Annotated in this window: 187 protein-coding genes, 2 rRNA genes, 1 pseudogene and 3 riboswitches (1 of these 193 only partly in view); of the genes and pseudogenes, 132 read left to right on the top strand and 58 right to left on the bottom strand. The window is 36.7% G+C overall.

Annotation, left to right across the window (positions count from 1 at the left end):
- Nucleotides 1–91, top strand: a 23S ribosomal RNA gene (locus BM260_RS07690); the annotation flags it as partial.
- Nucleotides 92–209: 118 nt separating this feature from the next.
- A 5S ribosomal RNA gene (gene rrf / locus BM260_RS07685) occupies nt 210–325 on the top strand.
- 208 nt (nt 326–533) lie between these two features.
- Here the strand turns inward: rrf and BM260_RS07680 are convergent.
- On the bottom strand, nt 534–1,091 hold the full coding sequence (locus BM260_RS07680; RefSeq protein ID WP_093536700.1) for a GNAT family N-acetyltransferase: 558 nt from the start codon (nt 1,089–1,091) through the stop codon (nt 534–536).
- A 373-nt stretch (nt 1,092–1,464) separates the two neighbouring features.
- Between BM260_RS07680 and BM260_RS07675 the strand changes: the two genes are divergently transcribed.
- The 4 genes from BM260_RS07675 (at nt 1,465) to BM260_RS07660 (ending at nt 5,952) form a co-directional block, all read left to right on the top strand.
- Nucleotides 1,465–2,139 carry a response regulator transcription factor gene (locus tag BM260_RS07675; RefSeq protein ID WP_093536698.1) on the top strand — a complete coding sequence of 225 codons (675 nt, stop codon included), beginning with the start codon at nt 1,465–1,467 and terminating at the stop codon, nt 2,137–2,139.
- Complete coding sequence (locus BM260_RS07670) at nt 2,136–3,515, top strand: sensor histidine kinase (RefSeq protein ID WP_245762665.1); 1,380 nt, start codon at nt 2,136–2,138, stop codon at nt 3,513–3,515. The genes BM260_RS07675 and BM260_RS07670 overlap by 4 nt, the downstream gene beginning before the upstream one ends.
- 74 nt (nt 3,516–3,589) lie before the next feature.
- Nucleotides 3,590–5,560 (top strand): MMPL family transporter, encoded by a 1,971-nt coding sequence (locus BM260_RS07665; protein WP_093536696.1) that lies wholly within the window; start codon nt 3,590–3,592, stop codon nt 5,558–5,560.
- 2 nt (nt 5,561–5,562) lie between these two features.
- Nucleotides 5,563–5,952, top strand: coding sequence for a hypothetical protein (locus BM260_RS07660; RefSeq protein WP_093536694.1), 390 nt, complete (start codon nt 5,563–5,565; stop codon nt 5,950–5,952).
- A 14-nt stretch (nt 5,953–5,966) separates the two neighbouring features.
- Here the strand turns inward: BM260_RS07660 and BM260_RS07655 are convergent, their stop codons facing one another.
- Together BM260_RS07655 and BM260_RS07650 are read right to left on the bottom strand one after the other, a co-directional pair.
- Nucleotides 5,967–6,869, bottom strand: coding sequence for an EamA family transporter (locus BM260_RS07655; RefSeq protein WP_093536692.1), 903 nt, complete (start codon nt 6,867–6,869; stop codon nt 5,967–5,969).
- A 13-nt stretch (nt 6,870–6,882) separates the two neighbouring features.
- Nucleotides 6,883–7,455, bottom strand: a complete 573-nt coding sequence (locus tag BM260_RS07650; RefSeq protein ID WP_093536690.1) for a GNAT family N-acetyltransferase — start codon at nt 7,453–7,455, stop codon at nt 6,883–6,885.
- Nucleotides 7,456–7,609: 154 nt separating this feature from the next.
- Between BM260_RS07650 and BM260_RS07645 the strand changes: the two genes are divergently transcribed.
- The 7 genes from BM260_RS07645 (at nt 7,610) to BM260_RS07615 (ending at nt 12,251) form a co-directional block, all read left to right on the top strand.
- Nucleotides 7,610–7,807, top strand: coding sequence for a PLD nuclease N-terminal domain-containing protein (locus BM260_RS07645; protein WP_093536688.1), 198 nt, complete (start codon nt 7,610–7,612; stop codon nt 7,805–7,807).
- A complete protein-coding gene (locus BM260_RS07640; protein ID WP_093536686.1) occupies nt 7,804–8,709 on the top strand; it encodes an ABC transporter ATP-binding protein in 906 nt (301 codons plus the stop codon). Before BM260_RS07645 ends, BM260_RS07640 begins: the two co-directional genes overlap by 4 nt.
- Nucleotides 8,702–9,484, top strand: a complete 783-nt coding sequence (locus BM260_RS07635) for an ABC transporter permease (RefSeq protein ID WP_093536684.1) — start codon at nt 8,702–8,704, stop codon at nt 9,482–9,484. Before BM260_RS07640 ends, BM260_RS07635 begins: the two co-directional genes overlap by 8 nt.
- Before the next feature lie 17 nt (nt 9,485–9,501).
- Nucleotides 9,502–10,206 carry a CBS domain-containing protein gene (locus tag BM260_RS07630; protein ID WP_093536682.1) on the top strand — a complete coding sequence of 235 codons (705 nt, stop codon included), beginning with the start codon at nt 9,502–9,504 and terminating at the stop codon, nt 10,204–10,206.
- Between the two features lie 88 nt (nt 10,207–10,294).
- Complete coding sequence (locus tag BM260_RS07625; protein ID WP_245762664.1) at nt 10,295–10,570, top strand: hypothetical protein; 276 nt, start codon at nt 10,295–10,297, stop codon at nt 10,568–10,570.
- Nucleotides 10,571–10,816: 246 nt separating this feature from the next.
- On the top strand, nt 10,817–11,443 hold the full coding sequence (locus BM260_RS07620) for an NAD(P)-dependent oxidoreductase (protein ID WP_093536680.1): 627 nt from the start codon (nt 10,817–10,819) through the stop codon (nt 11,441–11,443).
- A gap of 10 nt (nt 11,444–11,453) precedes the next feature.
- Nucleotides 11,454–12,251 (top strand): metallophosphoesterase, encoded by a 798-nt coding sequence (locus BM260_RS07615; protein ID WP_093536678.1) that lies wholly within the window; start codon nt 11,454–11,456, stop codon nt 12,249–12,251.
- A 45-nt stretch (nt 12,252–12,296) separates the two neighbouring features.
- Here BM260_RS07615 and BM260_RS07610 read toward each other — a convergent pair whose 3' ends face one another.
- From BM260_RS07610 to putP, 5 genes are all read right to left on the bottom strand, one after another.
- Nucleotides 12,297–12,488 carry a CsbD family protein gene (locus BM260_RS07610; RefSeq protein WP_093536676.1) on the bottom strand — a complete coding sequence of 64 codons (192 nt, stop codon included), beginning with the start codon at nt 12,486–12,488 and terminating at the stop codon, nt 12,297–12,299.
- A 219-nt stretch (nt 12,489–12,707) separates the two neighbouring features.
- Nucleotides 12,708–13,307 carry a response regulator transcription factor gene (locus BM260_RS07605; protein WP_093536674.1) on the bottom strand — a complete coding sequence of 200 codons (600 nt, stop codon included), beginning with the start codon at nt 13,305–13,307 and terminating at the stop codon, nt 12,708–12,710.
- 2 nt (nt 13,308–13,309) lie between these two features.
- Nucleotides 13,310–14,440, bottom strand: coding sequence for an ATP-binding protein (locus BM260_RS07600; RefSeq protein ID WP_093536672.1), 1,131 nt, complete (start codon nt 14,438–14,440; stop codon nt 13,310–13,312).
- A gap of 89 nt (nt 14,441–14,529) precedes the next feature.
- Entirely contained in the window at nt 14,530–15,582 is a 1,053-nt protein-coding gene (locus tag BM260_RS07595) for a fatty acid desaturase (protein ID WP_093536670.1), read from the bottom strand.
- Between the two features lie 307 nt (nt 15,583–15,889).
- Nucleotides 15,890–17,380: a sodium/proline symporter PutP gene (gene putP, locus BM260_RS07590; RefSeq protein WP_093536668.1), complete on the bottom strand. Its 1,491-nt coding sequence runs from the start codon at nt 17,378–17,380 to the stop codon at nt 15,890–15,892.
- Nucleotides 17,381–17,513: 133 nt separating this feature from the next.
- Between putP and BM260_RS07585 the strand changes: the two genes are divergently transcribed.
- Together BM260_RS07585 and BM260_RS07580 are read left to right on the top strand one after the other, a co-directional pair.
- Entirely contained in the window at nt 17,514–18,677 is a 1,164-nt protein-coding gene (locus BM260_RS07585) for an exonuclease SbcCD subunit D (protein WP_093536666.1), read from the top strand.
- The gene (locus BM260_RS07580; protein WP_093536664.1) at nt 18,674–21,754 is read left to right on the top strand and encodes an AAA family ATPase; all 3,081 of its coding nucleotides are present in this window, start codon (nt 18,674–18,676) and stop codon (nt 21,752–21,754) included. The genes BM260_RS07585 and BM260_RS07580 overlap by 4 nt, the downstream gene beginning before the upstream one ends.
- Before the next feature lie 408 nt (nt 21,755–22,162).
- Here the strand turns inward: BM260_RS07580 and BM260_RS07575 are convergent, their stop codons facing one another.
- A complete protein-coding gene (locus BM260_RS07575; protein WP_245762663.1) occupies nt 22,163–23,464 on the bottom strand; it encodes a M48 family metallopeptidase in 1,302 nt (433 codons plus the stop codon).
- 150 nt (nt 23,465–23,614) lie between these two features.
- Here BM260_RS07575 and BM260_RS07570 point away from each other — a divergent pair, with 150 nt between their 5' ends.
- The 4 genes from BM260_RS07570 to BM260_RS07555 all read left to right on the top strand — a co-directional run bounded on the left by BM260_RS07570 (nt 23,615) and on the right by BM260_RS07555 (nt 26,908).
- Entirely contained in the window at nt 23,615–24,436 is an 822-nt protein-coding gene (locus BM260_RS07570) for an ABC transporter permease (RefSeq protein ID WP_093536662.1), read from the top strand.
- Between the two features lie 4 nt (nt 24,437–24,440).
- Nucleotides 24,441–25,220 (top strand): ABC transporter ATP-binding protein, encoded by a 780-nt coding sequence (locus tag BM260_RS07565; RefSeq protein WP_093536660.1) that lies wholly within the window; start codon nt 24,441–24,443, stop codon nt 25,218–25,220.
- 11 nt (nt 25,221–25,231) lie between these two features.
- Nucleotides 25,232–26,317 carry an ABC transporter substrate-binding protein gene (locus BM260_RS07560; protein WP_093536658.1) on the top strand — a complete coding sequence of 362 codons (1,086 nt, stop codon included), beginning with the start codon at nt 25,232–25,234 and terminating at the stop codon, nt 26,315–26,317.
- A gap of 138 nt (nt 26,318–26,455) precedes the next feature.
- On the top strand, nt 26,456–26,908 hold the full coding sequence (locus BM260_RS07555) for a YaiI/YqxD family protein (protein ID WP_093536656.1): 453 nt from the start codon (nt 26,456–26,458) through the stop codon (nt 26,906–26,908).
- Between the two features lie 4 nt (nt 26,909–26,912).
- Here BM260_RS07555 and BM260_RS07550 read toward each other — a convergent pair whose 3' ends face one another.
- Nucleotides 26,913–27,764, bottom strand: coding sequence for a glycerophosphodiester phosphodiesterase family protein (locus tag BM260_RS07550; RefSeq protein WP_093536654.1), 852 nt, complete (start codon nt 27,762–27,764; stop codon nt 26,913–26,915).
- Nucleotides 27,765–27,952: 188 nt separating this feature from the next.
- On the opposite strand from BM260_RS07550, the gene BM260_RS07545 reads away from it, so the two are divergent.
- The 4 genes from BM260_RS07545 to BM260_RS07530 are packed head-to-tail and all read left to right on the top strand — an operon-like array spanning nt 27,953 to nt 32,205.
- Nucleotides 27,953–29,083, top strand: a complete 1,131-nt coding sequence (locus BM260_RS07545) for an ABC transporter ATP-binding protein (protein WP_093536652.1) — start codon at nt 27,953–27,955, stop codon at nt 29,081–29,083.
- Nucleotides 29,080–29,991, top strand: a complete 912-nt coding sequence (locus tag BM260_RS07540) for a carbohydrate ABC transporter permease (protein WP_093536650.1) — start codon at nt 29,080–29,082, stop codon at nt 29,989–29,991. Before BM260_RS07545 ends, BM260_RS07540 begins: the two co-directional genes overlap by 4 nt.
- A complete protein-coding gene (locus BM260_RS07535; RefSeq protein WP_093536648.1) occupies nt 29,988–30,800 on the top strand; it encodes a carbohydrate ABC transporter permease in 813 nt (270 codons plus the stop codon). The genes BM260_RS07540 and BM260_RS07535 overlap by 4 nt, the downstream gene beginning before the upstream one ends.
- Nucleotides 30,801–30,837: 37 nt before the next feature.
- Nucleotides 30,838–32,205, top strand: a complete 1,368-nt coding sequence (locus BM260_RS07530) for an ABC transporter substrate-binding protein (RefSeq protein WP_093536646.1) — start codon at nt 30,838–30,840, stop codon at nt 32,203–32,205.
- A gap of 150 nt (nt 32,206–32,355) precedes the next feature.
- Here BM260_RS07530 and BM260_RS07525 read toward each other — a convergent pair whose 3' ends face one another.
- Nucleotides 32,356–33,123: a hypothetical protein gene (locus BM260_RS07525; RefSeq protein WP_407691706.1), complete on the bottom strand. Its 768-nt coding sequence runs from the start codon at nt 33,121–33,123 to the stop codon at nt 32,356–32,358.
- 299 nt (nt 33,124–33,422) lie between these two features.
- Between BM260_RS07525 and trhO the strand changes: the two genes are divergently transcribed.
- Complete coding sequence (trhO, locus tag BM260_RS07520; protein ID WP_093536642.1) at nt 33,423–34,370, top strand: oxygen-dependent tRNA uridine(34) hydroxylase TrhO; 948 nt, start codon at nt 33,423–33,425, stop codon at nt 34,368–34,370.
- Between the two features lie 89 nt (nt 34,371–34,459).
- On the opposite strand, the gene BM260_RS18395 is transcribed toward trhO, so the two are convergent.
- A complete protein-coding gene (locus tag BM260_RS18395) occupies nt 34,460–34,636 on the bottom strand; it encodes a hypothetical protein (protein ID WP_175496230.1) in 177 nt (58 codons plus the stop codon).
- Nucleotides 34,637–34,891: 255 nt separating this feature from the next.
- Between BM260_RS18395 and BM260_RS07515 the strand changes: the two genes are divergently transcribed.
- From BM260_RS07515 to BM260_RS07500, 4 genes are all read left to right on the top strand, one after another.
- Nucleotides 34,892–35,338 (top strand): GNAT family N-acetyltransferase, encoded by a 447-nt coding sequence (locus BM260_RS07515; protein WP_093536640.1) that lies wholly within the window; start codon nt 34,892–34,894, stop codon nt 35,336–35,338.
- Nucleotides 35,339–35,353: 15 nt separating this feature from the next.
- The gene (locus tag BM260_RS07510) at nt 35,354–36,655 is read left to right on the top strand and encodes a D-serine ammonia-lyase (RefSeq protein ID WP_093536638.1); all 1,302 of its coding nucleotides are present in this window, start codon (nt 35,354–35,356) and stop codon (nt 36,653–36,655) included.
- Between the two features lie 117 nt (nt 36,656–36,772).
- Nucleotides 36,773–37,162, top strand: coding sequence for a GntR family transcriptional regulator (locus BM260_RS07505; RefSeq protein WP_093536636.1), 390 nt, complete (start codon nt 36,773–36,775; stop codon nt 37,160–37,162).
- Nucleotides 37,159–38,265, top strand: a complete 1,107-nt coding sequence (locus BM260_RS07500) for a DUF1648 domain-containing protein (RefSeq protein ID WP_093536634.1) — start codon at nt 37,159–37,161, stop codon at nt 38,263–38,265. Before BM260_RS07505 ends, BM260_RS07500 begins: the two co-directional genes overlap by 4 nt.
- A gap of 93 nt (nt 38,266–38,358) precedes the next feature.
- Here BM260_RS07500 and BM260_RS07495 read toward each other — a convergent pair whose 3' ends face one another.
- Nucleotides 38,359–38,799, bottom strand: coding sequence for a peptidylprolyl isomerase (locus BM260_RS07495; protein WP_093536632.1), 441 nt, complete (start codon nt 38,797–38,799; stop codon nt 38,359–38,361).
- Nucleotides 38,800–39,085: 286 nt separating this feature from the next.
- On the opposite strand from BM260_RS07495, the gene BM260_RS07490 reads away from it, so the two are divergent.
- The 4 genes from BM260_RS07490 (at nt 39,086) to nhaC (ending at nt 44,350) form a co-directional block, all read left to right on the top strand.
- On the top strand, nt 39,086–41,311 hold the full coding sequence (locus BM260_RS07490; protein WP_093536630.1) for an S-layer homology domain-containing protein: 2,226 nt from the start codon (nt 39,086–39,088) through the stop codon (nt 41,309–41,311).
- 185 nt (nt 41,312–41,496) lie between these two features.
- Nucleotides 41,497–41,691 carry a YwbE family protein gene (locus BM260_RS07485; protein WP_093536628.1) on the top strand — a complete coding sequence of 65 codons (195 nt, stop codon included), beginning with the start codon at nt 41,497–41,499 and terminating at the stop codon, nt 41,689–41,691.
- A gap of 29 nt (nt 41,692–41,720) precedes the next feature.
- Nucleotides 41,721–42,818, top strand: a complete 1,098-nt coding sequence (locus BM260_RS07480) for an amidohydrolase (protein ID WP_093536626.1) — start codon at nt 41,721–41,723, stop codon at nt 42,816–42,818.
- 128 nt (nt 42,819–42,946) lie between these two features.
- The gene (gene nhaC, locus BM260_RS07475; protein WP_093536762.1) at nt 42,947–44,350 is read left to right on the top strand and encodes a Na+/H+ antiporter NhaC; all 1,404 of its coding nucleotides are present in this window, start codon (nt 42,947–42,949) and stop codon (nt 44,348–44,350) included.
- A 289-nt stretch (nt 44,351–44,639) separates the two neighbouring features.
- Here the strand turns inward: nhaC and BM260_RS07470 are convergent, their stop codons facing one another.
- On the bottom strand, nt 44,640–45,887 hold the full coding sequence (locus tag BM260_RS07470; protein WP_093536624.1) for a hypothetical protein: 1,248 nt from the start codon (nt 45,885–45,887) through the stop codon (nt 44,640–44,642).
- Between the two features lie 89 nt (nt 45,888–45,976).
- On the opposite strand from BM260_RS07470, the gene BM260_RS07465 reads away from it, so the two are divergent.
- From BM260_RS07465 to BM260_RS07425, 9 genes are all read left to right on the top strand, one after another.
- On the top strand, nt 45,977–47,089 hold the full coding sequence (locus tag BM260_RS07465; RefSeq protein WP_093536622.1) for a mandelate racemase/muconate lactonizing enzyme family protein: 1,113 nt from the start codon (nt 45,977–45,979) through the stop codon (nt 47,087–47,089).
- 14 nt (nt 47,090–47,103) lie between these two features.
- Nucleotides 47,104–47,793, top strand: a complete 690-nt coding sequence (locus BM260_RS07460) for a GNAT family N-acetyltransferase (protein WP_093536620.1) — start codon at nt 47,104–47,106, stop codon at nt 47,791–47,793.
- A gap of 195 nt (nt 47,794–47,988) precedes the next feature.
- The gene (locus BM260_RS07455) at nt 47,989–49,215 is read left to right on the top strand and encodes an MFS transporter (protein ID WP_093536618.1); all 1,227 of its coding nucleotides are present in this window, start codon (nt 47,989–47,991) and stop codon (nt 49,213–49,215) included.
- A gap of 103 nt (nt 49,216–49,318) precedes the next feature.
- Nucleotides 49,319–50,977, top strand: coding sequence for a hypothetical protein (locus tag BM260_RS07450; RefSeq protein ID WP_093536616.1), 1,659 nt, complete (start codon nt 49,319–49,321; stop codon nt 50,975–50,977).
- Nucleotides 50,978–51,049: 72 nt separating this feature from the next.
- Complete coding sequence (locus BM260_RS07445) at nt 51,050–51,889, top strand: MerR family transcriptional regulator (protein WP_175496229.1); 840 nt, start codon at nt 51,050–51,052, stop codon at nt 51,887–51,889.
- A gap of 66 nt (nt 51,890–51,955) precedes the next feature.
- Nucleotides 51,956–53,143 carry an MFS transporter gene (locus BM260_RS07440; protein ID WP_093536612.1) on the top strand — a complete coding sequence of 396 codons (1,188 nt, stop codon included), beginning with the start codon at nt 51,956–51,958 and terminating at the stop codon, nt 53,141–53,143.
- 120 nt (nt 53,144–53,263) lie between these two features.
- The gene (locus BM260_RS07435; protein ID WP_093536610.1) at nt 53,264–54,085 is read left to right on the top strand and encodes a squalene/phytoene synthase family protein; all 822 of its coding nucleotides are present in this window, start codon (nt 53,264–53,266) and stop codon (nt 54,083–54,085) included.
- A gap of 75 nt (nt 54,086–54,160) precedes the next feature.
- A complete protein-coding gene (locus BM260_RS07430) occupies nt 54,161–54,667 on the top strand; it encodes a ferritin (RefSeq protein ID WP_093536608.1) in 507 nt (168 codons plus the stop codon).
- 162 nt (nt 54,668–54,829) lie between these two features.
- Nucleotides 54,830–55,255: a GatB/YqeY domain-containing protein gene (locus BM260_RS07425; RefSeq protein ID WP_093536606.1), complete on the top strand. Its 426-nt coding sequence runs from the start codon at nt 54,830–54,832 to the stop codon at nt 55,253–55,255.
- A gap of 150 nt (nt 55,256–55,405) precedes the next feature.
- Here BM260_RS07425 and BM260_RS07420 read toward each other — a convergent pair whose 3' ends face one another.
- The gene (locus BM260_RS07420; RefSeq protein ID WP_093536604.1) at nt 55,406–56,599 is read right to left on the bottom strand and encodes a class I SAM-dependent rRNA methyltransferase; all 1,194 of its coding nucleotides are present in this window, start codon (nt 56,597–56,599) and stop codon (nt 55,406–55,408) included.
- 110 nt (nt 56,600–56,709) lie between these two features.
- Here BM260_RS07420 and BM260_RS07415 point away from each other — a divergent pair, with 110 nt between their 5' ends.
- A complete protein-coding gene (locus BM260_RS07415; RefSeq protein ID WP_093536602.1) occupies nt 56,710–56,943 on the top strand; it encodes a hypothetical protein in 234 nt (77 codons plus the stop codon).
- A gap of 37 nt (nt 56,944–56,980) precedes the next feature.
- Nucleotides 56,981–58,747: a DNA helicase RecQ gene (recQ, locus tag BM260_RS07410; RefSeq protein ID WP_093536600.1), complete on the top strand. Its 1,767-nt coding sequence runs from the start codon at nt 56,981–56,983 to the stop codon at nt 58,745–58,747.
- On the opposite strand, the gene BM260_RS07405 is transcribed toward recQ, so the two are convergent.
- Nucleotides 58,732–58,953, bottom strand: coding sequence for a DUF2187 family protein (locus BM260_RS07405; RefSeq protein WP_093536598.1), 222 nt, complete (start codon nt 58,951–58,953; stop codon nt 58,732–58,734). The genes recQ and BM260_RS07405 overlap by 16 nt on opposite strands.
- A 202-nt stretch (nt 58,954–59,155) precedes the next feature.
- On the opposite strand from BM260_RS07405, the gene BM260_RS07400 reads away from it, so the two are divergent.
- Together BM260_RS07400 and BM260_RS07395 are read left to right on the top strand one after the other, a co-directional pair.
- Nucleotides 59,156–59,455: a cupin domain-containing protein gene (locus BM260_RS07400; RefSeq protein ID WP_093536596.1), complete on the top strand. Its 300-nt coding sequence runs from the start codon at nt 59,156–59,158 to the stop codon at nt 59,453–59,455.
- A 16-nt stretch (nt 59,456–59,471) separates the two neighbouring features.
- The gene (locus BM260_RS07395) at nt 59,472–60,908 is read left to right on the top strand and encodes a DEAD/DEAH box helicase (protein WP_407691705.1); all 1,437 of its coding nucleotides are present in this window, start codon (nt 59,472–59,474) and stop codon (nt 60,906–60,908) included.
- Between the two features lie 238 nt (nt 60,909–61,146).
- Here BM260_RS07395 and BM260_RS07390 read toward each other — a convergent pair whose 3' ends face one another.
- Nucleotides 61,147–61,587, bottom strand: coding sequence for an NUDIX hydrolase (locus BM260_RS07390; protein WP_093536592.1), 441 nt, complete (start codon nt 61,585–61,587; stop codon nt 61,147–61,149).
- A gap of 136 nt (nt 61,588–61,723) precedes the next feature.
- Here BM260_RS07390 and BM260_RS07385 point away from each other — a divergent pair, with 136 nt between their 5' ends.
- The 4 genes from BM260_RS07385 (at nt 61,724) to BM260_RS07370 (ending at nt 64,458) form a co-directional block, all read left to right on the top strand.
- A complete protein-coding gene (locus BM260_RS07385) occupies nt 61,724–62,803 on the top strand; it encodes an AI-2E family transporter (RefSeq protein ID WP_093536590.1) in 1,080 nt (359 codons plus the stop codon).
- Nucleotides 62,804–62,816: 13 nt separating this feature from the next.
- A complete protein-coding gene (locus tag BM260_RS07380) occupies nt 62,817–63,281 on the top strand; it encodes a PH domain-containing protein (protein ID WP_093536588.1) in 465 nt (154 codons plus the stop codon).
- A 92-nt stretch (nt 63,282–63,373) separates the two neighbouring features.
- Nucleotides 63,374–63,760: a DnaJ family domain-containing protein gene (locus BM260_RS07375; protein WP_093536586.1), complete on the top strand. Its 387-nt coding sequence runs from the start codon at nt 63,374–63,376 to the stop codon at nt 63,758–63,760.
- Nucleotides 63,761–63,918: 158 nt separating this feature from the next.
- Nucleotides 63,919–64,458: a biotin transporter BioY gene (locus tag BM260_RS07370; RefSeq protein WP_093536584.1), complete on the top strand. Its 540-nt coding sequence runs from the start codon at nt 63,919–63,921 to the stop codon at nt 64,456–64,458.
- Between the two features lie 69 nt (nt 64,459–64,527).
- Here BM260_RS07370 and BM260_RS07365 read toward each other — a convergent pair whose 3' ends face one another.
- From BM260_RS07365 to BM260_RS07355, 3 genes are all read right to left on the bottom strand, one after another.
- Nucleotides 64,528–64,737, bottom strand: a complete 210-nt coding sequence (locus BM260_RS07365; protein WP_093536582.1) for a hypothetical protein — start codon at nt 64,735–64,737, stop codon at nt 64,528–64,530.
- Nucleotides 64,730–65,041, bottom strand: coding sequence for a DUF3243 domain-containing protein (locus BM260_RS07360; RefSeq protein WP_093536580.1), 312 nt, complete (start codon nt 65,039–65,041; stop codon nt 64,730–64,732). The genes BM260_RS07365 and BM260_RS07360 overlap by 8 nt, the downstream gene beginning before the upstream one ends.
- A gap of 80 nt (nt 65,042–65,121) precedes the next feature.
- Nucleotides 65,122–65,814 (bottom strand): hypothetical protein, encoded by a 693-nt coding sequence (locus BM260_RS07355; RefSeq protein ID WP_245762662.1) that lies wholly within the window; start codon nt 65,812–65,814, stop codon nt 65,122–65,124.
- 426 nt (nt 65,815–66,240) lie between these two features.
- On the opposite strand from BM260_RS07355, the gene BM260_RS07350 reads away from it, so the two are divergent.
- A complete protein-coding gene (locus BM260_RS07350) occupies nt 66,241–67,437 on the top strand; it encodes an NAD(P)-dependent malic enzyme (protein ID WP_093536576.1) in 1,197 nt (398 codons plus the stop codon).
- A gap of 202 nt (nt 67,438–67,639) precedes the next feature.
- On the top strand, nt 67,640–69,796 hold the full coding sequence (locus tag BM260_RS07345; protein ID WP_093536574.1) for a YhgE/Pip family protein: 2,157 nt from the start codon (nt 67,640–67,642) through the stop codon (nt 69,794–69,796).
- A gap of 113 nt (nt 69,797–69,909) precedes the next feature.
- Here the strand turns inward: BM260_RS07345 and BM260_RS07340 are convergent, their stop codons facing one another.
- The 4 genes from BM260_RS07340 to BM260_RS07325 all read right to left on the bottom strand — a co-directional run bounded on the left by BM260_RS07340 (nt 69,910) and on the right by BM260_RS07325 (nt 73,714).
- On the bottom strand, nt 69,910–70,869 hold the full coding sequence (locus BM260_RS07340) for a DMT family transporter (RefSeq protein ID WP_093536572.1): 960 nt from the start codon (nt 70,867–70,869) through the stop codon (nt 69,910–69,912).
- Between the two features lie 12 nt (nt 70,870–70,881).
- Nucleotides 70,882–72,108, bottom strand: coding sequence for a peptidase T (gene pepT, locus BM260_RS07335; RefSeq protein WP_093536570.1), 1,227 nt, complete (start codon nt 72,106–72,108; stop codon nt 70,882–70,884).
- A 36-nt stretch (nt 72,109–72,144) separates the two neighbouring features.
- Nucleotides 72,145–72,792: a lysoplasmalogenase gene (locus tag BM260_RS07330; RefSeq protein ID WP_093536568.1), complete on the bottom strand. Its 648-nt coding sequence runs from the start codon at nt 72,790–72,792 to the stop codon at nt 72,145–72,147.
- 163 nt (nt 72,793–72,955) lie between these two features.
- A complete protein-coding gene (locus tag BM260_RS07325) occupies nt 72,956–73,714 on the bottom strand; it encodes an SDR family oxidoreductase (RefSeq protein WP_093536566.1) in 759 nt (252 codons plus the stop codon).
- A gap of 144 nt (nt 73,715–73,858) precedes the next feature.
- Between BM260_RS07325 and BM260_RS07320 the strand changes: the two genes are divergently transcribed.
- Nucleotides 73,859–74,437, top strand: coding sequence for a TetR/AcrR family transcriptional regulator (locus BM260_RS07320; RefSeq protein ID WP_093536564.1), 579 nt, complete (start codon nt 73,859–73,861; stop codon nt 74,435–74,437).
- Nucleotides 74,438–74,586: 149 nt separating this feature from the next.
- On the opposite strand, the gene BM260_RS07315 is transcribed toward BM260_RS07320, so the two are convergent.
- The 4 genes and pseudogenes from BM260_RS07315 to BM260_RS07300 form a co-directional block, all read right to left on the bottom strand.
- Nucleotides 74,587–75,189 (bottom strand): NADPH-dependent FMN reductase, encoded by a 603-nt coding sequence (locus BM260_RS07315; RefSeq protein ID WP_093536562.1) that lies wholly within the window; start codon nt 75,187–75,189, stop codon nt 74,587–74,589.
- Nucleotides 75,190–75,206: 17 nt separating this feature from the next.
- On the bottom strand, nt 75,207–75,608 hold the full coding sequence (locus tag BM260_RS07310; RefSeq protein ID WP_093536560.1) for a DoxX family protein: 402 nt from the start codon (nt 75,606–75,608) through the stop codon (nt 75,207–75,209).
- A 195-nt stretch (nt 75,609–75,803) separates the two neighbouring features.
- Nucleotides 75,804–76,215: pseudogene (locus tag BM260_RS07305) on the bottom strand (RDD family protein).
- Between the two features lie 24 nt (nt 76,216–76,239).
- Nucleotides 76,240–77,937, bottom strand: a complete 1,698-nt coding sequence (locus tag BM260_RS07300) for a M3 family oligoendopeptidase (protein WP_093536558.1) — start codon at nt 77,935–77,937, stop codon at nt 76,240–76,242.
- Between the two features lie 159 nt (nt 77,938–78,096).
- Between BM260_RS07300 and BM260_RS07295 the strand changes: the two genes are divergently transcribed.
- Nucleotides 78,097–78,852: a DUF2087 domain-containing protein gene (locus BM260_RS07295; RefSeq protein WP_093536556.1), complete on the top strand. Its 756-nt coding sequence runs from the start codon at nt 78,097–78,099 to the stop codon at nt 78,850–78,852.
- 19 nt (nt 78,853–78,871) lie between these two features.
- Complete coding sequence (locus tag BM260_RS07290) at nt 78,872–79,216, top strand: GIY-YIG nuclease family protein (protein WP_093536554.1); 345 nt, start codon at nt 78,872–78,874, stop codon at nt 79,214–79,216.
- Between the two features lie 81 nt (nt 79,217–79,297).
- On the opposite strand, the gene BM260_RS07285 is transcribed toward BM260_RS07290, so the two are convergent.
- Together BM260_RS07285 and BM260_RS07280 are read right to left on the bottom strand one after the other, a co-directional pair.
- Nucleotides 79,298–79,885, bottom strand: coding sequence for a YdcF family protein (locus BM260_RS07285; RefSeq protein ID WP_245762661.1), 588 nt, complete (start codon nt 79,883–79,885; stop codon nt 79,298–79,300).
- A 14-nt stretch (nt 79,886–79,899) separates the two neighbouring features.
- The gene (locus tag BM260_RS07280; RefSeq protein WP_093536552.1) at nt 79,900–80,541 is read right to left on the bottom strand and encodes a glycerol-3-phosphate acyltransferase; all 642 of its coding nucleotides are present in this window, start codon (nt 80,539–80,541) and stop codon (nt 79,900–79,902) included.
- A 157-nt stretch (nt 80,542–80,698) separates the two neighbouring features.
- Nucleotides 80,699–80,813, top strand: a riboswitch (SAM riboswitch).
- 112 nt (nt 80,814–80,925) lie between these two features.
- On the opposite strand from BM260_RS07280, the gene BM260_RS07275 reads away from it, so the two are divergent.
- Entirely contained in the window at nt 80,926–82,218 is a 1,293-nt protein-coding gene (locus BM260_RS07275) for an O-acetylhomoserine aminocarboxypropyltransferase/cysteine synthase family protein (RefSeq protein ID WP_093536550.1), read from the top strand.
- Between the two features lie 130 nt (nt 82,219–82,348).
- Nucleotides 82,349–83,335, top strand: a complete 987-nt coding sequence (locus BM260_RS07270) for a homoserine dehydrogenase (protein WP_093536548.1) — start codon at nt 82,349–82,351, stop codon at nt 83,333–83,335.
- Nucleotides 83,336–83,616: 281 nt separating this feature from the next.
- Here the strand turns inward: BM260_RS07270 and BM260_RS07265 are convergent, their stop codons facing one another.
- A complete protein-coding gene (locus tag BM260_RS07265; protein WP_093536546.1) occupies nt 83,617–83,847 on the bottom strand; it encodes an excisionase family DNA-binding protein in 231 nt (76 codons plus the stop codon).
- Between the two features lie 100 nt (nt 83,848–83,947).
- Here BM260_RS07265 and BM260_RS07260 point away from each other — a divergent pair, with 100 nt between their 5' ends.
- Nucleotides 83,948–84,844 carry a DMT family transporter gene (locus tag BM260_RS07260; protein ID WP_093536544.1) on the top strand — a complete coding sequence of 299 codons (897 nt, stop codon included), beginning with the start codon at nt 83,948–83,950 and terminating at the stop codon, nt 84,842–84,844.
- Nucleotides 84,845–84,908: 64 nt separating this feature from the next.
- Here the strand turns inward: BM260_RS07260 and BM260_RS07255 are convergent, their stop codons facing one another.
- Complete coding sequence (locus BM260_RS07255) at nt 84,909–85,565, bottom strand: LytTR family DNA-binding domain-containing protein (protein ID WP_245762660.1); 657 nt, start codon at nt 85,563–85,565, stop codon at nt 84,909–84,911.
- Between the two features lie 204 nt (nt 85,566–85,769).
- Here BM260_RS07255 and aceA point away from each other — a divergent pair, with 204 nt between their 5' ends.
- The 4 genes from aceA to BM260_RS07240 all read left to right on the top strand — a co-directional run bounded on the left by aceA (nt 85,770) and on the right by BM260_RS07240 (nt 89,310).
- Nucleotides 85,770–87,053: an isocitrate lyase gene (gene aceA, locus BM260_RS07250; RefSeq protein ID WP_093536542.1), complete on the top strand. Its 1,284-nt coding sequence runs from the start codon at nt 85,770–85,772 to the stop codon at nt 87,051–87,053.
- Between the two features lie 31 nt (nt 87,054–87,084).
- On the top strand, nt 87,085–88,683 hold the full coding sequence (gene aceB, locus BM260_RS07245; protein WP_093536540.1) for a malate synthase A: 1,599 nt from the start codon (nt 87,085–87,087) through the stop codon (nt 88,681–88,683).
- A gap of 30 nt (nt 88,684–88,713) precedes the next feature.
- A complete protein-coding gene (locus tag BM260_RS18180; protein ID WP_139219905.1) occupies nt 88,714–88,836 on the top strand; it encodes a protein YhfH in 123 nt (40 codons plus the stop codon).
- A gap of 180 nt (nt 88,837–89,016) precedes the next feature.
- The gene (locus tag BM260_RS07240; RefSeq protein ID WP_093536538.1) at nt 89,017–89,310 is read left to right on the top strand and encodes an RNA polymerase alpha subunit C-terminal domain-containing protein; all 294 of its coding nucleotides are present in this window, start codon (nt 89,017–89,019) and stop codon (nt 89,308–89,310) included.
- A 59-nt stretch (nt 89,311–89,369) separates the two neighbouring features.
- Here BM260_RS07240 and BM260_RS07235 read toward each other — a convergent pair whose 3' ends face one another.
- The 3 genes from BM260_RS07235 to BM260_RS07225 form a co-directional block, all read right to left on the bottom strand.
- Nucleotides 89,370–90,053, bottom strand: a complete 684-nt coding sequence (locus BM260_RS07235) for a BsuPI-related putative proteinase inhibitor (protein WP_093536536.1) — start codon at nt 90,051–90,053, stop codon at nt 89,370–89,372.
- A gap of 114 nt (nt 90,054–90,167) precedes the next feature.
- Nucleotides 90,168–90,518: an ASCH domain-containing protein gene (locus BM260_RS07230; RefSeq protein WP_093536534.1), complete on the bottom strand. Its 351-nt coding sequence runs from the start codon at nt 90,516–90,518 to the stop codon at nt 90,168–90,170.
- 183 nt (nt 90,519–90,701) lie between these two features.
- Nucleotides 90,702–91,166 carry a BsuPI-related putative proteinase inhibitor gene (locus tag BM260_RS07225; RefSeq protein WP_175496228.1) on the bottom strand — a complete coding sequence of 155 codons (465 nt, stop codon included), beginning with the start codon at nt 91,164–91,166 and terminating at the stop codon, nt 90,702–90,704.
- Between the two features lie 190 nt (nt 91,167–91,356).
- On the opposite strand from BM260_RS07225, the gene BM260_RS07220 reads away from it, so the two are divergent.
- Together BM260_RS07220 and BM260_RS07215 are read left to right on the top strand one after the other, a co-directional pair.
- Entirely contained in the window at nt 91,357–92,049 is a 693-nt protein-coding gene (locus BM260_RS07220; RefSeq protein WP_093536530.1) for a response regulator transcription factor, read from the top strand.
- A 141-nt stretch (nt 92,050–92,190) separates the two neighbouring features.
- Complete coding sequence (locus BM260_RS07215) at nt 92,191–94,305, top strand: sensor histidine kinase (protein ID WP_093536528.1); 2,115 nt, start codon at nt 92,191–92,193, stop codon at nt 94,303–94,305.
- A gap of 181 nt (nt 94,306–94,486) precedes the next feature.
- Here the strand turns inward: BM260_RS07215 and BM260_RS07210 are convergent, their stop codons facing one another.
- Entirely contained in the window at nt 94,487–95,194 is a 708-nt protein-coding gene (locus BM260_RS07210) for a nuclease-related domain-containing protein (RefSeq protein WP_093536526.1), read from the bottom strand.
- A gap of 300 nt (nt 95,195–95,494) precedes the next feature.
- Between BM260_RS07210 and BM260_RS07205 the strand changes: the two genes are divergently transcribed.
- The 3 genes from BM260_RS07205 to BM260_RS07195 are packed head-to-tail and all read left to right on the top strand — an operon-like array spanning nt 95,495 to nt 97,001.
- Nucleotides 95,495–95,959, top strand: a complete 465-nt coding sequence (locus BM260_RS07205; protein ID WP_093536525.1) for a DinB family protein — start codon at nt 95,495–95,497, stop codon at nt 95,957–95,959.
- Nucleotides 95,960–95,961: 2 nt separating this feature from the next.
- Nucleotides 95,962–96,462 (top strand): AAA family ATPase, encoded by a 501-nt coding sequence (locus BM260_RS07200; RefSeq protein ID WP_093536523.1) that lies wholly within the window; start codon nt 95,962–95,964, stop codon nt 96,460–96,462.
- Between the two features lie 29 nt (nt 96,463–96,491).
- Nucleotides 96,492–97,001, top strand: coding sequence for a GNAT family N-acetyltransferase (locus BM260_RS07195; protein ID WP_093536756.1), 510 nt, complete (start codon nt 96,492–96,494; stop codon nt 96,999–97,001).
- 106 nt (nt 97,002–97,107) lie between these two features.
- Here BM260_RS07195 and BM260_RS07190 read toward each other — a convergent pair whose 3' ends face one another.
- From BM260_RS07190 to BM260_RS07165, 6 genes are all read right to left on the bottom strand, one after another.
- Nucleotides 97,108–97,395: a hypothetical protein gene (locus BM260_RS07190; RefSeq protein ID WP_093536521.1), complete on the bottom strand. Its 288-nt coding sequence runs from the start codon at nt 97,393–97,395 to the stop codon at nt 97,108–97,110.
- 87 nt (nt 97,396–97,482) lie between these two features.
- On the bottom strand, nt 97,483–98,124 hold the full coding sequence (locus tag BM260_RS07185; protein WP_093536519.1) for a response regulator transcription factor: 642 nt from the start codon (nt 98,122–98,124) through the stop codon (nt 97,483–97,485).
- Entirely contained in the window at nt 98,099–99,187 is a 1,089-nt protein-coding gene (locus BM260_RS07180; protein ID WP_093536517.1) for a sensor histidine kinase, read from the bottom strand. The genes BM260_RS07185 and BM260_RS07180 overlap by 26 nt, the downstream gene beginning before the upstream one ends.
- Nucleotides 99,184–99,885, bottom strand: coding sequence for a cell wall-active antibiotics response protein LiaF (gene liaF / locus BM260_RS07175; protein WP_093536515.1), 702 nt, complete (start codon nt 99,883–99,885; stop codon nt 99,184–99,186). Before liaF ends, BM260_RS07180 begins: the two co-directional genes overlap by 4 nt.
- Before the next feature lie 252 nt (nt 99,886–100,137).
- Nucleotides 100,138–100,776, bottom strand: coding sequence for a PspA/IM30 family protein (locus BM260_RS07170; protein ID WP_093536513.1), 639 nt, complete (start codon nt 100,774–100,776; stop codon nt 100,138–100,140).
- 13 nt (nt 100,777–100,789) lie between these two features.
- On the bottom strand, nt 100,790–101,146 hold the full coding sequence (locus tag BM260_RS07165; protein WP_093536511.1) for a lmo0954 family membrane protein: 357 nt from the start codon (nt 101,144–101,146) through the stop codon (nt 100,790–100,792).
- Nucleotides 101,147–101,350: 204 nt separating this feature from the next.
- Between BM260_RS07165 and BM260_RS07160 the strand changes: the two genes are divergently transcribed.
- From BM260_RS07160 to BM260_RS07130, 7 genes are all read left to right on the top strand, one after another.
- Nucleotides 101,351–102,439, top strand: a complete 1,089-nt coding sequence (locus tag BM260_RS07160; protein ID WP_093536509.1) for a metallophosphoesterase — start codon at nt 101,351–101,353, stop codon at nt 102,437–102,439.
- A complete protein-coding gene (locus BM260_RS07155) occupies nt 102,439–103,041 on the top strand; it encodes a DedA family protein (protein WP_093536507.1) in 603 nt (200 codons plus the stop codon). Before BM260_RS07160 ends, BM260_RS07155 begins: the two co-directional genes overlap by 1 nt.
- A gap of 9 nt (nt 103,042–103,050) precedes the next feature.
- Nucleotides 103,051–103,878 (top strand): undecaprenyl-diphosphate phosphatase, encoded by an 828-nt coding sequence (locus BM260_RS07150; RefSeq protein ID WP_093536505.1) that lies wholly within the window; start codon nt 103,051–103,053, stop codon nt 103,876–103,878.
- A gap of 330 nt (nt 103,879–104,208) precedes the next feature.
- Nucleotides 104,209–104,646 (top strand): general stress protein, encoded by a 438-nt coding sequence (locus tag BM260_RS07145; RefSeq protein ID WP_093536503.1) that lies wholly within the window; start codon nt 104,209–104,211, stop codon nt 104,644–104,646.
- A gap of 176 nt (nt 104,647–104,822) precedes the next feature.
- Nucleotides 104,823–105,000: riboswitch (cobalamin riboswitch) on the top strand.
- A 192-nt stretch (nt 105,001–105,192) separates the two neighbouring features.
- Complete coding sequence (locus BM260_RS07140; protein WP_093536500.1) at nt 105,193–107,418, top strand: ribonucleoside-diphosphate reductase subunit alpha; 2,226 nt, start codon at nt 105,193–105,195, stop codon at nt 107,416–107,418.
- A complete protein-coding gene (locus BM260_RS07135; RefSeq protein WP_175496227.1) occupies nt 107,418–107,861 on the top strand; it encodes a flavodoxin in 444 nt (147 codons plus the stop codon). Before BM260_RS07140 ends, BM260_RS07135 begins: the two co-directional genes overlap by 1 nt.
- A complete protein-coding gene (locus tag BM260_RS07130) occupies nt 107,833–108,864 on the top strand; it encodes a ribonucleotide-diphosphate reductase subunit beta (protein ID WP_093536496.1) in 1,032 nt (343 codons plus the stop codon). Before BM260_RS07135 ends, BM260_RS07130 begins: the two co-directional genes overlap by 29 nt.
- 132 nt (nt 108,865–108,996) lie before the next feature.
- On the opposite strand, the gene BM260_RS07125 is transcribed toward BM260_RS07130, so the two are convergent.
- From BM260_RS07125 to BM260_RS07095, 7 genes are all read right to left on the bottom strand, one after another.
- Nucleotides 108,997–109,485, bottom strand: a complete 489-nt coding sequence (locus tag BM260_RS07125) for a pyridoxamine 5'-phosphate oxidase family protein (protein WP_093536494.1) — start codon at nt 109,483–109,485, stop codon at nt 108,997–108,999.
- A 156-nt stretch (nt 109,486–109,641) separates the two neighbouring features.
- Nucleotides 109,642–110,013, bottom strand: a complete 372-nt coding sequence (locus tag BM260_RS07120) for a VOC family protein (RefSeq protein ID WP_093536492.1) — start codon at nt 110,011–110,013, stop codon at nt 109,642–109,644.
- A gap of 86 nt (nt 110,014–110,099) precedes the next feature.
- The gene (locus BM260_RS07115) at nt 110,100–110,603 is read right to left on the bottom strand and encodes a DUF1697 domain-containing protein (RefSeq protein WP_093536490.1); all 504 of its coding nucleotides are present in this window, start codon (nt 110,601–110,603) and stop codon (nt 110,100–110,102) included.
- 42 nt (nt 110,604–110,645) lie between these two features.
- A complete protein-coding gene (locus tag BM260_RS07110) occupies nt 110,646–111,380 on the bottom strand; it encodes an energy-coupling factor transporter transmembrane component T family protein (protein WP_093536488.1) in 735 nt (244 codons plus the stop codon).
- Between the two features lies 1 nt (nt 111,381).
- Nucleotides 111,382–112,758, bottom strand: coding sequence for an ABC transporter ATP-binding protein (locus BM260_RS07105; protein ID WP_093536486.1), 1,377 nt, complete (start codon nt 112,756–112,758; stop codon nt 111,382–111,384).
- Nucleotides 112,745–113,326, bottom strand: coding sequence for an ECF transporter S component (locus BM260_RS07100; protein WP_093536484.1), 582 nt, complete (start codon nt 113,324–113,326; stop codon nt 112,745–112,747). Before BM260_RS07100 ends, BM260_RS07105 begins: the two co-directional genes overlap by 14 nt.
- Before the next feature lies 1 nt (nt 113,327).
- Complete coding sequence (locus tag BM260_RS07095; RefSeq protein WP_093536482.1) at nt 113,328–113,909, bottom strand: YkoF family thiamine/hydroxymethylpyrimidine-binding protein; 582 nt, start codon at nt 113,907–113,909, stop codon at nt 113,328–113,330.
- A gap of 81 nt (nt 113,910–113,990) precedes the next feature.
- A riboswitch (TPP riboswitch) is annotated at nt 113,991–114,097 on the bottom strand.
- A 264-nt stretch (nt 114,098–114,361) separates the two neighbouring features.
- Between BM260_RS07095 and BM260_RS07090 the strand changes: the two genes are divergently transcribed.
- The 27 genes from BM260_RS07090 to BM260_RS06960 all read left to right on the top strand — a co-directional run bounded on the left by BM260_RS07090 (nt 114,362) and on the right by BM260_RS06960 (nt 145,344).
- Nucleotides 114,362–115,321, top strand: coding sequence for a 2-hydroxyacid dehydrogenase (locus tag BM260_RS07090; RefSeq protein ID WP_093536480.1), 960 nt, complete (start codon nt 114,362–114,364; stop codon nt 115,319–115,321).
- A gap of 145 nt (nt 115,322–115,466) precedes the next feature.
- A complete protein-coding gene (locus BM260_RS07085; protein ID WP_093536478.1) occupies nt 115,467–116,381 on the top strand; it encodes a LysR family transcriptional regulator in 915 nt (304 codons plus the stop codon).
- 228 nt (nt 116,382–116,609) lie between these two features.
- Complete coding sequence (locus BM260_RS07080; protein WP_245762659.1) at nt 116,610–118,274, top strand: ABC transporter substrate-binding protein; 1,665 nt, start codon at nt 116,610–116,612, stop codon at nt 118,272–118,274.
- 15 nt (nt 118,275–118,289) lie between these two features.
- On the top strand, nt 118,290–119,303 hold the full coding sequence (locus tag BM260_RS07075; protein ID WP_093536476.1) for an ABC transporter permease: 1,014 nt from the start codon (nt 118,290–118,292) through the stop codon (nt 119,301–119,303).
- Nucleotides 119,296–120,987 (top strand): dipeptide/oligopeptide/nickel ABC transporter permease/ATP-binding protein, encoded by a 1,692-nt coding sequence (locus BM260_RS07070; RefSeq protein ID WP_217646097.1) that lies wholly within the window; start codon nt 119,296–119,298, stop codon nt 120,985–120,987. The genes BM260_RS07075 and BM260_RS07070 overlap by 8 nt, the downstream gene beginning before the upstream one ends.
- Nucleotides 120,984–121,781 carry an ABC transporter ATP-binding protein gene (locus BM260_RS07065; protein ID WP_245762658.1) on the top strand — a complete coding sequence of 266 codons (798 nt, stop codon included), beginning with the start codon at nt 120,984–120,986 and terminating at the stop codon, nt 121,779–121,781. The genes BM260_RS07070 and BM260_RS07065 overlap by 4 nt, the downstream gene beginning before the upstream one ends.
- Nucleotides 121,781–122,410 carry a phosphate starvation-inducible protein PhoH gene (locus BM260_RS07060; RefSeq protein ID WP_093536472.1) on the top strand — a complete coding sequence of 210 codons (630 nt, stop codon included), beginning with the start codon at nt 121,781–121,783 and terminating at the stop codon, nt 122,408–122,410. The genes BM260_RS07065 and BM260_RS07060 overlap by 1 nt, the downstream gene beginning before the upstream one ends.
- A complete protein-coding gene (locus BM260_RS07055; RefSeq protein WP_093536750.1) occupies nt 122,410–123,018 on the top strand; it encodes a hypothetical protein in 609 nt (202 codons plus the stop codon). The genes BM260_RS07060 and BM260_RS07055 overlap by 1 nt, the downstream gene beginning before the upstream one ends.
- A 100-nt stretch (nt 123,019–123,118) precedes the next feature.
- Nucleotides 123,119–123,643: a hypothetical protein gene (locus BM260_RS07050; RefSeq protein ID WP_093536470.1), complete on the top strand. Its 525-nt coding sequence runs from the start codon at nt 123,119–123,121 to the stop codon at nt 123,641–123,643.
- 427 nt (nt 123,644–124,070) lie between these two features.
- The gene (locus tag BM260_RS07045) at nt 124,071–125,066 is read left to right on the top strand and encodes an ABC transporter substrate-binding protein (protein WP_093536468.1); all 996 of its coding nucleotides are present in this window, start codon (nt 124,071–124,073) and stop codon (nt 125,064–125,066) included.
- Between the two features lie 76 nt (nt 125,067–125,142).
- A complete protein-coding gene (locus tag BM260_RS07040; protein ID WP_093536466.1) occupies nt 125,143–126,003 on the top strand; it encodes an ABC transporter permease in 861 nt (286 codons plus the stop codon).
- A complete protein-coding gene (locus tag BM260_RS07035; RefSeq protein WP_093536464.1) occupies nt 126,000–127,211 on the top strand; it encodes a quaternary amine ABC transporter ATP-binding protein in 1,212 nt (403 codons plus the stop codon). Before BM260_RS07040 ends, BM260_RS07035 begins: the two co-directional genes overlap by 4 nt.
- Before the next feature lie 227 nt (nt 127,212–127,438).
- Nucleotides 127,439–129,415, top strand: coding sequence for a bifunctional diguanylate cyclase/phosphodiesterase (locus BM260_RS07030; protein WP_093536462.1), 1,977 nt, complete (start codon nt 127,439–127,441; stop codon nt 129,413–129,415).
- Between the two features lie 97 nt (nt 129,416–129,512).
- Nucleotides 129,513–130,433: a DUF2971 domain-containing protein gene (locus BM260_RS07025; RefSeq protein ID WP_093536460.1), complete on the top strand. Its 921-nt coding sequence runs from the start codon at nt 129,513–129,515 to the stop codon at nt 130,431–130,433.
- Between the two features lie 143 nt (nt 130,434–130,576).
- Complete coding sequence (locus BM260_RS07020; RefSeq protein WP_093536458.1) at nt 130,577–131,341, top strand: sporulation protein; 765 nt, start codon at nt 130,577–130,579, stop codon at nt 131,339–131,341.
- A 205-nt stretch (nt 131,342–131,546) separates the two neighbouring features.
- Nucleotides 131,547–131,768 carry a YrdB family protein gene (locus BM260_RS07015; protein WP_093536456.1) on the top strand — a complete coding sequence of 74 codons (222 nt, stop codon included), beginning with the start codon at nt 131,547–131,549 and terminating at the stop codon, nt 131,766–131,768.
- A gap of 119 nt (nt 131,769–131,887) precedes the next feature.
- Nucleotides 131,888–132,115, top strand: coding sequence for a hypothetical protein (locus BM260_RS07010; protein WP_175496226.1), 228 nt, complete (start codon nt 131,888–131,890; stop codon nt 132,113–132,115).
- A 95-nt stretch (nt 132,116–132,210) separates the two neighbouring features.
- Complete coding sequence (locus tag BM260_RS07005) at nt 132,211–133,908, top strand: glycoside hydrolase family 13 protein (RefSeq protein ID WP_093536452.1); 1,698 nt, start codon at nt 132,211–132,213, stop codon at nt 133,906–133,908.
- Nucleotides 133,905–134,801: an ROK family protein gene (locus tag BM260_RS07000; protein WP_093536450.1), complete on the top strand. Its 897-nt coding sequence runs from the start codon at nt 133,905–133,907 to the stop codon at nt 134,799–134,801. The genes BM260_RS07005 and BM260_RS07000 overlap by 4 nt, the downstream gene beginning before the upstream one ends.
- A 392-nt stretch (nt 134,802–135,193) precedes the next feature.
- Entirely contained in the window at nt 135,194–136,492 is a 1,299-nt protein-coding gene (locus BM260_RS06995; protein WP_093536448.1) for an ABC transporter substrate-binding protein, read from the top strand.
- Nucleotides 136,493–136,614: 122 nt separating this feature from the next.
- Nucleotides 136,615–137,475: a carbohydrate ABC transporter permease gene (locus BM260_RS06990; RefSeq protein WP_093536446.1), complete on the top strand. Its 861-nt coding sequence runs from the start codon at nt 136,615–136,617 to the stop codon at nt 137,473–137,475.
- Nucleotides 137,475–138,290: a carbohydrate ABC transporter permease gene (locus BM260_RS06985; protein WP_093536444.1), complete on the top strand. Its 816-nt coding sequence runs from the start codon at nt 137,475–137,477 to the stop codon at nt 138,288–138,290. Before BM260_RS06990 ends, BM260_RS06985 begins: the two co-directional genes overlap by 1 nt.
- Nucleotides 138,291–138,313: 23 nt before the next feature.
- A complete protein-coding gene (locus tag BM260_RS06980; RefSeq protein WP_093536442.1) occupies nt 138,314–139,336 on the top strand; it encodes a LacI family DNA-binding transcriptional regulator in 1,023 nt (340 codons plus the stop codon).
- Between the two features lie 26 nt (nt 139,337–139,362).
- Nucleotides 139,363–141,024: a glycoside hydrolase family 13 protein gene (locus BM260_RS06975; RefSeq protein ID WP_093536440.1), complete on the top strand. Its 1,662-nt coding sequence runs from the start codon at nt 139,363–139,365 to the stop codon at nt 141,022–141,024.
- Between the two features lie 258 nt (nt 141,025–141,282).
- A complete protein-coding gene (locus BM260_RS06970) occupies nt 141,283–142,488 on the top strand; it encodes an ATP-grasp domain-containing protein (RefSeq protein WP_175496225.1) in 1,206 nt (401 codons plus the stop codon).
- A 70-nt stretch (nt 142,489–142,558) separates the two neighbouring features.
- Nucleotides 142,559–143,002: a CotY/CotZ family spore coat protein gene (locus BM260_RS06965; RefSeq protein WP_245762657.1), complete on the top strand. Its 444-nt coding sequence runs from the start codon at nt 142,559–142,561 to the stop codon at nt 143,000–143,002.
- A 173-nt stretch (nt 143,003–143,175) separates the two neighbouring features.
- Nucleotides 143,176–145,344, top strand: a complete 2,169-nt coding sequence (locus BM260_RS06960; protein ID WP_093536436.1) for a YheC/YheD family protein — start codon at nt 143,176–143,178, stop codon at nt 145,342–145,344.
- Nucleotides 145,345–146,035: 691 nt separating this feature from the next.
- On the opposite strand, the gene BM260_RS06955 is transcribed toward BM260_RS06960, so the two are convergent.
- Nucleotides 146,036–147,262 carry an ATP-grasp domain-containing protein gene (locus BM260_RS06955; RefSeq protein WP_407691704.1) on the bottom strand — a complete coding sequence of 409 codons (1,227 nt, stop codon included), beginning with the start codon at nt 147,260–147,262 and terminating at the stop codon, nt 146,036–146,038.
- A 149-nt stretch (nt 147,263–147,411) separates the two neighbouring features.
- Here BM260_RS06955 and BM260_RS06950 point away from each other — a divergent pair, with 149 nt between their 5' ends.
- The 5 genes from BM260_RS06950 (at nt 147,412) to BM260_RS06930 (ending at nt 153,230) form a co-directional block, all read left to right on the top strand.
- Complete coding sequence (locus BM260_RS06950; protein ID WP_093536432.1) at nt 147,412–148,794, top strand: Mur ligase family protein; 1,383 nt, start codon at nt 147,412–147,414, stop codon at nt 148,792–148,794.
- A 115-nt stretch (nt 148,795–148,909) separates the two neighbouring features.
- Nucleotides 148,910–149,350, top strand: coding sequence for a hypothetical protein (locus BM260_RS06945; protein WP_093536430.1), 441 nt, complete (start codon nt 148,910–148,912; stop codon nt 149,348–149,350).
- Between the two features lie 372 nt (nt 149,351–149,722).
- A complete protein-coding gene (locus BM260_RS06940; RefSeq protein ID WP_175496224.1) occupies nt 149,723–151,015 on the top strand; it encodes a YheC/YheD family protein in 1,293 nt (430 codons plus the stop codon).
- A gap of 14 nt (nt 151,016–151,029) precedes the next feature.
- Complete coding sequence (locus BM260_RS06935; RefSeq protein WP_175496223.1) at nt 151,030–151,803, top strand: YheC/YheD family protein; 774 nt, start codon at nt 151,030–151,032, stop codon at nt 151,801–151,803.
- A 35-nt stretch (nt 151,804–151,838) separates the two neighbouring features.
- Nucleotides 151,839–153,230, top strand: coding sequence for a UDP-N-acetylmuramoyl-tripeptide--D-alanyl-D-alanine ligase (locus BM260_RS06930; RefSeq protein WP_093536424.1), 1,392 nt, complete (start codon nt 151,839–151,841; stop codon nt 153,228–153,230).
- Between the two features lie 337 nt (nt 153,231–153,567).
- On the opposite strand, the gene BM260_RS06925 is transcribed toward BM260_RS06930, so the two are convergent.
- The 3 genes from BM260_RS06925 to BM260_RS06915 form a co-directional block, all read right to left on the bottom strand.
- Complete coding sequence (locus BM260_RS06925; protein ID WP_093536422.1) at nt 153,568–154,935, bottom strand: C40 family peptidase; 1,368 nt, start codon at nt 154,933–154,935, stop codon at nt 153,568–153,570.
- A 216-nt stretch (nt 154,936–155,151) separates the two neighbouring features.
- On the bottom strand, nt 155,152–156,432 hold the full coding sequence (locus BM260_RS06920) for a glucose-6-phosphate isomerase (protein WP_093536420.1): 1,281 nt from the start codon (nt 156,430–156,432) through the stop codon (nt 155,152–155,154).
- Between the two features lie 170 nt (nt 156,433–156,602).
- The gene (locus BM260_RS06915; RefSeq protein ID WP_093536418.1) at nt 156,603–157,076 is read right to left on the bottom strand and encodes a general stress protein; all 474 of its coding nucleotides are present in this window, start codon (nt 157,074–157,076) and stop codon (nt 156,603–156,605) included.
- 194 nt (nt 157,077–157,270) lie between these two features.
- On the opposite strand from BM260_RS06915, the gene BM260_RS06910 reads away from it, so the two are divergent.
- From BM260_RS06910 to BM260_RS06890, 5 genes are all read left to right on the top strand, one after another.
- Nucleotides 157,271–157,690, top strand: coding sequence for a MerR family transcriptional regulator (locus BM260_RS06910; RefSeq protein ID WP_093536416.1), 420 nt, complete (start codon nt 157,271–157,273; stop codon nt 157,688–157,690).
- 35 nt (nt 157,691–157,725) lie between these two features.
- Nucleotides 157,726–159,027 carry a hemolysin family protein gene (locus BM260_RS06905; protein ID WP_093536414.1) on the top strand — a complete coding sequence of 434 codons (1,302 nt, stop codon included), beginning with the start codon at nt 157,726–157,728 and terminating at the stop codon, nt 159,025–159,027.
- A 190-nt stretch (nt 159,028–159,217) separates the two neighbouring features.
- Nucleotides 159,218–162,352, top strand: coding sequence for an SNF2 helicase associated domain-containing protein (locus BM260_RS06900; protein ID WP_407691703.1), 3,135 nt, complete (start codon nt 159,218–159,220; stop codon nt 162,350–162,352).
- 566 nt (nt 162,353–162,918) lie between these two features.
- Nucleotides 162,919–164,103 (top strand): ParM/StbA family protein, encoded by a 1,185-nt coding sequence (locus BM260_RS06895; RefSeq protein ID WP_093536410.1) that lies wholly within the window; start codon nt 162,919–162,921, stop codon nt 164,101–164,103.
- Between the two features lie 9 nt (nt 164,104–164,112).
- Complete coding sequence (locus tag BM260_RS06890) at nt 164,113–164,730, top strand: hypothetical protein (protein ID WP_093536408.1); 618 nt, start codon at nt 164,113–164,115, stop codon at nt 164,728–164,730.
- 81 nt (nt 164,731–164,811) lie between these two features.
- On the opposite strand, the gene BM260_RS06885 is transcribed toward BM260_RS06890, so the two are convergent.
- Nucleotides 164,812–165,672 (bottom strand): YsnF/AvaK domain-containing protein, encoded by an 861-nt coding sequence (locus BM260_RS06885; protein ID WP_093536406.1) that lies wholly within the window; start codon nt 165,670–165,672, stop codon nt 164,812–164,814.
- Nucleotides 165,673–165,997: 325 nt separating this feature from the next.
- Entirely contained in the window at nt 165,998–166,546 is a 549-nt protein-coding gene (locus tag BM260_RS06880) for a GbsR/MarR family transcriptional regulator (RefSeq protein WP_093536404.1), read from the bottom strand.
- Between the two features lie 213 nt (nt 166,547–166,759).
- Here BM260_RS06880 and BM260_RS06875 point away from each other — a divergent pair, with 213 nt between their 5' ends.
- The 10 genes from BM260_RS06875 (at nt 166,760) to BM260_RS06830 (ending at nt 177,518) form a co-directional block, all read left to right on the top strand.
- Nucleotides 166,760–168,013, top strand: coding sequence for a quaternary amine ABC transporter ATP-binding protein (locus tag BM260_RS06875; RefSeq protein ID WP_093536402.1), 1,254 nt, complete (start codon nt 166,760–166,762; stop codon nt 168,011–168,013).
- Between the two features lies 1 nt (nt 168,014).
- Nucleotides 168,015–168,872, top strand: a complete 858-nt coding sequence (locus BM260_RS06870; protein WP_093536400.1) for an ABC transporter permease — start codon at nt 168,015–168,017, stop codon at nt 168,870–168,872.
- Nucleotides 168,869–169,771: a glycine betaine ABC transporter substrate-binding protein gene (locus tag BM260_RS06865; RefSeq protein ID WP_093536398.1), complete on the top strand. Its 903-nt coding sequence runs from the start codon at nt 168,869–168,871 to the stop codon at nt 169,769–169,771. Before BM260_RS06870 ends, BM260_RS06865 begins: the two co-directional genes overlap by 4 nt.
- Nucleotides 169,772–170,086: 315 nt before the next feature.
- On the top strand, nt 170,087–172,135 hold the full coding sequence (locus BM260_RS06860; protein WP_175496222.1) for a BglG family transcription antiterminator: 2,049 nt from the start codon (nt 170,087–170,089) through the stop codon (nt 172,133–172,135).
- Between the two features lie 55 nt (nt 172,136–172,190).
- Entirely contained in the window at nt 172,191–172,466 is a 276-nt protein-coding gene (locus BM260_RS06855) for a PTS sugar transporter subunit IIB (protein ID WP_093536394.1), read from the top strand.
- A 1-nt stretch (nt 172,467) separates the two neighbouring features.
- A complete protein-coding gene (locus tag BM260_RS06850; protein ID WP_093536392.1) occupies nt 172,468–173,730 on the top strand; it encodes a PTS ascorbate transporter subunit IIC in 1,263 nt (420 codons plus the stop codon).
- A 322-nt stretch (nt 173,731–174,052) separates the two neighbouring features.
- On the top strand, nt 174,053–174,835 hold the full coding sequence (locus BM260_RS06845) for a transporter substrate-binding domain-containing protein (RefSeq protein ID WP_093536390.1): 783 nt from the start codon (nt 174,053–174,055) through the stop codon (nt 174,833–174,835).
- 39 nt (nt 174,836–174,874) lie between these two features.
- Entirely contained in the window at nt 174,875–176,029 is a 1,155-nt protein-coding gene (locus BM260_RS06840; protein ID WP_093536388.1) for a saccharopine dehydrogenase family protein, read from the top strand.
- A 42-nt stretch (nt 176,030–176,071) separates the two neighbouring features.
- Entirely contained in the window at nt 176,072–176,728 is a 657-nt protein-coding gene (locus BM260_RS06835) for an amino acid ABC transporter permease (RefSeq protein ID WP_093536386.1), read from the top strand.
- A gap of 40 nt (nt 176,729–176,768) precedes the next feature.
- Nucleotides 176,769–177,518, top strand: a complete 750-nt coding sequence (locus tag BM260_RS06830) for an amino acid ABC transporter ATP-binding protein (RefSeq protein ID WP_093536384.1) — start codon at nt 176,769–176,771, stop codon at nt 177,516–177,518.
- Nucleotides 177,519–177,579: 61 nt separating this feature from the next.
- Here the strand turns inward: BM260_RS06830 and BM260_RS06825 are convergent, their stop codons facing one another.
- The gene (locus tag BM260_RS06825; RefSeq protein WP_093536382.1) at nt 177,580–178,377 is read right to left on the bottom strand and encodes a hypothetical protein; all 798 of its coding nucleotides are present in this window, start codon (nt 178,375–178,377) and stop codon (nt 177,580–177,582) included.
- 177 nt (nt 178,378–178,554) lie between these two features.
- Nucleotides 178,555–179,790: a mechanosensitive ion channel family protein gene (locus tag BM260_RS06820; RefSeq protein WP_093536380.1), complete on the bottom strand. Its 1,236-nt coding sequence runs from the start codon at nt 179,788–179,790 to the stop codon at nt 178,555–178,557.
- A gap of 516 nt (nt 179,791–180,306) precedes the next feature.
- Here BM260_RS06820 and BM260_RS06815 point away from each other — a divergent pair.
- Both BM260_RS06815 and BM260_RS06810 read left to right on the top strand, forming a co-directional pair.
- Nucleotides 180,307–180,651, top strand: a complete 345-nt coding sequence (locus tag BM260_RS06815; protein ID WP_093536378.1) for a hypothetical protein — start codon at nt 180,307–180,309, stop codon at nt 180,649–180,651.
- A 458-nt stretch (nt 180,652–181,109) separates the two neighbouring features.
- Nucleotides 181,110–184,001: a family 10 glycosylhydrolase gene (locus tag BM260_RS06810; protein ID WP_093536376.1), complete on the top strand. Its 2,892-nt coding sequence runs from the start codon at nt 181,110–181,112 to the stop codon at nt 183,999–184,001.
- 235 nt (nt 184,002–184,236) lie between these two features.
- Here BM260_RS06810 and BM260_RS18775 read toward each other — a convergent pair whose 3' ends face one another.
- Nucleotides 184,237–184,365, bottom strand: coding sequence for a hypothetical protein (locus BM260_RS18775; protein WP_281249742.1), 129 nt, complete (start codon nt 184,363–184,365; stop codon nt 184,237–184,239).
- A gap of 249 nt (nt 184,366–184,614) precedes the next feature.
- Between BM260_RS18775 and BM260_RS06805 the strand changes: the two genes are divergently transcribed.
- From BM260_RS06805 to BM260_RS06760, 10 genes are all read left to right on the top strand, one after another.
- On the top strand, nt 184,615–185,472 hold the full coding sequence (locus BM260_RS06805) for a MurR/RpiR family transcriptional regulator (RefSeq protein WP_093536374.1): 858 nt from the start codon (nt 184,615–184,617) through the stop codon (nt 185,470–185,472).
- 27 nt (nt 185,473–185,499) lie between these two features.
- Entirely contained in the window at nt 185,500–186,096 is a 597-nt protein-coding gene (locus BM260_RS06800; RefSeq protein WP_093536372.1) for a DUF624 domain-containing protein, read from the top strand.
- A 163-nt stretch (nt 186,097–186,259) separates the two neighbouring features.
- Nucleotides 186,260–187,537 (top strand): ABC transporter substrate-binding protein, encoded by a 1,278-nt coding sequence (locus BM260_RS06795; protein ID WP_245762656.1) that lies wholly within the window; start codon nt 186,260–186,262, stop codon nt 187,535–187,537.
- A gap of 60 nt (nt 187,538–187,597) precedes the next feature.
- Nucleotides 187,598–188,497, top strand: a complete 900-nt coding sequence (locus tag BM260_RS06790; RefSeq protein ID WP_093536368.1) for a carbohydrate ABC transporter permease — start codon at nt 187,598–187,600, stop codon at nt 188,495–188,497.
- 13 nt (nt 188,498–188,510) lie between these two features.
- Nucleotides 188,511–189,344, top strand: a complete 834-nt coding sequence (locus BM260_RS06785; RefSeq protein ID WP_245762655.1) for a carbohydrate ABC transporter permease — start codon at nt 188,511–188,513, stop codon at nt 189,342–189,344.
- 42 nt (nt 189,345–189,386) lie between these two features.
- On the top strand, nt 189,387–190,943 hold the full coding sequence (locus tag BM260_RS06780) for a DUF4127 family protein (RefSeq protein ID WP_093536364.1): 1,557 nt from the start codon (nt 189,387–189,389) through the stop codon (nt 190,941–190,943).
- Between the two features lie 71 nt (nt 190,944–191,014).
- Nucleotides 191,015–192,592: an FAD-dependent oxidoreductase gene (locus BM260_RS06775; protein ID WP_093536362.1), complete on the top strand. Its 1,578-nt coding sequence runs from the start codon at nt 191,015–191,017 to the stop codon at nt 192,590–192,592.
- 14 nt (nt 192,593–192,606) lie between these two features.
- The gene (locus tag BM260_RS06770; protein WP_093536360.1) at nt 192,607–193,776 is read left to right on the top strand and encodes an alpha amylase family protein; all 1,170 of its coding nucleotides are present in this window, start codon (nt 192,607–192,609) and stop codon (nt 193,774–193,776) included.
- A 41-nt stretch (nt 193,777–193,817) separates the two neighbouring features.
- The gene (locus tag BM260_RS06765; RefSeq protein ID WP_093536358.1) at nt 193,818–194,510 is read left to right on the top strand and encodes an N-acetylmannosamine-6-phosphate 2-epimerase; all 693 of its coding nucleotides are present in this window, start codon (nt 193,818–193,820) and stop codon (nt 194,508–194,510) included.
- Between the two features lie 22 nt (nt 194,511–194,532).
- Nucleotides 194,533–195,064, top strand: partial view of an ROK family protein gene (locus BM260_RS06760; RefSeq protein WP_093536356.1) — the 5' portion only. It continues 350 nt past the right edge of the window; only the first 532 of its 882 coding nucleotides appear in the window; its start codon is at nt 194,533–194,535; its stop codon lies beyond the right edge, outside the window.

Genomic DNA, 195,064 nt, shown 5'->3' with positions numbered 1-195,064 from the left:
TCCCTCAAAGACGATGAGGTAGATAGGTTCGGGGTGGAAGCGTGGCGACACGTGCAGCTGACGAATACTAATCGATCGAGGACTTAACCAAATTTGTTTAACGTAACAATGTCGTTTATCCAGTTTTGAAAGAATAAAAAAAATATAACAATAGCTTGAATTATTTTCTAGTTGTGTTATACTAAGTATTGTCTTTCAAGTTAATATGGTCTAGTGATGATGGCGAAGAGGTCACACCCGTTCCCATACCGAACACGGAAGTTAAGCTCTTCAGCGCCGATGGTAGTTGGGGGTTTCCCCCTGTGAGAGTAGGACGTCGCTGGGCACTAAAAGAAGTCGTTACCGATTAAAATCGGTAACGACTTCTTTTTACATATTTATGATTTAGTGTGTTTTCAAATTCTTTAACAATAGAATGAATTTTTATCTTAGCTAGTGTTCATGGAATATGTGGGAACCAATACTGTTTGTAATAAAAATGCACACCAAGTGAGTTAGCAATATATCTACATTCTGGAATTTCAGCGAGATCATTAAAACTCTTCTTTTAAGATAGAGTACATTTTTAAATCTCGATGTTCTCCTTTCACAAATATACCTTTTCTAATTATTCCTTCAAGAGTCATTCCTGCTTTTTCCATTACTCGTGCTGAAGCAATATTTTCTACATCACACCTTGCTTGAACACGAACCAAATCCATTTCTTCAAAGCCAAACTTTACTAATTCCTTTGCTACTTCAGTAGTTAGGCCTTTTCCCCAATAGTCTTTAGAAATAACATATCCGATTTCAGCAATTTTATGATTTGGTTGCCACCAAACAAAATCAATAGTTCCGATAAATTTTCCGTTTTCCTTATATTCGATTCCCCACGGTGACACCTGCTTATTTTCATATTTATTCAATACAAATTCAACAAAACCTTTTGTATCCGCTATTGTTTCATGAGTATTCCAAGTTACATACTTAGATACTTCTTCATCTGAACCGTACAAATACATATCTTCAATATCTTCTTCTGTGACTTTTCTAAGAATAAGACGTTCTGTTTCAAGGATAGGTAAATCACTATATATTTTCTCAATGTTCATTTAATCCCCTCCATTAATTATAGTCAGAAGTAAAGTAGTAGGTATCATCATCCCATTCTACTATAAAAATCCTTTGCCTTACACATACCCGCAAAAAGTTATCAGCAGTCAGTTCCTCTATAGAAGAAATCTGCCGTCTATCTGCTTTTGTAGCCCGGGAAATGGAGGTTAAGCTTTGTCTCCAATAATAGCCGGGGTCTCTCTTGTCAGAGTAGGGTACGATGGGCAGTAAAAAGCAATCGTTACTAAGCAAAATGGTAACGGCTTTTACGTCTATTTTAAAGTACTTCTATATTTTCCCTACTAACTACTTGCTGTATTACAATTAAACAGACACAATACGTAGTAACTACATTTATATAGGAGGGTTAAAGTGGCAGTAATATTAGCAGTAGACGATGATATTCATACACTTGAACTAATTTCGATTTATTTATCTCAATCTGGGTACCGTGTTATTAAAGCTGTAAATGGAACAGAGGGATTACATATGTTGGAACGTCAACTTCCAGATCTCGCAATAATTGACGTCATGATGCCTGTTATGGATGGCCTTCAACTAACCAGGTTAATACGAGAACAATACAATATTCCTGTATTGCTTTTAACAGCAAAAGGAAAACTAGAAGATAAAGAAAAAGGATATATTGCTGGGTCAGATGATTATTTAGTAAAACCTTTTGAACCTAAGGAATTGTTATTTCGTATCCGCGCTATTTTAAGAAGGTATGATAAAACAAGCGATGTGAACATCCGCTTTGGTAATATGTTAATCAATCGTAAAAGCTTTGAAGTACTAGTGGGAGAGGAAATTTTAGTTTTACCATTAAAAGAGTTTGAGTTGCTATCTAAGTTGGCTTCTAAACCAAACCAGGTGTTTACTCGAGATCAGTTAATAGAAACAGTATGGGGGATTGATTTTGAAGGAGATGAACAAACATTAAGTGTTCATATAAAAAGGGTAAGAGAGCGACTAACTAAACTAGAAACGTCTGTACAGATTACTACTATCCGTGGCGTGGGTTATAAGTTGGAAGAGTCTATATGATGAAAACTTTATATAGTAAGTTCGTGTGGATGACCCTGTTGATAATGATCGCTAGTGGAACGTTGGGATTTATGGTAGTAAATACGTATTACCACCACAATCTTAAGGAGAAAAATGATGAAAAAAATGTATTAGTTGCAAGATCAATTGTTGAAAGTATTAATATGTCTAATAGTGAGCTGGATCCTCTTCTCCACTCATTAGGCAATACGGGATATCAGTTATACGTCGTAGGCGAAAATGGGTTTAAAAGAGCTTACGGGGGTGAATTTCGAGTTCAGAAGATTGATCAGACAATTGTTGAAAGTGTTTTAAGTGGGGAAACTTATCATGGTATGAGAGAGTTTCCTAAAGAAACTTTTATAACAGGTTATTTTTCAAATGAATTAACTAATACGGTTGGTGTCTCGTTTACCTACGGAGGGGAAAATTATGCTTTATTTCAACGACCGAATATTAAATTCTTATTCAATGAAATTCATCTGTTATTAGGTGGATTAGTGGCGATAATGATTATTTTAAGTGTGATAGCGATGTTGGTAGTGGCTAAAATAATGGTTGTGCCGTTAACTAAATTGACGATAGCAACAAATAAAATAGCTAATGAAGATTTCCAAGCAGAGTTACCGGTATATCAGCGAGATGAAATAGGACAACTAGCAGATAGCGTTCGAAATATGGCCAAGCAACTGGATGCAACTGATCGGTACAAAAAGGAATTCATCTCCAGAGTATCCCATGACTTTCAAACACCACTTTTGAATATACAAGGATATGCTCATTTATTAAAAGAGGGAGATCTAAACCCGATTGATCATTTAAAGTACGTTACAATTATTCAACAAGAATCCAAGCGGCTCTCAAATGTTATGAAGCAGCTACTAGTTCTTACTTCATTTGATCAAGCTCACAGCCGTACAAAAAAAGAATTCTTTTCACTAGATATTCAGTTAAAACAAGTCATTCAAAAATTTAGGTGGCTACTGGATGAAAAAGAGATATCTATTAATATAAAGTTAAGACCTGTAATTATATACGGTGATAGTGAAATGCTTGAGTATGTTTGGGAAAATATTATTTCTAATGCTATAAAGTATAATCACTCTCCGGGGGAAATACATATTGCTTTAGAAGAAAGAGAAGAATTTGTAACTGTCACTGTTCAGGACACGGGAAGTGGGAGTAAGCATACTAAATATAACCAATGGACTGAAAGATTTTATAGAGAGGATGAGGCTCGTTCTACTCAGATTGAGGGAAGTGGACTAGGGCTAGCGATTGTTCAGGAAGTTATACAATCACATGAAGGTATTCTTTCTTTTGAAAGTGTTGTACCTCATGGAACCAAAGTAATTATCCAATTAAACAAGCTGTAATTATCTGTTCATCTTCCGTTCACTTTCAACTTGTATAGTACCTCTTATAAGGAAATACAATAGGAGGTACAGTTATGAAAAATAAACGGAACTGGCTAGTTATTATAGTTAGTTGGCTTATAGTGTTAGGATTACTTTCGTTCTTCGCTCCTTCCAGTAAAGAAGTAGCAAGTACATCAAAAAATAGTGGACTTCCAGAAACTTCTTTGTCGATTCAAGCAGATAAAGTTATAAAAGAAAATTTTTCTAGTAATGAAGGAATACCTCTAATCATTGTTTTCGAGAAATACAAGGCTAATACTGAGGAAGAAATCCAAAGTGTATTAGAATTAATGGAACAAAATTACACAAGTATAACGAAGTTTTCTAAAATTCCTTTGGAGCAAAGAGGTTCTTTTGTGTCTGAAGATAAAAAAACATTCTTTGTGCCTTTAATCTTAGAAGGAGAATTAGAAAGCAAAGAGATTCATAAAAAAGTAGAAGAAATAAAGAGTAATGTATCTCACATTATCCCATCTGATTTTAATATTTATTTTACTGGACCGGCTGGAATCGCAAGCGATACAATTGAGCTATTTTCAGAAGCAGATGTAGTTTTACTCCTAGCTACAGTAGCGATTATTTTTATCCTGCTAATTATTATTTATCGTTCATTCATCCTGGCTATTATCCCTTTAATTGGAGCAGGGATAGTGTATGGAGTAGTGGATAGAATTATTGGTCTTACTGGTAAGTTCACATCTATTACGATTGAAAGCCAGGCACTGTCAATTATGATGATCTTGTTGTTTGCCGTGATAACCGATTATTCCTTATTGCTATATGCGAGATATAAAGAAGAACAGGACATGAAGGTAGCACTTGCTAAGACAAGAGAAACCATTCTTTTCAGTGGTGGTACTATTTTAGCGGGAGTTGCAACACTTGCTTTTGCCATATATGAACCATATCGAAATTTTGCACCAGTGTTTGCGATTGCCGTAGTTATTATGCTAATCGCTGGACTAACATTATTGCCGGCTTTGTTTGCAGTAGTAAAAATGCCGAAAAAGAAAGAAAAAACAACGAAGATTTGGATAAATGCTGGAAATGTTAGCACGAAAAAACCATGGAAAGTAGCAGTGCCGATTTTGTTACTGCTAGGGATTGGGGCATGGCATGCAACAACAATCATCTATTCATACGATTTGTTGGCTTCTTTCCCAGTAGAGTTATCTTCCAGAGAAGGTTTTACAAAACTTGGGGATGCATTTTCAGAAGGAGAAATAGCACCAACAACGATTCTTGTAAAATCAAAGGATGAGAAAGTGATTGCAGATATTCGGGAGAAAATAGAAGATAGACCACTTGTAAGTCAGATACGGCCATCGACTTCAGAAAGTGACTTATACACACAGTTTTCTATCATATTAAAAGCAAATCCTTACAGCCAGGAAGCTTTGAATGAAGTGGAAAAGATAAGAAGTGAATTAGAAGACCAACAGGTTTTAGTAAGTGGAGAGACAGTGAAACACGTCGATATCCGGAATATTAACAATAGAGATACATTACTCGTAATGGGATTGATGACGGTATTGATCGGATTAATGCTTGCTTTCCAAACTAGATCAATTCGGGCATCATTGTTGATGATGTTTTCCATTTTATTGTCATTCGGAGCAGCTTTGGGATTCTCTACATGGATTTTTGATCTCTTCCTCGGATATTCATCTTTTAGTTATCGAATCCCACTTTACACATTTGTGTTTTTAGTAGCACTAGGTGTAGATTACTCGATTATGTTGATGAGTAGGTTGAAAGAAGAACGCAAACAGTTTGACGAACCTGATGCAATTGCGAAAGCGGTAGAAAAAACAGGTGGTGTTATTTCTTCGGCAGGATTAATACTCGCGGCTACATTTGCTGTTTTAATATCGCAGCCAGTTATGGAGCTTAAACTATTTGGTTTCGCTGTCGCAGTTGGGGTATTGTTGGATACGTTTATCGTTCGACCGTTATTATTACCTGCGTTATTAACAATTACAACGAAAAATAGGGGGAAATGAATATGCAAAAAAGATGGGGTATACGACTAGTTCGAGCAGGAGCATTATTTGGATTATTGGGAGCGTATCTTGGTTCTCATATGGCAGGTGCGGGATCATATGCACTTCGTCCAATTCATGCCCATATATTATTGGTAGGATGGTTATCATTGTTTGTGTATGGACTATTTTATAAATTATACAAAGTGAAGTTTCCTAAGCTTGTTGCGTTTCACGGGTGGTCAGCTATAATTGGGGCAATTGGTTTAACGGCAGGAATGTACCTACAGTTCATCCAACCGTTCAATATAAACGAAACGTTTGCATTAGTTGCGTATATTATTGGTGGATCTACTTTATTGCTGAGCTTTGCAGTCTTTGTACTCGTGACTTTTACAATTGAAATAGAATAAAAAAAAGCTGGAGGTTATATATTAACCTTCAGCTTTTTGTTTTTTCGATTATCGGCATATGATGGAATACACATTCCCAATAAAATGATCACTATTCCTGCTACTTGTAATATAGAAAGAGCTTCACTTAACACAATAACTGATACGATAACAGCAACTGGCAACTCCATTGCACTTAATATGGAAGAAACCGCACCGCCAACTTTAGGAACTGCAATTACAAAGAAGTAAATTGGGATGATGATACCCATTAATCCAAGAGCTAGTCCATAAAACAATAGTGGTTCTGTAAACAGTTTTCCATTCCACATAATTTCCGGGCTTTGGAAGATGGCAATCATAATCATTGCGATAAAAGAGACGAATAATAGACGAGTTGTTGTATTCATACCTTCTACTTGCTTTGTGTTGACATTCATATTTAAGGAAAAAGAAACGGCAGCAGCTAAACCATAAACCCAGCCTCTCCAGTCAATTCCACTTAAGTCGACATCTAGTATTCCTGCAGCTAGAATAGTTCCTATAAATAAGATAATAAGAGAAATAGTTTCTGCTCTAGATGGAAGTCTTTTTCTAATAATACAATCGATTAGTGTTCCAATCCATGTAAATTGGAAAAGCATAACAACTGCAAGAGAGGCAGGTAAGTATATGAGAGACATCCCGTACACAATTCCTGTTGTAGCGGTAAACACACCTGCCAATAAAATAATCTTAAAGCCTCCATTTAAACGAGGCAGTTTTCGTTGTGTTAACAGATATATTAATAATGCTAAAAGAAATCCAACGATATATTGACTAGAAATTGCTTCTGAAGCCGTATAGCCATCTCCAATTGCTAGTTTAACCATAGTTGATAATGTCCCGTAACTGCTTGCAGCAAACACAACCATTAGGGGGTAAATCCATAATTTCATAAAAAATTCTCCTTTAATTTGCAACTACTGTTTTCACCATATGATGAAAAGGCTCACCAATAATTGTCCAAGGACATAGGGTAACAAATCCTAGACGATTATACAAGCGAATTGCTGCATCTTTCTCCATCTCCACATTCAAGGCTAGCTTGCCGCCACCTGAACTTTTAACTAAATGTTCAGCATAACTCAATAACTTCGTGCCTATGCCATGACCACGGTAGGCTGGATTAACTACAACCGTGTCTATATACCATTCTCCCGGGGCAGTTTCCGGATCTATAGTGACAGCAGCACCTTTTTTGTTAGAAAGATAAGCTTCTAAATTTGCATCAAGGCTAATTGCCTGTTCCGAATTATAAAATACCAGTACTCCCGCGACATGACCATTCAGTTCTGCAATATACGTATTTAAATAAGAATGTCGATTATCAGTCCGTGTAAATAGGTGTATAAATTCTTTGGTAATGGCTACTTCTTCTGTTTCACCAGTCATCTGCATAGAGATGTCTCCAATAGCCTCCATGATAAGAGGAATAGCCTCAGCTGCGTCTTCTTTGTAAGCTTTTCTGATTAATATTTCCATTTAATGTTCACCTTCCAACTCGTAATTATACCATAAGTTGTCTAAATAGACTTGTTGACAACTTAGGATTATAAATAATAGGAAAATTTAAAAAATAAATGAAACTTTTCTGTTCTATATATAGTAGAATAGAAAGAGAAAAGGAGGAATAGCAATGGACTTGAATTCAATACCTTGGAACCTCATCTTACCTGTTCTAGTAATTCAATTATTATTAGTAGTGGTCGCATTAATCGATCTAGTACGTGTCAAGAGCACCAATGGACCAAAGTGGATGTGGGCACTTATCATTGTTTTTATTAATATTATTGGTCCTGTTGTGTATTTTATATTGGGGAGGCGAAATGATTGAAAACATTTCTACATGTACAGGCACTAACAAAGGAATATGGCAAAGAAAAAGCGGTAAATCAAGTTACTTTTTCATTATATAAAAATACTGCAACGGCTTTGATTGGTCCTAATGGTGCTGGGAAAACAACCACTCTGTCTATACTAGCGGGGTTATTAAAACAGACTAGCGGATCGGTAGTTATTGATGGAGACATACAAGGAGATATTAGAAGTGAAATTGGCTTCTTGCCTCAGTATCCTCAGTTCTATTCGTGGTTAACAGCACTTGAATTTATCGAGATGGTAGCGAAGTTAAGTGGAATAGATGGGAAAATGATTAAATCTCAGTCAGTTAGAACATTAGATTTTGTTGGTCTAGCAGATGCTAAAAACAAGAAAGTAGGAACATTTTCTGGGGGCATGAAGCAACGACTTGGGTTAGCGCAAGCAATCGTTCACAAACCTGGTTTGCTTTTGCTAGATGAACCTGTATCTGCATTAGATCCGATGGGTAGACGTGAAGTTTTGAATTTACTGAAAGAACTACAAGAACATACGACTATTTTATATTCAACTCATATTTTAAATGACGCCGAAGAAATGACCGACCAGTTATTGTTCTTAAGGAAAGGCGAATTAGTTGAGCAAGGATCCTTAAAGGAAGTGCGAGACAAATACGCAAATCCCCAGTATAGAATCTTATTTGCTGATACGGAAGAAGCAGCAAAATTTGTCGAAATTAGCCCATGGCCTGCTAGACAGGAAAATGAGGTTGCCTTTGTCCATCTGGAAGATAAGAAGCCGATAATGAATGAAGTATTACAGGTACTTGCTAATAGCAATTTACGCTTATCGAAGGTTGAGCGAGCATCGGCTAGTTTAGAAGAAATCTTTTTGCAGGTGGTGAATAAACATGAGTAACTTCTCAATACTATTTCAAAAAGAGTGGCGTGAAAATGTACGGAATTTCAAAATTTTATGGATACCGCTTGTATTTATCCTGTTTGGTATTTCTGAACCTTTGACTTACTATTATTTGCCACAAATTTTAAATACAGTAGGGAATATGCCAAGTGATATGGTGTTTCAGCTTCCCGAGTACACCCCAGAACAAATTGTTATGTCAACTGTAGGGCAATATCAGTTTATCGGAATGTTAATCATAGCATTTGGGTTTGCCGGTATCATTGCTAGGGAGCGCAAAAACGGAACAGCAACAATGTTATATGTAAGACCAATTTCTTATAACGCATACGTGTTTAGTAAGTTAGCTATTATGGGCATCTTAATAGTAGGAAGCGCATGTATAGGTCTGTTGGCAAATCTCTATTACACCTATATTTTATATGGAGCAGTAGAGACGGCAGCATTTATTGGGTTCTTAGGAACATACAGTATTTGGTTGTTGTTTGCCATTAGTATTGTTATTTGTAGCAGTGCAGCTTTTTCTACAGGAGTTGCTTCTGTTACATCAATTTTCTTTCTCATAATTGTACCGTTAGTAGATGGTCTCTTAGGTACTTACTGGACTATTTCACCATGGAAGTTACCAATGTATGCGGGACAAATATTAAGTAGCAGTATAGACAATACACCTTATATTTGGAGTTTGATTGTAACATTGGTGATAATTGTACTATTAATCGTCGGAGCAGCTTTTATAACAAAAAGAAATGTATCAAAGGCAAAAATATAAAAATGAGGTGATTTAAGATGGTGGCTCGTAACTCTGATAAATTTATTGTATCCTACAACCGAATAGACCAATTGATGAAAGATCTTCTTGGTACGAATGAACATATGGCATTTTTTAGATTAATTGATTTTGCTAAAAAGAAAAACGCCATTATCAGACGGTATGAGGCAGATTTACGAGAATTTGGTGATTTAAGAAATGCCATTATACACCATCGTACCTCATTGGAATACGCTATTGCTGAACCTCATGATGACGTTGTAAAAAAAATGGAGGAAATTGAAGGGGCATTAGCTAAGCCAATTACAGTAGCTCAAATGTTCCAGACAAATGTGACGATCTTTCAAGAGACCGATTCACTTAGCTATGCCCTAAAAGTAATCAAAGATAAAAAGTACAATCAATTCCCAGTATATAAGGGAAATACTTTTAAAGGTTTAATCACCCCTGTAGGCATAACTAAGTGGATGGCAAGTAAAGTGGATTCAGATTCCTTCTCAAGAAAGAGAACAATGTTATCAGAAATACTGGCACATGAAAGCAATAGAGATAATCACCGATTTATACAATCGAAAGCATCTGTTTTTGAGGCAGTAGATATATTTAAATCTTCTGTTACACGTGGGAGGCGCTTAGAAGCACTGCTCATAACAGAAGATGGAAAAGCAAGCAATAAATTGATCGGGATTATTACTCCAATGAGTCTACTGAAAATAGAATAATTCTTAAAAAAGTAGTCTTTTTCTAGGGCTATGTCATAATAATAAAGTAGGCACTAAAGTATGTGAAAGTCGAAAAAGGGGGGATTTGGTGGATTCTTTAGAGAAAGTGCAAGAACAGCGATATGATAATTTTGAAAAGACTAGTAATGAGATGACAGTTGGGGATTGGTTAATTACCATGCTTATACTCATTATTCCAATTGTTAATATTGTTATGCTGTTCATTTGGGGTTTTGGAAATCCAGACCCAAGACGTAACTACGCACGAGCTTCACTAATCTGGATGGCAATCTGTATTGTATTAATGCTTATTTTTTATGGAGTAGTATTTGCATTTATTTTTTCTTCTTTTAATAGTTATTGAGTATTTCCTGGGAAATAGCATAGTTCGACACGACCGAGTATTCCTTTGTAAAAGAAGGAATACTCTTTTTGATGTTATAATAAAGAAAAGCGAAAGCGCCTATGGAAGCCCTGACTAGCACTGGAAGGATTTCATATAAAGGCGTTCTTTGCCTTTATATACTGAAGAAGTAACTTGAGAAGTTTAGTACTAGACGGAAACTAACTAAAAACATAAGATTAGTTCTTTTTAAGGGAGATGAAATAGATGAAAGTAGCACTCTTTGGAGCCACTGGACGTGTGGGACATGCTATTCTAACGTTATTATTAGAACAGGGTATAGAAGTTACTGCAATGGTAAGAAACCCTGAAAAGATGCAACCTCATGCTAAATTATCCGTCCTACAAGGCGACGCAAAAAATAGTGCAGATATTGTAAAAGCTACGCTAGGAGTAAATGCAATTATAAGTGCACTTGGAACCGACAAAACAAGTGTATTAACAGAGTTCACCTCACACATAGTTCCCATTATGCACCAACAGCAGCTAAAGCGGATTATTACAATTGGTACTGCGGGAATATTGAATAGTAGAGCAGAACCGGGATTGCTCCGTTATCAATCATCTGAATCTAAGCGTAAATCGATAACGGCTGCCCAAGAACACCATAAAGTTTTCAATATATTAAAAGATACTGCACTCGACTGGACAATTGTTTGTCCAACCTATTTACCGACTGGAGCTTCTACAGATGATTACATTGTAATGAGAGATTACCTGCCAGAGGGTGCTGTGCAAACTACCACTGGAGATACTGCCTTATTCACTGTAAAAGAGCTAATGAAAAATGAACATTTGGGTTACAGAGTAGGTATAAAGAGTCCACGATACTAGGAGAAAATAAATGAAGAAACTGTTAATGTTAATCGTAGTGGTTATTACTTTATTGTACATAAGTAATAGTAGGATTCAAACTACCGAAATTATTGTAGAATCAGATAAAGTTCCTATGAGTTATGATGGAGTGAAAATCCTGCAGATTTCTGACTTACATGATGCAACCTTTGGAGAAAATCAGGAGAACTTAGTGGAAAAGATAAAGAAAACAAAAGCAGAACTTATTTTTATCACAGGAGATCTAGTTGATAGTAACCGATATAATTTGGACCAAAGTTTAGAATTAGTAAGGCAGATTATAGATTTTGCTCCCATTTATTACGTAACGGGAAACCACGAAATCGCTACCAATGACACCGAGAACATAAATAATTCCTTAACTGAACTTGGCGTAAATGTACTGTCTAATGAAGAACAAATAATAGAACATAAAGGGGAAGACATTCGAATTATTGGTATCGAAGATCCTCTAAATGGAGTTTTAGTGAGCGAGGCTTTAAGTCAATTTGCGGATAATGATTTATTTACTCTCGTACTTTCCCATCGACCTGAGACTTTTCAAGATTATGTAGAGAACAAAATGGATGTTGTTTTTACTGGACATGCACATGGTGGGCAGTTTCGACTTCCAGGACTTGGGGGACTAGTGGCACCAGGACAAGGCTTTTTCCCAACATACACTGCTGGAATGTATACCGAGAACAGTACGCATATGATTGTGAGTAGGGGATTGGGTAATAGTGCAATTCCGTTTAGAATATTCAATTCACCTGAGATCGTCGTTGTGACATTAAAAAGTATCTAAAAAGAAAAGACCGCTGACTAATTTACTTAGCCAGCGGTCTTGCTTTTATAAGTGTTTATCTTTACGGTCGAAGCGGTCTTTTAGTTCTCCTACTTCTTGTTGAACTTCACCTTTTAACTTATCCACTTTACCTTCTGCTTGTAATTTATGATCGTTGGTTGCATTTCCAACTTGGTCTTTTGCTTCACCTTTTGTTTTGTTTACGGCACCTTTAACTTTGTCAGATAATCCACTCATGTAAATTCCTCCTTCAGTTTTTATACTCTACTATTTAAATACCCTGGTGGAGAAGTTTTAAACTTACTCTACTATCTTAAACTCTTGCAGCATAGCATAAAATCTTGTGCCATGGCCTTCCGCTGCTTCTAAAAAATATTTCTACCCCTGCGAGTTCTCAAAAAGTTTAGTCCATAACAAAAAAAGCTTAAAGCAGTGTGCTTTAAGCTTGTACGATTACTATTTAAACCATCCTTTTTCTTTAAATCTAGAAATGGCCTCAATTCGATTTCCAACGTCTAGTTTATCTAAAATAACGGAGATATAATTGCGGACAGTGCCCGTTGTGATAAATAGTTCGCCGGCAATTTCTTTTGTGTTTTTTCCATTTGCGATTAACTCGAGAACCTGGCTTTCACGTTCTGTAAGAGGATTTTCTTCTTCGTAAGCCATATCCACAAGCTCAGGAGCGTATATTCGACGACCATCCATAATTACACGAATAGAATTTGCTAGCTCTTCACTTGGACTATCCTTTAATAGGTACCCATTTACTCCTGCTTTGCGTGCACGCTCAAAATATCCAGCCCTTGCAAAGGTGGTCAAAATGATTACCTTACAATCATTTTCTTTTAGTTCTTCTGCGGCATCCAGTCCAGTTTTAATAGGCATCTCAATATCCATAATACAAACATCTGGTTGCAATTGTTCAATCAGTTTTAATACTTCTTCACCATTATTGGCCTTACCTACAACTTCCATATCCTCTTCCAAATCGAGTAGTGAACCAAGAGCTCCTAGCACCATTCGTTGATCTTCTGCAATGACAATTCGTATCATGTCTATTCCTCCTGACTGGGTTGCTGTATAACATTGGGTACCCGTATATTCAGTGTAGTTCCATTTTTCGAATGAATATCTAAGGTTCCATTTACAAATTCAAGTCTTTCTTTCATGCCACGTAGGCCATGCCCCTTAGACCAATTTACCTTCTCTCCCATACCTTGGCCGTTATCATACACTTTTAGTAGAGTTTCTTTCGCTGATTGTTTGATAGAAATAGAGCAAGTAGATGCGCTACTATGTTTCACTACATTATTTACTGCTTCTTTTAAACACATACTAAGTACATTTTCTACAAGCAATGGAGTATTTACTAATTTAGGTGTACCAGTTACCGTACACTCTATCTGTGCAGCTTTTAGTATTTGGTTGATCCGGAAAAGTTCATCTTCAAGTTTAGTTCCGCGCATATTTGTAACCAATTCTCGAACCTCTTTTAAGACAGAACGCGCGGTTTGGTTGATATCCAATATTTCTATTTTAGCGGCTTGTGGATTTTTTTCGATCAATCGACCCGCTAAATCACTTTTAAGTCCGATCAGCGAGAGCTTTTGTCCAAGCGTATCATGCAAATCTCTCGCGATTCTTTCTCTTTCTTCAATAATAATATACTGGGAAATCTTTATTTGTGCTTCTTCTAGTTGGTCCTCTAATGCTTCTCGTTGGTTTCGAGTATATGTATTGAAGGGCAACAAAATAACACCTATCAAACAAATGATAAGAAACGGCATATGGGATAGAAATAACTCAGTTTGGGTAAAAAATCCGATAATAACGGCTGCAATTGTAGCAACTAGATGAATACTATAAATAACAAAGAAGCTAAATCTTCTCTTTATATTCCCGATTAAAAAGGACAAGAAAATAGAGAAGTATATATAACCGTATAGGTAGGTCATCCAAACACTGATGGAAATTTGTAGTGCAACGGAGAGATATAGTAACCAACCTTTAGTAGAAAAGGATGAACGATAGGCAATGAAAAATAGTAAGGTTAGTGCTAAACCAATAACAATCTCTAAAGGAGTTGTAGATCTAAATATAAAAAAGAATGGAAAAATGCAAAAAACAATCCAAGCATAAATACTTAGCCAAGGATATTTGGGGAATATTTGATACCATTTGGACATGTATTTCACCTTCTTACCTATGTATAGTTATATTCATTATAATGCAAAAACCATTCCTAGGTAATTCTGGGAATGGTTTTTGCAGAATTTTACTTACTTTCAAATGTTGAGTTTTTTGAGTTCAACTTCGTATTTTGCTTAGTATTATTTAATAAATGTTTTATCTCTTTAAAGTTAACAAAACTTTTATTATCCTCATCGAATAGTCGGAAGTGGATAGACTCCAAACTCTTACGTAAGTTAATCGTAGTAGCTTGGTGTAAAGGTGGTGTAGAGTCATGCGCTTTTTCTAAGTTATAGTTAGGAACACGTGGACTTAGATGATGCACATGATGGAATCCGATATTTCCAGTTACCCATTGTAAAACACGTGGCAACTTGTAATAAGAGCTTCCTTCTATAGCTGCTTTTACATAATCCCATTCTGACTCATCTTCAAAATAAGAATCTTCAAATTGATGCTGAACATAAAATAACCAAATTCCTAATGAACCAGCTACGAAAAGTATTGTTCCTTGGATAATCGCAAATGCTTGCCATCCAATTAACCAAATCATTAACGCATAAATAGCAACTACAGATATATTGATTAAATACGTATTGTTGCGTTCTTTTCCGCGGGCACCTTTACGGTTTATACGATTGCTTACTAAGAAAAGTAGCGCTGGTCCTAAACCGAACATTACGATCGGGTTTCTATATAAACGATAGGAAAGTCTTTTCATTGGTGTTGCTTCTATATATTCATCAACGGTCATCATCCAAATATCGCCGACACCGCGTTTGTCTAGGTTTCCACTAGTAGCATGATGGATATTATGTTCGCGTTTCCATTTTTCATAGGCAAAAAGCGTAATGATTCCGGTGATTGTTCCAGTAATATCATTGGCTTTTTTATTTTTAAAGAAAGAACCATGTGTACAATCATGAAAGATGATGAATACTCGAACGACAAACCCTGCTGCGATAACAGACAAAGCAACGGTTAGCCAAACGGACACATCTAAACTTATATAAGCTAAAAACCATAAGATGAAAAATGGTGGGATAGTGTTGATTAGTTGAATAATACTCTTATTTAACTCTGAGTTTTCAAAGGGTTTTACGTTTTTACGTAATGCGAGTGTTTTTTCTCTGCTCATTTTATTCCTCCTAGTAAGAACTATTACCTTAATAATAAGGAAAATCACAAATTAGTAGTAGGCATAAACGTCAAGTCATAAGTATGACAAGTGTCATATAGGACATATAGGTTATACCAACATAAAAGAGTGAATAGTCCTTTATAATAAGAGCAAAAGCAGCACCTCCATGAAGAGATGCTGCTTGCATAATCATATAATTATCCTTACCCAGTTATTAAATAACCTTTGAATAACAAAACGTATTCATAGAAATACTTTGTGTAAGAAATTTTTACAAATCCGTGTTATTACTGGATTTTTAATGTTATTTTTCTTTACTTTCCTTCAACAAACGTAATGTTTCATCGAATTCTTTTTCGATTTCAGCATTCGGTTTGTATGTCATTAAGCTGACTACAACTGCCACGATCAATGCAAGAACGAAACCAGGGACGATTTCATATAGTGCTCCTGAAAGTGTATCATTTGTACCCCAGAATACTACAACGACAGCCCCGACAATCATACTTGCTAATGCACCAGTGGAAGTAATTTTTCTCCAGTAAAGTGTTAGCAAGATAACCGGACCAAATGCTGCACCGAAGCCTGCCCACGCAAATGCAACAAGACCTAAGATTGTTTCATTTTGTTCCCAAGCAAGGATTGCAGCAGCGACGGAAACTACTAATACAGCGATACGACCATAGTTTACATATGTTCTGTCGGATGCATCTGTTTTAATAATGGCTTTGTATAAATCCTCTATTAAAGCTGAAGAAGTAACGATTAATTGAGATGAGATTGTACTCATAATAGCTGCTAAAACTGCTGCTAATACTAAACCAGCGATAAACGGATGGAAAACAACTTGTCCTAGTACGATGAATACTGCCTCAGGACTTGAAAGTGAAACATCCGGATTTTGTTGGAAATATGCAACACCAACAAGTGCAGTAGTAATTGCGCCTAGAAGACTCAGAATCATCCAACCGATACCAATTCTGCGAGCTTGTTTAGTTTCTTTAACAGAACTAATAGCCATAAAGCGAACGATAATATGTGGCTGTCCAAAGTAACCAAGGCCCCAAGCTATAGAGGAAATGATACCTGCAGCTGTTGTTCCAGCGATAAGACTTAAGTGCGTAGGATTCACAGCTTTAATAGACTCCACTGTTTCACCAATTCCACCAGTCATAAATACACCAAAGATTGGTACACATATTAAAGCAAGGAACATAAGTAATCCTTGAAGGAAATCTGTATAACTAACAGCAAGGAACCCTCCAAATAATGTATAAGCTACAACTACTGCTGATACGACTAAAAGTCCTGTATGATAGTCTAAACCGAATGAGCTTTCAAAGAAAACTCCTCCTGCTACCATTCCAGAGGATACATAGAACGTGAAAAATAGTAAAATGATTAAACCGGATGCAACACGTAATAATCGAGATGATTGCTTTAAACGGCTTTCTAAATAACTAGGAATTGTAATAGAATTGCTTGATACTTCTGTGTATACACGAAGTCTCGGTGCTACGTATAGCCAGTTTAAATATGCACCAATTGTAAGACCGATGGCAATCCAAGCTTCACCCATTCCTGATAAATAAATTGCGCCTGGTAAACCCATAAGTAACCAACCAGACATATCTGCAGCCCCAGCACTAAGTGCGGTAACAGCGGGACCTAGTGAGCGTCCACCGAGCATATAATCCGTTAAATTGGTAGTTTTTCTATAAGAGTACCACCCAATTGCGAGCATTGCGATCATATAAATTATAATGGCCGCGAGTTGATAAGTTTCTGCTGACATGATAAATCCTCCTCCCTTTTTTCATCATAACATGGAGGTAAACGAGGTGCATCAAAAATTTTTCAATATCCATAATTTCCTATGACTTTAGAATTATCAAATAAACGAATAATAATAGAAGGAGTGAATTAAATTGAAATTTTTTCACACAGCAGACTGGCATCTGGGTAAATTGGTTCAAGGGATATATATGACAGAGGATCAACGATTTGTATTAGAACAATTTCTCCAAGCAATTGATATAGAAAAGCCAGATGCAGTAATTATTGCAGGAGACTTGTACGATCGAGCAGTACCACCAACGGAAGCGGTACACTTATTGGATGAATTGTTTGCAGAGATTGTGTTGAAACGCAATACCCCATTATTAACTATTGCAGGAAACCATGATAGCCCTAGTCGACTAAACTTTGGTAGCCAGCTTATGAAAGAAACGGGTTTACATATTGTGGGACAATTAAGTCGGAACATGCAATCTATAGTTTTAAACGATACTTATGGAGAGGTGCATTTCCACCTTGTGCCATACGCGGATCCTTCCCAAGTCCGATATCTAATGGAAGATGAGACAATAATTACACATAACCAAGCTATGAAAAAAATAATAGAATTAATAGAAGAGAAGATGGACAAAACAAAAAGGCATGTATTTGTAGGACATGCCTTTGTTACCCCACATGGTCAAGAACAGGAAAATACAAGTGATTCCGAACGTCCTTTAGCTATAGGTGGAGCAGAATATGTAAATGCAAGTCTATTCCAACCGTTTCATTACACGGCTCTAGGGCATTTACATCAAGCCCACTATGTTTTAAACGAAACAATCCGCTATTCAGGTTCACCACTAAAATATTCTATTTCGGAGGAGCACCATAAAAAGGGCTTTTTCATCGTGGAGATGGATGCAGAAGGTAAAACGACTGTAGAAAAAAGATTACTTGCACCAACTCGAGATATGAGAACGGTTGAGGGTTTTTTGCAGGATATATTAAAGCAACCTGTTAGTGAAGATTATGTGTTCGTGAAATTACTAGATGATACGCCAGTTTTATCTCCGATGGAACAAATCCGGACCGTTTATCCTAATGCCATGCACGTCGAAAGAAAAGCGTTTAAAATAATTAGTTTGTCAGAAGAACCAGAAGTTGGACGGACGAAAAAGGATGAATATACACTGTTCCGTTCGTTTTACTCCGAAGTAAGTGGTAAAGAAGCATCGGTAGAGACCGGGGAAATATTTAAAGAAGTATTAACTGTATTAGCACGAGAAGAACGGGAAGGGGGAAAATCCAATTGAAACCGATTCAACTGAAAATGAGTGCGTTTGGTCCTTATAAATTCACAGAAACAATTGACTTTACTGAACTAAAAGGAAATCGGCTATTTGTTATTTCCGGAGCAACAGGAGCAGGGAAAACAACTATATTTGATGGGATTTGTTTTGCGCTTTACGGTTCAGGAAGCGGGGAGGATCGTCGCGATACGAAAACGATGCGTAGTGATTTCGCAACAGATGATACACATACTTCTGTTGAGTTAGTCTTCGAGATACATAATAGACGTTACCGCATATTGCGACAATTAGGTCACGTGAAAAAAGGCAATAAAGGTGCAACGGGTGAACGATATGAATTTTTTGAGATACAAGCTACTGGAGAAGTACCTGTTGTAGAACGACAGATTGTATCGGAGATCAACAAAAAGGTAGAAGAAATCATCGGGTTGACTTTAGATCAGTTCAGTCAAATTGTCATGCTCCCACAGGGAGAGTTTCGAAAGCTATTGACCTCTACTACAGAAAACAAAGAAGCTATTTTACGAAAGATTTTTAAAACAGAGCCCTACAAAATGATTCATGAAAAACTCAAAGAGAAAAAGATAATTGCAGAGGCAGAACTTAGAAAAGAACAATTGACACAGGATAATTTTACAGAAAAAATTATTGCTTCCTTTCCACTACGTGAATCTAACCTTTTTACATTAATAAATGAAGCTAATTTTAACACCTTTCAATTAGTAGAGGCATTAAAAGAAGAGACTAGCTTTTACAAAGAGAAAATTATACAAGACGAACGTAAATGTGAAGAAGCATATGAGCTTCATATGAACAAACAGAAGGTCTATCATGAAACCAAAGCTATCAATAATCGCTTTATCGAGTTGGAAGTAAAGGAACAACAGCTTAAAGCCTTAAAAGAGCGTGAAAATGAGTTCTTAGAAAAGCAGCAACAGTTAGATTCTGCGGAGCGTGCAAGTATTATAGAGCCAATTGAAGCTTATTTCAATGAGCTTGAGCTAGAGGTTAGAGGAAAGCGGACTTTATTGGAGAAAGCGCAGAAAGAAAATATGATTGCAGAGGATAATTTGAAACAAACAGAAATTATCTTTACAACCGAATCGAATAATAAAGAAGCACGCCAAAAAAGTGTGGAAATGGTTATCTACTTAAACAGTCTATTACCTATATTTGAAGAGTTGGAGATTAAGAGGAAAGAGTTGTTATTACTTGAAAAAGGTAGTTTAGAGGCAGAACAAAAGCTTTCGACAATAGCTGCTAATCTCCAAAAACATAAGAACTTGTTAAAAGAACAGAAGTTAGAAATAGAGAAGCTAGAAGAACTACTAGAACCTTTAGACAGTAAGGTGCAACAGCTTACTTTGCTTCAAGCACAGCATAACAAACTGCAAGAATATAAAGTCGTTGACCAGGAACTGCATATGCTGACCACAGCGGAAGCGAAGCAACAGGACAAATTTGAACAATGTAAAGAAACGTATGAGGATATTGAACAACAGTGGTTAGGAAATCAGGCAAGTTTAATTGCATCTAAACTAGTAGAGGGCGAGCCATGTCCAGTATGTGGTAGCAAAGAGCATTCCACATTGCATATTGATATAGGTGAAAGTTTTGTTGATGAAGGTGAGCTCCGAATGGCGAAGGCTGCGTTAAATAAGGAAGAATCGACTTTATTGACCTTTAGAGCGAAAAAAGAAACAGCAGAAGCTCAAATACAAAAAGTGCTCGTTCAGTTGAAGGAACATGAAGTAGAGGCTGAATTGGTCGAGCAAGTAGAAACCAATCTGCTCGATTTGCAAAGAGAGGTACAGCAACTTCGCTTAAAAAAAGAACTGCTATTTTCTTTAAAACAACCTTATAAAGAGTCCATAGCCAAAGTTGAAAATCTAGAACAGAGTAACTTAGAGGTGGAAGTATTCTACAGGGAACAGTCAAGCCAAGTGAAGCAAGCAAGAGCGGTATATGAGTCGAAGCTTTCCACAATACCTGGTCATATACCGACTTTACAAAATCTACAAACAGAAATTACTTTTGCAACAAAGCAAAAAGAACAATTAGCCCTTGCATGGGAAAATGTACAAAATAGGATGCAGTCTTCCCATGATGCGTGTACCACAGCCCGCTTAGCACTAGAGCATACCTCTAAATCATTACAAGAAGCGGAAGTAAAACGCGAAAAAGCTTTAACCCAATTTAGAGAATCCTTGAGCAAAGCAACGTTTGAAACTTTAGAAGAGTATTTGGCTGCTAAACTAACCGAAACAGAGCGCTCAGCCCTAAAATATCAATGTGAAGAATATAAGCAAAGGCTCCATACATTTACGGAGCAAGTAAGAGAAAGAAAAGGACAACTGGAAAACAAAACAAAAGTTGAACTAAAGCCTCTCGAGGATGAATTGAATCAGTTAAAAGAAATGTACGAGCAGGCTTTAACGATATGTAATAGTACAAAAGAGTACGTAAAGGCAGGAAAAGAAATAGAAGATAAGATTGCTTCTACTAGTGAGAGAATTACTCTATTAGAGGAACAAGTACATCGAATTATGGATCTCTATGACATATTGAGGGGGCATAACCAAAAGAAAATATCATTTGAGCGTTATGTACAAATAGAATACTTGGAGCAAATTGTTCAGGCAGCAAACGAACGATTAAAGCATATGTCGAATGGTCAGTTCCAATTGCTGCGAAGTGATAGACAGGAAACGCATGGGAAACAAAGTGGGCTCGGGTTGGATGTATATGATGCTTATACAGGTCAGAAACGAGACGTAAAAACATTGTCAGGTGGCGAAAAGTTTAATGCTTCCTTATGTCTAGCACTTGGAATGGCCGATGTTATTCAAAGCTTCCAAGGCAATATTCGTATCGAGACCATGTTTATCGATGAAGGATTCGGATCTCTTGATGAGGAGTCTCTCAACAAAGCAATCGATACATTAGTTGATCTGCAAAAATCTGGACGTATGATTGGCGTTATCTCCCATGTAGCAGAGCTAAAAGCAGCGATCCCAGCCATTTTAGAAGTGGAGAAACAAAAGGCAGGTTATAGCAGTACAAAATTTGTTATTAAATAGACCAATTTCATAATAGATTATTTAGTGAAATCCGGATATGATTTGAGTTTTACGCGGACCCTGACAGTTTATAATGAATTAATTAGCAGCAACTAATAAATGAGTAGAAATTGATTAATTATAAATAAAGGAGATAATCACATGGATCAGCATAGATTCTTTTTAGAGCTAGCATATTTTGGATAGAAGATAATAGTAGTCTAGCTCAATAAAAAGTACCTTTCATTAGTTGTCTAAGAGATGTAGGCAGGCGACTGACTGACAAACAACATAAGAATAACAAAAAAAGTGATATTGGTTATGACGGACGTCACAACCAATATCACTAAAATTCAAACGATAATAATAGAAAGTCTAAAGTCCTTCGAAAGCAATAGAAACAGGACATCTTATGCTTTATCTCAATACTTATCTTATAATATCTAAAAATTCTTCCTCGCTATACACCTCAAGCATGTTTAAGGCGGATAAACCTTGTGGGTCAACTATCTTTGGATCTGCTCCATATTCATATAGGAGAGCAGCCATTTCATAGTTTTGGTATTCCAATGCAGCGGTTAACGTATTAGAGTAATTATCTGAGGTATTTGGATTAGCCCCAGCCTCTAATAACTTTTCTGCTATCGCAATATTTCCTGCGTATATTGCATAATGAAGAGCAGTTGTTCGCTCTGAGTCCATCTCTTCTATATCAATTCCACTAGATAGTAGACTATTAACTTTTTCTTCATCCCCATCTGAAACAGCTTCCATTAGAGGAGTTAAGGTCAATGAATACTCATCACTTAAATAATCTTCTTCAGGAGATAGTTCATTGAAAACACTCCCAGAAAACAAACTAGCATAAGTGAGTGTACCAGCTGCAAATAAAGCTATGACCGCAATATAACAAACAAAGAAAATTCCAATGAGTGCACCCACTCCAAGAGCAATTTTGCTGGAGTTAGAATAGTAATTTGGTGTACCTTCTATTCTCATAAAGTTCCCGACAGCTTGAATTCGTTTAGGTAAAAGTGGATGACTGGATAACACTTCGCTTAACCATACGGCAATATTCGATTCTGTATGGATTTGTTCCAAATATGCGTCTTCGTTTACCTCTGAATATAACTTTTTTCCAACGCCAAGAATGGTAAGTGCTTGTTTAGCAGCCATTCCATTTTGTATATAATAGGCAGCTTCACGATCACAGGTATATTCACATGATCTACTATACGCTTGCGAGAGAAATGGTATAAATTGTGCAGGCATGATTAAAATGTTCTTCCACACATGTCTTCTCTTTACATGAGAAAGTTCGTGGGCAATGATAAAATCGAGCTCTCCTTCACCTCGTTCTCTAGCTAACTCAAAAACTTCCGAATAAATAACTACCATATTTCTTCCTAGAAATCTTGTAGCAAATGCATTAAATGCTCCTTCTGAATGAATAACGAACACATCAGGAACTTTTTTTATGTTCATTTTTTCAGACAAAGACACGACACGCGCGTATACATCTGGGAATTGCTTTTCACTAATACGTATCCCATTTCCTCGAATAGAGCCGAGCATAACTACATTAGCATAAAGCAAAAATACGAAAAGAATTAATAAAATAGCTATACCAAATAAAGACACGATAGCAAGTATGTATAATAACAAACTGAAAATAACACTAATAACGAAATATGGCATTTCCCTATTAGAAGTTAACTCCTTCGACGACAAATAAATTACCTCCCCCAAATATTTACCAATTTATCATCCTACGTCTTTTCTGTCAAACTAGAAAATTCTGATAGATACTATCTAGTATACCGTATGTCTTTCACACAAATTCCCCTTTCATCATATTATTTTTACAAGAGGTGGTGAAAAATGCACGAGGAAAAAGAGGGTAAATTATACAATCCCTATGAAATGGAACAACAAGAATGGAAGAAGCGACAGGTAAAAGAGAGAGGAAAACAATTATTAACCATTATTTCTCCTATTTTCATTCTTTTACTTTGGGAAATTTGTTCAAGAACAGGTGTACTTGATATACGATTTTTTCCACCCCCGTCTGCCATTGTTTCTACATTTTTTGAATTGATGACAAGTGGGTTGTTATGGACACATATTTCTGTCTCTTTGTATAGAATAGCCGCTGGATTTTTATTAGGTGTAATACCAGGAATAATTATTGGGCTACTAATGGGATTGTACGCCCCGATCCGTCATTTTATCTCACCGATTGTCATGGCTTTTATGCCTATCCCGACTTTGGCTTTACTACCGATCATCATTATCCTTTTTGGTATTGGAGATTTTTCAAAAGTTGTTACTATTGCAGGAAGTGTATTTTTCCCAGTGGTTATTAATACTGTCGCTGGCGTATTGAATATAGAAAAAGTTCACTTAGACGTAGCCAAAAATTATGGTGCAAGCCCCACTGATTTCTTTCTTAGAATTGCTTTCCCGGGCGCCCTTCCAGTTATGTTAGAAGGAATTCAAATGGGGCAGGCGATTGCGCTACTGACGATTGTCGCAGCTGAGATGATGGGGGCAACATCAGGTATCGGTTATTTAATCTGGACTTCCTATAAAGCGTTTATGTTAAAAGAAATGTTCGTCGGATTGATCCTCATTTCTTTCTTTGGATTTATGTTTTCTCTTTTATTACGCGGACTACAAAGAAAAATTATCCCTTGGAGGTGATTAGATGGACCAACCAGTAAAAATTTCTATTGATAATCTCACGAAAGTATTTTATAAAAAAAATAATAGTGTGACAGCTATACAAAATATTACGTTAAACGTAGAAGAAGGAGAGTTTGTCTGTATAGTTGGTCCAAGTGGATGTGGAAAAACTACTTTACTACGAATACTTGCTGACCTGGAACAACCAAGTTCGGGTACATTTTCAATAGAATCAGATACAGACTTCCGGCCATTGCAATCAATGGTATTTCAAGAAAAGGGAGTTATTCCTTGGTTGACTGTAGAAGAAAATGTAGCATTTGGGCTGAATATGCGTCATCTGCCTAAAGAGTTTGTTCGAAAGCAAACTAATTATTATTTAAAAAAAGTTGGTCTTACAAAGTTCTCAAAGCTATACCCAAAAGAACTTTCAGGAGGCATGAAACAACGGATAAGTATTGCACGAGCTTTTGCAAATGATCCGGAAATATTGCTAATGGATGAACCATTTGCAGCGCTGGATGAACAGAACAAGTTCATCTTGCAAGAAGAGCTGCTATCTATTTGGTCTGAGACGAAAAAAACGGTGATTTTTATTACGCATAGTATCGATGAGGCTTTGTTATTAAGTGACCGTATTGTATTGATGAGTGCTCAACCGGGAGAGATAGTAGAAGAGATAAAAGTACCTTTGCCAAGACCACGTACGATGGAGCAAGTTCGTGCCAATCTGGAAATGGCGGAGCAGTTTATAGCGATCTGGAATCATCTACAGCAGGAAGTTCAAAAGTCGAGAAAGTAAGGAGGAAATATGTGAAAAAGTGGGGGTTTTTAATTGTAGTATCTTTTGTACTTTTACTAAGTGCATGTAGTTCTAAAGATAAGGACAGTTCATCCAAAGTAGATGATGAGGTGAGTAAAGAAAATCCTTCAGGAGATCTTGCACCACTAGAGGAAAAGGTTAAGGTTGTTATCGCTGAGGATGGATCTGCCTCTGGAGCTGGGTTTTATATCGCAAAAGAAAAAGGGTACTTTGAGGATTACAATATAGATGTAGAGTTTGCGGTGTTCTCGAATAGTGATGAAATGTTGCCGGCCCTTGCTTCTGGAGATGTAGATATCGCAGGAGGAGTATCGACTGCGTCATTCTTTAATGCTATTGCACAAGGAATTGACGTGAAAATTATTGCAGACAAAGGGCATAATGTTCCAGGGAAATCTTATTTTTCATTTGTAATCGGAAATCAAATGGTAGATGAAATAAAAAATTATGAAGACTTTAAAGGAAAAAAAATCGCAATATCCTCTAAAAACTCGATTGATGAATATATCTATTTGGAAATGCTAAAGCATGCTGGATTAACAACTGAGGATGTAGAGCTTGTATTACTTGCAGATTTCGGAAGTATGCTAGGTGCAATTGAAAATGGCTCGATTGATGCAGCATTACAAATTGAGCCATTAATAGCGCAAGGTGTTGAAAATGGATTTCATCAACGGTTTGGAGATGCGACTGACTATGCACCTGAGTCTCAAATTGCTATGGTATTAGGTTCACCACAGTTCATGAGTGATGAACAGGAGGTCTCCCTGCGGTTCATGGCTGCCTATTTAAAAGGGGTTCGTGATTACAATGATGCCTTTATTAAAGGGGAGAACAAAGCTGAAATTATAGACATCATGACAAAGCATACATCTCTAAAAGATACTTCGCTCTGGGAAAAAGTATTTGTAACTGGATTAAACCCAGACGGTACAATGTTTTTAGATGATGTATTAAAACAATATAATGCATACAAAGAAAACGGAGCTATTAGTGGGGATGTAGATTTTGATAAGGCGGTAGATACGTCGGTAACAGAAAAAGCAGTAGAAATTTTAGGAGCATATGAAAAGTAAACGTCCAGAAATTTGGGCGTTTTTTTTTCAAAGATAAGGATAAGTAGGAAGGTTTAAAGGCAATTCCGACAGATTATACTTTACTAGATTGGATATAATATAATGTAAGGATAAGCAAGTGAAAATGAGGTGCGTAAAATGGTAAATGTTTTAGTTGATGCTGACGGATGTCCAGTAGTAGATTTAACGATTTTTGTGTCGAAAAAGTTTAAAATGAACGTTACTTTACTATGTGATACTGCGCATTATATGCAACGAGAAGGTGCAGATACAATAATGGTATCTAAAGGAGCAGATGCAGTAGACTTTGTTCTAGTAAATAGAGTGAAAAAAGGGGACATAGTCGTTACCCAAGACTATGGCCTAGCGGCAATGGTATTGGCTAAGCAAGGTTTTGCAATCGATCAAAACGGACGATGGTATACTCCTGAGAACATTGACCAACTGTTAGACAGTCGCCATATATCTAAGAAAATTAGACAGGCAGGGGGGCGCTTAAAGGGTCCTAAGAAACGTCAAAAAGAAGACAATGAAAAATTTGAAGCAAGCTTCCATAAATTATGTGAGCATGCGCTTCAAGCAGGAAGTTAACTTTCTACTGGAGCTCACTTAAGATGGGATTATCAACAAATACCCCGTTTGCATCAAGATGGATCGCATTCTTCATTTCATTTTCAGTTTTAATAGAATATAGATGCACCTGCAATCCATTTAATTGGGCTTCGTGAATAAATTCTTGATCGACCGATTTTAAATTAACCCCAATTCCACTAGCATAAGTTTGCAAACGTTCATAATCTAAATGAGATAACGCAGCTTTCTCTTTGAAACTAAACAGTTGAACAAGAGGAAGCGTCGGCTCTAGTGTATGAAACTTTGTTAAAGTATCCTCATTGAACGACTCCACAATAACTTTTGGCAAGGTGTGGTCCTCTCCTAATAAATCATACTTTTTTAATAAACTGAAAAGCTTCTCTTCCATTCCCTTATAAATACGTGGTGACTTTAACTCAATATAATAATTTACATCATCCCCGAACTGAACAAAAATCTCTTCTAAGGTGGGGACTTTCTCTTGTTCAAACTCTTTGTTAGCCAAATCTGGATATGTTTCATTAAACCATTTCCCTGCATTTAACTGCTTCAATTCTTCCAACGTATACTCCTTTACAAAGCCAAGTCCATCCGTTGTACGATCAACCTTTTCGTCGTGCATAGCAACTAACACTCCATCCTTTGTCATTTGTAAATCTATTTCAATATAGTCTACATCCGCTTGGTGGGCTATCTCATAAGCAGTCATCGTATGCTCCGGTGCAAAAGCAGAAGCCCCGCGGTGCGCTATGATTAATAACTTGTCGTTGGAAATTGGTTGTATACTGTTTTCCGAGTTATCACAGCCTGCTATTAAACATAAACTTACTAGTATAGTAAATAATAAGCGCATGAGAGACTCCTTTCTTGTAAAGTTTTAATAAGATTTAGTTAAAAGTGTAAATATTCAGTAAAAACTGACAATTACTTTACATTATAAAGTTTTGTCTAGTAGAATGAGTTTATTGGAATAATTAACATCTATTTTAGCTAGGTCGTCACTATAATTTTACTTGATAAAGGTAGAGAGGATGGAATGCTATGAAGAGGGTTGAATTGATTGATATCTCGAAATCGTATGATAAGCAATCTAACGTTATATCCAATATTAACGTAACTATTGAACCGGGGGAATTTTTTGTTCTCGTCGGTCCTTCAGGATGCGGAAAAAGTACAATGCTTCGAATGATTGCGGGATTAGAAGATATAACGGGTGGGACCTTGAAAATTGGTGACATAGAAGTGAATGACTTGCCACCAAGCAAACGAGATTTATCCATGGTGTTTCAAAACTATGCATTATATCCTCACCTATCGGTTGAAGACAACATTCAATTTGGTTTACATGTGAAAAAAGTTGATAAAAAAGAGCGAGCTAAACGAACAAGTGAAGTAGCAGAAATGCTTGGGTTGACGGATTACTTAAAGCGGAAACCTAGAGAGTTATCGGGTGGTCAGCGTCAAAGAGTCGCATTAGCTCGAGCAATTGTAACAGAAGCACCTATTTGTTTAATGGATGAACCCCTATCTAATTTAGATGCAAAGCTACGGGCACATATGCGTTCTGAAATAAGGCAAATCCAAAGACGTTTAGGAATTACGATGATTTATGTGACACATGACCAAATCGAAGCAATGACTATGGGTGATCGAATAATGATTCTCCATGAGGGATCCATCCAGCAAATAGGCAAGCCTATCGACATTTATAATAATCCGGCTAACCCTTTTGTCGCTACATTTATAGGTTCACCTCCTATGAATCTAGCAACTGGTGTTGGCGATAAAATAATGAGTACAATTCGATTAAGCGATTCTATTGTGATTCCAATACCAACAGCAGATGCGCATTATTTAACTGAACAAATAATTGTAGGGATACGACCTGAGCATATTAAAGCAGCAACCAAAGAGACAGTGGAAAAAGACAAATTCATAGTGGAAGTTTCCAATGTAGAAATATTAGGTAATGAAACAATTTTCACCTTTTTATTAAATGGGGAATCCTGGCAAGTTAAGTGGAGTGGACAATGGCAAATTGAAATAGGCGATAATATTCCTTTAATGATGAATTATGAATCCTTCTGCTTTTTTGATAGTGAGACAAAGAAAATTATTAAAACTCCATCAGACGTCGAAAATCATGTATTTGGTAAAGAGGTATTTGTATGACGACGGTAACCAAACGAAGAAAAATAAGCTATTGGCAACGGTCATCTAATGTGAGGACCGCCCTATTGTATTTATTGCCCTCCATTATACTATTTACAGTATTTGTTTTTTATCCGATGTTTCGAACTATTTACTTAAGCTTCTTTTTAACAGATCAAGCAGGTGAAGCTGCGATTTTTGTGGGTCTAGAAAACTATACTTATTTACTAGAATCGGATGCATTTCTCAACAGTATTAAAGCAACGTTCTTATTTGTTTTGTATACAGTTCCAACAGGAATCATTATTGCCCTCATTTTAGCGTTACTCGCAAATGAAAAACTGAGAGGTATCGGGTTTTTCAGAACGATCTATGCTTCCACAATGGGGGTATCTGTAGCAGCCTCCTCAGTCGTTTGGTTATTTTTATTTCACCCAAGTGTTGGGATGTTCAATAAATTTTTGAATATCTTTAATCTCCCACAAATTGAATGGCTATTAGATCCAACATGGGCATTATTTTCAGTGTCCCTCTCGACTATTTGGCTAAATACAGGGTTTTCCTTTTTGATAATACTTGGTGGTTTACAAAACATTGATGAGTATTTATACGAGAGTGCACGTATTGATGGTGCTAGTTATTGGTATCGATTAAAGAGGATTACAATCCCTATGCTCTCTCCAACTTTGTTTTTCATCATTACCATTTCACTTATAAATGCTTTTCAAACTTTTGGACAAATTGATATTTTAACGAAAGGTGGACCCTCTCAATCTACCAATTTAATCGTATATTCCATTTATAGAGAAGCGTTCATCAATTATCAATTCGGAACAGCGAGTGCCCAGGCCGTGTTCTTGTTTATATGTATTTTAATCGTAACAATTTTACAATTTAAGCTTGGGGAAAAGAAGGTGCATTACCAATGAGGGTATGGAAAAAGCTAATTCTTTATTTCTTATTGATTGTTACATCAATTATTATGTTTTTCCCCATCATATACGCATTTATGATAAGTTTCATGACTGGTGGAGAGATTTTATCTGGAAAGTTACTACCATCTACCTTTAGTCTTGATAATTATGTAAAGGTGTTTGATCGGCTTCCTTTATTTAATTACCTGATCAATAGTTTTGTCGTTTCACTGGGAGTAATGCTTGGTCAGTTAGTTGTTTGTAGCTTGGCTGCATATGCATTTGTTTTTATCTCGTTTAAGGGTAGAGACTTTATCTTTTTCTTATTTATCTCGACAATGATGATTCCGTGGGAAGCGACGATGATTCCAAACTTTTTCACCATCCAAAAACTAGATTGGATTAATACTTATCAAGGAATGACATTGCCGTTTTTTGCTTTAGCATTTGGGACATTTTTACTGAGACAACATTTTAAGACTATTCCAAAAGAACTTCATGAGGCTTCGCAAATAGCAGGATTGAGTAAGTTTGGATTTTTCTTTCGAGTAGTATTACCTGTTTCAAAAACAAGTCTTGTTACATTAGGGGCTTATGGGTTTTTGACAACATGGAATATGTATTTATGGCCACTTTTAGTGACAACCAATAACTCGGTTCGTACCGTCCAAATCGGTTTGAAGCAACTTCAATCGCAAGAAGTAGCAACAGAATGGGGGGTGGTTATGGCAGGAGTAATTGTAGTAATCATACCAACACTACTATTATTATTTTTAGGTCAAAAGCAATTACAAAAAGGGTTAACGCAAGGAGCTCTAAAATAACGGTTGTTCAAAACTAAAAAAGAGGTGTACGTTAATTATGAGGAAATCATCTAAATTTGGATTTTTAGCTTTATTATTACTTAGTCTTTTTGCTTTAGTAGCATGTACCAACAGTGATAGTAGTTCGTCTGAAAAGGATGGTAATGAGGGAGAAACAGAAAAAGAAGTAGTTACCACTGAAGAAGGCAAAACAGTTATTTCCTTTTGGCATGCAATGTCTGGAGCAGGTCAGACTTCTTTAGATGCTATTGTTGCAGATTTTAATGCATCTCAGGATAAATATGAAGTGCAGGCAGAATTCCAAGGGTCATATGAAGAATCATTAACGAAGCTTCGTAGTGTTGGAGGTACAAAAGATGCCCCAGCCATAACGCAGGTATTTGAAGTAGGAACAAAATATATGATTGATAGTGGCTTTATAGAGCCAATCCAGAATTTTATCGATAAAGACAAATATGACCTTTCTCAGCTGGAAGAAAATATATTAAATTACTACACGGTAGATGATCAGTTATACTCTATGCCATTTAACTCATCAACACCCGTAATGCTTTATAACAAAGATGCATTTAAAGCGGCTGGTCTGGATCCAGAAAAAGCTCCAGAAACATTTTCGGAGGTTATTGATGCAGCTGCAAAATTGAAAACAGATGATATGAAAGGTTTCTCCATGCTGACATATGGATGGTTTTTTGAAGAGTTAGTTGCTACGCAAGGTGGTCTATATGTAAATGAAGAAAATGGTCGTGCTGGTGATGCAACAGAAGCTACTTTCAATGGACCAGAAGGACTAAATGCCTTCAATTTTTTAGACACGATGAACAAAGCAGGAACTTTCGGGAACTTTGGAACAAATTGGGATGATATTCGCGCAGCATTCCAATCTGGAAAAGTTGCAATGTATATGGATTCCTCTGCAGGGGTAAAAGGTATTATTGATAACGCTCCTTTTGAAGTAGGAGCAGCATATATTCCATACGCAGACGAAGTAAAACGTAATGGTGTTGTTATTGGTGGTGCATCCCTATGGATGTCTAAAGGAATTGCAGAAGCAGAACAAGAAGCAGCTTGGGAATTTATGAAATACTTAACTACGCCAGAGATTCAAGCAAGATGGCACTTAGAAACAGGGTACTTCGCCATTAACCCATCTGCATATGAAGAGCAAAACGTCAAAGATGCATGGGAGGTTACACCACAGTTAAAAGTTACTGTAGATCAATTGCAAAGCACTGAGCCTTCTATTGCAACACAAGGTGCTCTAATATCGGTATTTCCTGAATCACGTCAACAGATTGTAACGGCTCTTGAAAATCTATACCAAGGAATGGATGCTCAGGAAGCGCTAGATGCAGCTGCAGAAGGTACCAATCGTGCGATAGAAATTGCCAATAAAACAAAATAGACAAGAATATATAAACGAACAAGAGGCATTCATATGCTTGCTTGTTCGTTTTTTGTTATGCTCCCGTAAATAGCATAAACATATTCTAACGCCTTACCTATGGAGCTCAACTTAATCTTTTTGATGGAGATACGATATACTAAAATTCTATTATTCCAGGGTAGATAATTCCTTGTATTGCTTTAGGACATCCACTAAAAACTGCAGATCATAACCAGTTATATCATTTATTTTTTCAGCCCAATCTTCTATTGAATGCAACTTCGGTTCATTAAACAACCCCTCACTTGTACTTAAAAAACTTTCCCAGTTATAGAATTCCCAATGTGCAATTTCATTTTTAAAAGGAGTTCTACATTCTAATAAAGGTCGCGGCTTAATAAAGTTTTGAGAGAACTCGGCGGCTTGCATAAAGTAATTCATTTCTATTGGTTTAGTATCAAATACCTGATTCGATATTTTCCCATTTGGTCTGTGGTAAAGGATCTCTATACCGCGTTTGCTTGGTTTCACTTGAATCGTTGCTGCTGGAAAAAAACCATTGAGTTTTTCATCAGTATATTCTTGGGTGTCGGTATCTATTAAGATTGGTCTTAACCATTGGTCTCCTAAATCACAAAAGAAACGGTTACCTAACTCATCTAAAGCGATGACTGCAACATGAGCATGAGGGGTATTTAAGTTATGGCCTATCGGATAGGCAGTGATACCATCCTTTTTAAATTCATCAAGTAACAGAAATGCAAGGTCAAAGCAATTACCCGATAAACCAAATTGATGCCGGTGTTCTCTCATAAGAGAAACATCTCTTTGTTTTGTAACGCTATTTTTGTGGTAAAACCAAACTTTTGTCAATGTCTCCATGGGGAAATCATCAAACTTCATCCAGGTATTTAAAATGCTTTTGGATGCTAACATAATATTAAGGTCACCTACTTCTGGAAATTGTTATTATCTACTCGGTAAATTATTTTAAATAAACTCACTGCCACTATATTAGATTCTCTACAAGTACTGTAAAACCTTCACACCAAACTGCTTAAATACAGTATATGGTGGCTCTACTATTAAACAGAGTACCTAAAAGAGAATTTAAACTTTCTATCTCAAGTCTTTGAGTTGCTTTTTAAATTTTAAAAAGAAACAATCTATTTAACATTTGCTATTTTTTTTGGTATATTATACGGTGGACAAAATTAGAAAAGGTGGAGTAAAAAATGGACACAAATGCATACAGAGTATTACTTTACTATAAATATGTCCCGATTGAAGATCCAGTAACATTTGCGCAAGAACATCTTGCAGCATGTAAGGAAATCGGGTTAAAAGGGCGTATTTTAGTATCAGACGAAGGTATAAACGGAACTTGTTCAGGTACGATTGAACAAACTGAGGCATACATGAACATGATGAAGGCAGACGAACGATTTGCTGACATGGTGTATAAAATAGATGAAGCAGAAGGACATGCCTTTAAAAAAATGCATGTACGTCCTAAAAAAGAGATTGTGCATTTAGGATTAGCGGACGATATTAATCCAAATGAAATAACAGGACAATACCTTTCTCCAAAAGAGTTTTTCGAACAAATGCAGGCAGAGGATACTGTTGTCATTGATGCTCGTAATGATTATGAATTCGATCTAGGACATTTCCGTGGTGCGATTCGTCCAGAAATTCGCAACTTCCGGGACCTACCAGACTGGATGATTGAAAACAAAGAAATGTTCGAAGGTAAAAAAGTACTTACGTATTGTACTGGCGGAATACGCTGTGAAAAATTCTCAGGATGGTTAGTAAGAGAAGGCTTTGAGGGTGTAGGTCAACTACATGGTGGAATTGCAACTTACGCCAAGGATCCAGAAGTACGTGGACAACTTTGGGATGGACAAATGTACGTATTCGATGAGCGTATCGCTGTCCCGGTAAACCAGGTAGAGCATGTCGTGGTTGGTAAAGACCATTTCACAGGGGAGCCATGTGAGCGTTATGTAAACTGCGCAAATCCTGATTGTAATGACAAAATTCTTTGCTCAGAAGAAAACGAACATAAGTATCTGCGCAGCTGTTCGGACGAATGCCGCGAGCATCCACGCAATCGTTACATCGTAGAACATAAATTATCTGAAGAAGAAGTAGAAGCTAGATTAGCTGCTATAAAATAATAAACGAAAGCCCATGCTAATTACTAGCATGGGCTTATTTAATAGATATGAAAATCCTTTCCACGAGCACGACTTCAAACTACCGACCTCTAATTTAAATGGAATATTTCTGAAATGATTTCAGTACTTCCTGGAGAAAACATAAATATTGATAACGCAATACATAATAGTCCAACAACTATTAAAATGAATTTTTTGTTTCCAAGTAGCCCTTTAATTACTAAAAATATTCCTACGAATAGTATTAAGAAATACCAAAATCCCATCGTCTCACTCCTCTGGTTAATTTAATATAGGAACGTTAATGTTCCCCATAAGTTCTGCTATAAGTAAACGATACAGTGATTTTACTTGCTTCAACAGAAACACCAAAATAAACCCCGGTTGAAAATGACGTATACTAAGCAGGACAGTATAAAGCATGGATTATGGTAATATATTAAACATATAGAGGGGATTTGCCTTCCTATATAGAAAGTAACAAAGAGTTCATTTTTCAAAAATAGAATGGAGGAACGTATATGTCAATCGAAGTGAAAAATATTTCAGATTTGAACGCAGTCAACGTATCCAAACTAATTCAAGAAAGTGAAAAGGAAGGGTATCGTTTTGTATCCAGATTAGCTTCCGAATATGAAGACGGGACACATCGCTTCAGCGAACAAGGAGAGGCAATTTATGGGGCATGGGATGAAGATGAACTAGTAGCACTAGGTGGTTTGTTTAAAAATACTGCTAGTGAAGCTGACAACTCCGCAAGACTATATCGATTTTATACATTACCTGAGCATCGTCGAAAGGGTATAGGAAGCGAACTGTTGAAAGTGGTTTCTGAAAATGCCAAAGGTCACTTTAAGGAAATAACAACTAAAACAGAGTCCGCAAAGGCAGATTCATTTTACCGTGCTAACGGGTTTAAATTTGACGAGCGCTCTCCGGATACTACGCATGTGTTGAGCTTAGAATAGAAAGGGTTTACAACGATGAATAACCAACAATTAGAAATGAAATTTCCCTTAATCTCCAAGATGCAAAGGAAAGAAGAAATAATATGGTTTAATCCAAATAAAATAGATTCAGAAGAGGCATTAAAAAATGTTTCTGTTACTGCTGAAATGGTTCAAGATGCAAGCGATCGTTTAGATCGCTTTGCATCTTATTTATGTATTGCTTTTCCAGAAACAGCAAAAGCAAAGGGGATTATTGAGTCTCCACTTGTGAAAATCCCTACAATGGAATCTTCCATAAAGAAATTCTTTCATACAGAGTTTGATGGAGAATTGCTGTTAAAATGTGATAATGCCTTACCAATTTCAGGATCTATAAAGGCCCGTGGTGGTATTTATGAGGTGCTTAAAATTGCAGAGCAACTTGCGATGCGAGAAGGTTTATTGGAAGAAACAGATGATTATGCTATTCTCTCAACCGATAGATTTAGACAGTTTTTCTCAAATTACTCGATTGCAGTAGGTTCTACTGGAAATCTTGGACTAAGCATAGGAATAATTAGTGCCAAATTAGGATTTCGAGTAACTGTGCATATGTCTAGTGATGCGAAACAATGGAAAAAAGATATGCTTCGTTCAAAAGGAGTAACGGTTGTAGAGTATGACTTTGACTATAGTATTGCGGTGAAGGAAGGTAGGAAACAGGCGGAGAAAGATTCAAAGTGCTTTTTTATCGACGACGAAAATTCCATCGATTTATTTGTCGGATATGCTGTTGCAGCAAGTAGGTTGAAAACTCAACTAGAACAAATGCAAATCATTGTCGACGCCGAACATCCGCTTTTCGTATATTTGCCTTGTGGAGTTGGTGGTGGGCCAGGAGGAGTGGCGTTTGGACTAAAACTAATATTCGGGGACTATGTGCAGTGCTTTTTTGCAGAGCCTACGAACTCCCCTTGCATGCTACTTGGTTTAATGACCGGATTACATGAAAATATTTCAGTAGCTGATATCGGCCTTGATAACAAAACAGTTGCAGATGGACTGGCTGTAGGTCGACCATCAGGGTTTGTAGGAAAAACGTTGGAGCAGCTCATAAGTGGAAGCTTCACGATTAAAGATAAAACACTTTATGAGCTTTTAGCTTTATTGGCTGACACAGAGAATATTCTATTAGAACCGTCTGCACTTGCGGGCATGACAGGACCAATTCATTTAACAACACAAGGAGTACCCTTGAAAAAAACTACTCATATAGTTTGGGCAACTGGCGGAGGAATGGTTCCTTCTCAGGAAATGCAAATCTATTATGAAAAAGGAAAACAATATCTCTTTTGAACTAAATATCAATCCTACTTAGATTCTAAGTAGGATTTTTTTATTGTTGTTTGCTCTACTATATATAGAACAAATGTGTTATGCTATATATAGAACAAAATAAGGGAGGGCGACTTCATGTTTATTGAAATAGAATCTAATTCTGATGTCCCCATCTATTTGCAGCTGGCACACCAACTTATGGAAGGTATAGTACGAGGTGAGTTAAAGCCAGGTGACTCGCTACCGTCTGTTAGAGCGTTTGCGAGTGATCTTGGGATGAATATGCATACAGTAAATAAGACATATCACTATCTAGAGGAAAAAGAGTTTATACAAATAGTGGCAAAATCAGGTGTAATTATTCGACCAAGTGGTATTCCGAAGGCAACAGAGGAAGAAAAGCAAAAACTTGAAGCTCAGCTACGACCAATTATTACAGAGGGATTAGTTCGAAAGCTCTCAGAAGAAGAACTAGTAGAGATGGTACGCAAGCTCGTACAGAATATTGAGGAGGGGAAAGAATGATTATTGCACTCTTTGGATTCATCCTATTATTTATAACTATTTTACAAGCATTTATGCCGAAATTTCTAAAGCCAACAGAAGCATTTGGCGTGTATATACCAGATAGTCATACAAAAGATTCAGTGGTGATAAAATTAAAAAATACGTATACGACGGTTGTACTAACGTTCGGAATGATTATTTTTTTGGTCTATCTCTGGTGGGCCTTAACTCAAAAACCAGCAGAAGAAACGTTAGCTTTAGTGAGTGTAGGAGTTCAGTTTACAACTTTGTTTGTGAGCATTGGCTATTATTTTATGATGCATCTTCGAATGAAAAGACTAAAAGAAACACAAGGGTGGTTAATAGGGAAAAGTGAAGTGAGAGTAATAGATGTAAAGTTTCAGGAAAAGCTCAAACTAATACCCCGTGTACTCTTTATCATTCCTATGTTTGTTACTATAGGTTTAATCATTTATACATTTATGAAATATGACCAAATGCCAGAGATGATTCCTACTCACTGGGGACCTACAGGAGAAGCAGACGCGTTCAGCGAAAAAACATATTTCAGTGTAGTTGCACTGCCACTTATTTTACTTGTGATGCAAGGTATGTTCCTTATGATGAGTGAAGGTATGAAATTTTCGGGAGTTCGCCTTAATCCAGCCAATAAAAAAGCTTCACTTGTGCAGCAACTAGCATTTCGGAAATATACGAGTTTGTTAGCGCTCTTTATCACTATTGGAATAACGCTAATGTTGGGCTATTTTCACTTGCAGACGATTCATCCCGAGATATCCTCACCACTTATCATGTGGGCTCTCCCTCTAACTTTCTTAATACTAACATTTGCAGTTGTTGGCATTTATGCAATTAAAGTAGGACAAAGTGGATCCCGATTAAAAGTAGAAGAAAACAGTCCAGCCATAGATAACAAGATAGCTGTTGACGAGGACCGATACTGGAAGGGCGGGATGTTTTATCTGAACAAAAACGATCCAAGTATTATGGTAGAAAAGCGATTTGGTGTAGGTTGGACTTTAAATTTTGCTCATCCTATAAGTTGGATTGTTTTACTCGTGCCTCTTCTACTTATATTCGGCATATCATTTTTATTATAAGAAAAAGCAGCTCCCCAATTATTGGGGAGCTGCTTTTTGCTTGTTTCAAGAAAGAGTATGCTTTGCGCTGTAAAGCGGCGTCTTTCAGTTTTCTTATTCAGCGTCGAAAACTTCTACTTTTTCCATTTTAGCGCCATTTTTCATAGCTTTTGCTACTTCAAGTCCACTTGTAACTTGACCGAAAACAGTATGAACACCATCTAAATGTGGTTGAGGTGCGTGTACGATAAAGAATTGGCTAGAACCAGTGTCCTTACCAGCATGTGCCATTGAAAGGCTTCCTGCTTGGTGTTTGTGTGGGTTTCCAGCTGTTTCACATTTAATGTTTTTGCCGCTACCGCCCATACCTGTACCAGTTGGGTCTCCACCTTGACTTACGAAACCAGGAATTACACGGTGGAATACTACTCCGTTATAGAATTCGCTGTTTGCTAACTCTTCAAAGTTTGCAACTGTGTTTGGTGCCTCATTTGGGAATAGATCAAATTCAATTTTTTCACCAGAATCCATTAAGATATAACCTTTTTTTGTCATTTAAAACACTCCTTTTTCGTTTAAATCCTTCATTAGTATAGCATGTACGTAAATCATTTTCCAAAAACAGAGACTGTAGAAGAGTTTCGTATATTTTTAAAAAGAAATTAGCCTATTGTTGTCAAAATCCTTACCTATAATAATTTTTTTACAGATAAAGGTTATTTAGCGCTCCTGTCGAATTAGTTAATTGAGAGAATCTTTATAAAAATATAAATATTATATTTATAATTACCAAAATTTGCTTTACAATATAATTATTACCTAAAAAGGGGGACTATTTAAATTGAAGAAGATAGGGATTATATTAACTGCATCTGCTTTATCGATTGGGATGTTTTCATCTGCTGTTAGTGCAGCGAGTACAGTTACTGTAGGAGGACAACCAGTAAATGTGGTAGCACAGGTGAATTCAACAGAAAAGGTTGTTACTAAGGAAGACTTACTTAAAAAGTTTCGCTCTGCTTTTCCAGGGTTTTTTGAATTTGTGAATGCAAGTGATTTTCATATGAGTTCATATGATTATCCGGAGAGGGAGGAAACAAATTATCAGATGTTTTTCAATAAGTTGCAGAATGGAAAGGATACTCATGGGAGTATATCGTTTTATGGAGAAGATTTAGAGGTAGAATCCTTCAGCTATGAGCCGATTAGAACTCCAGACTCTTTGTTTCCAGCCAAGGTTTCTAAAGAAGAAGCTAAAAAAGTGGCAACTGACTTCGTTAAGAAGTTTCTTAAAGCTGGGAATTACAAATTAAATGAAGAAAATAATGATTACTTTTATTACTCAAAACAAATATTAACTAGTCCTATTAGTTATTCTTTTTCTTTCAATCGTATGAAGGATGATGTTGCGATTGCTGATCAACTTGTAACTGTAACAGTTCTTGGAAACGGAGAAATTGTCAATTTTTATAATTCAGCAATAACTAAATCTCCTACTTTTGACGATGTAAAAAAGGTGAAAGATCAAAAGGACGCATTCGAAAAAATGAAAGAAAATCTTACCGCGAGGCTACAATATCAAGTTAACACCAACTATGAAACTGGGAAAAATGATGTGAAGCTGGTTTATGTGCCTGATGTTCTGAGTGTTAGTGCTGTTACGGGTGAATGGTTTAACGGTAAAGAATTTTTAGCGGAACAACCAACTAAAATGGAATATGAAAAGGTTACTAACTCGGCATTGCCGGTCAGGCAAAATGGAATGACGAAGGAAGAGGCAAAGAAAGCAGCGGAAAAGTTATTACAAGTAAAGTCTGACAAGGTCAAGTTGAGTATTCAATCAGTAGAAGAAGTAAAAAATAGTTATGGGCAAGAAGTAATAAGTATTCAATATATGTATAACTACGCTAATGGAGGAAGTGGTTCCTCATTAGAATTTGATAAGAAAACTGGGGAGTTGCTTCAGTATCATAATGCACAAAATAGTATGATGATTGAACTGAACGGTACTAAGGAGGAAGTTGCTCCTATTTCTAAAGAAGAGGCGATTGCTCAAGCAGTCAAGTACTTAAAGGAATTAGTGCCATCTTATCTTCATGAATATGCTATGCCTTTAGAGGACAGTTATGTCGATGATGCAAGGGGGAATTACTACTTAAACTTCCCTCGTATAGTAAATGGGGTAATGGTTAGTGGGGATCAAATTAGTGTAAGTATTTATAAGGACGGCTCTTTGGAAAATCTAAGTGTAAGCAGGCCACAAATTGAAGAATGGCCGACATTGGATAAAGTTATTTCTTTAAAAGAAGTGGAGGATACGTTGAGTAAAGCATTAAGTCTAAAAATGAGTTATATGAAGGGAAATCACAAGAAAGAAAATAGTCATTATGATTTAATATACTCTCCGTTATTCAATGAAACTGCCTTTAATGTGTTAGATGCCAATTCTGGGAAATGGATTAATCAATACAATATTGAAGTGACACCTGAGGTTTCTCATCCAACAGCAGCGGAAGAATTGAACTATTTAATTAAGGCAAAGGTATTGACGGTAAATGATCCAAAAACCTTTAACGGGGATGCAGCTGTGTCTAAAGGGGAAGCAATCAAGATCATGATGAATTCTTTAACGTATATTTATGAGACAAACATTAGAGAGTCAGAGAGTATGAAGCAATCTTTTACAAACATTAACTCCAAACATGCTTCCTATCAAGCTGTTGAGCGTGCAGTAGAAGCGGGTATTTTAAAAACAGATCAAAAGACCTTTGATGTAAATAATCCTGTTACTAAAGAAGAGCTAGCCGTATGGTATATTCGAGCACTAGGTCTTGAGCAAGCAGCTATACAAAAAAATATTTTTAAAAACGAATTTACTGATGGCAAAAAAGTTACGGAGGCAAATATTGGTTATGTAATTTTGGCAAACTCACTTGGATTAGTAAAGGCAGAAAAAAATCATTTTAACCCCAAAAAAGAAATAACATATGCAGATTTAGCGGTGTCCTCAATCCGCTTAGCTCATGAAATCTCCAATAAGGGAAGAGATTTCAGATACAGTTATTAAATCATAGACATATAAATAAAATTAGAGGGTCATGACAACCAGTCATGACCCTCTGTATTGCTGCGTTAAAATAACTGGTTAAGGAAAGAATTAGATTAGGATTTACCTTCAATGTCACACTTTAATTTTCAAAATACTGAAACTAGATCATGAAAGTGGTACGATAAAAAAAGAGGTGAATTCAAATGAATGGACAGAATAGAAAAGACGTTAAACCTGGCATAGAAGTGTATATCGTATTAAAAAAAGATCAACGATCAGGAGAGAAAACGAAAGGGATCGTAAAAGATTTATTGACGAATTCTTCTTTTCATCCGCATGGCATAAAAGTTCGCTTAACAGATGGACAAATAGGACGAGTTTGTGAAATCATAGGATAAATTATAAGGTGAAAAGGAGTGTAGTTGAAGTGCAAGTAGAATCTCAAATTTTACAGTGGTTTAACCACTTTCATCAATATCCAGAAGTGAGCTGGAAGGAATACGAAACGACGAATAAACTTGCTGAAATTCTGGATAGTTTGGGTATTTCCTATCGTAGATTTGATGATGTAACTGGATTGCTAGCGGAAATCGGGGAAGGGTCAGAAGTAATTGCGGTTCGAGCTGATATTGATGCTCTCTGGCAAGAAGTGGATGGAGAGTTACGTGCCAATCATTCCTGTGGACATGATGCCAATATGTCTATGGTGTTGGGAGCATTATTGTTACTAAAGGATAAAAAGTTGAATAAACGAATCCGCTTCATCTTTCAACCGGCAGAAGAGAAAGGTAATGGAGCAAATTCGATGATTGACCGTGGGGCCTTGACGGATGTAACACATCTATTTGGTGTGCATTTACGACCAATTGAGGAACTTCCTTTTGGAAAAGTTTCACCAGCTATACACCATGGTGCGGCATTATTTGTAGAAGGTAAGATAAAAGGAATAGATGCACATGGCGCTAGACCTCATCAAGGCAATAATGCCATTGATGTAGTAATGGCCATTCATCAAGCATTGAAAAACATTTACTTTTCCCCATTCGAATCATATTCTGCGAAGCTAACAAAAATTCAAGCAGGCGGAGAAAATGCGAATATCATTCCGGGAAATGCTACGTTTTCTATCGATGTGAGAGCAGCGAGTAATAGTGTTTTGTTTCAACTAAAAGATCAGATAGATAAAGATTTGAATACAATTCAACAATTATTTGATATAAAGATCGAGTGGGAATTTCAAGATATTACACCAGGTGCTGAAGTATCGAAGGAGGCCGCAGCAATTTCAAAACAAGCGATAATGGAAGTTATAGGTATGGAAAATTTAGCAGAAGAAGTAATTACTTCAGGAAGCGATGATTTCCACTTTTATACTATTAGACATCCAGAAGTAAAAGCCGCAATGATTGGTATTGGTGCGGATTTGACACCAGGATTACATCACCCCAATATGACCTTTAACAAAGATGCATTAATAATAGGTGCAAAAGTAATAGAGAAAACGCTTTCAAATAGTGCAAAATAATATTGACTAGTGTTTCGTTTCGATTTAATATTACTCTATTAACGACTATTAAACGTCAATTTAGAATTGTCTCAAAGTTGTAAGGGGGAAATATTTTGCCAGAAAAGAAAGTAGTAAGTAAAAAAGAGATGTCTTTACTTTGGGCTCTTACACCATTAGTTATTATGATACTGACTATGATTATAACAATTATTAAATTAGATCAGGGGCCCCATATTCCATTAATCGTTGGAACCACAGTTGCAGCAATTGTTGCATGGAAGCATGGATTTAAATGGTCTGATATTGAGGAAATGATGTACAAAGGTATTAAATTAGCATTACCAGCAGTAGTTATTATTATTTTGGTAGGACTGATCATTGGTGCTTGGATTGGTGGAGGAGTAGTCGCTACAATGATTTTTTATGGTTTGAAAATTATTACTCCTGCTTTCTTCTTAGTGACAATATGTGTAATTTGCGCCATTGTTTCTCTAGCCATCGGTAGTTCATGGTCTACTATGGGAACTATTGGTGTTGCAGGAATGGGAATTGGTCTTAGTATGGGAATTCCGGCTGGAATGATTGCTGGAGCTGTAATTTCAGGAGCATACTTTGGGGACAAGATGTCGCCATTATCTGATACAACAAACCTTGCTGCGGGATTAACGGGCACAGATCTTTTTGTACATATTAAACATATGTTTTATACGACAATACCAGGAATTTTAATAGCTCTTGGTGTATATGCTTTCCTTGGAAATAGATATAAATCTAGTAATATCGACCAAGAAGGTATTAACCAAACAATATCTATGTTAGATCAAAGCTTCGTCATTTCGCCATGGTTATTACTAGTTCCACTTGCGGTAATAGTATTAGTTGCGCTTAAAGTACCAGCTATACCAGCATTGCTTGTTGGGATTTTATTGGGCTTTTTATCTCAAATACTTATCCAAGGCGGCAATGTTGCAGATGCAGTTGGAGCATTGCAGAGTGGGTATGTAATCGATACTGGGAATGCGATGGTAGACGAATTGTTTAACCGTGGTGGCTTAGATTCGATGATGTATACAGTTTCCATGACGATTGTTGCGATGACTTTCGGTGGGATACTGGAATACTCAGGAATGCTTCAATCCATTATGAGTCAAATCTTAAAATTTGCTAAATCAGCAGGATCGCTTATCGCATCTACAATTGTTGCATGTTTCGCGACGAATGCAACTTGCTCAGAGCAATACATTTCTATCGTTGTGCCAGCTCGTATGTTTTCGAAGTCATACACAAAAATGGGATTACATTCTAAAAACCTATCACGGGCTTTAGAAGATGGAGGTACACTTACTTCGGTCTTTGTTCCTTGGAATACGTGTGGAGTGTTTATCTTAGCGACATTAGGTGTTGGGGTAGCGGAGTATGCAGCATTTGCCGTTTTAAACTTTATCGTACCAATTATTTCTATTATCTATGCCATGACTGGCTTTACGATTCAAAAAATATCAGAGGCTGAGAAGTTAGAGATATTGAGTAAAGAAACTGCAGAAGCATAATTCGAAAATGTGCAAGCATTGAATAGAAAAAGGGAGTTCTTATTAGAACTCCCTTTTTTGATGGAAGGCAAACGCTATAAAATTACCGAAAAGAAATGTCGGTCATGATGATAGTCATGATTAGCTTCAAGAAAAGTAACCTGCTAATCATATAGAAATAAATCTGTCTGTCCAAAGCACTTCGGAAATAATAATTTTGTTCTTAAAGGACCGGGAATCTTTTTCCTGGTTTTTCATAGAAATTCTATTACAAGATATTGATTGATATTGCGATGCAGATGTCGAGTTTCTAGCTGTAGGTTGGAAAGTTTAGCTCGTATATAGCGCGTGGTCGGCCTTGTTGATAGGTCATCTCTTCCCCTATGATCTGTGCATACCCATGGTCTGTAAGTTTTTTTAAGATACGTTCAGTGGTTCTTCTACTAACTTGTAAATAGACTTCTAGATCATATGCAGTAAACTCGGTGGACTTTCTTAGACGACTAAATTTTACTACTTTGGACAAGTTTGCTGGGCTTAATGTTGTTTGTTTCGCTATTTGCACAAGCAGTGGATCACTATTTTTCAGTTCTACCTGTCTATTGCTGTTCGGAAACGGTCCGAGTAATTCCTTGGAACCCGTTAATAAGTAAGCTGTATTATCAGTAGTATAAGATAGGGCGTCCTTTGCATTTTGAGTAGCTTCTATAACTGTTTTGCCATAGCCGAAAGCGATTTTAATGGGTGAAGAAGATGAACTCAACCAGGAATTAATCATGGAATTATTGTTTAAAGCTTCTTCCACATTACCTTGAGTTGAAAATAAGCTATATAAATTGTCTGCTTCTTTTACGGTGTTAGCTTGAATAGCTGCTGCAATCTGTTTTACTTTGTCTTCTGAAATGGCCTGACTTTTACTTGTTTGTATATAACCAATGGCTATTTTGGCTGACTGACTTTTGAATAGAAGGGCAAGTGATTTTGTATCCTCTAATCCCTTAATGATAGAGCTTTTTGGATCAATCATTCGAACGACAGACAAACCGTTGTCCCTTAATCTTTGATAAACTGCGTGAATACTAGTTATGGCTAATAAGGAGGATCCATTTTTCTGCAAGTTTGTGTGGAATGCTACTATTTCCTCTAAGTCAAAGGAGGTATCAATTTTCATCAAAAAGGGTGTTTCATTGAACTGCCCAATATCCTCTAAAACACTCATTGCACTTGCTGGATCGATTATGTCAACTGATAATTTATGTATGGCAGTTGGATGAGTAAAGCTAAGTGATAGTAGAGTAGTAGTGATAACGCTTTCATCTTGTTTCAAATAAAAAGATGGAATTGGTAGTTTTAAAACAGACTCTTGCGCGTAGTAAAATGGAAATGATCCTGAAAAAAATACGGCATCACAAGGTTTTATAATTGATACTATATCTTTTGCATCAGAAGGTATATTATATGTATAATAATCCATTTTAATGGATGGAAGTTCATGTTCAAAACTTCTTAAACGTTTGATGAAATTGGCCGATCCTAGTACAGCAATGCGTGTAATCATTGGGTCACCTCTTTTTTAGGTTTTTAACGACTATTTAACGACAACTATATCGAATTACATTCATGATGTAAAGAAAGTAGGAATTTATAATGAAAATTAAAGAAATAGATATTTACGCAATTAGATTACCTTTAATAGATCCATTTATAATAAGTTATCATACCTACGATGATATGCCATCTATTATTGTTAAGCTAACGACAGATACTGGTTTAGTAGGATACGGAGAAGCAGTTGCAGATGAGCATGTGACAGGGGAAACTTGGGAAAGTACATATGCATTACTGAAATCTACATTAGCACCAGCTATTATTGGAGAAAATCCTATGGAGTTTGAACGTTTACATGAAAAAATGGACAAGGCCGTTTATCTGGCTCCTGCAGCAAAAGCAGCCATAGACATTGCTTGCTACGATTTAGCAGGAAAAAAACTTGGTGTTCCTGTTTACCAATTACTAGGGGGGCGTTACCACGAAAAGTTCCCTGTCACACATGTTTTAAGTATTGGAAAACCAGATGATATGGCAGAAGAAGCTGAGAGAAGGATAAAAGAAGGGTATTCCTCTTTTAAAATGAAGGTCGGGACAGACGTACAGGTTGATGTAAAACGTATTCAGGCAGTACGGGCTAAAGTCGGAGAAGAGGTTGCCATTCGTGTAGATGTAAATCAGGGTTGGAAAAATAGTGCTACTACCATTATGGCTATGCAAAAGTTAGAAAAGGAAGGACTAGATTGGTTAGAGCAACCGGTAGTAGCGGATGACTTCAATGGAATGGTAGAAGTGAAGGCTAAAACGAGTACTCCTCTGATGATGGACGAAGGCTTACGAAACTTTCGTGATATGCGTGAGCTAATCGAAAAACAGGCTGCGCATAAAGTGAATATTAAACTGATGAAGTGCGGTGGGATTTACCCAGCGATGAAATTAGCTCATATGGCGGAAATGGCAGGTATCGATTGCCAAATCGGTTCCATGGTTGAATCATCTATTGGATCTTCAGCAGGATTCCACGTTGCATTTTCTAAAAAAGTATTTACTAGTGTAGAACTAACTGGTCCTTTAAAATTCTCTAAGGATGTTGGGAACTTACACTATGATGTTCCATTTATAAAGTTAAATGAACGCCCTGGACTAGGAATTGATATAGATGAAGAAATACTAAAGGAGTTAACTGAGTTCTCCACAAAAGTAACAATGTAAGAGGAAGTGTTCGCATGAAGGAATGGAAAGGTAAACTTGGAGAGAAAGAATATATTGTTCGTAAGTTAAAGCCCGATCATATGGATAGTATTTTACGTTTACAGCATATCGTTTTACAAACGATGGAAAATGATAATTTCCTCTCTCCACTAACAAAAGAAGAATATGAGTACTCCATAGCACATAACTTAATGATTGGAGCATTTGTAGACAATAAGTTAATCGCATTTAGAGCTTTGGCGTTACCACCAATGGATGATGATCATCTAGGTATTGATATTGGTCTGTCCTCGGAGAAACTGGGGAAGGTCGTTTATCAGGAAATTACGAATGTTCACCCAGATTATCGAGGATTTGGTATGCAAAAGAAACTTGGCGTTATCATTATGGAAATCCTAGACGCTTCAACTTATACACATGTATGTGCAACAGTTGCACCATTTAATATTCCTAGCTTAAAAGACAAACTTAGCCAAGGAATGGTAATAGGCGCCTTAAAAAAGAAATACGGAGGCATGCTGCGATACGTATTTTATAAAAAAATTCATGTGAATCGTGCCAGTGGAGAAAAGTTATTAGAAATTCCTATGGATGCGATTGAGAAACAGCAGCAGGTTATTGCGGATGGTTGGATTGGTACAGCTATTTTTCAAAAAGAAAACAAATGGTATGTAAACTATGAAGAAAAAGGGACATATATTTAAATCCAAACCACTTAGTGATTAATCTCACTGAGTGGTTTTTTCTGTATACAATATGATCAATTCACGAAAAGCTATTTACAATCTATCAGTTGCTTCCGTCAAATGTATGAGGAAGACTCAAGACCAATGGCTGAACCAAATAGCAGAATTTTCAATTATAGTGAAATAATAAGAATAAGTTAAGGGGTGTTTCAAATGAAAAACTTATATAAAGACTCCCGCTTTCGACTCATTATATCAGCTAATATTGCTTCTTCTATTGGTTCGGGAATAACGATGATTGCGATACCATGGATGCTTGTATCAAGTGATGATGGTAATAAGGTTTTTGGATTTATAACAATTGGTATGACGATTCTGAGCTTTATCCTCACACCATTTATAGGGAATCTAGTGGATAAAGTATCTCGAAAGAAATTACTAATTGTTAGTGAAATCGTATGTTTTGTTCTACTGTTTATATTTTCTCTGCTAGGCTTTATGGGCTTACCATACGAAATTTGGCATTATACGATTATCTATATGATTGGTAGTTTGTATTACACTATTTTTTATCCGACGATGTTTGCTCTAAATCAAGAGATATTTACGAAGGATCATTATAAATCATTAAATGGAACGATGGAAGTCCAGGGACAACTATCTAGTATGATTGCGGGTGGTTTAGCTAGTATCTTGTTGATGAAATGGGAACTGCATTATATTCTGTTACTAAACACGATATCTTATGGTGCTGCTATTTTCTTTTATTTGAAGTTACCGTATGTGAGATTACCAACTATAAAAACGGAGGTTGTTAAATCACAGGTAAGTGAAGGAATTAGGTATATGTTGGCTCGTCCTGCTGTATTTATATTTTTATTGTTTTCTTTCATGCCTTTTATCGGAGTGATGCTTACAAATTACTTATTTCCTGTCTATTTAGTGGATGTACTTGAGGCAGATGCGAGTGTTTATGGAATTGAAGGAATGATCTACGCAATAGGAGCAGTAATTGCTGGTGTTTTCGTACCGACATTATCCAGTAAGTTTGGAAATGAAAAGACGATCATTTTTGGGATATTGGTATATACGATAGCCATATCCTTAATAGTCTTCGTGGATTTACCGGTATACCTATCCCTTATGTTATTTTTGGCAATAGGAAATAGTAGCACAAGGGTTGCTAGAAACTCTTTCTTAATGGATCATATTCCCAACAATATAATAGGGAGAGTAGATAGTTTGTTTCGTACATTAGGTCTTTTAATCAGAATTCTCTTATTAGCACTATTTACTGAAATGGTGTCCTCAGACCTCATCGTTTATTGTTTTATCGTGCTAAGTGGGATATTAATGGTTTCTTTGTCATTAGTACTTATATCGTTGAAAAAGGGTGTTAAAGAAAAGGAAATAAATTGTCCAGTTATAGCAAATACTTAGCGAGGTAGTGCAAGTTGGTTGCTATACTCTTGCGTCTTTTTTGAAACCATTTCCCATCTCGTCCGTAAAATAACTATGAACAAAAAAGAGAGGGATTGAGAAAATGACCAGTGTATTTATTATTTCGGCAGTTGCAGCTATAATTACCGCATTATTAGTTGTTCCGTTAACAGCTAAAAGAAAAGATATGGTAACTTCCATTATTGGTCTGTCTATATTAACTTTTATCGTACTAGCTATTATATATTATGTAACGAACTTAGATCGTAATTGGACAGCGTTATGGCCGTTACTAGTTATTACAACATTAGCAGGAATGTTGTTAGCTAAAGGAAAAGAGCAAAAAGCAAAAGGTATTCTGTTTTTAGGAAGCTTAGTAATCGCAATTTTCATGCTGACGGCGCCTTTTTGGAATGCTGATGAAAAATTTAAAGTAGCAGAAATGAAACAAGAGGTGGAAATTGAAGCATTTGATGAAACGAAGACACCTGCTAGTGTACCACCAAAATTTGCACGCAATAAAATGAAAAAAGCTTTTGGTCAAGTACCAAATACAAGCTATTATGAATTAGGTAATTTACAAATTCAAAAGGTAAAAGATGAGTACGTATATATTGCTCCAGTAGAATTTTCTGGACTATTCAAATGGTGGAATGGAGACGTAACACCGGGTTATTTTACAATGAGTGCAACAGATTCATCGGATAATCCAAAATTTGTAGAAGCAGAAATGAGCTATACACCGTCTTCTTACTTCCATAAAAATTTGGAAAGACATATGCGTATGAAACATCCAACTAAAATTTTCTACGGTGCACCTCAGTTAGAAATTGACGAGGAAGGAAAACCATATTACATCAGATCTTACGGTAGCTTCATCTCAGCACGAAATGGATTTGAGGTAAAAGGTATCGTTGCGGTAGATCCTGCTACAGGACAGACGGATTCCTATAAAATTGCAGATGTCCCGGCATTTATAGACGGCGCTGTATCACCTGAAACAGTGAGTCTACAAAATAGTTATTTTGGTAACTATATACATGGATTTATCAATAGTCTATTTGGTAAAAAAGATGTGAGATTACCATCAGATGAAGGAACAGAAGCAAATGTTAGTCCAATCTTCGGAGAAGACGGACAAATGTATTACTTCACAGACTTTACGAGTCCAAAAGAGGGAGTAGACTCGATGCTTGGTTACTCATTAACCGATGGTAGAACAGGCGAGGCTACGTTTTATACAGGAAATCTAGAAGACTCATATATGGATTCTCAAGGGGCATTACAAATTATCGAAAAGAAATTCATTGAGAAAAAATGGTCTGGCGAGATGCCCGTATTGTACAACTTTTACGGAGAAGCTAGTTGGTTAACACCAGTGTTAGACTCTAATGGGTTCTTGCAAAATTACTTTATAGTATCAGCAGCAAATCCAGAGATATCTGTTTACGGAAATACGCCAAATGAAGCGCTAAAACTATATAAAACAGCTATTCAACGTGGTGGAAGTTCGGTAGATGGTAGCTCCGATGCAGAAGAGAAATCGATAACTGGTAAGGTTGTACGTGTATTTAAAGAACGTGTAGGCGACTTTACGCAAGTATCGTTCCTATTAGATGACAAACAAAGTTATATCGTATCTTCCGAAGTAGCTCCCCTTGCCGTTTATATGCAAGAAGGAGATAAAGTACAAGTAACTTTCTTAAATACAGGAGAACTTTTCTTGCCAGTAAAAGAGGTAACGATTCAAGGAATTGAATAGTATATAAATGAAAGCTATCCTATATTAAATAGGATAGCTTTTATTAGAGCTTAATAAACGGAGGAAATGATTTTGAAAGTTCATTACTTAACGATAGGGGAAGTAGCAAAGCTAAGCAATATATCGGTTCAAACTTTACGATACTATGATCAGATTAATTTGTTTAAACCTTTCGAGATAAATACGAGCAATAATTATAGGTATTATCAAAATACGCAATTATATTATTTAGACATTATTAAATCATTAAAGTACCTTGGATTATCGCTAGAAGAGGTTAAATCAGTCTTAAAGTTAAAGCCTGAAGAACTAGTTATATATTTAGAAAACCAAGAGAAAAGAATTGAGGAACAATTTCAAAGGCTCCATAATACGAAGCGGGTATTACAGCGCAAAAAAGAGCAAATACAATCTTTCGTGCTGGAACCAAATATGATGACGGTCAGCAAAAAGAACTTACCGGCACAAAAAATAGTGAAGATTAAAACCTATAATATGAAGGTCGATGATATTCCAAATAGGGAGTTTGGTCGTATTAGTAAAGTGTTAGAAGACGAAGGTAGCATATTTGATACATTGTATGGTGGAGCGTTTTCCTTCCAAAAATATGAATTTTTAAATGATATAAACTATGATTATTTTTTTGCATATATCGTAACAGATAAGGATTTTGAAGAAAAATATGAAGATGTGGAAATTAGTGTGTTACCTGCTGGAGAATACCTTAGCATTTCATTTGTTTTGGAAGACAATGAATATGTGGAATGCTACCAAAAGTTAATCGACTATATAGAGAAACACCAAGTAGTAATAGATCCCATTGTATATGACGTGTGGATGCCGATAAATTATTCGGCTTCCAAGGAAGATGAATTTTTAGTAGAACTCAAAATACCTATTCAAACTACTTGACCCTATAGTTACTATAGGGTTTATTTTTATTTATATGCTGAGTAATAATTATAAGGAGTTTTAAAGATGGGTTCGCAAAAAAGTGGTTTAGATAAAGTAATTTATTTAGTTTTAGTAAATTTGTTTATTGTATTTTTAGGTATAGGATTAATTATTCCAGTGATGCCAACATTAATGCGTGAGATGAGCTTAGAAGGCTCTACGATGGGCTATTTAGTTGCGGCTTTTGCATTTGCACAGTTGTTAGTCTCTCCAATTGCAGGTAGATGGGTAGATTCGATTGGTCGTAAAAAGATGATTGTCATTGGTATGTTCATATTTGGGGTATCGGAAATGCTCTTCGGTCTTGGACAAGATGTGAAGGTATTGTATATGTCTAGAATATTGGGAGGAATTAGTGCGGCATTCATCATGCCAGCTGTAACGGCTTTTGTTGCCGATGTTACTACCTTAAGGGAAAGACCAAAAGCGATGGGCTATGTGGCTGCAGCAATCAGTGCTGGATTTATCATCGGGCCAGGAATCGGCGGATTCTTAGCGGAACATGGAACGAGACTTCCCTTTTTTGTTGCTGCAGGTCTTGGAATTTTAGGTGGAGTATTTTCACTGATTATTTTGAAGGAGCCTGAAAGAGCTCATATAGAAAGCGAAGGAGAACCAGTTAAACCACGTTTTCGTAAAGTATTGGAACCAATTTATTTGATACCGATGATTATCATTTTAGTATCTAGCTTTGGCTTAGCGGCCTTTGAAACAGTGTATTCGCTTTTTGTAGATCACAAATACGGATTTACACCAAAGGATATTGCGTTAATCATTACGGTAAGTGGCGTTCTAGGAATTATATTCCAAGTGCTAACTTTCGATCGTATTGTAGGGAAAATAGGAGAAATTCGGTTGATTCAAATTTGTATAGGTGTATCAACGATTTTCATTTTTGCCATGATAAAGGTTTCTGCCTACTGGTCTATATTGCTCGTAACTTTTGTGATTTTCTTGCTGTTCGACTTAATGAGACCAGCGCTGACAACTTATCTATCCAAAATTGCTGGTAATGATCAAGGCTTTGTTGGAGGACTAAACTCTACGTTTACGAGTATAGGTAATATTATTGGTCCAAGTATTGCAGGTATACTGTTTGACGTACATATTGATTATCCATATGTATTAGCAATGGTCATACTAGCGATTAGCTTTGTAATTTCATTGTTTTGGAAGAAACAAAAGCCAGTTTTTAAGGAAACAGCTGAATAAAGCTACTGTGGCTTTTAGCATTGTACTCATCAAAATGGGAGTCATTTTATCTTTTAGTAAAAATCCTATACAATAGAGTATATAGGATTTAACGTGAATCATTGAAACGGAGGACTAGTCGTGCATGATGTAGCAAAGTTACAAAAAGAAGCGATGGACATGCTAAAGAAAACAAGTAGAACTTTTTATATTCCAATTACTTTTTTAGAATCTAAACTGAAAAAGGCGGTTGCCTCTGCTTATTTATGTATGCGTGCGATAGATGAGATTGAAGATCATGAGTCATTAGGTGCACAAGAGAAACAAGAACTGTTACTTGCTACTAGCAAGATGCTTAAAAATGGGTTTGATAAGAAGCTATATGAACAGCTAGTTGAACCATTTCAGGAAATTCTTCCACCTGTATCGTTAAGACTTGGCGACTGGCTAGAAATTTGCCCGGATGATTTAGTAGAAAAAGTAAAAGATTCAACGAGTGAGATGGCAGAAGGAATGGCTAAATGGGTAGGTAAGAACTGGCAAGTGAAGACGAAAGAAGACCTCGATGAGTATACCTACTACGTAGCTGGTCTTGTGGGAGTGATGCTTTCGGATTTATGGAAGTGGAGCGCAGACATTGACACAGACCGTGATTTAGCAATTGCATATGGACGAGGACTCCAAGCAGTGAATATATTGCGAAACAAAGATGAAGATAGCGAACGAGGTGTACAATTCTTCCCAGAAGGTTGGACAAGAGCGGATATGTTCGAGTATGCGGAAAGTAATTTAGCTCAAGCTGATGAGTATATCAAGAGTATCGACAGTAAAAGTATATTGTTATTCTGCAAACTACCTCTTGCACTTGCACACAAAACACTAAAAGCACTGAAGAGCGGGAAAGAAAAAATGACTCGATCGGAAGTAGAGCAAACTGTTGAGGAAGTACAAGCAGAGGTGTAAGGTCGTATTTAATATGGATAAAGCTGTATACTAAAAGATGAAATGAAATATTTCTACTATGAGAGGAGTTTTACTATGTTATCAAAAAAATTACATGAAGCATTAAACGATCAAATGAACTTTGAGTTTTATTCTGCACATACATACCTTGCAGCAGCTGCATATTGTACGGCTGAAGCATACGATGGATTTGCTAATTTCTTTTTAGTTCAGGCAGAAGAAGAACGTTTCCATGCCATGAAATTTTATAACTTTTTAAGTGATTTGGGATACCGAGCTACAATTGATGGTTTTGACAAACCGGGTAATGAATTTACTTCGACTTTAGATGTTTTTGAGACTTCCTTAAAACATGAAAAAGAAGTGACGCGTCGTATTTATCATCTTTCTGATATTGCATTAGATGAGCGTGAACATGCAACGATGGCATTCTTAAAATGGTTCATTGATGAGCAAGTGGAGGAAGAGGCTTCATTTGATACACTGATTAATAAAATTAAACGCATTGAAAATGATTCCAATGCTATGTTTATGTTGGATTCTGAGCTAGCATCCAGATCATTCACACCAGACGAAGCTTAATAAGTAGCTTCGAGAGTTGGTTCTAAGTCTAATATAACGTTATTAAAAGGCTCTAATATTCTGAAGTTTACTTCGGTTATTTGGAGCTTTTCTTCCATAAAAGTAGAGATCTTTTTGAGAGGTTTAAGTTATATATCAAAAGATAAAGGGAGGAATAAAAGAATGCTGAAAACAATTGTATTCGACCAAATAAAACGCGCGATGAAAGAAAAAGATGTGCTAGCAAAGGGAGTATTAACTATTCTCAAGTCTGCGTTAGATAGTGCAGAAAAAGAAAAAGGGTCTGCTCTTTCGCCCGAAGAAGAAATTGCTATTGTAAATAGAGAAGTAAAACAAACAAACCAAGCATTAGATGGTGCAAAAGCAGCAAATCGTGAAGATTTAATAGAAAAAGAAAATGCAAAACTAAAATTACTAGCAAGCTTCTTGCCTACCCAATTAAGTGAAGAAGAAATAGTAACACTTTTAACGGAAGCTGGAGTCGTAAAAGGCATGAACATGGGAGATGCGATGAAAATCGCTAAACCAATACTTACAGGAAAAACAGATGGATCCACCATGTCCAAAGTAGTGAAAAGTATAATTTAAAGCGTATCAACGCCATTAGATTACTAAAAAAGAGAGGTTGGTTGTGACGTTCGTCACGACCAACCTCTCTAAAATTCATGGTGAAATTTCGTCCCCAGTACTCGACAGGAAATAAAGAGCACTTAACGCTTTTCTTTCCCATGTTCTACCTTACTTTGCTCGTATAAATAGAACTTTCAAGTAATTACCTTCTTTAAAAAGTGGAGAGGTTCTAAAATCGGTTGGAAGAGAGAACTCTTCCTCAACTGTATATTTTCGGTTGCTTTCTTTAAAAGCTTTCTCCACAAATGTTTTGAACTTCTTCATCCCAAACGTGGCATTATTAGTAGAAGCGACAATGACACCATTTTTTTCTGTAATATTAATGGCATCTATAAGCAGTTTAGTATAATCCTTGGCAGAACTAAACGTATACTTTTTAGAACGTGCAAAACTAGGTGGATCGAGAATAACCATATCGAAGGATAATTCTTTACGTTTTGCATACTTGAAGTAATCAAATACATCCATCACAATAATATCTTGTTGTGCTACATCGATTCCATTTACTTCAAATTGTTCTGTCGTCTTAGTTAAGCTTCTTTTAGCAAGATCTACACTTGTTGTCTTCGTAGCACCACCAACTGCAGCAAATACAGAGAAAGCTCCAGTATACGAAAAGGTGTTTAATACCGTTTTCCCTTTTGAATAATTATCTCTAATTGTTTTACGAACATCACGTTGATCTAAAAACACTCCAACCATTGCCCCATCATTTAAGTAAATAGCAAAGTTTTGCCCATTTTCTTTTACAAGAAGAGGGAACTCTCCGCGTTCACCTTTAACAAAATCATCGTCTTCCACATACTGTCCTTTCGTATCAAAACGTTTCTTTTCATAAATACCTTTATAGGGAGTGGAAGCTTCTAGGGCTTCTAAAATGATTTCTTTAAAGGAATAAATTCCCTCGCTATACCAGCTGACTAAATAGTATCCATCAAAATAGTCAATGATTAAACCACCAATACCGTCTCCCTCCCCATTAAATACACGAAAGGCTGTTGTATCGGTATTATGATAATAGTCGTCACGGTGTTTAATCGCCGTAGCTATTTTTTTTTGGAAAAATGACTGATCAATTTTCTCGTTTTCATTTTTTGTTAGGAGCCAGCCAAGTCCTTTGTTTTGTTTTCCAACATAGCCTTTTCCGATAAACTGGCCAGCAGCATTTTGAATTTTTAGTATAGATCCTTCTTCAAGAGACTCTGGTTCCAGGAAACCGTCTTTCATCAATATCGGAACACCTTTTTGTAATTCTTGAGCAAGTGTTTCAGTTACTTTAATATCGAATTCATTTTGTGTCATTTTATTCATCCTTATATGTTTTTTATATATTATCTCATACGTCTTGGTAAAAACCCTTGATAGTCTTATGGTACAATATACTATACATGCGCAGAGGAAGGAAGTTTGCAATGAAAAAGTCAAAAGTAATCCCACCAATTATGATTGTTGTGGCGGTGCTGGCAACTATTATTTTAAACCAAGAAGAATATTCGGAAGTAACCATTATAAACAAAATACTTATTATTGTAGGAGCAGCTGTTTTATCTTCCGTAATTGGTTATTTCCTGCTAGGAACAGACGTAGATAAAGTGGATCCAAAACCAACTAATAACATAGTAAATAAAACTAATAAGAAAAAATAGAGGCTTTACTTTCTCAAAAATGATTGGAGTGACCTAAGTGTTAGATAAAGCACGGCAATTATTACAAACTTACTTTGGATATGATTCCTTTCGTGAGGGACAAGAAACAGTTATTAACTATGTACTAGATGAGAACTCTAGCCTTTGTGTAATGCCTACAGGGGGAGGGAAGTCTCTATGTTACCAAATCCCCGCACTTATGCTAGAAGGCACTACGATTGTCATTTCTCCTCTAATCTCCCTTATGAAAGACCAGGTGGATACTTTAATTCAGGCTGGGATCCCTGCAACCTTCATAAACAGTACATTAACTGCAGAAGAAGTGAGACAAACAATGGAGGAAGTACAAAATGGCCAATATCGGTTACTTTATATAGCTCCAGAGCGTTTAGAATCTCCCAACTTTTTAAACCAATTAAAAAAAGTAAAAGTTCCTTTAATAGCAGTCGATGAAGCACATTGTATTTCTCAATGGGGTCATGATTTCCGTCCAAGTTACCGGGCTATTCATCGATTAAAGGAAGTATTTACAGAGCAGCCAACAGTACTTGCCCTAACAGCTACCGCAACGCCAGCTGTACGAGATGATATTTGCCGATTGTTACAAATTCAAGAAGATAATACAGTTATTACGGGATTTGCACGATCAAATTTAGCTTTTTCGGTCGTACTTGGACAGGATAAAAATAAGTTTTTAAAAGAATTTATTAAAAAAAATGCCAGCGAAGTAGGCATTATCTATGCTGCAACTAGAAAAACAGTAGATTTGTTATATGATCTATTAAATAAGGCGGGAATTGAGACGGCAAAGTATCATGCCGGGCTGCCAGAGAGTTTTCGAAACAGTGAACAAGAACGTTTCTTAACAGATGAAGCGCAAGTAATGGTTGCAACCAATGCATTTGGTATGGGGATTGATAAATCCAATGTACGCTACGTGATTCATTATCAGTTGCCAAAGAATATGGAAAGCTATTATCAGGAAGCTGGAAGAGCAGGGCGAGATGGCTTACCAAGTGAATGTGTAGTTTTGTATGCATCACAGGATGTTCAAACGCAACGATTCTTAATAGATCAAGCAATGGACCGTGATCGAATTCCTCAGGAACTAGAAAAACTGCAGGGAATGGTGGATTACTGTCACACAGAAAACTGTTTGCAACAATTTATAGTTACTTATTTTGGAGAGCCAGATGCTCCTAAATGTGGCAGATGTGGAAATTGCACAGATTCAAGAGAAGTACAAGATGTAACAAAAGAGGTTCAAATGGTTCTTTCATGTGTGGTTAGAATGGGGCAAAGATTTGGGAAGACGATGACTGCTCAAGTATTGACTGGTTCTGAGAACAAAAAAGTAATCGATTTTGGTTTTACGAAGTTATCAACTTATGGAATATTAAAGGGTAAATCATTAAAGGAAGTTTCTGGACTAATGGAGTTTATGATTGCAGAAGGGTTTCTTTCAGTGAAGCACGGTAGTTTGCCAACCATTTATGTATCTGATGCTGGAAAAGAAGTATTGTTGGGGAATAAAAGAGTGGAACGTAAAGGTGTAACGGTGACGAAACAAATTGCGAAGAGTGATCCATTGTTCGAAAGACTAAGAATACTTCGGAAAAAAATTGCGGACGAAGCTGGTGTACCACCATTTGTTATTTTTTCTGATAAGACTCTGCAGCATATGTGTGCAGAGCGCCCGCAAACCGAAGAACAATTATTAGAAATTCACGGAATCGGTGAAAACAAACGAGAAAAATATGGACAAGTTTTTCTCGAGGAAATTCACAATTATACTATCGTGTAGTTTTTATGAGATACTACTGTAAGATTAGAAGGTACATTAATCTTTTTGGCATCTTCAGTAGAGATTTCGACAATTACTGATTGCTCTAGAATTTTAAAAATAGTACCTTGAACTTCGTGATCATTACGAGTGAAAGAGATCTTCTCATCAATTTTCCTAGCTGCCACAAAGGGGGAAACTTCCTTAGGTTGTCGTTGAAAACTCATGTGTATGCCTCTTTTCTAGTTTTATTCCGCATTAGCGATAGTTTAATTATACCATAGATTAGGGTTGAAAATCTGTAAAAGAGATTATTAAAACTCGAATACGAGGGAATGACGTCGAATATTTTTGATATATTGGAGAAACTAAGTATATGATAGGGTTAACAGATTTGTTTGGAACCAATATGAATGGGAGGAACGTCAGATGAATTTAATCGGAACACCTTATGTATTGGACGAAAAAGAGAAGCAAATTACGACCGTTCTTAAAGAAGAAGATTTTGATATCATGAATATTCAATTGCGTGCTGGGGAAGAAGTAAAAGAACATCATGCTGATGCAAATGTATTGATTGTTGTTAGAAAAGGGAAAGTACAGTTTACGGTAGAAGGTGTGGAGCATACTGTAACGACTGGGACCATCTTGCATATGAAACCATTGGAAAAGCATGCCTTAAAAGCATTAGAAGATTCGGATATAGTTGTAACTAAAATAAGTTTGTAAGAGGAGATTATGCATAGTGCATTTTAAAGAGTTTAAGTTAGATGAGAAAATTTTACGTGCCATTGAACAATTAGGCTACACAGAGCCAACAGAAGTGCAACAGAAGGTAATACCAGTAGTTTTGGAAAAACAGGACGTCTTAGTGAAATCTAAAACGGGCAGTGGAAAAACAGCTTCTTTTGCTACACCATTATGTGAGCTTGTAGACTGGGAGGAAAACAAACCTCAAGCATTAGTGCTAACACCTACAAGAGAGCTTGCTGTTCAGGTTCAAGAGGATATTACCAATATTGGCCGTTATAAACGTATAAAAGGGTTAGCTCTTTACGGAAAGTCACCTTTTGCTAGACAAAAGTTAGCTTTAAAGCAAAAAACGCATGTGATTGTAGGTACTCCAGGTAGAGTACTAGACCATATCGAAAAAGGAACGTTAGATGTATCTAAGATGGAATATCTAGTTATTGATGAAGCAGATGAGATGCTGAATATGGGCTTTTTAGAACAAGTAGAATCTATTATTAAATTACTTCCAAAAGCTCGTACAACAATGCTATTTTCAGCAACTCTTTCTGACCAAATAAAAAAATTAAGTACAAAGTATATGAAACAAGCGGTATCCATTGAAATTGATGCATCGGAAGAAAATGCTCCAGACATTGAACATGTGAAGTATGTTGTAGTTGAGGAGTTAAAGCTTTCATTACTAGAGAAGCTAACAATTGTGGAGAATCCAGACAGTTGTATTATCTTCTGTCGTACAAAAGAACGCGTAGAACAACTAGTAGATGTGTTAGATGAAAAAGGATATACCGCTGACAAAATACATGGTGGGATGATGCAAGAGGATCGCTTCGAGGTAATGGATGATTTCCGAAAAGGGGAATTCCGTTATCTAATTGCTACGGATGTGGCCGCTCGTGGGATTGATATTGATGATATTACTCATGTAATTCATTATGATGTTCCATTAGAGGAAGAAAGCTATGTACATCGTACTGGTAGAACAGGTCGCGCAGGGCGAAGTGGTAAATCGATAATGTTAGCAACTCCTTTTGAAGATAAGTTTGTAAGAGGAATCGAATCATTTATCGGCTTCGAAATTTCAACAGCATCAGAACCTACTAAAGAAGAGATAGTAAAAAGTCGTGCTGCATTTGATGTGAAAATGCAGGAGCAACCCGAGGCTAAAAAATCTAAGGGTGAGCAACTAAACGCCAATATTACTAAACTATATTTCAATGGTGGTAAGAAAAAGAAAATCCGTGCCGTCGATTTTGTTGGAACCATTGCAAAAATTGAAGGAATTACTGCAGATGATATTGGAATTATTACGATTCAAGACACAGTATCCTATGTAGAAATTTTAAACGGTAAAGGCTCGCTTGTATTGAAAAATATGAGAAATACAACAGTCAAAGGTAAATTACTAAAAGTGCATATTGCTAACAAGTAAAGAAGAGGCTTTCCAATGGGAAGCCTCTTTTATTGCATTCCACTATCATTCGAAAAAATTATCCCTTATGCTCGTAAAAGGTAGTAATGCGAAAGTAAATATAGACTTAAAAGTAACATCCCTAAGACCGTTAGTATTCTACAAACAGAAGCTAGTAAACTATACATGAGCGCAAGTAAAATCCAAATTGTAGCTTATTACTTTGACACAAGGAACTACCGGAACTTCCCTATAAGTACTAAAGTAAAGCATCCTCAATAAACTTTCGATAACTCTCCATAATTCCATTAGGCAATTGTGTAGGAGGATAAAACTGAAGACTAATGGATTCAACATCATCTGCTAAAACTTCTCCGCTATATTCTGATGTTTTGAAAACTGCAGAAACGGAGTAAAATTTATCGCCGTTCGGGTTTTCAATATAATAGTCTGGGCCAGAATATACATTACAGAGTTGTAGTTTCCCTACAAGTAGAGCAGTTTCTTCCAGTACTTCACGTCTGGCTGTATCCTCAAAACTTTCACCGAGTTCCATTAGACCTCCAGGTAGACCGTAAATACCTGGTTCACGTTCTTGCAGTAATATTTCACCTTTATCGTTCAATATAAGCACATTAGAGCCAGGTAATATTAGAGGTTGATGTCCTACATATTGTCTTAGCTGTTTGTAGTATTCCATGTTAAATCATCCTTCCGATAATAATTGTAAAAGTGTAACTTAAATAATGGTACGATATGTATTAATAATTGAAACTTTCAATTAGGAAAAAACGTAAAACATAGTACTTATTAATAATAGAGGAAGTGAGCATCACATGACAAAGAAACTGTGGTTTCAAACAGGAGTAGCAATACTACTGACGCTAGTTATTATACGCATGTTCATGGAAGTCAAAAGTATTTTTTCACCGCTTTTGATCATTGGACAAACAATATTCTTACCATTACTTTTAGGTGGTGTTCTTTTTTATCTGTCACGTCCATTATTAAAATGGTTAGAATCAGTTAAATTCCCGAGATGGGCAAGTATTCTATCGGTATTTGCTGTTATTGGCTTAATAGGCTGGCTTTTTTATGCACTAATTGGTCCGCCACTCACGGAGCAGGTGAACAAATTAGTTAAAAACACTCCAGAAATAGTAGAAGACGTGGAGCAGTTTACAAAATATGCGCTATCTCAAAAAGATCTTTTACCAGAGACACTACAAGATACAGTGGATGATGCAACAGGGAAGATTAACGATATAGCTGTTTCAGCTGGTTCGTTGCTTTTCAAATTCATTCAAGGTGTATTCCAAGGTATCTTTGTACTTGTACTTGTGCCGTTTTTCCTTGTCTATATGTTAAAAGACCATGAAAAGTTTGCACCCTTCGTTTCTAGTTTTGCTAAAGGGGAGAAAAAGACCTGGATTCGTAAGACTTTAGCAGATATTGATGATACATTGCGCTCATATATTCAAGGTCAATTATTTGTCAGCTTTTTAGTTGGATTAATGTTGCTGATTGGCTATTTTGCTATTGGATTAGAATATGCCTTATTACTAGCAATATTTGGAATGATGATGAATGTTATCCCGTTTTTAGGGCCCTATATTTCGGTGATACCAGCGATAATCATTGCCCTTACTCAAGAACCAAAGTTGGCAATTTATGTAGCAATTATTATGTTAGTGGCACAACAGATTGAAAGTAATTTCATCACACCGAATGTTATGGGGAAATCCTTAGATATTCATCCATTGACGGTCATTACAGTTATTTTGGCAGCGGGGAATATCGCAGGGTTATGGGGAATTATATTAGCTATTCCTACCTATGCAGTGATAAAGGTTATTTTAAAAAATATCTATGCTAACCGAGTGGGGATAAAGGATGCTGCTACAAAGTCAGTGTAGGAGGTAGAATTGGATGAAATTCCGTTCGAAAATGGATAGGACGTTTAAGATGATGATGTCGGTTGCGCTAGTTATTATTGCGTTAGCGATAATGTGGCCAGTAGCATACGAATTGTTCTATACAAATTCACCTGATTATTTGGCTATTTGGATTATGATTGCTTTGTTTTTAATATGTACTGGTTTTCTCGTATGGATTTCTTTTGACATTCATTACATATTTAACGATGACTATTTATATGTCAAAGGAGGTCCTTTTCGAAGTAAAATAAAGTATAAGGATATGACGAAGGTAAATAAATCATCGAATATATTAGTGGGCTATCGTATTCTTTCTTCTAAGAATGCACTGGAAATTCATTATAAAAACTCGTTAATGGGGAGTATAATAATTTCTCCAGACAATCAGGAACAGTTTTTACAATTATTATTACAAAAGGCGCCACATGCTACCTCTAATGTAATACCTCACGTATAGCTAGCATTGGGGGCAGTAGATGATCGCTCTTGCATAGTATATTATTAATGGCATTCCAAGATGAAATCAATCATTCAGGGAAGAGGTGCATTATGGATAATGATAGCTTCAATAAGCCAAGTAATGACTTGATAGGGGATATTCTTAAAGAGTATTCGAAGACAGGTGGCATGGACAACTTAAAGGGCGCGGGGAAGCCAATATCGGAGGAATACTTAACCGGTGATATCTTTCAACACTTCCAAAAAATTGCGAAGGATGCTGGATATAAACCACACTGGTTAAAGCTTCAGCATGAGATAAGGGACGAACTGCATGATATTGCGAAAAATTATTTAAATGGTGAAAAAGAAGGACTACAATTTAGGGTAACAAAGGTAAATGATAAAATAATGCAGTACAATAAAGCATGTCCACCACCTATGCAAAAAGGATTGGTGAGATTAGAAACAATAGATTCCGCCGCTAGCAGATGGTAATAATAACTAAGCCACAATCCTCTGGATTGCGGCTTTTTTTAGCGTTAACGTACTTCTTAAATAATTGTATTGACGGAAGTTCTATTTCTTATTAAAATATAAATGAGTTAACCTTTAAATTTAATTAGGTTAACTCATTTATTAAGGGGGAAACTTTTATGAGAAATGAACGTTTAAAAATGATGATTGTAGCCGCATTGTTTGCAGCTATCATAGCAGTTGCTGCACAAATCATGATTAATGTTCCACCTGTACCATTTACATTAATGACAATTGCGGTAATGCTAACAGCAACTATATTAGGAGCTAAGTATGGAACTCTTGCAGTAACGGTATATGTATTAATGGGGGTAATTGGAATTCCAGTATTTGCTGGGATGAAAGGTGGATTTGGTATTGTACTTGGACCGACAGGTGGATACCTGTTAGCAATAATACCTGCTGCGCTATTTGTCGGGTGGTATTTGGATACTTTTAAGTATTCGAGGATGCAAGCAATTATCGCAAATATCATAGCTGTATTTATCATACTAATACTTGGTTCTATTTGGTTGAAAATAGTAGCTGAACTTCCTTGGGATGCAGCGTTTAAAGGGGGAATGCTACCATTTATCCTTCCCGACCTTGCAAAAGCGGTTGTTGCTGCACTAATAGGCATTATTATTCGGACAAGACTGGTAGCGGCAAAACTAATATAAGCTTCTGTGTAAAGTCATTGTATAAAAAAAGCACTTGCTCCTAGTGGGATAGTGGAGCAAGTGTTTTTCTTATTTGGGGTATCGTTCTGAACTAAGTGAACGATTTTTTGTGTGGTTGTGGTCTTTTTCATCTAGAAATTCAATATTTATGTCCTCGACAGGAAGCGCATCTACAGTTTGCATGTCTTCATGCATATCAAATAGGCTTTCCTTAGTGGTACGTACTCCATCGGGATTGTCAAGGATCCTTCCAGTTGCTTCCTTACGAATATCAGCCATTTTTAACCATGTTTAAAAGCATATGACTAAGGGCTTGTTGCTGCTCTTTGTCTCCACTTTTCCACAATTGTTGAAGAACATGTTCTTCTCGGTTGCGTGGTTCTTCGTGGTTGGCTAAATAACCAGCAACTTTTTCAGTAGCTTTAGCTAATGTTTCATCACTAAGTCCCATTTTTTCACCGGCTGCAACTTTTCCAGATAAATACGATTTAAAGTTAGAAAAATTTTGTAGAATTTGTTCTTTTTCTTCTTGACCAATACTATCAAGCTTAGCATCGACACGCTCATCTATATTGTTTCCCAATCTTCCTCACTCCTTTTTTATTGAACTCTACTTAGGTATGTCCAAAGAGTGTGCAATCATGCATGAGTAATCTAATAATTTTATTTTGATTGTGGACAAAATCCACATTTTTGCAATCCGGGTATATCCTTTGAAAAGCAGCAAGTGGTTCTAACAGTTGTATTTAATAGTTCTGCGGGTTGTTGATCTTTCAAATAAAGTCGGAAATATTCTTTCGTACTAAATGACTCCCAAATGGACGAATCCTTTAACAGATACCAATCATTTCTGGCTTTCTCTTCCAACGCGGGATTTTCAAAAAAGGTATAGTAATGCCATAGTAAGTAACCAAACACATTTTCCCAAAGAACTAATGGAGATATACTACATTTTGAGCGGAGTTGTTTGATTATAGAAAAACATTGTTGTTCCCATATAAGTTGAACATCCAATTTGCGATTTTCTTGTACGTCTCGAAAATATTCTGGAGGGATAAATGTACTGATTGTTTTATTCCCATATTCTGTTGTACTAAAAAACTGGAGCTGTTCTATAGGTCCATCCCAAATTTCATCATACATAGTCATCATATAAAACTGCATGGAGATGAACATTCCGACCCTTCTCATAAAGAAAGAAGCTGCAATGGGTTCATTAGGTGAAGAAGAGATTAGCTTAATAATAGGGAGTGCATTAGCGATATCATTCCCTTTGAATAATATTGTTCCGTTAGGTTGGATAAATACACTATAGTTATTTAATTGTTGGATTTGGTCACTCGATAAGTTTGTCATATATGTAGTATACATTTTTTTATAGAAACAGTTGACTTTTTAATTGAAAATGATTATCATTACCATATAGAAAGTTTCTCCTAGTTGAGAAGTTTAAAAACAGCGACTTTTCTCCAAATTGTAGCTGGTGATAGGCACACCTTAACCCCCTCAAAGTTGAGATAGTGCATAAATACGTTGGTAGCCTTTAATAGGTTACCGATTTTTTTATTGGAGCAAAAAAATTAATTCGATCTCCAAAATAATTTAACTTTATTTTCCAGTAAAATATAAACATAGGAAGTTATTTGTGAAGAACTTCACTAATCATTAACTGTTGACATCCACTTTAATACTATCTATAATTCTCAGAATATAAAGATTATTTAGATAAAACTTAATAATCCTTATCAATTGGGAAAATACTAAAGGATGGTGGATGTGTCGATGGATTTAAGAACAAGAGCATTACGATTGCATCGTGAAAGTAAGGGAAAGATGGAAGTTGTCTTTAAGGTTCCCATGAACAGCATGGAGGATTTAAGTTTAGCCTACTCACCAGGTGTTGCAGAACCGTGTATTGAAATCCACAACAATCCATCCACTATTTATGACTATACTGCTAAAGGAAACTTGGTTGCAGTAGTGACAGATGGTACTGCAGTATTAGGACTCGGTGACATAGGACCAGGAGCTGCCTTGCCTGTTATGGAAGGGAAAGCAATTTTACTAAAAAGGTTTGCTGGTGTAGATGCCTTCCCGATTTGTTTGGACACAAAAAACGTGGATGAAATAGTCCAAATTGTTAAGGCGTTAAGTCCAACTTTTGGCGCTATAAATTTAGAGGATATTTCGGCTCCACGTTGTTTTGAAATTGAAGATAGACTTCGCATGGAATTAGATATTCCTGTTTTCCATGATGACCAACACGGTACTGCAATTGTAGTAGGTGCGGGACTTCAAAATGCGATGAGACTAGTAAACAAAACAAGTAATAATGTTAAAGTTGTGATTAATGGAGCTGGCGCTGCTGGCATGGCAATTTTAAAAGTACTCCTCCAGTTGGGATATACTAATATCATTATGTGTGATTCAACGGGGATTATTTATGAAGGCCGAGAACAAGGGATGAATCCTATTAAACAATCGATTGCAAGTTTAACAAACCCACTTGGTTTAACAGGTTCTTTAAAAGATGCGATGGAAGGATCAGATATATTTATCGGTGTTTCTGTAGCTAATTTACTGACAAAAGACTTAGTTCTCTCGATGAACACGGACTCCATTATTTTTGCACTAGCTAATCCTAATCCTGAAATTCCATATGAGATTGCAAAGGAGTGGGGAGTTAGAGTAGTAGCAACAGGCCGATCAGATTATCCAAACCAAGTAAATAATGTATTGGCTTTTCCTGGAATTTTCAGAGGCGCTTTAGATGTTAGAGCCACCGATATTAATGAGGATATGAAGTTGGCTGCCGTTGAGGCAATTGCTTCATTAGTAAATGACAATGAGCTTAAAGATGACTATATAATTCCAAGAGCTTTGGATGAAAGGGTTGTTCAGGTTGTGGCTTCAGCAGTAAGTAAGGCGGCAATTTCTTCGGGAGTGTCTACACTTTATGAGCCTGTACTTAAAAGTTAGTAAGTAATGGAAGGATATAGGGAAATATATCTTATTTAACGACTTAATGTAGTAATTAAGTCGTTTTTTGTCGTATATTTTATAGTTCAAATTACTATTCTAGAAAAATAATGAAATTTCCGAATATTTAAAATATAATAGATGTAGAAGGAAAATGAATGGTCATTCATTTTATTCTAAAAAAGGGTAAAGGGGATAGAGTATGGGAGCGTTCAAAATGCTAGGTCTGGAGTTAGCTAGGCTTACAGAGAAGAAAGGGGTGTTGTTTTCTGTATTAGGAGTATTACTAGTACCAATTGTTTATGTAGCAATCTTACTTTCAGCAACATGGAGTCCTTACGATAATCTAGATAATCTACCTGTGGCATTTGTGAACAAAGACTTAGGTGCAAACTCCGGGGGATCAGCCATTAATATTGGACAGGACTTAGTAGAAGAATTACAACAAAATCCTGCCTTAGGTTGGGAATTTGTCTCACAAGAAGAAGCAAACAAGGGGTTAAAGAGTCAGAAGTACTATATGGTAGTAGAGATTCCTGAGGACTTCTCTCAAAAAGCATCCTCTGTACTTGATGCAAATCCAGTAGTGCCAGAATTACGTTATATTCAAAATGAAGGCCTAAATTTCATGGCTTCTCAAGTAACAAAAAGTGCTACAGAAAAACTAAGAGAACAACTAGGCAATAAAATAACAGCAACCTATACTCAAACATTATTTTCTAGACTTGGAGATATTTCAAATGGCTTCGCTTCTGGTGCAGATGGATCCAATAAGCTTTTTGAAGGAACTACAACATTGAGTGATGGAACAAGCCAGTTACTACAATCTTTAAATGATAAGTCTGGTGATATTCAAAAGTTAGCAACTGGTGCTGCAACAGCGGAAAGTGGCGCAGGGCAACTTCTTAGTTCCGTAAAAAACGGAGAAGGTGATATTAAGAAGCTAGCGGCAGGTTCTAAAGAAGTGGTACAAGGTATTAATAGTCTTAAGGCTGGTTCCGAACAAGTACTAAATGGACTTAAATCGGCTAAAGCGGGTAGCACTAGTTTAACTACCGGATTAGAAAAACAGTTACAACCAGGAAGTCAGCAATTAGCAAGTGGTTTAGGAAAAGTGACAGAAGCTACGAAAACGCTTACAGGAGGGTCGCAAGGATTAACAGAGGGATTAAAGGCATATTTAGGGAAGCATCCTGAACTTGCACAAGATATTGAATTTATGACTCTTGTTGGTACGAGTGATGCGGTTTCTAAAGGCTTAACGCAATTTAGTCAACAAGTGCAACCTTTAAAAACGGGAGCAGATGCTTTAGTTGCAGGTGCTTCTCAACTGACAGCAGGTTCTAAACAGCTAGATGCAGGTCTTAACCAATTAGTAAGTGGTCAAACAGCAGCTACAGCTGGTATTGATCGTTTAAAAAGTGGTGCTACCCAAGTTGCGAATGGTAACGCAACGGTTTCTGCTTCTTGGACGAAAGTTGGTAATGCCGTTTCTGGACTTAAAGATGGACTAACTCAAATAAGTTCTGGAAACCAAACAGTGGCTGTTGGTTGGGAAACAATGACTTTAGGAGTTACTTCCCTAAACGATGGTGTAACACAACTTAAGTCTGGTAGCCAAGAGCTTTCTACTGGATTAGCTGGTGGTGCTAGTGAGGTTAGTGGTATTCAAGTGAGTGATGCTAACATAGCGATGTTTGCAAATCCCGTGACTTTAACTGGAGAAAAGGTTAATAATTATAAATTCTATCGTGATTCTACAGCTCCTTATATTATGTCTTTAGCATTGTTTGTAGGTATCTTATTATTATCTTTTGTAGTTGAATTTAAACGACCAGTTACTACTCCAGGATCTGTGATTAGTTGGTATGCTAGTAAATTGATGCAGCTTTCTTTGTTTGCAATAGCACAAGCATTAATCGTGTCGCTATTTACGTTAGTATTTATTAAACTACAAGTGGATAGTATTCCTTTGTTTATATTGTTCACTATTTTTGTTAGTTTAACATTTATGTCCATCGTATTTTTCCTAGTAACATTGGGAGGGAATATTGGTCGCTTTGTAGCACTTGCTTTTATTGTTTTGCAACTATCTACTACAGGATCGAATTTACCAATTCCGATGTTACCAGAAAATTTACAAGCATTAAGTAAATATCTACCGTTAACATACTCTAATGCAGGGTTTAAATCGATTATTTCTTTAGGAGATACAGGTTTCATGATTATGAATATGTGGTTCCTTCTAATTTGTTTAATCGTAAGCTTAATATTAACTTTTGTAGTCTTTGCTTTCAATTTTAAACGCGTTTCTACAAGCAATCATGACAATGATGGATTAACTAGTGCAAACGTGTAATTGCATAATTAAAAGAGGATTGACGGCTGCTAAAGCTGTCAATCCTCTTTTTAAGAACAAAAGTGAGATAATGCGGGTCTAACACAGCACCCGAATCCACTTAATCTTAAAAATTATATTTTAGTTTGTCCTTTTAAAGCTCTCGTATTTAATAATTTTGTATAGTAACTATGTAAGAACATACCTAAAATAATAATTCCAAGTCCTATAAGTGCAATTGGTGCTGGTAAAGGCACATGTAGTAAAAACATTTCACCAATAATGACGAAAATGATTTCGGTTGACTGTGTCGCTTCTACAGCAGCTAGTTTCCCTTGGTGATTTCGAACTCGATCTGTTGCCATGAAAAATAGAATAGTAGCGATCACTCCAGAACTCACAGCTACAATAAATGATTGAAACACTTGACTAGAAGATGGTAAACCTACGGTAAAAATAGCATAAATACCCATTAAGATCCAGGCGGGCATAGACGCAACAGTCATGCCTAAAACGCGTTGAAATGTATCCAAGCGTCCATTCAAATGTTCCATCATTTTACGATTCCCTAAGGGATAAGCGAATGCAGCTATAAGTACAGGTAAAATCCCTAAAAAAATCATTTGCAAATTAACTGTATCTGTATTTGGAATCTGTATAAGAATAATTCCTACTAAAATAAGTAGGGAAATAAATAATGAGACGACCGGGATTTTTTGTTTAATGATTCTGTTTTCCATCTTTATCAAAAATAATGGCGCAAGTAGAACTCCAGCAACAATCGTGAATTGCCACATTCCAGATATTAACCAGCCAGGCCCATAAGCTGCTGCAAAAGTGAGCGGTGCATAAAATAATACAAATCCTACAAAGCTCCATAGAAACCAAGCAGCAGGTGCAGATTTTATTTCTTTATAGGTTGGAGATAAACCTTTTCGATAGTAGACAATGATGAATAAAAAAGGCAACATGAAGAAATATCGAAGGGAGGAGCTCCAAATCCAACTCCCCCCAGATATTTCCATAGAACGATTAAGTATAAAGGTTACAGCAAAAAATAGGGAGGCTAAAATACCTAGTAATATTTCGCGCATATTAGCACCTGCTTAAGCCTGCTGTTCAAACGACTGGATAATACCCTTTACAACTTCTGTTGATTTTGCCATATCATTTACAGAGATGAACTCGTATTTTCCGTGGTAGTTTTCCCCACCTGTAAATACATTAGGTGTAGGCATTCCCATATAGGAAAGCTGTGAGCCATCTGTTCCTCCACGTACTGGAATAATAAGTGGTTCTATATCTAAAGCAATCATCACATCTTTTGCTACATTTAAAATTTCAATAACAGGTGTGATTTTTTCACCCATATTGTAGTATTGATCGTTTAACTCTACAGAGATAGCAGTTGCTCCGTATTCTGCTTTAATCTTTTCAGCAGTATCTAGGAATAATTGTTTTTTCGCTTCAAATTTCTCACGGTCATGGTCACGAATAATATAGCTAAGCTCTGTTTTTTCTGTATCGCCATTAATATTCATCAGATGTATAAAACCCTCGTATCCATCGGTTTTTTCAGGTACTGCATCTGTTGGCATGTGAGATTGAAATTTTGTAGCCATTGTAATGGAGTTCACCATTTTGTCTTTTGCAGACCCTGGGTGCACACTTTTCCCATTTGTAATAACCTTGGCACTAGCTGCATTAAAGCTTTCATATTGTAATTCTCCTAATGGACCACCATCCATTGTATAGGCAAAGTTTGCTCCGAATTTTTCCACATCAAATTTATGAGGACCACGCCCGATTTCTTCATCGGGTGTGAATGCCACTCGAATTTTCCCGTGTTTTACTTCTGGATGTTGGATAAAATATTCCATTGCAGTCATAATGATGGCAATTCCTGCTTTATCATCGGCACCAAGAAGCGTAGTACCATCTGTAGTTAATAGTGTGTGACCAACATAATTTTTTAGTTCAGGGAAGTCTTGAACGGTCATGACAGTATGCTCATTGAGAGTAATATCTTGTCCGTCATAGCTTTCGATTCGCTGTGGATTTACATTTTTTCCTGTGTAATCTGTAGCTGTATCTACGTGAGCTAAGAAACCGATTGTTGGCATTTCTTTATCAGTATTAGCGGGTAAAGTGGCGAAAAGATAACCGTTTTCGTCTAATGTAATTTCCTCTAAACCAACTGTAGTCAATTCCTTTTTCAGCTCATGGAGTAAGTCCCATTGACCTTCAGTGGTTGGACATGTTGTACTTGAAGCATCGGATTGTGTATCTATTTTTGCATAGCGCACTAGTCGCTCTATTAAAGTCTCTTTCATGAGATTAAATCTCCTTTCGATTTGTAAAGCTAGTTCTTATTTTAACAGATTCTTTCGAGTTGCGGAATAATGAATGCTAAGAGCAAACATAAATTGAGCTCCGTAATAAGAAATCATTATAAGTGCATCTGAGAAAGGAATATCTACTATGAATTTATTAATAGCAAGGGTTGAATCCGAAAAGATAAATAAAATAGCCCCAATAATAACAAATTTGTTTGCAGTTTGGAAAGCGTTCCAACCCATCGTCAGAATAACTGCAATATAAATAATAACTGCCAGCGCTAACACTGTATCTCCTTGAGACCAGAGTGTTCCAGCTAACCAAATTACCATTGATAACCCGTATATTAATAGCAATGCGATTGCCCATTTCGGAATGGATGTTTGTTTGATGTTTCTAAATGCGAAGATATACCAAATATGCCCGATCAAAAAGGTTATAAGTCCGACTATAAACCAATAGATTAATCCGTCAGCAAACATACAAACAGTGAGTCCGATTAAAATAAGTATCTTGTACTTTTTAGATTCTCCTCCAGATTGTAGAGAAGCAAACAATATAATAAGTAGCATCGGAATAAGTTTGAAAATAATCTTTGTCGAAACAGGGTCACTTGGAATAAAGAAAATATAAATAATACCCATAATTGCAATTAAAACCCCAATAATTTTGCTCCACATAAAACAAACACTCCCCTTTCTTATTAAATTCGTTACGGAAGATAAAACTTCCTCCACATTGTATGCGAATCTAAATAAAAAAAAGAACCAGCTGCCATAGTGAATAGGGCAACTGGTTGTATTTCTGCTTGGTATTGTCTTGTGGAAGAAAGAGCTTTATTTATTAGTAAGCAGTCCAACCAGCATCAGCGGCAATAATTTGCCCATTAACGAAGCTTGACTCATCAGAACCTAAGAATACTGCAAGTTGTGCAATTTCTTCTGGTTGACCGACACGTGGCATAGTACCGCTACCTGTTTGCTGACGACCCATACCGAATTCAGAAAGGCTAGTCATAGAATTTTGAATATTAGTCATGACGCCACCTGGAGCGATTCCGTTACAACGAATCCCTGAGTTAGCGTACATATAAGCTGTATTTTTAGTTAAACCAGACACTGCATGTTTAGATGCTGTGTATGCTGCACCTGCACGAGCACCACGTAATCCACCTGCAGAAATGTTGTTAACGAATACTCCGTGTCCTTGTTCTAAGAAAATGTTAGTTGCTATACGCATTGCACGCATAACGCCAGTAGTATTTACTGCGAATAACTGATCCCATTTTTCATCAGTAATTTCACCAACAGGCTCCATTCCATCCATGATCCCAGCGTTGTTTACTAAAATATCTAATTTACCAAATGCTGCTTTTGTTTCAGCGAATAAGTTTTCTAAATCAGCAAGTACTGCTACGTTTGTACGGTTAGCGATTGCTTCTCCGCCAGCTGCTTTAATAGCTGCTGCCACAGTTTCTGCACCTTCTAAATTGTAGTCGGAAACAACGACCTTTGCGCCTTGTTTTGCATAAGCCTCAGCGATAGATTTCCCCATCCCAGAAGCCGCGCCTGTAACGATAGCTACTTTGTCTTGTAATCTCATAATTATTTCCTCCTCATATGTTATTATACAGTTGTACAATAACAGTATAGTTTAAAATGAAAACGTATTCAATCAACAGTTATCGCAATAGTTGTACAATATCAAACACATATTGCAATAAGTGTTCGATAAGGAGAGATATTATTGAAAACAAAAGATTTAAGAGTCGTGAAGACAAAAAAAGCTATCTATCAAGCATTAACTCATATATTAAAAAACAAAAGTCTGACTGATATTAATGTGTCCGAGCTTTGTAGACAAGCTGGTGTAAATAGGGGGACTTTCTACTTCCACTATGAGGAGGTTGGAGATGTTTTTAAGGAATTTTTTGAAGAGGTCATTTTAGATTTGCAAGAATCTTATAAAGAACCATATAAATACATTTCTGCACTTCAATTAAAGTCTTCAGTTTACAAAAATCTAGATCCAAAAACAGTTCGCATTTTTCACCATGTCAAAAAGTACGAAGACTTTTACCATATTATTTTATCAGACAATGTGTCTACAACATACTACTACATGTTTTTTGATGCAATCCGTTCGAATTTTATAGAAGATAGTAAAATAGGGGAGTATGATGAATCTAAAAAATTTGTATATTCTTTTATGACAAATGCAATAATTGGTTTAATTATTGAATGGCATCGAAGTAATTTTAAAGAGTCCGTTGATGACATGAACATTCATTTAGTTCAAACATTGAGCGCGATAGCGAGGAATTAGTGAACTTGGTATATATGGTATTTCCTATATTTGAAGAATAAAAGAATAAGTGGAGAAATAAAGACGATTAAAAGATTATACAAAAAAGACTCATCCGAGAGGATAAGTCTTTTTAATCAAAACTTAACTTGTTGTAAAGCGTTGCTTAATTACTTGCGTACAGTTTTTAAAGCAGTTGTCCAAGGGATAACTTGATCTAGCATTTGGTTTACTGAATCAGCTTGTACTGCTGCTGGTTTGAAGTCTGTCCCATTTTCAAAGTCTGTAAACAAAGATAGTGCTGGATGTACACGTACATGCGCTACTAGTAATTCACTTAAAATACCACGTAAATGCTCGGTTGCTCGAGCCCCACCTACTGAACCGTAAGATACGATTCCTGCTGCTTTGTTGTTCCACTCTTCACGTAAATAATCTAAAGCATTTTTAAGTGCTCCTGTGATTGAGTGATTGTATTCTTGAACGATGAATACAAATCCATCTTGTTTTGCAATGGCTGCTGACCAAGCTGCTGCACCTGATGCGTCGCCGCCTGCTTCACCTAATAGAGGTAATTTGAAATCTGCAATGTCAATAATTTCATATTCTGCGTCTCCACGCTTGTCGGCTAACTCTTTTACCCATGCTCCAACTTGAGGACTAACGCGTCCTTCACGTGTACTTCCTAAAACGATACCAATTTTCATCATGTCATTTCCTCCTGTTTGCTCTTCATTTGAATTTAATCCGAATATTTTTTTCATAAAGCTCATGTTTATACCCCAAATCTTTACTTATTTTTTTGTGACAGTTTTTCATCAAGTGATAAGTTAATTGGATTAACTAAGACAAAGTAAATACCGATAGCCAAGTAGACTAGTTCTAATTCGTATCCAGCGGATACACCATCGCCTAATAATCCGAATGATAATTTCGCTGAGAAAATTGCTCCTAGCATTATTACCGCAAATAGCCCGCTAATTACTCGTGTTCCAAGTCCAACTACCAGTAATGCTCCACCGACTAATTCAATAATCGCAATTGCGTATGCTAGAGATCCTGGTAAACCAAGGAACTCAAAATATCCAACGGTATTTGAAATACCACCTTGGAATTTTGCTATGCCATGTATTAAGAACATAAGTCCAAACACGACACGTAAAATAAGTGTTGCAAGTTGTTGCTTCTTCATAATAAAAAAATCCTCCATTTAAGTTACTTAACGTAACTTAATATAATATAGTTATTAACTAAATACAATACATTTGATTACAAAAAGTAATTAAAAGGTTTTCTTCTTTGTTAACAGAAAATTACCGAGTGAAAAGGTGCATAATTGTAACAAATAAAAAAGAACAAGCATCCTGCTGAATGCTTGTTCTTACAACTATTTTTGCCAAGGTGGATTATAGGATACATATGTGCCTGCTATAAAATCATGAATTGCTCGTTTATCTTCCCGAATGCCAACCATGCAGGCACTAACGATAATAGCAATTCCTAGGGTTAATCCATAAACGAGACCTGTTATTAAATCTCGTTTAATCATTGTCCAAAAAACTGACATCGGTATCATCTAAATGCACGATTCGTATGCCCAAAATTCGTTTGCCAACTGTGTATCCAGTCCAAATAACAGGGACTAACAACGAATAGATCAGTTGTGTCGAAGAAGTAAACCAAGTGTCAGCCTCTCCAAGCAGTGCAAGGCTAATAAGAGCCAGGGGTATCCCTATGATAATACCATCTAGGAGGGAGGCACCTAATCTAATCCAAAAACCAGCTGGATTCAATTGAATTAACTCCTTTCATCTTTCATTAATCTATAATGCAGAGTCATCCACACTATTCAGATATTCTTCAATCGAGCCAATAACGGATTCCACACAACCTTCCTCAAATGGAGAGATCAAATTAGCTTCTGCCACTAATTTAGTGAAAGATGTCGACCCACCAAGCTGACAAAGATGTAAATAATCCTTCCATGCAGCTTCGTGATCCTCTCTTGAACGCTTCCAAAACTGGAATGCACAAATTTGAGCAAGTGTGTAGTCAATATAATAGAATGGGCTAGCAAAAATATGTGCTTGGCGTTGCCACAACCCACCTGCCTCATAATAACTATTACCATCGTAATCACTGTGAGGTAAATAAACTTCCTCGATTTTCTTCCAAGTAGCTTTACGTTCAGCGGGGGTCATCTCTGGATTTTCATATACAGCATGTTGGAATTCATCGACTGCCACACCGTAAGGTAGAAACAGAAGTCCACTACTTAAGTGAGCAAACTTATATTTATCTGTTTGATCCTTAAAGAACAATTCCATCCAAGGCCATGTGAAGAATTCCATACTCATCGAGTGGATCTCACATGACTCATAGGTCGGCCATACATACTCAGGGATTCCAATGTTACGACTTGTATACACTTGGAAAGCGTGACCTGCTTCATGCGTTAATACATCAATATCTCCAGATGTTCCATTGAAGTTAGAGAAAATATAAGGAGATTCATAGTTATCGATAAACGTACAATAACCACCTGCTTCTTTTCCTTTTTTCGCAACTAAGTCCATCAATTCACGGTCAATCATAAATTGGAAGAACTCCGCTGTTTCAGGAGAGAGCTCCTCGTACATTTTCTTGCCGTTTTCTACAATCCACTCCGGAGAACCTTGTGGTGTTGCGTTCCCACTTAAGAAGTTAAAAGGCTCATCATAATACTTCAGACTGTCTACGCCTATGCGTTTTGCTTGTCGCTCATAAAGTCTAGTTGCAACAGGAACGATAAAATCACGGACCTGATCACGGAATTTTTTTACCATCTCTGCATTGTAATCGATACGGTTCATACGAATATAGCCGAGCTCTACAAAGTTCTTGTACCCGAGAGTTGTTGCTATTTCATGGCGTACTTTTACTAGTTGATCATAAAGGTCATCAAATTTCGCTTCATTTTTATGGAAAAATCCACTACTAGTCTCTTTTGCTTTTTTACGAGTATCACGATCGGTAGATTCAGCATATGGTCCCAGCTGTGCAAGTGTTAATGTTTCCCCGTTAAATTCTACTTGTGCGGAAGCAACTAGCTTCGAGTAGTCGGATGCAAGCTTATTTTCTTTTTGCATAAGAGAGATAATTTCCGGTGAGAATGCCTTAATCTGATAATCTGCCAAATCGAATAGTTGATTGCCCCATTTATCCTCCAGTTCATCTCGAAAAGGTGATTCAACCAACGCTTTGTAGTATTCAGTAATCATCTCTTCAATTTCAGGATTCGTTTCATCAAAATAGTCACGCTCTTTTTGATAGAACTCATCATTAGTATCGATAGATGCACGAATATAAACTAAGTTTGCTTGTGTAGAATAATCATTGCGAAATGCATTGATATTCTCGATTGCCTCATTCTGTTCTGCTACAGAAGAAGCTTCTTTAAATTTTGTTAATAACTCTCTAAATGTAGATTTGTCTTGTTCTAAATTTGGACGTTTATATTCATAATCGTTAAATGTAACCAATGGAATTCCCCTCTCTATCGTTTCGCTTTACGAAACTCCTTATTCATATTGTTTATTATTTTCAGATAAATTGCAACCACATTTTTACATATTGATAATTTACAAACGTTATTATATAATGTTTGTAAATTAATAAACAAAGATTGGTTGTGTTTGTATATGGAAGTGTCAGAATTACTTTGGAATGCCTCTTCAGAACAGTTAAAGTCAGGGTATGCTGAAGAAGACGAAATGTATATATGTATTATGTGCGGTTTTAAAGTTGAAAAGGGATTCATTTATCCAAAGAATAATATGTTATATGAAGCAGAAAAATTCATGAAGCATCATATTGAAACGGAGCATGACTCTGTTTTTCAATATCTAATAGGGCTTAACAAAAAATTTACTGGCTTAACCGAACATCAAAATAGCCTTTTACGCCTCTTTTATGAGGGTAGAAGTGATGCAGAAATACAAACAGAGTTAGGAATTGGAAGCTCTTCTACAATTCGAAATCACCGTTTCGTATTAAAGGAAAAGGAGCGACAAGCAAAAGTGTTTTTAGCGATGATGGAATTGTTAAAGGCAAAAGACAATCATGCGCCGACATTTTTACCGCTTCATAAGACTGCAACGATGGTGGACGATCGGTATAACATCACGCAAGAAGAACAAAAATATATCGAAAGTAAATTCTTCCCAGATGGAATAGATGGACCTCTTATGAAATTTCCGAGGAAAGAAAAGCAAAAACTAGCAACCTTAAGAGTTCTGATCCAAAGATTTGAAAAAGGAAAAATTTACACAGAGAAAGAAATAAATCATGTACTAAAGAATGCTTATGAGGATTTTGTAACATTAAGACGTTACTTAATAGAGTATGGATTTTTGGACAGACAAGACGATGGTAGTGCGTATTGGGTGAAAAACTAAATAGAAGGATGGAATATAAATGGATCGCAAAAAAGAATTAAAACAAGAATATAAAGAAATTAAAATCGAGGGCGGAATTTACGTCATCACAAACCAACGAAACGGTAAAAAGTATGTAGCTTCTACACCTAATTTTAAAACGTTGAATGGAGTTAAATTTACATTAGAAAACGGACTCCATTCAAATAAAAATCTGCAAAAGGACTGGACTCAGTTCGGCAAAGATAACTTTGCCATAGAGCATATGGAGATTATTAAAAAAGAGGAAACTGAAAGTAGGGTAGGCAAAAAAGAATTAGAAAGGTTATTGGAGAAATGGTTAGAAAAACTACAACCTTACGGTGAAGAAGGGTATCATAGCTAAAATGAATTTTATGGAATAGTAAAAAGATGGGTATCAAGAAAGTAACACGATAATTACTTAATACCCATCTATTTGCAACAATCAATTCCCCAAAATATATGCCTTTAACAACGCGACACGTTCTCGCGTACGAACCTTGAGTTCAACCACTTTGGGAGTTTTAGCAGCCACGACATCTGATTTCCATCCTATTTTACTTGCTAGTACTTTGGATCGTTGTAAATGGTAGTCGCTTGTTATAAGGGTGACGGAGTCGATATTGCTGGGTAGTAATTCTTGTGAAAACAGTAGATTTTCATATGTTGAGGTGGCTTTGTCTTCTAAGATGAGTCGATCTTCGGCTATGCCATTCTCCAATAGAAAATCTCTCATCACCACAGCCTCTTCAATATCTTCATCGGGACCTCGTCCACCTGAAAGTACTAATTTTACATGGGTATACTTTTGGGCATACGCAAGAGCAGCCTCCAATCGATACTGTAAAGCAAAAGAAGGGATATTCCCTTTTTTCACTTTGGCACCAAGCACAATAGCATATTGATTGGTGCCATCTGCTTTTGGATTTTGACCACTCTCAAGCCAATTACTCGTGAGAACCCATATCCCAATTAAACTAGAAACAATCACTACCAATGGGATAAGCACGATCCACCTCATTTTCTTCTTCATGATATTCACTCATTTCATACAGATGGTTTCTTCTTACTTAAGAAAGTGGAGATTCTCATCTCTTCCTTTCGCATTAAACGACAGAAATTCTCGAGATGTAGTACAACAGCCATCAAAAATAGAAATCCGGCAATAGCCATTGGTCCTACTCCTTCTGCAAACCAAATGGATGCACCGATAAAAACAAAGTAAAAAACAAACACACCAATTAATAAATAGTCCGTTAATAATGTAGTTCCGATTAATAATATAAGTCCGATTAAACCAAGCGGCCAGCTAAGAGCAAGTAGTACACCAATAAGGGATGCAGTGCCTTTACCACCTTTAAATTTAGTGTAAAGAGGGAAGTTATGTCCAAGTATTACAGCAGCACCTGCACTATATAGCAGGATGTCCTGTTCCACTATCGAAAAATGTGCGTACTGTGACACCCAAAAACCCGTCCCAATTACGACTATAACTCCCTTTAAAATATCAATTATGGCAACTAAAATGCCATATTTTGCACCAAGAACAACAGCTGCATTTGAGGCGCCAGAATTTTTTAAGCCCTCTTTTTTAATATTTACCCCACTCAGATACTGAGCTATTTTAGAACCGTGAATGGACCCAACAAGATAACTGATCACAAGGATACAAATCATCGGAATGAGCATTTTTTTCACCCCCATTAACTTCAATATATTAAACGAATGAAAAGATGAGAAGTTTCAGAATTTTAAAGTATATGTTTTTTAATTATTCAAAAAAGTATTGACAAATAGATTGGTAGAAATCTATACTGTGTAACAAGATGGAAAACTAAATCTAATACTCTTATCAAGAGTGGCGGAGGGAATAGGCCCTACGATGCCCGGCAACCAACAAGTTCTCAACTTGGAAAGGTGCTAAATCCTACAAATTCTAATACGAATTTGGAAGATAAGAGGAGGAACATGCGAATTTGCACCCTCTTCTTAATTGAAGAGGGTTTTTTGTTTGTTCTAATCCTCCCTCGCCTCCATAAGCGTCCATCTAACTACATTTTAGGAGGAATTCAAATGACCAATCTACAAAAAGAAACACTACTTTTACACGGTGGCCAACAACCAGATCCAGTGACTGGATCACGAGCAGTACCCATTCATAAGACAACATCCTTTGTATTTAGAGATACAGAACATGCACAAAACCTATTTGCTCTTGCAGAAACAGGTAATATCTATTCACGTATTACGAATCCAACTGTGGATGTATTTGAACAACGAATTGCATTATTAGAGGGGGGAACGGCAGCAGTTGCATTTTCTTCTGGAATGGCAGCTATCGCATTTTCTATATTAAACATTGCAGGAGCAGGAGACGAAATTATTGCTGCTGAGAATTTATACGGTGGTACGTTTAATCTATTTGCTCATACATTGCCGCGATATGGTATAACGGTGAAATTTGTAGATTCTACGGATCCAGAAAATTTCCGAGCTGCTGTGACAGATAAAACGAAAGCATTTTTTGGGGAAATTATAGGAAACCCAAGCTTAAATGTATTAGATATAGAAAACGTGGCAGCCATTGCTAACGAAGTAGGAGTGCCTTTACTTGTAGATAGCACATTTGCTACTCCATATGGATCTAACCCTATTAAGTACGGTGCTCATGTCGTAATTCATTCAGCGACTAAGTGGATTGGTGGTCATGGTACTACGATTGGTGGAGTTGTAGTAGATGGAGGAAATTTCAATTGGGACTCCGAGAAATTTCCAGGATTCACACAACCGGATGTGACCTATCATGGTCTAAGATATGGAATAGACGTTCCAAACGTGGCATTTGCAGTGAAATTACGCGTTCAATTGCTTCGTGATTTTGGTCCAACTTTAAGTCCTGAAGCAGCTTTTTCCTTTTTACAAGGACTAGAAACACTTCATTTACGCGTACCAAAGCATAATGAAAATGCACAAAAAATTGCGGAGTACTTAGAAAGTAACGAAGAAGTAACTTGGGTTAACTACTTAGGTTTAGAAAGTCATCCCTCCCATGAGCTTGCTAAAAAGTATTTACAGAATGGTTTTGGTTCCATCCTAACTTTTGGAGTGAAAGGTGGTAAAGAGGCAGGTCGTAATATTATCGATAATATTGAAATTTGGTCGCATGTAGCTAATGTCGGGGATGCTAAATCGCTAATAATCCACCCTGCATCTACAACACATCAGCAGTTAACTCCTGAAGACTTGGTAAAATCGGGCGTTACAGAAGACTTAATTCGCTTGTCTGTTGGACTAGAGGCGGTTGAGGATTTACAGTCTGCCCTTGATAAAGTACTTTTGAGAAAAACAAATGTCCTCTCTAGATAGAATTTTATTGATAATTGAGTAAAAATGGGCTACAATATGTAAAATAGTTCTTCGTATATGAATGCGATTAGATTTTACAAATAGAAGCAAATTGGAACTCAATTGTGCAAATTCAGTTGGAGGAGATAGCATGGCGACGATAAAAGCAGCAATCCTAGGTTTCGGAACAGTCGGGCAAGGGATTTACAACATTGTAAATGAAAAAAGAGAAGATCTGAAAAAGTCTTTAGGATTAGAACTAGAAATTAGTGCGATCCTCGTAAACAATGTTGGAAAAGAAAGAATGGCTACACCTGGTGTGTTAGTAACTGATAACTTTGAGGATATTATTAATATACCTGGACTCCAAGTGGTATTCGAGGCAATTGTAAATGAGGAACCGGCATATAACTACTTATGTAGAGCGATTGATAAAGGATGTCATGTAATAACAGCAAATAAAGTAATGTTCTCCAAATATAGTATTCCATTACATGAGCGTGCAAAGTCTCGTGGAGTATTTATAGGATATGAAGCAACAACAGCCGGCGGAGTTCCAGTTATTAAGACATTAAAAAATCTATTACAAGTTAACTCAGTGAAAAGAATCCAAGGTATCTTAAATGGGACGTCGAATTACATTTTGACACAAATGCGTCAGGATGAATGTCCATTTGATGACTCATTAAAAGAGGCGCAGGACCTTGGTTATGCAGAAGCAGATCCATTTAACGATGTGTCCGGCCAAGATGCTTTCCGAAAACTGATGATACTAAGCGCACTAGCGTTTAAAAAACAGCCCAATTGGAACGACGTTCGTGTAGTTGGTATTGATGAAATCTCATTAGAGGATGTCCGCAAAGCAAAGGAACAAGGACTACGTTATCGCCATGTAGCAGAAATAGAGCAAGACGAAAACGGTGAACTATACGCATCCGTTGGTCCACAACTAGTAGGGCCAGATCATCCGTTATACTCAATAGAAGGTGTAAACAACGCAGTTGCACTAGATACAAACTATATTGGAACATTAACATTAGTCGGTCCAGGAGCAGGTATGTACCCAACAGCAAGTGTGATGGTAGAAGATTATGCAGAAATAATCGGAAAAAGAGCTGGATTTTTTATTACGATCTAGGATCCTAGAGTCCATTTGGTAATTACTTATTTCCAGGTAAAAACGACTATTTATGCGATATTATCCGTTTATTTAAGGTGGACTTTGTTGTTTGTAGCGAAAGGCGACGACTCCAGCGGGATTAGCTTGAGCTGAAGACCCCACAGGAGCTTGCGACGAGGAGGCTGAAGCCAAGCCCGCGGAAAGCGTCCGCCTGAAGCGAAAATCAACGGTATAGTTTACAGGACCTATTAATAAAAAAGGACATTCTCCTCATTCGGAGAACGTCCTTTTCCTTTGTATTAATCTTCGTCTTTTACATCAATATCATCCGGAATCGGAGTATTTCGCCATTCATCGATTTGTCGCTTCAAATCCTCAATTTGCAGTAAGTGCGTTTCAAATTGAGCACTATTCACGTAATACTCTTCCCCATCAAAAATAGCACGAATTTTTTTCTCTGAAATATATCGTTTTACTTGATCAATAGGCATTGATAAATAATTCGCAGTTTCTTCTACTGTCATATACATGTAAAATGCCTCCTATCCTTATTAGTATAAGATACGATTGGCGGTAACTCAATATGTGCTATATTGGAAGTTAGAAAATGTGGAAAGGTAGGGAGAAAACTTGACCGTATTACCATACATATTTGTTCTACTTGGTGCTATTTTATGGGGGACAACAGGCACTGCACAAACATTTTTACCAGACAGTGCGCATCCTTTTATCATTAGTGCTGGACGATCAGCAACAGGTGGATTATTCCTGCTGATCATTATGGTTTTATTAAAAAAAATTAAATTCCGTTCATGGCCCTGGAAGCAAACACTATACGCCGCTATATGTATCTCTTTGTTTCAGCTCTTATTCTTTTCTTCTGTGCGTTTAACAGGTGTAGCTGTAGCAAGTGTGGTTGCCATTGGAAGTGCACCAGTATTTTCAGGTTTAATAGAATGGATATTTTTAAAGATGCGGCCTACAAAAGTGTGGGGATTCTCGACTGGCTTAGCTATTATAGGCTGTATGTTATTATTTGTTACAAAAGGTGAAGTGAGTATAAATCCATTTGGGGTTCTGTATTCCTTAATCGCGGGTATTATTTTTGCATTGTATACAATGACAAGTAAATCTATGTTGCAAAAAGAAGAGGCAATGTCGGTCGTTGCAATGACTTTTTCACTAAGTGCTTTACTGTTGACGCCTTCTTATTTCCTATTTGACGTGAGTTGGTTGAATGATGCAGGAAACATAGGAATCATTTTTTACTTGGGAATAGCAACAACTAGTATTGCTTATGTATTATACGGCTGGGGTCTTCGTAAAATACCCGCCTCCTCTGCGTTAACTTTGTCTCTTGCAGAACCGACGACAGCTGCTTTACTTGGGGTGGTTGTGGTAGGCGAAATTCTTAGTACAACCTCTTGGATGGGGATTGGTTTATTGCTTGGGAGTATCGCTATTTTAACACTAGGGAGTAAATCGGCTAGGGGACAATCTGAAGGCGTAGGTAAAGTGTCTGTTTAACTAAGACTGTAAATAAGGAGGGCTGTTTCGAGAAATCGGAACAGCCTTTAATTATTGTTCTCGTTTAAAACCCTAACACTGCTCGAACATCTGTCATATAAGACTGACTTACCGGTAATTCGGTTCCGTCCTGTAACTGTATTAACAAATTAGAAGAAAAATCGCGGACGATTCGGTCGATAAATGAAATATTAACAATATAAGAGCGGTGAATACGTAAAAAGTTATCTGGTAACCGGAGTTGTAATTCCTTCAAAGGGATACTAGTTTTATAAGGCTCTTTATTGGCGTAGAACCATGTCTTTTTTTGAAGACTTTCAATATGAGACACTTTTTCAATAGAGATTGGTTTCCATTCGTCTTCCTGCTTCCCGGTTAAAAACTTATAAGGAGAAGTAATGGGAACTGCATGATGAGGGGGGAGTATAACAACCAATGCCGCTTTTTCACCATTAATCTCAATTGGATAACCAATTCCGTAATAGGGAACTTGAAATAATGCATCTTCTAATACAGCTTCTATTCTACATCCTCTCGTCAGTACTAGATCAGCTACACTATTAGGATGGATTTTCTGTCCTGCTTTTAGATGAAGATCATGCCCTCCTGCTTGGTAGTAGATATACTGATCTCCAGCCGCTATAGCGATAGAGGCCTCTTTGGGCACCCATTCCTCCATTATTAAACTATACTGTTTTAGTTGCTCTATTTTAAAATCCACTAATACACCTCGTTTTCTTAATATTCTGTGTTCATCTCACTAATTCTTCGTTCATCCTAAAAAAACAATATTTCATCCAAATATCTATACAAAAAACATCTTTCTGTTATATATTAGATTACAAGAAAAGGAACTGTTATGATACAGTAAAAAGTAGTATTTTTAAACAGTGTTCCTCCACAAAATATTAAGGGGTGTATGTACATGTCAAAAAGACAACAACAGGTAGAAGAGCTTCAACAACAATGGAAAGAAGAAAACCGTTGGAACGGTATTGAACGTCCATATTCTGCAGAAGATGTAGTGAAATTACGTGGCTCTGTCATTATTGAACAAACATTAGCGCGAAAAGGTTCAAAACGTTTATGGAAGTCGCTTCATCAAGAAGACTTCATCAATGCCCTTGGAGCTTTAACTGGTAATCAGGCAGTGCAACAGGTAAAAGCTGGACTTCAAGCAATTTACTTAAGTGGCTGGCAGGTAGCAGCAGATGCAAACCTTTCAGGTCAAATGTATCCAGATCAAAGCTTATACCCTGCAAACAGTGTGCCGGCAGTAGTAAAGCGTATTAACCAAGCGTTACAACGTGCAGATCAAATTGACCAAGCGGAAGGTAGAGAAGATGAGTTTGACTGGTTTGCACCTATTATTGCAGATGCAGAAGCTGGGTTTGGCGGACCATTAAATGTTTTCGAACTGATGAAAGGTATGATTGAAGCTGGAGCAGCGGGTGTCCATTTAGAAGATCAACTTGCTTCTGAAAAGAAATGTGGACATCTTGGCGGGAAGGTTCTTCTACCTACTCAAAATGCCATTCGTAATTTAGTATCAGCTCGACTAGCAGCAGATGTAATGGGGGTTCCAACTGTATTAATTGCACGTACGGATGCAGATGCGGCAGATATGGTAACGAGTGACATTGACCCACGTGACGCAGATTTCATAACTGGTGAAAGAACACCTGAAGGGTTCTTCAAAACAAAACCAGGAATTGACCAGGCAATCGCACGCGGTTTAGCATACGCGCCATACGCGGATCTTATATGGTGTGAAACTTCTCATCCTAGTTTAGAGGAAGCTAAACAATTCGCTGACGCTATACATGCAAAATTCCCAGGTAAATTGCTAGCGTACAATTGTTCACCTTCCTTCAACTGGGAAGCAAACTTGGATCAGGAAACAATTGCAAAATATCAAGTAGAGCTAGGGAAGATGGGTTACAAATTCCAATTCGTAACACTAGCAGGGTTCCATGCGTTGAACCACAGCATGTTTGAACTAGCGCATGATTATAAAACAAATGGTATGGCAGCATACTCTAAACTCCAACAAGCAGAATTTGCAAATGAAACAAAAGGATATACAGCTACGAAACATCAACGTGAAGTTGGGACCGGATACTTCGATGAGATCTCACAAATCGTGTCAGGTGGAACTTCCTCTACTACAGCGATGAAAGGCTCTACAGAAGTAGCACAGTTTGCTTAAACCAAACATGGGGATGGGAGGTTAACGATAAATGGAACAACTAACGACTAAAAGGATTGAAATTTTAGGGAAAGAGGTTGAAGGCATTGACGAAATTTTAACGCTAGAAGCATTAGATTTCGTAGCTTCCCTCCATCATCTCTTTGATAAGAGAAGAAAAGAATTGCTACAAGCACGTCAGTTTCGTCAAGAGAAATTAGATAACGGGGCAACATTGGACTTTTTATCGGAAACCAAAACAATTCGAGAAGGAAACTGGACAATAGCTCCCCTCCCAGAGGACTTACAGGATCGCCGCGTCGAAATAACTGGCCCGGTTAATCGTAAAATGGTCATCAATGCATTAAATTCAGGGGCAAAGACATTTATGGCTTGTTTTGAAGACGCGACTTCGCCCACTTGGGAAAATATGATTGATGGTCAGCTCAATATGCGTGATGCTGTTCGCAAAAAAATCTCTTATACACAGCCTGAAACGGGTAAAGTATATAGCTTGAAAGAACAACCAGCAGTCCTCATTGTAAGACCTAGAGGATTCCATCTTTTGGAGAAAAATATACGGATAGATGGTGAGTCAATCTCTGGTAGCTTCTTCGACTTTGGACTTTATTTCTTCCACAATGCAAAGGAAGCGATTGCTCAGGGAACTGGTCCTTACTTTTACTTACCGAAGTTAGAAAGTCATTTGGAAGCACGATTATGGAATGATATTTTCGTCTATGCACAGCAACAATTAGAAGTTCCTAACGGGACGATTAAGGCAACTGTTTTAATCGAAACAATCATGGCGGCATTCGAAATGGATGAAATTTTATATGAGCTTCGTGAGCATTCGGCAGGTCTAAACTGTGGACGTTGGGATTATATTTTTAGTTATATTAAACGACTTCGCAACCAGTCCCAGGTCATCTTGCCCGACAGAGGTCAAGTGACGATGACGTCACCATTTATGCGTGCTTATTCGCAGTTATGTATCCAAACCTGTCATCGACGAAATGCATCAGCCATTGGTGGAATGGCTGCACAAATTCCCATAAAAGGGGACGAAACAGCAAACGCAGCAGCTTTCGCAAAAGTAAGCGAAGATAAACGGAGAGAAGCAACGGATGGACATGATGGAACATGGGTGGCACACCCAGGGTTAGTGCCTGTCGCTTGGGAGCAGTTCCAAGAACATATGCCTACGCCAAACCAAATTCATCGAAAACGAGAAGACGTCCAGGTAACAGCGGCTAATTTACTCGAAGTACCAAAGGGAACTATAACCGAAGAAGGCCTTCGTATGAACTGTAGTGTAGGGGTTCAATATATAGCATCTTGGCTACGTGGAAATGGAGCAGCTCCGATTAATAACTTAATGGAAGATGCTGCAACAGCAGAAATTTCTCGTACACAAGTATGGCAATGGATTAGGCATCCAGAAGGAAAGATAGAGGATGGACGAAAAATTTCCATCACTTTAGTAGAACAAGTTTTAACAGAAGAATTAGGGAAACTGAAAGCAACTTTTGGAAATGACATATACGGAAATGGTCGCTACACAGAAGCGGCAGAGTTATTCCTATCATTAGTAAGAGAAGATGAATTTATCGAGTTCTTAACATTGCCAGGCTACGAAAAGATTAGCTAAAAAAACAATCCATTCAAGGAGGTGATTTGCATGAAATTAACTACTCAAGAAGTAAATACAAAGCATTGTCGTGAATGTGGATGTGTTATTAATGAGCAAGTAGAATCATCCCTTTACGAGTGTGAACGTTGCATCGGCATGAACGAGGAATAACTATATCGAAAAAACAGGAATGTCTATAAATCTTAAGAACTTGTAAGTAAATTTAAATTATAGAATATAAACCTTCTAACTAATCTTTTATAGATATGTTAGGAGGTTTTTATTTTTTTAAAGCATTTGTGTCATAATAGTAGTTAATATTAGGTATTAGAGAATCTAGGGGGTGTTAAAATGGCAACTTCTGAAAAAGAGTTAAGGACCTGCAACAAAGGGCATAAGTATTATAAAAGTAGTGACTGTCCGACTTGTCCAATGTGTGAGCAAGGAAGCAAACCTAATAGCGGTTTTCTATCGCTGCTCTCTGCACCAGCAAGAAGAGCGTTGATGAATAACGAAGTTACTTCCTTGCAGAGGCTCTCTGAATTCAGTGAGAAAGAAATTTTAAAGTTCCATGGTATAGGTCCCGCTTCTTTGCCAACACTTAAAGAAAGTTTAAGAAGAGAAGGTTTAACCTTCAAAAGTTAATAATGTATACAAAATGCACCGCAAAAATGCGATGCATTTTTATGTGGTTATTTAGATTGTTATTCTGCAGGATACGTGGTCTGAACAGTTTTTTGCCCATTTTCTTTTACATATTCAATGATTAAATGTGTGCCTTCTTCTACGTTTTCAAACTGAGGCATCGCCACTTCAGATAATTGCATTACTTCTGTTTCACCAGCTAGGTTTTTTACTTCAATAGAGTGTGGATCCACTAGTCCGGTAAATGTTATTTCCTGTGTTTGAACGACAAGTTTTCCCGGTGAAGTCAATAACTCATACGCAACTTTTTCTTTTTGGTCATTTAACCCTTTGGCGGTGGACCAAACGGTCAATGTGTAAGGACCTGGGGGAATTCCCACAAGTTCTTCTTTCAGATTAAGTGGAATCGTCCATTCCTCATTAGGCTGAAGTTTCTTTTCTTGTATTTCTTGCATGAATAATTTATTTGCTGAATATGTGTAAATGATTTCCTTCTCATTATTTAATAGTTGGAATTCGATTTGTTGACCACTCGACATTTCCAAAACTGCTTCTTCTGAAGTCTCATTCTTTAGCGTAAATGATCCTTCTCCATTTGTTGTTATATCAATTCGTGTGGATACAGTATCTTCTACGGCATCACTTCCAGTTGTAGATTCACTTAGACTGGATCCACAACTAGCCAATATAAAGAGGGGGATTACAAGTAATAAAATCCAATTGATTGTTTTGTTCTTTCTCATGTTGTACACCTCCTGTTTACAAATTAGACCATCTTTTGGATAAAAAGTTTCATACGATGAGAACAAAATTTTCCATAAAAAAACTTCCCTGTGTTAAACACAGAGAAGTAGTTATTACGCTTTTACTGGGCTAAATTCATGAACCCATACAGTCATATGAGGTAACCAAGGCATGCCAGGGTGATAAGACAAGATGGACTGTTTATAATCTTCCACTGATTCAAAGCCTTCTTGGTTTGCATGTTCATCCATCAAGTCACCAAGTGTTTGAATATATACACGGTCTACAACGAATGATTGTCCTTGAAGCTCCATAATCTCGCCTACATCTGCGTAGCGACCATTACGTCGTGTAGCAGTTTTTTTACCTTGTAATACTAAAGCAACATCAGATTCCATTGTCACTAATCGTTCAATGGAACATGTTTTTGGAGGTAAAGTTGTTGTTTCTTCGTGATTTGTCATTGATAGTCCACCTTAAAAAATATTTTTCTACTTCTAACTAGTGTACATGTAAAAAGTATTGCGGACTATGGTTAGATAAGCACTTTTTAGGTTGTTGGAGCAAATTGCACCGAGATCACTTTATGCTCAAGTTCAACTGGAGACTGTTTTTCCCTCATTTAAGAACATTTTCATGTTATTAAATTATTTCCCAGCCCATTCATAGGCTATCTCTTGTTTCTTATCACTTAGTTCCTTTGCAGCTGACCAAGCGATAAGGGTGTATGAGCCAGCAGGAACTTCCGCCAATTCTGTTTTTAACTCAAGTTGGATAACGACTTCTTCGTTTGGTTGTATCACATTTTCGGACATCATAAGGACAAATACTTTGTCGGCAGAATAAGTAAATACAATATTTTTTTCATTGTCTAAAAGCTGATATTCTACTTCTTGGCCACTACTATACGTTAAAGTTGCTTCTTCATTTGTTTCATTTTTAATCGTAAAAGTAGCATTCCCATCTTCTTTAACTTCTAGTTTAGTTGTAATAGTTTTTTCCTCCTTTGGTTTAGACTCATTTCCAGTAGTAGTATCTGTATTGTTCGTTCCGCAGCTTGCTAAGATTAATATGAGGAAAAAGGTACATAAACCAAAAATTATTCTTTTCAAATTAATCACTCCTCTACCTTATTAGACAGTTCTGCGGATGAAAAGTTACATATGAACTTCCTGACTTATTTTCTTAAGAATTTCTTCATATTTTCCCTACTGGAATGTTAAGGAATGAAGGGTACAATAAGTAACATAAGAGTGATGAGGGATACATAAATCATATCGTGCAGACCAAGGAGGTAAGCGAATGACACAGTTCACAGTATTAGTAACCGACGATGACAAGGACATTCGAGATGGTATCGAAATTTATTTGAAAAATGAAGGCTACCACGTTTTAAAAGCTGCAGATGGATTAGAAGCATTGCAGTTAATAGAAGAAAACGAAGTTCATGTCATTGTATTAGATATTATGATGCCTAAAATGGATGGAATTTCAGCGACTTTTAAAATTAGAGAACAAAAAAATATTCCTATTATTATGCTAAGTGCAAAAGCTGAGGACTCAGACAAAATTCATGGGTTATCGGTTGGAGCAGATGACTATGTAACGAAACCTTTTCATCCGATGGAATTGGTAGCACGTGTAAAGTCTCAGCTTAGAAGATATACCAAGTTAGGAAATTATCAGGGGCAGCAGCAAGTTATCGAACTAGATGGACTAACACTAAACAAAGAAGCGAAGGACCTCTCAGTAGAAGGAGAGTCCGTTAAACTAACACCAATTGAATTTAAGATTACAGAGCTACTAATGGTTAATGCAGGACGTGTTTTTTCGATCAATGAAATATATGAACGCGTTTGGAATGAACCAGCATATAACGCTGAAAATATAGTAGCTGTTCATATCCGGAAAATTCGAGAAAAGATAGAGGCAGATCCTAAAAATCCTAGATATTTAAAGGTGGTGTGGGGCGTTGGCTATAAGATCGACAAGTAAAATGAGTTTACTTTTATCTGTAGTGGCAATTGTCTGCGGGATACTTTGTTTGTTTTATTGTATAACCAACCTTGTGCCTATAGTAGAAATTAGAGAAAGCTTTGTAGAAATTATTCAAAACATGAAAGGGGGAATAGTGGGGTGAAGAAACCAATTATAAAGGATATAATACTTTCTTTGTTAGCGGTGGTAATGGTTTTAGCATTTTTTACTTTAACTAGAGAAAGTGGTAATTATATAGGGAAAAACTATTTTGATAGTGATGGGTTTAAAATAGAAGTGAGCAATTTTGAGTCGTCCATTGTTTCGCTTATTTTAGCTGTTCCAGAAAAAGAAGAAATGAAGAAGAATATTACTGTAACAGCGGAGGAAATAGATGAACATCGCTATCAGTTTGGTAGTTTGCAAGAGCAACTTGACTCTATTACCGCTCAATATGAAGCAAGAACAGACGAAGCATCAATTGCAGAGCGAAACAAAAAAATGGAAGACATTACAAAAAACTTTGAGAATAATGAATATGTAGCTGATAAAGTGAGAATGGAAAAGGAAAAGCTAGTGGATGAGTACTTTCAAGCTTTAGAGGCAAGTAAAAATGAATTCCTAAATTATAATGACGAATTTATATATAGTTTAAAAAATACAGAGACGGGTGAAAAATTTAATAACGGCGATTTAGATACAAAGCTTGCTTATAAAAAAGAGTATTCAAGTAAGTCGACGTATTTAAAGGGCAATGTGATAAATGAAAATACAGAAAACTCCTCGTATCTGCAAAATTTAGTTGGCTATAGTTTTCCAAAATTCGAAGGAACTATTGCTATACCAGAGGCTAGTATTATAAATGGGGATCGGGCGGATAACTATCAGTATTTTAAAAAAGAAGAGAGATTCTTTTATGGGATCCTCATTCTAGGTGTCCTAGCCACTATCGCATTTATTGTATTATGGAAGAAAGACAAGGTACATTTTCAGCATGAAGAGGGAAAACGTAAATATCATAGACTGCCAATAGATGTTCAGTGGGTATTATTTTTTGCCAGCATATTTATTGTATTTATTGCTACGAATGAATTGAGAATGAGTATTTTACATTATGGTGGATTCGATATTCCAATCTTTACATTACTCCTTGCAGTGTTCTTAACAGCTTTAGCGTTCTATCAATGGCAGTGGATTAAAGGAAGTTTTGAAGATATAGATTGGAGTAAAAGCCTCTTGTACAGTTGGTTTAAATCTTTAGAAGGATTATTCTTAAAACGTACTATTGGGATGCAAACGTTGATCATGCTCACGGTTATATTCCTCTGGGGATTTGGAACAATGATGGTTTTCTGGCAACCTGCAGTATTACTACTTTGGATACCAGCAACTATATTTATAGGTATTCCAATACTGGTGTTTTTATTGGCTAGAATGTCATACTTGAACCGAATTATTATGAAGACCGAAGAAATGGCAAGAGGCGTAATTGGCAATGAGATTGAAGTAAGAGGGAAGTCACCGATTGCTGAGCACGCCGCTAACTTAAATGGACTTCGCAACCGTATAAAATCATCGCATTCGGAGCAAGCAAAAAGTGAACGCTTGAAAACGGAGCTCATTACAAATGTTAGCCATGATCTTCGTACACCGCTAACATCTATCATTACGTATACCGATTTGTTAAAAAATCCAAGCATTACAGATGAAGAGCGAGCATCCTATATTGCAATATTGGATAAAAAGTCGATGCGTTTGAAAACACTAATTGAAGATTTGTTTGAAGTATCTAAAATGACAACCGGCAATATCGAATTAGATAAACGAAAAGTAGACTTAACGCAGCTCTTGCAGCAAGCTATAGCTGAACATCAGGAAGACATTGATAAGTCGGGTCTAGATTATCGTGTAGTCATTGGCACAAAACCAATCATGTCCTATGTCGATGGACAAAAGTGGTGGAGAGTCCTGGATAACCTCATTATTAATACGTTGAAGTATGCTCTACCTAATACTCGTGTATATATCAATTTGGACCAAATGGACGGAGAAGCCGTGTTCGTCATCAAAAATATAGCGAAGTATGAGCTAGGCAACGATGTGAACGAATTAACCGAGCGATTCAAACGAGCAGACACATCTCGTCATACAGAAGGTTCCGGACTTGGCCTTGCAATCGCACAATCCATCGTGGATTTACATGGTGGCAGCTTGCAAATGGAAGTCGACGGAGATCTGTTCAAAGTAACGGTGAAAATTGCAGTAATAGTATAAAAAAGTGAGAAATCCCAAAGGGGTTTCTCTTTTTTTGTGCTTCGGAAATGGTCTTAGTTGTAATTTTGAGCTGTTTAGTTGGAATAATGGAGAGGTTAGTTGGAATTTTGAATGATTTAGTTGTAATAATGAGCATATTAGTTGGAATAGTAAAAAAATCCCACAAAAAAGACCGCCAAAATTAGCGGTCGTGAGACATCACGTAATGTCTGAGTTTATGATTATTCACTGGTTGGAGGGGAAGCTTATTTAATAAATAGTTTCCAGCATGCTTGTCCTTCAATTCAAGGAAGTAGACACATTCTCGGTTTGTAATAGAGCCTTTCATTAGGTAAAACCAATCTTCAACGGCCTGTTGCTGGAGAAGGAGTTTACCCACTTTGCAAGTGGGGCACTTTAACTGACCACTCACTTTCCTTTTACAAATAGGGCATATCAAACCGGTTTTCACATCAGCAAGTTTCACTGGATATGTTTGTGCTATTGAAGGAGGGATATATTCAAAGGATTTAGCAGCAAGTTGCCTGGATAACTGATTGAATTTGGTGGTTGATAGGACATCGGGCAACTGATTATAATCATCCATATAGATGGAGATGTCGCAGCCCATAACAATTGTGGTATATTTTGGAGGAAGTACTACATGTGTTTTACTGTAGGCAAGAACAATGAGTTTTTTTATAGGAAGATCTATTTTTAATTCCTTTAGGAGTACCTGGAGCTTTTTTGTTTGACGTGTTATTTGCTGTTCGGGGCATTTAAAGGGAGTGACTTCGCCGTCAAACTCTCTTATAAGTTGATCAGGATTTTTTTGAAAGGCAATTTTCCCTCGGATGTTTTTAATTTCTAAAAGAGCTATATATTTCTTTGTGAGAATAAGCGTATCCATTTAGAGATAACTGTTGGAATCTATTTTAATGTGGAGGTCTTTAAGTATGGCATAGCTTTTAGGAAAGGGAACCTGTTTGAGAAAGTTATCCACATAGCATTCTCCGTGAAATCCTGCTTCTATTGCTTTAATACGTTTCTCTACTTCTATATAAGTAGGGTGATAGATAGGTAAACGTTGTAGAATTCGCCTGTAGATTGGAATCGACTTTGGAAATTTGCGTGGTATATCGATGACACATTCCTCCTTTTCAATGAAAATACCATTTTTACAAACACATAACAAGTAGGGGATGAAAACATGGAAACGTTGAATCAATTAAATTTTGCTCGGGTTTATACATTAGGAAGAATTAGCCAAGTAAATGAAGCTTCATGGGATATACAACCGACAGGATTCAATAATACTATTCGGTGGAATGTAGGACATATTTACGTGAATGCTGAGATATTAACGCAAAGAGCAATTCCAACCTATGGAATTGTACATCCGGAGTGGGTAACACTGTTTGTTCCGGGAACAAAACCAAATGATTGGATTGTGGAACCGCCAACTTCAGATGAATTAGTCAGTGCTTTAAAGGAACAAGCGGAGCGAATAAAAGATGTGCTAGACGATCAGCTAGCCAATATTTTAATAGAGTCAATGTCTATAGGTAAGCTCCATGAAATGAAGACAGTTGAGGCACTAGTGCAATTCTTGGTTTGGCATGAAGGCGTACATGCTGGAATTATCCACGCATTGAACCGTGCAACAAGTGATTGACGATGAAAATTTATATTGTAGGCTCAGTGGGAAGTGGCAAAACTACCCTTGCTCGTAAAGTTGCAGCCCAACTTCACCTACCACACTTTGAAACGGATAATTTCGTATGGAACCATCAGCCAACTGGTGACATCCGAAATGAAATAGATGTTAGAAACCAGCTATTTATCAATGCCGTTAAACAAGAAAAATGGGTAATAGAGGGCGTTCACATCGACTGGACAGATGAGGCGTTACTCGCAGCAGATCAAATTGTTTTCTTAGACATCCCTGTGAATAAAAGAACATGGCGCATTATTAGAAGATACATTCGTCAACTTTTAAAAATAGAAAAGGGTAACTACAAACCGACCTTTACTATATTCCGGAAGATGTTCCAGTGGAACACGTACTTTGAAGAACAAATGAAACCAGCGTTCATGCAGAAATTTGAAGTCTACGGATCGAAAGTGCATTACCTTCATACAAATGAAGATGTCGAAGATTGGTTTCGGGAACTTTAAATAAAAAAATGGGATGGCGGTTTGTTCAAATGAATATATTTATTGAAAAATTACATGTGGCAGACGAAGAAAATTTGTTTAATTTTGAACTTGAAAACAGAACTTTTTTTGAGGAAATGATACCTACGCGTGGAGATAATTTCTATAACCCAGAGAATTTTAAAAAAATCCATAAAACTTTACTTGAAGAACAAGTTAATGATGATTCATATTTCTATTTAATAAAAAATAGGGAAGGCTTAATTCTAGGAAGAATTAATTTAGTGGATATAGAGAAATCGGATAAAATCGGTTACCTCGGTTATAGGGTGGGGCAGGCATACACAGGAAAGGGAATTGCCAATACAGCATTGAAATTATTAATAGAAACAGTAACTGGGAAGGACATAAAACAGATTAAAGCCAAAACAACAACTAATAACATAGCATCCCAAAGAGTTTTAGAGAAAAATGGATTTGAAAGAATAGAAACTAGTAGTGAAGAGTTTGAAATGAATGGTCAGATGCTGAAATTTGTTTACTATATTTTAAAAATCTAGTTTTACATATGGTTTTTTTGAAGTCGAGCAGTTTTACTAAGGATAGCATTTGTTTTATAAACAAAAAAAATAACTAAATAACTTTAATGAGCCAAATAAAAAAGGATCACCATCTTCTAAAATGGTCATCCTTTTTTTTCATCATGTCTATTTCCTTTATCAAATAATCCAGTTTACTTTGAATATCTGATAACTGCTGTTGATTTGCTTGCTTTTTTTGTTCTATATTCTTTTCTTCTTGAGCCAGCTCCGAAAGGGCAATGCCTTCGCCTATGGTTTCAATAATGTACCCAATCGTTACAACAACAGTACCTAGAAATCCTACTTTTGCAGCTAGATTAGCCTGTTGCTCACTCTCGTTCTCCTGCTGTTCATTAGGGTCTAGTGGGTTCATGCGCACTAACATCCTTTATGCTATCTTTTTGTCCCGGTTTAACAGGAAGTTTTCCTTTAATAGCATATGATGGCGATAATGAATTAGTTATTTTTTTGTGGGAACCATTTTATGTTCAAATGCATAAATTACGGCTTGTGTACGATCACTTACCTCGAGTTTTGATAATATATTACTGACATGCGTTTTTGCTGTTTTTAATGCTATAAAAAGAGTGTCTGCTATATCTTGATTTGTTTTGCCTTCTGCCATTAGTAAAAGTACTTCATGTTCTCGGTCTGTTAAATCCTCATGGAGAGCATGATCCGATCCTTGACGCATACGCTTCATCATTTTATTGGTTACTTCAGGTTCTAATACAGCATCTCCATTCAAGGTTTTACGTATAGAATCTGCAATATGAGAGGCTTTTGACGTTTTTAACAAATAACTGATAGCTCCAGCTTCGAGTGCTGGATATACTTTGTCATCATCTATAAAGCTGGTGACTATCATTACTTTCGCTTCTGGCCATTGTCCGACAATTTCCCGTGTAGCTTCTGCACCATTCATAATCGGCATAACCATATCCATCAAAATAATATCAGGCTTGTGCACTAGAGCCATATCCACAGCTTCTTTTCCATTTACCGCTTCAGCGACTACTTCCATATCAGGCTGTGCTTGTAAGTAAGCGGAAACACCAATACGTACCATTTCATGGTCATCCGCTAATAAGATTCGAATCATTTTTTTGCTCTCCTTTCTCCAACTGGATTGTTTCAATATCTATCTTCTCAATCGGTAGCTTCACTTCTACAATTGTACCTTGAGAAGGAACAGAAACAATTTTACTTGTTGCACCAATTTCCACAGCTCTCTCTTGTACACTTTGCAACCCGTAAGAGCCGTTTTTGGAATCGACCTGTTCAAATCCTACTCCATTATCTTGAACTCGGAAAATAGCAAGATTATCTCGTTCCACGAATAATATATCGACTTCAGTTGCGTTTGCGTGTCGCAGTGTATTGGATAACGTTTCCTGTGCAATTCGGAAAAGATGATCCTCTGCTCCTTTTGACAAAGGGACATCTTCTAAGCGATAACGAATCGTGAAAAATACTTTTTCTTGTAATTCTATAAGTAGTTCTTCCAAACCTTCTTTTAACGTTTTATCATGAAGGGCTGCTGGACGGAGATGTAGTAATAATGCTCGCATTTCTAATTGTGCTTGTTGAACTATTTTTTCTGTTTGTAACAATGTTTTTGGGGCTTTTTCATGTTGTGATTCTTCTATTTCTACCATAGCAGACAAAAGCATAGACGCAGCGAACAATTGTTGAGATACGGAATCATGTAGTTCTCTAGCCAGTCGCTGTCTTTCTTGCACGATTCTCTCTTGAATAACTCTATCTTGGTCCTCTGCTTTTTCATTCGTAATGCGTTGTAATGTCTTACGCTGAGTTATGATAAGTTGCTCTAACTGTGTTGTAGTAACATGTAATCGTTTAGAGTACGTATATTTCCTCTTTGTTGGTTCAAATGCCTCGGCCGCTAGCAAAGGGCGAAGGCTAATATCGATCTTCTTTTCCTGATCCCTAACCTTTAGTAGTGTATTCAGTGAAAAACTAAAACTTATAATAGCAAGAATGATAATAATCCAAGCACCAAAAGGCACCTCTGCGTACTTTAATTCTAATAAGGACCACCAAGCATTTTCATTGGGCCAACCCCATAGTGCATAAAGCAAAAGTGCTGCAAGTGATAATAAGGTGAAAAAAATAGAGAAACCTTGCCCCAAAATAATTTTCATTTGCGGATCACCTCAATATCCCCAATCCATGTGGATACAGTAATGACTAGCTCTGAAGCATACAGAACGTCGTCTAAATAACCATCTTTCACTAGAACAGATTGGTTCCATAGACGTTGAACGCCACGACCAAAGATGTCCGCCTCTCCGATTATCGTTGCAAAATGTAGTCTTACTGGAATTTCGTATGGTACATAGATGGTCACCTTTCCAAGGGACTGGCGAACGGAAACAAAAGATAGGCCTTTTGGCAATACTGTTTGTGTTACATCAATCACTTGTTCTCCATAAAAGCTTTGCACATGGACATCTTGCCACTCGTAAGCATTAAAGGGAGTTGTTTGAGAAGAGAATAACTTATTCTGTATAATACTATTTGGAGTTTCTTTATATACTGTGTCAAATGGTCGGACCATATGTTGAATAGGTTCATTTTTCCAGAGTTTATACAGGATGTACCCCATTATAGCGAGAAGTAGAAGTCGCAAACTCCACATAGAAAAAATCGCTATAATCAAAAGAATAAATCCAGTCCAAAATAAAAAGCGGGTACGTTTTCGCAAGCTAAAATACATCATCCCGATGCCAAGAAGAACTAATACAATACTGCCATTCCCGAAAATTGTAGCCTCTATGAACATAAGGAAAACAAAACAAATGAGTATAAAAGCTAACTTGTTCGTTTGGTTTTCTTTCATAATGAGTATTCCTCCTTCTTCGCATTAGGTGAAAATTCCATCAGCGGGTTCCGCTAATGGCTAGATGAACCTGGATAAAGGAGAAGGCGAGTGCCTCCTCCTCTTTAATATGTTCTACGCTTTTCTATTTGTCTAGCTCCAGACGCCAACTGCTCGATCACTTCAGACTTGCTGAAAAGGCAAAGGGCGCCTTTACTTCAAGTCTTCCAGTGCTTTTCGCAGCAAAGCGGCGTCTTGCGCCTTTCTTATAGTTTACACAATTTCTTCTTTAGTTTGTGCATTTTTTTCTAACATTTGTAAACGCTGTTCCATCGAAGTGACTTCATGCTCTTTTTCAATCTTTTGGCCCAGACGTTCGATGTACTGTTCCATGTCTTCGAAAGTACCGAAATTCTTTTCTTTTTGTTCAGGTTGTAGAATTCGATCCATTTGATGGTGTGCACGAGTTACATTTTCTTTTCCCATCAATTGTAATTGGCGAACTTTCATGTCTTTAATTTTATGTTTCATCTCTTCGTATTTACGTTCTAAACCGAAAAGCTCTTCCGTTGTTTGGTGAATACTGTTCTGCAGTACAATGGCACGTTCTTCGTAAGCTGTTACTTCAGCTAAGGCGAAAGCAGCTAAGTCTTCCTCACCACTTGCAGTTGCTAGATTTACTTGGTTTTTACGTTTTTCAACCATCTGCATCGTTTCCACTAATTCTTTTTCAAGTTCTTGCTTTAAGTTTCCTTGACGCTCTAACCATTTACCAGTTTGTTCTGTTTGTTTCTCTGCTTCCCTAATATATTGGTTAAGCATTGCAATCGGATTTTTTTCTTCTTTTTTGTCAAAAAGCTTGTGTAAGTCTGCTTCTATTGAGTATTTTAGTCTGTTTAATAGTGATGTCATTTTCATTTCCTCCTTATTTTGAAAGCTCGTTCCATTGTTTTTCAAAGTTTACAAATGGGTCATCTGTTTTAACGATTGAAGATGAAAAATTTACCTCTTCGTTGTTCCATTTCTTCACTACATACCAAACCGCTAGAATTGCTAAGATACCGAAGAATCCAGGCACGTTTACAACGGCACTGATTAAACCAAGGATTCCTACGCTTGCCCAAAAGATTTTCAAGAAGGTTGAATCACTCTTTAAGTAAAAATGTACCCCTGCAAAAACGATTGCTGCGGAGACCCCAAGAGCTAAGAGCGAACCTAAGTTAGCTAATGCTACAATCCCTGCAATAATTCCTAGTGTTAATAAACCAAATCTTTTTTTCATATATTTGTTCCTCCTCTCGTTTGTATTACAAGCTTACCAATATTAGAAATGAATCCAAACGGGCTTAGAATTGATTTTCTTATCGGTCTTGAGCCTTAGGGGTACTAAGACATTTTCTGCTATACTTATGAAAAAGTAGTCAGGAATCTACTCGTTATCCGATACTTTGTTAAGTGAAAAATACATACATTGGAGAAATGATACATGAAAAGAATCGCTGGAGCAGCAGTAGTAATCCTCTTATATTCTGCAATCGTATTTTACTTTGGCTGGGGAGTTGCCAAGTGGTTAGATCTTTATCTTCCTATAAATACTTGGTTATTTAGTTTTGTCTGGGGAATACTTGCTTTTGGATTTTTCATTGGGAGAATCAGTCATAAGCTGCGACTCTTTAGTATAATAGGGTCCTACTGGTTTATTGTCATGCAGTATGGGATTATTCTTTTCCCAATTGCGACCATACTTTTGTGGATTTTCCCAACACATCTAAATTTAATAGGATGGTTAGTTTGTGGGATTTTCCTCTTTGTTTTAATATTTGGCACGTATAACGCATACACACCGGTAGTTCGTGAGCTTTCTATCGTAATGCCGAAAAAGGGCTCTAAACCAGATTCTATTAAAGTAGTAGTTGCATCTGATTTCCACCTTGGTTTATTATCCAATAAGGCACATTTAACTCGCTTTGTGAAAAAAGCAAATGCTCAGAAGCCAGATTTAGTGTTGTTAGCAGGAGATTTAGTCGATGATGATCCAATTTGGTTTGTGGAAAAAGGTATGTCCGAAGTTATGAAACAGCTACAATCTACGTATGGTATATACGGGGTGCTTGGAAACCATGAATATTATGGAAAGAAAATTCCTCTATTAATAGAAGAGATGGAAGCATCCAACGTTCACATGTTATTAGATGAAACTATTTTAGTAGCAGATTCGTTCTATTTGACGGGTCGTGAAGACATAACGAACAAAAACAGAAAGCAATTATCTGAGTTAGCTCCGGAAGAAAAGGATTTACCATGGTTTGTAATGGACCATACACCGTCTAATTTATTAATACCTGAGAACGAAAAAGTAGATTTTCATGTGTCCGGTCATACACATCTTGGGCAAATGTGGCCCAATCATTTATTTACAAGAAGGATTTTTGAATTAGATTATGGGTATAGGCAAAAGGGAAGTTTACATGCAATTGTATCTTCTGGATTTGGTTTTTGGGGACCACCTATAAGGTTAGGTAGTCAATCAGAGCTATGGTCAATAAACATTAAGTTAGAGGATGTGGAAGTATAATGGAAGCATGGATTACAGACTGGATGAATCAGTTTGGTTATCTAGGAGTATTTTTATTAATTTTAGCAGAAAATATTTTCCCGCCAATTCCTTCTGAAGTGATTTTAACCTTGGGAGGATATATGACAACGATGACTAGCATGACGAAGCTTGGTATTATTATTGCTTCCACGGCCGGTTCTGTCATTGGTGCGACTATCTTGTATGGTATCGGGTTACTTTTAGATGTGGAGCGGTTGGAGAAAATTGTTGGGAAGTATGGTAAGTTCCTACGATTAACGATTAAGGATATTCATAAAGCCGACGCTTGGTTTGATAAATATGGAGTCTGGGCAGTCTTTTTCGGAAGATTAATACCACTGGTGAGAAGCCTTATTTCAATTCCTGCAGGGATGTCGAATATGAAGTTTGGATTATTTCTTCTATTTACGACACTTGGAACGTTAATATGGAATACAGTATTAGTCTCGGTAGGAGCGGCGGTTGGAGATAACTGGGATGAAATTGTTGGATATATGGATATTTACTCCAATATTGTATATACCATTATAGCTATTTGTGGTATTGCATTTCTGATTTGGTACTTTAAAAAACGAGATTAAGGAGATTTTATGGAAATTTTAGAGTTATTAAAAGCACTTATACTTGGATTTGTAGAAGGAATGACAGAGTTTGCACCGGTATCGTCTACGGGACATATGATTATTGTCGATGATATGTGGTTGAAGACGGAAGATTTTTTAGGGAAATATTCTGCTAATACATTTAAAATTGTTGTTCAATTGGGTTCTATTTTAGCAGTAGTAGTAGTGATGTGGAAGCGATTATTCAGTTTAGTCGGCTTGTATAAAATTGATACAGAAGAATCGAGTAAACAGTTCAACTTGCTTCATGTTATTGTTGGGATTATTCCAGCGGGAGTATTGGGAGTTCTATTAGAAGATTTTATCGATAAGAATTTATTTGGTGTAGAAACCGTAATATTTAGTCTTATAGCAGGTTCTATTTTAATGATTATTGCTGATAAATTTGGACCAAAAAATCCTTCTATCGTAAGTCTAGATCAAATTACATATGCACAAGCTTTCAAAGTAGGTTTAGTACAATGTCTTTCGTTATGGCCGGGGTTCTCACGTTCAGGTGCTACCATTTCTGGTGGTGTATTATTCGGAATGAATCATAAAACAGCAGCAGACTTCACATTCATCATGGCTGTTCCGATTATGGCTGGAGCAAGTTTGATATCTGTTTTGAAAAACTGGGAAGATATTGATATGAACCACTTGAGTTTTTATATAGTAGGATTTATTAGTGCATTTGTTTTTGCACTTATTTCTATTAAGTTCTTCTTGAAATTAATCTCACGCGTTAAATTAATGCCGTTCGCAATTTATCGCATTATTTTAGCAGTGGTTCTTGCAGTTATCGTATTTCTTTAAATAAGTTGGCGAATTTTATTAAGTAGTTCGTGAGTGGGACAAAACAATAGGGAAAAAGCATTGCCTCTGGCAGTGCTTTTTTTGAGTGGATTTGATATGGACTACTTAGTGAAATAAGAAAAGCGCGTCTCTCTTTAAAAGAAAGAATTTGTTAAGGGAAAAGGATCAATATTGGATAATGATTGTCCCTACTACTGGATATTTATGTTGAAATAAAAGATTGTGAACGTGCTCACTTAAATTATATAAAGATTGAAGCTTGTAGGTGTCTAGAAGAACTAAAGAACGGGTAAAGAATACATAGGAAAAGCAATCAGGAGGTAATTTTTAATGAAGAATCATATTGTTGGCGTATACGAAAATGAACAACAAGCGGCTGAAGTTGTGGAAGATTTAAAAGCGAAGGGCTATACAACCGAAGAAATTTCAGTTATTGCTAAAAATATAAATGAAACATCTGAAATCACACAAGAATTAAAACCCTCCACAAAGGATGGAGCAATTGTTGGAGCTGTAACTGGAGGAGCAATTGGAATAGCAGGGGTGATAGCAGGGTTATCCACTATATTAATCCCAGGGTTTGGTGCTGTGTTGGCTGCAGGTCCAATTATTACAACAATTGGCGGAGCAGTAGTAGGAGCCAACTCTGGTTCTGGAGGATTAAAACATGCTCTTATGGAAATTGGAGTTCCAGATAATGAAGCTGAACTCTATTCGAATGAAGCGCAGGATGGTAAAATCCTGGTATTTCTTCACCCTAAAGAGTGAGGGTCGATTGAATGGTCAAATGTAATGTTTGCAAAAATAATATCAAGTGATTTTAGCTAAAAATCACTGAATCACTTGATGTATTAGTTCCCCTAGAGAATTGACAGCTTGAATTAGGAGTTGCTCAGTTAAACACAATATGTTAGATTATATAAATGAACTAAACACAATATATAGTATGTTAACGATGAAAAGGTACCTTTATGGTTTAAAAGGGAATTCGGTAAAATGCCGAAGCTGTCCCCGCAACTGTAAGTGTGGACGACTGTTGAATAGCCACTGCGAGTGATCGTGGGAAGGACAACAGAAGGATGAAACACGAGCCAGTAGACCTGCCTTTTCATCGGTAAGCAACACTTTCTTCGGGGGTTGAGAGGTGGGAGCGAAGGCCTCTATCTCGAATGATTGATATGTCTTGTTGTATCCTACACTTTTAATTTTGAGCGATGTCTCAGCCGAAGATGGCTGTGTCGTCGCTTTTTTGTTTTGTGGTTTGGAGGGGAGTGCCACATAACTATAAACGTTTAAAAAATAGGAGGAATTCAAATGACAATCATCTCAAACACAACGAAACAAGAAGTCCTACATAATCTAACAAAAGAATTTGGGGAGGAAAAAATTGCTCCTCTTATAAAAACCCATGAAAGATGGATGCAAAAACACCCGGAAGGTACAATAGCTGCTTGGTCGAAGTCAATGTCACTAGAAGCATTAAGTTTTCTAGATGAACAAGAAACGTACTGGACCTTTGTAGCAGCAAGAGTTCATTTAGCGCAGGTGTATGAACAAGTAGCTGAGAGAAGAAACACAACTGTGGATGCAGTGTACACAAAGTTTGCTAGTAATGTTCAACTGTTAAGTGATAAAGGTATTTACGATAAACGTCTTAAACAAGCATACTCACTACAAGAACTAGAGCAGCTATCTGAAATCCTCGTACAGGAAAGAGATTATTTATTTACTTATATCGGTCTAAAAACACTATTGGATCGCTATGTAGCGAAGGACTTTGATAAAACAATAGTCGAACTGCCTCAGGAACGTTGGCTTATTATTGCAATGACACTGATGAAGGATGAGCAAGAAAATCGCTTAGAGAAAGTAAAAGAATCCTATTGGGCGATGAGCAACCTATATATGACAGTAGCAACACCAACACTATCTAATGCAGGTAAGCCTCATGGACAGCTCTCTAGCTGCTTTATCGATACGGTAGACGATAGCCTTCAAGGAATCTACGATAGCAATACGGACGTTGCAACCCTATCCAAATTTGGTGGGGGTATAGGTGTGTATATGGGCAAAGTGCGTAGCCGTGGATCTTCTATTAGAGGTTTTGTTGGTGCTTCCAGTGGTGTGCTTCCTTGGATTAAACAACTTAATAATACAGCAGTAAGTGTTGATCAGCTTGGGCAACGCCAGGGGGCAGTAGCTGTGTATTTAGATGTTTGGCATAAAGATATATTTACATTTTTAGATTTACGTTTAAATAACGGTGATGAACGACTACGAGCGCACGATATTTTTACTGGTGTATGTTTGCCCGATTTATTCATGGAGAAAGTCGATGCTAGAGAGGAATGGCATTTATTTGACCCGCATGAAGTCCGTCAGCTTAAAGGCTACTCTTTGGAGGACTTTTATGATGAAAAACGTGGCGATGGATCATTCCGCCAAAAGTACGAGGAATGCGTTAGCGATCATCGCTTGTCTCGTGAAACTGTTCCCGCTATCGACTTGATGAAGCGAATTATGCGTTCTCAGCTAGAGACAGGAGTACCGTTTATGTTTTACCGCGATGAAGTCAATCGCAGCAACCCTAACAAGCATGCAGGGATGATTTATAGTAGTAATCTTTGTACGGAAATTTTCCAAAACCAAAGTGCAACTACATTTGAGTCGATTCAAATTGAAGACGATATCATTGTCACTCGTCGTAAACCAGGGGATTTTGTCGTATGTAATCTGTCGTCTATAAACTTAGGAAATGCAGTTCCGGCAGATGTATTAGAAAAGCTTATAAAAATTCAGGTTCGGATGCTCGACAATGTGATTGATCTTAATATGATTCCAGTTCCTCAGGCGGAACGTACAAATTCTAGGTACAGAGGGATTGGGCTTGGGACATTTGGATGGCATCATTTACTTGCACTAAAGAGTATTCGCTGGGAATCGGATGAAGCGGTTGAGCTTGCGGATTCATTGTATGAAAAAATTGCATACTTAACGATTAAAGCTTCTGCGGAGCTTGCGAAGGAAAAAGGAGCATATCCATTATTTGAAGGGTCAGATTGGCAAACAGGAGTTTATTTTGACAATCGTCAATACGATAGTAAAGAGTGGAATGAATTACGGGATATTGTAGGGGAAAGTGGGATACGGAACGGATATTTAATGGCAGTTGCTCCAAACTCTTCAACATCGATCATAGCTGGAAGTACTGCAAGCATAGATCCTATATTCCAGAAGTCATACTCGGAAGAGAAGAAGGATTATAAAATTCCGGTCACTGTACCAGATTTGAATTCTGAGACTACATGGTATTACAAATCAGCGTATTTCATCGATCAGCATTGGACGCTTAAACAAAACGCTGCACGCGGGCGTCATATCGACCAAGGAGTTTCATTAAACCTATATGTGCAAAACACAATCAAAGCAAGAGAATTATTAGATTTACATCTAGATGCATGGAATAGCGGGTTGAAAACAACTTATTATGTGCGTTCCACTTCAGTTGAATTAGTAGATTGTGACTCTTGTTCAAGCTAATGAAAGTGATCATTTGCTATTTAAGCTATAGCGGTAATACCGAGGAAGTAGCGGATCTATTGAAGAAGCAATTGGAAGCCGGCAACTTTGAAATAGATATGTATAGTATTGGCTATGGAGCAGTACCAAATTTGTTTGAATATAACCTTATTTTTCTTGGAACTTTTACTTGGGATAAAGGAAGCACGCCCGAGGAAATGAAGGACTTTGCAAGAGAAGTTGGTGACAAGCCTAACAATGTCTATATCTTTGGGACTGGGGACACACAGTTTGGTGGAGATGATTTGTTTTGTAATGCTGTAAACAAATTAGCTCGTTTCTATAACAGTGATTATCCGGGTTTGAAAATTGAGCAATCACCGAGAGGCAGCCAGGAGAGGCTGGTAAGTAAATGGTTAGAAGGAGTTTTGGAACATGCAGAAGGCAAAAACATTAGAACCTAGAAATCCAAACAAATCGACTGGGATTTTCAACGGCCAGTCAAGTGGAATATTAAATTGGAATGATATTGCGTACCCACACTGGCATAAGATGTACAAGCGCTTGCTAGGTAATTACTGGCAGGCAGATGAGATCAATATGTCCAATGATATAAAGCAGTTTGCAAGCCTTAGTCAGTCGGAGCAGGATGCCTATTTGAAAATTATTGGCTTGCTTGCGACATTGGATGCACCTCAAACACGTACAGCACTGTTATTATCGCTTTACGCAACCGACCCGTCAGTCCAATCAATCATGGCGGTAATTGCACAGCAAGAAGCGGTGCATAATGAAAGTTATTCGTATGTATTATCTTCTATCGTATCGCTTGATCAGCAAAATAAGGCATTTGAATTTGGGAGAACAGACGAAATTTTACTCAAGCGAAATAAAAACATCGCGAAGTATTATAATGACTTTGTAGAAAACCCGACGACAGAAAATATATTAAAAACGTTAACATACACTACCTTATTAGAAGGACTGTTTTTCTATTCAGGCTTTGCCTATTTCTATAATCTTGCTCGCTATAACAAGATGGTTGGGACTTCTACAATGATTAGCTATATAAACCGAGACGAGCTAGAGCACGGACGATTTATATCGGAACTGTTTAGAGCGACTCTTTCTGAAAACCCTGAACTGAATAACGAAGAGCTAATTGAATGGGTATACGAACAATTTAAAGAATCCGTAGAGTTAGAAATAGAATGGTCGGAGTATGTATTGGCTGATATCGAGGGAATTGAATTAGAAGAAATGCATGGGTATATTAAATACCGTGCTAACAAAATGTTACGTTTAATCGGTTTGGAGGAAATATATCCTGAATATGTAGAAAACCCAATGAAATGGATACGTGCCTATGCAGATAATATTGATGGAACAAAAACAGATTTCTTTGAACAAAAATCCCGTCAATATGTAAAAGTAAATGCTATTGATAATGGATTTGATGATCTTTAATATAATATTGGAAACTATTAATGGATTAAAATAAGGATAACAAAAAATTGCTTTATTGAACTATTACATACGTTCAATAAAGCAATTGCTATTTTTCATGAGATAGACCGTTAACATAGCGGCCTAGAAATTTTAAAGTTTTAAAGTTTCATTTGTACTCTTACCAGGTTCAACAGGCTCTTCTTTGCCTACTACTTTTTTCATGAAATTATATGCAGACTTGATCATTGATCCTGTCTCCCAATATTCGGCTGTTTCAGATTTTACTTTAATCAGTATCAGTCGAGGGTCCGTATAATCCATATCAAACATCACTTCATAGGCTTTATTCCAAAACTCTTTTTTCTTATTAAGGTCATCGACAATTTCAGCTGTTCCACTAATCGACGCATACGATTTTTCCGAAATGATAACGTTGACGTCATCATTTGTTTTGATTTCTTCATATTTATCGGTATCCGTACGTGTTAAAAACCATAAATCACCGTCAAATTCTACCTCTTGTAATTGCATCGGACGTGCTACTAAGCGGTTTTCCGGACTGTGTGTTACAAGCATCGCGACCTTGGCACTTTTGATAATTGATTTTAGTGCATCTAAAGTTTCTGGTGTATTTGTCATGAGAAATTCCTCCTTAATAATATATAGATAAAATCCCCTTATTTCGCAACAATAAACTTATTCTGAGCTTTTTTATAAAGATGTTTATTTGACTTTATAAATGAATTACAAATAGCCCATATTTCATTAAGAAATATGGGCTATTATTATATTAAATCAGGAAATCCACTCTAATATTTCGATGCGATTGCCAAATGGATCGTGTATATATATCCGATTGGCTCCGGGTAAGTCGACATCGACTATAAAATTCACATCACATTCAGCTAAATGTCCCTTTAAAGCATCTAAATTTTCTACTTGAAAAGCAGGGTGAGCTTTTTTAGCTGGTGCAAATGGCTCTTCAATACCGATATGGATTTGATAAGAGCCGAAACCAAACCAAACGCCACCTCGTTTTTTTAGAAGTGCTGGTTTTTCTACTTCCGTAAAACCTAAAATTTCCCCGTAAAATTTTCTTGCGATAGATTCAGAACCCTTTGGAGCTGCTAATTGAACGTGATCGATTGATTGAAATACAAATGACATCGTTAATCCCTCCTTATACTATCATTGTATGGGAAAGATGGTTATAAGAATAATTTATAAAATTCATCATTATACATAAAGAATACTTATGACATTTTTGCAATTATTTTGTTAACCGTATTTTTATTGCGAGCTGTGGAGGGAATCCCGAGTTTACGCTCAAAATAAGCATTCGTAAACTTTGTTTGATGATAGGTTTTAGAAAGACTAATAATCACGTTTCGGTTTTTCCAAACAACAAATTCATCATCTATTAAACCTACAAGCATTTCTTGTTGCTCCTTACAAATTTCCTGTGTTAAAAACATTACATACACTTGGTCTTTGTAAAAGATAGGATGCTGCTGAATCTCTTCCAACTCTTCTTTTGAACGGATTGTTACAGGTATTTCAAATCCATAAGCTTCTAGAAGAGCAACCTCTAAAGAGGGGCCATCAATAACAGACTGTTCCACTATTACGTTTCCAGTCTGAATATAGGTTTGTACATTTTCATAACTCATCTCTTCAAAAAGAGATTTTAAGGATTTCATATCTACCTTATTTTTAGCACCGAGATTGATCCCTCGTAGCAATATTACTGATGGCATCCAACAACACTCCCAACTGTTTTAAGATATTCTACTTCTATTTTAACCAAGCCAGAAGGAGTTCGTACAGCTTAAAACTAATACAAATAAAAATAGTACTCCTAAAAAAGCATCTACTTTATCAACTAAGATCTCATGAAAGAAACCACCTCTCCGTTCTCCTGTAAAACCCCTTGCTTCCATGGCAAATGCTGATCGCTCGGCTTTACGGACAGCACCCGCAAGTAAGGGGATAAGGACTAGGCGAGTATCCAACAAACGCTGTAAGGTATTTTTTTTCTGAACAATTCCTCTCAACCGTTGTGCCTGCTGAATTTGTATAAATTCGTCTTTTATAACAGGTAAAAACTGAAAGCCTACTAAAATGCCATAAGCTATTTTAGGGGATAGTTTTAATTGTTGCATTAAACTTAATATGAACGTAACGGGATTAGTTGTTAAAGCAAACAATAGAGACAAACTCGAAAAAGCTAAAACACGGAAGCTCAAAGAAAGTGCATGGTGTAGCTGGAGTTCTGTCACATGAACAGACCTGATTGACCAAATGATAGGACCGACCGTTTCCTTAGCAAATACAAGTGTCGTCCAAAAATAACCAAAAGCCATTATAAAAAATGGAATCATAAAGAATAGCCACTTCTTCCAATCAGTTTGACTGAACAATATTTGCATTAAAAGTACACCAGCCCAAAATAGAAGGGGGGTCACTGGATCAAAGAAAAAAGCCATCGTGAACATGCACACAGTGATTAAAACAAACTTCACAGAAGGATTCATTCTATGCAAAAGACTTCTCACATTGCATCAGTCCTTTCGGTGGGAGTAAATGATGCTCCAGTAATAACTTTTCGTTCTCCCAAACGGCTAACGCAGGAAACTTCCCAGTTAAACTACCATCCTCCATCAATATAATAGAATCTGCTAGACAATAGGCGAACTCCATATCGTGCGTAACGATTAAAAATGTAGTGCCATCATGAGCACGCTCATCTATTAGTTGGTATAACTCTGACAATGCGGCAGCATCCTGACCTGAGGTAGGTTCATCCATTAAAATTACTTCTCTCCCATCACAAAGCATTGCGGCAATGGCTACCCTTCGTTTTTGACCATGACTAATAGAAAAAGGATGTGAAGCAGCAATGTCCATTAGTTTTAATCGCTGCAACATGTTATCCACACCATATCCACCGCCATATGCCACTTCATCTTGAACAGTCTTAGTAAGAAATAAAAACTCAGGTGATTGCGGAACATAGCCTAAAAACGTCGGTTCTATTAATCCATTTCTAGGAATCAAATGACATAAGGCCTTTAATAAAGTTGATTTACCACTACCGTTAGGTCCAGCAAGAATGGTAATTTCTCCGCGCTGTAAAGAAAATGAGGCGGGCTTCAAAAAAGTTTTTGTCTCTATTTTTGTTGCTTGAATGGAAATCTCCGGTTTTATAGAAGTCATTCTTTTAGGAAGTATGGATGGTTCATCGCTTTCGCTCAAAGGAATGATCCTGTCAAAAAAATCTCCCCATAAGTCCAAGCGGTGTTCAATTGCAACAATTGTCATTTGCCGATTTTGCTGTAGCTGATCCAACCATTCTATATATCGTTTAGCGGTATAAGGGTCCAAATGAGCGATTGGTTCGTCTAACAACAAAATCTCTGGCTCCATAATAAGTGCACACGCAGTAGCGATTTGTTGCTTCTGCCCACCTGAAAGCTGTTGAATAATAGAATATCGAAAGTCAGTTAAATTTGTGAGAGCAAGTACCTCTTTTATTCGATTCTCCATCTCTTCACGTTTCACCTGCAAATTTTCTAGCGTAAAAGCAAGCTCCTCTTCCACTGTTTGCATACAAAATTGCGCATCTGGATCCTGAAAAACGGTAGCAATTCGATGATTTATTTCCCCGGCAATGAATGTCCGACTATCCTTCCCAAATAGCTCAATATTGCCCGTTAAAATACCATCGCAATTATCGGGATATAATCGATTGCACAAGTAAAGTAGTGTCGTTTTTCCACAGCCGCTAGGACCAGTTACCACAACCCTGGAACCTTTTTGTACTGCAAATGAAAAGTCATTCAAAGTCCAATTTTCCTCATCTGGATATCGAAAGCTGACCTTCTCAAACGAAATGACGTCATGCACGAGCATCACCTTTTTTCGGTCGTGAAATAGCGTATCCTCGAAGAGAGCCTGTTGCTAGTAAGCCATCGGCAACCGCTTTACCTCCAACACCAGCAAGGAGAGCTCCACTCAATATGCGAATGCCAAGCATCAGTGCAACATAACCAGTACTGAATACCGTAAAGCCACCTAACAAATACCCGTAGGCAAAACTAAATACCGAAGATCCCACACCCGCTAGGATTAGAATCCAAATATCAAAGCGTTTGTATCTAGTTGCAGCAAATACTGCTTCTGCCCCTAAGCCCTGAATAACACCTGATAGAATTAGTCGGGGTCCAACGGCATTTCCTAACAACACCTCAATGGCAGCGGCGATTGTTTCTGAAATAACTGCAGCACCTGGCTTTCGAATAATATACATACTAATAATAGACACGATAAACCAAATCCCAAAAATCCATTCATATGCAATCGGACCTATAAATCCAGCCCAAATATTACCGACATGCAAGAACAATAAATACACAATGCCAAATACAACGGCAAGTAAAGACATTAACACGATTTCTTTTAGCTTCCATGATTTCAGCATGTTAACGACCTCCATGAGAGGGGCTGTTAATACTCATAGAAACGGTCATAACCAAATGCTTATGCTCATCTGAGCGGGCATTCGTGAATGCTTCTTCATAAAACGCAAACACCTCATGAATATCTCCATGAATACCACTCGCATAATGCATGGAATCATTAAACACACCTTGTGCTTTAGCACGATCCACTTCACGATAAATAATGTTCATATAACTCGGGTTATTCATCGGGTATAGAGCAAATTGAGAAGATACATATTGTTTTGTTATATCTGTGTTGGCAATTATATCGCCTTTGTCTAGATAGACATCTCCTGCAGAATCACCGGGGCAACCAGCGGAAAAAGTACCGGACAGTGCAATATGTTCTCCTGTCTTAGCAGCATGCAATGTAATTGCTTTTGCCACATTAAATACATGTACTTGTTTGCCACGAATAACCGTCGACACATCATCTGTGTGCATCCACACATTCGTCGTATCCGTCTCCTTCAAAGCACCTTTAATCACTTTGATAAAATCATTTGTCATCGGATGTAACGAAAAACGAAATCCGATAATTGGGCTCAATCCACATTCCATTTAAAAAACCTCCCTGTATTTTTTTCATAAAAAAAGACCACATCCGTGAAGATGCAGCCACTTATCCAATACAAAAATATTAGGGAAGTCACCGCACTTCCTCACGCAGGTATTATCCTGATCGAGTTTTAAGGGATCGGAGCAAAATGCTCGCATCTCAGCCAAAGTGGGCACCCCTAGTGCGCAAAACGGTATGTAGTTTTTTAATATGCCCAAAGTATAACGTAGCTATTTGAAGTTGTAAATATGTTTGCAAAATTTCGTACTTTCGTCCATGCTTTATCTAACCCGATTGTTTGTGGGCTGGGTGAATCATAATGGATATTTGGAGAAACACCGGAATGGTGAGAATAATCACCCGAATGTAAAAGAGAATCACCGCAATAGAACAAAGAGTCACCCGAAAGCACCAGAGAAACACAAGAATACATAACTCGAGGGAGGATAAAGTTTTGAAGAAAATATACATAACTCGTAAACTACCCGAAGAAATCATTGAGCCTTTAAGAAAAAAGTTTGATGTACAAATGTGGCATAGCGAAACTATTGGAATGACAAATGAAGAAATAATAACAAATGCTAAAGACGCGTACGCTCTATGGACGATGTTATCCGATAATATCGATCGTACACTAATTGAAGGCCTTCCAAATTTAAAAGTAATTAGTAATTTTGCAGTTGGCTATAACAATATAGACATAGAGGCGGCAAAAGACCGTAGTATTGTCGTAACAAATACTCCGGGAGTATTAACAGAGACAACGGCAGACTTAGCATTTGCTTTACTATTAGCAACTGCTCGAAGAATAACAGAAGTAGAACAAGAAATTCGTTCGGGTAACTGGGATTCCTGGTCACCAATGCAATATACAGGAATGGACATTTTCGGTGCAACGCTCGGTATTGTAGGAATGGGACGTATAGGGGAAGCGGTTGCTAGACGTGCGAAAGGCTTTGATATGAATGTGTTATATCATAATCGCTCTAGAAAACTAGATGCAGAAGAAACGTACGGCTTTACTTACGCGGAATTAGACGAATTACTTAAGCAATCTGATTTTGTCATTCTATTAACTCCACTTACACCTGAAACAAAGGGACTTATAGGGGAACGTGAACTTAATATGATGAAAGAAACTGCAGCAATTATTAATGTCGCACGAGGTGGCATAGTAGATGAACAAGCTCTTTATGAAGCACTGGCGTCGAAAAAGATATGGGCTGCAGGACTAGATGTATTTGAGCAAGAGCCTGTACCGGTGGATCATCCTCTACTAACTTTACCTAATGTAACGGTGTCTCCCCATATCGGTAGTGCCAGTATCCGCACTCGCCAAGCGATGATGCAAATGAATGCAAAAGATATAGAAGCAGTTTTAGAAAATAGAGAACCTCAAAATAGAATTCTCTAATACTTAAGTAGTGGTCCTCATATGCAGGGCCACTCTTTTTGTTTACTTGAAATGATGATCGACATCAGTAAGTGCAAATGATAAACTATAATGAAAACGATTATCATTATCAGTAGTGATATTCATATAAAAGGGAGTCAGTTGCATGCTAGATAAAATGCAAATGTTTATCGTTCTAGCTGAATGTCGTTCATTTACAGAGACGGCTCGTAGAATGTTTTGTTCTCAACCGACAATTAGTCATCAAATTCAACAGCTAGAAGAAAAATATAAGACCATATTAATTCAACGTAAAAATAGACAAATTGAATTAACAGAGCAAGGGGAAGTTTTTTTACAATATGCTAGGAAAATATTATTACTAGATAAGCAAATGGAACAAGAATTGCACCAAGTAAATTCTCCACTGTCCGTACACATAAGTCATTACATAGCTGAAAAATATTTTGCGACTATTTTACCTCTCCATATAGATGAATTTGAACAGCAATCATTCTCCATTAAAAGCAATTGTTATGAAAGCCTTAAGGAAAAGTTACTTCTTGAGAAAACAAATTTTGCAATTATGCCAATCTATGAGAATGACTCAGAATTTCAACAAGCATATAAAGTGGACTTATTATTTGAAGAGGAATTATTTTTAATAATGCATTGCAGTCATCCGCTGGCAGGAAGAAAAGTGATTTACACACGAGATTTAAAAAACCAAACTCTCTTACTACCAGAAAACTTGTATTTGCAACAACTAATCAAAGATAAAATCGATCAAAAGAATGCACAAGTCCAATATATGCAGATGACGAATTTTGAAATTATAAAACAAGCTGTCTTGTCTGGTATGGGTATTTCTTTTTTGCCCTTAAAAATAATAGAGCCTCTTTTAGGTCAGAACAAGATTATGGCGAAGTCGATTCATGGACTTTGTATTAAACGTCAAAATGCAATTGTATCTAATCCACAAAAAATGCTAACCCAAAGAGAGTTAAATTTCTGCAAATACGTCAAAAATCAATTTATTCACTATGGAAAGCCTTTGTTAAATGCCAATAGAATGAACTAACCCAAGCTTCTTATAGCTTGGGTTTTTCTATATTTTGAAATCTAGTTTGCAACTATTAATAAAATGAATACTAGTATTTATTTATTTTATTGATAGCGCTTACTTCCATGGAGCTAGGTGAAAAGTCGATTTGTGAATTATAAATGATATTGAGAATCATTATCGTTGGTGTTAAAGTACGAAGGCAGGAATAAAAAATCAATTATTTAATAAAAAGGAGAAAGCATAGTGTATAAAGGGATTAAAAAATTATGGGGCTTACCGCTTATACTATTAGTGTTTTTAGTAGCAGGTTGTTCATCAAATGAAGCTAAAGGACAAGCTGATGAAACAAATTTAGAAGGTGAAGGAGCAGTAACGGAACAAGTAGCAGAGTTAAAAGTGGGGATTCCATCAGATGTTGGTCCATTAAATATATATACCGGAAACGTCGACTGGTTAACTGATTTAGTATATGACAAATTATTTTCACCATCGCCATATGTAGATGAACCGATTCCATGGTTAGCAGAGTCTGCAGAGCAACTTGATGATACAACTTGGATTGTAAAAGTACGTGATGGTATAAAGTGGCATGACGGGGAAGACTTTACGGCAGAAGATGTCAAATTTACATATGAATACTTCCGCGATGGTTCAGCCAACCGCCATACACATCATGTTAGCGAAGTACCGAAAATTGATGAAATTGAAGTTGAAGAGGATGGGAAAACGGTTCGTTTTGAGTGCGCCTATGCTTGTCCATCACTAGCGAGTATTACCTTTGCCGATTTGCCGATTTTACCAGAGCACATTTGGAAAGATGTTGAAAATCCACGTCAATATAATAAGTTAGCTGTAGGAACAGGTCCTTTTGTTTTAAAAGAATATGAAGCAGACCAGTATTACAAATTTAAAGCGAATAATGAATACTTCATGGGTGAACCAACAGTTGCTTCCATAAATATGCCGATTATAAAGGATGCAACAGCTATGTTTAACGCATTACGAGCAGGTGAGATTGATGCATCTACGCGTACAGTACCAGCTGAATTACAAGATTCATTTAAAAATACCGATGCGATGAAGTTAGCAAAAGTATCTCCACTATCTATTGTCCAATTCGGCTTAAATTATGAACGAAAGCCATTTAATACAGAAGAGGTACGCCGAGCGGTATCTCTAGCGATAGATCGTCAAAGCATTGTTGATACTGTGTTATTAGGTCAAGGACGTGCTGGTTTAACTGGATATCCTCACCCGGATTCTCCTTGGACAAATCCAGATTTATCGACACCATATGATACAGCGAAAGCAACAGAAATTCTAGACTCACTTGGCTACAAAGATACGAATAATGATGGTTTTCGTGAAACACCAGAAGGTGAAACGTTACGGATGAATACAATTGTTTCTGCAAGTGAACCTGTTTATGTGCGTGTAGCAGAAATGCTGAAGGAGCAATTAAAAGATATAGGGTTACAGTTTGAAGTAGAAGCAATGGATGCTACGACTTATGCAGCTGCCAATTCAGAGGATAATTTTGATACGTATGTTAGTTTAATAGGTCCGCATGGTGTAGCAGATCCAGATCAATTCATTATGTCTCATCGTGCATCATATCTATGGACGAAAGATATAGCCTATCCTGCTATGGATACATTGATTGAAGATTGGATGGCGGCATCCACAATTGAAGATCGTAAAGCAATTTCATTTGATATGCAGGAGTTATACAATAACCAACCTACTGCAATTGCCCTTTATTATCCGGAGGAAGTTTTCGCTTATAACGCTACGGTGTATGACCAATATGTAGAGTCTTTAGGTTACGGGATTGTGCACAAATATTCATTCTTACCAGAAGAAACGCGTCAAGCTGTTTCGGCAACAGCTCCAAAATTTGTGGAATAAGGAGAGTTGTAAGAAATGAATAGGACTCTATCGTCAATTGGAAAAAAGCTAATTCAATATGGACTGGTGTTCCTCGTAGCATTGACGATTAATTTCGCTTTGCCCCGATTAGCCCCAGGTGATCCGCTGTTATATTTTTTCGGAGATACGATAAATGAACTAACAGAAGTACAAAAGCAGCAGGCTCTTGAATCGATAGGTCTCGATGGGTCTTTATGGGAACAGTATATTGTATATTTACAAGGGATTGTGACATTTGATTTTGGGGTGTCAATTAAATATGCAGAGCCTGTGATGACAATAATAGGCGATAGATTGCCATGGACATTGTTATTAGTGGGGCCAGCTATGTTATTAAGTGCTGTAATTGGCGTTATATTGGGTGCTTATTCTGCTTGGAATCGTGGGAAAGGTCGTGATGTCTCACTATTAATAGGAATGCTGACCTTACAAGCTGTTCCAGGTTTTTGGGTAGGACTATTATTTTTAGCTGTTTTAGCGGTTCAATTAGGTTGGTTTCCTACATATGGGGCTTTTTCAATGATGCAAGATGGAACAACTTGGGGGTATATAAAGGACGTTGCAGTGCATGCGATCCTGCCGCTTGCTACGATCACATTAGCAACAGTAGGATCGAACTATTTGCTAACACGTTCTTCAATGCTTGAATCTCTTGGGCAAGATTATATAACAATGGCAGAGGCAAAAGGTGTACATAAAAAAGAATTGATTTTTAATCATGCCTTACGCAATGCTTTGCTACCCATTTTTACGCATTTTACGATGACATTAGGCACTTTAGTGGGTGGAGCAGTGGTAGTGGAATCTGTCTTTTCTTATCCAGGAATTGGTCGATTGTTATATGAAAGTGTTATTGCAAGAGACTTTCCAATGATGCAAGGCATATTTTTAATTATTACACTTGGTGTGATTGGAGCAAACTTATTTGCTGATTTAACGTATCCACTTATTGATCCTCGTGCACGTACGCTTAAAAAGACAAAGGGAGCGGATATGAATCATGCGTAAATCAACAAAAGTCATCGGTACTGTAGGATTCATTTTATTTATTGCTGTTGTACTCTTTGCTGTACTTGGACCTTTTATCATCCCATATGACGCATATAAGCAATCTGGCCCTTCCTTTCTGGCTCCTAATAGTGACCACTTTCTTGGAACGAATGATATGGGACAGGATATTTTAGCGGAGCTTGCGGAGGGGGCACGAACTTCATTAACGATTGGAATTTTGACAGCTCTATTTGCCACACTCATTGGAGGTAGTGTTGGTATTCTAGCGGGTTATATCGGAGGTTGGTTTGAGGTAATTGTGATGCGTGTTATTGATGTCGTATTAACACTGCCATTTCTACCTCTGATGATTGTTATTGCCGTATATATGGGACCAGGAATATTTACACAAGTATTTGTTATTACTTTAGTTATGTGGGCTGGAAAGGCAAGGCAAATTCGCGCACAAACTTTATTCATTAAAACAACAGGACCAGTGCTAGCAGCTAGGACGATGGGAGCAAACCATTGGTATATTTTCAATAAACATATTTTTCCGAGCGTTTTTCCCCTATTCATCCCACAATTTGTTGGCGCTGTAAATACAGCCATCTTATTGGAATCTTCTCTTAGTTTTTTAGGGATGGGAAATCCATTAGTTAAGAGCTGGGGAAGTATATTATATTACGCCAATAGTCGAAGTGCATTTTTAACAGAAGCATGGGTTTGGTGGATTATTCCTCCTGGTATTTGTATTGTCCTAGTGGTCTTAGCCTTTTCTTTAATGGGCTATTTTTTAGAAGAAAAAGTGAATCCAAGACTAAGTTCATACGCGGTCACACCGAAACGTCAAAAACAGGAGATAGTAGAGGATTTAACGCTAGTTGAGCGAGATATTATGCTGTCTGTTCAAAATTTGACTGTGGAATACCCTAAAAAGGGCAGTTATCAAGAAGTAGTATCTAATGTTTCTTTCGAAATACAACGAGGGGATGTGCTAGGAATTGTGGGAGAGTCAGGAAGCGGTAAATCAACAGTAGCTGCGAGTATTATCCAACAGCTGAAGTTACCGGGAAGAAGCAAAGGCTCAATTTATTTTGAAGGACAAGCACTAGAAACATTGGATGATGAGCAAATACGTCAACTTCGCGGGCGGGACATTGGATATATTGCACAAGCTGCGATGAATGCGCTTAATCCTGTTATTACTATTGAAAAACAGTTAAAAGAAGCAATCAAAGTACATAAAAAATTAGACGAATCTAGTATGGACCAACGTGTAATAGAAGTAATGACACAAGTCGGACTCGATACTAAATGGAGATTTTCTTTCTCTCATGAATTATCTGGTGGTATGCGTCAGCGCGTAATTATTGCGATGGCCTTAATAAATCGACCGAAACTTATTATAGCTGATGAGCCGACAACCGGACTTGATGTAATTGTTCAAGTTGAAATTGTTCAGTTACTACGAAAATTGCAACGTGAGTTAAATATTTCAATGATTTTTATATCGCATGATTTACCAGCTGTACTATCGGTTACGGATCAGATAATTATTATGAAATATGGTCATATCGTAGATAGAGGTGAGTCGATTGAAGTCGCTGAAAACTCAAGTCATCCATATACGAGACGTTTAGTCGATTCAATCCCGTTATTGAAACCGAAAAAAGAGAGAGAGACGGTGCTGATTTCATGACATCTTTAGTGGAGGTAAAGGAATTACAAAAAACATTTGGTCGCACAAAAGAGGTACAAGTAAATGTGCTGAAATCTGTTTCATTTTCATTAAAACACGGTGAAATTATTGGGCTAATCGGGGCCAGTGGCGCAGGGAAGAGTACGATTGGTCGTATAATTGCTGGTCTCGAGACGTCGAACGGAGGAGAGGTTTTTTTCGAAGGCCAAGAAGTTTTATCTCTTACTGGAAAAAAACGTCGTTCCCTTGCTAAGTATATTCAAATGGTGTTTCAAGATCCATACGAAGCCCTCTCATCACGTATGAAAATTGGTCAGCTTGTAGTAGAGCCACTTGTGATTCAGGGAATTGATAAAGGAAACAAAGAAAAACGTTTAGAAAAGGTACGATATGCGTTAAATAGTGTGTCATTAGATCCTGATAAATATATAAATCGTTATCCACATGAATTATCTGGAGGAGAGCGACAACGGGTTGGTCTTGCGCGTGCTTTCGTATGTGAACCGAAGCTTATTATTGCAGATGAACCAACGTCCATGTTAGATACTTCACTACGTTTAGAACTACTGGAATTAATGAAAAAAATGAATGAATACAATCAAGTCTCTTACTTATTTGTTACACATGATATTGCTTTGACAAAAGGGTTTTGCGATCGATTAATCGTGTTACAACAAGGTGAAATTGTAGAGGAAGGTAAAACAAATGATATTATTCAAAATCCGCAACATCCTTATACAAAATCACTCATCGAGGCATTGCTCGTATTAGAAAATCATAAAGGAGATCAATAATGAAAGCTAACTTTATAGAACTAAATCCAGGAGCAATTTTTGCACAACGTGGTAAAAATAAAACAAGAGAAAATTTTACGAATGTCGATATTTATAACCTATCCAACATCGATTTAACAGCTTATAACTGTTTAGTTATAAGTGGATTTGCCGATCAAGACTTTTTATATGAACACCGTCAAATCATTCTAGATTTTGTGAATGCGAGAAAAATACTCATATTTTCAGGTAACTTAGTAACAGATTGGTTGCCTGGTGGTCAGTTATTTGTGCCAAAAGAGATTAATAGTTATAAAGACTATGAGGTGTCGATTCATAAACAGCATCCAATATTTGAAGGTGTATTGGAGGACGATATGACCTATAACAAAGGGGTTTCTGGATTTTTTGCGCGAGGGCATCATCCTACTCCAGAGGGCGCCGAAGTTCTCTTAACTTTACCAGGGGATACTCCAATAACGTATATTGACCGTGTGAGCACAAAAGGAACCATTTTAGTCCATGCGGGTTCGGACTTGTTTGGTTATATGAAACCTGAGATCAACAAAACAACCGACCGAATTGGTCCACAGTTAGTAAAATGGGTACATGAAGAGATTGCGATGCTACAAGAAGAGGTGACTAGATGATGAAAAAAATAGCAGTTGTTTATGGTGGTAGCTCACACCATCATCGTACATATAAAACATCTGAGTTTGCCAAGTACATTAATCGACTTATTCCCATACGCGAATTAGAAACTGCTTCTTTGGAAGGGGTCGATGTATTACTTGTTCCTTCTCAAACACATTTGGGATTACTTAAGAAAAATGTAGAGAAGATTTATGCGTTTGCAAATGGTGGGGGAACAGTCGTTACGTTAGGTCCACAGGGATTTGATTGGTTACCTAGTCACAAATGGGAATTCCGTCCTACGAACTTTTGGTGGTGGCTAGATAAAGATCCGAAAAGTGGTCTAGTATTATCTGCTCCTGAGCATGATTTATTTAAAAATTACTTAACTCTTTCTGATGCAACATGGCACCAACACGGCGTATATTGGCCGCCAGATAACTGTGAAGTGCTCGTTTCAACAGATGACGGTGGGGCAGTTCTTTATATAGATAAAGTAAGCACAAAGGGTACTTGGTTAAATACAACACTGGATCCGGATTTCCACTACGGTTCCTATTTCATGCCTGCAACGGAACGATTTTTAAGAGGCTTTTTACCGTGGCTGGTGGAAGGAAAGCTATAGATATTGCCTCGATATAGTTTCTGGAGAATTTGTTTTTCTCATAAGACGCGCAGGCTCAGAAAAAGGGTAAAGCTCAAAAAAAAATTAGGGGATAAAACGCATGCAAACAATCAAGATCTATGATCGTAATGATTTAATAGAAATTAGCTTTGAGGACATTTACAAATATCATGGGACACTTGCTTATATGGCGATAGGTGTAGGCTTCCGAGTTATTCAAGCCGCTTTTGAAGCTTTATATGGTGAGGACGTTCCAAATCGTAAAGATATTTCCATCCTATCTGGTCATGGAGGTCCTGGTTTTCGCGATGTTTTCGAATTTGTTACCCGTGCTCAATCAAGAGACACATATATAGTCGATACAACTTATCCAAAAGCTCAATACGATCCATATCGTCCAACATCCTATGCGTATATTTTTACACGTGAAACCGGAGAAGCAGTAGAGGTGGTATTAAAGGAGAACTTCTTACCTCCTATTTTTTATGAACTTTTGAAAAAAGGCCGTGAAGACTCATTTACACCTGAAGAATACTTATACAATGAACAATTAAAACAGAATCTTGGTAACCGAGCGTTACAATTACCGATTAACGAGTTAGTAGAAGTAACAAAACTGAAATAAGTTTAGTTCAAGTTACTAATGAAGTCGCTTGTAGACCGGTGTCAAATGCTTCCCTGGAGATCTGAGAACTAAACTAGGGAAGCTATTCGACATCGCAATGAAAATCAAGGAAACAATGATCGTAGGCATGCCCTTCAAAGAGGTAACTCTTAGATTATAGTAATCCGCCAAAAATTCCTCCTTAAATTTTGTATTTAATCGAATAAGTCAAACTAGCTATCTTCTGCTAAAATACCTTTGTTTACCTCCATCTATTTCCCTCTCGCTTTAAACTCTACTAACATGAAAACTCTTAGAAAAGCGCATCAAATTTTTGATAATTGTGGGTACATAAAAAATAACATGATTAAACTTTAGGAAATAGGGTATGTAATAGGGGGTTAGGGCTATATGTCTAATTTAATAAATAGAGAAACGGGGATAAATTATGAGGAAAATGATGTTGTTTACTTCTTTGTGTGCACTTTTAGTACTTGGTGCATGTAGTAGTGAAACGAGCACAGACAGTATTGAAGTGATTAAATTTGCAGATGCAGGATGGGATAGTATCCGTGTACATAATAGTATAGCTCAATTGATTGTGGAAGAAGGTTACGGTTATGACACTGAGGTTACAAGCGGAACCACGGCAGCTACTTTGCAATCATTAGAAAAAGGTGACATAAATGTCTATATGGAAATATGGACGGATAATACAAAAGAAGTTTATGAAAAAGCAATTGAAAGTGGAAGTATTGTGAAACTAGCAACTAATTTCAATGATAATTCGCAAGGACTATATGTTCCAACCTATGTTATAGAAGGAGATGCGGAAAAAGGGATTGAAGCGGTTGCACCTGACTTGAAAACTGTACAAGACCTAGAGAAGTATCCAGAGCTTTTCCAAGATCCTGAAGATAGCACTAAAGGAAGAATAATTGGAGCGCCATCTAGTTGGGCGGTAAGTGAACACTTGGAGTCGAAACTTGAAACATATGGTCTAGATGCAAAATTCAACTATTTAGCACCAGGATCAGACTCTGCAATCGTTGCAGATCTAGCGGGAGCATATAAAAAAGGTGAACCTTGGGTAGGGTATTACTGGTCACCAACATGGGTAACAGCTAGTTATGACTTAACATTACTTGAAGATGTTCCATACGACGCAGCAACTTGGGAAGAATCCAAAGGAACTGAATTCCCTCCAAATGATGTTGTAATTGCTGTTCATAAAGATTTACCAACACAGGCAAAAGATGTTACGGAATTCCTTAGTAAATATGAAACTAGTAACGCTTTAACAGAAGAAGCGTTAGATTATATGAACGAAAATGAAGTGGAACCAGATGAAGCCGCACAGTGGTGGATGAAAGAGCATGAAGATATTTGGACGACGTGGGTGTCTGAAGAAGTTGCAGAAAAAGTAAAAGCAGCTTTGAACTAATAATTCATGATAAAAAGTAATCTATCCTATAAAAAATGAGGTGAATGCGACTGTTCTTTGAAACAGTCCATAGTCTATGACAGAATTTCCTGATGTACGAATACCAATAGGGGATGTAGTAGAAAATTTCATTGATTTTTTGGCGATGAATTTTGATGCATTCTTTGATTTTATTTTTGTTATTTCTTCTTCCATGATCAAGGGTCTAGAGGCGGGTCTTCTAGCAATCCCTTGGTGGATTTTTATTATTATTATTTTTTTACTAGGATGGTATTTTACTAATTTGTATGGAGGACTTCTTTTTGGTTTCTTTATATTTCTGATAGGTACATTCGATTTATGGCCAGAAACAATGACTACTATTTCAATAGTATTAATCTCTGTTATATTGTCTTTATTAATCGGGATTCCACTAGGTGTTGCGACGGCATTTAGTAAATCATTGTCTACTATTATGAGACCAGTTTTAGATGCCATGCAAACTATGCCAAGCTTTGTTTATTTAATACCTGTTATATTTTTCTTCCCATTAGGGAATGTTCCAGCCGTTATTGCTACTATTATTTATGCACTGCCCCCAGTTATCCGACTGACCGAGCTAGGAATTCGTAATGTAGATAAGGAAGTAGTAGAATCAGCACAATCATTTGGTTCTTCCACTTCTCAAATGCTTATGAAAGTACAATTACCTCAAGCATTGCCAACTATTATGGCGGGTGTTAACCAAACAACAATGATGGCGCTATCAATGGCAGTTGTTGGATCGATGGTAGGTGCTCAAGGACTTGGAGAGCGCGTACTGTATGCGATAAATCGTATTGATATTTCACTTGGTTTTGAAGCGGGGATTAGTATTGTATTCTTAGCAATAATAATTGACCGAATTACCGGAGGAATTGCAAATCGCCTTCAGAAACATAGGAGGGATGTAGCATGACAGTTAAACTTAAGGTAGAAAATGTATCTAAAATATTTGGACCAAGACCTAAAAAGGTCATTTCAATGGTTGAAAAAGGTGTTCCAAAAGATGAAATTCTTGCGAAAACGGGCCATACGGTAGGTGTATATAATGCATCTATGGAAATTATGGAAGGCGAGACATTTGTCATCATGGGACTATCTGGTAGTGGAAAATCTACGCTCATTCGTTGCTTAAATTTATTGAACAAGCCTACCTCTGGGGCAATTTACGTCGATGGCGAAAATGTAGTTGGATATAACAAAAACCAGTTAAAGTATTTCCGTCAGAAAAAAATTGCAATGGTGTTTCAACATTTTGGTTTATTCAGCCATAGAACGGTACTAGAAAATATTGAATATGGCCTAGAAATACGAGGGATGTCTAAAGCAGAGCGTCGGGAGATTGCCGGGAAACATTTAGAAACAGTAGGGCTAAAAGGATACGAAAACCAATTTCCGGATGAATTATCTGGAGGGATGCGCCAACGTGTAGGAATTGCTAGAGCACTTGCGAATGATCCGGACATTTTACTTATGGATGAACCATTTAGTGCGCTTGATCCGTTGATCCGACGTGAAATGCAATTAGAATTACTAGATATACAAAATAAACTACAAAAGACTATTATTTTCATCACACATGATGTTAACGAAGCTTTTAAAATTGGTGACCGTGTAGCGGTGATGAAGGATGGCAAAGTTGAACAAATCGGTACTCCAGAAGAAATTCTTGAAAAACCGGCAAGTAATTACATTTCAGAATTTATCCGAGATATTGATCGTTCTAAAATTTTGCAGGCGGAACATATTATGTCTAAGCCATATGGGTTAGTTTCCTTAAAAGATGGGCTGAATGTCGCTATTCAAGTAATGAGAGAAAATGGTATTTCTAGTGCATTCGTTACGGATCGTAAGCGCCAGCTACAAGGAATAGTTACTATTGACCAAGCGATTAATGGTCTCAAAGAGAAAAATACCTTACAAGAAGTAATGTCTACAGAAGTGAAAACAGTAAAGGCGGATGAATATGTACAAGATATTATTCCGTATGTATTAGATTCAAAATACCCCATCGTCGTTACGGATGAAGAGCTAATGATTAAAGGAATCATACTAAGGGTTCATGTATTAGCAAGCTTAATCAGCGAGAGTATGGACGAACAAAAAGAGACACAGAAACTATAACTAGTTTCTGTGTTTTTTTCAAGTAACAAATATTCTTTTCCTGAAATTTTATCCTCACTATATAGTGTTAATATAAAATTAATGGTACTTTTAAATTTTTACTTATTTATTACTTTGAATTAAGTATGTTATAGTCTAATTGGTATAGTGAGGTGGAGAATATATTTAATTTTAATAATACTAGTCCTTCAAAAGATGCATATTTGGAAATTAGCGGTGAATACTCTATGACAATAGTGGTATTTTCAATTATTATAGCGATTGTAGCATCTTACACGGCAATTTCCTTGAAAAGAAGAGCAAAAGAAAATAGTTTTTTTCATAAAAGCTTCTGGTTACTGCTTGCCTCGCTATGCTTAGGATTTGGTATATGGTCTATGCATTTTATAGGAATGGGTGCATTTTCATTGCCAGTAAATATGAGCTACAACAAAACTATTACGCTTATATCAATTATTCCTGCTATGTTAGCTTCATTTATAGCTTTCTATTTGGCAGACCTTCCAAGACGAAACTATTGGTCGTATGTATTCGCGGGGATAGCGATGGGGATAGGAATTTCCTCCATGCATTATATAGGAATGTATTCGATGGAAATGGACGTTATTTACACTTATGACCTTCTACTTTTTTTAGTTTCTATTTGTATTTCAATTTTTGTTTCTATTATAGCAGTTTACATTCTTGCGAAGGTTCATACCTATCAGTCGAAAAATATACTTCTGATTTTAATCTCTTTAATCATGGGGTTGGCTATTTCTAGTATGCATTACACCGGTATGGCAGCTATGAACTTTTATATTCCCAAGGGGTATGAATTGAATCATGAGGCTTCTCATATGACCGAAATGTATGGATTAGCAGTTATTGTAGGTTTAGGAATGGCTATACTTTTGGGAGTATTATTACTTTCAAGTTTGTTAGACCGGTATATTGAGTATCGTGGGAATTACTACGATGCATTAACACAATTACCTAATCGACGGTTGTTTGAAAAGAAAATTCAGTCACCTAAAGTTTTAGCTATTTGGCATATACATGATTTAGAGCATATAAACAGAGAGTTCAATTATGCTTTCGGTGATGAAGTGATTCGAGAACTAGTACATATGTTCAAATCTATATCACCTTCCAAAACAGAGCTTTATCGGATAGGAGGGAATCGTATTGCTTTGCTAACTAGGGATGTGGATAGTGCAAAGCAGTTAAAAGAGGTGTTGAAGAAGCTAGCAGAGTCACTTCGTGAGCCTATTCGAGTCCAAGATAGAGAAGTAATGCTGTTTGGAGTATGTGCTATATCTCAAGCCGATTACGATGAGAAGGACACTGATATCTATAGAAATGTCCTTGCCGTTTTAAACTATCCTTCTATTATGTATGATCATGATATTATTTACTATGATTCTAGTATTCATAGGTATACATTTAATCTTGAAATAGCTGAAGATGTAAATCGAGCTATGAAAGAAAACGAGTTATATCTTGTTTATCAACCGAAATTTAGTTCGTACTCACAGGGTATTGATGGGCTCGAGACATTATTAAGATGGAATCATCCTAAATACGGTAATCTATCACCTGCTGTTTTTGTTCCAATTTTAGAGGAATATGACCGTATGGTTAAAGTGACTGACTGGATAATAGATGGGGTTTGTAAACAAATAGCATATTGGAAATTGGAGGATATTTCATTCAAACAAGTAGCTATTAATATTCCAGGCGAGTATATAACTTCCCCATTGTTATTAAGGGTATTCACAGAAAAGTTAAGCGAATATGGGTTGGAACCGTCGCAAATAGAATTAGAAATAACTGAGAATAGTTTTGTGAAAAATGTGGAAGAAGCTATGAGGGCGGTAAGTAAATTTAGGGAAGAAGGTTTCTCTGTCGCATTGGATGACTTTGGTACTGGGGTATCGTCGCTATCTTATTTAAAAGAAATGCCGATATCAACCTTGAAAATTGATAAGTCTTTTATAGATGATGTACCGAAATCCTCTAAAGATTCATCTATTATTACCGCTATTATTGCTTTAGGAGAATCATTAGACTTAAATGTTGTTATAGAAGGAGTAGAAACAAAAGAGCAGGTGGATTTCTTAAAGGACACAAGTAAAAACCCGATTTTTCAAGGATTTTATTTTGCAAAACCGATGAAGCCCCATGATCTTGTTAAGTGGTATCAAGCCAGAGTGGAAGGATAATTTCTTTCTAGCTCTGGTTTTTTTGTCTTAAAAATCAATAGCTTTTGGACATAAAAAGAGGGAAGTAATACTATAAAAGTATAGGAGGTGCTATGGGATGTCTAAATCTGAGGTAGAGAAAAACCTTTTAAATATTGATATGAAGGCTCTTATTCCTTTAATAAGTAAAGAATTTAAAAAATACTTCACAAAAAATATTAAGGCGTTATATCACTATACAAATTTAGAAGGAGCACAAGGAATTATTAGCGATAAAACCTTTTGGGCCTCGCATATTAAATTTATGAATGATTCCAAAGAATATAGTCATGGGTTAGAGGTATGCGAAAGTATCGTCCAAAAGCTTATTCAAGAGTTACCTCTAGAAAATCCCAGAAGAGCATATTTGGAAGAGGTTTTTACGATTTTAGAGGAACAAGACACAGATATTTTTGTCGTGTCCTTTTGTGAAAGTGGAGACCTATTAAGTCAATGGAGAGGATATAGTCGAAGTCAGCATGGGATTTCTATTGGTTTTGACTTTTCATCGTTATTTGATGTTTCTTTTCATCTAAGTGAAGAAAACTTTTTTCCACGGAAGGTGATATACGATCATAAGTTGCAAGAGAGAATTATTCGTAGGATTATAAATGTTTCACTCATTAGTTTAGAGCTAAGTGAAGTAAAGCCACAGTTCTCTCCTAAGGAAGTAGCAAGAACGATTGGATACTTTCTACCACTTTTTAAACATGCTACTTTTTCAGAAGAAAAGGAATGGCGGATTATTGTGACCAACTCTAGGAGCATGTCATATCAGCATGAGCTGAAATTCCGCGCGCGCGATAATATTATTCTTCCATATATTGAGTTAGAAACACATAACAAAGTACTTCAAAATGACAATAGACTGCCAGTCAATCAAATCATTATAGGACCTTCAGGAACAAATGAATTTACGGCAAGAAGTATTAATTATTATTTGAAAAATGTAGGATACCCAACTGTTCCTATTAAACTATCGCATATTCCTTATCGCTAATAAGAAAAGCTTATGCGCTTATACTAGCCTTGAACGTTGGTGGACAGCTGACGAGTAAGAAGCAGAGTATTTTTCTAAAAAAAGTGAAACCTATTGCGATGTGATAGCGTAAAAATGTTATTAAAATCAAAGGAGAAATGTATATGTCATTTTTCAATAAAGTATTGGCAAGTGTCGGGGTTGGTGGAGCTAAGGTAGATACTAAACTAGAAAAGTCAGAGTTTACTGCTGGTGAAATTATGCAAGGTGTAGTAGAAGTGGTTGGCGGAAACTTAGAACAACAGATTGATGCGATCTACTTAACGGTAAATACAACATACATTCGTGAATCGAATGATCGAAAATACACGGACGTAGCAGCTTTTCAAAAATATAAAGTCACTGAACCTTTTACAATTGGGGCAAATGAAAAGAAAGCAATTCCCTTTTCACTAACACTTCCTGAAGATGCGCCAGTCACTTATGGAAGCACGCGTGTATGGATTAGCACAGGGTTAGATATCAAAAATAGTATAGATCCTACAGATAAAGATTATATAAACGTACGACCAACAAGAATAGCGGCTCATATTTTAGAGGCAATTGAACAGCTAGGATTTAAAATAAGAAAAGTTGAATGTGAGAAAGCCTCTCATAAATTAGGTAGTCGATATCCGTTTGTACAAGAATTTGAATTTGTGCCGGTTAGCAGCTCCTATAAAGCGAAACTTGATGAACTAGAAATCCTATTTTTGTCTCAGTCCGCACAATCAGCTGAAATTTTAATGCAGGTTGACCGAAGAGCAAGAGGTTTTGGGGGACTACTTGCAGAGGCTTTTGAAATGGACGAGAAATTCATTCGATTGACTATTAATGCACAAGATATTCCAACTATTAAAGACAAACTAAAGAGAGCAATAGGGATCTAGGGCATAATTCATTCACAATGCATATAAAATAATAAGCACCTTCAACTATTTTAAAATGGTTGGAGGTGTTTTGATAGGGAGTGCGTTTTTTTAACGGAAAGCTTGTTTAGTGGCTAAACAAGGAAATACAGTGTTTCAACCTTCCGATCAATTAGAGGAATATAGAAGAAACATGGAGAGGAAGCTAGGGGGTCAATAGGAGCCCGTGGCAATATTTTGGGTAACTTTTATCGCTCCAAAAGCTACTTTCCCAGTAACTATTCCTTTTCGAATACTACTTCAAATAATCGTATTTGTACTTGCTATAACTGCATTATTTGCAGCAGCAAAAGGTAAGTTGGCTATTATATTTGGTTGTAGTGTTTTAATAGAGATGATTTTAATGTACTCCATAGGACTGAAAAATATAAAGTTCGAACTATTATAGAGGTATCATGCAAAATATTAGTAGATAACTCTTAGAAGGGAATATTGGAAGCTTTGTTGAATTAATGGATATATGAAGAACACTACAAACCAGCTGTGCAGCTTGAGCAAACAATTAGGTTGTCAGAGAATCTTTATGGAAGTATAAAACTATCACAGGAGTGGATACCAGTACTCCAATCATTTAATGATTCTCCAATAATTCCATCGTATTATTTTGGTTGGAATACATATGATAGCTCAGATAAGTCGACATATCCTGAAAGAAATGAAAATGGAAATTCTTCCGGGGGCGGAGATACATTTATTGACTTCCCTATTTACTTTGAGGAATCAGTATTAGAGTAGGTGTACTTTAAGAAATTATTAGTGCAAGCGCTTGCATAATAGATGCTAGAAGATTAGAATAACTCTATTAAGTTACTTTTGGGATGGTGAAAAAAATGGGGCAAAAAGTGGATTCTTGGTGGAAAAAAAGTGTTGTATATCAAATATATCCAAGAAGTTTTATGGATTCAAATGGGGATGGTGTTGGAGATATCCAAGGGATTATTTCCAAGCTAGACTATATTCAAAAATTAGGGATTGATGTTCTTTGGTTAAGTCCTGTCTATGATTCTCCAAATGATGACAATGGCTACGATATTAGAAACTATCGGACCATAATGCAGGAGTTTGGAACAATGGAAGATATGGAAAAGCTTATAGAGGAAGCCAAAAAACGTGGTATTCGTATTGTGATGGATTTAGTTGTTAATCATAGTTCAGATGAGCACGAATGGTTTGTGGAGTCGAGAGCCTCAAAAGATTCTAAGTATCGAGACTACTATATTTGGAGAGACGGGAAGGATGGACGTCCCCCTAATAACTGGGAGTCTGTATTTTCAGGGTCTGCTTGGGAAAAAGATGAACTTACCAATTCATATTATTTACATCTGTTCTCCAAGAAACAACCCGATTTAAATTGGGAGCATGAGCCTCTAAGAGAGGACGTGTACCAGCTAATGACTTATTGGTTGGAAAAAGGGATTGGTGGCTTCCGAATGGATGTCATTAACTTTATCTCGAAGGATATGAACTTACCGGATGGTGAAGTACAACCGAATAAGTTATATGGAGATGGAAGCCCGTATTTTATGAATGGCCCTAAAATTCACTCACACTTGAAAGAGATGAATGACAAAGTGTTGAGTAAATATGACGTAGTTACAGTAGGAGAAATGCCTGGGGCGACAACCGATGATGCCCGTCTTTACACGAACCCCGACAATAACGAAGTGAATATGGTATTTACATTTGAACATATGGACTTAGATAGTGGGCCTAGTGGAAAGTGGGATGTACAGCCATTGAAGCTAATTGACCTGAAGAGAAATTTCGAAAAATGGCAACATGGACTTCATAATGTGGGTTGGAATAGCTTATATTGGAACAACCATGATCAACCACGGGTAGTATCCCGTTTTGGTAACGATGGAGAATACCGAGAGCTATCTGCTAAAATGTTAGCCATCTGTCTGCATATGCTACAAGGCACCCCTTATATTTACCAAGGGGAAGAGCTGGGAATGACGAATGTAAAATTCCAGAGTATGGAGGATTACCGCGATATTGAGACGTTGAATATGTATAAAGAAAAAATAGAGCAGGGGACTTCGCATAAAGACATTATGAGGGGTATTTATGCTAAAGGTCGAGACAATGCAAGAACACCTATGCAATGGACATCAGATGGTGGTTTCACTACAGGTATTCCTTGGATTCAAATGAATCCTAATACGGAGGAAATAAACGTGGAACAAGCTATAAATGATTCCAATTCTATTTTTTATACGTATCAAAAGCTAATCCAGCTTAGAAAACAGCATAATATTATTACAGATGGAAGCTTCCAGCTAGCACTTGCTAATCATCCTAACTTATTTGTTTATAAACGGATGTCGGCAGATGAAGAATGGCTCGTAGTAGCAAATTTCTCCGATCAAATAGAGCGGCTAGAGTGGGAAACTTGTGACCTGCCATCAAAATCACATAGGCTAATAATATCAAACTATAATACGGTTCAAACAACTGAAAAAATAGTAGAAATCCGTCCATATGAAGCGTTTGTGGTCGCATTTGAAAAGGAGATAGGGAATTGAAGAAGGTTCTGGGAGTAGATATTGGTGGAACGAAAATCCGGATGGGTGTTGTAAACGAACAGGGTGAAGTTCTGATAGATAAGACGATACCAACTATATTGCCGCTATACCCCTATTTAGAAGAGCAAATTCTTGCGATAATGAACGATGTGCCAGATATATCGGGTATAGGCATTGGAACAAGAGGGATGGTAGATGCAGAAACTGGTGTCATTACATTTGAAACAGAAATGCCAGGCTGGCAAGGCACCCCTGTCAAAGCATTACTAGAAGCTGCAACAGGACTTCCTGTAGAGATCAACAATGATGCCAATTGTGCTGCGCTAGCTGAAGCGAGACTGGGTGCAGCAGCAGAGTACAAACAGGTCGTTTGCCTAACAGTGGGAACAAAGTTGGGTGGGGGCATTGTACTTGACGGTAAAGTGATGAACGGGATAAATGGTGGCGGTGGTGAGGTTGGTCACTTAATCTTATATCCAAACGGTATAGTATGTGGATGTGGAAGACCTGGCTGTAGTGAAGAGTATGTATCCGGAACAGCTATTAAGAGACTTATTCAGGAGCAGAATGTGATCAATGCAGAAACGAACGAATTGGCGAAACCTCATGATGTATTCCGTTTAGCTGCGAATGGTCATGCGGGTGCAATAGCAGTTCGTGATCGCTTCCTATCTGACTTTGCCATCGTTATCTCTAGTCTTCAAGCGGTGCTAGATATGGACTGTGTTGTTATAGGGGGCGGAGTATCTGACTCTGCTGATTTCTGGTGGGAAGAACTTCTAGCAAAAGTAGAACCTTTAAAACTGAAGCCAGTTCAAGTGAAAAGAGCAACCTTCGGCAATGAAGCGGGAATGTTGGGAGCAGCTATGCTTGTAATAGATTCAAACAAGTAATCTAAAGATATACAAACATTTTTGTATAATTTAAATTCAAAAAAGGTCTTGTCCAATGTGGGCCAGACCCTTTTTGAGTGGCTGAATCTGTCATAGTCGTACTCAACTTTTTCTGGTCAACTTTGTAAACATGAAAAAAATGTTCTATCAATAGAAGAGCTTGCTAAACTAGTAGAAGTAATAAGTATTGAAACGATACCGTCTAGATAATAGGATGACAATATTTATGTGAAATAAAAGACAGAATTCATATTTAAATCACTATTGTCATCTTATTATGAATATGGTAGGATTGTTTTAACAACTTGTGCAAACGCTTTCGCAAGCTTTGTTATTATTTTTAATCTTTTGTGCAAACGTTTTCGCAAATACAAAAAAGGGTGGGAGAAAGTATGAAGAATAAATGGCGTGCAGGTTTTCTAGCAGCTTCATTAGGTATTGCAGGGGTATTAGCAGGATGTAGCTCGGATGGGGAAAATTCTTCAAGTGGTGATTCTAGTAAAGATGTAAAAATAGACATTTTCCAATTTAAAGTGGAATTTAAAGATCAATTTGAAGCGGTAGCAAAAGCATATGAAAAAGAAAATGAAGGAGTCGACATTAATATTACTACTGTCGGTGGTGGAGAGGACTACGGTGCTGCTCTTCGTTCGAAATTTGCCTCAGGAAACGAACCAGCTATTTATAATATCGGAGGACCCCAGGATGTATCAGATTGGTCAGACAAATTAGCTGATCTATCAGGCACTGCAGCAGCAGACGCAGCTCAAAAGGGTTCTTTAGATGGAGTTTCTGTGGATGGGAAGGTTTTAGGACTACCATTTAACCAAGAGGGATATGGCTTTATTTATAACAAAAATGTATTTGAAAAAGCGGGTATTGACCCTGCTTCTATCATAGACTTTGCTTCTTTAGAAGCTGCAGTAAAAGAGCTTGATAGCCAAAAAGCAGACCTAGGCTTAGAATCTGTATTTGCATTACCAGGGAAAGAAACTTGGGTAACTGGTTTACATTTATCTAACACTTTCATTGCACCAGAATTTGATAATAATGTGTTAACAGCATATGAATCGAAAACAATCGATTATAAATATGGCGACGCATTCAAAAAAATTCTTGACCTTCAAAACGATTACTCTGCACAACCAACTGTTAGTTTAGATTACTCTAAACAAGTTGAGGAATTATTCTCTCTACAAAAAGTAGCTATGATTCAGCAAGGTAACTGGGTATATGGATCAATAGCAGGAATTGATGAAGACTTCGCAGCAAACGATATCGGACTTCTTCCTATTCCTGTTGAAGGATATGAAGGAGATAGTATTCCAGTAGGAATTCCAATGTACTGGGGTGTAAATAGCAATGCAGACGAAGCAGTAGTGGAAGAATCAAAAAAATTCATAGACTGGTTATACACGTCTGATGCTGGAAAAGAAACAGTATTAAATGACTTTAAATTTATACCTGCATATGAAGGGTACGATTCATCTAAAATCTCTGATCCGCTTTCAAAAGCTGTGTATGAATATGCGGAGCAAGGAAAAACAATTGGTTGGACATTCATGGGTTATCCAACTGGATGGGGTCAAGATGAGTTGGGCGTACAAATACAGAAGTACCTTAGCGACGAAGCAAGTTGGGAAGAAGTTATAGAAGCAACTAAAGAATCGTGGGAATCTTCACGTAAATAATAAATAATTGGTTTAAACAAAGTAGCACTTGTGCTACTTTGTTTTGTCAAAAGGATAAAAAATGGTGCTACTTTCAAAATTGTTTAGAGGAAGAGCATCGTTGTAACTTTGGAGGTGAGCGCATGCGCACAAAAGACTTAGCGTATTGGTTGTTTTTATTGCCGGTTTTAGTAGCATTAACGATAGTAGTAGTTGCTCCATTATTTTTAGGGGTATATTATTCTTTCACTGATTGGAATGGAATTCAGACAAACAATTTTGTCGGATTTGATAACTATGTTGCCTTGTTCCAGGATGAACGTTTTCTAGATTCTCTATGGTTCACGGTTAAGTTTTCGGTCGTATCTATATTCCTTATTAACGCGATTGGGTTGTCATTGGCGCTGCTTGTGACTGCCAATTTAAAATCTAATAAATTATTGAGAACGATTTTCTTTATGCCAAACTTAATCGGCGGATTAATCTTAGGATTTATCTGGCAGTTTATATTTACTAAGGCATTTGATGGATTTGGTTCCCTGTTAGGAATAGAAAGTTTACAAGGGTGGTTATCAACATCTACCACTGGTTTTTGGGCATTAGTTATTTTAATGAGCTGGCAAATGTCAGGGTATATCATGGTTATATATATTGCTTACTTAGAAGGAATTTCAAATGAACTGCTAGAGGCAGCTGAAATAGATGGAGCAAGTCCTTTCCAACGTTTCCGTCTAGTTGTATTCCCATTAGTAGCTCCGGCTTTTACAGTTAGTATGTTTTTAACACTTTCCAATACATTCAAGCTATACGATCAAAACTTGTCGTTAACAGGTGGAGGTCCATATAACTCAACGCAAATGGTTGCGATGGAAATTTTTAATACAGCTTTTGGTCGCTATGAAATGGCCTACGCACAATCGAAAGCAGTTATATTTTTCTTGATTGTGGCAGCAATTGCTTTATTGCAAGTGTATATTAGCAAGAAACGTGAGGTGGAAATGTAATGCGTAAAAAGTATTTAATTCCCCTTGAAGTATTAGGGATTTTCTTAGCCCTTATCTGGCTAGCTCCTTTTTATCTAATGATCGTAAACTCGTTAAAAACGAAACGTGAAATTTTTGAAGATACACTAAAACCACCTAGTTCAGCAACATTTGATAACTACGTGCAAGCATTTAATGAATTAGACTTTCTTAGAACATTTGGGAATTCCCTATTAATCACAGTAGTTAGTGTTGCACTTATCATTGTCTTTTCTGCAATGGCAGCATATGCTCTTTCACGTGCAAAAAGTAGATTTAGTACGATAATCTTTTTCGTATTCGTAGCAGCTATGCTAATCCCGTTCCAATCAGTTATGATTCCACTTGTAACGATTTTCGGGAAGTTTGAAATGCTAAATCGTGCTGGTTTAATATTCATGTATATAGGTTTTGGTGCAAGTTTATCGATATTCCTTTATCACGGAGCCCTAAATTCTATTCCGCGATCTTTGGACGAAGCAGCTACAATAGATGGTGCAAATAAATTCCAAGTTTTTTGGCATATAATACTACCGTTGTTAAAACCGATAACAGTAACAGTTGGAATTCTAAATACCATTTGGATTTGGAATGACTACTTACTTCCTTCGTTGGTTATTAACCAGGAAGGAAAAGAAACAATTCCGCTTAAAATGTTCTTTTTCTTTGGAGAATATACAAAACAATGGCATCTTGCTTTAGCAGGTCTAACATTAGCAATTATTCCAGTAATCATTGCATACTTCTTTGCACAACGCGAAATTATAAAAGGTGTATCTGATGGTGCTATAAAATAATTTAGGAAAGGAGGGAGTTCCATATGACTGTTACAATTATCGATGTAGCAAGAGAGGCAAATGTGTCTCCATCTACAGTTTCCCGTGTAATTGCAGACAATCCACGAATCAGCGAACAAACGAAACGAAGAGTTAGAGAAGTGATGGAAAGACTAGAATATCACCCTAACTTTCAAGCGAGAAACCTAGCTTCTAAAAGTACAAAAACTATTGGAGTGATTATGGCCCATTCGACTACGCTTGCGTTTCAAAATCCTTTCTTTCCTGAAGTTATTCGAGGGATTTGCTCTAGAGCTCATGCCAGTATGTATGGAATCTATCTGTCCACTGGTGGCACGGAGGATGAAATATTCGAGGAAGTTGTCTCGATGGTACAAGGAAGAAAAGTGGATGGAATTATCCTTCTCTATTCCCGTGTAAATGACCGAACAATGAATTATTTAAAGGAAACGAGATTCCCATTCACGATGGTGGGACGTCCTTATCAATTTGATGATGAAATTACATATGTAGATAATGACAATAAAAAAATTGCTCATGATATGGTAGATTATTTGTATCAACGCGGGCATCGTCAAATTGCATTTATCGGAGGAGATCTTAACTTTGTCGTATCCACCGACCGTCTCGAGGGATATCGACAGGCGTTAATCGATGCTGAATTACCCAACTCAGATGATTATTTTATACAGGATCAGGCTTTTAAAGAAAAAGGAAATAAAAGTATTCATGAGTTAATGCAGTTAGCAGCACCACCTACGGCTATCGTGGCCCATGATGACCTAGTTGCATATGAAATTGTTCGCTATTTAGAAGAACTATCCATCCGAGTTCCAGCGGATATTTCTATTGTTAGCTTTAATAACCATGCCTTATCTGCTTATGTGAGTCCTCCATTAACTTCACTCGATATTTCAATATTTGATCTTGGTTTTGAAGCAACAAAATTTTTATTGGAAAAAGTTCAGAATACAGAAGCCCCTGTCGTGCACCATCTAGTAGAAACAAATTTAATTGAACGAGAATCATGTAAAAATATTGGCTAGACCAATTAAAATAAAAGAGGTAGATTATGAAAGAAAATTGGTGGAAAGAAGCTGTGGCGTATCAGATATATCCACGTAGCTTTCAAGATTCAAATGGTGATGGAGTAGGGGACTTACAGGGAATAATGTCTAGGCTGGATTATCTACAAGATTTAGGAATTGATGTTATCTGGATTTGTCCTATGTATCAATCACCCAATGATGATAATGGCTATGATATAAGCAATTATCAAGCAATCATGGCTGAGTTTGGAACAATGGAAGACTTTGATGCCTTGTTAGAGGAAGTTCATAGACGTGGCATGAAATTAATCATGGATTTAGTGATCAATCATACGAGTGATGAACACCCTTGGTTTATCGAATCACGTTCTTCAAAATTAAGTGAAAAAAGAGACTGGTATATTTGGCGCGACGGTGTAGAGGGAAAAGAACCAAACAATTGGGCTAGTATATTCAATGGACCTGCTTGGGAGCTTGATGAAGAGACCCAACAATATTATTTGCATTTGTTTTCCAAGAAGCAACCAGATTTGAACTGGGAAAACAGTGACGTTCGTAATGCCTTGTATTCAATGGTCAACTGGTGGTTAGATAAGGGTATTGACGGCTTCCGTGTAGATGCAATCAGTCATATTAAGAAAGACATAACATTTAGTGACATGGCCCCTGTATCAGATATCCCATATGTTCCAGCATGGGAAAAGTATATGAATGTGCCGGGAATTATGCCGTTCTTAGATGAGTTGAAGAAGGAAACTTTCGCTAAATACGATATTATGACAGTCGGTGAAGCAAATGGTGTAGGAATTGATGAGATATCCGAATGGGTAGACGAATCAGAAGGAAAGTTTAATATGATTTTCCAATTCGAACATTTAAGTCTATGGGATGCTGAAACAACTAAGTTAGATATCCCCGGTCTTAAACAGGTATTAACTAGGTGGCAAAAGGCTTTAGAGGGAAGTGGCTGGAACGCTCTATTCATAGAAAATCATGATAAGGCGCGATCTGTTTCCACTTGGGGGAGCGACACAGAATTTTGGAGAGAAAGTGCAACAGCATTAGCGGCAATGTACTTTTTTATGCAAGGAACTCCATTTATTTATCAAGGTCAGGAGTTGGGAATGACCAATGTCGATTTCTCTTCTATCACAGATTATAATGACGTTGCAACCAAGAATTTATACAACTACCGAACTGGTCAAGGTGAATCACATGAACAAGTGATGGGAATTATTCGAGCTACAAGTCGTGATAATTCAAGAACACCAATGCAGTGGTCCTCGGACGAATCTGCAGGGTTCTCCAGTGGAACACCATGGCTTGGTCTAAATCCAAACTATAAAGCAATTAATGTAGAGGCTCAAGAGCAAGATCCTAAGTCAATTTTAAACTTCTACAAACAAATGATACAATTACGCAAAAAAGAAAGAATTTTCACTTACGGTATATACGATTTAGTGTTAGAAAGTCATCCAACGTTGTATGCTTATACCCGTACAATGGGACAACAAAAGGTAATTATTCTTTCTAATTTATCAGATGAGACACTTACAGTAACGGACATAGAAGGTATTACGTATAAGCATGAGAACCTCTTGTTAGCTAACTTAGAAGTAGGGGTTCATGAAAAGGTAACTACCTTACAGCTAGCACCTTATGAAGCGAGAATTTATCAAGTGTAAAAAAACGTCTTGTCCAATGCGGGCGAGACATTTTTTTGTGCTTTTTTAGGAAATTATAAATTTTAAGGCAAGTGGCTCAATTTCTACAAGTGATTTTTCATAAAGACACCAGCGTTTTTCTTAAACTACTTATCACTTATCATCTGTCTAATCCCGTTACTTTCTTATATAACGGAGGGAAGATATTTTCCTGACCATAAGACCTTTCCCATCATATCCTATTACACAAAGAATATGGATGAAATGGTGGTTAACGTGATGAAGTCGATTGTATTTATTGGAGCCTATAAATTTGGTACGAGTAAAGAGGCATTAACGATTGCTAAGGGAATGGGATACGCGGTTATTTTATTCACTGATAAACATAGTCATCTTGATTTCTTAGAAGTAGACCAAGTTATTTTCATAGACAACTTATTGAACGAGCAACATGTCATGAATGAAATCTTAGTGCTACAGAAAATAGGTAAACAAATATGTGCATGTGTTAGTTTCATTGATCCATATGTTTCTTATGCGGCTCGTCTTTCGACACTACTGGGTTTGAAGGTAGTTTCCTTCCAACCATTAAGCTTAATGGAAAACAAAATAACTCTAAGAGAAACATTAAAGCATCTCCCTATAACTCCTGCATATTGGATAATCCGTCCAGAGGACTCCCTTCAAAAATTAAAGTGTATATCCCATCTTCCTTTAATCATAAAAGCACCTGTTTCAAACGGCTCCAAGGATGTGTTAATGGTTAAAACACCAGCCAAGTTGACGAATGCCATCCAATATTTGAGGGATAAATATCCTAATAATAGCTTACTAATAGAAGAATTTTTAGAAGGGTCACAGTATCTCGTTGAATTGGTCATCCAAAACGATGAACTAAAATTTATGGAGGTAATGGAGCAGGACGTCATCTACAATGGCAAGTTTATTGTTGGTGCTTATAAGTACCCAGCAATATTAGAAGAAACTTTATATAAAAGCCTTATATCTCATATTTCAACCGTCATGGGGGAACTAGGATTTTCAAACGGCTCCTGTCATATGGAGATGAAGCTAGCTCAAAATGAATGGATGCTAATTGAAATAAATCCAAGAATGTCCGGAGGTGTCATGAACCAAATTATAGAAGAAGGTACAGGTATTAATCTTCTGAAAGAAATTTTAACTATTTATTTAGGAGAAGAACCAGAATTCACGAAAACAAGGAGCAAATATGTAAACGCGAGATATATAACTATTCAATCAAGAGGGAGACTACTGAAAGTTAAAGGAAAGGAACGGGCGTTAGAGCATGAAGGAGTCAAATACGTTTATATAAAGCCAGTGGTAGGGGCAGTTCTCAAGAAACCTCATTCCATGGGAGACAGATATGCTTGTATCATTGCAGTTTCTGAATCAGAAGGCCAAGCGGAAGAAATTGCTTTATGTGCTGCTAAGGAAATAAAATTTTATCTCGAGCCCTTTTAAAAAGTAGATGCTTTTACCCGTCCCTATTGTTAACTTCTTAATATGATAAGAATAACAAGGTAGGGAGGGAGTGAGTAAGGAATTGAACAATGAAAGAAAAAGTAATCATTGTATTTGTGATGCACTTTTAGAATTAAAAATACTTCAGGATTTACTGCAGAATTCACAAACAAAATTTTTTGGAAGCCTCCTTGCGAAAATAGTAGGAACCGATACAATTCCCTTTCTCCTGGTTACACAAAAGGGAGACCTCTTGAGCTTGCATAGTGCCATGGAGGACATTGAAACAAACTATTTTCGAATTGAATCTGTGGACTTAGAAAATTCCAGTGCAACCCTTTCATTACTACGTCCATTAGATATTGAAGGTAATCTAACTACCTCTCCTTGTGACGTAGTTAGATTAGAGAAAACGTCCATCTGCAAGACCGTAGATGTAACTTGTATATGTGCTATACAACCGTTAGACACTGAAATGCTCAAAAGAAAAATTATTATTGAGCCAAAATGGTAATGCTCAAGCTTATCCCTAGGAAAAATTCTTAGGGATTTTTAGTTGATAATTTATATAAACTGAACGTTTGTCCATATACAAAGCTTTGTTGTTGAATTTAATACATATATAGCTATGTAAAAAATTATAAAACGAACGTTCCATAAAGACTCAATTATTAAAGGAGAAATTCAATGATAACTATAGGAATGCTACATCATCGCAGAAATCCCACGACTGTTATTAAGTCTTATGCTTATGCGGCCGTTGCTAGAGCGGAGGGAGTTAATTTTTTTTTCTTTTCACCAGGTACAGTTAATTTTGTGAACCGTACAATCCGAGGTCAAGTGTATGAAAATGGAAACTGGCATGAAAGACTTATGCCTTTTCCAGACGTAATTTATAATGCCGGAAGTCCTGAAAAACTAGTGAAATCTAGAGAAATTATTAACAAATTGAAAAGTGAAATACCATTTACAACAAATTCGATAGGTAACAAGTGGAATATCAATGAACGTCTTAAAGATGCAAAGGAATTTTCTAGCTACTTAATTCCCGCAGAAATTGTAAAGAATGTGGAGGGTTTCTATAAATTCATCTCCTCTTTTCATAAGGTTGTCTTTAAACCAATTGACGGAAGAAAGGGGAAAGGAATCTATTTCATCAGTAAAGTGGGGGAAAGCTATGTAGTAAGAAAGGACTCCGAAGATCAAACGTATACGAAGCAGAGCTTAAATAACTTCTTGGAAGGAAAGTTGTCAGCAGGAACCTTTATAGTCCAGCCATATATAAATTCAACTACCAAATCTGGTCAGGTATTTGACTTCAGGCTACATGTTCAAAAAAACGGAGAGGGTATATGGGTAGTCACCACTATTTATCCAAGAATTGCACCTAGTGGATCAATTATTGCAAATATAAATAATGGAGGATTTACGAATTACTTAGATCCATTTTTACAGCAAGAATTTGAGGAAGAGGCATTTAATATTAGACGATTGCTGGAGCATTTTTCCTTGTCATTAGCTGATCATCTAGATCAAATTCAAATGGTAAAATACGGGGAAATAATTGACGAAATAGGAATAGATATTGGATTAGATGAAAACATGAAAATTTGGATTTACGAGGTGAACTGGCGTCCCGGATGTCCACCGGCTTTCTATTTAGAATTAGACGTAGTGATAAATTCGATAAAATACGCTAAGTATGTAGCAGAAAATCAAGTGAAAATAAAAAAGGAAATAGTTGCAGCACAAAAGAGAAATAGAAAGGTCAAAAAGGAGATACCGATTATCGCTATAACAGGGAGTGCTGGGAAAACGACATCTAAAGCATTTCTTGCATCTATATTGGCTAAAAAATGGACCATTTTTGAGTCAAAGGATTATTGGAATACAACGGAGCATACAAAAAAACATGCAGAGGAAATTAATGAAACACATGAAGCGGTTGTACTCGAATACGGAATGGCCTACCCAGGTGTTATTACGGAGCATTGTAGTATTATCCAACCAACGATTAGTGTTGTAACAAATATTGGTCTTGCTCATGTTGGAAACTTTGATGGAGATATTAAAGGAGTTGCACGGGCGAAGTCTGAGCTAATTCACGGCATGGATCAAACAGGTATTTTAATTATCAATAAAGATGATGATAATTCGCAACATTTGGAGACGAGTCAATTTAAAGGCAAGATTATGACCGTTGGCATAAAATCACTCGCCAATTATAGAGCATACGGTATTAAATATGTAGACAACGGCATGAACTTTAAGATAAAGCTACAGCGCCAAGAAATTGAAATGTTTATACCTATTTTAGGGGAGCATCATGTTTATAACGCGTTGAACGCAATTGCGGTTGCCGATTATTTAGGATTTACACCAATGGAAATAAAAGCGGGTCTAATTTTTAGAAAGCCGCCAAGAAGATTAACAGTTTATGATTGCAAAGATAACATAACCGTAATTGATGACACGGTTCACTCACATCCCCAAGGCGTAAAGGCCGCCATTGATGTACTTACAAATGTAGGGAAGAATCGAAACATAGCTATTATCGGACAAATGCGAGAATTGGGAGATTTAAGAGAGCAGGAATATCGTAAAGTTGGAGATTATGTATACGAGCAGGGCATTGATGTGTTAATCACTTACGGATATCGGACAGAAGAAATTGGAGCTCAAGCAAACGCAAGGGGCTTTCCTACACAAAATACGTATCATTTTACCGATAAGGATAAAATGCATGAGCTTTTAAAAGAGATAGTGAAAAAGAATGATACTATTTTAGTAAAAGGAGCAAGTAAAACGAATATGTTTGATACTGTTCATTTTTTGGATAAATTCTTTAAGGAATAACAGAAACAGGTTATGGCTTTAAAGTGCCGGGCGTTTTGCTCGGTTTTTATTAAAGAATAAGAAATTATATAAAAATGTACGTGAACACTGGGTTAATGGAACTTGAAAGAATGAATAATACTAGTGATTTCCGTTTCAGGTGGATGCTTTCCGCGGGCGTTGCCTCAGCATCCTCGCCACCTTTCACTTCAATCAACTAAGTGAAAAGTACGATATAGCATAGTCTATCGCTTAGATGATATGAGTAGTCAAAGTTAATATAGTGAAAAAGCTGTCTGCCTCATTAGGGATACTATTCTGTAAAGAAGGATGAAGCAAGTAGATTTCCTTTTTTACTAGTGGAAATAAAGAGAAATAGTAAGTAGTTACTAAATAAAGAAGCAAAATAGCGAACGAAATTGTATCTTCGAGAGCTTACTCTACGAATAGAAAGGGATGTCTTCTTTAGTTATGTAAAAACGCACTTACCTGTTTCTTATAGTTGAAGAAGGGCAATGGACAGATAAATGCGATAAGATTACCGAAAAAAGAAAGGTTGGTCGTGACGTTAGTCACGACCAGCCTTTCAAAAATTAACCGGTAATAATATAGCTACAAGTCTGTCCAAAGTACTTCGGAAACGATAGAAACAGGTTTTGACCCATCGACCGTGTTTAAACTAAGCAAAAAAAAAGAGCACCTTTTAGGTGTTCTAATTTTCGTATGCTTTTAGATGGAATTCAATTTCTGCTGCTGCGGTATTTGCATTCGTTTTGGCCTCTACTAAGCTACTTCCAGTGGCAATTACATACGCATATCGATGTCCCATGGATAGTGGTGGCACTATAAGTGTTCCTTTTTTAGGCTTTATATAGACCTCTACTACTCCAGGAGATTTACTTGCTCTTCCTTTTCCAGTCACTTTCTCCAGTATGCCTTTTTGGTTGGAAATAATGTATTTCGTGAATACATGCTGCTTATGTTTCGGTGTAAGGTTTGGTTGTTCTCCTACAAATATTTTAAGCGTTTCTTCAACTAAACTAAATCCATATGCTGCCTGGATCATCTTATTCATTGCTCCACCAGATATCCGTGGGTTAATCTCGATAAGCTTCCAGCCATTTTTAGATAAACGAATTTCAAGATGTAATGCGCCGTTTTCAATCTCAAATGCAGTAATAATCGAATGAAGAACATCTTCTAATTCCTTTTTAAAATTGTCTGGAACGTCTAGAAGTACTCCATAGCCTGTAATGATAAATCGTTTACCTTTAGTAATTTCCTGCTCAATAATTCCAACAATATGTGCTCGTTTATTATAAATAACTGCTTCTACTAAGCATTGTTCACCTTCAATATACTCTTCCACCATAATAGTTTCTTCAGGGTTTTTACTGCGAAGGATTTGTATATATTTTTCTAATTGTGCCTTCCCCCGAGCTAATAGCACGTCCTTAGAGCCCGTGGATTTTGGTGACTTTACGATGATGGGTAAATTTAACTGTTCAATAAGTGACTTTGTGGAAACTACATCACTTGGATTAATAGATAAAAATTTCGGTGTGTAAGCTTTGTCTTTTAGAAACTTCCGAGTTTCCTCTTTGTCTTCCATAATTTTAATAGCAATGGATGAATTATAGTTATGACAAAATTCATCACAAAGAATGGATGCTACATGAACATATGGGTCAATAAAACTCACAATTGTCTTTATATCAATGCCTTTGAGCAACAGTTTAGAAATTTCCTCTCTCATCTCCTCTAAGTTATTTGTGTTCACAGAAATCATTTTATGAACCTCAATATACTCTTTTCTTTGCTGAAGTTGTTTTTCATTATTTGTGAAAAGAATTGTATAGTACCCCAATTTTTCAGCTGCTTTAATAGCTTCTCTACTGGAGCCTGACTTATTTGTACTTATAAAAATAATTGCTTTCAAACATTTCACTCCCTTATTTATACAGACTCTCCTTATATGTATGACAGAGTTCAATTATTTGAATGGTTATATATCACGTAAATTATTTGAAATTTATCCAATCCACTTATTGATAACAACATATGATGAGAGTGAGGGGGGGGAGAACAATGAAAGCCCATACTGTAGGCGAAATTAGAGGAATTATTGCTGGTGAATTAGTACAAGGAACGGATGAAACGAAAGTCTATTTTGGTGCCTACCGTTTAAAGCAAATTAAAAACAAAAATACAATCCTATTTACAAGTAAAAGAATTGTTAACTGGAAAAGTCTTGAGGAATTTTTTCCATTAGTGCTGGCAACAGAGTGGAAGTATAAAGAAAACGAGATTCCTGACAATATAACGGTCATCAATGTGATCAATTCGGAACAAGCATATTGGAAATTTATCCACTATTATCGAAGTTTATTTGATATTCCAGTAGTCGCAATTACAGGAACCTCAGGTAAAACAACAACAAAAGAAATGATTAGACATATTCTATCCATTGATCATAAGGTCACTGCCACAAATCTCACGAGTAATTCACGGACAGCCTATTTACAGTATCTGTTAAAAATTGAAGAAGACACTGAAGTAGCGGTATTTGAGACCGCTGTAGGTGCACCTGGTGATGTTTTAAAGGCAGGAGAATATTTCAAGCCAACAATCGGAATTATTACAAATATAGGTGCTCATCACCTTAATTATTGCAAAACTCTTGAAGGTTATATTGCTGCAAAGGGAGAAATGGTCGAAATTATTGATCCTGCAGGTGTAATAATTATTAATGGAGATGATTTTAATACAAGGAAAATTAATGTAAGACGTTTCCCTGGGAAAATCGTCAAAATTGGAAAGAAAAGAAATTCTCATTTTAAAGCTACAAATATTCATTACAGAAAAGACGGTATGCAGTTTAGTGTTCAGCATAAAAATAAAAACTATCAAGTATTTGTACCAGGTTTTGGAGAGCATCAAGTGTACAACGCTCTATATGCTATTGCGGCAGTTTATGAAATGGGAGTAAGTGTGACGGAGGCTGCAAGACGTTTGAAGTCGTTTATAAAATATGAAAAGCAGCTTCAAGTCTTAGATGGTATCAATGGTTCAATCGTTCTGGATGATACTTGGAGTATGACGACGACATCGTTGGAAGCAGCATTAAAGGTGCTTAACGAAGTGGGTTTAGATAAAAAAAAGATAGCAATTATTGGGACGATTACGGATTTAGGATCCTGGGGTTACATTATCCATAAAGAAGCTGGAAATATAGTTTATCAAAATGGGGTTGATGTATTAATAACGATAGGATTTCATGCCAAAATAATTGCTGACCATTTAGTAGAGTTAGGGTTTAAATCACCTGTATATAAATTTAATAATGGTACCCTTGTCTATGATTTGTTAAAGGAGATTGTGGATGATGAAACAATTATTCTTATTAAAGGTGATATGTATTCCCAATCCATTAAAGAATTGGCTTTTAAACTACGAAATAAGTCAAATTAGATTTGGAATTTAAAAGTCTAACAAATATTAATATGCTCTGTATGGACAAACTGCCTTGCCAAAAATAGTAGATTCTTAATATGCTACAGTATTCTACTTGAAAGGAGGGATAACAATGGGGAATATTTGTCCATGTGGAGTATCTGTAGATGCTTTTTCTGATGATAATAATGTTCGGTTTGAAGGTCAGATGGGTACTATTGAAGGAAACTTAACGTACCTGGCGGAAGTATGTGTTACGACGCTTGCTACTTCTACTCTGTCATTAGATTTTGAGGATACAGAAACACCAGATGAAAACAACTTCACATTTACTGCAAACGAAATTACTTCAGTTGTATGTAACAGAGAAGGTCAAAACTGTGTTGTGACTGTAACTGGTACAGGGCTTGTGAATGGAATGGAATTTCCGTTTGAAGCTGTTTTTAGAGATCAAGTTGCGACAGCGAACGTTGATATTGTGCAAAGCTTCGAAATAACTGGATTCTTTGACCAAAGTGGCGCAGCTCCAGTTGAACAAGGTTCAATTGTAGCTTTAGGCTGTCAGGAACTGTGATAAATAGGCGTGAAGATGCCTAATTTTAGGGAGTCAGTCTATTCGAGGTATCGTGGTGCTCCTGCGCAAAGCTCGTCGCAACAACAGAATGATCACATCCTGTGGACCAGCTTTCGTAAGGCACCGTGGTCATACTTCAGTACAAACCCAGTCTTCAGCAAAGGTAAAGGAGGCCTTTAAGCGAAATCTTTCCAACGCTTTTCTGGGTTTGGATGAAGTTTGAAAAAAACTAAAGGGTAGCTACTTTTCCAGTAAGAGTTTTCTTTCCAGCGAAATTTTCCACTAGTTTAAGTTAAATCGACCTATCAATGAAACCTGGTAGAATCTTATAGTTTGAAATGGAAATCCATGAATTTAAAGGAGGTGTACAAAATGGCAATTGGTAGGGGTAGACTTAGTCAATATCAACTATTACATGAAGAAAAAAAGTTGCGAAATCATCTTGTGGAAACTGTTTTATTATCCAAACAATCATTGTTTTCTCTTTTAGATCAGTACAATACTGTTGTGATAAAACCTTCTTTTGGTCCTGGAAAAATAATCGTTTCCTTGGAGAATCACAAGTTTAAGATAAAATCGCAGCAGAAAGTGGTGAGTGTAAATAATAGAGAAGAAATGTTTGATTATCTAAACCAATGTGAATTAACACAAAAATATTACGTAGTTCAGCCTCTAAAATTTACTACACCTCTATCACAAATCCCTTATCGTTTTTTTGTTACTGTCCATCGAAAAAACTCCACTTCTAAATGGCGTACAGTTTCTGTAACGAATAGTAAAGATTCCTCGCTTTTCATAAAATTATTCCAAAATATTTTTTTAAACAAATCCAAAGGTCTATCTGTTCTAGTTGCTAAAAAAATTGGAAATTCCTTTCCGAGCTGCAACACGATTGTAGTGGAAGTCATCTTCGATTATAAGACAGGTATTTGGATTTATGATTCGACTCTCCATTTTTCAATAAGTAAGTGGGATCAATATCAATATCTTAGAAACTCCCTTGTTCCTAAGACGGATTTACTTACAAGTGTCACGTTTAGAGACTATTTAAACAAATTTAGTGAAGCCATTATAAAGCCTTGTTATGGCCAAAATGGTATTGGGGTCGTGCAAATCAAAAGAAAACGGTCACATTTCTATGAAATCCATTCTGGAATAAGGACTATTATGAAGTCTAATTTAGATGAAGCTTATAGATATATTGTAGACACCTATCTATCCAAAAAGGATTTTATAATCCAACAGAGAGTGCCACTGGCTACAATTGATAAATGTCCTTTGGACGTCAGGGTAATAACACAGAAGGATGAATCTACTTGGAAGGTAACGGGGAAAATAGTCAAACTTGCAGGAAAACAATTCATCGTGACAAATGCGGCTCAGAAGCTACTCACTTTAGAAGATGCTATTCGGGATTCCACTATATTTTCTAAAAGCAGTGAACCCTTAAACACCAAAATAGATGAACTTTGTCTATCGGCATCCAGAATACTCGATGAAAAAAATGTCGACATTAAAATTATTGGCTTTGATGTTGGTATTACAAACGAAGGAAACATATGGATTATTGAAGGGAATTATGTTCCTGACCTTAAAATGTTCAAGAATTTTGAAGAACAATACAAAAATATTAAAGAGCTCAAAATTAAAAATAGAAGAAAATAAAGGAGGTATATTACTTGAAACTACAACTTGGAAAGTGGAAACAGCATCTATTGTTGAGTCAAAACCCCTTAACAGCTAAAAGTATTCCAAGGACAGCTTTATACAGTATGACTGATTTAAAGGATTTCATCAGTCGCTTTGATTACGCGTACGTTAAACACGATACAACCGGGCAGGGAAGAGCGATATATAAAGTATATAAACAGGAGGATGGACGCTATTGTTACAATGGCTACTCTATTCAAGGTGAACCAATTAGTAAATGTGTTAAAGTATTAACGGATTTCCACCAAACCCTGCACCCATTTGAGCGTATGGGTCGAATGGGTAATTATATTATTCAGGAGGGTATCCAGAGTTTTACGCCACAAGGACTGCCAGTGAGTGTTCGAGTTCATATTCAACTTCTAAAAGGGAAGTGGCTTATTGGGGGAATGAACGCAAATATTGGAACAGAGGGTAATTTGGAAAATGGTATTCTGAACTCTCATCGTGGGAGTGCGATAATAACAGTTAATGAATTATTGTCGTCTCATTGGCAAATGGGTGAATCCGAACGACATCAATTAATTAGACGTATAGAGACGCTTGCTACTTCAGCAGCAAAAGTAATAGCTAAACAGATCCCTTCGAGGGAATATGGAATAGATTTAGGACTAAACGCAGAACTGAAACCAATCATATTTGAAGTGAACAATACTCCTGGTATAGGTGGATTTGCAAAGCTAGAGAATAAATCCATATGGAGAAGAATCGTTGAAATTAGGAAGCTACAAAATGAAGAATAATGTTTCATACAATACGAAGGAGAGGGGGATTTTGTATGAAGCCTATACTTGTAAAAGACATACGAAATTTACTACAAGGGGAACTAATTAGTGGTTCTGACACTTGGTATGTCAGAAATGCTATTTATTATAAACGGCATGACCTGACTAAACGAAATACGCTTTTGTTTGTTAGCAGGGGTGATTCTATTAATTGGCAGGAAGTAAATAATAAGGGGCCAGCGCTTGTAATAACTGATAAGCCGTATGCAGAACTAAAAGATGCAATGTCCAATACAACTATTATGAAGGTTAGTAGTCTAGTGCAAGCATACTGGAGCTTCATGGATTATTATCGAAAACTATTTCAAATACCGGTAGTGGCTATAACAGGTACTTGTGGTAAAACAACTACCAAGGAAATGATGAAGCATATTTTGAGTATAGATAGGAATGTCCAGGCTTCTATCAGCAGTAAGAATGAGCCGCGACAATCATTACCATACTTAACTGGTATCTCTGACCATACAGACGCTGCAGTATTCGAGCTTGGCTTGGGAAATTCGGGTAATATCAAACATCAATGCTTAATATATCAGCCCACCATTGGGATAATTACAAATATTGGAGTACATCATTTAGATGGCTGTGGCAGTCTGGAAGGATATATTAAAGCTAAGTCAGAGATAGTTAGCGGAATCGAAAAGGGAGGTACATTAATCCTTAATGCTGAAGATCTTAACACGAAACAGGTTTCTTTGCGTAATTTTAAAGGAAAGATAATCTACTTCGGTGTTAGCAAGAAAGCTGATTTTAGAGCATCCAGTATAGAATTTGCGAATAATGGCATGAATTTCTCCGTAAATTATTTAAACAAAACATATAAAGCCTTCATTCCAGGATATGGGGAGCACCAAGTGTATAACGCGCTTGCTGCAATTGCGGCTGTACATGAAATGGGTCTGGATTTAGATGTGGCAATAGCTCGGCTAGCAACGTTCAAAAATATGTCCAGACATCTTGAGTTTTCGAAGGGGATTGGTGGAAGTACAATTATTGATGATACATGGACGAATAATCCTACTTCCGTAAAAGCAGCATTAAATGTATTAGAATCCATTGGAGCAGATAAAAACATTATTTTAGTACTAGGAGATATTAATAGATTAGGGAACTTTGAAAAGAAATACCATGCGGAAATTGGAAGTCTAGTTGCCCAAAAAAATATTCATACGCTAATTACCATTGGAAGCAAGGCAGAAGAAATAGCTCGGAAAGCGTTAACGGATGGAACGAAAGCTGACGTGCATATATTTAAGGATATACAAGGTGTTATGAAAGTCATAAAACCAAAGCTAAATGACCAAGCGATCCTGTTAATAAAAGGGCCCATGTCAAGCCGTTCCATGATTGACTTTGCAAATCAACTAAAAAAGAATGATGAATAAGAAAAGCGAAAGCTGACTTTAAGGGTAAACCTGTTTTTATTAGTTTTCGGTATATTGGACAGACTTGTTGCTATATTATCACCGATTGATTTTAGCGAGGTAATTATACTGGTTATCTATCCGTCGCTCTCCATCAACTTTTGGAAACAGGTTCAAAATCTTTTTGGGAAGAAGGTAAGTAATCCTTTCCTATATAGATTTTATTCTTCAAAACACCTGTTTCACTGTTCAGTTCAGGGCACTTTCTTATTCTTTTAGAAATGTGAAAGTGCACACATTGGATATTCTAATCAAAAAAGCATTCATCGCAGTTTGCGATGAATGCTTGAATTTTGGCTTATTTTAAAACTCGGCGTGCAGAAACGTAATTTTGCTTAGCAAAAGTAGAATCTAATTTATCTTTCATGACAATACCTTTAGTAGTAAGGCTTAAATATTCGTTATTTCCAACATAGATACCTGTTTGTGTAATCTTAGTACCACCATTATTGGTAGAGAAGAACAAAAGATCTCCCTTTTGAAGATTGGCTTTTGATACGGCTGTTCCTGCTTGTGCTTGTCCGCTAGCAAGTTTATCCTTTAGGTCTATTCCATGTTCTTTAAACACATAATACGTAAATCCAGCACTTGTAAAAGTTAACGTGCTTTCATTATATGAATAGCCAAATTTAGCTTTACTCATTAGATTAGTTGCGAAATTCACAACCTTATCAGCAACCTGAGTAGTAGATGATGTCGGAGCCGAAGCAGCTACACTAGTAGTTGTGCCTCCTGAGATAACACGTTTTGCAGTAATATAGTGCTTAGCATAATAATCTACAAATAGAACTCTTGTTAAAACACCATCTGAATTAGGAACGATGATACGGTGATCTCCCGCATAAATCCCTACCATTGTTGGTGTACTAGATCCTGTAACCCCATTAAAGAAGACTAAATCACCTTTCTTTAAGTTGGCTTTAGATACTGTCGTACCTTTTTTCATTAACTCCTTTAAGTTCGTAGTACCTAAAGTTACGCCATTTGATTTATATATGTGGTCAACAAATCCAGTCGCAGTAAAGCGTAACGAGGATGCATTATTAGTAGTACCCATAGTCACTTTATCCTTTAAGATATAAGCTTTACTTACAATACTATCTCCTTTGGTTGCAGGATTAGAAGGAAGTAGTGTAGGTAGGACTCTTCGGGCAGTAATATAACTATCCGTATAATATGGTTTGCTATCTAGATCTGTAATAACTATTTTTTGAGTAGGGTCTGCCATTTGAATTATTTTATTGTCCCCTATATACATACCTACGTGATTTGGAACCTTTCCTCCTCTGCTATCAAAGAAAAGAAGATCGCCTTTTTGTAACTGACTTTTAGCAACATAAGTACCTTGCTTCATCATATAGTCTTCGTTATAAGTGGCAAGGTCGACTCCATTTTTCTCGAATATGTACATAAGGAAACTCGCACATGAGAATTTATATGGATATGTTGGCTTATAAACTGTATTACTATAAGTAGCCTTACCGATTAAACTTTTTGCAGTTTGTATTAATTGGTTCGCCTTCGCTTCCACAGCTGCTTGATTGTTCTGCGGGTTTATTGTAGCAGCCGAAACTTGCATGTTTTGTATATTAACAGGGGCAAAGCCGCCAATTGTACTTAAACCGATAATCGCTATTAATGTCGTTGCAACAAATTGCTTTTTCATCGTGTACCTCCTAGTTTTTTGAGCAACTTGATTTTAGCATGCAAAAGTTAGGGGGCTTAGTGGCAATATATTCCTCATCTATATATTACAGATGCGATTCCCTGTACTAGAAGAGTTGTACGTGAAGGTTACAGTTTCGTTACAAATATTTCATATGTGGAGCCATATAACTGCATTTATCAAAAAAGAAGCTCTCACAAAGAGAGCTTCAGTCCATTAGTAACCTGGTTTTTTTAGAATTTTAAAGATATTATTCTTATAGTCTTCCACACCAGGTTGGTCAAAGGGATTAATATCTAGTAAGTATGCGCTATAAGCACATGAAATCATATAGAAATACAACAAATGTCCGATATGTTCCTCGTCAATTTGCTCAATGGTTAAGGAAACTTGTGGTACACCGCCATCTAAGTGAGCGCTAGCAGTTGCTTCGTGGCAAGCATGGTTGAATTCATGAAGCGTTAATCCACTTAAATAGTTTAGTTCATCTCCATCATTTTCTGCCTCGAATACAGTTAAATCATCATTAGCTTTTTCAACTGTCAAAAACGTTTCAAATAACATGCGTTTTCCATCTTGAATGTATTGGCCTAATGAGTGCAGGTCTGTTGAATAGACAACGGAAGCAGGGAAGATACCTTTACCTTCTTTACCTTCACTTTCCCCAAACAGTTGCTTCCACCATTCTTGAATATAGCGAAGTTTTTCATCAAAGGTTGCCATAATTTCGACCGGATAACCAGCATCATACAAATGCTTACGAATAATAGCATACTGAATAGCACTGTTTGTTGTTGGATCAACAAGATTGAATTCCTCTTGTGCTTTTGTAGCACCGCCCATTAGTTTTGCAATATCATATCCTGCGGCCGCGATTGGAAGTAAGCCAACTGCCGTAAATACCGAATATCTACCTCCAATATCATTTGGCACGACATAACGTTTATATCCCTTTTCAATTGCAAGTGATAAAAGGGCACCTTTTTCTTCATCTGTAGTGACGATAATACGAGATGTTGCCTGTTCACCGTAGCGTTTTTCCATGTATTGCTGTAAAAAACGGAATGCTAATGCTGGTTCGGTCGTTTTACCAGACTTGGATATTACATTTAAAGACACTTCTTTTCCATCTAAGTACGACATCAATTGTTTCAGGTACTCTCCACTGACCATTTGACCGGCAAAAATTACTTCCAGACCTTCTTTTGTTTCAAATGGTGTCGAAAGTGCTTCAATTACCGCTTTAGAACCTAGATAAGATCCGCCAATTCCGATAACGACAAGGACATCCGATGTAGAACGAACTTGTTCAGCTGTATTTTGAATATCTTGAAGAAATTCATTACTCATATTGCCTGGCCAATCAACCCATCCTAAAAAGTCAGCTCCAGCAGCTGATTTTGTATGTATCCCTTCATGTATTGCGTTTAGTCGATTCTTCACTTCAGGTGTAACCAATTGTGAATAATCCCCCGAATAATTTACATTAATATTCATACGAATCCCCTTTGTAATACTGCATTTATTACTACTAATTTTATCATTAAACAGATATAAAAACGAGCATATGATACAAGAAGATTTTGTTCGTATACTATACAAAAAATCCCTAAACGAGTATGTAAAGTTTAGGGATAGAACAGATAGTTTCTAACGCGATATAAAAATTAACGTTCTCCTCGGTCACTTAGCGGGTATTGGTTTAAACGGTTCTCTACATCTTTTGCACGGATGGGTTCTCCAGGACCTTCTAATTCATCTCCATCATAAGAAGAGTCCGATTGATTTTTAATATAGTTATCATAAACAGCGCCATAGTTCTTGTCTACATACAGGAGAATTCCTCCATTTTTCACTTCACTATAATAACGTTCAGACTCTTCATCAGTAAATCCCATTTGACTAAAGGCAGCACGAACTGGCTCATCACCCATCAAAAATGCTTTGAATTTATCTAACCAGTTACCTTCTACAGATTCTAACTCTACAGCTGTTTGTCCTCGCACGATTGAAAGTGATTCCTTGTCATCTGTTACGACATAAATATCGTCATCCACATATCCTTCTAATTTTAGTTCATTGATTTTGTCTAATACTTCCTGTTCTGTTAGAAATGATCCCACAAATTTTTTATCTGCCATTTTAAAAGACCTCCATATTTTTTAGTATTGCTATTAATTTACCCATTAGAGCCTGTCATAAACAAAGACATTTCTCTTCAAAGTTTAAAGGGTAGAAAAATATATTTTCTTTTAAGAACACATAGGTTGTGTAATTTTCTACACTAAATAATTGCTTATATACTTAACTACTATTATACTTAAACCATAACGTGATGGTTTGGAGTGATCTAATTGGGATCGAAAAACTAAGAATTGGTGAATTAGCAGAAAAAACAGGTATAACTAGACGGACAATAGATTATTATACAACGCTTGGCCTACTACAAGCTGAACGTTCCGCTTCTAATTATCGTTATTACTCTATAGAAATGATCGAGAAACTACGATTAATTGAGGAGAAAAAAGCTTCTGGAATGTCTTTGGAAGCTATCAAAAAACAATTTGAAGAGGTTCAAGTTGAAGAGGTTGATATTCAGGAGTTACGTTTACAAATGCAATATTTAGAAAAAGAAGTTACTCATTTAATAGAACAGATTAATTCAGAGGAAAAAGCTACTCAACACAATATAAAACAAAAAGTTTCATCAGAAAGCGTTGCGCTAATGCAATCTTTACTTTTACTTATCACTTAGGAGGTGAAGTCTTACTATTATAGTAAGACAACTTATTGACCGTATTAAACTTAACTATATTCATTATTTTATTAGCATTAACAGGATTTTTTGTTGCAACAGAGTTTGCAATCGTTAAGGTAAGGCATTCGAGAATAGATCAGCTTGTGGCTGAGGGCCGTAAAGGATCGCTTGCAGCAAAACATGTTACCACACATCTAGATGAATACTTATCGGCCTGTCAGTTAGGAATTACTGTTACAGCACTTGGTATTGGGATGGTGGGTGAATCGACATTTGAATTCATCCTACATCCTTTGTTTAATGGTATCGGTATTAGTACTGAATATATTCATTACTTTACAATCGGTGGTGCGTTTGCCATTGCAACATTTTTACACGTAGTAGTTGGGGAGTTAGCGCCCAAAACGGTTGCAATTCAAAAGGCGGAAGCTGTATCCCTTCTTTTTGCAAAGCCCATTATGATTTTTTATAGAATTTTATACCCGTTTATTTGGTTCTTAAATGGTTCCGCACGTATTTTAGTAGGTCTATTTGGTATGAAGCCAGCTTCTGAACATGAATTATCTCATACCGAAGAGGAACTGCGATTATTGTTAGCAGAGAGCTTTAAAAGTGGTGAGATAAACCAAAATGAATTGAAATATGTGAATAATGTCTTTGAATTTGATGATCGAATTGCTCGCGAGATTATGGTGCCACGTACTGAAATTATTGGTTTTGAAAAGAATGCAACATTCCATGAAGTACTTACATTAATTTCCGAAGAGCGCTACACCCGTTATCCTGTTTATGATGGAGACCATGATAATATAATCGGCTTTATAAATATTAAAGACTTTTTGACGCAGGGAATGAGTAATCGGGTTACTGCGGAGACATTTACGATGGAAAGGTTTACAAACCCTGTCATAAATACAATGGATACTATACCGATAAATTCCCTATTATTGAAAATGCAGAAAGAGCGTACGCATATTGCTATTCTTTTAGATGAGTATGGTGGTACTTCTGGTCTTGTCACAGTAGAAGATATTCTTGAAGAAATAGTTGGAGAGATTCGTGATGAATTTGATGAAGATGAAATAGCGGACATCCGCAAACTAAAAGATGATCATTATCTAATACACTCAAAAGTACTACTAGACGATGTAGCGAAACTTTTGAAAATTGAGTTAGAAAATCCAGATGTTGATACATTTGGTGGTTGGTATTACACGCAAAATATGGACCTGTTAATGGATAAACAGGTTGAGTATAATGGCTATAAATTCTCTATTTACGAAAAAGATGGTCATCAAATACATTTTATTGAAGCGATAAAAATACCTTCTTAATACCATGCAAGTGAATAATATTGAACCTTCTAGAGCTCAAATCTAGAAGGTTTTTTTATATAGCACTTTACTAGTCGATTTTCAGAGTAGGCAGGAGGGATATGTTAATATAAAGTAAAAAGCCAACAACTATCCGATCAACAGAAATAATTTAGGGAAGATCGAGAAAGGATACACAATGAATTTTTCGATGAATGAAGCAAAGATAAAGCAATTATGTGGGGTTACCGCTTTTAAAAAGGGTAAATCTTATTATCAAGCTGGAAAAGTACATGTGCATTCTTTTCAACCAGATATCATAAAAGCGACTGTACATGCAGTCGATGATGTGGAAGTTATGGTAGTAGCAGATATTGAGGGGAAGGTTGGAGGTACTTGTACTTGTCCGCCTATAGGATTTGTTAAAACATATTGTCAGCATATTGCAGCAGTGCTCTTTGTAGTAGAGGAAAAGGAAACAGAAGAGCGTCTGGCATCAAGAATGCTTGATTTGTTTGAAAACAGATCTGTGCACCCTACAGCAAAACAGCTACATTTTGATAAAAGACAAACATTACATATTGAATTTATATGTCATCTATTACCACTAGTTGATGGCTGGGATAACGGAATTGGCATTCAGGTAAAGGTGGGTACAAATAGTTTATATAGTATTTCTAACATGAAAGATTTTCTTCGTAATTTGGAGAGACAAGAGCCATTTGAATATGCCTCAGAACAATACTATGCTCCCGAGATATATAGCTTTCCAAAAGAATCAGATGCCGTGCTTCAGCTGTTATTAAAAGGGCAGCATGAGCAATCCCTCCACGCAGATACCTTACTCATCTCAGCATCCGACTGGGATCAGTTAGTCCCGTTGTTAACAGAAGCGCCATTAGTTCGATTCGTTCACGGGGAAAGGAAATATAGTGGGGTGAAGTTTGGAAGAGATCTTCCACTCCGTTTTGCCTTTGATGAAACGAAGAGGACCAATTACCAACTGAATGTGGAGGGACTTGATCAAATTGTTGTGTTGAAAGGCTATGGATATGCATTCTCACAGGGAATTTTGTATAAGCTTCTTCCAGAAGAATGTATAAGACTTGCCGAACTAAAAGAGATGCTTGATCAGTCTGGAAAACATGAATTAGTCATATCAGAGAGCCAAATCGATTATTTTATGGAGAAAACCATACCAGGGCTTATGAAGCTGGGGTATGTACATATTGCAGAATCTATTTCTAAAAGAATGGGAGAAACCCCACTCCGGGTAAAGCTGTTTTTAGACCGAGTCAAGCATCGAATACTTGCAGGACTTGAATTTCATTATGGACACCTGGTTATAAATCCTTGTGAGGAGATAGAGTCAGATGTTATGCATTATCCGGGTATTAGACGGCAGTTGGATAAAGAACAAAAGATTATCGATGTGCTAATGGAAAGTGGATTTTCTCAAACCTCGGGGGGATTCTACTTGTTTGATGAAGAGGCAGAGTATCACTTTTTATATCATGTCCTATCTGGTATGGAAAAGTGGGTCCAAATATATGCCTCGACAGCAGTTAAATTGCGTGTACAAAGAGGATATATTGGTCCGAGGATTAAAGTAGAAGTAAAAGAGCGAACAGATTGGTTAGAGTTTAAATTCGATTTAAAAGATATTTCAGAGAAGGAAATTCAGCGATTGATGATCTCCATAGAAGAAAAACGGAAATTTTACCGTATTCCAGGAGGTAACTTAGTTTCACTTGAAACCCCTGAATATCAAGCATTATCAAGCTTTATTATTGATATGGGAATCACGTCGGATTCATTTGACGATGAAATCCATATACCGTTAATAAAAGGGATGCAAATGATTGATGCTTTAGATCAAAGTGATCTATTAGAACCTGGTGAGAAATTTGCAAAGCTCATGAAAAACTTACATGACCCTGAAAACTCAGAATTGGATGGCGCTATACCTCTGGAAACGATACTTAGAGACTATCAAAAAGTAGGTTTTCGTTGGTTTCAGCTGCTGGCAAAATACAAATTTGGTGGTATACTCGCCGATGATATGGGACTTGGAAAAACCCTTCAAAGTATTGCCTTTATTGAATCCGTTCTTCCAGATATTCGTGCGAGAAATTTACCGGTGTTAATCGTGTGCCCTGCATCGCTATTATACAATTGGAGGAACGAGCTAAAAAAATTTACTCCACATATCCAGGTGCAGGTGATAGATGGTAATAAGACAAAAAGAAGTGATTTGTGGCGACACACTTTACATACTGATGTAATAATTACTTCTTATCCAACGCTACGATCGGATACAGATCTGTACCGGGAACGATTTTTTCATACATTGTTCTTAGATGAGGCCCAAGCCTTCAAAAATCCGGTAACCAAAACAGCGAAAGCAGTAAAAATGATCAAAGCAGATTTCCGATTTGCCCTAACGGGAACACCAATCGAGAATACATTAGACGAGCTCTGGTCTATATTCCATGTTGTATTTCCCGAACTATTACCTGGAAGAAGAGCCTTTAGTGAATTAAGTCGTGAAAATATTGCAAAACGGGTCCGACCATTTATTTTGCGTCGGATGAAACAGGATGTATTGAAGGAATTACCAAAGAAAACAGAAACAATGCTCTACTCTGAATTACAAGTCGAACAAAAGACATTATATGCCGCTTATTTGGCTGAACTTAAACAGGATGCACTGAAGCATTTAAAAAAAGGGAATCTTCAAAGGAATCGTATTAGAATATTAGCAGGTTTAACAAGGCTTCGACAGCTTTGTTGTCATCCAGCTCTATTTGTAGATGGTTACAAGGGAAGTTCAGCTAAATTTGAACAATTGATGGAGCTTCTAGAAGAGTGCAGAATATCAGGGAGAAGAGTGCTCATTTTTTCGCAGTTTACACAGATGCTAGGAATTATTAGAGGGAGACTTATACGAGAGGGGACTCCTTACTTCTATTTAGATGGACAAACCCCATCTGAAGAACGGGTAGAATTATGTGATCGCTTTAACAACGGAGAAGGGAATCTATTTCTCATTTCGTTAAAAGCAGGAGGCACTGGGTTAAATTTAACTGGAGCTGATACAGTTATTCTATATGACCTCTGGTGGAATCCAGCAGTGGAGCAGCAGGCCGCTGATCGTGCTCATCGAATGGGTCAAGTAAACGAAGTTCATGTCATACGTTTAATAGCTAAGGGTACGATAGAGGAAAAAATTACTCAGTTACAACATAAAAAACAAGGCCTCATTGATGAGGTCATTCACTCAGGGGAGGATACTTTGTCTGCAATGACAGAACAGGATATTAAAGAGATTTTAATGATTGAATAGGGAGTTTTTAAAGAATAGTCCAAGTGAAGCATAAAAGCTTTACTTGGTTTTTTTATTTGCTCTTATTCAGAAAATGGTGCTCTTTATAATCGTTTTTAGCACCTTATTTTTGATTCCTAATAGGAAAGTTTGTTAAATAGATTAAACGCCTTAAATGGCCGATAAGTGCTTAATTAACGGAATTGGATAATTCAAATTCTAAATTGTGAACTATAAATAGGCTAAAAGTTATTCTTTCTTTTATTACTTTATTGTAGTAAAAGTACCAAAGAAAGTATTAAAAAATCCTCCCCAAATTGAATTTTATTGATGTATTCATAAATGTATACAAGTACACAAAAAGAAAACATAGTGTATACATAATAGTAAACATGTACACAAAGAAGTGTACATGTTGATTTAACAGTATGTGTGCAATTGTGTATACAAGTATACGAAATGAGTAGAGTTGTATACAAAGAGAGATTAAATGTTTACAATTTGAATACATCTTTTGTTGGATTGACCGTGTTTACTCTATAAGATAACCTTAAATTGGTAGAACATATAGATGAAGGGATGATTTGATGAATACTTCAAGAATTTGTGCAATCGATGTAGGAAATGACTCAGTTAAAGCTTTATTTGGTAAGTTAGATTATGAACTCAATATTCCTAACGTAATAGCCGTATCCACAGAAGACAGACCTGTTATAGGAATAGAGGAATTGAATGATAAGGATCCAATTGAAGGAATTCATATTAGAGTTCACTCCCCTGCCCTAAATGATAATAATATAATTTACAGAGTGGGTAGTTTAGCAACAAAAAGTGATAATGCAACTGAATTAGACCCTGGTAGCAACAAATCAGAAGAAGATCAAACATTAGTAATGTTATTTGCTACTTTAGCTTTAGATGCAGTGAGAGAAGAAAACTCAGAACTATTCAAAAAGAATAATAATATAATAGATGCTAACTACACATTGGGTACAGGTTTACCTTTACGTGAAGTAAAAGAAGGTAAGGATGTAGGTTATCGTTCACAACTTTTAGGATCTGTTCACCAAGTGGAATTTTTAGTGACACCTAAATATCAAGGATTAAAAGTGAATATTAAGTTTGAAGAAGTTAAAATCTATCCTGAAGGATTTGCTGCATATATAAACTTAATAATGGATAATGATCTAAACATTATTAATAGAGATTTGGTAGACAAAAGTATCCTGATTCAAGATATTGGTGGACTATCAACGGATGTAGCAGTTATTAAAAATCGTAATGTAGATGATGATAAAGCGCAGGGGTTCAATTTAGGTGTTTCTGAAGCTCTAGAGTCTATTCGAGAAGAGATTAGATTAAAACATGGTGTAGAACTGGATAGCCGTAGAGATGTGGTAGATATTATCACTAGAAAAAATGATCGAAATCATATTATGGTGAATGGTAGCCGTACAAGCGTTCATGATATTACTGACCGAATTCTGCTAGACTTGGCGAAAAAAGAATATCGTCACTTACGTAATGTTTGGCAAAAAAATTCGCAAACAGAGATATGCTACTTTGTTGGTGGTGGAGCAATTGTATTAAAAGAGTATATCAAAACACTAAACAACAATCTAAATGGATATAACATCGAATTCTTTGAAGATGAAAAAGAGAGCATTTGGATGATGGCAAATGCCTATCATAAATTAATCTCTGATTTTGTGAGAAAGAATAAGAAAGATATAAAAAGTAATGAAGTAGTGAAACAAAAAGTAGAAAAATAAGGTGATTTCATGGAAAAAGCGAGGAACTCTGGTATTCAAAGGGGACAAGCAATTACTTTTCGTCTGCCTTCTGACACTCCTGATCACATTTTAAAGCAAATGCAAAAGTTAAAAGAGACTGAGAGAAGAAACTTTTCAAGTAAAATAGCAGAGTTTGTTTTGGAGGGAGTAAGTACCTCCTTATCTAAGGATAGAGAAACTATAACTATCCCGATGCCTAAGCAGTTAAGTAAGGAACAGCGTAACTGGCTCAAGCATGCACATTCCGAAGCTATGCTAGGAAATATTGTCTATCATTTGTTGTCTGATCCAGTTCGTGCAATGTCTATTCTTGCTTCCCTTAATAGTAATGCCTTAGATATTGACCAAGCCTTATACTTACAAGCTGAGCTTACTGAAGAAATAGATGATGAATTAGATATTAGTACTAATACTAGCATTTTGACGGAACAAGAGAATAATCCCCCAGAATTACCCGATGATGAAATCGAAGATGATTTAATGAACTTTGACTGGGAGCAAGCAAAACAAGAGCATGCCACCACAGAAGAAGATTCAGAGGAAAGTACCGAGATGGAAAGCTTGGATGATTTGCTTGGTGACTTTCTTTCCAGGATGAATAAATAAAAGTTGAAGTATAAATAGGTAAACTAATACCCCCAACCATTAATATTGGTTGGGGGTATTAGTCCTAGTGGAATTTTGTGGTTATAATCTATCACGTTTATTCAAAGGATCATTGTCCAAACGGTTTTCTTCCAACGGATCATTATCTAGAGCCTTAGCTTCGATATCATCTGTACGATGGATATTTGCTTCTTCGCGACGAACTGTCTCGTTTACAAACTCGGTGTCCGTTACTTTTCTCTTGCCTACAACAATTTCTTCACTTACGACAGGACGTTTGGTTACTTCTACTCTATCTTCCATAACTGGAATATGAATTTTTTCACCATCATCTACAATTTCTCCAGTGGCGTTTTCATCAACTACTGCACGTCTTTCAATATAAACTTCTTCGTGCTCTACTGGAACTTCAACTCTTTCTTGCGTTTTTACAACGTGTTTCTCAACGTTCACTTCACCAGCTAGTTGTTGTTCCTTGTCAATGGACAGTCTTTCCTCATGAAGGCGCATCCGTTCTTCTTGTGTATGACCATCAATGAAGTTGTCTGTTGTAGAGAAATTTGTACCTGTTTGCGTAGTGCCTAGATCTTTATCATTCTCATCGTAAATAGTTCCGTACTCTTTATCTACATAGAGAAGGATGCTACCGCTTTTAACTTCATTATAATACCGATCGGACTCTTCATCAGTGAAACCCATATTTAGAAACGCTGCTCGAACTGGTTCATCTCCACTCATGAAAGCCATAAACTTATCGAGCCAGTTACCTTCTACTGTAGATAGATCTACGTCCGTCTGACCGCGAACAATAGAGAGCGACTCTTTATCGTTAGACACTACATATATATCTTCTTCCACATAGCCTTCAAGTTTTAACTCGTTAATCTTATCGATTACTTCCTGTTCTGTTCTAAAAGATCCAATATATTTTTTGTTTGCCATTATTAATCTCCTCCTAAAAAATTAGATATTAATATCGTGCATGTTTAATAAAATACCCAGCAATGTTTTAAATTAAACAAAAGCAACTTCATTTTTGAATAGGATAAAGTTCAAAACAAAAAATTAAAGAAACTGCCAGTTGCTTATAAAATAAGGGTTTAAAGCACTTGAAACAATTTTTATAAGATATTATTATTCCAGTAATTGGATTTTTTGAAGCGAGTTAAGGGTAAAATAATTGGAGATGTCTTGGTTAGAGTTACAAAAACCCCAAATAATTGGCACTATGAAAAGTGCTGATTATTTGGGGTTTATCTTGAAATCTCTAATTTTTAGAGTCTCTCTCGAACTTAGGAACCAAATCGAAAATTCGTTGGTCCTCAAATGCATCTATGAGGCGTTCAAGCCAGTTGTAGTAATCTTTCATATACTTAAGCTTACTAATATCTATTTCAACCACTTCACGCAATTCATCACTAAGTGTTGGATTTTGCAATAACTCCTCATACTCTGCTAGTGACTTTTTAATAGCTGCTGAATGAAGAGTAACCGATCTCTGCCATTTAATAGAAAATAAATCGATGAAGCTTTGATGCCAATCATCGGTTACTTTATATAAATCTTTTCGAACTCCTTTTTTCCATGCACGCTCAACTAATTTTAGTTCAGACAGTGCCCGGACAGAAGTACTCATACTTGTTTTACTCATGCCTAATTTTTCTGTCATATCATCTAATGTTAAAGGTTCATTTTGAAAAAACATTGTGCCGAATTGTCTACCTGCAGAAGGCACCAAGCCGTATAAATGTATATTTTGGGCAATTGCTTCTATAATTCTTTCCCGTGCTTTATCTATTTTTTCATGGTCCTCCATATACGTTCCCTCCACTGAAATTAGCTTCATTCAAATCATCTGCTAACTAAATTTAAATGTATTATATCCTTACCCAAAAAGCAATTTTTTTAAATATTTTTCGTACAGTTTTAACTGTACAAACAATTAATATAGTTAATACTGTTGAAATTATACGAAAAAACCACTATAATGAATTGGGTTCGGATTTTTCGGACGGTAAGGAGTGAAGATATGACTGAGGAATACATAAATAAAAAAATAGTGGTAAAAGACGCTACTAAGATATTTGGTAAAAGTAGTGGCCGTGCTATACAGATGCTGAAAGATGGCAAAACAAAAAGTGAAATATTGAAAGCCACGGGGGCAACTGTGGGGGTAAAACAAGTATCCTTTGATGTAAATGAAGGTGAAATTTTCGTCATAATGGGTCTATCTGGAAGTGGTAAATCAACATTAGTTAGACTACTTAATAGATTAATAGATCCAACGATGGGGCAAATATTACTGGACGGTAAAGATATTGTACAGATGAATAAAGAGCAGCTTCGTAATGTAAGACGGAAGAAAATTGGTATGGTTTTCCAAAACTTTGCGCTCTTCCCACATAAAACAATTGTTGAAAATACAGAATATGGTCTAGAAATCCAAGGGATATCTAAAAAAGAACGGAACGAAAAAGCAACAGAGTCATTAAGACTTGTTGGTTTGGCGGGATATGAAGACCAATACCCGAAACAACTAAGTGGGGGTATGCAACAGCGTGTCGGACTTGCTAGAGCACTGGCAAATAACCCCGACATCTTGCTTATGGATGAAGCGTTTAGTGCATTAGATCCACTGATACGAAAAGATATGCAAAATGAGTTGCTTCAGCTTCATCACGATATGCAAAAAACAATTATTTTCATTACACATGATTTAGATGAAGCACTTCGTATCGGTGATCGTATAGCACTGATGAAAGACGGAGAAATTGTTCAGATTGGATCACCTGAAGAAATTTTGATGAGTCCATCCAATGAATATGTCGAAAGGTTTGTAGAAGACGTCGATTTGTCTAAAGTACTAACTGCTGGTCACATCATGAAAAAAGCCGACACAGTAAAAGTTGATCGTGGTCCGCGTGTAGCACTTCGACTGATGAAACAACTGGGTATTTCTTCTATATATGTAGTGGATAATGCGAATCGCTTACTAGGAGCTGTAACTGCGCAAGATACTCTAGAAGCTATTGAATCGGAGAAGTCTTTGAATGATGTGCTTATTTCTGACCTTCCGATGATTTCACCTGATACAGTGCTTACGGAACTATTTGATGTAGTGTCAACCGCGAGCATTCCTGTTGCTGTTATCAATGAGGAACAAAAGCTGCAAGGGATTATCATTCGTGGTGCCCTTATAGGTGCATTATCTGGGGATAATGATTTTATAAACAAAGATGGAACAGTGGATTCCGAAGAGCAAACTATTACGGGGGTGAAGTAAGATGGATAAATTATTACCTCGTTTACCTTTTGCTGATTGGATTGATACTGGTGTTGACTGGTTAGTAGATACATTCGGGACTGGTCTGGACGGATTTGCCGATGTATTAGAAGGGGTAGTAGAAGGTTCAGTAGATATATTGGATTTAGTTCCTTCTATATTACTAGCTTTTATCTTTGCTTTGATAGCTGGAATTATATCTACAAGAAAGATTGCCTTCTTTTCATTGATTGGACTCTTATTCATTGATTACTTAGGATATTGGTTCCCTATGCTTCAAATGTTAACGCTAGTACTTACTTCCGTTATTTTTGCATTAGTAATTGGTATTCCTGTCGGGATTCTTGGTTCACAAAAAGCAGGTGTGCGAAAGGTAGTAAATCCAATATTAGATTTAATGCAAACAATGCCTGCATTCGTATATTTAATACCAGCGATTTTCTTTTTCAACATTGGAGTAGTACCGGGAGTTGTAGCATCGGTAATTTTCGCAATGCCTCCTACAATACGTTTAACGATGTTAGGCATTCAGCAAGTTCCAAAAGATTTAATAGAGGCAACAGAAGCATTTGGTTCAACAACATGGCAGCGTTTATTTAAAATCCAAATTCCTCTAGCGAAACCTACAATTATGGCAGGGATAAACCAAAGTATTATGTTAGCACTATCGATGGTAGTAATCGCATCAATGGTAGGTGCGCCAGGCTTAGGGGAAGAGGTATACCGCTCTGTTACGCAATTGAAAACAGGAGTTGGTGTAGAAACGGGATTATCTATTGTAATCGTTGCGATTATTTTAGATAGAGTCACGCAATACGCTGGAAATAGAAAGAAAAAATTAGGGGGACATTCATTATGACATTAACAAAAAAGATAACAGGTATTGGCGCAATTGCATTACTTTCACTTGGATTAGCAGCATGTGGTGATGCAGATGAGAAAAACGATTCAACATCTACAGACTCCACAGTAGGAGAATCCCTTAATTACAAAATTACGGGTATCGATCCTGGAGCTGGAATTATGGAAGCAACAGAACGAGCTATTACAGACTATGAACTAGATGAGTGGGACCTTGTAAGTGGTTCAAGTGCTGCAATGACAGCCTCTTTAAAAAAAGCATATGATGCGGAAGAGCCAATTGTGGTAACTGGTTGGACTCCTCACTGGAAATTTGCTGAATATGATTTAAAATACCTTGAAGATCCAAAAGGTTCATATGGTGGAGAAGAAGAAATTCACACAATTGGTCGTACTGGATTACAAGAAGATATGCCAGAAGCTCACCAAGTCCTTTCTAATTTCAACTGGACAGAGGATGAAATGGGTGAAGTAATGATTGCTATCAAAGACGGTGAAAAACCTGAAGTAGCTGCACAAACATGGATTGATACAAATCCTGAGAAAGTTGCAGAATGGACAGAAGGTATTGAAAAAGTGGATGGTGACAAGATTAAACTTGCATATGTTGCATGGGATAGTGAAATTGCCAGCACGAACGTTATGAGCATCGTATTAACAAGTTTGGGCTATGACGTAACAATGCTTCAAGTGGAAGCTGGTCCAATGTGGACTGCTGTTGCAGACGGTAGTGCAGATGCATCGCTTGCAGGTTGGTTACCATTAACACATGCTACGTATGCTGAGAAATTCGATGGCAAATTCGAAGATCTTGGTACAAGCATGACAGGTGTGAAAATTGGATTAGTTGTACCAGCATATATGGACATCACATCTATTGAAGACTTAAAAAAATAATTAGAAACGAAACAAATCTCCTCAGAGTAGATATTCTGAGGAGATTTTTCTTTTTATTTCTATCTTCAAAAGAATAATGATTATACGCTTAGGAATTTACCTTTAGTGAATCTTTATGTTCTCTATATAATAAGGCAATAGTAGTGAGCAAAATATTTTAGGATTAAATATATATCCGGCATTTATGATAATGAGTTTAATTGAGCTAAAATGTATATACCAATGAGGTAAGAAATTGAAAGTAACTTTTGTGACCAAATGTCATCTGAAGTGAAAGCGATTTCCGTTATAATTTATATTAAGGGGGAGCTAGGGATGTTGGAAAAACGAAGTCTGAATACTTTTTATCAATTGATGAAATTGCAACCGACGCAACTAACCTCTTTTATGGACAAGATAAACCTAACTGAACATCAGTTTCAATATGATGTAGAAAAAGTTAATAGCTTCTTATATAAAGTAGGGGTAACGCCCATTAACATTTCGGGTGACCGAATCATAATAGGGCAAGAAGTAATCGATTACTGGAAGGAAAATGGAGCAGGCTTTGTAGCAAATCAATTTTCTTTTGAGCAGGAAGAGCGTGTAATTATATTCTTGTTATATACCTTTATCCGACATGAACCTCTCTCCAATTTTCACTTTCAACACTTGTTTGGCGTTAGTAAAAATACCGTCAGTTCAGATGTGAAGCGAGTTAATAATTTTTGTGCTGATTTCCGTGTAGAAGTGCGCTATTCGCGTGTACATGGATACCATTTAAAAGGGACAGAAGAAGATAAGCGAAACTTAATGCTCAAAGCAATTTCTACATTGAAGATTAAATCATATGCTCATGAAAAGTTCACATTTATATTTCAGCAGCAACAATTACAGAATCAGTACGATAACTACCAACAAGTTTTGAAGGATTTTGAACAGCAGTATTCATTTGCATTCACGGAAGATAGATTGGATGAATTTATCTACTTACTTCAAATGGTTCATATTCGTCAACAACAACATAAACGGGTGCAAATCTATCCAGATACAGTGAGTTTTTTAGAAAATCAACAAGCTTTTCTAGTATCTACATTGATACAGCGGCGCTTGGGATATACAACTAATCGGGAAGAAGTTGCCTTTTTGACAATTCAACTGCTTGGCATTTGCCAAGGGGAGGTTAGCCCTGTTAGAACGGATGCACTATTTGCGATTACAGAACAAATTATTGTTAATTTTGAACGTTATGCATGTATCCAATTATTAGATAGAAACAAAGCAATGGAAACGTTGTATTTACATTTTAAGCCTGCCTACTACCGGATGCTCTTTAAAATACCAATTACAAATGTATTACTTAATGATATTAAGGAAGAGCATCGAGACTTGTTTATCGTCGTAAAAGAAGTACTCAAGCCAATTGAGCAAATGTTAAACATTAAGGTACCAGAAGATGAGGTAGGATTTCTAACCCTTCATTTTGGTGGATTGCTTAAAATGGATAGTGACAGCTCACTAAAGTTGTTTAGAGCTTTAATCGTTTGTCCAAATGGTATTAGTTCAAGTTTAATGCTGGAAAACCAATTAAAGTCACTTTTTCCACAGTTTAAATGGACTTCATCGTTTTCATCCTATGATTTTCAACATCTTGCAGATACGGAGTACGATCTTGTATTTTCCACTGTGGTACTTGAAACAAAAAAGCCGTTATTTATCATTAGACCAATTATGAGTGAAATGGAAAAGAAGGAACTAATACAAACAGTAGAAGGACTCACGCTCCAACAGTCATACCATAATCCAACCTCAGATGAATTAATAAAGATTATTCGTCAGTACGCGGATATTAAACAACCTGAGCTGCTAAAAAACGCATTACAACAGGCTTTGTTTAAAAATGATTACTTGAATATAGGGAGGAAACAACCAGTGTTAAAGGATTTATTAATCGAAGAGAATATCCAATTTATAGATGAAATAAGAGATTGGAAAGATGCAATCAAGGCCGTAGCGGAACCACTGTTATTAAATGATTCCATTACAAATCAGTATGTAGATGTCATGATTGAGAACGTAGTGACAATGGGACCGTATATTATTATCGGTGAACAAGTCGCGATACCGCATGCACGCCCAGAATTCGGTGTGAAGAAATTAGGCATGAGCTTGTTGAAATTATCAGAACCAACTTACTTGTTAGGGGAAGAGCAAAACAAAGTAGAAATATTCATTTGTTTAGCTGCTATTGATAACCAAACACATTTAAAAGCATTGGCTCAATTAACTACCTTGTTGAGTGATCCTGAAAAACTAGAACTTTTAAAGAAGGCTGAGAAAAAAGAAGATATTCTAAACTTAGTTGTAGAGTTTTCTGAACTATAAGCTTACAAAAATGAAAAATACAATCGAAACTAACTATTAATAGGAGGAAGTAAAAATGAAAATTTTAGCAGTATGTGGGAACGGTTTAGGTACGAGTTTTATATTGTCGATGAATGTAAATAAGGCACTAAAAGTATTGAATATAGACGGAGAATGCAAGAATATGGATTTGGCTAGTGCAAAGACAGAAGTAGCTGATTACTTTATTGGTACTCCTGAAATTATGGAGCAATTGCAAGATGGCAACAAAAAAACGATTAGTATTGTCAATATGGTCAGTGCAGATGAAATTCAGAAAGCGTTAACTACTCATATCGTGGGGGAAAAATAGTATGTTTGATTTTATCATGAAGGATATTTTAGGTACTCCAGCTATATTGGTAGGGTTGTTCGCTTTGTTTGGCTTACTTTTGCAGAAGAAAGCCATTACCGATGTTGTTTCCGGTACATTAAAAACGATTATGGGCTTCATTATTCTTAATGCAGGTGCGACAGTATTAACGGGTTCTCTTACTATCTTCGGAGAAATGTTCGAAAAAGCATTTAATATTGAAGGCGTTATTCCAAACAATGAAGCAATTGTGGCGTTATCACAAAATGCTTTTGGTACGGAGACCGCTATGATTATGTTAATAGGTATGATAGTGAATATCGTCTTAGCACGATATACAAAGTTCAAATATATCTTTTTAACAGGACATCACACTATGTTCATGGCTTGTTTACTTGCTGCTGTGCTTTCCACATCAGGGATGGGGAGTGTTCCTCTTGTAATTCTTGGGTCTCTAATTTTAGGTGGATTGATGGTTCTACTACCTGCAATGCTACAACCTACGGTAAGAGAGATTACGGGTTCAGATGATATTGCTGTAGGACATTTTGGTTCTTTCGGTTATTTCGTTGCTGCTAAAGTTGCTAAACTGACAGGAGATAAAACGAAATCAACAGAAGAGGTTAAAGTGCCAAAATCACTTGGTTTCTTACGTGATTCATCCGTAGCATTAGCGTTAACAATGACTATTATGTTCTTTGTAGTTTCATTATTTGTTGGGCCGACTTACATAGAGGAAAACCTTAGTGATGGTACAAACTTCTTAGTATTCTCATTACTTCAGGCCATTACTTTTGCTGCTGGGGTGTTCATCATCTTAGCTGGTGTTCGTATGTTGATCGCTGAAATTGTTCCCGCATTTAAAGGGATTGCAGACAAAATTGTTCCAAATGCAAAACCTGCACTAGATGTACCAATCGTGTTCCCATTTGCACCTAATGCAGTTATTATTGGGTTCTTATCAAGTTTCGTAGCTGGATTACTAAGTATGTTTTTACTTCCACTCGCTGGATTGGCAGTAATCGTACCAGGACTTGTTCCTCACTTTTTCTGTGGAGCAGCCGCTGGAGTATTCGGTAATGCAGTAGGTGGACGTAGAGGTGCTATAATTGGTGCTTTTGTACAAGGGATCTTAATCAGTTTCCTACCAGCAATGTTATTACCAGTCCTTGGTTCGCTAGGATTTGAAGGCACAACGTTTGGTGATTCTGATTTCGGTGTAGTAGGTATTATCATTGGTTATATTATTAATCTATTTAGTTAGTAATAGACTAATAAATTTACACATATAAAAGTAAAACAGTCATGGACGACAGGAGTCTATGGCTGTTTATCTGTATTGGGAGTCAACCACATTCGAGTAAGACTCTAAACTATTTTTCTAAATACAATTCAAACACATAAAATCCCGTAGGAACGAGTAATACTTGTTCCTACGGGATTTTGTTTTTTGAGCGATGTTGATTTATTAGATTATCTGATTATAAAAGCCAGTCCTAAAGAATACATTGTTTGAAAGGGAGTTGGTTTTCCAAAATGAATTTGGGCGATTTCACAATGTTTTACATTATAAAGGGGGACAAGCATTGAAAAAGAAACTAATTTTGAGCATCATTACTTTAATAGTCATGAGTATTGTTGCGGGGTGTGGGTTTGGGGGAGGAAAGGTACTAGATCGAATGGAAAAAGACGAAGTGCTGAATGTGGCATTTGAGGGTACGTATCCACCATTTAACTATTTAGATGACAATGGCGAACTAACAGGTTTTGATGTAGACATTTCAAATGAAATTGCGAAAAGATTAGGCGTGAAAGCTAACTTTGTAACTTCAAAATGGGAAGGCTTAATAGGTGGTTTAAAGGCAGATAAGTTCGATATTATCATTGGGCAGATGACTGTAACAGAGGAAAGGAAAAAAAGTGTAGATTTTACTGATCCATATGTTATAACAGGCTCGGTGTTAATCACTCGTGAAGAAACAAACGATATTAGTAAACTAGAAGATATTAAAGGTAAAAAAGTTGGTGTAGGTGGGGGAACTACGTTTGAAGAAATTGCAAATAGTGTAGAAGGTGCAGACGTCAAGCTATATAAAGCGTTTAGCGATTATTTAGAGGATCTTAAAAATGAAAGATTAGATGTCATTATTAATGACCAACTGCTAGTGAGCTATAACATCAAAGAAAATAATCTGCCGATCAAAGTTGCGAGCGATATTCTCAAAGTGGACGAAGTTGGAATGGCAGTCAATAAAGGTAATGAAGATTTTGTTGAGAAGGTGAATGAGGCTCTAAGTGAGATGAAAGAGGATGGGACGTATAAGGAAATATATAAAAAGTGGTTTGGTTCCGATCCTGTTGAACAATAAATAACAAAAGTACAAACATGATAAGGAGGAAAGAAAACCTTGCATATCGTAGTTTTAGGAACAGGGATGATCGGGACAACGGTCGTAAGTGAACTTGCCAATTTTACTGATATAGATCTAATTACTGCTGTTGATGTTAGGCAAGAGAGTATAGATAAATGTTTAGAAATCTCAAATAGTCATAAAGTTGAGGGAAAAGTTGCTTCATTAGAAACAAAAGAAGACATAGCTGAAGTATTAAAGTATGCAGATGTGGCTGTTGCATGTCTTCCTCATTCTTTGAGTCTCGTAGCTATAAAAGCAGCAATAGAATCGAAATGTCATTTAGTAGATTTAGTAGGATCTATGTTCAATGAAAAAATAGAATTACATGAGGCGGCAATGGATGCAGGGGTAATTATCGTACCAGGCTGTGGAGTAGCTCCTGGAATTACGAACTTTTTGGCAGCACAAGGAATTGAGATGCTAGAGGAAGCAGAGGAAGCGATTATGATTTGTGGGGGGATTCCGAGACATCCAGTTCCTCCATTATGGTACCAGGTTGTTTTTCGATTAGAGAGTGTGCTAGGCCTTTATACAAAACCGGCTATTGCAGTGGAAAACGGACAACTTGTAGAACTATCTCCTTTATCAGGATTAGAAAAGATGACATTCCCTCAACCCGTAGGTGACTGTGAAGCTGTTATTACGGATGCGCATAGCACAGCTTATATTCTAAAGGATAAAGTGAAAAACCTATATGAAAAAACAGTTAGATACCCTGGGCACTGGGACAAGATGAATGTATTAGGAGAATTAGGATTTCTTGATAATATTCCTATTACAGTAGCAGGAGTTACAATCACGCCACGAGCATTTGCAGAGCGAATCTTGGCACCTAAAATGCTAGGTGCCTCTCATGAAGATGTGACAGTGCTCCGAGTGGAAGTTAGTGGAGTTAAGGATGGAAAGCCAACTAAATTTACATGGGAAATGGTCGACTTATACGATCATGAACGAAAGATTACCTCTATGGCTAAAACTACGGCAATCCCTGCAGCGATCATGGCGAAATGGATTGCTTGTAAAAAAATCATAGAGACAGGTGTTGTACCAATAGAGAGCTTAATCGTTAAGGAAAGGTTCCAACCATTTATGGAGGAGCTGAACAATCTTGGAATTCAAATAGATTTTAAAGAAGATATTTTACTCTAAGTGATTATCAACCTTGTAATTCGTCGGAAAGGAGGTTGATGTATGGATGTTACGATAATTATTGATTCATTGCCATCTTTGCTTAAGGCAACTTTAATGACTATTTTACTGGCAGCGATATCCATCATAATAGCGCTCGTTCTTGGATTTTTTGCTGCAATTGTAAGAATCCTAAAAGTAAGAATATTAAACGGAATTGCCACAGCGTATGTTTCGATTATCCGTGGAACTCCTCTTCTTGTTCAGATTTTTGTCATTTACTATGGGTTGCCGCAGATTGGTATTTCGCTAGACCCAATATCTTCAGGAGTAGTGGCATTAAGCTTAAATGCTGGGGCTTACCTTTCAGAGTCCTTTAGGGCAGCAATTCTTGCTGTGGACAATGGTCAAATGGAAGCATCATTATCCATGGGAATGACGTATTCGCAAGCATTAAGGAGAATTATTCTTCCGCAAAGCCTTCGAATAGCTATTCCTACCTTATCTAACACATTTATTGTGCTTATCAAGGATACCTCTCTAGTCTCCGTTATAACGGTAACTGAACTACTGCAAATGTCGAGTTTAATCATCGCAAAAACATTTGAACCACTCACCATCTATTTACTAGCTGCGGCTATTTATTGGATATTAATAACTTTCTTCACAACTATTTTAGATAAACTAGAAGTTCGTACATCAAAATACTTGGTTCGCTAAGTACGTGCAGCATTTTAAATACGAATGATAGGAGATGTTCATGAGTATCATTCAAGTTAATAATTTGAGAAAAAGCTTCGGTACGAATGAGGTATTGAAAGGAATAGATTTAACAATTACTAAAAGTGAAGTGGTTGTTATTATGGGACCAAGCGGTTCAGGGAAATCAACCCTACTACGCTGTCTAAATTTCTTAGAAGAGCCAACGGAGGGTGTTATTCGTATTGGTGAATTCCAAGTAGTTACAGGCGGCAAAGCAAATAGTAAACGAAAAAAAGAAATTAGAGAACTAAGGAAGAGAACCGGGTTTGTATTTCAATCGTTCAATCTATTTCCCCATAAAACGGCCATTGAAAATGTGATGGAAGGGCCAATCATAATACATGGAACCAAAGTAGAAGAAGCTAGAATATTAGCGAAGGCACTACTTACAAAAGTCGGTCTTGGAGATAGATGTGATTACTACCCAGCACAGTTGTCAGGCGGACAGCAGCAAAGGGTAGCAATTGCAAGGTCGTTAGCCTTAAACCCTATGGTAATGCTCTATGACGAGCCTACTTCTGCACTAGATCCTGAGCTTGTAAAAGAAGTTCTACAGGTGATAAAAGATTTGGCACGAGAAGGAATGACGATGATTATCGTGACACATGAAATGAGCTTTGCAAAAGACGTCGCAGATCGAGTTATTTTTATGGACAAAGGAGTAATAGTGGAACAAGGAACATCAGAAGAGATCTTCCTGAAACCAAAAGAGGAAAGAACGAGACAGTTCTTATCGATAGTTAAGTAAAAGGAGTACCAGGTTCTATAACAGTTCTGAATTTGAATAGAGCCTGCTATCTTTTACTCCTTTACTCTTTTTCTTCAATATGAGTTGCAATCTCCAAAGCAATTATTGGATCCTTTACTTCGTCTATCATATAAACTGTACTTTCCTTTTGCCAAATAATGCGATTATCTGATTGATACACGTCAATATGAGCAAATCCGTTCGGTTTCGGAATAGGTAATGTATGAGTTTCTAAAAACTCAGTGGCTTCTTTTGCAAGTTTTTCTCCTTTTTCACCTTCTGAAGTATGTGTGTGTGCAGCGATTGCCCAACGACCTTCATTCCAACTTGTCCACATGGAGCCAGCGCCAGCATCCTGATAGCCGGTAATGCCAAACCCAAGATCAATTGGTTGTCCTCCAAACTCACTAAAGTTTTCAAATCCTACTTGTTCATTTGCTTCCTGTATGCTCTCATATTTTTGTGCTTTAAGACGAGCAATAATTTGATCATCTGCTAACATTTCATGATTAACAGCAATGGGCTCATCGCTTTCGTAAAAAATAACTTCATAATTGTTTGTATCTGATTTTGTCGTTGCGGTTAAATATTTTCCTTCTTCTAATGGTAATTCACTTGGCAGCATTTTAGTTAGATCAGTTTTCAAGTCAGTTTTTACTGCATCTAATACTTCTGCTTGTGTCATAGTTTGTTCAGTTTGATTGGTTTCGTCATTCTGTGGAAGGTTTTTGTCCGACTGTACTTCCGAAATCTGTTCTTTGCTATTATTCGTCATTTTATTTACATCATCGCTAGTGGAACAAGCACTAAGTAAAATTACGGTAAGGGCAGTGGTGGAAATTGGTGTTATAAATTTCATTTGAATTTTCCTTTCTCTGCTTCCTTTTTTCTCTTCATTAAAAAGTAAACTCCATTGGTAGTCAAGAATATAACGTTTACTGGGAATCTGAGTGCTTTTACCAAACCTCAGGAAAACAAAAAAGGTATAGAAACGTAAAAGTTTCCATACCTTTTTCAATTAATAAACTTAATTAACTCATACATCAACAATTTTTTTAAAATCATTCCCGGTTGGGTTCTGGAATAATTGTATTCCAAATTCCGCGGCTACGGCAAAAAGGTGATCGAATATATCTGCTTGAACCGTTTCATAGACAGCCCACTGTGTGTCGTTAGTAAATGCATATATTTCTAGCGGTAATCCGTTCTCGGTTGGAGCTAACTGTCTAACCATTAAGGTCATGTCCTGATTGATTCCAGGATGATGTCGAAGATAGTTGCTAATATATGCTCTAAACACACCAATATTTGTAAGAGTTCTTCCATTCACTCGATTACTGTGATTAATTTTATTTCTTGTATTGTACTCAGCAATTTCACTTTCCCTAAGGGTCACATAGTCTGAAAGATAGTGGATATTTTTAAAGTTATTAATCATTTCTTCCGTACAAAATGAAATACTGTTCTTATCAATAAATAACGAACGCTTAATCCGTCGTCCTCCAGAGGTTTGCATCCCTCGCCAATTTATAAAAGAATCGGATATTAGGGCATAGCTTGGAATCATCGTAATCGTTTTATCAAAGTTTTGGACCTTTACAGTATTTAAGGAGATATCAATAATGTCTCCATCTGCCCCGTATTTCGGCATTTCAATCCAGTCACCAACCTGGACCATATCATTAGTGGACAATTGAATTCCAGCAACGAGACCTAATAATGAATCTCTAAAAACCAACATGAATACGGCGGATAGAGCACCAATACCACTCAGAAGAAGAAGTGGGCTCTTTCCAATCAGGTTAGCTATCACCATAATAATCCCAAGAGTTATGATAATAATTTTAACAACTTGTATATACCCTTTAATAGGTTTGGTCCTAGATACTTCATAGGTTTGATAAATATCATTCATTGCATTTAAAGCACTATTGATAATTACTAACCCCATAATTATTAAATATGCTATGGAAACTTTTTGGATCAAATTTTGAAAGGATTCAGGGAACGCGAAAGCAAAGAAATAAATAATAATCGCTGGAACAATATGCGATAGCTTATGAAAAACCTTTCGTTCCAAAAGCATATCATCCCATCGGAATTTTGTGTTTTGTACGATTTTAGTGATGACCCTGATAACTACTTTTTTACTGATAAAATTAGCGATTATACAGACAAACAGTATAAATAGCACCATAATAATTAGTGAAAGATAACCCGCCCAGGTTATATCCATATTAAATTCTAATAGCTGGTTATAAATGTAATCCATCTATTTCACCTCATTGTATATATTATTGTTGGTATTAAGTTTGCTACTCATTTTTGTCATAAGTGTAATGAGGTAATAACCATTGTATCAGAAAAAATTGGACTTCACTTTCTTCGAGGCTTCGCGAATAAATTGAGCATTCGAGAAGTGACTATAAGATGAACTTTTTGAGAAAGAACGGAGATTTCCAATTATGATTTACCTATCTAATTATTTATAATCCTCTATCGGAAGTTGGAAGTTGACTACCTGGTAGCATAAAATATAAAAGGAAATAATATATATGCTGTTAAAAACAAGTAACAGACATGGAATGCTTTATGGGATTCATAGATAAGGTAGATTTAAATGCGATGAAATTGAAGGGGACGGTACTATAGCTAATTATTTGTGAAGATGGCAGTTATAAATGATTAAGTGCTGCTAAATTCTGAAGTATTCTCTATATGTTTTACAAATGATATAATTGCTGTCATTAGTAAAGAGTATCAGCTATTCACGCATGGAGGATTTCAAATGATTGAAGTAATAACGGTAGTAAATATGTTGGTAGAAGTAAAAAATACGAAAGATTATGAAAAAAAAGTAGAAAAGATTTTGCAGTCCAAGACTCGGTCGATTCAACATATAGAGACGATTAATATGTCGAAACCAAATGAAAAACTGATCGTAAGCGCTTTGGTGAAGTATAGAGTTCTCATAGAAGAAAGAATGGAGAACAAGTTTTTAGATGATTATGTGGGTCTCGTTCTCCCGATGTTTTATAATCGTTTTAAAGCAATGCCTGTCAGCAATCTAATCTATAAGATTTCAAGAATCAAAAAAGAAAATATGTCACGGTGTTATATTGGTTATTATTAGGTGCAATAGTTATGACTCAATAAAAATAGACTTGTAAATCGAAATGGAGACAAATCTATCATCTCTGTAGTCGGAATAAGGTTAGTCGGCACGAATCTTGATGGGCTATATGCCTTTCAAGGTTTTTTAATTAGAGATTTGCTTAATGAACTTGGATTTAAGAATTGTAAAAGATAATAATTTTAAAAAAAGTATCCCATTATTTTAAGTATTATAAACACTAGTCTTTAGTTCTACTACTATTTCCTTAATTATCAGAAAATTCAATTTTATATTTGACTGCTTATTTGTGCTTCGGTATATTGTTGAAGGGAGGATTATTCCTGATTTATATTATTTTTTGGAGGTTATCGCCTTTAAAGTATGTACCTTAATGAAATCTTCTCTAAATAATGGAGGTGGAAATTGATCTTGTAGGTTGACCAAAGTCACAATACTATAACAAGGGAGTGAAAGTTTTGAAAATTAGAAGGTTTTTTAGGGTCTTTTTAGCTTTATTATTAATGGTTTCTCTATTTCCGGTCTCTTCATATACAGAAACGAACAACGAAGATTTGATTGAGGTAGAGGCAGCTCCATTAGACCCTACTATCGATCCGGTGGGGCTTAAGCATCCGATAAGTTATATTGATGAAAATTTGGATGGCAAAGCGGATTTTATCATGCTTTATACATCAGAATTTGCAAAAGAGATTTTAGTGAAGAAGCACTGGGTAGCAGTTCAAGTTGATGCAAACAATACGGTTACAGAGGTAGTCAGTCAATCAGTTAATGGTGCGATACCTATCTGGGAGGATGAACAATATTTGAAAATTCCTGAAGGTGGATATGTTCTTCTAGCACAAGACGACTCCTGGGGTACGAAAAATTTCCGTAAATACTTAGCTACAAATTTTAAGAAAGGTGACATTATTAAGTTGAGAAAGAATGGTAATGTGGTTCCAATTACAGAATTTATGACAGGTAATGGAATGAAGGCGAGCATTATTTTACAAAACGAGTTAATGTATACACTTACAGAACCACAAGCTAATATCTCTGGTTCCATCCAGAACTTTGAAAGTGGTCAAAGCTATCAATTATTAATAAATGGACAAGAGGTAGAACTTCGAGAAGATGGCTCCTTCGAATATGTGTATGAACTAACTCCAGGCACCAATTATATCGATGTAGAAATATACAAGAATGAAGTAATTCATGATAAAAAGTCTTTAATTGTTTACCATCAAGACACGCTAACTGTTGAGAAGGAAGTCTTTCTTTGGGTTGAGCAAGGTCCAAACGTAAGAAGATTCCAATCCAGTGAAGATGTTCGTAACATGCTCCTTGCAGCTAAAGATGCAGGTGTGACAGCAATTATATTTGATGTGAAAGGTGTTGAAGGTTTCGCTTCCTATCAAAAGAATGATTTAACAAATCGTCCTTATATAAGTGAAATGACAGCGGAAGGTAGAAGTGGCTCAAACCCAGATCTAGACTTGTTACAAGAATTTATTGAACATGGTCACCAATTAGATATGAAAGTTCATACCTCCTTTAATGTGTTTGCGGAAGGCTCTATTGCCCATAATGAATCTGCAGTTTTAAATGACCATCCAGAGTGGGAAGAAATGGTTTACCGATCTGAAGATAATGGAGAAATTTTACCATTAAGGGAAAGTGCATATGGTAAAAAAGGAGCTTTAGTTACTTTTGTAAATCCTTCAAACCCAGAAGTTCGAGACTATCAATTAAAAACGTTTGAAGAAGTAATGAAAAACTATGATATTGACGGTATCACATTGGATCGTGGCAGATATGACAATTATTTTGCGGATTTCAGCGATCTCTCAAGAACCCAATTTATAGAGTTCCTTGCTGAAAGAGGGAAAACATTAACAAATTGGCCACAGGATGTCTTTTATTATGAAGGCAGTAATCGTGTAGATGGCCCACTTATCAATGAATGGTTTACATTTAGGTCTAGCATAATTAATAGTTTCGTAGAAGAATCAAGGGAATTAGTAGACCGATATAATGTAAGTGATAATCGTGATATTGAGTTATCCGCATATGTTGGTTCTTGGTTTGAATCTTATTATTTAAACGGAGTAAACTGGTCAAGTCCTACCTTTACCTATGATTCAAGATTACAATTCCCGCAAGAAAGCTTATACGGGGAAGGTTACCAGCAGGCAGCTTATTCTGATAACCTCGATTTTCTCATGATTGGCACGTACCAAACAACCGCACAGGAAATCAATAAATATATTACACTTGGAAATATTTTAACAGATGGACAATTACCTCTTTATGCAAGTATGGCTTTAGCAAATCTACAAGACCCATCCTTGCAAAGAGAAGTTTTCCAAGCCGGTCTTAATAATACAAGTGGACTTATGCTGTTTGACTATTCTCAAGCAAACTTCCCTGTCATTAAAGCTTCTATTGCAGATGAGGAATATGTGAAGGATTATGTTCTAGGGATCAGTAATCCAACCGATCCAGAAAATCCGTTTGTTGGTGATTTTTTGAATATCAATCGCAATGAAGATAACTTAAATGTATACTCTGACAGATTTGGACTTTCTACAGCCACCAATAAATGGGGAGTAGAAGCAGTGGTGGACGCCGACGGTGAAGTGGTGAAGATGGTAAATAAGAAACAAGCGATGAACTGGAACTGGAACGTGGTAGAGGATAACAATAGTCTAATCCCAGAGGGTGGCTTTGTCATTTCAGCGCTTGATAGTTCCGGAATCCGTGAAAGAAGAGTTCTTGTTGGTACTAACTTTAATATTGGAGATAATGTTCGTTCTGCAATTGTAAAAGGTTCCTTGAACTATGAGAGAAAAACTTTCTCTCCTGTTGAATTCGAATATAAAGGTGTAGTACAAGTAGTGGGGCCAGGCAATGCTGAGGTGACCGTGAATGGTATAGCAGCTCCTGTACAATCAAATGGTGAATTCTCTACAGAGCTTTCACTTCAGTCTGGTGAAAATCAGATTGAAATCGTTGTTTCTGTCGATGGTTTTACAACTCATCAACAAGTAGTAACCGTTTTTGCTGAAGAACCAACTCTAGCTCAAGTTATTGAGTTTGTTAAAAAGGCTTCTTTCACTAATAAGGGGATTAAACAAGCTGTACTTGTCAGGTTAGTAAATGCACAAAAAGACTTTGCTTCAGCAGAAGAGCTTAAGGAAAAAGGATTAGATGAACAAGCAGAAGAAGCGAGATTAACAGAAATTCAAAAACTAAAAGAACTTCAAAGCTTTGTTCGAAAACACGCAGGCAAGCATATTCCAGTTGAGGTTGCCGAGGAGCTAGTCTTATATATTGATACATTTACAAAAACACGAGAGGCCCAATAGCACCAGTAATTCGGGTAGATTTTAAAGGAATAGTATAAGGAAATAAAGAGACTGCGACAAAAATCTCTTCAAAATTAAAGGCAGTTCCTATTTTACGTTGGAGTAAAATGGGAACTGCTTTATTTTATGTCTCTACTTCGTAGCCGTTGTTCTTTGTTAAGGCGGACGCTTTCCTGGAGGCACGGGTCGAGCCTGTAGTCTCTCCCACGCGCTTGTCCTCTGGGACTCGCAACCATCACTCCGAACAACTGGATGCAGGCTTAAGTGTTTCAATTGGTACATAATTCTCATTGGCAAATGACTGGTTAAGCAGAAGAAATGCTAATAGAACAGTACCTAAAACTAAAGCATACTTCTTTTTCATTCCTTTTCCCCCTATTTATACAAAATAAGTGGATAGATTTTCTTTCTCTCCTAAATGTTGAAAGAGGCACATGTGCATACAGGAAAAGGTGAATCCAGAAGTTTCACGTTACTCACCACAAAGTACTCAAAACGTTGACGAATAGAGAGGGATTTTGTATTCTATAGTCGGAGGAGAAATCCTCTTTATATTCAAATGGAGGAATATTTCTTCAAGTTGATAAAGAACCAAACATAAAGGAGAATTCATATGCCGAAGACTGAGAAAGTGAACCCTCTGTTAATTATTAAATCAGTTTATAACTCGCTTACTAAAACAGAGCAAAAGGTGGCGGATTATATAATGATCCATCATGAAGAAGCGGTATATTCCTCTGTAACTGATTTAGCGGAAGTGGTTGGGGTTGGTGAAACAACAGTACTGCGTTTTTGTAGGAAATTAGGATATAGAGGATTTCAAGAATTTAAATTAGCGGTTGCACAAAATCTAATGGAAGTTGATGAACAAGTTTATGGAAAAATTGATGAGCAAGATTCAGTTGGTATTGTTGCTAAAAAAATAGCTACTCAAAATGTAAGTGCATTAAACGATACTGTGGCTTTACTCCGAGAAAGTACTTTGCAAGCTGCGGTAGACAAGATTAATAGTGCAAAGAAAATCTATTTCTTTGGTGTGGGTTCATCTGGAGTTACTGCATTGGATGGCAAACATAGATTAATGAGATTGGGCTATAATACGGAACATGTTTCTGATTCACATATCATGTCAATGACTGCTTCATTATTAGGTGAAGAGGATTTACTTATTGCTATTTCCTCATCAGGGAGCACAAAAGATGTTGTGGATGCAATTGAAATTGCGAAGGAAAATAATGCTTGTATTATTTGTATTACAAATCAAGCTAGGTCACCTATTACAAAATATGCAGATTTAATCCTTCTGGCTGCAAACAAGGAATCGCCATTTGAAGGCGGAATTTTTTCCTCCAAGATTGCTCAGCTTCTACTATTAGATATTCTTGCAACGAACGCAGCCCTTTGCAATAAGGAACAAGCGTCCAAAGCAATAAAAAGTACAGCAGAGTCTGTTCTTGATAAATTGTACTAACAAACAAATAGAAAAAAGGTGAAAATCATGGTTTCTTCAAATAATAGATTATTTGAGGTTCTTGAATATATAGTAGATTTGGTTCTATTAAACTTTTTGTTCATAATATGTTCACTTCCATTAGTAACCGCTTACCCTGCCTTTGTAGCACTAGTAGGAGCCATTAAAGATATGTCTGAAGGTAATCAAATACCAGCTTGGAAACAATTTTTTAAGAATTTTTTTACATATCTTAAAAAAGGTATAAAAATCTGGCTTATTCTTGTGGTTATTTCAATCATCATAATAGGGGATATGATGGCGGTTAATTATTTGCCAAATTCATTACAGAATTTTCTTCTCCCCTTTAATATAATTGTAGCTTTTTTATTTTTAGGGATATTTAGCCATCTCACCAAACTAATTATAATGGGTGAATATCGTATTAAAGTATTGTTCATTCGAAGCTATATTCTATTATTTAGACAGCCTCTGAAGCCTTTACTTATCATTTTTATCTATTCAATTATTATCTCATTATCCGTCTACCTTAGATTTGTTCCTTTTATTATTGCTTTTAGTTTTCTGGCCTTTACCTGTTATTTTATTATGTTTGCTAAGGAACATGAAATTAATAATAGTTAAATGAATTATAAATGGATATTTTTTTGTTTTATTTAAAAAAAGGTGGATTTAATCTCCAAAAAGTGATATATTTCAAAATAGACAGATAATTCTCTTGTGAAACACCTTTTGAAAACGATTTCACGAAGAAGTCTAGATCAATTAAAAAATGGGGGGAAATGAATTGATTAAAGGGTACAAAAAATTACTATCATTGGCTATGGTGTTTTTACTAGTTTTGGGGGTTCTAGCAGCATGTAGCTCTGAAGAGTCAGATGATGCAGATGCATCGAAGGGGAAAGATAAGCAAACGTCTGTTGAATTTTGGACAATTTCGCTTCAACCAACATTTAATGATTATTTCAATGATCTGATTGCAAAATATGAGGAAGAAAACCCGGGTGTGAAAATTGACTGGAAAGACTTCCCATATGATGCAGTTCAGAACAAATTAATGACAAGTATTGCAAGTAAAAAAGCTCCTGACGTAGTTAACTTAAATACTGTAATGGCGAACCAATTGGCTTCAAAAGATGCATTAGTTGATTTCAATCAACAGTTAACTGACGAGCAAAAAGGGATTTATTTTGAAGGAATCTATAATTCTACTTTGCAAGATGAAGGTGCATATGCACTTCCATGGTATACAGGTATTCCGGTTCTTTATATCAATAAGTCATTAGCTGAAAAAGCAGGTATTGATATAAATAATCCTCCACAAACAAAAGAAGATCTAGCAAACTGGGGTAAACAAATTGCAGATAAAACAGATTCTTTTGGATACGTATTCACTATGGAAACTCGATCTATCCTTGAAGAGGGCTTCAAAATTGTAGAAGGTGATAAAGCGATATTCAATAATGATGAAGTAAAAGAATATATCCAAGGCAATATTGATTTAATCAAAGCTGGTGTTATTCCAAAGGATATTCCAGCATTTGATAAACAAGTTCAACTATTTGGTAGTGAACAAGTAGGTATGATTATCTCGAGTTCTTCGTTTATCAACCAATTAAAAACAGCTTCACCAGATGTATATGAAAATACAATCGCTGTTCCAGCACCGTTTGGAAAAGCAGGCATTCGTTTTACAAACACTATGAATCTAGCTGTTCCAAAGGAATCTAAGAATGTAGATGCTGCAACTGCATTTGCACATTATGTAACAAATGATGCGAATCAATTAGCATTCTCGAAAGCTGCAAACACACTGCCTTCTACTAAAGAAGCAGCGAAGGATGAGCATTTCTATAAAAATGATGGAACATTAGAAGGTCAAGCTCTAACTGCTTCTGTTGAAAGTTTAGATAAAGCAACAGACTTTTACCTTGGTATTGAAAATGCAGGTGACGTAGATAGTACCATAAATAAACATTTACAAAACATATATATCAATGATCAAGATCTTGATGCTGAGCTTGAAGCAGCTGAGAAAGAAGTTAATGCTATTTTAGCTCGTTAATATATGAAAACAGAATGGGCAGATGAATTTCTGCCCATTTTCGATTAGGAGGAAAACCCTATGGGAAAGAAAAGAACTGTCGGTTTTAGCAGGTTTTCCGAAGTTCAAACTGCCTGGTTATTTATGGCGCCAGGTTTAGTATTACTGGCTTTGTTTACCTTTTGGCCAATTATTTTCAGTGTACCTTTGGCATTTACGAACTATTCTGTTATTGGGGAAACGTCGTTTGTAGGACTTGATAACTTTAAGCGTGCACTTTCTGACGTTGATTTTATTGCTTCGATTAAAAACTCTCTACTATATATGATTATTGTACCTTTTATTCAAATTATCTCTATTTTAATGGCTATTCTTGTGAATAGAAATATAGCGGGTATAAAGTTTTTTAGGGCTGCCTATTATATTCCTGTTGTTACCTCTATGGTTGCTGTTGCGATAATATGGGGTTGGTTAATGAGCTCGAATGGAGTACTTAACTACCTCTTAATGTCTATCGGTTTATTAGATGAGAAGATAAACTGGTTATCTGATAAAGATACAGCACTTTGGGCCTTGATGTTTATTACCTTATGGAAAGGCTTAGGTTACTATATGATGATCTATCTTGCAGGACTACAATCTGTTCCAAATGATTGTATCGAGGCTGCAAAAATTGATGGTGCAAGTAACTTCCAACTCATTACTAGGATTACTATTCCTTTGTTAAAGCCATATGTGTTCTTATGTACATTAATCTCTTTAATGGCAGCTATTCGTGTATTCGATGAAGTATTCGTTTTAACGTCCGGTGGTCCTGGTAATACTACATTAACAAGTAGTGTTTATATCTACCAACAGGGGTTTGAACAGTTTGAATTTGGATATTCATCCGCACTAGGATTAATTGTTAGTTTCATTATTATGTTCTTTAGTATTTTCATCTTCTTGTTTAATAGGAAGGGTGGTGTAAATCCATATTAATATGGATAAGCCAATGAAAAATACAAATAAAGCAAAAAAAATTATCAGTAAATTCTTTGTTTATGTACTGTTAATCATATTTGCCATCTTCATGATGGGACCATTCCTTTGGTTAATCAGTGTATCTCTCATGCCTGGTAAAAACATTTTTGCATTTCCACCTGCAATACTTCCAACCTTCATTGATTTCAGAAACTATTTGGAAGTATGGGAGTATATGGACTTTCTTAAATATATTTGGAATACGGTTATTATCACATTCTTGGGAGTGACTTTTAGTATTTTATTCAGTGCATTAACGGCATATCCGTTAGCTATTTTTAAATTTAAGGGTAGAAACTTAGTCTTCCTGTTGCTCGTTTCAACGATGATTATTCCAGCAGCTGCAGGACTTGTAGTTAACTATTTAACAATTAATTCGATGGGATTAATTAATACCTTTACTGGGGTTGTGCTTCCAACACTTGTATCTGTATTTAATGTTTTCCTTTTCAGACAAGCATTCATGGGAATTCCAACGGATATAAGGGACTCCGGTAAAATGGACGGTGCTTCGGAATTTCGAATTTGGGCTCAATTAATGATGCCCATGATTAAACCAGCCGTCGCAGTTGTTGGTCTATTTGAGTTTATGGCGAACTGGAATAGCTTTTTATGGCCAATTATTGTATTAAATACAGAAAAATACCCATTGGCATCTGCACTAAGCTTCTTAAATGGCCAATTTTCATATAACTTTGGGTGGATTGCTGCTGGCACGGTAATCTCGGTTTTACCAATCATCTTCGTATTCTTATTTACACAAAAATACTATATGGAGGGAATTTCAGGAGCAGTAAAAGGATAATGCAACTGAATTGAAAATTGCTAAGAAAAAGGGAGATTTCAAATGTACAAAATTGCTTATGTCCCGCTAGATGAACGCCCTTGTAACTACTCATACCCAAACTTTATTGGGGACAGAGGGACAGATTCCTCTTCTCAGGGAGAAGTGGAGATTGTAAGACCAGATTTGGGTCTAATGGGGAATAAAAAAGTTTCAGGTGACACAGAAAAGATATGGGAATGGCTATATGAGGAAGCGGTAGATTCAAACGGATTAATTCTTTCATTGGATACATTGTTATTCGGAGGAATCATTCCTTCCCGATTGCATCATCTAACATTGAATGAGTGCAGGAAGGTGCTCGCAAGGCTTTCTAGGATTAAGGAAATAAATCCAGACGTAAAAATATACGCATTCAACTTAATCATGAGATGTCCCAAGTATTCAAGTAGTGACGAAGAACCGGATTATTACGCAGACTGGGGAAGTGAGATTTTTCAGTATGGGAAATTGCATCATCTGATTTCAGCCAATCTAGCATCAGAGGAAGATTACAAGCAGTACGAAAAACTAAAGCTACAACTACCACAAAGAATTGTCGATGATTATTTATCTCGAAGAAAAATCAATGTGGAGGTCAATAAACTTGTCCTGGAGTATGTGAATAAAGGCTTGATAGATTTCTTGATTATTCCCCAAGATGATTCTGCACCTTACGGATGGACTGCGATAGATCAACAGGAAGTCAGAGGAGCGATTGCCTCCTATAATCTTGAGCTAGATGTGTATATGTATCCTGGGGCAGATGAAGTCGGCTGTACATTGTTGGCGAGAATGATTAATAGCTTTAAAGGGAAGAGACCTTTGGTATATCCAGTTTTCTCAAGTACACAAGGTCCATCTGTCACCCCGTTGTATGAGGATCGTCCTTTACTGGAAACTATTAAGTACCAAATTTTAGCTGCAGGTGGACTCATCACCTCAAATCGCTCAGAAGCTGATTTTTCATTATTTGTGAATTCACCTGTAGAGCCAATGATGGAAGCAGCCTACCAAGACAATCTAAGTACAATATATCAAGTAAATCGGAATCTAATAGATTTTGTGGAGCAGCTTGAATTTATAATGATTGAAAGAAACATCCCATGTGTGGTGGGCGATGTCGCGTTTGCGAATGGTTCAGATTTGGCGTTGTTGAAACTATTGAAAAGAAAAGATCTTCTTTTCCAATTAGCTGGTTACGCCGGCTGGAATACAAGCTCAAATACGTTGGGAACATGCATTGCACAAGGAATGCTTCACAATATATATGGTAATACGCAACAACATACTAATTTCCTTGCACTGCGTTATGTAGAAGATGCAGGATATTGTAGTTATGTCAGAAATATTGTTACGAATACCCACTTACCTCATTTAGGTTATGACTATTTCCTAGTTGACGGAAGGAATGGTCGGGTTTCTGAAATCGTTCAGGAACAATTGAATGAGTTTATTAAGGAGAATCTCAATGATAAAGATAATGAGATTCTGATTAACAAGTGTTACATGCCTTGGAGTCGTATGTTTGAAGTCGGTCTTGAAGTTGAGCATATATCTACGGTGAAGATAATGGGATAGAATCCTTGTCTCAGTCTAAATATGGTGGGAAGACGGGCTTGTCCCTGTGACCCACAAAGGAGTTGCTGGTAATGGGGAAGCAAGAATCTACAGATGTGGTCGTAATAGGTGGAGGTTTAGGTGGTTGTATGGCTGCATTAGCTGTTGCAAAAATGGGTTTACAGGTCATTATGACGGAAGAAACTGATTGGCTAGGCGGCCAGCTTACAAGTCAGGCGGTACCACCAGATGAGCATAAATGGATTGAAAAATACGGTAGTACTGACACATATCGAGAATTTAGAAATAGAGTACGTCAGTATTATCGCGATAACTATCCACTTACAAAAGAAGCGAGAGAAAATGAACTATTAAACCCGGGAAATGGTTGGGTAAGTCGGTTAGCGCATGAACCCAAAGTAGCTTTAAAGGTAATCGAAGATATGCTTGCCCCATACCTAAACAGCGGGAAAATAAAAGTTTTATGCAACTATAAGCCATTAAATGCGAAGACAGAGGATGATCTCGTAAAATCTGTCACTGTTACTCATATCGAAAAATCTCAAACAATTGAATTAATTGGTGAATACTTTTTAGATGCTACAGAATGTGGGGATGTTTTACCGATTGCCGGGGTTGAATATGTGTCAGGTGCGGAGTCCAGAAACGAAACTGGGGAACCGCATGCTTTAGAGGAAGCAAATCCAATCGATATGCAGTCTTTTACATATGTGTTTGCAGTTGATTATGTTGAAGGTAGCAATTTTACCATCGATAAACCCGAGCAGTATGATTTTTGGCGCGAGTATATGCCTAGTTTCTCACATATGCCTCTTTTTAGCTGGTATGCAACGGATGCTGATGATACATCCAAGTTAAAAGAATTTACGTTATTCCCAAATAATGAAGGAATTCCTTCATTATTTACTTATCGAAGAATATTAGATACAGAGAATATCGAAGGGGATTTATACGAAGGCGATATTTCCCTCATAAATTGGGCGCAGAATGATTATTTTCATGGTCCCATCTATGGAGTATCAGAAGAGGAAGTTGAAAAGAATATATACAATGCGAAACAACAAAGCTTATCGCTCTTGTACTGGCTACAAACAGAAGCATCAAGACTTGATGATGGAAAAGGCTACCCTGGCTTAAGGCTCCGTAAAGATGTGTTGGGTACGGAAGATGGCCTTGCTAAATATCCATATATTAGGGAATCAAGAAGAATTAAGGCTTTATACACCATTACAGAAAAAGATGTCAGTAAAGAGATAAGAGGAGATCAAGGGATTTGTGAGTACTTTGATAGTGTAGGTTTGGGAAGTTATCATTTGGATTTACACCATACAACTGTTTCGAAACGAAGCTTTTATATTCCAAATTATCCTTATGAAATTCCACTAGGTGCTTTGTTGCCAATCCGTGTAAAGAATTTACTCCCTGCATGTAAAAATATCGGGACTACTCAGATTACAAATGGATGTTACAGACTTCACCCAACAGAGTGGAATATTGGAGAATCAGCAGGTTACTTAGTCGCGTATTCGTTATTAAACAATGTTATTCCTCGCCAGGTAAGACAAGAGGAAGAGCACCTACAGGCGTATCAAAAGCTTCTAGTGAATAATGGAGTTCAGCTTCATTGGCCAGAAGATATTGACCTATAAGAAGGAGGAAAAAAATGGACCAATCAAACATATTATGGGTTGATTTTTTAGCGAACGGTACTCGATTGTTAGAGCCGGAAAAAATGAAAGAGCTAATTCACAAAGCCCTAAAAAGTAAGATTACACATCTTGTAATTGATGCAAAAATTCCATATGGATTTACAACTTTTCCAAGTGAATTTGCTTATCATGTTAGTGAAATGAAGGATAAACAGTATCATGCTTGGAAAGGTCGAGATTTTCTTCAAGAAATGATACATTACGCAAAAGGTTCTGGTCTGAAAATTATAGCGAATGTCGATATATTCGCTGAAGGAAATGGATTAGAAAAAGAAGGAATGGTATATGACAGGCCCGAGTGGCAAGTTGTTCATTATAACGAGGCACTTTCTAATACACCAACAGCTGCGGAAAATCGCCATGATCCGACTGTTTTCGTTAATCCAATTCATCCAGAGGTTGAGGCATATGAGTTAAACATTATTCAAGAAATCGTACGTACCTATGATATTGATGGAGTTGTCTTAGATAGATGTCGATATCCAAATATCTATGGAGATTTTAGTAATTTAAGTAGAGAGAAATTCGAAGCATATATCGGCCAAGAACTGAATAACTGGCCAGAGGATATTATGACTGTTGAGGAAAGGAATCCCACGTTTGGTCCGCTCTTTCCGAAATGGGCAGAGTTCCGTGCTAAAAATATTAAGAACTTTGTTCAAAAAGCAAAAAGTGTTGTTAAAACGAAGAATTCAGATTTAATTTTTTCGATATATGTGGGTTCATGGTATCCGCTATATTATAACGAAGGTGTCAACTGGGGCAGTGAAACCTATCATCCTTCGTTAGAATGGGCTTCTGATAATTATCATACATCTGGCTATGCAGAAGAATTTGATTTTATCATGACAGGCTGTTACTACAAAGATGTCACGATCGAAGAAGCAGAGAGTAATGGGAGACCTGCTAGTTGGTATAGTGTCGAAGGTGCGATGAATATGAGCAAGGAAGCTATCAATGGCAAAGTACCGGTGATTGGTAGTTTATATTTGAAGGATTATACCAACAATGTAGACCAATTTAAAAAGGCTGTTCAGCTATGTAAAGAACGGTCAAACGGAGTAATGCTTTTTGATACGGTGTATTTAGAGGAATACAAATGGTGGAACGATTTAGACCTTTAAATAATTATCCTAGTGAGTAGTAGGTAACTGGAGTGTATGAAATGGATAACAACCAAGATTTTTTTGACAAAATTTATAAAAAGTTAGTCGTGTCTTGTCAAGCATTGCCTCATGAGCCCCTTCATAGCTCCTTTATCATGGGAAAGATGGCGATAGCTGCAACCCAGGCGGGTGCAAATGGCATACGGGCTAACAGTGTAGAAGATATTCATGAGATTAAAAAAGTAACTGACTTGCCAATTATCGGAATTATTAAACAGGACTATGACACTTCTGATGTATTTATCACTCCAACAATGAGGGAGATTGATCTTCTTGTGAGAGAAGGGGTAGATATGATTGCATTAGATGCCACCAATCGAGTGCGACCAGATGGTTATACAATTACAGAGATTTTTCCAAGAATCAGAAGGAAATATCCGCATCAATTGTTTATGGCGGACTGCTCGACACTAGAAGAAGGCATTCAAGCAGAAAAATTGGGATTTGATGCTGCAGGAACAACATTATGCGGCTATACAGATTATACAAAGGGCGTAAAATTACCTAACATAGATTTGATTAAGCAATTTGTTAATCATTTAACGATACCGGTAATTGCTGAGGGCGGAATTTCGTCACCAGAGGAATTAAAGGAAGTCTTTGCAACTGGGGTTCACTCAGCTGTAGTAGGGTCTGCTATTACACGACCGCAAGAAATTACAAAACGATTTTTACAAGTCTTAGAGGACTAAGTTCCATTGAGGTGAGAGTGAAATGAAAATATTTGCTGCTGATATCGGTGGAACATCGATAAAAATATGCGTAACCGATGAGAATGGAAATATAGTGTTCTTTAAAGAAGTTGAAACAGAAAGTAAAAAGGGTGGGCCTTCTATCTTTAAAAAATTGGAGGATATAATCTCTGAGTACCCTGAAATAGATGCAATCAGTATTAGTACTGCTGGACAGGTAAACAGTGAGGAAGGTTATATTATCTATGCAAATGACAATATACCAAACTACACTGGTACAAGAATAAAGGATCGCTTAGAAACGAAATTTAATGTGCATGTTAAGGTAGAAAACGACGTAAATGCAGCGGCTCTTGGTGAAAAATTTTATGGAGTGGGTAAGCAGTATGGCGACTTTCTCTTTTTAACTTTCGGAACAGGCATAGGTGGAGCTATTGTAATAGACTCAAAGCTGCATCGAGGTGATACTGGTACTGCGGGAGAATTTGGTCATATGAACCACTATCCTAACGGTATCCATTGTGGTTGTGGAAAACGAGGATGCTATGAGCAAT

Source organism: Psychrobacillus psychrotolerans, from assembly GCF_900115805.1.
Lineage (GTDB): Bacteria > Bacillota > Bacilli > Bacillales_A > Planococcaceae > Psychrobacillus > Psychrobacillus psychrotolerans.
The sequence above is the reverse complement of the archived record's forward strand: the minus strand, read 5'-3'. Positions and strand labels throughout refer to the sequence as shown.

Coding starts and splice junctions, on each gene's coding strand:
- BM260_RS06975 (WP_093536440.1), top strand. CDS start 139,363: ATGAAAGAAAATTGGTGGAAAGAAGCTGTGGCGTATCAGATATATCCA.
- BM260_RS07430 (WP_093536608.1), top strand. CDS start 54,161: ATGTTATCAAAAAAATTACATGAAGCATTAAACGATCAAATGAACTTT.
- BM260_RS07535 (WP_093536648.1), top strand. CDS start 29,988: ATGAGGGTATGGAAAAAGCTAATTCTTTATTTCTTATTGATTGTTACA.
- BM260_RS06925 (WP_093536422.1), bottom strand. CDS start 154,935: ATGAAAAAGCAATTTGTTGCAACGACATTAATAGCGATTATCGGTTTA.
- BM260_RS06830 (WP_093536384.1), top strand. CDS start 176,769: ATGAGTATCATTCAAGTTAATAATTTGAGAAAAAGCTTCGGTACGAAT.
- BM260_RS06880 (WP_093536404.1), bottom strand. CDS start 166,546: ATGGAGGACCATGAAAAAATAGATAAAGCACGGGAAAGAATTATAGAA.
- BM260_RS07505 (WP_093536636.1), top strand. CDS start 36,773: ATGTTTATTGAAATAGAATCTAATTCTGATGTCCCCATCTATTTGCAG.
- BM260_RS07375 (WP_093536586.1), top strand. CDS start 63,374: ATGGATAATGATAGCTTCAATAAGCCAAGTAATGACTTGATAGGGGAT.
- BM260_RS07025 (WP_093536460.1), top strand. CDS start 129,513: ATGTCTAAATCTGAGGTAGAGAAAAACCTTTTAAATATTGATATGAAG.
- nhaC (WP_093536762.1), top strand. CDS start 42,947: ATGTCTTTACTTTGGGCTCTTACACCATTAGTTATTATGATACTGACT.
- BM260_RS07265 (WP_093536546.1), bottom strand. CDS start 83,847: ATGTATATGACAGTAGAAGAAACTGCGAATTATTTATCAATGCCTATT.
- BM260_RS07525 (WP_407691706.1), bottom strand. CDS start 33,123: ATGTTAGCATCCAAAAGCATTTTAAATACCTGGATGAAGTTTGATGAT.
- aceA (WP_093536542.1), top strand. CDS start 85,770: ATGTCAAAAAGACAACAACAGGTAGAAGAGCTTCAACAACAATGGAAA.
- BM260_RS18180 (WP_139219905.1), top strand. CDS start 88,714: ATGAAATTAACTACTCAAGAAGTAAATACAAAGCATTGTCGTGAATGT.
- BM260_RS07545 (WP_093536652.1), top strand. CDS start 27,953: ATGAAGAGGGTTGAATTGATTGATATCTCGAAATCGTATGATAAGCAA.
- BM260_RS07460 (WP_093536620.1), top strand. CDS start 47,104: ATGAAGGAATGGAAAGGTAAACTTGGAGAGAAAGAATATATTGTTCGT.
- BM260_RS07530 (WP_093536646.1), top strand. CDS start 30,838: ATGAGGAAATCATCTAAATTTGGATTTTTAGCTTTATTATTACTTAGT.
- BM260_RS07555 (WP_093536656.1), top strand. CDS start 26,456: ATGGTAAATGTTTTAGTTGATGCTGACGGATGTCCAGTAGTAGATTTA.
- BM260_RS07510 (WP_093536638.1), top strand. CDS start 35,354: ATGAATAACCAACAATTAGAAATGAAATTTCCCTTAATCTCCAAGATG.
- BM260_RS07035 (WP_093536464.1), top strand. CDS start 126,000: ATGACAGTTAAACTTAAGGTAGAAAATGTATCTAAAATATTTGGACCA.
- BM260_RS07210 (WP_093536526.1), bottom strand. CDS start 95,194: ATGGATACGCTTATTCTCACAAAGAAATATATAGCTCTTTTAGAAATT.
- BM260_RS07160 (WP_093536509.1), top strand. CDS start 101,351: ATGAAAAGAATCGCTGGAGCAGCAGTAGTAATCCTCTTATATTCTGCA.
- putP (WP_093536668.1), bottom strand. CDS start 17,380: ATGTCAGCAGAAACTTATCAACTCGCGGCCATTATAATTTATATGATC.
- BM260_RS07450 (WP_093536616.1), top strand. CDS start 49,319: ATGACCAGTGTATTTATTATTTCGGCAGTTGCAGCTATAATTACCGCA.
- BM260_RS06780 (WP_093536364.1), top strand. CDS start 189,387: ATGTACAAAATTGCTTATGTCCCGCTAGATGAACGCCCTTGTAACTAC.
- BM260_RS07350 (WP_093536576.1), top strand. CDS start 66,241: ATGGATTTAAGAACAAGAGCATTACGATTGCATCGTGAAAGTAAGGGA.
- BM260_RS07185 (WP_093536519.1), bottom strand. CDS start 98,124: ATGATTCGAATCTTATTAGCGGATGACCATGAAATGGTACGTATTGGT.
- BM260_RS07020 (WP_093536458.1), top strand. CDS start 130,577: ATGTCATTTTTCAATAAAGTATTGGCAAGTGTCGGGGTTGGTGGAGCT.
- BM260_RS07205 (WP_093536525.1), top strand. CDS start 95,495: ATGGAAACGTTGAATCAATTAAATTTTGCTCGGGTTTATACATTAGGA.
- BM260_RS07465 (WP_093536622.1), top strand. CDS start 45,977: ATGAAAATTAAAGAAATAGATATTTACGCAATTAGATTACCTTTAATA.
- BM260_RS07060 (WP_093536472.1), top strand. CDS start 121,781: ATGAAAGCTAACTTTATAGAACTAAATCCAGGAGCAATTTTTGCACAA.
- BM260_RS07495 (WP_093536632.1), bottom strand. CDS start 38,799: ATGACAAAAAAAGGTTATATCTTAATGGATTCTGGTGAAAAAATTGAA.
- BM260_RS07570 (WP_093536662.1), top strand. CDS start 23,615: ATGCACGAGGAAAAAGAGGGTAAATTATACAATCCCTATGAAATGGAA.
- BM260_RS07600 (WP_093536672.1), bottom strand. CDS start 14,440: ATGTCCAAATGGTATCAAATATTCCCCAAATATCCTTGGCTAAGTATT.
- BM260_RS06930 (WP_093536424.1), top strand. CDS start 151,839: ATGAAGCCTATACTTGTAAAAGACATACGAAATTTACTACAAGGGGAA.
- pepT (WP_093536570.1), bottom strand. CDS start 72,108: ATGAAAGAGACTTTAATAGAGCGACTAGTGCGCTATGCAAAAATAGAT.
- BM260_RS07295 (WP_093536556.1), top strand. CDS start 78,097: ATGGAAGTGTCAGAATTACTTTGGAATGCCTCTTCAGAACAGTTAAAG.
- BM260_RS07595 (WP_093536670.1), bottom strand. CDS start 15,582: ATGAGCAGAGAAAAAACACTCGCATTACGTAAAAACGTAAAACCCTTT.
- BM260_RS07220 (WP_093536530.1), top strand. CDS start 91,357: ATGACACAGTTCACAGTATTAGTAACCGACGATGACAAGGACATTCGA.
- BM260_RS06790 (WP_093536368.1), top strand. CDS start 187,598: ATGGGAAAGAAAAGAACTGTCGGTTTTAGCAGGTTTTCCGAAGTTCAA.
- BM260_RS06990 (WP_093536446.1), top strand. CDS start 136,615: ATGCGCACAAAAGACTTAGCGTATTGGTTGTTTTTATTGCCGGTTTTA.
- BM260_RS07565 (WP_093536660.1), top strand. CDS start 24,441: ATGGACCAACCAGTAAAAATTTCTATTGATAATCTCACGAAAGTATTT.
- BM260_RS07540 (WP_093536650.1), top strand. CDS start 29,080: ATGACGACGGTAACCAAACGAAGAAAAATAAGCTATTGGCAACGGTCA.
- BM260_RS07440 (WP_093536612.1), top strand. CDS start 51,956: ATGGGTTCGCAAAAAAGTGGTTTAGATAAAGTAATTTATTTAGTTTTA.
- BM260_RS07485 (WP_093536628.1), top strand. CDS start 41,497: ATGAATGGACAGAATAGAAAAGACGTTAAACCTGGCATAGAAGTGTAT.
- BM260_RS07135 (WP_175496227.1), top strand. CDS start 107,418: ATGAAAGTGATCATTTGCTATTTAAGCTATAGCGGTAATACCGAGGAA.
- BM260_RS07190 (WP_093536521.1), bottom strand. CDS start 97,395: ATGAACCCACTAGACCCTAATGAACAGCAGGAGAACGAGAGTGAGCAA.
- BM260_RS06960 (WP_093536436.1), top strand. CDS start 143,176: ATGATAACTATAGGAATGCTACATCATCGCAGAAATCCCACGACTGTT.
- BM260_RS06850 (WP_093536392.1), top strand. CDS start 172,468: ATGTTTGATTTTATCATGAAGGATATTTTAGGTACTCCAGCTATATTG.
- BM260_RS07140 (WP_093536500.1), top strand. CDS start 105,193: ATGACAATCATCTCAAACACAACGAAACAAGAAGTCCTACATAATCTA.
- BM260_RS06885 (WP_093536406.1), bottom strand. CDS start 165,672: ATGGCAAACAAAAAATATATTGGATCTTTTAGAACAGAACAGGAAGTA.
- BM260_RS06920 (WP_093536420.1), bottom strand. CDS start 156,432: ATGAATATTAATGTAAATTATTCGGGGGATTATTCACAATTGGTTACA.
- BM260_RS07400 (WP_093536596.1), top strand. CDS start 59,156: ATGAATTTAATCGGAACACCTTATGTATTGGACGAAAAAGAGAAGCAA.
- BM260_RS07330 (WP_093536568.1), bottom strand. CDS start 72,792: ATGTGGAGCAAAATTATTGGGGTTTTAATTGCAATTATGGGTATTATT.
- BM260_RS07150 (WP_093536505.1), top strand. CDS start 103,051: ATGGAAATTTTAGAGTTATTAAAAGCACTTATACTTGGATTTGTAGAA.
- BM260_RS07630 (WP_093536682.1), top strand. CDS start 9,502: ATGGTGGCTCGTAACTCTGATAAATTTATTGTATCCTACAACCGAATA.
- BM260_RS07165 (WP_093536511.1), bottom strand. CDS start 101,146: ATGAAAAAAAGATTTGGTTTATTAACACTAGGAATTATTGCAGGGATT.
- BM260_RS18395 (WP_175496230.1), bottom strand. CDS start 34,636: ATGGGATTTTGGTATTTCTTAATACTATTCGTAGGAATATTTTTAGTA.
- BM260_RS06855 (WP_093536394.1), top strand. CDS start 172,191: ATGAAAATTTTAGCAGTATGTGGGAACGGTTTAGGTACGAGTTTTATA.
- BM260_RS06895 (WP_093536410.1), top strand. CDS start 162,919: ATGAATACTTCAAGAATTTGTGCAATCGATGTAGGAAATGACTCAGTT.
- BM260_RS07425 (WP_093536606.1), top strand. CDS start 54,830: ATGCTGAAAACAATTGTATTCGACCAAATAAAACGCGCGATGAAAGAA.
- BM260_RS07650 (WP_093536690.1), bottom strand. CDS start 7,455: ATGGAAATATTAATCAGAAAAGCTTACAAAGAAGACGCAGCTGAGGCT.
- BM260_RS07200 (WP_093536523.1), top strand. CDS start 95,962: ATGAAAATTTATATTGTAGGCTCAGTGGGAAGTGGCAAAACTACCCTT.
- BM260_RS07405 (WP_093536598.1), bottom strand. CDS start 58,953: ATGAGTTTTCAACGACAACCTAAGGAAGTTTCCCCCTTTGTGGCAGCT.
- BM260_RS06875 (WP_093536402.1), top strand. CDS start 166,760: ATGACTGAGGAATACATAAATAAAAAAATAGTGGTAAAAGACGCTACT.
- BM260_RS06910 (WP_093536416.1), top strand. CDS start 157,271: ATGGTTTGGAGTGATCTAATTGGGATCGAAAAACTAAGAATTGGTGAA.
- BM260_RS06860 (WP_175496222.1), top strand. CDS start 170,087: ATGTTGGAAAAACGAAGTCTGAATACTTTTTATCAATTGATGAAATTG.
- BM260_RS07050 (WP_093536470.1), top strand. CDS start 123,119: ATGCAAACAATCAAGATCTATGATCGTAATGATTTAATAGAAATTAGC.
- BM260_RS06765 (WP_093536358.1), top strand. CDS start 193,818: ATGGATAACAACCAAGATTTTTTTGACAAAATTTATAAAAAGTTAGTC.
- BM260_RS07105 (WP_093536486.1), bottom strand. CDS start 112,758: ATGCTCGTGCATGACGTCATTTCGTTTGAGAAGGTCAGCTTTCGATAT.
- BM260_RS06870 (WP_093536400.1), top strand. CDS start 168,015: ATGGATAAATTATTACCTCGTTTACCTTTTGCTGATTGGATTGATACT.
- BM260_RS07100 (WP_093536484.1), bottom strand. CDS start 113,326: ATGCTGAAATCATGGAAGCTAAAAGAAATCGTGTTAATGTCTTTACTT.
- BM260_RS06915 (WP_093536418.1), bottom strand. CDS start 157,076: ATGGCAGATAAAAAATTTGTGGGATCATTTCTAACAGAACAGGAAGTA.
- BM260_RS07635 (WP_093536684.1), top strand. CDS start 8,702: ATGAGTAACTTCTCAATACTATTTCAAAAAGAGTGGCGTGAAAATGTA.
- BM260_RS07235 (WP_093536536.1), bottom strand. CDS start 90,053: ATGAGAAAGAACAAAACAATCAATTGGATTTTATTACTTGTAATCCCC.
- BM260_RS07120 (WP_093536492.1), bottom strand. CDS start 110,013: ATGTCATTTGTATTTCAATCAATCGATCACGTTCAATTAGCAGCTCCA.
- BM260_RS07325 (WP_093536566.1), bottom strand. CDS start 73,714: ATGAGATTACAAGACAAAGTAGCTATCGTTACAGGCGCGGCTTCTGGG.
- BM260_RS07170 (WP_093536513.1), bottom strand. CDS start 100,776: ATGACATCACTATTAAACAGACTAAAATACTCAATAGAAGCAGACTTA.
- BM260_RS06800 (WP_093536372.1), top strand. CDS start 185,500: ATGGTTTCTTCAAATAATAGATTATTTGAGGTTCTTGAATATATAGTA.
- BM260_RS06775 (WP_093536362.1), top strand. CDS start 191,015: ATGGGGAAGCAAGAATCTACAGATGTGGTCGTAATAGGTGGAGGTTTA.
- BM260_RS18775 (WP_281249742.1), bottom strand. CDS start 184,365: ATGAAAAAGAAGTATGCTTTAGTTTTAGGTACTGTTCTATTAGCATTT.
- BM260_RS07550 (WP_093536654.1), bottom strand. CDS start 27,764: ATGCGCTTATTATTTACTATACTAGTAAGTTTATGTTTAATAGCAGGC.
- BM260_RS06980 (WP_093536442.1), top strand. CDS start 138,314: ATGACTGTTACAATTATCGATGTAGCAAGAGAGGCAAATGTGTCTCCA.
- BM260_RS07310 (WP_093536560.1), bottom strand. CDS start 75,608: ATGAAGAAGCAACAACTTGCAACACTTATTTTACGTGTCGTGTTTGGA.
- BM260_RS07340 (WP_093536572.1), bottom strand. CDS start 70,869: ATGCGCGAAATATTACTAGGTATTTTAGCCTCCCTATTTTTTGCTGTA.
- BM260_RS07130 (WP_093536496.1), top strand. CDS start 107,833: ATGCAGAAGGCAAAAACATTAGAACCTAGAAATCCAAACAAATCGACT.
- BM260_RS07070 (WP_217646097.1), top strand. CDS start 119,296: ATGCGTAAATCAACAAAAGTCATCGGTACTGTAGGATTCATTTTATTT.
- BM260_RS07075 (WP_093536476.1), top strand. CDS start 118,290: ATGAATAGGACTCTATCGTCAATTGGAAAAAAGCTAATTCAATATGGA.
- BM260_RS07470 (WP_093536624.1), bottom strand. CDS start 45,887: ATGATTACACGCATTGCTGTACTAGGATCGGCCAATTTCATCAAACGT.
- BM260_RS06805 (WP_093536374.1), top strand. CDS start 184,615: ATGCCGAAGACTGAGAAAGTGAACCCTCTGTTAATTATTAAATCAGTT.
- BM260_RS07045 (WP_093536468.1), top strand. CDS start 124,071: ATGAGGAAAATGATGTTGTTTACTTCTTTGTGTGCACTTTTAGTACTT.
- BM260_RS06865 (WP_093536398.1), top strand. CDS start 168,869: ATGACATTAACAAAAAAGATAACAGGTATTGGCGCAATTGCATTACTT.
- BM260_RS06820 (WP_093536380.1), bottom strand. CDS start 179,790: ATGGATTACATTTATAACCAGCTATTAGAATTTAATATGGATATAACC.
- BM260_RS07615 (WP_093536678.1), top strand. CDS start 11,454: ATGAAGAAACTGTTAATGTTAATCGTAGTGGTTATTACTTTATTGTAC.
- BM260_RS07240 (WP_093536538.1), top strand. CDS start 89,017: ATGGCAACTTCTGAAAAAGAGTTAAGGACCTGCAACAAAGGGCATAAG.
- aceB (WP_093536540.1), top strand. CDS start 87,085: ATGGAACAACTAACGACTAAAAGGATTGAAATTTTAGGGAAAGAGGTT.
- BM260_RS07040 (WP_093536466.1), top strand. CDS start 125,143: ATGACAGAATTTCCTGATGTACGAATACCAATAGGGGATGTAGTAGAA.
- BM260_RS06995 (WP_093536448.1), top strand. CDS start 135,194: ATGAAGAATAAATGGCGTGCAGGTTTTCTAGCAGCTTCATTAGGTATT.
- BM260_RS06945 (WP_093536430.1), top strand. CDS start 148,910: ATGGGGAATATTTGTCCATGTGGAGTATCTGTAGATGCTTTTTCTGAT.
- BM260_RS07500 (WP_093536634.1), top strand. CDS start 37,159: ATGATTATTGCACTCTTTGGATTCATCCTATTATTTATAACTATTTTA.
- BM260_RS07065 (WP_245762658.1), top strand. CDS start 120,984: ATGACATCTTTAGTGGAGGTAAAGGAATTACAAAAAACATTTGGTCGC.
- BM260_RS07380 (WP_093536588.1), top strand. CDS start 62,817: ATGAAATTCCGTTCGAAAATGGATAGGACGTTTAAGATGATGATGTCG.
- BM260_RS07055 (WP_093536750.1), top strand. CDS start 122,410: ATGAAAAAAATAGCAGTTGTTTATGGTGGTAGCTCACACCATCATCGT.
- BM260_RS06770 (WP_093536360.1), top strand. CDS start 192,607: ATGGACCAATCAAACATATTATGGGTTGATTTTTTAGCGAACGGTACT.
- BM260_RS07110 (WP_093536488.1), bottom strand. CDS start 111,380: ATGAATCCTTCTGTGAAGTTTGTTTTAATCACTGTGTGCATGTTCACG.
- BM260_RS07515 (WP_093536640.1), top strand. CDS start 34,892: ATGTCAATCGAAGTGAAAAATATTTCAGATTTGAACGCAGTCAACGTA.
- BM260_RS06785 (WP_245762655.1), top strand. CDS start 188,511: ATGAAAAATACAAATAAAGCAAAAAAAATTATCAGTAAATTCTTTGTT.
- BM260_RS07085 (WP_093536478.1), top strand. CDS start 115,467: ATGCTAGATAAAATGCAAATGTTTATCGTTCTAGCTGAATGTCGTTCA.
- BM260_RS07655 (WP_093536692.1), bottom strand. CDS start 6,869: ATGAAATTATGGATTTACCCCCTAATGGTTGTGTTTGCTGCAAGCAGT.
- BM260_RS07115 (WP_093536490.1), bottom strand. CDS start 110,603: ATGCCATCAGTAATATTGCTACGAGGGATCAATCTCGGTGCTAAAAAT.
- BM260_RS07370 (WP_093536584.1), top strand. CDS start 63,919: ATGAGAAATGAACGTTTAAAAATGATGATTGTAGCCGCATTGTTTGCA.
- BM260_RS07270 (WP_093536548.1), top strand. CDS start 82,349: ATGGCGACGATAAAAGCAGCAATCCTAGGTTTCGGAACAGTCGGGCAA.
- BM260_RS06970 (WP_175496225.1), top strand. CDS start 141,283: ATGAAGTCGATTGTATTTATTGGAGCCTATAAATTTGGTACGAGTAAA.
- trhO (WP_093536642.1), top strand. CDS start 33,423: ATGGACACAAATGCATACAGAGTATTACTTTACTATAAATATGTCCCG.
- BM260_RS07390 (WP_093536592.1), bottom strand. CDS start 61,587: ATGGAATACTACAAACAGCTAAGACAATATGTAGGACATCAACCTCTA.
- BM260_RS07275 (WP_093536550.1), top strand. CDS start 80,926: ATGACCAATCTACAAAAAGAAACACTACTTTTACACGGTGGCCAACAA.
- BM260_RS07290 (WP_093536554.1), top strand. CDS start 78,872: ATGGATCGCAAAAAAGAATTAAAACAAGAATATAAAGAAATTAAAATC.
- BM260_RS06815 (WP_093536378.1), top strand. CDS start 180,307: ATGATTGAAGTAATAACGGTAGTAAATATGTTGGTAGAAGTAAAAAAT.
- BM260_RS07415 (WP_093536602.1), top strand. CDS start 56,710: ATGAAAAAGTCAAAAGTAATCCCACCAATTATGATTGTTGTGGCGGTG.
- BM260_RS07665 (WP_093536696.1), top strand. CDS start 3,590: ATGAAAAATAAACGGAACTGGCTAGTTATTATAGTTAGTTGGCTTATA.
- BM260_RS07670 (WP_245762665.1), top strand. CDS start 2,136: ATGATGAAAACTTTATATAGTAAGTTCGTGTGGATGACCCTGTTGATA.
- BM260_RS07385 (WP_093536590.1), top strand. CDS start 61,724: ATGACAAAGAAACTGTGGTTTCAAACAGGAGTAGCAATACTACTGACG.
- BM260_RS07345 (WP_093536574.1), top strand. CDS start 67,640: ATGGGAGCGTTCAAAATGCTAGGTCTGGAGTTAGCTAGGCTTACAGAG.
- BM260_RS07125 (WP_093536494.1), bottom strand. CDS start 109,485: ATGACAAATACACCAGAAACTTTAGATGCACTAAAATCAATTATCAAA.
- BM260_RS06985 (WP_093536444.1), top strand. CDS start 137,475: ATGCGTAAAAAGTATTTAATTCCCCTTGAAGTATTAGGGATTTTCTTA.
- BM260_RS07680 (WP_093536700.1), bottom strand. CDS start 1,091: ATGAACATTGAGAAAATATATAGTGATTTACCTATCCTTGAAACAGAA.
- BM260_RS06900 (WP_407691703.1), top strand. CDS start 159,218: ATGAATGAAGCAAAGATAAAGCAATTATGTGGGGTTACCGCTTTTAAA.
- BM260_RS06940 (WP_175496224.1), top strand. CDS start 149,723: ATGGCAATTGGTAGGGGTAGACTTAGTCAATATCAACTATTACATGAA.
- BM260_RS06825 (WP_093536382.1), bottom strand. CDS start 178,377: ATGAAATTTATAACACCAATTTCCACCACTGCCCTTACCGTAATTTTA.
- BM260_RS07145 (WP_093536503.1), top strand. CDS start 104,209: ATGAAGAATCATATTGTTGGCGTATACGAAAATGAACAACAAGCGGCT.
- BM260_RS07420 (WP_093536604.1), bottom strand. CDS start 56,599: ATGACACAAAATGAATTCGATATTAAAGTAACTGAAACACTTGCTCAA.
- BM260_RS07180 (WP_093536517.1), bottom strand. CDS start 99,187: ATGAAAATTATTTTGGGGCAAGGTTTCTCTATTTTTTTCACCTTATTA.
- BM260_RS07645 (WP_093536688.1), top strand. CDS start 7,610: ATGGACTTGAATTCAATACCTTGGAACCTCATCTTACCTGTTCTAGTA.
- BM260_RS07610 (WP_093536676.1), bottom strand. CDS start 12,488: ATGAGTGGATTATCTGACAAAGTTAAAGGTGCCGTAAACAAAACAAAA.
- BM260_RS06890 (WP_093536408.1), top strand. CDS start 164,113: ATGGAAAAAGCGAGGAACTCTGGTATTCAAAGGGGACAAGCAATTACT.
- BM260_RS07620 (WP_093536680.1), top strand. CDS start 10,817: ATGAAAGTAGCACTCTTTGGAGCCACTGGACGTGTGGGACATGCTATT.
- BM260_RS07030 (WP_093536462.1), top strand. CDS start 127,439: ATGACAATAGTGGTATTTTCAATTATTATAGCGATTGTAGCATCTTAC.
- BM260_RS07195 (WP_093536756.1), top strand. CDS start 96,492: ATGAATATATTTATTGAAAAATTACATGTGGCAGACGAAGAAAATTTG.
- BM260_RS07605 (WP_093536674.1), bottom strand. CDS start 13,307: ATGATACGAATTGTCATTGCAGAAGATCAACGAATGGTGCTAGGAGCT.
- liaF (WP_093536515.1), bottom strand. CDS start 99,885: ATGAAAGAAAACCAAACGAACAAGTTAGCTTTTATACTCATTTGTTTT.
- BM260_RS07155 (WP_093536507.1), top strand. CDS start 102,439: ATGGAAGCATGGATTACAGACTGGATGAATCAGTTTGGTTATCTAGGA.
- BM260_RS07230 (WP_093536534.1), bottom strand. CDS start 90,518: ATGACAAATCACGAAGAAACAACAACTTTACCTCCAAAAACATGTTCC.
- BM260_RS07005 (WP_093536452.1), top strand. CDS start 132,211: ATGGGGCAAAAAGTGGATTCTTGGTGGAAAAAAAGTGTTGTATATCAA.
- BM260_RS07280 (WP_093536552.1), bottom strand. CDS start 80,541: ATGCTCATTCCGATGATTTGTATCCTTGTGATCAGTTATCTTGTTGGG.
- BM260_RS07095 (WP_093536482.1), bottom strand. CDS start 113,909: ATGGAATGTGGATTGAGCCCAATTATCGGATTTCGTTTTTCGTTACAT.
- BM260_RS07355 (WP_245762662.1), bottom strand. CDS start 65,814: ATGACAAACTTATCGAGTGACCAAATCCAACAATTAAATAACTATAGT.
- BM260_RS07365 (WP_093536582.1), bottom strand. CDS start 64,737: ATGGCTGATATTCGTAAGGAAGCAACTGGAAGGATCCTTGACAATCCC.
- BM260_RS06950 (WP_093536432.1), top strand. CDS start 147,412: ATGAAAGCCCATACTGTAGGCGAAATTAGAGGAATTATTGCTGGTGAA.
- BM260_RS07455 (WP_093536618.1), top strand. CDS start 47,989: ATGAAAAACTTATATAAAGACTCCCGCTTTCGACTCATTATATCAGCT.
- BM260_RS06835 (WP_093536386.1), top strand. CDS start 176,072: ATGGATGTTACGATAATTATTGATTCATTGCCATCTTTGCTTAAGGCA.
- BM260_RS07285 (WP_245762661.1), bottom strand. CDS start 79,885: ATGAAGAAGAAAATGAGGTGGATCGTGCTTATCCCATTGGTAGTGATT.
- BM260_RS07660 (WP_093536694.1), top strand. CDS start 5,563: ATGCAAAAAAGATGGGGTATACGACTAGTTCGAGCAGGAGCATTATTT.
- BM260_RS07315 (WP_093536562.1), bottom strand. CDS start 75,189: ATGAGCTTTATGAAAAAAATATTCGGATTAAATTCAAATGAAGAGCAA.